Source organism: Delftia sp. DLF01, assembly GCF_014852125.1.
In the GTDB taxonomy this organism is placed as follows: Bacteria; Pseudomonadota; Gammaproteobacteria; order Burkholderiales; family Burkholderiaceae_C; genus Comamonas; species Comamonas acidovorans.
Genome location: NZ_JACVAZ010000003.1, coordinates 848,265 through 1,070,265, shown reverse-complemented (window position 1 = coordinate 1,070,265; position 222,001 = coordinate 848,265). Strand labels below are relative to the sequence as shown.

At 67.0% G+C, this 222,001-nt stretch carries 209 protein-coding genes and 8 tRNA genes (2 of these 217 only partly in view); 122 read left to right on the top strand and 95 right to left on the bottom strand.

Annotation, left to right across the window (positions count from 1 at the left end; genetic code table 11):
- The 3 genes in view from IB269_RS20145 to IB269_RS20135 are tightly spaced (at most 17 nt apart) and all read left to right on the top strand, a layout consistent with a single transcriptional unit that may run on beyond the window.
- Positions 1-58, top strand: partial view of a FecCD family ABC transporter permease gene (locus IB269_RS20145; RefSeq protein WP_043819441.1) — the final stretch only. Its footprint begins 926 nt before the window's first position; 58 of the gene's 984 nt are visible here — the last part of the coding sequence; its start codon lies beyond the left edge, outside the window; its stop codon occupies positions 56-58.
- Positions 55-852, top strand: coding sequence for an ABC transporter ATP-binding protein (locus tag IB269_RS20140; RefSeq protein ID WP_192368095.1), 798 nt, complete (start codon positions 55-57; stop codon positions 850-852). The genes IB269_RS20145 and IB269_RS20140 overlap by 4 nt, the downstream gene beginning before the upstream one ends.
- Before the next feature lie 17 nt (positions 853-869).
- Positions 870-1,679: an aminoglycoside phosphotransferase family protein gene (locus tag IB269_RS20135; RefSeq protein WP_192368094.1), complete on the top strand. Its 810-nt coding sequence runs from the start codon at positions 870-872 to the stop codon at positions 1,677-1,679.
- Here the strand turns inward: IB269_RS20135 and IB269_RS20130 are convergent.
- A complete protein-coding gene (locus IB269_RS20130) occupies positions 1,676-2,554 on the bottom strand; it encodes a MurR/RpiR family transcriptional regulator (RefSeq protein ID WP_180317560.1) in 879 nt (292 codons plus the stop codon). The two genes, IB269_RS20135 and IB269_RS20130, sit on opposite strands and share 4 nt — an antisense overlap.
- Before the next feature lie 160 nt (positions 2,555-2,714).
- Between IB269_RS20130 and IB269_RS20125 the strand changes: the two genes are divergently transcribed.
- From IB269_RS20125 to IB269_RS20080, 10 genes are all read left to right on the top strand, one after another.
- Positions 2,715-4,058, top strand: coding sequence for an aspartate aminotransferase family protein (locus tag IB269_RS20125; RefSeq protein WP_192368093.1), 1,344 nt, complete (start codon positions 2,715-2,717; stop codon positions 4,056-4,058).
- Positions 4,059-4,129: 71 nt separating this feature from the next.
- Positions 4,130-5,047: an amino acid ABC transporter substrate-binding protein gene (locus tag IB269_RS20120; protein WP_192368092.1), complete on the top strand. Its 918-nt coding sequence runs from the start codon at positions 4,130-4,132 to the stop codon at positions 5,045-5,047.
- 17 nt (positions 5,048-5,064) lie between these two features.
- Complete coding sequence (locus IB269_RS20115) at positions 5,065-5,721, top strand: aspartate/glutamate racemase family protein (protein WP_192368091.1); 657 nt, start codon at positions 5,065-5,067, stop codon at positions 5,719-5,721.
- A gap of 63 nt (positions 5,722-5,784) precedes the next feature.
- Positions 5,785-6,354: a cob(I)yrinic acid a,c-diamide adenosyltransferase gene (gene cobO, locus IB269_RS20110; RefSeq protein ID WP_013803210.1), complete on the top strand. Its 570-nt coding sequence runs from the start codon at positions 5,785-5,787 to the stop codon at positions 6,352-6,354.
- Between the two features lie 39 nt (positions 6,355-6,393).
- Positions 6,394-7,101 (top strand): 5,6-dimethylbenzimidazole synthase, encoded by a 708-nt coding sequence (bluB, locus tag IB269_RS20105; RefSeq protein ID WP_192368090.1) that lies wholly within the window; start codon positions 6,394-6,396, stop codon positions 7,099-7,101.
- Entirely contained in the window at positions 7,098-8,192 is a 1,095-nt protein-coding gene (gene cbiB, locus IB269_RS20100) for an adenosylcobinamide-phosphate synthase CbiB (protein WP_192368089.1), read from the top strand. Before bluB ends, cbiB begins: the two co-directional genes overlap by 4 nt.
- On the top strand, positions 8,189-9,232 hold the full coding sequence (locus IB269_RS20095) for an aminotransferase class I/II-fold pyridoxal phosphate-dependent enzyme (protein WP_192368088.1): 1,044 nt from the start codon (positions 8,189-8,191) through the stop codon (positions 9,230-9,232). Before cbiB ends, IB269_RS20095 begins: the two co-directional genes overlap by 4 nt.
- A complete protein-coding gene (locus tag IB269_RS20090; protein WP_192368087.1) occupies positions 9,219-10,724 on the top strand; it encodes a cobyric acid synthase in 1,506 nt (501 codons plus the stop codon). Before IB269_RS20095 ends, IB269_RS20090 begins: the two co-directional genes overlap by 14 nt.
- Before the next feature lie 143 nt (positions 10,725-10,867).
- Positions 10,868-11,299, top strand: a complete 432-nt coding sequence (locus IB269_RS20085; protein WP_192368086.1) for a hypothetical protein — start codon at positions 10,868-10,870, stop codon at positions 11,297-11,299.
- 321 nt (positions 11,300-11,620) lie between these two features.
- Entirely contained in the window at positions 11,621-11,992 is a 372-nt protein-coding gene (locus IB269_RS20080) for an oxidoreductase (protein WP_012204656.1), read from the top strand.
- A gap of 85 nt (positions 11,993-12,077) precedes the next feature.
- Here the strand turns inward: IB269_RS20080 and otnI are convergent, their stop codons facing one another.
- The 7 genes from otnI to IB269_RS20045 form a co-directional block, all read right to left on the bottom strand.
- Positions 12,078-12,875: a 2-oxo-tetronate isomerase gene (gene otnI / locus IB269_RS20075; protein WP_192368085.1), complete on the bottom strand. Its 798-nt coding sequence runs from the start codon at positions 12,873-12,875 to the stop codon at positions 12,078-12,080.
- 35 nt (positions 12,876-12,910) lie between these two features.
- Positions 12,911-14,194, bottom strand: coding sequence for a 3-oxo-tetronate kinase (otnK, locus tag IB269_RS20070; RefSeq protein ID WP_192368084.1), 1,284 nt, complete (start codon positions 14,192-14,194; stop codon positions 12,911-12,913).
- Positions 14,191-15,123: an L-threonate dehydrogenase gene (ltnD, locus tag IB269_RS20065; RefSeq protein WP_192368083.1), complete on the bottom strand. Its 933-nt coding sequence runs from the start codon at positions 15,121-15,123 to the stop codon at positions 14,191-14,193. Before ltnD ends, otnK begins: the two co-directional genes overlap by 4 nt.
- On the bottom strand, positions 15,120-16,100 hold the full coding sequence (denD, locus tag IB269_RS20060) for a D-erythronate dehydrogenase (RefSeq protein WP_192368082.1): 981 nt from the start codon (positions 16,098-16,100) through the stop codon (positions 15,120-15,122). Before denD ends, ltnD begins: the two co-directional genes overlap by 4 nt.
- A gap of 43 nt (positions 16,101-16,143) precedes the next feature.
- Positions 16,144-17,475 (bottom strand): MFS transporter, encoded by a 1,332-nt coding sequence (locus IB269_RS20055; protein WP_192368081.1) that lies wholly within the window; start codon positions 17,473-17,475, stop codon positions 16,144-16,146.
- A 102-nt stretch (positions 17,476-17,577) separates the two neighbouring features.
- Positions 17,578-18,216, bottom strand: coding sequence for an aldolase (locus tag IB269_RS20050; RefSeq protein WP_192368080.1), 639 nt, complete (start codon positions 18,214-18,216; stop codon positions 17,578-17,580).
- 146 nt (positions 18,217-18,362) lie between these two features.
- Positions 18,363-19,130 (bottom strand): FadR/GntR family transcriptional regulator, encoded by a 768-nt coding sequence (locus IB269_RS20045; RefSeq protein WP_013803197.1) that lies wholly within the window; start codon positions 19,128-19,130, stop codon positions 18,363-18,365.
- A gap of 119 nt (positions 19,131-19,249) precedes the next feature.
- On the opposite strand from IB269_RS20045, the gene cobT reads away from it, so the two are divergent.
- Entirely contained in the window at positions 19,250-20,494 is a 1,245-nt protein-coding gene (cobT, locus tag IB269_RS20040) for a nicotinate-nucleotide--dimethylbenzimidazole phosphoribosyltransferase (RefSeq protein WP_192368079.1), read from the top strand.
- A 17-nt stretch (positions 20,495-20,511) separates the two neighbouring features.
- On the opposite strand, the gene IB269_RS20035 is transcribed toward cobT, so the two are convergent.
- Positions 20,512-21,975, bottom strand: a complete 1,464-nt coding sequence (locus IB269_RS20035; protein WP_192368078.1) for a PLP-dependent aminotransferase family protein — start codon at positions 21,973-21,975, stop codon at positions 20,512-20,514.
- A 105-nt stretch (positions 21,976-22,080) separates the two neighbouring features.
- Here IB269_RS20035 and IB269_RS20030 point away from each other — a divergent pair, with 105 nt between their 5' ends.
- Entirely contained in the window at positions 22,081-22,827 is a 747-nt protein-coding gene (locus IB269_RS20030) for a GNAT family N-acetyltransferase (RefSeq protein ID WP_192368077.1), read from the top strand.
- On the opposite strand, the gene IB269_RS20025 is transcribed toward IB269_RS20030, so the two are convergent.
- Positions 22,803-23,708 (bottom strand): LysR family transcriptional regulator, encoded by a 906-nt coding sequence (locus tag IB269_RS20025; protein ID WP_026062687.1) that lies wholly within the window; start codon positions 23,706-23,708, stop codon positions 22,803-22,805. The two genes, IB269_RS20030 and IB269_RS20025, sit on opposite strands and share 25 nt — an antisense overlap.
- 143 nt (positions 23,709-23,851) lie before the next feature.
- Between IB269_RS20025 and IB269_RS20020 the strand changes: the two genes are divergently transcribed.
- A complete protein-coding gene (locus IB269_RS20020) occupies positions 23,852-24,859 on the top strand; it encodes a tripartite tricarboxylate transporter substrate binding protein (RefSeq protein WP_192368076.1) in 1,008 nt (335 codons plus the stop codon).
- A 9-nt stretch (positions 24,860-24,868) separates the two neighbouring features.
- Here the strand turns inward: IB269_RS20020 and IB269_RS20015 are convergent, their stop codons facing one another.
- Entirely contained in the window at positions 24,869-25,756 is an 888-nt protein-coding gene (locus IB269_RS20015; RefSeq protein ID WP_412523751.1) for a helix-turn-helix transcriptional regulator, read from the bottom strand.
- Between the two features lie 106 nt (positions 25,757-25,862).
- Here IB269_RS20015 and IB269_RS20010 point away from each other — a divergent pair, with 106 nt between their 5' ends.
- Together IB269_RS20010 and IB269_RS20005 are read left to right on the top strand one after the other, a co-directional pair.
- Positions 25,863-26,351 (top strand): DUF3237 domain-containing protein, encoded by a 489-nt coding sequence (locus IB269_RS20010; protein WP_192368075.1) that lies wholly within the window; start codon positions 25,863-25,865, stop codon positions 26,349-26,351.
- A gap of 47 nt (positions 26,352-26,398) precedes the next feature.
- Positions 26,399-27,406 (top strand): Bug family tripartite tricarboxylate transporter substrate binding protein, encoded by a 1,008-nt coding sequence (locus tag IB269_RS20005; protein WP_192368074.1) that lies wholly within the window; start codon positions 26,399-26,401, stop codon positions 27,404-27,406.
- 3 nt (positions 27,407-27,409) lie between these two features.
- On the opposite strand, the gene nth is transcribed toward IB269_RS20005, so the two are convergent.
- Complete coding sequence (nth, locus tag IB269_RS20000; RefSeq protein ID WP_043819386.1) at positions 27,410-28,063, bottom strand: endonuclease III; 654 nt, start codon at positions 28,061-28,063, stop codon at positions 27,410-27,412.
- Positions 28,064-28,295: 232 nt separating this feature from the next.
- On the opposite strand from nth, the gene IB269_RS19995 reads away from it, so the two are divergent.
- Positions 28,296-29,369, top strand: a complete 1,074-nt coding sequence (locus IB269_RS19995; RefSeq protein WP_192368073.1) for a PDDEXK nuclease domain-containing protein — start codon at positions 28,296-28,298, stop codon at positions 29,367-29,369.
- An 83-nt stretch (positions 29,370-29,452) separates the two neighbouring features.
- Here IB269_RS19995 and IB269_RS19990 read toward each other — a convergent pair whose 3' ends face one another.
- Positions 29,453-30,361 carry a LysR family transcriptional regulator gene (locus IB269_RS19990; protein WP_192368072.1) on the bottom strand — a complete coding sequence of 303 codons (909 nt, stop codon included), beginning with the start codon at positions 30,359-30,361 and terminating at the stop codon, positions 29,453-29,455.
- A 115-nt stretch (positions 30,362-30,476) separates the two neighbouring features.
- On the opposite strand from IB269_RS19990, the gene IB269_RS19985 reads away from it, so the two are divergent.
- The 4 genes from IB269_RS19985 to IB269_RS19970 all read left to right on the top strand — a co-directional run bounded on the left by IB269_RS19985 (position 30,477) and on the right by IB269_RS19970 (position 34,598).
- Positions 30,477-31,964 (top strand): amidase, encoded by a 1,488-nt coding sequence (locus IB269_RS19985; RefSeq protein WP_192368071.1) that lies wholly within the window; start codon positions 30,477-30,479, stop codon positions 31,962-31,964.
- A 59-nt stretch (positions 31,965-32,023) separates the two neighbouring features.
- A complete protein-coding gene (locus IB269_RS19980; RefSeq protein WP_065346291.1) occupies positions 32,024-33,010 on the top strand; it encodes a Bug family tripartite tricarboxylate transporter substrate binding protein in 987 nt (328 codons plus the stop codon).
- Between the two features lie 137 nt (positions 33,011-33,147).
- Complete coding sequence (locus IB269_RS19975) at positions 33,148-34,344, top strand: PLP-dependent aminotransferase family protein (protein ID WP_012204677.1); 1,197 nt, start codon at positions 33,148-33,150, stop codon at positions 34,342-34,344.
- Complete coding sequence (locus IB269_RS19970; protein ID WP_123691880.1) at positions 34,341-34,598, top strand: SlyX family protein; 258 nt, start codon at positions 34,341-34,343, stop codon at positions 34,596-34,598. The genes IB269_RS19975 and IB269_RS19970 overlap by 4 nt, the downstream gene beginning before the upstream one ends.
- 55 nt (positions 34,599-34,653) lie before the next feature.
- On the opposite strand, the gene IB269_RS19965 is transcribed toward IB269_RS19970, so the two are convergent.
- From IB269_RS19965 to IB269_RS19955, 3 genes are all read right to left on the bottom strand, one after another.
- Entirely contained in the window at positions 34,654-34,788 is a 135-nt protein-coding gene (locus IB269_RS19965; RefSeq protein ID WP_012204679.1) for a DUF3149 domain-containing protein, read from the bottom strand.
- A 208-nt stretch (positions 34,789-34,996) separates the two neighbouring features.
- Positions 34,997-36,424 carry a M20 family metallopeptidase gene (locus tag IB269_RS19960; protein WP_192368070.1) on the bottom strand — a complete coding sequence of 476 codons (1,428 nt, stop codon included), beginning with the start codon at positions 36,422-36,424 and terminating at the stop codon, positions 34,997-34,999.
- Positions 36,421-37,449, bottom strand: coding sequence for a tripartite tricarboxylate transporter substrate binding protein BugE (locus tag IB269_RS19955; RefSeq protein WP_192368069.1), 1,029 nt, complete (start codon positions 37,447-37,449; stop codon positions 36,421-36,423). Before IB269_RS19955 ends, IB269_RS19960 begins: the two co-directional genes overlap by 4 nt.
- A gap of 190 nt (positions 37,450-37,639) precedes the next feature.
- Between IB269_RS19955 and IB269_RS19950 the strand changes: the two genes are divergently transcribed.
- Both IB269_RS19950 and IB269_RS19945 read left to right on the top strand, forming a co-directional pair.
- The gene (locus IB269_RS19950) at positions 37,640-38,629 is read left to right on the top strand and encodes a LysR family transcriptional regulator (RefSeq protein WP_192368068.1); all 990 of its coding nucleotides are present in this window, start codon (positions 37,640-37,642) and stop codon (positions 38,627-38,629) included.
- Between the two features lie 115 nt (positions 38,630-38,744).
- Positions 38,745-39,293: a DUF2721 domain-containing protein gene (locus IB269_RS19945; RefSeq protein WP_013803179.1), complete on the top strand. Its 549-nt coding sequence runs from the start codon at positions 38,745-38,747 to the stop codon at positions 39,291-39,293.
- Between the two features lie 52 nt (positions 39,294-39,345).
- On the opposite strand, the gene IB269_RS19940 is transcribed toward IB269_RS19945, so the two are convergent.
- The gene (locus IB269_RS19940) at positions 39,346-40,251 is read right to left on the bottom strand and encodes an HTH-type transcriptional regulator ArgP (RefSeq protein ID WP_012204684.1); all 906 of its coding nucleotides are present in this window, start codon (positions 40,249-40,251) and stop codon (positions 39,346-39,348) included.
- A gap of 70 nt (positions 40,252-40,321) precedes the next feature.
- On the opposite strand from IB269_RS19940, the gene IB269_RS19935 reads away from it, so the two are divergent.
- On the top strand, positions 40,322-40,972 hold the full coding sequence (locus tag IB269_RS19935) for a LysE/ArgO family amino acid transporter (RefSeq protein ID WP_012204685.1): 651 nt from the start codon (positions 40,322-40,324) through the stop codon (positions 40,970-40,972).
- 9 nt (positions 40,973-40,981) lie between these two features.
- Here IB269_RS19935 and IB269_RS19930 read toward each other — a convergent pair whose 3' ends face one another.
- Positions 40,982-41,293, bottom strand: coding sequence for a hypothetical protein (locus tag IB269_RS19930; RefSeq protein WP_192368067.1), 312 nt, complete (start codon positions 41,291-41,293; stop codon positions 40,982-40,984).
- A 30-nt stretch (positions 41,294-41,323) separates the two neighbouring features.
- The gene (locus IB269_RS19925; protein WP_180317537.1) at positions 41,324-41,821 is read right to left on the bottom strand and encodes an Lrp/AsnC family transcriptional regulator; all 498 of its coding nucleotides are present in this window, start codon (positions 41,819-41,821) and stop codon (positions 41,324-41,326) included.
- A gap of 109 nt (positions 41,822-41,930) precedes the next feature.
- Between IB269_RS19925 and IB269_RS19920 the strand changes: the two genes are divergently transcribed.
- Positions 41,931-42,833 (top strand): EamA family transporter, encoded by a 903-nt coding sequence (locus IB269_RS19920; RefSeq protein WP_034391880.1) that lies wholly within the window; start codon positions 41,931-41,933, stop codon positions 42,831-42,833.
- Positions 42,834-42,930: 97 nt separating this feature from the next.
- On the opposite strand, the gene IB269_RS19915 is transcribed toward IB269_RS19920, so the two are convergent.
- Positions 42,931-43,716: a MetQ/NlpA family ABC transporter substrate-binding protein gene (locus tag IB269_RS19915; protein ID WP_034391882.1), complete on the bottom strand. Its 786-nt coding sequence runs from the start codon at positions 43,714-43,716 to the stop codon at positions 42,931-42,933.
- Between the two features lie 196 nt (positions 43,717-43,912).
- On the opposite strand from IB269_RS19915, the gene IB269_RS19910 reads away from it, so the two are divergent.
- On the top strand, positions 43,913-44,131 hold the full coding sequence (locus IB269_RS19910; protein WP_063326593.1) for a DUF3820 family protein: 219 nt from the start codon (positions 43,913-43,915) through the stop codon (positions 44,129-44,131).
- 66 nt (positions 44,132-44,197) lie between these two features.
- Here IB269_RS19910 and IB269_RS19905 read toward each other — a convergent pair whose 3' ends face one another.
- The 4 genes from IB269_RS19905 to mfd form a co-directional block, all read right to left on the bottom strand.
- Positions 44,198-44,761: a hypothetical protein gene (locus IB269_RS19905; protein WP_043819363.1), complete on the bottom strand. Its 564-nt coding sequence runs from the start codon at positions 44,759-44,761 to the stop codon at positions 44,198-44,200.
- 307 nt (positions 44,762-45,068) lie between these two features.
- The gene (gene serB / locus IB269_RS19900) at positions 45,069-45,782 is read right to left on the bottom strand and encodes a phosphoserine phosphatase SerB (protein WP_012204694.1); all 714 of its coding nucleotides are present in this window, start codon (positions 45,780-45,782) and stop codon (positions 45,069-45,071) included.
- Between the two features lie 79 nt (positions 45,783-45,861).
- Positions 45,862-46,527 (bottom strand): hypothetical protein, encoded by a 666-nt coding sequence (locus IB269_RS19895; RefSeq protein WP_192368066.1) that lies wholly within the window; start codon positions 46,525-46,527, stop codon positions 45,862-45,864.
- Positions 46,528-46,544: 17 nt separating this feature from the next.
- Positions 46,545-50,039 (bottom strand): transcription-repair coupling factor, encoded by a 3,495-nt coding sequence (gene mfd / locus IB269_RS19890; RefSeq protein WP_034391890.1) that lies wholly within the window; start codon positions 50,037-50,039, stop codon positions 46,545-46,547.
- Positions 50,040-50,200: 161 nt separating this feature from the next.
- Between mfd and ispD the strand changes: the two genes are divergently transcribed.
- Together ispD and ispF are read left to right on the top strand one after the other, a co-directional pair.
- A complete protein-coding gene (gene ispD / locus IB269_RS19885; RefSeq protein ID WP_013803158.1) occupies positions 50,201-51,031 on the top strand; it encodes a 2-C-methyl-D-erythritol 4-phosphate cytidylyltransferase in 831 nt (276 codons plus the stop codon).
- Positions 51,032-51,047: 16 nt separating this feature from the next.
- Entirely contained in the window at positions 51,048-51,527 is a 480-nt protein-coding gene (gene ispF, locus IB269_RS19880) for a 2-C-methyl-D-erythritol 2,4-cyclodiphosphate synthase (protein ID WP_013803157.1), read from the top strand.
- A 103-nt stretch (positions 51,528-51,630) separates the two neighbouring features.
- On the opposite strand, the gene IB269_RS19875 is transcribed toward ispF, so the two are convergent.
- A complete protein-coding gene (locus IB269_RS19875) occupies positions 51,631-53,133 on the bottom strand; it encodes an ATP-binding protein (protein ID WP_012204699.1) in 1,503 nt (500 codons plus the stop codon).
- 243 nt (positions 53,134-53,376) lie between these two features.
- Positions 53,377-54,114 (bottom strand): two-component system response regulator OmpR, encoded by a 738-nt coding sequence (gene ompR, locus IB269_RS19870; RefSeq protein WP_017404718.1) that lies wholly within the window; start codon positions 54,112-54,114, stop codon positions 53,377-53,379.
- A 305-nt stretch (positions 54,115-54,419) separates the two neighbouring features.
- Between ompR and IB269_RS19865 the strand changes: the two genes are divergently transcribed.
- Entirely contained in the window at positions 54,420-55,166 is a 747-nt protein-coding gene (locus tag IB269_RS19865) for an SIMPL domain-containing protein (RefSeq protein ID WP_192368065.1), read from the top strand.
- Between the two features lie 72 nt (positions 55,167-55,238).
- Here the strand turns inward: IB269_RS19865 and IB269_RS19860 are convergent, their stop codons facing one another.
- Positions 55,239-56,033 carry a 3-hydroxybutyrate dehydrogenase gene (locus IB269_RS19860; protein ID WP_012204702.1) on the bottom strand — a complete coding sequence of 265 codons (795 nt, stop codon included), beginning with the start codon at positions 56,031-56,033 and terminating at the stop codon, positions 55,239-55,241.
- A gap of 69 nt (positions 56,034-56,102) precedes the next feature.
- Between IB269_RS19860 and IB269_RS19855 the strand changes: the two genes are divergently transcribed.
- From IB269_RS19855 to IB269_RS19840, 4 genes are all read left to right on the top strand, one after another.
- Entirely contained in the window at positions 56,103-57,116 is a 1,014-nt protein-coding gene (locus IB269_RS19855; protein ID WP_192368211.1) for an alpha/beta fold hydrolase, read from the top strand.
- Positions 57,113-59,362, top strand: a complete 2,250-nt coding sequence (locus IB269_RS19850) for a RelA/SpoT family protein (protein WP_013803154.1) — start codon at positions 57,113-57,115, stop codon at positions 59,360-59,362. The genes IB269_RS19855 and IB269_RS19850 overlap by 4 nt, the downstream gene beginning before the upstream one ends.
- A 67-nt stretch (positions 59,363-59,429) precedes the next feature.
- A tRNA-Val gene (locus tag IB269_RS19845) sits at positions 59,430-59,506 on the top strand.
- A gap of 130 nt (positions 59,507-59,636) precedes the next feature.
- Positions 59,637-60,050: a DUF1801 domain-containing protein gene (locus IB269_RS19840; RefSeq protein WP_192368064.1), complete on the top strand. Its 414-nt coding sequence runs from the start codon at positions 59,637-59,639 to the stop codon at positions 60,048-60,050.
- A 10-nt stretch (positions 60,051-60,060) separates the two neighbouring features.
- Here the strand turns inward: IB269_RS19840 and speG are convergent, their stop codons facing one another.
- Both speG and IB269_RS19830 read right to left on the bottom strand, forming a co-directional pair.
- Positions 60,061-60,591 (bottom strand): spermidine N1-acetyltransferase, encoded by a 531-nt coding sequence (gene speG / locus IB269_RS19835; protein ID WP_012204707.1) that lies wholly within the window; start codon positions 60,589-60,591, stop codon positions 60,061-60,063.
- Between the two features lie 4 nt (positions 60,592-60,595).
- Positions 60,596-61,276, bottom strand: coding sequence for a TetR/AcrR family transcriptional regulator (locus IB269_RS19830; RefSeq protein ID WP_013803152.1), 681 nt, complete (start codon positions 61,274-61,276; stop codon positions 60,596-60,598).
- 324 nt (positions 61,277-61,600) lie between these two features.
- Between IB269_RS19830 and IB269_RS19825 the strand changes: the two genes are divergently transcribed.
- From IB269_RS19825 to adhP, 9 genes are all read left to right on the top strand, one after another.
- Positions 61,601-62,968: an NAD(P)-dependent oxidoreductase gene (locus IB269_RS19825; RefSeq protein ID WP_192368063.1), complete on the top strand. Its 1,368-nt coding sequence runs from the start codon at positions 61,601-61,603 to the stop codon at positions 62,966-62,968.
- 34 nt (positions 62,969-63,002) lie between these two features.
- Complete coding sequence (preA, locus tag IB269_RS19820; protein WP_192368062.1) at positions 63,003-64,322, top strand: NAD-dependent dihydropyrimidine dehydrogenase subunit PreA; 1,320 nt, start codon at positions 63,003-63,005, stop codon at positions 64,320-64,322.
- A gap of 131 nt (positions 64,323-64,453) precedes the next feature.
- Positions 64,454-65,947 (top strand): NCS1 family nucleobase:cation symporter-1, encoded by a 1,494-nt coding sequence (locus IB269_RS19815; protein WP_013803149.1) that lies wholly within the window; start codon positions 64,454-64,456, stop codon positions 65,945-65,947.
- Between the two features lie 30 nt (positions 65,948-65,977).
- Positions 65,978-67,438, top strand: coding sequence for a dihydropyrimidinase (hydA, locus tag IB269_RS19810; protein WP_013803148.1), 1,461 nt, complete (start codon positions 65,978-65,980; stop codon positions 67,436-67,438).
- Between the two features lie 24 nt (positions 67,439-67,462).
- The gene (locus IB269_RS19805) at positions 67,463-68,728 is read left to right on the top strand and encodes a Zn-dependent hydrolase (RefSeq protein ID WP_012204713.1); all 1,266 of its coding nucleotides are present in this window, start codon (positions 67,463-67,465) and stop codon (positions 68,726-68,728) included.
- A gap of 70 nt (positions 68,729-68,798) precedes the next feature.
- Positions 68,799-68,875: transfer RNA gene (locus IB269_RS19800), tRNA-Val, on the top strand.
- A gap of 214 nt (positions 68,876-69,089) precedes the next feature.
- Positions 69,090-69,629 carry a polyhydroxyalkanoate synthesis repressor PhaR gene (gene phaR, locus IB269_RS19795; RefSeq protein ID WP_043819348.1) on the top strand — a complete coding sequence of 180 codons (540 nt, stop codon included), beginning with the start codon at positions 69,090-69,092 and terminating at the stop codon, positions 69,627-69,629.
- Positions 69,630-69,721: 92 nt separating this feature from the next.
- On the top strand, positions 69,722-71,110 hold the full coding sequence (gene rimO / locus IB269_RS19790; RefSeq protein ID WP_016453016.1) for a 30S ribosomal protein S12 methylthiotransferase RimO: 1,389 nt from the start codon (positions 69,722-69,724) through the stop codon (positions 71,108-71,110).
- Between the two features lie 150 nt (positions 71,111-71,260).
- Complete coding sequence (gene adhP / locus IB269_RS19785) at positions 71,261-72,289, top strand: alcohol dehydrogenase AdhP (RefSeq protein ID WP_012204716.1); 1,029 nt, start codon at positions 71,261-71,263, stop codon at positions 72,287-72,289.
- A 62-nt stretch (positions 72,290-72,351) separates the two neighbouring features.
- On the opposite strand, the gene IB269_RS19780 is transcribed toward adhP, so the two are convergent.
- The 5 genes from IB269_RS19780 to IB269_RS19760 all read right to left on the bottom strand — a co-directional run bounded on the left by IB269_RS19780 (position 72,352) and on the right by IB269_RS19760 (position 77,321).
- Positions 72,352-73,770: an MATE family efflux transporter gene (locus tag IB269_RS19780; RefSeq protein ID WP_192368061.1), complete on the bottom strand. Its 1,419-nt coding sequence runs from the start codon at positions 73,768-73,770 to the stop codon at positions 72,352-72,354.
- 54 nt (positions 73,771-73,824) lie between these two features.
- Positions 73,825-74,427, bottom strand: a complete 603-nt coding sequence (locus IB269_RS19775) for a DUF2239 family protein (protein ID WP_192368210.1) — start codon at positions 74,425-74,427, stop codon at positions 73,825-73,827.
- A 153-nt stretch (positions 74,428-74,580) separates the two neighbouring features.
- Entirely contained in the window at positions 74,581-75,135 is a 555-nt protein-coding gene (efp, locus tag IB269_RS19770; RefSeq protein WP_012204719.1) for an elongation factor P, read from the bottom strand.
- A 162-nt stretch (positions 75,136-75,297) separates the two neighbouring features.
- Positions 75,298-76,431 carry an elongation factor P maturation arginine rhamnosyltransferase EarP gene (earP, locus tag IB269_RS19765; protein ID WP_192368060.1) on the bottom strand — a complete coding sequence of 378 codons (1,134 nt, stop codon included), beginning with the start codon at positions 76,429-76,431 and terminating at the stop codon, positions 75,298-75,300.
- Positions 76,432-76,436: 5 nt separating this feature from the next.
- Positions 76,437-77,321 carry a LysR family transcriptional regulator gene (locus tag IB269_RS19760; protein WP_012204721.1) on the bottom strand — a complete coding sequence of 295 codons (885 nt, stop codon included), beginning with the start codon at positions 77,319-77,321 and terminating at the stop codon, positions 76,437-76,439.
- Positions 77,322-77,489: 168 nt separating this feature from the next.
- On the opposite strand from IB269_RS19760, the gene IB269_RS19755 reads away from it, so the two are divergent.
- The 8 genes from IB269_RS19755 to IB269_RS19720 all read left to right on the top strand — a co-directional run bounded on the left by IB269_RS19755 (position 77,490) and on the right by IB269_RS19720 (position 85,492).
- Positions 77,490-78,707 (top strand): CaiB/BaiF CoA transferase family protein, encoded by a 1,218-nt coding sequence (locus IB269_RS19755; RefSeq protein WP_013803127.1) that lies wholly within the window; start codon positions 77,490-77,492, stop codon positions 78,705-78,707.
- Positions 78,704-79,693: a hydroxymethylglutaryl-CoA lyase gene (locus tag IB269_RS19750; RefSeq protein WP_192368059.1), complete on the top strand. Its 990-nt coding sequence runs from the start codon at positions 78,704-78,706 to the stop codon at positions 79,691-79,693. The genes IB269_RS19755 and IB269_RS19750 overlap by 4 nt, the downstream gene beginning before the upstream one ends.
- A 51-nt stretch (positions 79,694-79,744) precedes the next feature.
- The gene (locus tag IB269_RS19745; RefSeq protein ID WP_034391950.1) at positions 79,745-80,731 is read left to right on the top strand and encodes a Bug family tripartite tricarboxylate transporter substrate binding protein; all 987 of its coding nucleotides are present in this window, start codon (positions 79,745-79,747) and stop codon (positions 80,729-80,731) included.
- 58 nt (positions 80,732-80,789) lie between these two features.
- A complete protein-coding gene (uvrC, locus tag IB269_RS19740) occupies positions 80,790-82,742 on the top strand; it encodes an excinuclease ABC subunit UvrC (protein WP_034391951.1) in 1,953 nt (650 codons plus the stop codon).
- A gap of 77 nt (positions 82,743-82,819) precedes the next feature.
- Positions 82,820-83,389 (top strand): CDP-diacylglycerol--glycerol-3-phosphate 3-phosphatidyltransferase, encoded by a 570-nt coding sequence (gene pgsA / locus IB269_RS19735; protein ID WP_026062576.1) that lies wholly within the window; start codon positions 82,820-82,822, stop codon positions 83,387-83,389.
- Between the two features lie 452 nt (positions 83,390-83,841).
- Positions 83,842-84,114, top strand: coding sequence for an HU family DNA-binding protein (locus IB269_RS19730; protein ID WP_012204727.1), 273 nt, complete (start codon positions 83,842-83,844; stop codon positions 84,112-84,114).
- A gap of 14 nt (positions 84,115-84,128) precedes the next feature.
- A tRNA-Val gene (locus IB269_RS19725) sits at positions 84,129-84,204 on the top strand.
- 169 nt (positions 84,205-84,373) lie between these two features.
- Positions 84,374-85,492, top strand: coding sequence for a site-specific integrase (locus tag IB269_RS19720; protein ID WP_192368058.1), 1,119 nt, complete (start codon positions 84,374-84,376; stop codon positions 85,490-85,492).
- Here IB269_RS19720 and IB269_RS19715 read toward each other — a convergent pair.
- From IB269_RS19715 to IB269_RS19665, 11 genes are all read right to left on the bottom strand, one after another.
- Positions 85,439-85,696: a helix-turn-helix domain-containing protein gene (locus IB269_RS19715; protein ID WP_192368057.1), complete on the bottom strand. Its 258-nt coding sequence runs from the start codon at positions 85,694-85,696 to the stop codon at positions 85,439-85,441. The genes IB269_RS19720 and IB269_RS19715 overlap by 54 nt on opposite strands.
- Before the next feature lie 78 nt (positions 85,697-85,774).
- On the bottom strand, positions 85,775-86,302 hold the full coding sequence (locus tag IB269_RS19710) for a hypothetical protein (protein WP_192368056.1): 528 nt from the start codon (positions 86,300-86,302) through the stop codon (positions 85,775-85,777).
- Positions 86,299-86,595, bottom strand: a complete 297-nt coding sequence (locus IB269_RS19705) for an ogr/Delta-like zinc finger family protein (RefSeq protein WP_192368055.1) — start codon at positions 86,593-86,595, stop codon at positions 86,299-86,301. The genes IB269_RS19710 and IB269_RS19705 overlap by 4 nt, the downstream gene beginning before the upstream one ends.
- The gene (locus IB269_RS19700; RefSeq protein WP_192368054.1) at positions 86,586-86,975 is read right to left on the bottom strand and encodes a hypothetical protein; all 390 of its coding nucleotides are present in this window, start codon (positions 86,973-86,975) and stop codon (positions 86,586-86,588) included. The genes IB269_RS19705 and IB269_RS19700 overlap by 10 nt, the downstream gene beginning before the upstream one ends.
- Positions 86,972-89,476, bottom strand: coding sequence for a ParB/RepB/Spo0J family partition protein (locus IB269_RS19695; RefSeq protein ID WP_192368053.1), 2,505 nt, complete (start codon positions 89,474-89,476; stop codon positions 86,972-86,974). The genes IB269_RS19700 and IB269_RS19695 overlap by 4 nt, the downstream gene beginning before the upstream one ends.
- Positions 89,473-89,802: a hypothetical protein gene (locus IB269_RS19690; protein WP_192368052.1), complete on the bottom strand. Its 330-nt coding sequence runs from the start codon at positions 89,800-89,802 to the stop codon at positions 89,473-89,475. Before IB269_RS19690 ends, IB269_RS19695 begins: the two co-directional genes overlap by 4 nt.
- The gene (locus IB269_RS19685; protein WP_192368051.1) at positions 89,795-90,133 is read right to left on the bottom strand and encodes a hypothetical protein; all 339 of its coding nucleotides are present in this window, start codon (positions 90,131-90,133) and stop codon (positions 89,795-89,797) included. The genes IB269_RS19690 and IB269_RS19685 overlap by 8 nt, the downstream gene beginning before the upstream one ends.
- The gene (locus IB269_RS19680) at positions 90,124-90,297 is read right to left on the bottom strand and encodes a hypothetical protein (protein ID WP_192368050.1); all 174 of its coding nucleotides are present in this window, start codon (positions 90,295-90,297) and stop codon (positions 90,124-90,126) included. Before IB269_RS19680 ends, IB269_RS19685 begins: the two co-directional genes overlap by 10 nt.
- Positions 90,298-90,421: 124 nt before the next feature.
- Positions 90,422-90,733: a hypothetical protein gene (locus IB269_RS19675; protein ID WP_192368049.1), complete on the bottom strand. Its 312-nt coding sequence runs from the start codon at positions 90,731-90,733 to the stop codon at positions 90,422-90,424.
- Entirely contained in the window at positions 90,733-91,029 is a 297-nt protein-coding gene (locus tag IB269_RS19670; RefSeq protein ID WP_192368048.1) for a hypothetical protein, read from the bottom strand. The genes IB269_RS19675 and IB269_RS19670 overlap by 1 nt, the downstream gene beginning before the upstream one ends.
- Positions 91,030-91,153: 124 nt before the next feature.
- A complete protein-coding gene (locus tag IB269_RS19665; RefSeq protein ID WP_225614205.1) occupies positions 91,154-91,843 on the bottom strand; it encodes a LexA family protein in 690 nt (229 codons plus the stop codon).
- Between the two features lie 72 nt (positions 91,844-91,915).
- Here IB269_RS19665 and IB269_RS29325 point away from each other — a divergent pair, with 72 nt between their 5' ends.
- From IB269_RS29325 to IB269_RS19495, 34 genes are all read left to right on the top strand, one after another.
- The gene (locus tag IB269_RS29325) at positions 91,916-92,182 is read left to right on the top strand and encodes a helix-turn-helix domain-containing protein (protein ID WP_074931811.1); all 267 of its coding nucleotides are present in this window, start codon (positions 91,916-91,918) and stop codon (positions 92,180-92,182) included.
- A 198-nt stretch (positions 92,183-92,380) separates the two neighbouring features.
- Entirely contained in the window at positions 92,381-92,905 is a 525-nt protein-coding gene (locus IB269_RS19655) for a hypothetical protein (RefSeq protein ID WP_192368047.1), read from the top strand.
- Entirely contained in the window at positions 92,902-93,192 is a 291-nt protein-coding gene (locus IB269_RS19650) for a LacI family DNA-binding transcriptional regulator (protein WP_074931817.1), read from the top strand. The genes IB269_RS19655 and IB269_RS19650 overlap by 4 nt, the downstream gene beginning before the upstream one ends.
- A gap of 77 nt (positions 93,193-93,269) precedes the next feature.
- Positions 93,270-95,984: a VapE domain-containing protein gene (locus tag IB269_RS19645; protein ID WP_192368046.1), complete on the top strand. Its 2,715-nt coding sequence runs from the start codon at positions 93,270-93,272 to the stop codon at positions 95,982-95,984.
- 224 nt (positions 95,985-96,208) lie between these two features.
- Positions 96,209-96,694: a hypothetical protein gene (locus tag IB269_RS29120; protein ID WP_225614204.1), complete on the top strand. Its 486-nt coding sequence runs from the start codon at positions 96,209-96,211 to the stop codon at positions 96,692-96,694.
- Complete coding sequence (locus IB269_RS19635; protein WP_192368045.1) at positions 96,694-97,128, top strand: hypothetical protein; 435 nt, start codon at positions 96,694-96,696, stop codon at positions 97,126-97,128. The genes IB269_RS29120 and IB269_RS19635 overlap by 1 nt, the downstream gene beginning before the upstream one ends.
- A 493-nt stretch (positions 97,129-97,621) precedes the next feature.
- Positions 97,622-97,840, top strand: a complete 219-nt coding sequence (locus IB269_RS29115; protein ID WP_225614203.1) for an HNH endonuclease — start codon at positions 97,622-97,624, stop codon at positions 97,838-97,840.
- 303 nt (positions 97,841-98,143) lie between these two features.
- The gene (locus IB269_RS19625) at positions 98,144-98,632 is read left to right on the top strand and encodes a hypothetical protein (protein ID WP_061289175.1); all 489 of its coding nucleotides are present in this window, start codon (positions 98,144-98,146) and stop codon (positions 98,630-98,632) included.
- Positions 98,633-98,658: 26 nt separating this feature from the next.
- Positions 98,659-100,353 carry a terminase large subunit gene (locus IB269_RS19620; RefSeq protein WP_318652173.1) on the top strand — a complete coding sequence of 565 codons (1,695 nt, stop codon included), beginning with the start codon at positions 98,659-98,661 and terminating at the stop codon, positions 100,351-100,353.
- Positions 100,350-101,651 (top strand): phage portal protein, encoded by a 1,302-nt coding sequence (locus tag IB269_RS19615; RefSeq protein WP_192368043.1) that lies wholly within the window; start codon positions 100,350-100,352, stop codon positions 101,649-101,651. Before IB269_RS19620 ends, IB269_RS19615 begins: the two co-directional genes overlap by 4 nt.
- Before the next feature lie 3 nt (positions 101,652-101,654).
- A complete protein-coding gene (locus tag IB269_RS19610; protein ID WP_192368042.1) occupies positions 101,655-102,527 on the top strand; it encodes a head maturation protease, ClpP-related in 873 nt (290 codons plus the stop codon).
- 55 nt (positions 102,528-102,582) lie between these two features.
- Positions 102,583-103,809, top strand: coding sequence for a phage major capsid protein (locus tag IB269_RS19605; RefSeq protein ID WP_192368041.1), 1,227 nt, complete (start codon positions 102,583-102,585; stop codon positions 103,807-103,809).
- A gap of 58 nt (positions 103,810-103,867) precedes the next feature.
- Entirely contained in the window at positions 103,868-104,146 is a 279-nt protein-coding gene (locus IB269_RS19600; RefSeq protein WP_192368040.1) for a hypothetical protein, read from the top strand.
- A gap of 128 nt (positions 104,147-104,274) precedes the next feature.
- The gene (locus IB269_RS19595; RefSeq protein WP_225614202.1) at positions 104,275-104,616 is read left to right on the top strand and encodes a hypothetical protein; all 342 of its coding nucleotides are present in this window, start codon (positions 104,275-104,277) and stop codon (positions 104,614-104,616) included.
- Positions 104,613-105,092: a head-tail connector protein gene (locus tag IB269_RS19590; protein ID WP_061289192.1), complete on the top strand. Its 480-nt coding sequence runs from the start codon at positions 104,613-104,615 to the stop codon at positions 105,090-105,092. Before IB269_RS19595 ends, IB269_RS19590 begins: the two co-directional genes overlap by 4 nt.
- A 2-nt stretch (positions 105,093-105,094) precedes the next feature.
- On the top strand, positions 105,095-105,436 hold the full coding sequence (locus IB269_RS19585; RefSeq protein WP_192368038.1) for a phage head closure protein: 342 nt from the start codon (positions 105,095-105,097) through the stop codon (positions 105,434-105,436).
- Complete coding sequence (locus IB269_RS19580) at positions 105,429-105,986, top strand: HK97-gp10 family putative phage morphogenesis protein (protein ID WP_225614201.1); 558 nt, start codon at positions 105,429-105,431, stop codon at positions 105,984-105,986. Before IB269_RS19585 ends, IB269_RS19580 begins: the two co-directional genes overlap by 8 nt.
- Entirely contained in the window at positions 105,970-106,329 is a 360-nt protein-coding gene (locus IB269_RS19575; RefSeq protein ID WP_061289198.1) for a DUF3168 domain-containing protein, read from the top strand. The genes IB269_RS19580 and IB269_RS19575 overlap by 17 nt, the downstream gene beginning before the upstream one ends.
- Positions 106,330-106,392: 63 nt before the next feature.
- Positions 106,393-107,052: a phage tail protein gene (locus IB269_RS19570; protein ID WP_061289201.1), complete on the top strand. Its 660-nt coding sequence runs from the start codon at positions 106,393-106,395 to the stop codon at positions 107,050-107,052.
- Positions 107,053-107,056: 4 nt separating this feature from the next.
- Positions 107,057-107,371 carry a phage tail assembly chaperone gene (locus IB269_RS19565; protein ID WP_192368037.1) on the top strand — a complete coding sequence of 105 codons (315 nt, stop codon included), beginning with the start codon at positions 107,057-107,059 and terminating at the stop codon, positions 107,369-107,371.
- A gap of 65 nt (positions 107,372-107,436) precedes the next feature.
- On the top strand, positions 107,437-107,685 hold the full coding sequence (locus IB269_RS19560; protein WP_192368036.1) for a DUF1799 domain-containing protein: 249 nt from the start codon (positions 107,437-107,439) through the stop codon (positions 107,683-107,685).
- A 41-nt stretch (positions 107,686-107,726) separates the two neighbouring features.
- A complete protein-coding gene (locus IB269_RS19555; RefSeq protein WP_192368035.1) occupies positions 107,727-108,098 on the top strand; it encodes a zinc-ribbon domain-containing protein in 372 nt (123 codons plus the stop codon).
- Between the two features lie 96 nt (positions 108,099-108,194).
- A complete protein-coding gene (locus IB269_RS19550; protein WP_192368034.1) occupies positions 108,195-111,062 on the top strand; it encodes a phage tail tape measure protein in 2,868 nt (955 codons plus the stop codon).
- Complete coding sequence (locus tag IB269_RS19545; protein WP_192368033.1) at positions 111,059-111,652, top strand: DUF2460 domain-containing protein; 594 nt, start codon at positions 111,059-111,061, stop codon at positions 111,650-111,652. Before IB269_RS19550 ends, IB269_RS19545 begins: the two co-directional genes overlap by 4 nt.
- A complete protein-coding gene (locus tag IB269_RS19540) occupies positions 111,649-112,578 on the top strand; it encodes a DUF2163 domain-containing protein (protein WP_192368032.1) in 930 nt (309 codons plus the stop codon). Before IB269_RS19545 ends, IB269_RS19540 begins: the two co-directional genes overlap by 4 nt.
- Positions 112,575-112,985 carry a C40 family peptidase gene (locus tag IB269_RS19535; protein ID WP_192368031.1) on the top strand — a complete coding sequence of 137 codons (411 nt, stop codon included), beginning with the start codon at positions 112,575-112,577 and terminating at the stop codon, positions 112,983-112,985. Before IB269_RS19540 ends, IB269_RS19535 begins: the two co-directional genes overlap by 4 nt.
- Entirely contained in the window at positions 112,985-117,082 is a 4,098-nt protein-coding gene (locus IB269_RS19530) for a phage tail protein (protein WP_225614200.1), read from the top strand. The genes IB269_RS19535 and IB269_RS19530 overlap by 1 nt, the downstream gene beginning before the upstream one ends.
- On the top strand, positions 117,079-117,780 hold the full coding sequence (locus IB269_RS19525) for a DUF2793 domain-containing protein (protein WP_192368030.1): 702 nt from the start codon (positions 117,079-117,081) through the stop codon (positions 117,778-117,780). The genes IB269_RS19530 and IB269_RS19525 overlap by 4 nt, the downstream gene beginning before the upstream one ends.
- Entirely contained in the window at positions 117,777-118,463 is a 687-nt protein-coding gene (locus tag IB269_RS19520) for a LamG-like jellyroll fold domain-containing protein (RefSeq protein WP_192368029.1), read from the top strand. The genes IB269_RS19525 and IB269_RS19520 overlap by 4 nt, the downstream gene beginning before the upstream one ends.
- A 64-nt stretch (positions 118,464-118,527) precedes the next feature.
- Positions 118,528-118,920 (top strand): hypothetical protein, encoded by a 393-nt coding sequence (locus IB269_RS19515; protein WP_180317500.1) that lies wholly within the window; start codon positions 118,528-118,530, stop codon positions 118,918-118,920.
- Position 118,921: 1 nt separating this feature from the next.
- On the top strand, positions 118,922-119,203 hold the full coding sequence (locus tag IB269_RS19510) for a hypothetical protein (protein WP_192368028.1): 282 nt from the start codon (positions 118,922-118,924) through the stop codon (positions 119,201-119,203).
- A gap of 2 nt (positions 119,204-119,205) precedes the next feature.
- A complete protein-coding gene (locus tag IB269_RS19505) occupies positions 119,206-119,661 on the top strand; it encodes a D-Ala-D-Ala carboxypeptidase family metallohydrolase (protein ID WP_192368027.1) in 456 nt (151 codons plus the stop codon).
- Positions 119,662-120,198, top strand: coding sequence for a DUF2514 family protein (locus tag IB269_RS19500; protein WP_192368026.1), 537 nt, complete (start codon positions 119,662-119,664; stop codon positions 120,196-120,198). It begins immediately after the preceding gene.
- A 251-nt stretch (positions 120,199-120,449) separates the two neighbouring features.
- Positions 120,450-121,355, top strand: a complete 906-nt coding sequence (locus tag IB269_RS19495; protein WP_192368025.1) for a hypothetical protein — start codon at positions 120,450-120,452, stop codon at positions 121,353-121,355.
- A gap of 402 nt (positions 121,356-121,757) precedes the next feature.
- On the opposite strand, the gene IB269_RS19490 is transcribed toward IB269_RS19495, so the two are convergent.
- Both IB269_RS19490 and IB269_RS19485 read right to left on the bottom strand, forming a co-directional pair.
- Positions 121,758-123,044, bottom strand: coding sequence for a Y-family DNA polymerase (locus IB269_RS19490; protein ID WP_192368024.1), 1,287 nt, complete (start codon positions 123,042-123,044; stop codon positions 121,758-121,760).
- Between the two features lie 9 nt (positions 123,045-123,053).
- A complete protein-coding gene (locus IB269_RS19485; protein ID WP_126312333.1) occupies positions 123,054-123,497 on the bottom strand; it encodes a LexA family protein in 444 nt (147 codons plus the stop codon).
- A 310-nt stretch (positions 123,498-123,807) separates the two neighbouring features.
- On the opposite strand from IB269_RS19485, the gene IB269_RS19480 reads away from it, so the two are divergent.
- The 9 genes from IB269_RS19480 (at position 123,808) to IB269_RS19440 (ending at position 134,101) form a co-directional block, all read left to right on the top strand.
- Positions 123,808-125,703, top strand: a complete 1,896-nt coding sequence (locus tag IB269_RS19480; RefSeq protein WP_013803122.1) for a SurA N-terminal domain-containing protein — start codon at positions 123,808-123,810, stop codon at positions 125,701-125,703.
- Between the two features lie 74 nt (positions 125,704-125,777).
- Positions 125,778-125,853 (top strand) — tRNA-His (locus IB269_RS19475).
- Between the two features lie 257 nt (positions 125,854-126,110).
- Positions 126,111-126,186 (top strand) — tRNA-His (locus IB269_RS19470).
- 425 nt (positions 126,187-126,611) lie between these two features.
- Complete coding sequence (locus IB269_RS19465) at positions 126,612-127,124, top strand: GspH/FimT family pseudopilin (protein WP_065346276.1); 513 nt, start codon at positions 126,612-126,614, stop codon at positions 127,122-127,124.
- A 23-nt stretch (positions 127,125-127,147) separates the two neighbouring features.
- Positions 127,148-127,669 (top strand): type IV pilus modification protein PilV, encoded by a 522-nt coding sequence (gene pilV / locus IB269_RS19460; RefSeq protein WP_225614199.1) that lies wholly within the window; start codon positions 127,148-127,150, stop codon positions 127,667-127,669.
- Positions 127,632-128,492, top strand: coding sequence for a prepilin-type N-terminal cleavage/methylation domain-containing protein (locus IB269_RS19455; protein WP_225614198.1), 861 nt, complete (start codon positions 127,632-127,634; stop codon positions 128,490-128,492). Before pilV ends, IB269_RS19455 begins: the two co-directional genes overlap by 38 nt.
- Entirely contained in the window at positions 128,489-129,082 is a 594-nt protein-coding gene (locus IB269_RS19450; RefSeq protein ID WP_192368022.1) for a PilX N-terminal domain-containing pilus assembly protein, read from the top strand. Before IB269_RS19455 ends, IB269_RS19450 begins: the two co-directional genes overlap by 4 nt.
- A gap of 19 nt (positions 129,083-129,101) precedes the next feature.
- On the top strand, positions 129,102-133,607 hold the full coding sequence (locus IB269_RS19445; RefSeq protein ID WP_192368021.1) for a pilus assembly protein: 4,506 nt from the start codon (positions 129,102-129,104) through the stop codon (positions 133,605-133,607).
- Between the two features lie 80 nt (positions 133,608-133,687).
- Positions 133,688-134,101, top strand: coding sequence for a type IV pilin protein (locus tag IB269_RS19440; protein WP_185070527.1), 414 nt, complete (start codon positions 133,688-133,690; stop codon positions 134,099-134,101).
- Positions 134,102-134,121: 20 nt separating this feature from the next.
- On the opposite strand, the gene IB269_RS19435 is transcribed toward IB269_RS19440, so the two are convergent.
- The 3 genes from IB269_RS19435 to ycaC form a co-directional block, all read right to left on the bottom strand.
- Positions 134,122-134,460, bottom strand: coding sequence for a hypothetical protein (locus tag IB269_RS19435; protein WP_052195740.1), 339 nt, complete (start codon positions 134,458-134,460; stop codon positions 134,122-134,124).
- Positions 134,461-134,883: 423 nt separating this feature from the next.
- Positions 134,884-135,573: a hydrolase gene (locus IB269_RS19430; RefSeq protein WP_141833730.1), complete on the bottom strand. Its 690-nt coding sequence runs from the start codon at positions 135,571-135,573 to the stop codon at positions 134,884-134,886.
- 10 nt (positions 135,574-135,583) lie between these two features.
- Positions 135,584-136,210 carry an isochorismate family cysteine hydrolase YcaC gene (gene ycaC, locus IB269_RS19425; RefSeq protein WP_192368020.1) on the bottom strand — a complete coding sequence of 209 codons (627 nt, stop codon included), beginning with the start codon at positions 136,208-136,210 and terminating at the stop codon, positions 135,584-135,586.
- A 132-nt stretch (positions 136,211-136,342) separates the two neighbouring features.
- Between ycaC and IB269_RS19420 the strand changes: the two genes are divergently transcribed.
- Positions 136,343-137,245, top strand: a complete 903-nt coding sequence (locus tag IB269_RS19420) for a LysR family transcriptional regulator (RefSeq protein WP_012204737.1) — start codon at positions 136,343-136,345, stop codon at positions 137,243-137,245.
- Between the two features lie 428 nt (positions 137,246-137,673).
- Here the strand turns inward: IB269_RS19420 and IB269_RS19415 are convergent.
- The 4 genes from IB269_RS19415 to IB269_RS19400 all read right to left on the bottom strand — a co-directional run bounded on the left by IB269_RS19415 (position 137,674) and on the right by IB269_RS19400 (position 141,633).
- Positions 137,674-137,750 (bottom strand) — tRNA-Arg (locus tag IB269_RS19415).
- Between the two features lie 85 nt (positions 137,751-137,835).
- Positions 137,836-139,593, bottom strand: a complete 1,758-nt coding sequence (locus tag IB269_RS19410; RefSeq protein ID WP_013803103.1) for a M14 family metallocarboxypeptidase — start codon at positions 139,591-139,593, stop codon at positions 137,836-137,838.
- Positions 139,590-139,739: a hypothetical protein gene (locus IB269_RS19405; protein ID WP_156517002.1), complete on the bottom strand. Its 150-nt coding sequence runs from the start codon at positions 139,737-139,739 to the stop codon at positions 139,590-139,592. Before IB269_RS19405 ends, IB269_RS19410 begins: the two co-directional genes overlap by 4 nt.
- Positions 139,740-139,833: 94 nt before the next feature.
- Positions 139,834-141,633 (bottom strand): DEAD/DEAH box helicase, encoded by a 1,800-nt coding sequence (locus IB269_RS19400; RefSeq protein WP_063326567.1) that lies wholly within the window; start codon positions 141,631-141,633, stop codon positions 139,834-139,836.
- A 267-nt stretch (positions 141,634-141,900) separates the two neighbouring features.
- Here IB269_RS19400 and ettA point away from each other — a divergent pair, with 267 nt between their 5' ends.
- The 3 genes from ettA (at position 141,901) to IB269_RS19385 (ending at position 147,566) form a co-directional block, all read left to right on the top strand.
- Positions 141,901-143,562, top strand: a complete 1,662-nt coding sequence (ettA, locus tag IB269_RS19395; protein ID WP_013803101.1) for an energy-dependent translational throttle protein EttA — start codon at positions 141,901-141,903, stop codon at positions 143,560-143,562.
- Positions 143,563-143,622: 60 nt separating this feature from the next.
- Positions 143,623-146,253 (top strand): DUF1631 family protein, encoded by a 2,631-nt coding sequence (locus IB269_RS19390; protein WP_192368019.1) that lies wholly within the window; start codon positions 143,623-143,625, stop codon positions 146,251-146,253.
- A gap of 167 nt (positions 146,254-146,420) precedes the next feature.
- Complete coding sequence (locus IB269_RS19385) at positions 146,421-147,566, top strand: FAD-dependent monooxygenase (RefSeq protein ID WP_192368018.1); 1,146 nt, start codon at positions 146,421-146,423, stop codon at positions 147,564-147,566.
- Positions 147,567-147,572: 6 nt separating this feature from the next.
- Here IB269_RS19385 and IB269_RS19380 read toward each other — a convergent pair whose 3' ends face one another.
- From IB269_RS19380 to IB269_RS19335, 10 genes are all read right to left on the bottom strand, one after another.
- The gene (locus IB269_RS19380) at positions 147,573-148,583 is read right to left on the bottom strand and encodes a P1 family peptidase (RefSeq protein WP_192368017.1); all 1,011 of its coding nucleotides are present in this window, start codon (positions 148,581-148,583) and stop codon (positions 147,573-147,575) included.
- 66 nt (positions 148,584-148,649) lie between these two features.
- Complete coding sequence (locus tag IB269_RS19375) at positions 148,650-149,051, bottom strand: copper-binding protein (protein ID WP_192368016.1); 402 nt, start codon at positions 149,049-149,051, stop codon at positions 148,650-148,652.
- A 15-nt stretch (positions 149,052-149,066) separates the two neighbouring features.
- Positions 149,067-149,597 (bottom strand): DUF411 domain-containing protein, encoded by a 531-nt coding sequence (locus IB269_RS19370; RefSeq protein WP_043824841.1) that lies wholly within the window; start codon positions 149,595-149,597, stop codon positions 149,067-149,069.
- A 36-nt stretch (positions 149,598-149,633) separates the two neighbouring features.
- Positions 149,634-150,125, bottom strand: a complete 492-nt coding sequence (locus IB269_RS19365; RefSeq protein ID WP_071957098.1) for a plastocyanin/azurin family copper-binding protein — start codon at positions 150,123-150,125, stop codon at positions 149,634-149,636.
- 20 nt (positions 150,126-150,145) lie between these two features.
- Entirely contained in the window at positions 150,146-151,528 is a 1,383-nt protein-coding gene (locus IB269_RS19360) for a multicopper oxidase family protein (protein WP_088165228.1), read from the bottom strand.
- Between the two features lies 1 nt (position 151,529).
- On the bottom strand, positions 151,530-152,978 hold the full coding sequence (locus tag IB269_RS19355) for a TolC family protein (RefSeq protein WP_192368015.1): 1,449 nt from the start codon (positions 152,976-152,978) through the stop codon (positions 151,530-151,532).
- On the bottom strand, positions 152,975-153,334 hold the full coding sequence (locus IB269_RS19350; protein ID WP_192368014.1) for a hypothetical protein: 360 nt from the start codon (positions 153,332-153,334) through the stop codon (positions 152,975-152,977). Before IB269_RS19350 ends, IB269_RS19355 begins: the two co-directional genes overlap by 4 nt.
- Before the next feature lie 121 nt (positions 153,335-153,455).
- Positions 153,456-153,959 (bottom strand): hypothetical protein, encoded by a 504-nt coding sequence (locus IB269_RS19345; protein WP_192368013.1) that lies wholly within the window; start codon positions 153,957-153,959, stop codon positions 153,456-153,458.
- A 36-nt stretch (positions 153,960-153,995) separates the two neighbouring features.
- Complete coding sequence (locus tag IB269_RS19340; RefSeq protein WP_192368012.1) at positions 153,996-154,382, bottom strand: DUF3703 domain-containing protein; 387 nt, start codon at positions 154,380-154,382, stop codon at positions 153,996-153,998.
- A complete protein-coding gene (locus IB269_RS19335; RefSeq protein ID WP_192368011.1) occupies positions 154,379-156,595 on the bottom strand; it encodes a heavy metal translocating P-type ATPase in 2,217 nt (738 codons plus the stop codon). The genes IB269_RS19340 and IB269_RS19335 overlap by 4 nt, the downstream gene beginning before the upstream one ends.
- Positions 156,596-156,634: 39 nt before the next feature.
- Between IB269_RS19335 and IB269_RS19330 the strand changes: the two genes are divergently transcribed.
- The 4 genes from IB269_RS19330 (at position 156,635) to IB269_RS19315 (ending at position 159,746) form a co-directional block, all read left to right on the top strand.
- Complete coding sequence (locus tag IB269_RS19330; protein WP_096915881.1) at positions 156,635-157,099, top strand: Cd(II)/Pb(II)-responsive transcriptional regulator; 465 nt, start codon at positions 156,635-156,637, stop codon at positions 157,097-157,099.
- 72 nt (positions 157,100-157,171) lie between these two features.
- Positions 157,172-157,975 carry an MlaE family ABC transporter permease gene (locus IB269_RS19325; protein ID WP_012204765.1) on the top strand — a complete coding sequence of 268 codons (804 nt, stop codon included), beginning with the start codon at positions 157,172-157,174 and terminating at the stop codon, positions 157,973-157,975.
- 65 nt (positions 157,976-158,040) lie between these two features.
- The gene (locus IB269_RS19320) at positions 158,041-159,033 is read left to right on the top strand and encodes an MlaD family protein (RefSeq protein ID WP_013803088.1); all 993 of its coding nucleotides are present in this window, start codon (positions 158,041-158,043) and stop codon (positions 159,031-159,033) included.
- Entirely contained in the window at positions 159,030-159,746 is a 717-nt protein-coding gene (locus IB269_RS19315) for a hypothetical protein (protein ID WP_192368010.1), read from the top strand. Before IB269_RS19320 ends, IB269_RS19315 begins: the two co-directional genes overlap by 4 nt.
- A 59-nt stretch (positions 159,747-159,805) precedes the next feature.
- On the opposite strand, the gene IB269_RS19310 is transcribed toward IB269_RS19315, so the two are convergent.
- Positions 159,806-159,970 (bottom strand): hypothetical protein, encoded by a 165-nt coding sequence (locus tag IB269_RS19310; RefSeq protein WP_013803086.1) that lies wholly within the window; start codon positions 159,968-159,970, stop codon positions 159,806-159,808.
- Positions 159,971-160,205: 235 nt separating this feature from the next.
- A complete protein-coding gene (locus tag IB269_RS19305; protein WP_013803085.1) occupies positions 160,206-161,234 on the bottom strand; it encodes a porin in 1,029 nt (342 codons plus the stop codon).
- Positions 161,235-161,763: 529 nt separating this feature from the next.
- Here IB269_RS19305 and IB269_RS19300 point away from each other — a divergent pair.
- On the top strand, positions 161,764-162,402 hold the full coding sequence (locus tag IB269_RS19300) for a LuxR C-terminal-related transcriptional regulator (protein WP_043824855.1): 639 nt from the start codon (positions 161,764-161,766) through the stop codon (positions 162,400-162,402).
- Positions 162,403-162,426: 24 nt separating this feature from the next.
- Here the strand turns inward: IB269_RS19300 and IB269_RS19295 are convergent, their stop codons facing one another.
- Complete coding sequence (locus IB269_RS19295; RefSeq protein ID WP_063326557.1) at positions 162,427-165,078, bottom strand: PAS-domain containing protein; 2,652 nt, start codon at positions 165,076-165,078, stop codon at positions 162,427-162,429.
- A gap of 213 nt (positions 165,079-165,291) precedes the next feature.
- Between IB269_RS19295 and IB269_RS19290 the strand changes: the two genes are divergently transcribed.
- Positions 165,292-166,620 carry a dicarboxylate/amino acid:cation symporter gene (locus IB269_RS19290; RefSeq protein WP_012204771.1) on the top strand — a complete coding sequence of 443 codons (1,329 nt, stop codon included), beginning with the start codon at positions 165,292-165,294 and terminating at the stop codon, positions 166,618-166,620.
- A gap of 88 nt (positions 166,621-166,708) precedes the next feature.
- On the opposite strand, the gene IB269_RS19285 is transcribed toward IB269_RS19290, so the two are convergent.
- The 7 genes from IB269_RS19285 to IB269_RS19255 are packed head-to-tail and all read right to left on the bottom strand — an operon-like array spanning position 166,709 to position 174,325.
- Positions 166,709-167,881, bottom strand: a complete 1,173-nt coding sequence (locus tag IB269_RS19285; protein WP_192368009.1) for a Gfo/Idh/MocA family protein — start codon at positions 167,879-167,881, stop codon at positions 166,709-166,711.
- A gap of 11 nt (positions 167,882-167,892) precedes the next feature.
- Positions 167,893-168,906, bottom strand: a complete 1,014-nt coding sequence (locus tag IB269_RS19280; RefSeq protein WP_192368008.1) for a Gfo/Idh/MocA family protein — start codon at positions 168,904-168,906, stop codon at positions 167,893-167,895.
- Positions 168,907-168,921: 15 nt separating this feature from the next.
- Positions 168,922-169,743: a TIM barrel protein gene (locus tag IB269_RS19275; protein WP_192368007.1), complete on the bottom strand. Its 822-nt coding sequence runs from the start codon at positions 169,741-169,743 to the stop codon at positions 168,922-168,924.
- 9 nt (positions 169,744-169,752) lie between these two features.
- Positions 169,753-170,676 carry a sugar phosphate isomerase/epimerase family protein gene (locus IB269_RS19270; RefSeq protein ID WP_192368006.1) on the bottom strand — a complete coding sequence of 308 codons (924 nt, stop codon included), beginning with the start codon at positions 170,674-170,676 and terminating at the stop codon, positions 169,753-169,755.
- A gap of 24 nt (positions 170,677-170,700) precedes the next feature.
- Complete coding sequence (locus IB269_RS19265) at positions 170,701-171,750, bottom strand: ABC transporter permease (protein WP_097202768.1); 1,050 nt, start codon at positions 171,748-171,750, stop codon at positions 170,701-170,703.
- Between the two features lie 28 nt (positions 171,751-171,778).
- The gene (locus IB269_RS19260) at positions 171,779-173,344 is read right to left on the bottom strand and encodes a sugar ABC transporter ATP-binding protein (protein WP_192368005.1); all 1,566 of its coding nucleotides are present in this window, start codon (positions 173,342-173,344) and stop codon (positions 171,779-171,781) included.
- A gap of 3 nt (positions 173,345-173,347) precedes the next feature.
- On the bottom strand, positions 173,348-174,325 hold the full coding sequence (locus IB269_RS19255) for a sugar ABC transporter substrate-binding protein (RefSeq protein WP_192368004.1): 978 nt from the start codon (positions 174,323-174,325) through the stop codon (positions 173,348-173,350).
- A gap of 266 nt (positions 174,326-174,591) precedes the next feature.
- Between IB269_RS19255 and iolD the strand changes: the two genes are divergently transcribed.
- From iolD to IB269_RS19235, 4 genes are all read left to right on the top strand, one after another.
- Positions 174,592-176,475, top strand: coding sequence for a 3D-(3,5/4)-trihydroxycyclohexane-1,2-dione acylhydrolase (decyclizing) (gene iolD / locus IB269_RS19250; protein WP_192368203.1), 1,884 nt, complete (start codon positions 174,592-174,594; stop codon positions 176,473-176,475).
- Between the two features lie 73 nt (positions 176,476-176,548).
- Entirely contained in the window at positions 176,549-177,475 is a 927-nt protein-coding gene (iolE, locus tag IB269_RS19245) for a myo-inosose-2 dehydratase (protein WP_192368003.1), read from the top strand.
- 44 nt (positions 177,476-177,519) lie between these two features.
- Entirely contained in the window at positions 177,520-178,617 is a 1,098-nt protein-coding gene (locus tag IB269_RS19240) for a porin (RefSeq protein WP_192368002.1), read from the top strand.
- Between the two features lie 136 nt (positions 178,618-178,753).
- A complete protein-coding gene (locus IB269_RS19235; protein ID WP_097202764.1) occupies positions 178,754-179,728 on the top strand; it encodes a DUF4434 domain-containing protein in 975 nt (324 codons plus the stop codon).
- A 17-nt stretch (positions 179,729-179,745) separates the two neighbouring features.
- Here the strand turns inward: IB269_RS19235 and IB269_RS19230 are convergent, their stop codons facing one another.
- The 12 genes from IB269_RS19230 to IB269_RS19175 form a co-directional block, all read right to left on the bottom strand.
- Complete coding sequence (locus IB269_RS19230; RefSeq protein WP_013803080.1) at positions 179,746-180,891, bottom strand: acyl-CoA dehydrogenase family protein; 1,146 nt, start codon at positions 180,889-180,891, stop codon at positions 179,746-179,748.
- Between the two features lie 26 nt (positions 180,892-180,917).
- The gene (locus tag IB269_RS19225; protein ID WP_063326553.1) at positions 180,918-181,619 is read right to left on the bottom strand and encodes an alginate O-acetyltransferase AlgF; all 702 of its coding nucleotides are present in this window, start codon (positions 181,617-181,619) and stop codon (positions 180,918-180,920) included.
- Positions 181,616-183,100 (bottom strand): AMP-binding protein, encoded by a 1,485-nt coding sequence (locus tag IB269_RS19220; RefSeq protein ID WP_012204785.1) that lies wholly within the window; start codon positions 183,098-183,100, stop codon positions 181,616-181,618. The genes IB269_RS19225 and IB269_RS19220 overlap by 4 nt, the downstream gene beginning before the upstream one ends.
- Positions 183,101-183,157: 57 nt before the next feature.
- Complete coding sequence (locus IB269_RS19215; RefSeq protein WP_012204786.1) at positions 183,158-183,397, bottom strand: acyl carrier protein; 240 nt, start codon at positions 183,395-183,397, stop codon at positions 183,158-183,160.
- A 21-nt stretch (positions 183,398-183,418) separates the two neighbouring features.
- Entirely contained in the window at positions 183,419-184,999 is a 1,581-nt protein-coding gene (locus IB269_RS19210; protein ID WP_063326551.1) for an MBOAT family O-acyltransferase, read from the bottom strand.
- 13 nt (positions 185,000-185,012) lie between these two features.
- On the bottom strand, positions 185,013-186,146 hold the full coding sequence (locus tag IB269_RS19205; protein ID WP_192368001.1) for an alginate O-acetyltransferase AlgX-related protein: 1,134 nt from the start codon (positions 186,144-186,146) through the stop codon (positions 185,013-185,015).
- Positions 186,147-186,150: 4 nt separating this feature from the next.
- On the bottom strand, positions 186,151-187,191 hold the full coding sequence (locus IB269_RS19200) for an alginate O-acetyltransferase AlgX-related protein (protein ID WP_099752989.1): 1,041 nt from the start codon (positions 187,189-187,191) through the stop codon (positions 186,151-186,153).
- Between the two features lie 54 nt (positions 187,192-187,245).
- A complete protein-coding gene (locus tag IB269_RS19195) occupies positions 187,246-190,113 on the bottom strand; it encodes an NfrA family protein (protein ID WP_192368000.1) in 2,868 nt (955 codons plus the stop codon).
- Positions 190,110-191,831, bottom strand: coding sequence for a glycosyl transferase family protein (locus tag IB269_RS19190; RefSeq protein WP_012204791.1), 1,722 nt, complete (start codon positions 191,829-191,831; stop codon positions 190,110-190,112). The genes IB269_RS19195 and IB269_RS19190 overlap by 4 nt, the downstream gene beginning before the upstream one ends.
- 42 nt (positions 191,832-191,873) lie before the next feature.
- On the bottom strand, positions 191,874-194,099 hold the full coding sequence (locus IB269_RS19185) for a hypothetical protein (RefSeq protein WP_192367999.1): 2,226 nt from the start codon (positions 194,097-194,099) through the stop codon (positions 191,874-191,876).
- 79 nt (positions 194,100-194,178) lie between these two features.
- Positions 194,179-195,381 (bottom strand): non-hydrolyzing UDP-N-acetylglucosamine 2-epimerase, encoded by a 1,203-nt coding sequence (gene wecB, locus IB269_RS19180; RefSeq protein ID WP_099752978.1) that lies wholly within the window; start codon positions 195,379-195,381, stop codon positions 194,179-194,181.
- A 621-nt stretch (positions 195,382-196,002) separates the two neighbouring features.
- Positions 196,003-196,092 (bottom strand) — tRNA-Ser (locus tag IB269_RS19175).
- A 684-nt stretch (positions 196,093-196,776) separates the two neighbouring features.
- On the opposite strand from IB269_RS19175, the gene IB269_RS19170 reads away from it, so the two are divergent.
- The 3 genes from IB269_RS19170 (at position 196,777) to IB269_RS19160 (ending at position 200,794) form a co-directional block, all read left to right on the top strand.
- Entirely contained in the window at positions 196,777-197,757 is a 981-nt protein-coding gene (locus IB269_RS19170) for a hypothetical protein (protein WP_225614195.1), read from the top strand.
- 45 nt (positions 197,758-197,802) lie between these two features.
- Positions 197,803-198,903 carry a peptidoglycan-binding protein gene (locus tag IB269_RS19165; protein ID WP_034392104.1) on the top strand — a complete coding sequence of 367 codons (1,101 nt, stop codon included), beginning with the start codon at positions 197,803-197,805 and terminating at the stop codon, positions 198,901-198,903.
- Between the two features lie 64 nt (positions 198,904-198,967).
- The gene (locus IB269_RS19160) at positions 198,968-200,794 is read left to right on the top strand and encodes a tetratricopeptide repeat protein (protein ID WP_192367998.1); all 1,827 of its coding nucleotides are present in this window, start codon (positions 198,968-198,970) and stop codon (positions 200,792-200,794) included.
- Positions 200,795-200,817: 23 nt separating this feature from the next.
- On the opposite strand, the gene IB269_RS19155 is transcribed toward IB269_RS19160, so the two are convergent.
- Positions 200,818-202,035 (bottom strand): MFS transporter, encoded by a 1,218-nt coding sequence (locus IB269_RS19155; RefSeq protein WP_192367997.1) that lies wholly within the window; start codon positions 202,033-202,035, stop codon positions 200,818-200,820.
- 106 nt (positions 202,036-202,141) lie between these two features.
- On the opposite strand from IB269_RS19155, the gene IB269_RS19150 reads away from it, so the two are divergent.
- The 4 genes from IB269_RS19150 to IB269_RS19135 all read left to right on the top strand — a co-directional run bounded on the left by IB269_RS19150 (position 202,142) and on the right by IB269_RS19135 (position 207,297).
- Complete coding sequence (locus IB269_RS19150) at positions 202,142-203,098, top strand: LysR family transcriptional regulator (RefSeq protein WP_192367996.1); 957 nt, start codon at positions 202,142-202,144, stop codon at positions 203,096-203,098.
- 120 nt (positions 203,099-203,218) lie between these two features.
- A complete protein-coding gene (locus tag IB269_RS19145; protein WP_192367995.1) occupies positions 203,219-203,767 on the top strand; it encodes an RNA polymerase sigma factor in 549 nt (182 codons plus the stop codon).
- On the top strand, positions 203,757-204,716 hold the full coding sequence (locus IB269_RS19140; RefSeq protein ID WP_192367994.1) for a FecR family protein: 960 nt from the start codon (positions 203,757-203,759) through the stop codon (positions 204,714-204,716). Before IB269_RS19145 ends, IB269_RS19140 begins: the two co-directional genes overlap by 11 nt.
- A gap of 202 nt (positions 204,717-204,918) precedes the next feature.
- The gene (locus IB269_RS19135) at positions 204,919-207,297 is read left to right on the top strand and encodes a TonB-dependent siderophore receptor (RefSeq protein WP_192367993.1); all 2,379 of its coding nucleotides are present in this window, start codon (positions 204,919-204,921) and stop codon (positions 207,295-207,297) included.
- Between the two features lie 78 nt (positions 207,298-207,375).
- Here IB269_RS19135 and IB269_RS19130 read toward each other — a convergent pair whose 3' ends face one another.
- On the bottom strand, positions 207,376-207,639 hold the full coding sequence (locus tag IB269_RS19130; protein ID WP_013803063.1) for a hypothetical protein: 264 nt from the start codon (positions 207,637-207,639) through the stop codon (positions 207,376-207,378).
- 207 nt (positions 207,640-207,846) lie between these two features.
- Here IB269_RS19130 and IB269_RS19125 point away from each other — a divergent pair, with 207 nt between their 5' ends.
- Together IB269_RS19125 and IB269_RS19120 are read left to right on the top strand one after the other, a co-directional pair.
- Complete coding sequence (locus tag IB269_RS19125) at positions 207,847-208,140, top strand: DUF2789 domain-containing protein (protein ID WP_012204803.1); 294 nt, start codon at positions 207,847-207,849, stop codon at positions 208,138-208,140.
- Positions 208,141-208,226: 86 nt separating this feature from the next.
- On the top strand, positions 208,227-210,182 hold the full coding sequence (locus IB269_RS19120) for a PAS domain-containing sensor histidine kinase (protein WP_192367992.1): 1,956 nt from the start codon (positions 208,227-208,229) through the stop codon (positions 210,180-210,182).
- A 45-nt stretch (positions 210,183-210,227) separates the two neighbouring features.
- Here the strand turns inward: IB269_RS19120 and IB269_RS19115 are convergent, their stop codons facing one another.
- The 3 genes from IB269_RS19115 to IB269_RS19110 form a co-directional block, all read right to left on the bottom strand.
- Entirely contained in the window at positions 210,228-210,425 is a 198-nt protein-coding gene (locus tag IB269_RS19115) for a hypothetical protein (RefSeq protein WP_043781540.1), read from the bottom strand.
- 183 nt (positions 210,426-210,608) lie between these two features.
- The gene (locus IB269_RS29195) at positions 210,609-210,731 is read right to left on the bottom strand and encodes a hypothetical protein (RefSeq protein WP_013803059.1); all 123 of its coding nucleotides are present in this window, start codon (positions 210,729-210,731) and stop codon (positions 210,609-210,611) included.
- A 108-nt stretch (positions 210,732-210,839) separates the two neighbouring features.
- Positions 210,840-212,789 (bottom strand): sigma-54-dependent Fis family transcriptional regulator, encoded by a 1,950-nt coding sequence (locus tag IB269_RS19110; RefSeq protein WP_192367991.1) that lies wholly within the window; start codon positions 212,787-212,789, stop codon positions 210,840-210,842.
- A gap of 320 nt (positions 212,790-213,109) precedes the next feature.
- Between IB269_RS19110 and IB269_RS19105 the strand changes: the two genes are divergently transcribed.
- Positions 213,110-214,912, top strand: coding sequence for an NAD(P)/FAD-dependent oxidoreductase (locus tag IB269_RS19105; protein WP_192367990.1), 1,803 nt, complete (start codon positions 213,110-213,112; stop codon positions 214,910-214,912).
- 69 nt (positions 214,913-214,981) lie between these two features.
- Entirely contained in the window at positions 214,982-216,049 is a 1,068-nt protein-coding gene (locus tag IB269_RS19100; RefSeq protein WP_013803056.1) for a 2,3-butanediol dehydrogenase, read from the top strand.
- Positions 216,050-216,176: 127 nt separating this feature from the next.
- Here the strand turns inward: IB269_RS19100 and IB269_RS19095 are convergent.
- Both IB269_RS19095 and IB269_RS19090 read right to left on the bottom strand, forming a co-directional pair.
- Positions 216,177-216,266: transfer RNA gene (locus IB269_RS19095), tRNA-Ser, on the bottom strand.
- A gap of 13 nt (positions 216,267-216,279) precedes the next feature.
- The gene (locus IB269_RS19090) at positions 216,280-217,248 is read right to left on the bottom strand and encodes a LysR substrate-binding domain-containing protein (protein WP_192367989.1); all 969 of its coding nucleotides are present in this window, start codon (positions 217,246-217,248) and stop codon (positions 216,280-216,282) included.
- A 197-nt stretch (positions 217,249-217,445) separates the two neighbouring features.
- On the opposite strand from IB269_RS19090, the gene IB269_RS19085 reads away from it, so the two are divergent.
- Entirely contained in the window at positions 217,446-217,850 is a 405-nt protein-coding gene (locus IB269_RS19085; protein WP_012204809.1) for a tautomerase family protein, read from the top strand.
- A 45-nt stretch (positions 217,851-217,895) separates the two neighbouring features.
- Here the strand turns inward: IB269_RS19085 and IB269_RS19080 are convergent, their stop codons facing one another.
- Positions 217,896-218,813 (bottom strand): SPFH domain-containing protein, encoded by a 918-nt coding sequence (locus tag IB269_RS19080; RefSeq protein WP_012204810.1) that lies wholly within the window; start codon positions 218,811-218,813, stop codon positions 217,896-217,898.
- Positions 218,814-218,913: 100 nt separating this feature from the next.
- A complete protein-coding gene (locus IB269_RS19075) occupies positions 218,914-219,339 on the bottom strand; it encodes an NfeD family protein (RefSeq protein ID WP_012204811.1) in 426 nt (141 codons plus the stop codon).
- 149 nt (positions 219,340-219,488) lie between these two features.
- On the opposite strand from IB269_RS19075, the gene IB269_RS19070 reads away from it, so the two are divergent.
- Positions 219,489-222,001 carry the 5' portion of an arginine/lysine/ornithine decarboxylase gene (locus IB269_RS19070; RefSeq protein WP_192367988.1) on the top strand. 100 nt of this gene lie beyond the right edge of the window, so only the first 2,513 of its 2,613 coding nucleotides appear in the window; it begins with the start codon at positions 219,489-219,491; its stop codon lies beyond the right edge, outside the window.

Genomic DNA, 222,001 nt, shown 5'->3' with positions numbered 1-222,001 from the left:
CTACCTGCTGTGGCTCATGCACCGCCGCCACGCCCTGCGCGGCGGGGAGGGCGCATGACGGCCCCCGCCCTGCAAGCGCGCGCCCTGAAGGTTCGCCTGGGCGATCGACAGGTCCTCAGCGGCCTGAGCCTGGCCCTGCCCGCCGGCCGCTGGACCGCCATCGTCGGCCCCAATGGCGCCGGGAAATCCACGCTGCTGCGCGCCCTGGCGGGCATGGAGTCCGGCGCTGGTGTGCAAGGCGAGGTGGAGCTCCTGGGCCGCCCGCTGCGGCAATGGAGTGCGCGCGAACGGGCCTGCTCGCTCGCCTGGCTGGGCCAGAACCAGCCCGTGGCCGGCGACATGCGGGTCCATGACGTGGTCATGCTGGGCCGCCTGCCGCACCAGGGCTGGCTGGCTGCGCCCAGCCAGGCAGACCATGCCGCCGTGGAGCAGGCCCTGCGCCAGACCCAGGGCTGGGACTGGCGCACGCGCAGCGTGGGCAGTCTCTCTGGCGGCGAGCGCCAGCGCGTGCTGCTGGCGCGCGCCCTGGCCGTGCAAGCCCGCGTGCTGCTGATGGACGAACCCCTGGCCAACCTCGACCCGCCACACCAGGCCGATTGGCTCGAATGCGTGCAGGCCCTGGTCGCCCAGGGCTGCACCGTGGTCAGCGTGCTGCATGAGATATCGATGGCCTTGCAGGCCCAGGACCTGGTCATTCTCGACAAGGGGCAGGTGATGCATCAGGGCGCCTGCGCCGACGCGGCCACGCATGCGGCGCTGGAGGCCGTGTTCGAGCACCGGCTGCGCATCCGCGCCATCGACGGGCAGTGGCTGGCCCTGCCACGGCTGCGGGGGCAAGCTGCGGCTCCCTGATCGCCTGTTAGAAAAAAATGTCTCTCCATGCGCCGTATCTGAGCCGCTGGGCTCTGACCATCGATGGCCAGCCCCTGTCCACGCCGCGCGGTGTGTTGCTGCCCGTGCGCCAGGGCGGCACGCCCGCCATGCTCAAGATTGCGCTGGCGCCCGAAGAGGTGGCCGGCGCCCGCCTGATGGCCTGGTGGAATGGCGACGGCGCCGCGCCTGTGCTGGCCCAGGAAGGGCCGGCCCTGCTGATGCTGCGCGCCACAGGCCACGATTCGCTGGTGGACATGGCCCGTGGCGCGCGCGATGAGGAGGCCACGCGCATCCTGTGCACGGCCGCCGCGCGCCTGCACTTGCACCAGCACCTGCCGAGCGCCCGGCCCTTGCCGTCTTTGGTGCCGCTGACGCAATGGTTCCAGGCCCTGCTGGTGAAGACCGATGAACCAGCCAGCCTGCTCGGCCTGTGCGCCACCACGGCGCGCGAGCTGCTGGCCGTACCGCGCGACGTGACCGTGCTGCATGGTGACCTTCACCACGGCAATGTGCTGGACTTCGGCCCCCTGGGCTGGCTGGCCATCGACCCCAAGGGCCTGCATGGCGAGCGCGGCTTCGACTACGCCAACATCCTGAGCAATCCCGACCGCGCCAGCGCACTGGCGCCGGGGCGCTTTGCGCGCCGCATGGCCACCATTGCCGAAGTCTCGGGCATGGAGCAAAGGCGCCTGCTGCAATGGGTGCTGGCCTGGTCGGGGCTGTCTGCCGTCTGGAGCATGGAAGACGGTGACGATCCTGGCGCTGCGATGGCTGTGGCGCAAATGGCGGCTTCGGCCCTGGGCTAGTCGCGAACGGCTTTCCTCGACCGAGGTGCCTCCAGATACGCGCCGCTGGCAAACAATTGCTCCTCGGCCTGGTCGATGCGCTGCACCACGCCCTTGCCGGCGCGGCTGGCCAGCAGTTCCACCAGGGCCTCGGACAGCGCCACGGCCGAGGTGATGGAGGGGAAGAACGACGGGCTGTGCAGCGAAAACAGCAGCGTGGCGTCGGCCAGCAGCGCCAGGGGCGAGGCGGGGCTGTCGGTCAGTGCCACGATGCGGCAGCCCGCGTCCCTGGCGGCCTGGGCCACGGCCAGCGCCTCGCGCGAGTAGGGCGCAAAGGCGACTACCAGCAATGCGTCGCCGCGCTCCATGGCGCGGCACTGCATCTCCAGCGTGCCGCCCTGGCCGTCCAGCAGGTGCACGCTGGCGCGCAGCAGCCGGTACACATAGACGAAGGAAAAGGCCACGGGGTAGCTGGCGCGAAAGCCCGCCACATGCACGCTGCGGGCCTTTTCCAGCAGTGCGCAGGCCTGCTGCAGCGCATCGCCCAGGCGCCGCTCGGTGGCCTCCAGATTGCGGCGGTGCACCTCGAAGGTCTCACCCACCAGGTCATGGTCGCCAGCGCGGCCCACCAGGGCCTTGGCGCGCTGGCCGTAGGCCTCGTCGCTGCCCAGTCCCATGTCCTGCGCGAAGGCCTGCTTGAGCTGCGGCCAGCCGTCAAAACCCAGCCACTGCGCAAACCGCACCAGCGTGGCGGGCGGGCTGCCGGCGCGCGTGCCCACGCTGCGCATGGAGGCCGTGACCACATCGTTGGGATGCTCCAGCACGAAGCGGGCCACCTGTTGCAGGGCCGGGCTCAGCTCGGCAAATCGCTGGCGGATGTCGTCTTGAACGGACATGGGTTTTCAGGAGAAAGGAGGGGAAAAGGGCGGTGTTGGCTGCGCCGACTGTAGCCCAGGCGCGGGCCGGCTTGGAACGGCTGTGGTTGAAATCTCTGTTGACGGAACAAATGTTCCGTCAAATAATGCGATGAAACATTTGTTCCTTGAAAGAACTGCCATGAGCCATGTGTTCCATCGTCACCTGCACCACACGCCCCCCGTCGCCGTCGCCGCCAGCGGCCTGGAAATCCGCGACGCGCAGGGGCGCAGCTATATCGATGCCTCGGGCGGTGCGGCCGTGTCCTCGCTGGGCCACGGTCATCCCGACGTGATCGCCGCCATGCATGACCAGATCGACCGGCTGGCCTATGCCCACACCAGCTTCTTCACCACTGCGGTGGCCGAGGAACTGGGGCAGGAACTGGTGCGCGGCGCGCCCGAAGGTACCAGCCACGCCTACCTGGTCAGCGGCGGCTCCGAGGCCGTGGAGGCCGCGCTCAAGATGGCGCGCCAGTACTTCGTGGAGATCGGCCAGCCCGAGCGCACGCACTTCATCGCGCGCCGCCAGAGCTACCACGGCAACACGCTGGGTGCGCTGGCCGTGGGCGGCAATGCCTGGCGGCGCGCGCCGTTCGCGCCCATCCTGGTGCCGGCCACCCATGTCTCGCCCTGCAATGCCTACCGCGACCAGCGCGACGATGAAACCCCAGAGCAATACGGCCAGCGCCTGGCCGACGAGCTGGATGCGGCCATCGGCGTCCACGGCCCGCGCAGCGTGATCGCTTTCGTGGCCGAGACCGTGGGCGGCGCCACGGCTGGCGTGCTCACGCCCGTGCCCGGCTACTTCAAGGCCGTGCGCGAGGTGTGCGACCGCCACGGCGTGCTGCTCATCCTGGACGAGGTCATGTGCGGCATGGGCCGCACGGGCACCCTGCATGCCTGCGAGCAGGAAGGCGTGGTGCCCGACCTGATCACCGTGGCCAAGGGCCTGGGCGGTGGCTACCAGCCCGTGGGAGCGGTGCTGGCGCAGTGGCGCATCGTGGATACCATGTCGCGCGGCAGCGGCTTCTTCCAGCACGGCCATACCTACCTGGGCCACCCGGTGGCCTGCGCGGCGGCGCTGGCCGTGCAGCGCGTGATACGGCGCGACGGCCTGCTGGACAAGGTGCGTACCGATGGCGAAGCCTTCGGGCAGATGCTGGTGCAGGCCCTGGGCAGCCACCGCCGCGCGGGCGAGCACGTTGGCGACATTCGCGGGCGCGGCTTCTTCTGGGGCGTGGAGCTGGTGGCCGACCGCGCCAGCAAGGCGCCCTTCGATGCGGGCCTGAAGCTCAACGCCCGCATCAAGACCGAAGCCATGCAGCGCGGACTGCTGTGCTACCCCGGCGGCGGCACGGCCGATGGCCGTGCGGGCGACCACGTGCTGCTGGCGCCGCCCTTCATCGCCACGCGGGAACAGCTGCAGACCATCGCCACGCGCCTGGCCGAGTCCATCGAGGCCGCACTCACCCAGGTTCTCTGATCCGTTCCTGCGCTCGCGCGCACTTCCTCGCTTTCCCACGCTTTCCCCAACCCCGCCACAGGAGTGTCCCCATGACCCCATCCCGCCCGACCCTGAAGCGCACGGCCCTGGCCGTGACCAGCGCCCTGATCGCCGCGCTGCTGCCGCTGGCTGCCAGCCATGCCCAGAACAGCGGCACGCTCGCCAAGATCCAGCAGGCCGGGGCCATCACGCTGGGCTACCGCGAGTCCTCGTTCGGCTTTTCCTATCTGGATGGCGATCTCAAGCCCGTGGGCTACAGCATGGACATCTGCCGGCGCATCGTGGACGAGGTCAAGGCCCAGCTCAAGCTGCCCGCACTGCAGGTGCGCTATCAGGCCGTGACCTCGGCCAACCGCATCCCGCTGGTGGCCAACGGCACGGTGGACCTGGAGTGCGGCTCCACCACCAACCTGGTGGAGCGGCAAAAGCAGGTGGCCTTCTCGCCGGATATCTTCCGCTACAACGTGCGCATGCTGGTGCGCGCGGACTCGGGGCTGCGCTCCGTCGCCGACCTGCAGGGCAAGACCGTGGCGACGACGGCGGGCACCACGTCCTTTCGCCTGTTGCGCGAGGCGGACCGGGGCCGCAACCTCGACATCACCAACCTTTCGGGCAAGGACCATTCGGACTCCTTCATGCTGGTGGAGAGCGGCCGTGCCCAGGCCTTCGTGCTGGATGACATCCTGCTCGCCGGCCAGATCGCCAATGCCAAGAACCCGCAGGACTACCTGATCACCGGCGAAAGCCTGCGCACCGAGAACCAGGCGCTGATGCTGCGCAAGGACGATGCCGGCTTCAAGGCCATCGTGGACCGCGTGGTGACGGGCATGATGCAGTCCGGCGAGATGGAAAAGCTCTACAACCGCTGGTTCATGTCGCCCATCCCGCCCAGGAACATCAACATCAACTACCCGCTCAACGCCGAGACGCGCGAGGCCTTCGCCCATCCCTCGTCCAAGGGCATCTGAACTTATTGCACGCATCCATGACCCGCATCGCCCTCATCCACGCCCTCAGCCACTCCGTCGCTCCCATCAACGAAGCCTTTGCGCGCGACTGGCCCGAGGCGGTTCGCATGAACCTGCTGGACGACAGCCTCTCGGCCGACCTGGCGCGCAACGGGCGCGGGCTGGACGCCGCCATGCACGAGCGCTTCCAGCGCCTGGCGCAGTACGCCGTGGACACGGGCGCGCAGGGGATCTTGTTCACCTGCTCGGCCTTTGGCCCCTGCATTGAGGCCGTGGCCGCGCGCCACGCGCCGCTGCCCGTGCTCAAGCCCAACGAGGCCATGATCGAGGAGGCCGTGCAGGGCCAGCGGGGTGCCTTGGGTTTGATCTCCAGCTTCGCGCCCACGCTGCAGTCCATGCCGCCGGAGTTTCCTGCTGGCATCGAACTCGTGCCCGCCCTGGCCGATGGCGCCATGGACGCGCTCAACCGGGGCGACACCGCCACGCATGACCGCCTGGTGGTCGAGCAGGCCAGGGCCCTGGCCGCGCGCGGCTGCACGCGCATTGCGCTGGCCCAGTTCAGCATGGCGCGTGCCCGCGCCGCCTGCGAGGCCGCCACGGGCCTGCCCGTGCTCACCACGGTGGACAGCGCCGTGCGTGCCCTGCAGCGCCGGCTGGGCGTCCGCCTCGGTTAAAGTGGCGCTCCGCTGCGGCGCATGCCCGCCGCAGCGCGTGCAACTTTTGAGGATGACAGACCCATGCAGATCGAACAGGCCCCGACGGAAAAGCCCTATGAAAAGCCCGAAGGCGAACGCCGTGGCCTGGTGCTGGTGAACACCGGCGACGGCAAGGGCAAGAGCACGGCGGCCTTCGGCCTGGCCCTGCGCGCGCATGGCCGGGGCAAGTCCGTCAAGATCTTCCAGTTCATGAAGGTGCCCACGGCGCGGTTTGGCGAGCACCGCATGTTCGAGCAGCTGGGCATGCCCATCGAGGGACTGGGCGACGGCTTCAGCTGGAAGAGCCAGGACCATGAGCGGTCGGCCCAGATCGCGCGCGAGGGCTGGGAGCGTGCGCGCACCGCCATCCTCTCGGGTGATCACTTCCTGGTCGTGCTCGACGAAATCACCTATCCGCTGATCTATGGCTGGCTGCCGCTGGAGCCTGTGCTGCAGGCCCTGGCCGACCGCCCGCGCCATGTGCACGTCATGCTCACGGGCCGCCGCTGCCCCGAGGAAATCATTGCCGTGGCTGATACCGTCACGCGCATGGAACTGGTCAAGCACGCCTTCCAGGCCGGCATTCCCGCCCAGCGTGGTATTGAGGACTGATGCCGCCCGCAGGCCCGGCCTGCGGCGGACAATGGCGGCATGAGCAGCGAAACGCAATCCCGGGCGCCAGAGACCATTCCCGCCCAACCCTTTGCCGAGGCCGAGCGGGCAGCCGTCTACCGCGCCATCCATGAGCGGCGCGACATGCGCCACTTCTGCGGCGGCGAAGTCGCGCCCGAGGTGCTGCTGCGCCTGCTGCGCGCCGCCCACCATGCGCCCAGCGTCGGCTTCATGCAGCCCTGGCGCTTCATCCGCGTGCGTGATGCGCAATTGCGCCAGGAGATCCATGCCGTGATCGAGCAGGAACGCCTGCAGACCGCGCGTGCGCTGGGCGAGCGCGAGGAAGACTTCATGCAGCTCAAGGTCCAGGGCGTGCTGGATGCGGCCGAGGTTCTGGTCGTGGCCATGCCGCCAGGGCGCGAGGCCCATGTCTTCGGCCGGCGCACCCTGCCCGAGATGGACGTGGCCTCGGCCGCCTGTGCCATCCAGAACCTGTGGCTGGCCGCGCGTGCCGAGGGGCTGGGGCTGGGCTGGGTCTCGCTGTTCGATCCCGAGGTGCTGGCCGCGCTGCTGCAAATGCCCGTGGGCAGCCGGCCGCTGGCCGTGCTGTGCCTGGGCCCCGTGTCGGCCTACTATGCCGAGCCCATGCTGCAGCAGCAAAAGTGGGCCAGCCGCGCACCGCTGCAGGACATGCTCTACGACGACTTCTGGGGCCAGCGCGCCGCCGCCCCACAACCGCAGGCATGAGCGACAGCCCTTCCTGGCAACTGCTGGGCGCCGCGCTCAGCCCGCTGTGGTGGTGCTGGCAGGCGCTGTCGCAGCCGCAGGCCCAGGCCCAAGCCGAACCCTGGGCGCGCCACGCGCTGGCCGCCGCGCTGGCTGTTCCCGTGGCCCTGCTGATCGACCGGCTCTGGGGCGAGCCGCCCGTGTGGATGCACCCCGTGGTCGCCATGGGCCGGCTGCTGGCTGCGGTTGGGGGAAGAATTGCCCCCCGCGAAGAACATGTGCGCGACTGGCCACGCTTTGCGCTGGGCGCCGTCGCCTGGTGCCTGCTGGCGCTGCTGTTCTTCGCCATCTACGCGTTCATCCAGTGGCTGCTGCCGCCCATGCCCTGGTGGCTGGGCGCCCTGGTGCTGGGCGTGCTGCTCAAGCCGCTTTTGTCCTGGCGCATGCTGCGCGACGAGGTGCTGGCCGTGGAAGCCGCGCTGCAGCAATCCCTGCCCGCAGGCCGCGAGCGCCTGACCTGGCTGGTCAGCCGGGACACGGCGCAGCTGGACGCAGGCCAGGTGCGCGAAAGCGCCATCGAAACCCTGGCCGAGAACCTCAGCGACTCGGTGCTGGCGCCGCTGTTCTGGTTTGCCGTGGCCGGCCTGCCGGGCGCGGCCCTCTACCGCTTTGCCAATACGGCCGATGCCATGTGGGGCTACCCGGGCTGGCGCGGGCAGGGCGATGAGCGGCGCCACTGGCAATGGGCCGGCAAATGGACGGCGCGTGCCGATGACCTGCTCAACTGGATACCGGCGCGCCTGACCGCCTTGCTGCTGGCCTTGTCCGGCCTGGCCGCTGGCCGGCGGCCGGGCTGGGGTGCGCTGCGCCAGGACGCGCGCATCACCCCGTCGCCCAACGGCGGCTGGCCCATGGGCGCCATGGCAAGGCTGCTGGGCGTGCGCCTGGGCAAGCCCGGCGTCTATGTGCTCAACCCCGCAGGCCGCGTGCCGCAGGCGGTCGAGCTGCAGCAGGCCGTGGCGCATGCGGGCCGCGTGGTCGCCATGCTGGTGGCTGCAGCGCTGGCCGCCGCCCTGGTCCTTGGATGGGCGATGGCAGGAAAGACACCATGAAACCGATCCCAGTCACCCACGGTGGCACGGATGCGCTGGGCGTGCCCGCGCACGATTTCTCCACCAACCGCAATGCCTTCGGACCCTGTCCGCAGGCGCTGGACATGCTGGCCCAGGCCCACGCGGCCCAGTACCCGGACCCGCACTACACGGCGCTGCGCGCACGGCTGGCGGATTTTCATTGTGTGCCGGCCGAGCGCATTGTCATTGCGGCCAGTGCCAGCGACTTCATCCACCGCATCACCATGCATGCAGCGCGCGAGGGCGCGGCCGTCGCCAGCCTGCCGGCCCACCATTACGGCGACTACGCCCACGCGGCGCAGGTGTGGCGCCTGCACCAGGCCGCGCGCGACGGCATCACCGAGGCCGGCCCCGGCCTGCACTGGGCCTGCGCGCCATCGAGCCCGCTGGGCCAGCCCGAGGATGTCTGGCCCCTGTGGAGCGAGCCCGCACCGCCCGGCACCTGGCGCGTGATCGACTGCGCCTATGCGCCCCTCAGACTGGAGCCGGGCATGGAACCCGCCGTGCCCTCCCAGGTGCGCGATGCCTGGCAGATGTGGACTCCCAACAAGGCCCTTGGCATGACCGGCGTGCGCGCGGCCTACGCCATTGCGCCCGAAGCCGTGCCGCACGACGAGATTGATGCCTTGCGTGCCCTGTCACCATCCTGGCCCGTGGGCGCCCATGGCGAGGCCATGCTCACGGCCTGGACCGCACCGGCCACCCGGCAATGGCTGGCGCAAAGCCTGCAACGGCTGCGCGATTGGAAGGCACAGCAGCTCGATCTGGTGCAGCGCCTGGGCTGGCAGGTACTGCCCGGCTCGCAGGCCAATTACTTTGTGGCGCGCTGGCCGCAAGCCCAGCAGGGCGACGCCATGCAGGCGCGTCTGGCCCAACTGCGCGCGCAGGGCATCAAGCTGCGCGACTGCGACAGCTTCGGCCTGCCCGGCTGCGTGCGCATGGGCGTGCTGGCGCCCGCATCCCAGAACGCCTTGCTGGCTGCCTGGCAGCCAATGGAGAAACACCATGCAATCGAATGAACCCGCTGCCGTGAATCTGCCCCTGCCCACGCCCGGCCAGCGCCCCGCGCTGTGCGTAATGGTGCTGGGCACCAGCAGCGGTGCCGGCAAGAGCTGGGTGGCCACCGCGCTGTGCGCCTGGTACCGCGCCCAGGGCTACAAGGTGGCGCCCTTCAAGGCGCAGAACATGAGCAACAACGCGCGGGTGGTTTCCGCGCCGGGTGGTGCCTGGGGCGAGATCGGCACGGCACAGTACCTGCAGGCCCTGGCCGCAGGCTGCGCGCCCGATGTGCGCATGAACCCGCTGCTGCTCAAGCCCGAGGCCGACATGCGCAGCCAGGTCGTGCTGCTGGGCCGGGTCAGCGAGGAACTCTCGGCCTTGCCCTGGCGCGGCCGCAGCGCCCGCGTCTGGCCTCAGATCGCCGAGGCGCTGGACAGCCTGCGTGCCGACAACGATGTGATCGTCATCGAAGGCGCCGGCTCTCCGGCCGAGATCAACCTGCATGCCAGCGACGTCGTCAACATGCGCGTGGCGCGCCACTGCGGCGCGCATTGCCTGCTGGTGTCCGACATAGACCGGGGCGGCGCCTTCGCCCACCTCTACGGCACCTGGGCCCTGCTGCCGCCGGAAGAACAGGCGCTGATCCGCGGCTTCGTGCTCAACAAGTTCCGGGGCGACGCCAGCCTGCTGGCGCCCGCCCCGCAGATGCTGCAGGAGCGCACCGGCGTGCCCACCGTGGCCACCATCCCCATGCAGTTCCAGCATGGCCTGCCGGAGGAGGATGGCGTCTTTGACGACCGTGGCTCTGGAGGTGGGGCGGGGCGCGCCGTGCACACCACCATCGCCATCGTCGCCTACCCGCGCATCAGCAACCTCGACGAATTCCAGCCCCTGCTGCAGGTGCCGGGCCTGCGCGTGGCCTGGGCGCGCACGCCGGCCCAGCTGGCAGGCGCCGACTGGATCATCCTGCCGGGCTCCAAGGCCACGGCTGCCGATCTGGCCTGGATGCGGACCCAGGGCCTAGATGCCGCCGTTGCTGCACACGCTGCGGCAGGCCGGCAGGTTCTGGGCATCTGCGGCGGCCTGCAGATGCTGGGCGAGGCGCTGATCGACCTGCATGGCGTGGACGGCAACGCAGCCGGCCTGGGCCTTCTGCCGCTGACGACCTTGTTCGCGCCCGACAAGACCGTGCTGCCCGCCAGCGTGCAACTGCCCCCGCTGCCGGGTGCGCTGGCGCCGTTGTCTGGCGTGCAGGCACAGGTCTATGAAATCCACCACGGCCAGACCAGCGTGCGCCCCGACATGGTGGCCGCTGGCAGTGCCGTGGCCGAGCCCGTGCCCGGCCTGCTGTGGCACAGCCCCGATGGCCGCATCGCGGGCTGCTACTGGCACGGCCTGTTCGAGAACGCCGAGGTGCTGCGCGCCCTGTGGGGCGCCGAGGTGCCCACGCTGGACAGCGTCTTCGCACGCATGGCCGAAGGCGTGCAGCGCTGGTTTGCGCACCAGGCTTGACCCATGTCAGGGGCCGCTTGCAGGGGGCACGGCAAGCTGTAGGCCATGGCCTGCATGCGCAGCCGTGCTGTACCGATAAATGGGGAGCTGGAAAACACGCATGCTTGGGCCTTGACTTTTTTCACGAGGAATGGAGTGAAGCTATGAAAAACCCATGGATTCGTCCCCTGCAGCTGTGTATTGGCGCCGCCGTGCTTGGCATGGCCGGACTGGCCACTGCCCAGCCCGCACCTGGCCCCGATGGCATGCCGCCCCCGCCGCCCGCTGCGGAAAAGGCCAAGCAACACCACCACCATAAGAAGCACGCCGAGCCCAAGGGGCCCGCCAAGCGCGGCTATGACCGCCGCGACCCGGCACAGCACGAGGCTGCAGCCGTCCAGGAGCAATCGCGCCGAGGCGGCGTCCAGTCGGGCGACCACTTCCAGCGCAATGCCGTGGCCCGCTGCGATGTCTTCAAGAACGAAGGCGACCGCCGCTCCTGCGTGGAGCGCGTCAAGGACGGCCAGGTCAGCGGCTCCGTCGAAGGCGGCGGCGTGCTGCGCGAGTACACGGAGCAGGTTCCTGTAAGGCAATAACAGCGCTGGCTGTTGTTCACCTGAGAAAACCCGCCGGGCCACGAAGCCGGCGGGTTTTTTTGTGGGCGAATGCAGGCGGCACCGGCAGCTGCATTCAGGCCAGAAGCACCACGTTCAGGCCATGCACTCTCTGGAATGCAGGCTCCCGCGTCAGCAGCCTGTGGTGTGGTCCCTGCTGAGACCTGGCCCGCCACCACGCCCCTGTCCGCCGGATTTGATCTGGGTCATACAAACCCATTCCACCTGTCCCGGACCGGCGCGCACCGGCAAGGCATTTCTATGATGGCGCCGTACTTCCCATATGGAAAAAGGATTCATCCCATGCAAGCCTTTCGGATCGTGGTCATTGGTGCGGGGCAGACCGGCACTCCCTTGCTGCAGCAATTGCTGGACGCGCCCTTCGTGCAGTTGCTTGGGGTGGCCGACCTGGATTTGAACCAGCCCGGCATCGCACTGGCACGCGCGCGCGGCGTGCCGGTCACCACACGGTTCATGGAACTGGTGGACGCGGCGGTGGACATCATCATCGACGTGACCGGCTCCCTGCAGGTGCGCGAATCGCTGCGCAGCAAGATGGTGGAGACCGGCAACACGCACACGCTGATCATGCATGAGGCGATTGCGCTGCTGATGATGTCGCTGTCGGCCGGCCGGCTGGTGGTCGGCAAGCACAGCGATCTGGAGTACTCCTGAACGCAGGCGGCGGATACGCAGGACAGCTATCCGCCCCATCCTCCTGTGCCTGGCGGATGACGGGCTGCCGCAGCAGACGCTACAGCTACAGCCACTCCTTCATCCACCCCAGCCCCTCGCTGGTAGCGTGCGCCGCCGCGCCGCGCGCGGGGCGGTATTCGCAGCCTATCCAGCCGTCGTAGCCCAGCTGGTCCAGCAGGCGGAACAGGTAGGGGTAGTTGACCTCGCCGACGTCGGGTTCGTGGCGTTCGGGCACGCCTGCGATCTGCATATGCCCCACGCGGCCCGTGGGCAGGTACTGGCGGATCTTCATGGCGAGGTCGCCTTCGACGATCTGGCAGTGGTAGAGGTCCATCTGGACCTGGACGTTCGGCTCTGCGATGTCGGCCAGCAGCGCATGGGCCTGGTCCTGGCGGCTCAGGAAGAAGCCGGGCATGTCCCGGCCGTTGATGGGCTCCAGCAGGATGGCGATGCCGTGGGGCGCGGCCAGCCGTGCGGCATGGCGCACGTTGGCGATGTAGGTGGCGCGCAGGGCATCGTCGCTGGCGCCTGCGGGCTTGAGCCCGGCCATGACGTGGATGCGCGGGCAGCCCAGGGCCTGGGCGTAGGCCACGGCGCTTTCCATTCCCTGGGCAAATTCCGCCTCGCGCCCAGGGATGCAGGCCAGGCCGCGCTCGCCCGCGCTCCAGTCGCCGGGCGGGGCGTTGAACAGCACCTGCTGCAGGCCGTGGTCCTGCAGGCGCCGGGCCAGTTGCTCGGGGGCGAAGTCGTAGGGGAACAGGTATTCGACGGCCTGGAAGCCGTCGCGCGCGGCGGCCTCGAAGCGGTCAAGAAAGTCCAGGTCGTTGTAGAGCATGGACAGGTTGGCGGCGAAACGGGGCATGAAGGCTTTCCTGAAAACGGAGGCTGAGTGTGGCATCAGGCGCTTGCCAGCGCGCCGAAGGCCTTGGTGAAGAAGTCCGTGGTGCCGAAGTTGCCGGACTTGAGCGTGAGGTGCAGGCCCTGCGGCGCCAGGGGCGAGGCGGCATGGCACCAGGGCACGCCAGGGTCGATCTGCGGCCCTATGCGCATCTGCTCGATGCCCAGCGCCTGCACGCAGGCGCCCGAGGTTTCTCCGCCGGCCACGACGAGTTGGCGCACGCCCATCTCGACCAGCCCCCGGGCGATGGCGGCGATGGTCTGTTCGACCAGTGCGCCGGCCTGCTCCGCGCCCAGGCGGCCCTGCACGGCCTTGACGGCCGAGGATTCGGCCGTGGAGTAGATCAGCACCGGGCCGCTGGCGATGTGCTGGCGGGCCCAGGCCAGGGCCTTGCCGGCGTCGTCCTCGCCGGCGGCGATGCGCAGGGGCTCCAGCGCCAGGGCAGGGCGCCCCGAGGCGATGAAGTGCGCCACCTGTGCATTGGTGGCCACCGAGCAACTGCCCGAGACGACCGCCTGCAGGCCGGTGGCGGTTGGCAGAGCAGCGGCCTGGGCCGTGGGCTGGATGCCGAAGTTCGCGGGCAGGCCGATGGCCACGCCCGAGCCCGCCGTGACAAGCGGCATGCCGGCCAGGGCCGGGCCCAGGCGCAGCAGGTCGTCGTTGGAGACGGCATCGACCACGGCCATGCCCACGCCCTCGGCCTGGAGTGCGGCGATGCGCGCGCGGATGGCGGCCTCGCCCTGCGCGACGGCCACATGGTCGATCAGGCCGACCTTGCGCCGTGTCTGCGCCTGCAGCACGCGCACCAGGTTGGCATCGGTCATGGGGGTGAGCGGGTGGTTGCGCATGCCGCTGTCGCTGAGCAGCACATCGCCCACGAACAGGTGGCCCTTGAAGACGGTGCGCTGGTTGTCGGGGAAGGCCGGCGTGGCGATGGTGAAGCCAGAGCCCAGAGCGTCCATCAGCGCATCGGTCACGGGGCCGATGTTGCCCTGCGGCGTGCTGTCGAAGGTGGAGCAGTACTTGAAGTAGATCTGCGGCGCGCGGCCATTGGCGCCCTGGGCCTGCAGCCATTCGAGGGCCTGCAGCGATTGCGCAATGGCATCGGCCGGCGCGATGGTGCGCGACTTGAGCGCGACCACGACGGCGTCCACGCCCTCGTCCACCGGGCCGGCAGGCACGCCAATGCTTTGCACCACGCGCATGCCTGCGCGCACCAGGTTGTTCGCCAGGTCGGTGGCGCCCGTGAAGTCGTCGGCTATGCAGCCCAGAAGAAGGGTCATGGGGATTCCGATGGAGCCTGGGGCAGGGTGATGCCCGGAAAGATCTTGATGACGGCGCTGTCGTCCTCGCGGCCATGGCCGGCGGTGGATGCCTGCATGAACATCTGGTGGGCCGTGGAGGCCAGGGGCAGCGGGAATTTGCTGTGGCGCGCGGTGTCCAGCACCAGGCCCAGGTCCTTGACGAAGATGTCCACGGCCGACAGCGGGGTGTAGTCGCCGGCCAGCACGTGGGCCATGCGGTTCTCGAACATCCAGCTGTTGCCGGCGCTGTGGGTGATGACCTCGTAGAGCGCGGCGGCATCGACGCCTTCGCGCAGGCCTAGCGCCATGGCCTCGGCCGCTGCGGCAATGTGCACGCCGGCCAGCAGCTGGTTGATGATCTTGACCTTGCTGCCCGCGCCCGCGCTGTGGCCCAGGCGGTAGACCTTGGCGGCCATGGCGTCGAGCACGCCTTCGCAGGCGGCATAGGCCTCGGGGCGGCCTGCCGTCATCATGGTCATCTGGCCCGACGCAGCCTTGGCCGCGCCGCCGGAGATGGGCGCGTCGATGTAATGCACGCCCTGCGCCTGCAGCCTGGCCTCCAGCGCCACGGACCAGTTGGGGTCCACGGTGGAGCACATGACGAAGACGGAGCCGGGCTGCAGCGCAGGGGCGATGCCGCCTTCGCCGAACAGCACGGCCTCGGTCTGCTGGGCGTTGACGACCACGCTGACGATGATGCGGCAAGCGGCGGCCATGTCGGCCAGCGTGGCGCAGGCCGTGCCACCTTCGGCGGCGAAGGCGGCTGCGGCCTCGGGGCGGATGTCGTGGACGTGAACGTGGTGGCCGGCGCGGCGCAGGCTTTGCGCCATGCCGGCGCCCATGGCGCCCAGGCCGATCACGCCGACGCAGCGTGCTGCGGGCTGTGGTGTGGAGGTGTCGTTGCTCATGGCTTGGCCGGTGTCAGGTCATCGGCGATGTAGGCGCGCACGATGGCCGCAAAGTCCTCGTCGCCGCGCAGGCCCAGCTGGTCGGCGCGCGCGGTATCCCAGCGGCCGGGCCAGCTGCCGACGATGCGCTCGACCTTGTCGTCGGGCTGCCAGCTCACGCGGTTGGCCACTTCGTCGCCAGCCACTTCGCGCAGCGCGCGCACCATGTCGCCCGCGCTGACGGACACGCCGGGCAGGTTGATGGGGCGGCGGTCGGCGACGGCGCTGGCATCGAGTTCGCAGCCTGCGACCAGGGCCTCGACGGCGCGGCGCGGGGACAGCAGCCACAGGCGCGTGGTGGCACCCACGGGGCAGTTGGCTGCCTCGCCGTTGAGGGGCTCGCGGATGATGCCGCTGGCAAACGACGAGGCGGCCGCATTGGGCCGGCCCGGGCGCACGCTGATCGTGGGCAGGCGCAGCACGCGGCCGTCGACAAAGCCGCGCCGCGTGTAGTCGGCCAGCAGCAGCTCGGCAATGGCTTTTTGCGTGCCGTAGGAGGACTGCGGGTTCAGGGCCGTGCCGTCCAGCACGGTGTCGGGCAGGTCGCCCCCGTAGACGGCCACCGAGCTGGTGAAGACCACGCGCGGCATGTGGCCCAAGGCGCGGCAGGTCTCCAGCAGGGCGCGCGAGGCATCGAGGTTGATGCGCATGCCCAGGTCGAAGTCGGCCTCGGCCTGGCCGCTGACCACGGCGGCCAGATGGAAGATCACGGCCGTGTCCTGGTCTATGGCGCCGCGCAGCACCTGCGGGTCGGCAATGTCGCCCACCAGGGAGCGCACGCGCGTGTCGTCAATGGCGTGGGTGGCCACCACGTCGAGCAGGTCGATCTGGTGGATGGGCCAGCGGGTGCCGGCCAGCGTCAGCTCGCCCTGTTCGAGCAGCTTGCGGGCCAGGCGCTGGCCCAGGAATCCGGCGCCGCCGGTGATCAGTACTTTCATGTGTCTTGGGGCTTGGAGCTTGAAGGATGGGAAGAAGGGCCGGTCAGCGGTTGACCATCTTTGCGGGGGTGAGCCAGACCGCGATGGCGCCCACCACGAGCACTCCCGCCAGCACGAACATGCCGGCCTGCGTGGACTGGGTCAGGTCCTTGAGGTAGCCGATCATGTAAGGGCTGGCGAAGCCCGCGAGGTTGCCGACCGAGTTGACGATGGCAATGCCCGCCGCCGCCGCCGTGCCCGACAGAAATGCCGTGGGCAGCGACCAGAACAGCGGCGCGCAGGTCAGCACGCCGGCTGCGGCCAGCGACAGGAAGATCAGGGAAAGAACGGTGTTGTCGGCGAAGAAGGCCGTCATCGCAAAACCCACGGCGCCCATCAGCGCGGGCACGATCAGGTGCCAGCGGCGCTCGCGGCGCTTGTCGGCGCTGTGGCCCATGAGGTTCATGACGACGATGGCGCACAGGAAGGGAATGGCACTGAGCAGGCCGATGTTCAGCGCGCCCGTGACGCCCGTGGACTTGATCAGCGTGGGCATCCAGAAGGTCAGGCCGTACTGGCCGGCGACGAAGGCGAAGTAGATCAGGCACATCCTCCAGACGCGGCGGTCGGCGAAAACGGCCTTGAGCGAATGCTTCTGGGCGCCTGAGTGCTGCTGGTCCAGCTCGATCTCGCGCGCCAGCAGCTGCTTTTCGGAGGCCGTCAGCCACTTGGCGCTGGAGATGCCGTTGTCCAGATAGAAGATGGTCACCACGCCGATCACCAGGGCGGGAATCGCCTCGATCAGGAACATCCACTGCCAGCCGTGCAGGCCATGGTCGCCGTGGAAGGCCTGCATGATCCAGCCCGACAGCGGGTTGCCGAAGATGCCGGCGACGGGAATGGCCGACATGAACAGCGCCACGATCTTGGCGCGCCGGTGGGCCGGATACCAGTAGGTCAGGTACAGGATCACGCCGGGGTAGAAGCCCGCCTCGGCCAGGCCCAGCAGAAAGCGCAGGATGTAGAAGCCCGTGGGCGTTTCCACATACATGAACATGGCCGACAGAATGCCCCAGGTGATCATGATGCGGGCGATCCAGACGCGCGCGCCCAGGCGGTGCATGAGCAGGTTGCTGGGCACCTCGAAGAGGAAGTAGCCGATGAAGAACACGCCTGCGCCCAGGCCGAACACGGTCTCGCTGAAGCCCAGATCCTGGGACATCTGCAGCTTGGCAAAGCCCACGTTCACGCGGTCGAGGTAGGCGATCACATAGCACAGCATCAGGAACGGCACGAGGCGCCAGAACACCTTGGCGTAGGCGCGCGCCGTCTCCGGAGAGTCGGCCTGGGCAGGGTGGGCCCCGGCCTGGCCGGATGCGATATCCGTTGTCGTCATTTCAAGTCTCCCTTGGGTTCGCCGCTTGATGCGCCGCCTGGCGGCTGCGCGGCTGTGGATGGGCTGGGTGGTGGAATGCGGCCGTGGGCGCCGCGGTGTAAATCAGTAGCGCGCCCCGAAGGTGGTGCGCAGCTCGTCGATGGCGGCCGCGTCCAGGGGCTGCGGCCGGGGATGGGTCATGAGCCAGAGCCTTGCGGTTTCCTCCAGCTCTTCCAGCACATGGCTGGCCTGCTCCACCGAGCGTTCCCAGACCACGGGGCCCAGGCGCTCGAACAAGGCGCCGCGCACCTGGCCGGCCAGCGCGGCCACCTCGGCGGCGGCCTGCGGATCGCCGGGCCGGCGGTAGCGGATCAGCGGGATGCGGCCCACCTTCATGACCTGGTAGGGGGTGATGGGCGGCAGCACCTCGTCCTCGCGCCAGACGCCGGACAGCGTCAGCGCCACCAGATGCGTGGAATGCGTGTGGATGACGGCACGCGCCTCGCCGTCATTGGCGTAGATGCCTCGATGCAGGACCAGGGTCTTGGAGGGCTTGGCGCCGCTGACCCACTGCCCGCTGGCATCGACCTTGGACAGCTCGGCCGGGTCGAGCCTGCCCAGGCAGGCGTCGGTGGGGGTGATCAGCCAGCCGTCATGCAGGCGCGCGCTGATGTTGCCGGCCGCGCCGACGGTGTAGCCGCGCTGGAAGAGGCTGGCGCCGGTGGCGCAGATCTGCTCGCGGATGCGGGATTCGTCGCTCATGGGTGAACGCCCAGGCAAAGGCCAGGTGTGCCGACTGCAAAAAGAGGTGTGACTGATATTGTCATCAGGTCATCATACAAATTTTGCGCAAAAATCCAAACAAGGTGAAAACCCTTGGCCATGCGCCAAGGGGTGGTTTCGGAGGTTCAGGGCTTGGCGGCCAGGATGTCGCGGGCCAGGCGTTCGCCGTCCTGCTCCCAGAAGCTGGCGTCGGCGCGGTGGATGCGGTCTATGGCATTGCCCATGTGCGTGGCGGCGGCCTTGCGCGCGGCCTTGGGGTCGCCGGCCTCGATGGCCAGCACGATGCTGTGGTGCTCGCGTTCCACGGCCTTGCCGAAGTCCTCGCGCCGCGCCTCGTTGGCGCGCGTGATGCGCATGGCACCGCGCAGGAACTGCGACAGGTAGTCCAGCGTGCTGATCAGGAACGGGTTGCCCGAAGCCTGGGCAATGGCGCGGTGAAACGCCATGTCCTCCTCCACGCCATCACGGCCCAGCCGCACGGCCTCGGCCAGGGCGCTCTCCGCATCGTGGATGCGCTGCATGTCTTCTTCGCTGCGCCGGCGCGCCGCGAGTTCGGCCACCTCGGCTTCCAGCGCGCGGCGCACCTCGGTGATCTGGATCAGCGCATTCCTGCCAGCCGCCGGCAGGCCTTCGAAGTCCAGTGGCTCTATGCCTGCCGCTTTCACGAACACGCCGCTGCCCTGGCGCGATTCCACCAGGTTGCGCGACTTGAGCTGGGACACGGCCTCGCGCACCACGGTGCGGCTGACCTCGAGCTGCTGCACGAGCTCGGCCTCGGTCGGCAGCTTCTGCCCCGGCTGCAGATTGCCGGCGCGGATGCGCGCCTCCAGCTGCCGGGCAACCTGGTCCGCAAGCTTGAGACCGGGCTGGATGGCCGAGAAGGAAACCGTCATGGAGGGGGTGGGGGGCTGGGGAGACACGTGTGGCAGCGATTGTCTCAGAACGGTGCGGCCTGTACGGCCTGCTGCGGCAATCGACGCCCAGACCGTCCATGGCGGCAGGAAAGAGACCGATGGTTCTGCCGGAGTTGCGCGGCGCGCCATACTTGCGCCTTTGCAATCCGCCCGCCACGCCCGCCCCGGGCCAAGGCCGCTTCGCCATGTCAACGCCCACCCCGCATTCCGCTGCACCCACAGAACACTCGCACGATGGCGCCATTGCCACCACTACCGCTATAGCCGCTATTCCCGCCATCGCCTCGCTGGCCGATGCCGCCTTCACCCAGCGCGTGCAGCACGCCATAGACCACAAGACCAAGCCGCTGGGCGCACTGGGGCGGCTGGAGCAGCTTGCGCTGCGCATTGCCTGCATCCTGGGTCAGGACAGGCCGGTGCTGCAGCAGCCGCAGATGCTGGTGTTTGCGGCCGACCATGGGCTGGCTGCGCGCGGCGTGTCGGCCTATCCGGTGGATGTGACCTGGCAGATGGTCGAGAACTTCATGGCCGGCGGCGCCGCCGTCAGCGTGCTGGCGCGCCAGCATGGGCTGGCGCTGAACGTGGTGGACTGCGGCGTGGCACGCGACTTTCCCGCGCGCGAGCAGGACCCCGACGACAAGCTTCCCCAGCCCGGCCAGCCGCGCCTGTGGCGCCGCAAGCTGGGCTACGGCACGCGCGACTGCAGCCAGGGCCCGGCCATGACAGCCACCGAATGCGCCATGGCCCTGCGCAACGGCGCGGCCCTGGTGCGCCAGTTGCCGGGCAATGCGCTGCTGCTGGGCGAGATGGGCATTGGCAATACCTCCAGCGCATCCTTGCTGCTGGCGCGGCTGTGCGGCGAACCGCTGGCCGAGGTCACGGGTGCGGGCACCGGCCTGGATGCGGCCGGGCTCGCCCGCAAGATCGGGGTGCTGCAGGAGGTGCTGCAGCTGCACGCCCAGGCCACCGAACCGCTGGACGCGCTGGCGGCCATGGGCGGCTTCGAGGTTGCCACCATGGTGGGCGCCGTGCTGCAGGCCGCTGCCGAGCGGCGCGTCATCGTGGTCGATGGCTTCATCACCACGGCCGCCGTGCTGGTGGCCAGCCGCCTGCAGCCGGCCGTGCTGGAGCGCTGCGTTTTCTCGCACCGCTCGGGCGAGCCCGGCCATGTGCGCATGCTGGCCCACCTGGGTGCCGAGCCGCTGCTGGACTGGCAACTGCGCCTGGGCGAAGGCTCGGGCGCGGCCCTGGCCTGGCCGCTGCTGGTGTCGGCCTGCGCCATGCTGGGCGAGATGGCCAGCTTTGCGCAGGCAGGGGTGAGCACACGCTCGCAAGAGGCATAGCCGCCTGCGCCGGGCCGCTATTCCCGCGCCGTGGCCGCCGCCAGCTGGCTCAGCCGCCTGACCAGCGCGCCGAAGCGCGCGGCATCGGTGTTGCCATAGCCGATCACCAGGCCGTTGTCCTGGGGCAGCGGTGCCAGGGCGAAGGACGAGAGGGCGCCCGGGTTCATGCCGGCGCGCCGCGCCTGCTCCACGATGGCACGGTCGGACAGGTCCGGCGGCAGCCACACCGTCAGGTGCAGGCCGCCGTGGCCGCCCAGCACCTCATGCTCCACGCCCAGTTGCGTGGCCAGCGCTTCGCGCAGGGCCGCCTGACGCTCGCGGTACAGGCGCCGCATGCGGCCCAGGTGGCGCGAGAACTGGCCGCTTTCCATGAAGTCCGCCATGGCCAGCTGCTCCAGGCGGTGGCCGCCGCGCAGCATCTCCTGCACGGCGGATGCCGCGCTGGTGGCCAGGGCCTGCGGCAGCACCACAAAGCCCAGGCGCAGTGCCGGGAACATGGTCTTGCTGAAGGTGCCCACATAGAGCACGGGCGCATCCGGCACCTGGCCTTGCATGGCTGCGATGGGCGTGCCCTGGTGGCGGAATTCGCTGTCGTAGTCGTCCTCGATGATCCAGGCCCCCGCGCGGCGCGCGCGCTCCAGCAGGTCCAGCCGGCGCGCCACCGACAGCACGGCGCCCGTGGGATATTGGTGCGACGGCGTGATCTGGATCAGCCGTGGAGGATGGCTGTCCCACAGGCCGGGCGCGATGGCTGCGCCATCCGCATCCACGCGCAGTGTGCTGACGCACAGGTCTCCCCCCGCAAAGGCCGACTTGGCGCCCCGGTAGCCGGGCTCCTCCAGCCAGGCATGGTCGCCCGGGTTGGTGAGCAGTTGCACGCACAGGTCCAGCGCACCCTGGGCGCCTTCGGTGACGATGATGCGCGAGGCATCGCAGCGCACGCCGCGCGAGATGCGCAGGTGCTGCGCAATGGCCTGGCGCAGTGCAGGCTCGCCCGCAGGGTCGCCATAGTCCAGCGTGGCGCTGGCGGGAAGGCGCAATGCGCGGTCCTGCGAACGGCGCCAGGCGGGCAGGGGGAATCTGTCCAGCGCGGGCGTGCCCGGCGTCAGGGGCAGGCTGCGGTCGATGGCATGGCGCGTGGGCGCGATGCGGTCCAGGCGCCGGGCCGTGCGGGGTGCGCAGGGGGGCGCGGCGGCCGCCTCGGCGGCTGCCGTGGAATGGGTGGATACAGCCGCCACGCGCGTGCCCTGCCGGTCGGCGACCACATAGCCTTCGGCCGCCAGTTGCTCGTAGGCGATGAGCACGGTGTTGCGCGAGACTCCCAGATCCTCCGACAGCGCGCGCGAGGCCGGCAGGCGGTCGCCGGCCGGCAGGCGGCCCGCCAGGATGGCCTGCTTCAGGCGCTGGATCAGTTGGCGCTGGCGGGGAGCCGCTCCAGGGCCGGATTGCAAGGGACTGGTCAGCAGGTCGGAGGCGTGCATGCAGTGGGTGGCGTGGCACCATGAAATAAGGGGGATATGGCGCTTTCAATGATGCCACGCCAGCGCTATCGTGGCCCTGCCAAATGACCTGACCAGGAATCTCCCATGCCCCCCGCACTCAACGCCCACTCCCAACCCGTAGGCCACGACCTTCCCGGATGGACCGCGCGCCAGCGCCCGCCGCGCACGCCCATGCAAGGCCGCTACTGCCGGCTGGAGCCGCTGTCCGCCGCGCGCCATGCAGCCGATCTGTTCGATGCCTTCAGCCAGGCGCCGGACGCCAGCGACTGGACATACATGTCGGTAGGCCCCTTCGCGGATGCCCAGGCCTATCTGCGCTTTGCCGAGGCCGCCCAGGCCGGCGATGACCCGCTGCACCACGCCGTCATCGACCTGGCCACGGGCCGTGCCATCGGCTCGCTGGCGCTGATGCGCGTGGACACGGCCAGCGGCGTGATGGAAGTGGGCTTTGTCTGCTACTCGCGCCAGCTCAAGCGCACGCGTGCGGCCACCGAGGCGCAGTTCCTGCTGATGCAGCGCGCCTTCGACGAGCTGGGCTACCGCCGCTACGAGTGGAAGTGCGACAGCCTGAATGCGCCGTCGCGTGCCGCAGCGGCGCGCCTGGGCTTCCAGTTCGAGGGGGTGTTCCGCCAGGCCGTGGTCTACAAGGGCCGCAGCCGCGACACGGCCTGGTTCTCCATCATCGACAGCGAATGGCCGGCGCTGCGCGCGGCCTACCAGCGCTGGCTGGAGCCGGGCAACTTCGATGCAGGCGGCGGACAGGTTCTTTCGCTATCCAGCCTGATGGAGCAGGGTGCGTCGCAGGCTCAGGAGACGGCAGGCGCGGCGTAGTAGGCCTGCAGCACCTCGATCAGGGCCTGCGCATGGCGCGGCAGCCGGCCCTGGTCGCGCACGAGGATGCGGCGCTCGCGCACGCTCCAGGCGTCGGTCAGGTCGATGAGTGCCAGCCCCATGCTTTCGCGGTTGCGCCGCGCGGCGCTCTCGGGAACGATGCCTATGCCCACGCCGGCGCCGATCATGCGGCACATGGCGTCGAAGCTGGACAGCTGTATGCGCAGCTTCATGGGCTTGCCCAGGCGCTCGGTCACACCTGCCAGAAATGTCTGCAGCGTGCTGCCCTGCTGCATGCCGATGGCGTCCTCGTCCAGCGTCTCGGCAAACGCAATGCGCTTGCGCCGCGCAAAGCGGTGGCCGCGCGGCGTGGCCAGCACCAGCCGGTCGGTGCTGAAGTGGATGGTCTGCAGGCCCAGCGTATCCACCTGGCCGGCCACGATGCCCAGATCGGCCCGGCCGTCCAGCACGCCGCGCGCGATCTCGGCGTTGGGCCGCTCCTGCAGGTCCACATTCACGCGCGGGTGGTCGGCAAGAAAGGCGGGCAGGATCTCGGGCAGAAAGTCGGTCACGGCCGTGGTGTTGGCAAACACCCGCACATGGCCGCGCAGGCCGGCGCCGTACTCCTGCAGGTCGTGGCGCAACTGCTCGGACTGCAGCAGCATGCCGCGCGCGTGGTGCAGGAAGGCTTCGCCGGCCGGCGTGGGCCGCACGCCGCGCGCCTCCCGGTACAGCAGGGGCATGCCCGCCTGCTCCTCCAGCGCCTTGATGCGCAGGCTGGCTGCGGCCAGGGACAGGTGCTGCCTTTGCGAGGCGCGCGTGAGGCTGCCCAGTTCGGCGGCATGCACGAACAGGCGCAGGTCCGTCAGGTCGAAATGCATGAGGGGCATGAAAGGCGAAGAGGGCATGGGCGGGGTCAAGGCTTTGTCAATTCCGAAGGCCGGGTCAGGAAATGCGCGATTGTGCGCTGGCCCGGCACGGGCAACCATGCGGGCTTGCGACAAGAACAAATGGAGACATGACCATGCCGGATTCTTCCTTTCCCCTGCCGTCGAGCCTTTTGCGCCGCCGAAGCCTGCTGGCCGCCGCACTCGCCTTGCCCCTGCTGGGCCATGCCCAGGCCTGGCCCGCGCGGCCCATCGTGATGGTCGTCCCGCAGGCGCCGGGCGGCACCAACGACATCGTGGGCCGGCTGGTGAGCCAGAAGCTGGCCGAGGTGCTGGGCGCCAGCGTGGTGGTCGAGAACCGGCCCGGCGCGGGCGGCAACATCGGCACCCAGGCCGTGGCCAAGGCGCCGCGCGACGGCCATACGCTGCTGATGACCATCAGCAGCAGCCAGGCCATCAACCCCGCGCTGTACCGCAAGCCGGGCTTCGATCCGGTGAAGGACTTCCGGCCCATCGGCCTGATCGGCTCCGTGCCCAATGTGCTGCTGGCCCACCCCGGCTTTGCGGCCAAATCCGTGCCCGAGCTGATCGCCATGGCCCGGGGCCGGCCCGACGAGTTCCGCTATGCCTCGGCCGGCAACGGCACGCTCAACCATCTGCTGGGCGAGATGCTCAACAGCATGGCGGGCATCCAGCTGCAGCATGTGCCCTACAAGGGCGTGGCGCCCGCGCTCAACGATGTGCTGGGCGGGCAGGTGCCGCTGCTGTTCGGCAGCCTGCCATCGACCCTGCCCCATATCCAGGCCGGCCGGCTGCGTGCGCTGGCCGTGAGCGGCGCGACGCGATCGCCGCTGCTGCCCGATGTGCCCACCATTGGCGAGACCGTGCCCGGCTACAACGGCACGCTGTGGGTGGGTCTTTTTGCGCCTGAAGGCGTGCCCGCGCCGGTGCTGGCGCAGTTGCAGGACGGCATGGCCCGCGCGCTGGCGGCCAGTGATCTGCGCACCCGGCTGGAAGCCTCGGGCGTGGAGCTGGCCGGGCCGGCGGACAGGCCCGTGCCGCCCGCCCAGATGGCGGCCCTGCTGCGCGAGGACATCGCCAAGTGGGCGCGCATCGTCAAGGCGTCCGGCGCATCGCTGGATTGACGCAAGGCCTTAGCCCTGCGGCTCCATGGCCAGCGCGAACAGCTCGCTGCGAAAGTGGATGCCCAGCCGCGCAAAGGCGCGGTTGCGGTAGGTCTTGACGGTGGGCAGGCTCAGGCACAGGTCGCAGGCAATGCCCTCATGCGTCATGCCCTGCAGCAGCCGGGCGCAGACATCGAGTTCGCGCGGCGTCAGGTCGGGCTGTGCCTGCAGCAGGCGCATGCGCAGGGCCGGCAGTGTCTGCCGCTGCCGGGGCTGGCTGGGTGGGGTGGCCGGGGCCGAGGCCAAGGCCGTTACCACGGCGGGCTGCGCCTGCGTCAGCGCGATGTGCTTGTGCGCCAGGGCCAGCAGCACGGGCGCCATTCTCCCGAAGCGGTCGATCTGCGCATCGCCCAGTGCCCTCTGGTGCTGGTGGCGGTAGAAGTTGACGGCAAACACACCGCCGTCGTCCTGGTGCTCGACGATGGACACGCGCTCGGCCATGCCGTGCGCGTCGTAGACCAGGGCGCGGTGCTCGCCTTCCACCTCCTGGGCCGTGATGTGGCACAGCGCCGTGCTGCGTGCCGGGCTGGTGTCGCCGTGGTTCCAGGTGCTGTCGCGCAGATAAGGACCCGAGAGATAGGCCCACCAGCAGTCGCGCGTGGTGTCCCGCGCCTCGCTGCTGGCCGACAGGAACAGCTGCGGCCGGCTGCGCGGGCCCGTGCGATAGACCGACCAGGAGGCGGCGGGCAGCAGCGGGTTCATGGCCTCCAGCACCTGCCGGGCGAAGCCGGGCTCGCCCAGGCTGGCGACCATGTGGCCGATGGCTTGGCTGGGCGCGTGGCCGGACGCATGGCCGGACGCATGGGCGCCCAGGGCGCTGGCGTCAGGGGTGTCGGAGGGGGCGGTCCAGTGTCTCAAGGGATGGCAGGGGCGGGCAGGGCGTTGTCATCTTCCGGGATGACGGCCGGCCCGGGCAATGGTGCTTATGCTAGGTCCCGATTCCATTCACCGGAGCCCCAGAACCATGCCAGATGACGTGCCGCAGCTTGCGGCCTTGCCCGATCCGCGCTTTCGCTTCTTCGCCGACCTGAGCGTGCAGGTGGGCCCGCCGCAGGAGGTCGGTGCCACGGCGCACGGCGGGCGCCGACTGATCCCCATCCTGGGCGGCACGGCCCGGGGCGACGGCTGGAGCGCGCGCGTGCTGCCCGGAGGCGCGGACTTCCAGCGCATCGTGCACGCCGGGCTGGCCGAGCTCGATGCGCGCTATGTGCTGGAGACCGATGCCGGCGACCTGATCTATGTCTGCAACCAGGCGCTGCGCAGCGGCGACCCGGCGCTCATGGCAAAGCTGGCGCGCGGCGAGCCCGTGGACCCCGCGCACATCTATTTCCGCTGCGCGCCCCGCATGGAGACGGCCAGCCGTGCGCTGGCCTGGATCAACGAGCGCCTGTTCTTCGGCACCGGCGCGCGCCATCCCGACCGCGTGCAGATGCGCTTTCACGAACTGCTCTGAGCCGCGCCTTTCCCCTCTCGATACCCACAATGCAGGAGACAAGACACATGAAAAACCAGGCATCGAAGTCGCGCCGCACCGCCGTGGCCTCCACTCTTGCCGCCGTGCTGGCCACCGGGCTGGCGCCCTGGACCGCGGTCGGCGCCCAGCCGGCCTTTCCGAGCAAGCCCGTGCGCCTGCTCGTCGGCTTTCCTGCGGGAACGGGGCCGGACATCGTGGCGCGCCTGCTCGCGCAGAAACTCTCCGAGCAATGGGGCAACCTGGGCGTGGTCGTGGACAACAAGCCGGGCGCTGGCGGTCTCATCGCCGCCAGCGAGGCGGCACGGGCCGTGCCTGACGGCTACACGCTGATGCTGGGCGAGACCGGCCAGCTCAGCATTGCGCCCAACACCTACCAGCGCCTGCCCTACGACCCGCAAAAGGACTTTGTGCCCGTCAGCCAGGTCGTCACCTCCGACTTCGTGCTGCTGGTCAATCCGCAGAAAGTGCCGGCCCGCAATGTGCCCGATTTCGTGGCCTGGGCGCGCCAGCGCAAGGAGCTGTTCATCGCCACCTTCGGTGCCGGCACGCCCGGCCACTTCGGCGCCTTCATGTTCGGCAATGCCGTGCAGCTCAAGCCCGAGCCCGTGCACTACAAGAACACCAACGATGCCCTGGGCGGCCTGTTCAGCGGCGACGTGCAGGCCGTCTTCGCCACGGCGGCCCTGGCCGCGCCCCAGGTCAAGGCCGGCAAGCTCACGGCCCTGGGCAGCACGGGCGCCACGCGCACCCAGTCCATGCCCGAGCTGCCCACCATCCGGGAGCAGGGCTATCCGTCGCTGGAGTTCAATTCCTGGTTCGGCGTGGTCGCGCCCGCCAAGACACCGCCCGAGATCGTGGCCAGGCTGCAGGCCGACATCGTGCGCGCCCTGCAGCAGCCCGACAGCCGCAGCCGGCTGGAGGAGGCGGGTTTCCGCGTGACGGGCACCACGGGCGACGAGCTCGCCCGCATCATGCGCGCCGACACGGTCACCTGGGGCAAGGCCGTGGCGGCCACGGGGTTCAAGGCCGATTGAGGCTCAGCGCTTGCCCGCAGCCGGGGCAGGGGTCTTGGGCGAGTAGTCGCAGTACGGTGCCACCACGCATTCCCAGCAGCGTGGCTTGCGGGCCTGGCAGACGTAGCGGCCCAGCAGGATGAGCCAGTGGTGCGAGTCCACGGCATAGGCCGGGGGCACGCGCTTCATCAACTGCATCTCCACGGCCAGCGGCGTCTTGCCCGGCGCCAGGCCCGTGCGGTTGCCCACGCGGAAGATGTGCGTGTCCACGGCCATGGTGGGCTCGCCAAAGGCCACGTTGAGCACCACGTTGGCGGTCTTGCGTCCCACGCCGGGCAGGGCTTCCAGTTCCTCGCGCGTGCGCGGCACCTGGCCGCCGTGGCGCTCGACCAGGATCTGGCAGGTCTGCATCAGGTGTTTGGCCTTGCTGCGGTACAGGCCGATGGTCTTGATGTACCCCTCCAGCCCTTCAAGTCCCAGGTCCAGGATGGCCTGGGGCGTATTGGCCACGGGAAACAGCTTGCGCGTGGCCTTGTTCACGCCCACGTCCGTGGCCTGGGCCGAGAGCAGCACGGCAGACAGCAGCTCGAAGACGTTGGTGTATTCCAGCTCGGTCTGGGGCGAGGGATTGGCGGCCTTGAGCGTGGCGAAGAAGGGTTCGATGCTGGTGGTTTTCATTGTGGGGGGCGCGTATCCATCGATGTGGCGTGCATTGTCATGCAAGCGCGGGTATTTGAAAGTGCGTAACAGGCTCTAGGAATGTTCTGATTTTTCATGTCTGCCAGGGTCAGATCGTCTGGTTATGCAGATGCGGCGTTGACTGGCCAAGGCCGCATCGCAATAGTCGGCCGGATCGATTCCGCCGACACCAGACATCCAGACATCACGCCACCAGGAGGGGGGCGACCACATGGCCACTCGCAAGATATCCGTTTCTCCCGCGCTCGCATCGTCACAGGCCCTGCTGGGCAATGTACGGGACCTGATCGAGGCCGCGCGGCTTCGCGTGGCAGCCAACGTCAACAGTGAACTCACCCTGCTGTACTGGCACATCGGCCAGCACATCCATGGCCATGAATCCGAGGTGCGGCAGGCAGGCTGCAGCGATGAGGTCCTGCCGGTGCTGGCCGGGCATCTGGTCCAGGACTATGGCAGCAGCTTCTCGGAGAAGAACCTGTGGCGCATGACGCAGTTCTCCACCGCGTTTCCCGACCAGCCCCTGGTCATCTCGCCGACCCGGAAATTGAGCTGGGCGCATTTCATCGTGCTGATTGCGATCAAGGACCCGGTGCAGCGCGAGTACTACGCCAGCATGGCGAGCCTTGAGCGCTGGAGCGCACGCACGCTGCGCAGCCGCATCGACTCCCAGCTCTATGAACGCCTGGCGCTGCCCTGCGATGCCGAGGCGCTGATCGCGCAGGAGCCGGTCACGCCGCGCAGCACCGAGCGCATGTCGCCGGCGCTGTTCATGCGCGATCCCTACATCTTCGACTTTCTGGGGCTGCACGATGCCTGGCAGGAGGGCGACCTGCAGGCCGCCATCATCCGCGAGATGGAGGCCTTCCTGCTGCGGTCGGGCACGGGCTTCACCCTGGTGGCGCGGCAAATGCACATGCATGTGGATGAGCAGGACTTCCACCTCGATCTGCTGTTCTACAACCGCAAGCTGCGGCGGCTGGTGGCGGTGGAGCTGAAGGTGGGCGAATTCACGGCCGAGGACAAGGAGCAGATGGAGCAATACCTGCGCTGGCTGGACCGGCATGAGCATGAGCAGGGCGAGAACACGCCGATGGGCATGGTGCTGTGCACGGGCAACAGCTCCGAGCAGATCGAGCTGCTGGAGCTGGGACTGCGCGGCGTGCAGATGGCCGAGTACCTGCCCGGCCTGCCTGAGCGCCAGACGCTGGCACAGCGGCTGCGGCAGGCCACACGCCGGGCGCAGTGGCATTGGGCGCAGCGCCAGCTGGAAGGCGGGCAGGCCTGAGCGCCTGCCGCTGCGCTTGAGACCCGTTCCCCTTCTTCTTCTTCTTCTTCTTCTTCTTCCTTCGTTCCCCTCTCCTCTTCCTCCTACCCAGGCGGCAGCAGTTCCCGCAGGTGCTCCACAAAGGCCCGCACGCCCTTGGACAGGGTGCGTCCGGACAGCGTCTGCAGCTCGATGGCGCGCGCATTCATGCCGCGCTCGCGGATGGGCGCCGCATGCAGCTCGCCTCGGCGCACGCGCTCGCGCATGGTGACCTCACCGCCCAGCGACAGGCCGCCGCCGTGCAGCACGAAGTGCACCAGGGTCTCGAACTGGCCGCTGACCAGGGCGGGCTCGAACACCAGGCGGCGGTGGCTGCAGGCGATGTCGAACAGCTGGCGCGCGGTGTTGGCGTCCTCGGGCAGGGCAATCGCATGGGGATGCATCTGGGCCAGGGTGATGCTGGCATGCCGGGCCAGCGCATGGTCGGGCCGCATGATGGCGACCACGGGCGAGACCTGGCGGTGCCAGACCTCGATGTCACGTGCCGCCGCGCGGCTGTAGGTCAGGCCCACATCGGCCTCGCCGCCCAGCACGGCCTGGGTCACGGCGGCAGGGGCTTCCACGCGCAGGTGGAACTGCATGCCCGGGTACTGCTCGCGGAAAAGCGCTATGGCGCGTGGCAGGAATTCGATGGCAAAGCCGCCCGAGCTGCACACGCGCACCACGCCCCGGCGCAGGCCCTGCAGGGCCTCGATGTCGGAGACCACACGGTCGGCCTCCAGCGCACCGCGGCGTGCGTGGGCGGCCAGCAGCTCGCCTGCCGGGCTGGGCGCCATGCCGCGCGGGCGGCGCTCGAACAGCGGCACGCCCAGCATCTCTTCCAGTCCGGCGACCTGGCGGCTCACGGCCGAGGGCGAGACATTGAGCCGCGTGGCGGCTTCGCTGACCGAGCCGCTGCGCACCACTTCGAGAAAGTAGCGCAGGGCCGTGTCCTGTAGGCGGTTGGAAAGCATGATGGCCTGCTCATGGTTTGCGAAAAACGCAACGATAAGCCAAGAAAAAGGCGATTGTCGAAATAGTTTCGCCTGCTTATGCTGACTTCGTTCTGTCACAAAAACGAGGAAATCCATGGAGCCAAACGCAAGCATCGCAAAGCAGCAGCCGGAACTGGCCACCGGGGGTGGCAGCGTCGTGGAGATGTCGGCCGTCGCGCTGTCAAAGGCCATCCAGGGCCGCGATCTGTCCTGCGTGGAGGTGCTGGATGCCTATTGCGCGCAGATCGACCGGCTCAACCCCGTGGTCAACGCGCTGGTGTCTCCGCTGGACCGCGACTGGCTGCGCGGCCGCTCCCGCGAGCTGGACACGCTGCTGGCGCGCGGCCAGAGCCTGGGGCCGCTGCACGGCTTTCCCCAGGCACCCAAGGACATCATGCCGGCGGCCGGCATGGTGACGACCAAGGGATCGCCCATCTTCGCGGGCCAAGTCTCGCAGACCGATTGCGTGGTGTTCGAGCGCATGCGCGCAGGCGGTGCGCTGTTTGTGGCGCGCAGCAATTCGCCCGAGTTCGGCCTGGGCGGCCATACCTACAACCCGGTCTACGGGACCACGCGCAATGCCTTCGATCCTTCGCGCTCCGCTGGCGGCAGCAGCGGCGGGGCCGGCGTTGCCGTGGCGCTGCGCATGCTGCCCGTGGCCGATGGCTCGGACATGATGGGCTCGCTGCGCACGCCGGCCGCCTTCAACCATGTCTACGGACTGCGCACCTCGGTGGGCTGCGTGCCGCATGGCCCTTCGGAAGAGGTGTTCTTCCAGCAGTTCAGCGTGGCCGGCCCCATGGCGCGGGACATTCCCGACCTGGCCCTGCTGCTGTCCGTGCAGGCAGGCTTTGATGCACGCCTGCCGCTGACGCGCCGCAGCGAGCCGCCCAAGGACTGGACCGCCCACCTGGCGCGCGACTGCAAGGGCCTGCGCATCGGCTGGCTGGGGGACCTGGGCGGGCACCTGCCCACCGAGCCCGGCCTGCTGGAGACCTGCCGCGCGGCGCTGCGGCATTTCAAGACCATCGGCTGCACGGTGGAAGAGGCCGTGCCGGCCTTCGACTTCGAACGCCTGTGGCGCGCCTGGATCGACCTGCGCAGCTTCAGCGTGGCCGGTGCCAACGCCGCCCTGTACCGCGACCCGGCCACGCATGCCCTGCTCAAGCCCGAGGCCCTCTGGGAAATCGAGCGCGGCCTGGCGCTGCCGGCCATCGCGGTCTATGACGCGGCGCGTGTGCGCTCGGCCTGGTACGAAACCCTGCGCCGCCTGTTCGACAGCTACGACTTTCTGGTGCTGCCCTCCGCCCAGGTCTTCCCGTTCGATGCGGCGCTGGACTGGCCGCATGACGTGGGCGGCCGCGAGATGGACACCTACCACCGCTGGATGCAGACCGTGGTGCCCGCCACCATGGCCGGCTTGCCGGCCCTGGCCGCGCCCGCAGGCTTCGGGCCGCAGGGGCTGCCAGCCGGGCTGCAGATCATCGGCCCGGCGCAGGCCGATCTGGCCGTGCTGCAGATCGGCCATGCGTATGACCAGGCCGGCGGCTTCTCGCGCGTGCGCAGCCCGCTGCTCGACTGAAACCGCCGCATCGATTTTTCCCAGGTTCCCGTTCCCTCGTCCCCCAGGAGATCCGCGCCATGGCCTTGTCCCGTTCCCGTTTTCTGTCGTGTCTGATGGCCGGTGCCACGGCACTTGCGCTGCCCGCAGCCAAAGCCCAGCCCCAGTCCTACCCGGATCGCCCGATCAAGCTGGTCGTGCCGTTTGCGCCGGGCGGCGCCACCGACATCCTGGGCCGGCTGCTGGCCACCTCGCTGGGTGAACGGCTGGGCCAGCCCGTGGTCGTGGAAAACCGTCCCGGTGCAGGCACGGTGGTGGCGGGCGCGCTGGTGGCCAAGGCGCCGCCCGACGGCTACACGCTGCTGCTGGGCGCCAGCACCACGCTGACGCTCAACCCCGCCATCCGCAACCCGCTGCCCTATGACCCGCTGCGCAGCTTCACGCCGCTGGGGCTGGTGGCCGACATGGGCCTGGTGCTGGTGGCCCATAACGAAACGCCTGCACGCACGCTGCCCGAACTCGTGGCCCTGGCCAAGGCCGACCCCGACAAGCTGTCCTACGGCTCCTTCGGCACGGGGTCCTCGGTGCACTTTGGCGGCGAAATGCTCAAGACCGCCACGGGCATGCGCATGGTGCATGTGCCCTTCAATGGCAGCTCGCCCAGCCTCACCGCGCTGATGGGCGGCCAGGTGCAGGTGGCCGTGGACACGGTGGTGGCCACCACGCCGCTGATCAAGGCCGGCAAGATCCGTCCCATCGCAGCGCTGGGCCCGCAGCGCCTGGCCCTGCTGCCCCAGGTGCCCACCGTGGCCGAAAGCGGCTACCCGGGCTTTGCCATGGACACCTGGTTTGCCTTCCTCGCCCCGGCCGGCCTGCCCGCACCCATCCAGAAGAAGCTGGAAAAGGCGCTGGCCGACGCCATGGCCGAGCCGGCCATGAAGAAGAAGCTGGTGGACATCGGCCTGTCGCCCGCATGGGGTCCGGCCAGCGCGCTGCAGGAGCGCATAGAGCGCGAACTGCCGCAAATGCGCGCCGTGGCCGCCAGAGCCGACATCAAGGTGGATTGAACGCAGCTGCCTTCCGGGAGAGAGGGGGAAGGCGCGAATCGACTCAGGGGGCTTCTAATCGTGCAGGAAAGCTGCGGCAGGATTGGCGACAATGCAGGCTTCGCCTTTTCATTGCACCGACAAAGAGACTCCTGCCCATGCAATTCGCCGACCGTCTGAACAACGTAGAAACCTCCGCCATCCGCGAGCTGTTCAAGCTGCTGGGCAAGCCCGGCATCATCAGCTTTGCGGGTGGTTTCCCGGACAGCGCCATGTTCGACGTGGCCGGCATCAGCGCCGCCTCCCAGGCTGCGCTGCAGCAGGAGCCGGGCGCCGCGCTGCAGTACGGTGCGACCGAGGGCTACCAGCCGCTGCGCGAGCAGATCGCCGCCTTCATGGCCGCCAAGGGCGTGCGCGAGCTGGCCCCCGAGCAACTGGTGGTGACCACGGGCAGCCAGCAGGCGCTGGACCTGCTGGGCAAGACCATGATCAACCCCGGCGACAAGGTCATCGTCGAAGGCCCGACCTTCCTGGCCACCATCCAGTGCTTCCGCCTGTATGGCGCCGAAGTCATCAGCGCGCCGATCGACGCCGAAGGCGCCCAGGTCGATGCGCTGGAGCAACTCATTGCCGAGCACCGCCCCAAGCTGGTCTACCTGATCCCCACCTTCGGCAACCCCAGCGGCGCCATGCTGAGCCTGGAGCGCCGCAAGAAGGTGCTGGAGCTGGCCGTCAAGTACCAGACCCTGGTGGTGGAGGACGATCCCTACGGCGACCTGTATTTTGGCGAAGCGCCTCCGCCCAGCCTGCTGGCGCTGTCCAGCCAGGTGCCCGGCAGCCGCGACTGGCTGGCGCACTGCGGCTCGCTGAGCAAGGTGCTCAGCCCCGGCCTGCGCATTGGCTGGCTGGTGGCCCCGGCCGAGCTGCTGGGCCGCGCCGTGATGTGCAAGCAGTTCAGCGATGCCCACACCAGCACCTTTGCCCAGGCCACGGCCGCGCAGTACCTGAAGTCCGGCGCCATGCCCGCCACGCTGGCCCATGTGCGCGAGGTCTACGCGCGCCGCGCCAAGGCCATGGGCGATGCGCTGCGCGAGCACCTCGGCGATGCCGTGGAATTCCTGCAGCCCCAGGGCGGCCTGTTCCTGTGGGTGCGCCTGACCGGCAAGGGCGGCGCGCTGGCCGATGCCGGTGAGCTGGCCAAGCGGGCCATTGCCCAGGGCGTGGCCTTTGTGCCGGGTGCGCCGTTCTTTGCGCAAAACCCCGATGCCACCAGCTTCCGCCTCTCGTTCGCCACGGCTGACGAGGACAAGATCCGCGAAGGCATCGCCCGCCTGGCCCAGGCGCTCAAGGCATGAGCGTGGCTGACGACGCAGAACACGGCGGCGGGCACGCAGACGCCGATGCCCTGCAGGCGCGCGTGATGGAGCTGGAGATCAAGGCCAGCTACACCGATGACCTGCTGGAGCAGTTGAACCTGACCATCTACCGCCAGCAGCAGCAGATCGACCGGCTGCTTGACGAGCTGCGCGACCTGCGCCGCCGGGTGCCCGAAGGCGGACCCGCCGGCGGCGCGACCAATCTGCGCGACGAACTGCCCCCGCACTATTGAGTGCGCAGGGCTGCTGCGTGCGAATGCCCAGGCCAGCCCCTGCCTGGGCATTTCTTCATTCAAGCGGCTTGTTGGCCACGTGCTTCATCTTGCCCAGGAACAGGCGCAGGAAAAAGCCCGCCATGATCAGCATGAAGACGATGGCGCCCAGGCTCATCAGGCCGTAGTCGGTGGAAAAAAGATCAATCATCAGCTTCACAAGTCCTCCTGTGGTTTGTTGGTATCGGTGGGGTCCCGATCCAACTATCGCCGTGGCCTGGCGCGGAGGGCTTGTGATGGGTCAACGCGGCGGCGGGGTGGGTTTGCGGCAGCGCAAAGGGGCAAGCCCCTGCAAGCCCGGGCAAGCCCGGGAACTGGGCATGGGGTAGGAGTCGATCATCCAGGGCGAGCCAAGCCCATCACCCCCGCATGAACGGCAAGGGCACCTCCGCAGGAATCGGGCACGCATAGGGTCGGCCGCCGCGGCGCTCAAGCAGCTCCGCCTTGGCCTGGGCAATGCGTTCGGGCTGCTCCAGCAAGGCGATGGCCGTGGCCGCCAGCACCTGGGCGGCGCGCACCATGCCGGCGTGGGCCAGGCCGGACTGGCCTTGCGAGACCATCTGCCAGGAATGCAGCGGCGTGCCGAAGGCGTAGCAGGCCACCCAGGCCTGGACGGTGGGCGTGATCCAGCTCACATCGGCCACATCGGTGGAGCCGAACAGGGTGTCTTCCGCGGCAGGATCGTAGGGCGCCAGGCCTTCGAACACGGCCGGCACCTTGCCGCGCAGCACGCTGGCCAGCGGGCGGCTGACCTGGTCCACGTCGTTGCTGTCCAGCGTGGCCTGGAAGTCTCCGGCCAGGCGATGCAGGCCGGGGTCCACGTGCAGCGGGCCCAGGGCCTGCATCTGCGCATACATCACCTGGTTCAGCGTGCGGTTCTGCAGCAGGTTGGAGCAGGCCTTGTCAAAGACGATCTCCAGCCGGCAATCCGTCATCAGCGCGGCGCCGCGTGCCACGTTCTGCACGCGCTCGTACAGCGCTGCTGCCTCGTGGTTGCGCGCGGCCCGCACCAGGTACAGCACCTCGGCGCGCGCCTGGACCACGTTGGGCGACAGGCCGCCCGAGTCGGTGATGGCGTAGTGCACCCGCGCATCGGTGGGCATGTGCTCGCGCAGGTAGTTCACGCCCACGTTCATCAGCTCCACGGCGTCGAGCGCGCTGCGGCCCAGGTGCGGGGAATGCGCGGCATGCGAGGCCTTGCCGTGGAAGATGAATTTCGCCTGGATGTTGGCCAGCGTGCTCTGGCTGAACACGCCGGTGAAGCTGGCCGGGTGCCAGGTCAGCGCCGCGTCCACATCGTCGAAGACCCCGGCGCGCGCCATGAAGGTCTTGCCCGATCCGCCTTCTTCGGCCGGGCAGCCGTAGTAGCGCACGCGTGCCTTGGCGCCGCTGCGGCGCAGGTGCTCCTGCAGCGCAACGGCCGCGAAATGCGCCGAGGTGCCCAGCAGATGGTGGCCGCAGCCGTGGCCCGCCAGGCCCGGGCTGTCGGTGGAAGGCGTGCAGACCAGGGCGCCGCTTTGCTGGTTCAGGCCCGACAGCGCGTCGTACTCTCCCAGGAAGGCCAGCACCGGGCCCTCGTCGCCCCATTCGGCCAGGAAGGCCGTGGGAATGCCGGCCACGCTGCGCGTGATGCGAAACCCGGCCTGCTCCAGCGCATCGATGTGCAGCCGGGCAGAAGCGGTTTCGGCATAGCGCAGCTCGGCCAGGGACCAGATGCTGTCGGCCAGGGCCGCCATGCGCGGGGACTGCTGCTGGAAGAAGTCCTGGAGGTGCTCGACTGCGCTCATTCCGGCTTCACCCCTGCCTTGTCCAGCAGCGCCTTGTTGCGCTGCAGTTCGCTGGCGATCTGGGCCGGGAAGCGGCTCTGGTCCATCTCGGTGACCGAGGCGCCCAGCAGCTTCAGGTGCTTTTGCACCTCGGGCAGGCGCACGGCCTTCACCGACGCATCCTGCAACTGCCGGACGATGGCCGGTGGCGTGCCGGCCGGCACGACCAGCCCGAACCAACTGATGCCCAGTTCGTTGAGCTGCGCGTAGCCCAGCTCCTTGAAGGTGGGCACATCGGGCAGGTCGGGCGAGCGGCTGTCGCCCGACAGCGCCACGGGGATGAGCTTGCCGCCCTTGATCTGGGGCATGGCCGAAGGCAACTGGTCGGTCATCACCTGCACCATGCCGGCCAGGGCGTCGTTGAGCGCCGGCCCGTTGCCGCGGTAGGGCACGATCTGCACCTGGGTCTTCATGGTCTCGTTGAAGGACGCCACCATCAGATGGCCCAGCGTGCCCAGGCCCGGCACGCCCGCGCTGTAGGCGCCGGGCTGGGCGCGCAGCTTGGCCAGAAAGCCCGGGAAATCCTTGACGCCCATCTTGGGATGGACCATGTAGACCGACGGCATGGTCACCAGATTGGCCACGGGCAAAAGCCTGCCTTCCAGCTTGGCGGCGCGCGTGTACAGCGAGGGATTGATGGTGGCCGTGCTCACCGTGGCCATGCCGATGGTGTAGCCGTCAGGCGCGGCCTGGGCAATGCTTTCGGTGCCGATCAGGCCGCCAGCGCCGGCCTTGTTGTCCACCACCACGGGCTGGCCCAGCGTGCTGCGCAGGCCCTCTGCGATCACGCGCGCAACGATGTCGGTGGAGCCGCCTGCCGCAAACGGCACGATGAGCTTGACCGGCTTGTTCGGATAGGCGTCGGCCGCATGGGCCGTGGAGGCCGTGTGGGCCAGGGTGAGGCCGCACAACACGGCGGCTAGACCGGACGTGCCCAGCGAGAGCAGGGTGCTCCGCGGCAGCTGAAAGAGGGGTTTGGCTTGCATGGCATGGGTTCCATCAACGGTGGAGGAGCCGCAGGCCTGGGCCGCGCCGGCTCCCGATGCAGGCGACTATAGAAATCCTGCCGCCCGCGTGGGCCACGGTATTTGTGCCAAGCTATAAGCCGTTCCGATAGCTTGCCCTGCGCCGCCTGTGGCGCGCCGGGGCCTGCCTGGGGAAAACACTGAGACTCCCATGAGCAATGAATTCGATGACCGCGACGGCCTGGACGATGCGGCCACGCCCCAGGGGCGGCTGCTGTATTCGCGACTGACCAAGCATGTGCGCCTGCGCCAGCTGCAGCTGCTGGTGGCGCTGCAGCAATGCGGCTCGGTGGTGCAGGCCGCCGCCACGCTGCACATGAGCCAGTCGGCCGCCACCCAGGCGCTGGCCGAGATGGAGCGCGTGCTGGACATCCGCCTTTTCGAGCGCCATGCGCGGGGCATACGCCCCACGCTGGCCGGCCAGACCCTGGTGGACACGGTGCGCGGCGTGCTGGCCGCGCTGGAGGAGGTGGCGGAATCGCTGGCTGCAATTCGCCGGGGCGCGGCGGCCGCGCTGCGCCTGGGTGCCATTCCGGCGGCAGCCCTGGCCATTCTTTCGCCCCTGCTGGCGCGTTTTTATGCCGAGCACCCCGAGGTGCATGTCGATGTGCACGAAGACGCCAGCACCCGGCTGCTTTCCCAGCTGCTGGGCGGCGGGCTGGACGCGGTGTTCTGCCGCGAGCCGGCGCTGCTGCCCGGCCCCTTCGCCTTCGAGCCGCTGCTGGCCGACACGGCCGTGGTGGTGGCCGCACGCTCGCATGCACTGGCCGGGCGCCGCGACGTGCCGCTGCAGGCCTTGACCGGCGCGCGCTGGGTGCTGCCCACGGCCAACATCGCCGTGCGCGGGATTTTCGAGGCCGAGGTGCTCCAGGCGTTGCCCGATGCGCCCTGGTTTCCCGTCTCCACCGTTTCCCTGCCGATACTGGAGGGCCTGTTGAGCCAGCCCGGCGCCGTGGCCCTGGTGCCGCTGAGCATTGCGCCGGGCCTGCAGACCCATGCGCGCGTGTGCCGGCTCGATGTGCGGCTGACGGGCAGGTTGGCGCCGCTGGGCGTGGTCTGCCGGCGCGACCAGGCGCCTGCCCTGCTGACCGAGATGCTGTCGCTGTGCCGGCAGATGCTGCCAGCGCCACCGGCCCGCTGAATGCCAAAAGCTGGCGACATGGCTTCTTGCCGGCCCCGCTTGCGGCCACAATACTGTCCGCGCGAAAACACGGCAGCATGGCCGCACCAGACAACGAAAGCACGCAGAGGACCGCATGATCAATTGGTCGCTAGACGCCGATACCGTCACCCACAGCATCCAGCTGGCGCTGGCGCCGGTGTTCTTCCTGACGGCCGTGGCCGGCATGATCGGCGCCGTGGCCGGGCGGCTGGCCCGCATCATCGACCGCGCGCGCAAGCTGGAAGAACTGCTGCGCAACCCGCAGGAAGAGGACTTCATCGCGCGCAGCCTCACGGAACTGCACTTTCTGCGCAAGCGCGGCCGGCTGGCCAATGTCTGCATAGGGCTGCTGACCGTCTGCGGCTTTTGCATCGGCCTGACCATTGCCCTGCTGTTCCTGGGCGAGGCCTACGGCATCAACGGCCATGGCTATGCGGTGCTGGGCTTTCTGTTCGGCGTGCTGATGTTTCTCTCGGCCCTGGCCTGCTTTCTCTGGGAAACCATCATGGCCACCAGCCTGCTGGACTTCCACACCCTGACCCGCGTGCGTGCGGCCGTGCGCACCATACAGCGGCCGGAACGCAACGACCAGGCCCAGGCTGAGCCGTCCACCCCGGCAGACGACACCGGCCGCCAGCCCTGAGCCGGGCGCGGACGGCGCCGCCGTCGCTGTCGCCATCGTCGCCGTCGCCCATTCACTCCATCGGGTCCAGGCAGGCCGCCGCGGCCTGGATCACGCAGTCGGTCAGCCGCTGCAGGCTGGCCTGCGCATTGCGCGCATGGGCCCAGTACATGGGAATGTCCAGGTCGTTGCCGGGCAGCAGCTCCACCAGGCTGCCTTCGGCCAGTTGCGCGCCGATCATCAGCGGCGGGTGCATGCCCCAGCCCATGCCCAGCTCGCAGGCCCGCGTATAGCCCTGGTTGGAGGGAAGAAAGTGGCGCGGCGTGTTGCGCCGCCCCTCTGCGCCCAGGCGTTGCAGCCATTGGTCCTGCAGGCTGTCCTTGCGGCCGTAGCTCATCATGGGCGTGCGCGCCATGGCCTCGGGCGTGATGCCGTCCTTCAGGTAGCGGCGAATGAAGTCGGGGCTGGCGGCCGCCACGTAGCGCATGCGGCCCAGTGGCCAGGTATTGCAGCCGGGAATGGCCGATGAAGTGGCCGTGACGGCGGCCAGCACCTCGCCCTCGCGGATGCGCTTGGCCGTGTGGTCCTGGTCGTCGATGCTGATGTCCAGCAGCTCGTTGCCGTCGCGCGTGAAGGCGGACATGGCATCCATGAACCAGGTGGACAGCGAGTCGGCATTGACGGCCAGCTTGAGCGTGGGCAGGGCGGTCTGGCCCTCGGGGACCAGTTCCGGGTTCTTGCGGCGCAGATCGTTTTCGAGCAGGGCCACCTGCTCCAGGTGCAGGCACAGCCTGCGGCCCGCATCGGTGCCCGAGCAGGGCTGGCCGCGCAGTACCAGCACCTGGCCCACACGCTCCTCCAGCAGCTTGATGCGCTGGGAAACGGCCGAGGGCGTGACATGCAGCTTGCGTGCCGCGCGCTCGAAGCTGCCTTCGCGCACCACGGCCGCCAGGGCTTCGAGTCCGGCGTAGTCGAGCATTTAGATATTCTTCATTTGGTTGAGTAAATGTAATTTTACTTAACCATTTGCCGGCCAGACAATCCCGGCCATGTGGACTGCAAATGTTTCTTCTTCCTGGCTGGCGGGCTTCACGGTCTGCCTGTCTCTCATCGTCTCCATCGGCGCCCAGAACCTCTATGTGCTGCGCCAGGCCGTTCAAGGCCAGCATGTGCGCGCGTGCGTGGCCTGGTGCGTGGTGAGCGACGTGGTGCTCATCGGCCTGGGCGTGGCGGGCATGGCCCGGCTGCTGGGCGACAACCCCGACCTGGCCCGCTACCTGACGCTGGGCGGCGCCCTGTTCCTGCTGGCCTATGGGCTGATCGCGCTGTGGCGCATGGCCATGGCGCCCGATGCGCAACTGGCGGCATCGGGCGGGCAACTGGCCCCGCGTGGCCTGCTGGGCGTGGTCTCCACGCTGGCCGTGATCACCCTGTTCAACCCCCATGTCTATCTGGACACGGTGCTGCTCATGGGCTCCATCGGCGCGCGCCAGGAAGGCGTGCTCAAGTGGGTCTATGTGGTGGGCGCAGCATCGGCCAGCCTGTCGTGGTTCGTGGCGCTGGCCTTTGCGGGCCGCCGCATGAAGCGCCTGTTCGAGAAGCCGCAGGCCTGGCGCGTTCTCGATGGCCTCACGGGCGTGATGATGCTGGCGCTGGCCTGGTGGGTGGCTGGCAGCGCGTTGGCACCGGCAGTTGGCTGACGGCGCAGATCAGTCTGCGGCCGGGGCTTGCTCGCCGGGCGCCCAGGTGCCCACGGCCTCGATGAGGTTCCAGCTGTTGCATTCGATGCAGTAGTGGCCCGTGGCGCCGGTCTTCTGGCTGGTCGCCTCGATGACGACCTTGTGGCCATGGCGCTGGGCCTCGGACAAGGGCTGGATCTTGTCGTAGTTGTATTGCTCGGCCAGGTCGCCCCGGAAGGAAATGGTGATGCGCTCGCGCTTGGAATAGTAGTCACGCTCGTACTTGTCGAGGGTGCGTGTGGCGACGAGGCGGGCCATGCTGTCCGGTGAAGGTGCGCTCAAAGCAGTCTCCTGGTGTATGTCTAGGTTGTGTCAACTTGTTTCATTGTCGGGCTTGTGTTCTGCCATCGGCAACTGCAGCCCGGTCTTGATGCGTTCCAGAGCGATCGAGGTGGTGTAGCGCCGGATGTTGTCGTCTCCGGAGAACAGCCGCGCCGCCAGCGCCTGGTACTCCTGCATATCGGCAGCCGTGACGATCAATGAATAGTCGGCTTCCCCGGTCACGTAGTAACACTGCTGCACGGCGGGCTCGCGCGCCACGCGCGCGCGAAAGGCCAGGGACAGGTCCGGGCGCTCGTTGGCCAGCTGCACGTTGATGAGCACGGTGAGCGGGCGCCCCGTGCGCACGGGATCGACCACGGCCACGTTGGCCGTGATCACGCCCAGCTCCTGCAGGCGCCGTATGCGCCGCTGCACGGCCGGTGCCGAAAGGTGGACCCGCTCGGCAATGAGGCGCTGCGGCGTGAGGTTGTCGCGCTGGAGCACGTCGAGGATGGCGCGGTCAAAAGTATCGAGTGCGATGGCGGGCATGGGGGGAGGGGCGGAAAACGGGGGCGAGGCGGTTGGAAAGAGCGAATATTGCGCGAAGAGGCCCCAAAACGAGCCTTTTGCATCGCTGGCCTGCAATATCGTACGGGCCATGACAACAAACACCACATGGAACCGCGCCTGGCCCCTGCTGGCCGTGCTGGGCTCGGTCACGGCACTGGGCGTGGGCACTTCTCTTGCCAAGCAGCTTTTTCCGGTGCTGGGCGCCCAGGGCACTTCGGCATTGCGCGTGGGCTTTGCCGCGCTGATCCTGGTGGCCATCTGGCGGCCCTGGCGCTGGACGCTGGCCCGCCCCCAGGCCTGGGCGCTGCTGCGTTTCGGCGTGGCGCTGGGCGCCATGAACCTGCTGTTCTACATGGCGCTGCGCACCATTCCCTTTGGCCTGGCCGTGGCCATCGAATTCTCCGGTCCGCTGGCCGTGGCCATCTACCACTCGCGCCGGCCGGTGGACTTTGTCTGGCTGGCGCTGGCCGTGGCGGGGCTGGCCCTGATTTTGCCGATAGGGGGCGCCGGCGCGGGCGGATTGGTGCTGGAGCCCGTGGGCATTGCCTGCGCCGTGGGCGCTGCCATCTGCTGGGCGCTGTACATCCTGCTGGGGCAGCGCCTGGGCAGCATTCCCAGCGGCCAGGCCGTGTCGCTGGGCCTGGTGTTCGCCGCCATGGTGGTGGTGCCCTTCGGTGTGGCCGAGGCGGGGGCCAAGCTGCTGCAGCCGTCCATCCTGGCCTTCGGCCTGGTGGTGGCGGCCATCTCCAGCGCCTTGCCGTATACGCTGGAGATGATGGCCCTGCGCCGCCTGCCACCGGCCACCTTCGGCATCGCCCTGGCCACGGAGCCTGCGATTGCCGCCCTCATGGGCATGCTGCTGCTGCATGAGCACCTGGTGGGGACCCAGTGGCTGGCCATCGCCTGCATCATGGGCGCGGCCATGGGCAGCGCCATCACGCGGCCCGCTGCGGCGGCCAAGGCGCCGGCCGAGGTGACGCCTGCAGGTTGAGTGGCGATACCAGGGAAGGGGAATGAAAAAAGCGCTGCCGAGGCAGCGCTTTTTTTGCGGGGACAGGATGCAGCCGAGCGGCTGCATTCCCTGCGCCTCAGAACGCAGGAACGACAGCGCCCTTGTACTTCTCGAGGATGAACTTCTTCACGTCGGGCGTGTGCAGCGCGTTCATCAGCTTGGCGATGTTGGGATCGTTGGCACGGTCCTGGCGCGAGACCACGATGTTGGTGTAGGGCGAATCGGAGCCTTCGATGAACAGCGCATCCTTGGTGGGATTGAGCTTGGCCTCGATGGCGTAGTTGGTGTTGATCAGGGCCAGGTCCACGTCAGCCAGCGCGCGTGGCAGCAGCGGGGCTTCGAGTTCCTTGAACTTGAGCTTCTTGGGGTTCTTGGCCACGTCCAGCGGCGTGGGGGTCAGGCTCTTGGGGTCCTTGAGCTCGATCAGGCCCTGCTTGGCCAGCAGGATCAGGGCGCGGCCGCCGTTGGAGGGGTCGTTCGGGATGGCGATGGTGGCGCCGTCCTTCAGATCCTTCACGTTCTTGATCTTCTGCGAGTAACCGCCGAAGGGCTCCACGTGGACCTTGCCATTGGGCACGGCCACCAGCGAGGTCTTGCGGTCCTTGTTGTAGCTGTCCAGGTAGGGCTGGTGCTGGAAGAAGTTCACGTCCAGCTGCTTGTCCTCGACGGCCGCATTGGGCTGCACGTAGTCGCTGAATTCCTTGATCTGCAGGTCGATGCCCTGGGCCTTGAGGGCCGGCTTCACATGGTTGAGGATTTCTGCATGGGGCACGGCGGTGGCGCCGACCTTGAGCACGTCGGCGGCCTGGGCCGTCAGGGCCAGCGTGGCAATCGCGATTGCGGAGAGGGCTTTCTTCAACATGACCGGAGGACTTTCTTCAACGGGTTGCAAAAACGCCGCAGGCCCGGTGGAGTGGTTCTGTATCGGGCGGTACGGCAGGCAGACGCATAGTCTAGTGCGGCGCCAGCGGCCGCAATGAACAATTTTGCTATTTGGTTATAAGGCTGTGGCTTTTTATGCGGATTCTTGCGATGCCGCAGCGCGTACCATCGCCGCCATGGACTCCGAAATGCTGCAAAAGCTGGTGCAGGTGCACATGCCCTATGGCAAGTACAAGGGCCGGCTGATCGCCGACCTGCCCGGCAACTATCTGAACTGGTTCGCACGTGAAGGCTTCCCCAAGGGAGAGCTGGGCCAGTTGCTGGCGCTGATGCAGGAGCTGGACCACAACGGCCTGTCGCACCTGCTGCAGCCGCTGCGCGCCGGGCCGCGCTGAAGCGGCCGCCCTATAAAGCAAAAGGCCGCGACGGGCGCGGCCTTTTCGGGGAAAAACGCAGGCGGCTTACTTGGCGGCGGCGCGGGCGGCTTCTGCCTTGGCCTTGGCTTCGTCGGCCTTGCGCTGCAGCTCGGCTGCCTCGGTTTCAGCGGCCTTGGCCTTGGCTTCGGCTTCCTTGGCGGCTGCATCCTTTTCAGGGGTCATGGCGCCGGCCAGCGCATTGCCGGCCATGGAGCCGGCCACGGCGCCCACGGCAGCGGCGCCCAGCGTGCCCATCATGCCGGAGCCGCGTGCTGCGGGAGCGGCAGCCGCGCCAGGTGCAGCAGCAGCGGGGGCTGCCCCGGCCGCAGGTGCAGCAGCGGGGGCTGCCCCAGCGGTCGGGGCTGCAGGTGCGGCCGGTGCGGCGGGGGTGGACGGAGTCGCCGCCTTGCTGGCGGTGGGCGCCGCAGGCGCTGCGGGCTGAGCGGGGGCCTTGCCGATCGACGCCGGGCGCACGGACTTGCCGCCGCTGCCCATGCGCTTGGCCTGGGCCAGCGTGGGCACGGTCAGCGATGCAATGGCCAGGGCGATCACGGAGGCAGTGGCGCGGAACGAAGTCTTCACGGAGTTTTTTCCAATCATGGTGGTCATGTACACGGTCGGCGCAGGCGGGCCCGCGCCGGTCGGCGCGCCACAGGCCGCCCGTATGCGGGCAGGCCTGCGGCCTTGTGTGTCGCATGGGGATGGGGGAGGAGATTCCAAGCACCGGCGCGCGGATGCGCCGGCGTGCAGCCTGCTGTTGTAGGTGGGCCACCCGGCGCTGGGGCGGTGGCCTATGGGGCTGCGTGAAGCATTGTAGAAAAGACTGGGGCTTGCCGGAAAAGCAAGCCCACAGAACATTCTCAGCTATTGATTGCGGAGCGGCGCAGCGGCCTGCGCGCGCCGCTGCCACCCGTTTTCAGCGCAGGACTTCCAGCAGGCGGTCCAGGCCGCCTTCGGTGATGGAGACCTTGGCTTCGTTGCGCACGCGCGGCTTGGCGTGGTAGGCCACGGACAGGCCTGCGACCTGCATCATAGGAATATCGTTGCTGCCGTCGCCCACGGCGATGCACTGGTCGGGGCGAATGCCCAGCAGCGAGGCGACTTCCAGCAGGGTGCGGCGCTTTTCGGCGCCGTCGCAGATGTCGCCCCAGGGCTGCTCGATCAGGCCGCCGGTCAGCGCGCCGTCACGCATCTCCAGCACGTTGGCACGCACGAAGTCGATGCCCAGCATGCCGCGCACATGTTCGGCAAAGTAGGTGAAGCCGCCCGAGACCAGCAGCACCTTCAGGCCCGCAGCCTGGGCTGCGCGCACCAGGGTTTCGGCGCCCGGGGAGAGCTTCAGGCGCTCGGCCAGCACGCGGGCCATGTCGGCCTCGGTCACGCCGACGAGCTTGCCCACGCGCTGGCGCAGGCTGTCCTTGAAGTCGGTGATCTCGCCGCGCATGGTGGCTTCGGTGATGGCCGAGACCTCGGCCTTCTTGCCGGTGGCGTCGGCGATCTCGTCGATGCACTCGATGGTGATCAGCGTCGAGTCCATGTCGAACGCGATGAGCTTGTAGTCGGCCAGCTTCAGCGGAGGCTGGATGCCGCGGATCAGCAGTCCGGGCGCGAATTCGGTGACATCGGTCATGGGTGGGGCAGCAAAAAGGGGACGGGCCGCCGGGCTGGCGGGAAACAGGCGCAAATCATATCCAGTGGCGGGCCTGCCGTCAGGCTGCGGGCGGCTGGCGCAGGTAGATGGCGTCCGACCAGGTGGCCAGCCATTGGGGGCGAAACACCACGAAGATGGCGGTGACCATGCCGGTGACCACGGCATCGCCCCAGGCCATGAGCCAGCGCGCGATGCGCGACAGATCCTCGTTGACGCCGGGCAAAGCGTGGCCCGCCGCCTGGGCCAGCAGCGCGGCGACGAAGACGCACAGCACCGTGCCTGCAAAGCCGCGCGCGAGGATGTAGACAAAGATCTGGTGCGGCAGCCAGCGCCGCAGCGCCGCGCCCCAGAGCATGGCCAGCGTGGCGGGCACGATGCCCTGCCAGACCGAGATGCCCAGCGCATCGCCCCAGCCCAGGGCCGGCGACAGCAGGGCGGCCAGCCCGCCCACGATGAGCAGCAGCGGCACGGACAGCGGCCAGCCCAGCATGAGCACCACCAGCGGCGCCGATGACCACTGCAATTGCAGCGGCATGCGGTGCAGCGTGGGCAGGGCCCAGATCCAGGGCAGCAGCACGAGCACGCCCAGCAGCGGGGTGACCAGGGGCGAGGCCATGCGGTCCTGCGGGCCGCCCGGGCCTGGGCGGCCGGCCAGCATGCGCCAGGGGCGCAGCCACAGCGCGGTGGCCAGGGCCAGCAGGGCGATGCTCGCTTCGAGGAACATGGCTGGAACGACGCGTTCTATGCGGGCTGGGCCGCCTTCGCCTCCACCAGCGGCTGGCCCAGGCTGCGCAGCACGTCGCGCACCATCTGGGCACGGTCCTTGGGGTTGTCCAGGGCACGCTCGATGCGCAGCTTCTCGTTGCCGGCCAGCTTGATGTGCTTGTTCTTCTGGATGAGGTGGATGATGGCCATCGGGTCCACGGGCGGCTGGGGCTTGAAGGTGATGTTGATCACGCCGGGCGCCGCATCCACCTTGACCACGCCGTAGGGCTGGGACAGCACGCGCAGGCGGTGCACGTCGATCAGCGTCTGCGCCTGGGGCGGCAGCTTGCCGAAGCGGTCCACGATTTCTTCGAGCAGGGTGTCGATCTGGTCGCTGGTGCGTGCCGTGGCCAGTTTCTTGTAGAAGGACAGGCGCAAATGCACGTCGCCGCAGTAGTCGTTGGGCAGCAGGGCCGGCGCGTGCAGGTTGATGTCGGTGGAGGCCGACAGCGGGCTGAGCAGATCGGGCTCCTTGCCGGCCTTGAGGCTGCGCACGGCCTCGGACAGCATCTCGTTGTAGAGCTGGAAGCCCACCTCCATCATGTTGCCGCTCTGGTTCTCGCCCAGCACCTCGCCGGCGCCGCGGATCTCCAGGTCGTGCATGGCCAGGTAGAAGCCCGAGCCCAGTTCCTCCATCTGCTGGATGGCCTCCAGCCGCTGCTGCGCCTGCTTGGTCAGGCTGTCCAGGTCGGGCACCATCAGGTAGGCATAGGCCTGGTGGTGGCTGCGGCCCACGCGGCCGCGCAGCTGGTGCAGCTGGGCCAGGCCGAACTTGTCGGCGCGGCTGATGAGGATGGTGTTGGAGCTGGGCACGTCGATGCCGGTCTCGATGATGGTCGAGCACAGCAATATGTTGTAGCGCTGGGCCACGAAGTCGCGCATCACGCGTTCGAGCTCGCGCTCGGGCATCTGGCCGTGGGCCACGGCAATGCGTGCCTCGGGCAGGATTTCCTCGAGCTTTTGCTTGCGGTTCTCGATGGTCTCGACCTCGTTGTGCAGGAAGTAGCACTGGCCGCCGCGCTTGAGCTCGCGCAGCACGGCCTCGCGGATCACGCCCGTGCCCTCGTTGCGCACAAAGGTCTTGATGGCCAGGCGCCGCTGGGGCGCGGTGGCGATGACGGACAGGTCGCGCAGGCCTTCCAGCGCCATGCCCATGGTGCGCGGGATGGGCGTGGCTGTCAGCGTGAGCACGTCCACCTCGGCGCGCATGGCCTTCATGGCTTCCTTGTGGCGCACGCCGAAGCGGTGCTCCTCATCGATGATCAGCAGGCCCAGGTTCTTGAACTGCGTGGACTCCGACAGCAGCTTGTGCGTGCCCACGACGATGTCCACCGAGCCGTCGGCAATGCCCTTGACGGCCGCCGTGATCTCCTTGCCCGAGCGAAAGCGCGAGACTTCGGCCACCTTGATCGGCCACTTGGAGAAGCGGTCCACCAGGGTCTGGTAATGCTGCTCGGCCAGCAGCGTGGTGGGCGCGAGAAAGGCCACCTGCTTGCCGCCCGTGATGGCCACGAAGGCCGCGCGCAGGGCCACCTCGGTCTTGCCGAAGCCCACGTCGCCGCAGACCAGGCGGTCCATGGGCTGGGGGCTGATCATGTCCTGGATCACGGCGTGGATGGCGGCGCGCTGGTCCGCCGTTTCCTCGAAGCCGAAGTCGTTGGCGAACTGCTCGTAGTCCTGGGGCGAGTAGCGGAAGGCATGGCCCTGGCGTGCGGCGCGGCGTGCGTAGATGTTCAGCAGCTCAGCTGCCGAGTCGCGCACCTGCTCGGCCGCCTTGCGCTTGGCCTTTTCCCACTGCGTGCCGCCGAGCTTGTGCAGCGGCGCGTCCTCGGGCGAGACGCCCGTGTAGCGGCTGATCAGCTGCAACTGGCTGACAGGCACGTAGAGCACGGCGTTGCCCGCGTACTCCAGGTGAAGGAACTCCTGCACGGCCGGCGTGCCGTCAGGGTTCTTCTGGCCCATGTCCATGTTGACCAGGCCCTGGTAGCGGCCGATGCCATGGTCCGAATGCACCACGGGGTCGCCCACCTTGAGTTCGGACAGGTCCTTGATCAGCGCCTCCACATCGCTGACCTGCTCCTGGCGGCGGCGCCTGCGGCCCGTGGGGCTGGTGGCGAACAGCTCCGTCTCGGTGACGAAGTCCAGGCCTTCCTCCACCCAGGCAAAGCCGTTCATCAGCCCGGCCGTGGCAATGCCCACCTTCTCGCCCGCATCGCCCTGGAACTCGGCCAGCGAGTCGAAGACCGGCGGGTTCACGCCCGAGGCGCGGAAGAAGTCCAGCAGGCTTTCGCGCCGGCCATCGGACTCGGCCAGCAGCAGGATGCGGTGGGCGCTGCTGGCAATGTGCCTTTGCAGGCGCGCCAGCGGGTCTTCCGCGCCGCGCACCACGGACAGGTCCTCCAGCTTCTGGAAGATGGCGCTGTCTGCCACGTCCTCGGTGCCTGGGCGCAGCGCGAGCTGGGCGTGCTCCTTGGCGCGCGTGTAGAACTGGTCGGCGGACAGGAACAGCACCTCGGGCGGGAGGGCCGGGCGCTCGGGGTCGCCCTGCACCAGGCGGAAGCGCTCCTTGGTGTCCTGCCAAAAGCGCTGGAAGGCCGGCTCCAGGTCGCCATGCATCACCACGGTGGCATCGGCGCCCAGGTAGTCGAACACGGTGGCCGTTTCGTCGAAGAACAGCGGCAGGTAGTACTCGATGCCGGCCGTGGCAATGCCTTGGCCCATGTCCTTGTAGATGCGGCTGCGCGTGGGATCGCCCTCCAGCAGCTCGCGCCAGCGCTGGCGGAACTTGGCGCGCGCGTCCTCGTCCATGGGGAACTCGCGGCCGGGCAGCAGGCGCACCTCGGGCACGGGGTAGAGGCTGCGCTGGGTGTCGGGGTCGAAGGTGCGGATGGAGTCGATCTCGTCGTCGAACAGATCCACGCGGTAGGGCTGCAGCGAGCCCATGGGAAACAGGTCGATCAGGCCGCCGCGCACCGCGTACTCGCCGTGGCTGACCACCTGGGAGACATGCTGGTAGCCGGCCAGCGTCAGCTGGGCCTTGAGTTTGGCCTCGTCCAGCTTCTGGCCGCTCTTGAACTCGAAGGTGTAGCCGGCCAGGAAGGAGGGCGGCGCCAGCCGGTACAGCGCCGTGGTGGCGGGCACCAGCACCACGTCGGCGCCATGCTCCTTGTCGCGCTGGTTGATGCGCCACAGCGTGGCCAGGCGCTCGCTGATCAGGTCCTGGTGGGGAGAGAAGCTGTCGTAGGGCAGGGTCTCCCAGTCGGGGAACAGCGCGCAGCGCAGGCCCGGGGCGAAGAAGGCCATCTCGTCGATCAGCCGCTGGGCATCCGAGGCGTCGGCCGTGACGATGGCCGTCACCCGGCCTGCAGCCTTCTCGCGCTCGCCCAGGCGGGCCAGCAGCAGGGCGTCGGCGCTGCCCACAGGGCGGGGCAGGGTGAAGCGTTTTCCGGGAGTGAGCTTGGGCAGTTCCATGGTGCTTGGACGTGGGCGCCGCAGCGCCTGGGCGAAGTAACGACAAAACCCCTCGGCACGCGCAGAGGGGTATCGAACCATTTTAGCCAGCACGCATGGCGGCCATGCAGGCATGCCCGCATGTCCATGGTGGCGCATGGCCGTCACTACAATGCGCCACCATGACAGATCTGCTTGCGGCGGCTGCGCCCGCATCCCTGGAGCCGGCCCGCCTGTGGGCCTTGATCCCCTGTGCGGGCACGGGCTCGCGCGCCATCGCGCCCGATGCGCCTGCGCCTGAACTGCCCAAGCAATACCACCTGGTGGCCGGTGCGCCCATGGTGGCGCACACGCTGGCCGCCTTTGCGGGCGCAGCGCGCGTGCACCATACCCTGGTGGTGATCGCGCCTGGCGATGATTTCTGGCGCCAGGGCCTGCCGGGCCCGTCGCCCACGCGCTACTCCACGGCGGCCTGCGGCGGCGCCACGCGGGCCGAATCCGTGACCAACGGCCTGAAGGAGCTGCTGGCGCGCGGAGCGAGTGCGCACGACTGGGTGCTGGTGCACGACGCCGCGCGCTGCCTGGTGACGCCCGAACTGATCGATGCCCTGATCGACGCCTGCGAGCACGATGCCGTGGGCGGCCTGCTGGCGCACAAGCTGCCCGACACGCTCAAGACGGCCGTGACCGGGCCTGGGGGCGTGCGCGTGGCGGGCACGGTGGACCGCAGCGACAAATGGCTGGCGCAGACGCCGCAGATGTTTCGCATCGCGCCGCTGCTCGACGCCCTGGAGCACGCGGGATCGGCCGTGACCGACGAGGCCAGCGCCATGGAGGCCGTGGGCCAGCGCCCGCGCCTGGTGCCCGGCGGCGCGCAGAACTTCAAGGTCACCTATCCCGACGACTTTGCGCTGGCTGCCGCCGTGCTGTCGCAGCGCGCGCATGGCGCGACGCTGGAACGCTACCGGGGCAAGCGCGACCAGCCGCAGGCGTCGGGCAATCCGTTTTTCTGAACCTGGAATGTTTCACATGAATTTTCGTATTGGCGAGGGCTGGGACGTGCATGCCCTGGTGCCCGGGCGCAAGCTGATCCTGGGCGGCATCGAGGTGCCGCATGAGCTGGGGCTGCTGGGCCACTCCGATGCCGACGTGCTGCTGCACGCCATCACCGACGCGCTGCTGGGCGGCGCGGCGCTGGGCGACATCGGTCGGCATTTCCCCGACACCGACCCCGAATTCCGCGGCGCCGATTCGCTGGTGCTGCTGGTGGAGGCGGCGCGCCGCGTGCGCGCCACGGGCCTGGAGATTGGCAACATCGACAGCACCATCATTGCCCAGGCCCCCAAGCTGGCGCCGCACATTCCTGCCATGCGCGAGCGCATCGCCACGGCGCTGGGCCTGGCGCTGGACCAGGTCAACGTCAAGGCCAAGACGGCCGAGAAGCTCGGGCCCGTGGGCCAGCAGCAGGCCATGGAGGCGCGCGCCGCCGCCTTGCTGTTCCGCGCCTGACCAGCGGGGTGCCGTCCCCATGGCAAAAGGCCCCGGCGATCGGTCAATGATCGCCGGGGCCTTTGTGTCTGCCGAACGTATCTGACGAACGCGCGCTGCGGGCTCAGTCCTCTCCGTCCAGGGCTCCGTCCTGCGCACGCGGGGGCAGCTGGCGCTTGATCTGCGGGCGCTGCAGACGCTGCTCGGGCTCGGCACCCTTGGCCACGCCCGAGGCACGCTGCAACTGCACATGGGCAACCAGCCCGCCCGTGGAGGAGTTGGACAGCGCAAACACGCCGCCCATGCGCTGCACCGTCTTGTCCACGATGGACAGGCCCAGGCCCGCGCCCGCTGCGGCCGTTCGCGCGGAGTCGCCACGGAAGAAGGGCTGGGTCAGGCTGGCCAGCTGCTCGGGCGGCACGCCACGGCCATGGTCGCGGATGCGAATCACGACCCAGCTTTCGCGCTCCGATGCCGTCACGTCCACATGCGTGGTTTCGGTCTCGGGCGTCTTGCCGTAGCGGCGTGCGTTCTCGAACAGGTTGGAGATCACGCGCGCCAGTTCCACCTCGTCGGCCAGTACATAGACGCCTTCGGGCACGGCCATGCTGATCTGCAGCTCGCGGTGGTCCTGCACCGCATAGACGCAGGAAGAGACCACGGCATGCAGGTTGACCGGGTTGAGGGTCACATGGTCGGGGCGGGCGTAGTCCAGGAATTTGTCGATGGTGGCGTCAAGCTGCACGATGTCGGCCACCATGTGCTCGCGCGCCACGTCGTCCACCACGCTCATCTCGGTCTCCAGCCGCAGGCGGGCGAGCGGTGTGCGCAGGTCGTGGGAGATGCCAGCCAGCATCACGGCACGGTCCTGCTCCAGCTGGGCCAGTTTCTGCGCCATGCGGTTGAAGCCGATGTTGACCTCGCGGATCTCGCTGGTGACGGCTTCCTCATCGAGCTGGCTGGCGTCGAAGTCGCCATCTCGCACGCGGTTGGCCGCATAGCTCAACTGCTTGAGCGGCCGGTTGATCAGGCGCGCGATGGCTGCCGCCCCCGCCAGGGACAGCAGGCCGGCCGTGATCAGCCAGATCAGCCAGGTGCGCCCGCTGGCCGGCGTGAAGCGCGAGCGGTCCATCAGCAGCCATGTACGGTCGCCATTAATGGTGAAGCCCACCCACAGCCCCGGTTCGCCATTGACGCTACGCGCCACGATGGTGCCGTAGCCCAGGCGGCGCGTGAGCTCCTCGGTCAGGCGCTTGCCCAGCGTGCTCTGGTCCAGCAGCTCGAAGCTGTCACCAGGCTCGCGCGGCAGAATGCGCACGCCTTCCTGGTCGGCCATGGTCTTGATCAGAGAGACGCGGTTGATGGCATCCGAATGCACCAGGGCCGCGCGGCTGAGGTTGACCAGCGAGGCGATCTGCTGGGCGGTGTGCAGCGTGCGCGGCTCGAACTCGAAGGCGCGCAGCGTCTGCAGCCACGCCAGGATGCTGCCCACCAGCAGCAGGGCCAGCAGGCAGAAGGTGCGCCAGAAAAGATTGAGTCCCAGCGGAGAGCGCGCAGTCATGCGCCGCTCGTAGTCGAGCGGCGCAGGGCTGGTGGCGTCGTGGGGCGGGACGGTGAAGGAACTCATGGAATGCGGTTCGTCATTCTAGGGGCCGGCTGCGAGATTACGCCTGTGCCGGCCAGCCTGCGTTACCGGTTGTCTCGGTCGACAGGGTGAGGTTTTGGCGCTGCGCATTGTCAACGGCACATAAAATGTTACGGCCCCAACCCAGGGACGCCGAGCAAGAGCCGCCTCGCGGCGAGGGCGTCGTCCCCCTCCCGCGGAGCGAGAGAGGGGGAAGGCGCGCAGCGCCTCAGGGGGTGATGCATTTCAGTTCGCGCCATCGGGTACGAACACGTAGCCCACACCCCAGACCGTCTGGATATAGCGCGGTGCGGCAGCATCTTCCTCGATCAGCTTGCGCAGGCGCGAGACCTGCACGTCCAGGCTGCGGTCGAAGGGCTCGAACTCGCGGCCGCGCGCCAGCAGGGCCAGCTTCTCGCGCGACAGCGGCTGGCGCGGGTGGCGCACCAGGGCCTTGAGCATGGCGAATTCGCCCGTGGTCAGCGGCAGTTCCTCGCCGTTCTTTTGCAGCACGCGCGTGCCCAGGTCGAAGGTGAAGGGGCCGAAGCTCACCACCTCGTTGTCGCCGGAGGGCGCGCCCGGCGCTTCCTGCGGCGGGCGGCGGCGCAGCACGGCGTGGATGCGGGCCAGCAGTTCGCGCGGGTTGAAGGGCTTGCCCAGGTAGTCGTCGGCGCCCACTTCCAGGCCCACGATGCGGTCCACATCCTCGCCCTTGGCGGTCAGCATGATGATGGGCGTGCGGTCATTGGCCGAGCGCAGGCGGCGGCAGATGGACAGGCCATCCTCGCCGGGCATCATCAGGTCAAGCACGATCAGGTCCACTGTTTCGCGCAGCAGGATGCGGTTCAGCGCCTTGCCATCTTCGGCAATCATGATCTCGAAGCCTTCCTGCGTCAGGTAGCGGCGCAGCAGGTCGCGGATGCGCGCATCGTCATCCACCACCAGGATCTTGTCGGTGCGGTTGGTCGTAGTGGCCATGTTCATCCTCGGTCGGTCATTTGTAACAGCCGCCATTGTTACCAGCTTGCGCTGAAAAGTCTGGTCAAAACCCCGAACTTTTGCCGTGTGTTACAGATGTTGCTTTTAAATTTAGAACGGAAAATGTGTCTTTAGAATATTTAACTATGGGTTCGCCGCGTTGATGCATTTATCGTTGCAATAATGTTGTGAATGACGGGGCGAATAGGCCTGAACGGCTCCACACCTGTCACCATCTGGCGGCATGCCGTAGCGAAAGGGCGGCATGCAGTTGTATCCCTGAACTACCTTTCATTTCAAAGGGTGAACGCATGAGCAAGCTTTCCAAACAGCTGTCCCGCCCCTGGGTCAAGTCCGTGGTCGCGGCCACTGCGCTGGCCTGTGCCAGCGGTGCCTGGGCGCAGAACGCCGCCTCGGCGCAGGCACAGCCGGCCAATGTGGTGCAGTTGTCTGCAGAAGGCTCGGTGGATGTGGTGCAGGACCTGCTGACCGCCACCTTGTCGGCCACGCGCGAAGGGCGCGATGCGGCCACGGTCCAGTCCCAGCTGCAGAAAGTGGTCGAGGCCGCCATGGCAGTGACCAAGCGCAGCGCCCAGTCGGGCCAGATGGATGTGAGCACCGGCAGCTTCGGCATCTATCCGCGCTATGGCAAGGACAACAAGGTGGAAGGCTGGCAGGGCCGCGCCGAGATTCTTCTGCAGGGCCGCGACTTCGCGCGCATCACGCAGACGGCGGCCCAGGTGCAGGACATGACGCTGTCGCAAGTGGGCTTCGGCCTGTCGCGCGAGGCACGTGAAAAGGTCGAGGGCGAGGCCCAGGCCAAGGCCATCGAACAGTTCAAGCAGCGTGCCACCACGCTGTCCAAGAGCTTCGGCTTTGCCAACTACAGCCTGCGCGAGGTCAACGTGAGCAGCAGCGATACCTCGGTGCCCATGCCGCGTCCGCGCATGATGGCCATGTCCGCCAAGGCCGCCGGCGCGGAAATGGATGCCGTGTCCGTGGAAGCGGGCAAGGCGCAGGTGATGGTCCAGGTGTCGGGCTCGGTGCAGATGTACTGACCGGGTGACCCATCCATGAAAAAAGGAGCGCCGTGGCGCTCCTTTTTTGGCAGTGGTCCTGTCTGGCCGCGATTACTGCGCAGCCCAGCCGCCATCCATGTTCCAGGCCACGCCGCGCACGTTGGCTGCGGCGGGCGAGCAGAAGAACACGGCCAGCTCGCCAAGCTCCTCGGGCGTGGTGAACTGCATCGAGGGTTCCTTTTCGCCCAGCAGCAGCTTCTTGGCTTCTTCATTGCTGATGCCGTGCTGCTCGGCCTTGGCGTCCACCTGCTTTTGCACCAGCGGCGTCAGCACCCAGCCGGGGCAGATGGCGTTGCAGGTGATGCCGGAGGTGGCGTTCTCCAGGGCCGTGACCTTGGTCAGCCCGACAATGCCGTGCTTGGCCGCCACATAGGCGGACTTCTGCGCCGAGCCCACGAGGCCGTGCACCGAAGCCACGTTGATGATGCGGCCCCAGCCCTTGCCGCCATCGGCCGCCTGCATCATGGGCAGGACCAGGCGCGAGGTGTGGAAGGCGCTGGACAGGTTGATGGCGATGATGGAATCCCAGCGCTCGGGCGGGAAGTCCTCCACGCGTGCCACGTGCTGGATGCCGGCATTGTTCACGAGGATGTCGATCTGGCCGAAGTTGCGCACGCTGTACTGGACCATGTCCTCGATGTCTGCCACGCGGCTCATGTCGGCACCGTGGTAGGCGACCTGGGCGCCGGCGGCCTGGCCTGCGGCCAGCACTTCGGCACGGGGGCCGTCCACATCGCCGAAACCATTGAGCACGATATTGGCGCCCTGGCGGGCCAGCGCCTTCGCGATCCCGAGGCCGATTCCGCTGGTCGAACCGGTCACGAGGGCGGTCTTGCCTTTCAACATAGAGAGTCTCCGAATGAATGTACGATGCAACACAGCCATTATCGGCGCCGGCTCCGCGAATGCGTTTCCATGAATCATCCTACGCTGAACTACGTATCCTGCCCGGCAGTTGCCGGGCGTGCCTCACCCTGGAGCCGTACTGCCAGCCCGGCTGCTCAAGAGAATGCGTCGCACCGCATGGCCTATTGGGAATGGAATCGCACCGGCGATCCGAACCATCCCCATGTCGTGGTCTGCGTGCACGGCCTGTCGCGCCAGGGGCGTGACTTCGACGTGCTGGCCGAGCGGCTCAGCGAACGCGCCCGCGTGATCTGCCCCGACGTGGTCGGGCGTGGCGAAAGCGACTGGCTGCAGGATCCGGCCGCCTACCAGGTGCCTCTTTACGCAGCCGACATGCTGGCCTTGCTGGCCCAGGTGCATGCGCAGGCGCCTGTCGAACAATTGGATTGGGTGGGCACCAGCATGGGCGGGCTGATCGGCATGGCGCTTGCAGGCCAGCCGGGGCTGCCGCTGCCGCTGCCGGCGCCCATCCGCAGGCTGGTGCTCAACGATGTGGGGCCTGTCATCGAGTGGTCTGCCCTGGAGCGCATAGGTCAGTATCTGGGCAAGGGCCTGCATTTTGAAAATCTTGAACAGGCAGCCCATGCGCTGCTCTTGATTTCCGAAGGCTTCGGCCCACATAGCGAAGGGCAATGGTTGCGATTGACGCGACCTATGATGCGGCCGGCCGCCGATGGCGGCCTTGTCTTGCACTATGACCCTCAGATTGCAGTGTCTCTGCAGCAGATGACGCGCGAGATGGCCCAGGCCGGCGAAGCGCTGCTGTGGCAGCTGTATGACCAGATCAAGGCACGCGTCTTGCTAGTTCGTGGTGCGCAGTCCGATCTGCTGACTGCGGCCACGGCGCAGGCCATGGCGCAGCGCGGCCCGAAGGCGCATTGCGTGGAATTTGAAGGGGTGGGGCATGCGCCCACCTTCGTCGCAGCAGGGCAGGTGGCCTTGCTGTGCCGGTTCTTATGGGGAGAAGAGCGCTTGCCAAGCACCATGAATCTTGCCGAGCAGGCCAGGGAGAGTGACGAATGAAGACCGCCAGCAGCGAGGCCGCCGTGCAGGCGCCTTCGCCCGCCGCAGCCGCGCCGGGCCAGGTGCCGGCGGTTCTGCCGCACCTGATCACGGCCACGTCGCAGACCCTGCCCGAACAGGTCAATGCGCTGGCCCGCGCGCGCAGCTTTGCCGAGCCGCTGATCGCCACCGAGACCATGGAGTCCGGCGAGAACACGATGGCCCATGCCGATGCGGTGGCAGCCATCCTCAAGACCATCGGTGGCTCCGAAACGATGCAGGCGGCGATTTATCTGGTGCATGCCAGCGTGCACCTGAATCGTCCGCAGGAAGTGATCGCCAAGGCTTTTGGCGAGAATTTCGCCACCCTGGCCGTGGAAACCAACAAGCTCATGCGCGTGCAGCAGCAGGCGCGCGGCGCCGAGCTGGGCGGCCAGTATCTGGACGATGAGGCCACGCAGACCGAGAACGTGCGCAAGATGCTGCTGGGCTTCTCGCGCGATCTGCGTGTCGTGCTGCTGCGGCTGGCCTCGCGCCTGCAGACGCTGCGCTACTACGCGGCCAGCAAGCGCCCGGTCTCTCCCGGTATTGCGCGCGAGGCGCTGACGGTGTTCGCGCCGCTGGCCAACCGGCTGGGCATCTGGCAGATCAAGTGGGAACTGGAAGATCTGTCCCTGCGCTTCCTGGAGCCCGAGACCTACCGTGAAGTGGCCCGCCTGCTCGATGAAAAGCGCGTGGAGCGCGAGGCCTACATGGAGCAGATGCGGGCGCGGCTGGAGGCCGATCTGCGTGCGCACAGCATCAGCGCCACGGTGCAGGGCCGGCCCAAGCACATCTACAGCATCGTCAAGAAGATGCGCGGCAAGTCGCTGAACTTCGACCAGGTCTTCGACATCCGCGCCATGCGTGTCGTCGTGCCCACGATCAAGGACTGCTACGCCACCCTGTCCTGGGTGCATGAGCAGTTCACGCCCATCGAGGCGGAGTTCGACGACTACATCGCCAAGCCCAAGCCCAACGGCTACCAGTCGCTGCACACCGTAGTGCGCGACGAGACGGGCCGTGCCATCGAGATCCAGATCCGCACCCAGGCCATGCACGACCATGCCGAGCACGGCGTGGCCGCCCACTGGGCCTACAAGGAGGCGGGCACCAAGGGATACGCGGGCGTCACTGCCAGCAGCGAGTACGACGCCAAGATCGCCGTGCTGCGCCAGCTGCTGGCCTGGGGCAGCGACCTGGCGGGCGCGCACCATCGCGGCCTGTTCGAGGACCGCATCTACGTGCTCACGCCCGACGCGGCCGTCATCGAGCTGCCGCAGGGTGCAACGCCGGTGGACTTTGCCTACTCGGTGCACACGAGCCTGGGTCACCGCTGCCGTGGCGCGCGCGTGGACGGCGCCATGGTGCCCCTGAACACGCCGCTGCAAAACGGCCAGACCGTGGAAATCACCACAGTCAAGGAAGGCCGCCCCTCGCGCGACTGGCTCAATGCCGACCTGGGCTATCTGACCAGCAACCGTGCCAAGGCCAAGGTGCGCGCCTGGTTCAATGCCCAGGCCACGCACGAGACCGTCGCGCGCGGCCGGGAGGCCGTCGAAAAGCTGCTGCAGCGCGAGGGCAAGACCGCCGTCAAGCTGGAGGAGCTGGCGGTGCAGCTGGGCTTCAAGTCGGCAGATGCGCTGTTCGAGGTCGTCGGCAAGGACGAGTACTCGCTGCGCAACATCGAGACCGTGCTGCGGCCCGCCGAGGTGGAGGAAGAACCCGAGGAATTCACCCTCGTGCGCAAGGCGCGCGGCACGGACTCGCCCAAGGGCGGCGTGCTGGTCGTTGGCGTTGACTCGCTGATGACCCAGCTGGCCAAGTGCTGCAAGCCTGCGCCGCCGGACGACATCCGGGGCTTCGTCACGCGCGGCAAGGGCGTGAGCGTGCACCGCTCCGACTGCTCCAACTTCCGCGAGATGGCGGCGCGCAATTCCGAGCGCGTGATCGACGTGGCCTGGGGCCAGCCCAAGGCGGCCACCGTGGCCTCGGCCGTCTACCCGGTCGATGTGTCCGTGGAGGCAGCCGACCGGCAGGGCCTGCTGCGCGATATCTCGGAAGTCTTTGCGCGCGAAAAGACCAATGTCATTGGCGTGCAGACCCAGTCCGTCAAGGGAACGGCCTGGATGACCTTCACCGTGGAGGTGGCCGATTCGGGCCGCCTGAGCAAGGTGCTGGGCATCGTGGCCGCCGTGGCGGGCGTGCGTTCGGCGCGGCGGCGTTGATCATGTTCAGGCATTTTTGCCTGGAGGCTGAAAAAGCCGTGCTAGAATCGCTTTCTCGAACAAACACAGGCGCGTAGCTCAGCTGGTTAGAGCACCACCTTGACATGGTGGGGGTCGTTGGTTCGAGTCCAATCGCGCCTACCAATTTTCCATTGCCAGATGGAATGCAAAAAGCCTTCTGATCACTCAGAAGGCTTTTTTGTTTGTGCGTTCTCCCTGTGGTCTTGCCTTGGCCTGTCTTGTGATCGAACATGCATCACTTTGGGAGACATGGATGATCAAGACAGTTTCGCCCGAGGCGGCCGCGTCGGCCAGCGCATTGATCAACCAGCGCATTGCCGAGCTGGGCGACTGGCGCGGCGAGGTGCTGGCGCATGTGCGCCGGCTCTTCGTGCAAGCGCTTCCGGACGCGGTGGAAGAGTGGAAATGGTCGGTGCCGGTCTGGTCGTGCAGCGGCATTCTGTGCACGGGCGAGGCCTACCAATCGGCCGTGAAGCTCACCTTTCCCAAAGGCGCATCGCTGGCCGACCCGCAGCACCTGTTCAACGCCAGCCTTGAAGGCAAGGTGCGCCGTGCCATCGATATCCGCGAGGGCGAGGAGATCAATGCGCAAGCGTTCAAGGACTTGGTGCGCGAGGCAGCCGCCCTCAACGAGACGGCAGCCAGGAAGAGGTCGCCGAAAGGATGAAGGTCCGCGCTCAGGTGCCGATGCCGGCCTGTGCCTGCAGGTAATCGTTTTGCAGCAGGTACATGCGGATGGCGTTGCGGTACTGGCCGTTGGCGAAGAACTCGTCGATCAGCACGCCTTCCTGCACGAAGCCTATGCGCGCGTAGATGTGGATGGCCTTCTCGTTTTCCTGGTCCACATGGAGAAAGATCTTGTGCAGGTTGAGCGTCTTGAAGCCATAGTCCAGCGCCAGCCGCGTTGCCTGGGCTGCGATGCCCTGGCCTTGCTGCTCGGGGGCGATGATGATCTGGAACTCGGCGCGCCGATGGATCAGGTCGATCTCCACCAGCTCGACGAGACCGGCGCGATCGCCCTGGTGCTCGACGATGAAGCGGCGCTCGGTCTGGTCGTGCACGTGGGCGTCGTAGAGCGCGGAAAGCTCGTCGAAGGTCTCGTAAGGCTCCTCGAACCAGTAGCGCATGATGGCGGCGTTGTTGTTGAGCAGATGCACGGAGCGCAGATCTTCGCGCTCCAGGGGTCTCAGGCGGATGCTGTGATTCATGCGCTCATTGTGCGAGAGCCGCGGTATCCGGCTGCAGGCCACGGATTACCAGCCGGTAGATCAGGTCGGCCGCCGTGTCGTAGTCGTCGGCGGTCAGTTCCGGCCGGCCCAGCAGCAGCGCGAACTGGGCCTGCTGGTCGGCATAGGCCTGGGTCACGGACCAGAGGATGAACATCAGGTGGGTGAAATCCACGCGGGCAATCTTGCCCTGCGCCACCCAGCGCTCGAAGGCCTGCACGTCTGCCGCCAGCGCCGGGCCCACCTGACTCGCTATGGCCTGTCCGAAGCGGGGCGCGCCGGCCATCACCTCGCGCGTGAAGACACGGGAGCCATGGGGCCGTTCGCGCGAGGACTGCAGCTTGGCCCGGATGTAGATGCGCAGGGCCTCCGCAGGGTCGTCGCCCCGCAGCAGGTCGGACATGCCGGCCAGCCACTGCGTCAGCACGTCGCCCAGCACGCGCAGGTACAGCTCCTCCTTGCTGGCGAAGTAGTACAGCAGGTTGTGGCGGCTCAGGCCGGCGTCGTGCGCGATCAGTTCCAGCGATGCGCCTTCGAAGCCGTATTGCGCAAAGTGCAGTTCGGCCGTCTGCAGGATGTTCAGTTCCTTGCGCAGGCGTGCAGCCGTGGGTTTGCGCGTGGCCGATCGCGCCAGGGAAGGGGGCGCATTGTCAGAAAGGGTTGCCATTGCGCAGATGGTAAGTCGGGATAAGTGGCGCCATTTTGGTGCGATTGTCTGGCATCTTTCTTGCTGACGACTTTCTGGGTGATTTTACTGATTGGTAAATTTTTTCACCCGCGTAAATTCCGTTCCACCCCCAGTGCGCCCGACAAGAGGCGTCACTCACACATGCGAGGACCACGATGAAACCTCCGAAGACTGTGTTGTTGGATCCGGGGCCGTTCAGGAGTCCTTCCTGCGGCCCGCCTTGCGTTGTCCGAGATGGCCTGGCGTGCACCTGCATGCCGCGGCCCCTTTCACGCCCTCAATCCTGACTCTGGAGGATGCACCATGGATAGCTCCGCGCAACGCGCCTGCGGCATTGCCGCCGGCCGACTGAACCTGGCCGATTACGCGGCCAATTTCTCCGACGCCCATCCCGCGCTGAACCGCGCCCAGGCCTTGATCGAGGCCGAGCGCTGCTACTACTGCTATGACGCGCCGTGCACCACGGCCTGCCCCACCAGCATCGATGTGCCAGCCTTCATTGCCCGCATCGCCCAGGACAACGTCCGTGGCGCGGCGCGCGAGATCCTGACGGCCAACCCGCTGGGCGGCATGTGCTCCCGCGTCTGTCCCACGGAGCAGCTGTGCGAGCAGGCCTGCGTGCGCAACACCCAGGAAGACAAGCCGGTCGAAATTGGTGCGTTGCAACGCTATGCGACCGATGCCTTCATGGCCTCCGATGGTGCACCGCTGTTCCAGCGTGCCGCCGCCACGGGCCGCAAGGTGGCCGTGGTCGGAGCTGGCCCTGCCGGCCTGACCTGCGCCCATCAGCTGGCGCTGCAGGGCCACGAGGTGGTGCTGTTCGACGCCCGGCCCAAGCTGGGCGGGCTCAATGAATACGGCCTGGCCAGCTACAAGACTCCCGATGATTTTGCGCAAAAGGAGATCGACTGGCTGCTGTCCGTGGGCGGTATCACGCCGCGCAACAACCAGCGGCTGGGGCGAGATTTCACGCTGGATTCGCTGCTGGCGGCGCATGACGCCGTATTTCTCGGCCTGGGCCTGGCGGGCGTCAATGCGCTGGGCGCGGCCGAGCCGCAAGCCGAGGGCTTGTGCAATGCGGTGGACTTCATTGCCGACATCCGCCAGGCGGCCGACAAATCCACGGTGCCGGTGGGCCGGCGCGTGGTGGTGATCGGCGGTGGCATGACGGCGGTGGATGCATCCGTGCAGGCCCGGCTGCTGGGCGCCGACGAGGTCACCATGTTCTACCGCCGGGGCAAGGATGCGCTGTCCGCCTCCTGGGTGGAGCAGGAATGGGCGCAGACCCATGGCGTCAACCTGCGGCTGTGGGCTGCGCCCCAGGAGATCCTGGTGCAGGACGGCAAGGTCTGCGGCGTGCGCATGGCCTGCACCCGCATGGAGGGCGACAGGCTGCAGGTGACGCAGGAGGTGTTCGACGTGCCGGCCGACATGGTGCTCAAGGCCATTGGCCAGACCTATGTCGCCACGCCGGCGGGCGCGGCCATTGCCTTGCGTGACGGCCGCATCGACACCGACGACGAAGGCCGCACGAGCGTGCCGCGCGTGTGGGCCGGCGGCGACTGCCGCGCCGGTGGCCAGGACCTGACCGTGCAGGCGGTGGAGCACGGCAAGGTCGCCGCGCGAGCCATGCACCAGGCGCTGACCAGCGCCGTGGCGGCCGGGGTTTGAGCGGCTGTGCCCGCGCTTTTCAAGGAGCATCGACATGGCAGACATCAGCAGCCGCTTTCTGGGCATTTCCAGCCCCAATCCGTTCTGGCTGGCCTCGGCACCGCCCACGGACAAGGAGATCAACGTCACCCGCGCATTCGAGGCCGGCTGGGGCGGCGTGGTGTGGAAGACGCTGGGCGAGGACCCGCATGTGGTCAACGTGAACGGGCCGCGCTACTCCACCCTCATGGCGCAGGACCGGCGCGTGATGGGCCTGAACAACATCGAGCTGATCACCGACCGGCCGCTGCGCACCAACCTGGAGGAGATGACCCGCGTGAAAAAGGCCTGGCCTGACCGCGCGCTGATCGCCTCGCTGATGGTGCCCTGCGTGGAGGAAAGCTGGAAGCGCATCCTGCCCATGGTGGAGGGCACCGGCGCCGACGGGCTGGAGCTGAACTTCGGCTGCCCGCACGGCATGAGCGAGCGCGGCATGGGCGCGGCCGTGGGCCAGGTGCCCGAGTACATCCAGATGGTCACGCAGTGGTGCAAGCAGTACAGCCGGCTGCCCGTGATCGTGAAGCTCACGCCCAACATCACCGACGTGCGCTTTCCGGCGCGGGCGGCCAAGGCCGGCGGCGCGGATGCGGTGTCCCTGATCAACACCATCAACTCGCTGATGGGCGTGAACCTGGACACCCTGGTCATGCACCCCAGCACCGACGGCCAGGGCTCGCACGGCGGCTACTGCGGCCCGGCCGTGAAGCCCATCGCCCAGAACATGGTGGCCGAGATCGCGCGCGACCCGCAGACGGCGGGCCTGCCCATCTCGGGGATCGGGGGCATCACCACCTGGAAGGACGCGGCCGAATACATTGCGCTGGGATGCGGCAATGTCCAGGTGTGCACGGCGGCCATGGTCTACGGCTTTCGCATCGTGCAGGACATGTGCGACGGGCTGTCCAACTACATGGACGCGCACGGCTTTGCGCGCATCGAGGACTTCCAGGGCCGGGCCGTGCCCACGGTCAGGGACTGGAAGGACCTCAACCTCAACCACATCGACAAGGCCGTCATCAACCAGGACAGCTGCATCCAGTGCGGGCGCTGCCATGTGGCCTGCGAGGACACCTCCCACCAGGCCATCACCTTCAGCAAGGAGGGCGGTGTGCGCCGGTTCGAGGTGGATGACACCGAATGCGTGGGCTGCAACCTGTGCGTGTCCATCTGCCCCGTGCCCGAGTGCATCACCATGCGCAGCCTGCAGCCGGGCGAGGTGGACCCCCGCACCGGCCAGACGGTCACCGGGGAGTATGCGAACTGGACCACGCATCCGAACAACCCCATGCGCCAGGCCGTGACGGCGCAGGGCTAGAGGGGCATTGCGGCAGGTCGGCGCACGGCCCGGATCCGGGCCGACCTGGCACGAAATGCGCTTGATGGAAAAGGTCAGACCCTGGATCAGCAATGGATTGGTGATTTCTCTTTTCGAGAAGGAGCTTCGCAATGTCGCATGCCCCGCATTCCGGTGAGTCCACAGGCAGCCTGTGGAACCACGACCTCGCACCCACGCTGCCTAGCCAGCGCACCTGGACCTGGTACCACTTCGCCGCCCTGTGGATAGGCATGGTGATGTGCATCCCGGCATACACCTTGGCCGCCAGCATGATCACGAACGGAATGTCGTGGTCGCAGGCGGTGATGACGGTGTTCCTTGGCAATCTCATCGTGCTGATTCCCATGCTGCTCATCGGCCATGCCGGGGCCAGGTACGGCATTCCCTTTGCCGTGCTGGCCCGTGCCTCGTTCGGCACCCATGGCGCCAAGCTGCCGGCCTTGCTGCGGGCCCTGGTGGCCTGTGGCTGGTACGGCATCCAGACCTGGTTCGGCGGCATGATGATCTACACCCTGCTGGGCGTGCTGCTGGGCCATCCGCTGGAAGGCGAGAAGATCGCGGGCCTGGGCATCAATGTGGGGCAGCTGGTGTGCTTTCTGGTGTTCTGGGCGATCCAGTTCTACTTCGTGGTGCATGGCATAGAGTCCATCCGCAAGCTGGAGACCTGGACTGCGCCGCTCAAGATCCTGATCTGCTTCGTGCTGCTGGGCTGGGTCTACCAGAAGGCCGGCGGCTTCGGCCCCATCATGGAGCAGCCTTCGCAGTACGCGCCGGGCGGCCCCAAGGCGGGCCAGTTCATGTCGGTGTTCTGGCCGTCGCTGACGGCCATGGTGGGCTTCTGGGCCACGCTGGCCTTGAACATTCCGGACTTCACGCGCTTTGCCAAGTCGCAGAAGGATCAGGTCGTGGGCCAGGCCATCGGCCTGCCGGTGCCCATGGGGCTGCTGGCCATGCTGGCGGTGGTGGTGACATCGGGCACCGTGGTGATCTACGGCAAGGCCCTGTGGGACCCCGTCGATGTCGCCAGCCGCATGACGGGCGCGGCCGTTCTGATCGCGCTGATCGTGCTGCTGATCGACACCGTGAGCGTGAACCTGGCGGCCAACCTGGTCGGGCCGGCCTATGACTTCTCCGCCCTGGCGCCCAAGAAGATCAGCTACCGCGTGGGTGGCTACATGACGGTGGCCATTGCCATCGTGATGATGCCCTGGAAGATTCTGGAATCGACCGAGGGCTACATCTTCACCTGGCTGATCGGCTACTCGGCCCTGCTGGGGCCGATCGCGGGCATTCTGATGGTGGACTACTTCCTGGTGCGCAAAAAGCAGCTGGTGGTGGAAGACCTGTACAGGGAAGAGGGCGTCTACCGCTACTCCAACGGCTGGAACTGGGTGGCCGTGGCGGCCTTCGCCCTGGGCGTGGCGCCCAACCTGCCCGGCTTCCTGCACGCGGCGTTCCCCGCTGCATTCCCGAACGTGGGTGATTTCTTCAAGCATGCCTATGACTACGCATGGTTCATCGGCCTGTTCATTGCCGGCGTGGTCTACCGCATCGGCATGGCAGGCCAGGTGACCAAGGGCGCACCCGCGCTGAGCAAGGCATAGGCCGGACCAACCAACAGGAGGCATGACGCTATGGGTCAATCACAGGGTTCGGTATGGGTGCGTGGCGGCACGGTGGTGAATGCAGACCGGCAGGAGAAGGCCGATGTGCTGTGTGTGGATGGGGCGATTGCGGCCGTGGGGCCGGATGTGGCGGCCCTGGTGCCGGCCGGGGCGCAGGTGATCGATGCCTCGGGGCAGTTCGTCATGCCCGGCGGCATCGATCCGCACACCCACATGCAGCTGCCCTTCATGGGCACGGTCACGGCCGATGACTTCTACACCGGCACGGCGGCGGCGCTGGCCGGTGGCACCACCAGCATCATCGATTTCGTCATTCCCGATCCGCAGGAGCCGCTGCTGGACGCCTACCGCAAATGGCGTGGCTGGGCCGAGAAGGCTGCGGCCGACTACTCCTTCCACGTGGCCGTCACCTGGTGGAGCGACAGCGTCCATGCCGATATGGGCACGCTGGTGCGCGAGGAGGGCATCAACAGCTTCAAGCACTTCATGGCCTACAAGAATGCCATCATGTGCGACGACGAAACCCTGGTGAACAGCTTCAAGCGCGCGCTGGAGCTGGGCGCCATGCCCACGGTGCATGCCGAAAACGGCGAGCTGGTCTACCTGCTGCAGCAGGAAGTGGCCAAGATGGGCATCACCGGGCCCGAGGGCCATCCGCTGGCCCGTCCGCCCATGGTGGAGGCCGAGGCGGCCAACCGCGCCATCGCCATCGCCGGCGTGCTGGGCGTGCCCATCTACGTGGTGCACGTCAGCTGCACCGAGGCGGCGCAGGCCATTGCCGCTGCCCGAGCGCGCGGCCAGCGTGTGTATGGCGAGGTGCTGGCCGGCCATCTGGTGATCGACGAAAGCGTGTACCGCGACCCCGACTTCGCCAAGGCCGCCGCCCACGTGATGAGCCCGCCCTTCCGCGCCAAGGGCCACCAGGAGGCCTTGTGGCAGGGCCTGCAGTCGGGCCAGCTGCACACCACGGCCACCGACCATTGCACCTTCTGCGCCGCGCAGAAAGCCATGGGCCGGGACAACTTCGCCAAGATCCCCAACGGCACCGGCGGCGTGGAAGAGCGCCTGGCCGTGATCTGGGATGCGGGCGTGAACACCGGCCGGCTGACGCCCAGCGAATTCGTGGCCATCACCTCGGCCAACACTGCCCGGCTGTTCAACATCTATCCGCGCAAGGGCCTGGTCGGCGTGGGGGCCGATGCCGATCTGGTCGTCTGGGACCCTGCCGCCACCCACACCCTGTCAGTCAAGACCCAGCATTCCAAGGGCGACTACAACATCTTCGAGGGGCGCACTGTGCAGGGCATGCCCAGCCACACCATCAGCCAGGGCGTGGTGGCCTATGCGCAGGGCGATCTGCGCGCCGAGATGGGCAAGGGGCGCTATATCAAGCGCCCGGCCTTCGGCCCCAACTTCGACGCGGTGCAGCGCCGCGCCGCCACGCTGCAGCCCACGGCCGTGGCGCGCTGAAGCCCGCATGACAAGGAGACCGCAATGGATACAGATACCCAAGTGAAGCAGGACATCGCGCAGCTGCGCGTCAACGGAAGCCGGCTGTGGGATTCACTCATGGAGCTGGCGCAGATCGGCGCCACGCCCAAGGGCGGCGTCTGCCGCCTGACGCTGACCGACCTGGACCGCCAGGGCCGTGATCTGGTGACCCGCTGGGCGCGCGAGGCGGGCATGACGGTGACCATCGACAAGATCGGCAACGGCTTCATGCGCCGGCCCGGGCGCGACAACAGCCTGCCGCCCATCATGACGGGCAGCCACATCGACACCCAGCCCACGGGCGGCAAGTTCGACGGCAACTACGGCGTGCTGGCGGGGCTGGAGGTGGTGCGCACGCTCAACGACCACGGCATCGAGACCGAAGCGCCCATCGAGGTGGCCTTCTGGACGAACGAGGAAGGCTCGCGCTTCGTGCCGGTGATGATGGGCTCGGGCGTGTTCGCCAAGGCCTTCACGCTGGAGCATGCCTATGCAGCCACCGACTCCGAAGGCAAGACCGTCAAGGGCGAGCTCGAGCGCATCGGCTATGTGGGCAGCCAGGAGCCGGGCGACCACCCGATCGGCGCCTACTTCGAGTCCCACATCGAGCAGGGCCCGGTGCTGGAGGACAACGCCAGGACCATTGGCGTGGTCACCGGCGTGCTGGGCATCCGCTGGTACGACTGCGTGGTCACGGGCATGGAGGCCCATGCCGGCCCCACGCCCATGGCCCTGCGCAAGGATGCGCTGCAGGCCGCCGCGCAGCTCATGCAGGAAGTGGTGGCCTGCGCCCACCGCCATCCGCCGCACGGGCGCGGCACCGTGGGCATGGTGCAGGTCCATCCCAACAGCCGCAACGTGATCCCGGGGCAGGTCAAATTCAGCATCGACCTGCGCAACGCCACCGATGCCGACTGCGAAGCCATGGACGCCGACATCCGCGCCGTGGCCGACCGCATCAGCCGGGAAACGGGTCTGCCCATAGCGATCAACCTGGTGTCCAGCTACCCCGCCCAACCCTTCCATGCCGACTGCGTGGATGCGGTGGCGCGCGCCGCCAAGGCCCTGGGCTACTCGCACATGCCCGTCGTCTCGGGCGCCGGGCATGATGCGGTCTACATGGCGCGGCTGGCACCGGCCGGCATGGTGTTCATCCCCTGCAAGGACGGCATCAGCCACAACGAGATCGAGGACGCCACGCCCGCGGACATCACCGCAGGCTGCAATGTGCTGATGCACGCCATGCTGGAACGCGCCAGGGTGCTGTGATCGGAAAAACTGCGCAACTTGCCCGGAAGCCCTGTTTTGCACTGCTATACTTGCGGCTTCAACAAACGACAGGCGCGTAGCTCAGCTGGTTAGAGCACCACCTTGACATGGTGGGGGTCGTTGGTTCGAGTCCAATCGCGCCTACCAAACAAAGCAGTCTCACCAGGGGCTGCAGAAAATCCCGCTTCAAGCGGGATTTTTTTTTGCCCGGACGGCGGCAAGGCAGCCATTCGCTCTGTCGCATGCGTTGATCACCATCAGGGTTACTGCTGCGCCAGGTGCTGTGTGCGCTGCCTAGAATCTGTTGCAGTGCAATAGATCAATTGCCCGTACAAGCACGTACAAGAGGAGAAGCATTGCAATGCAAGAGACGACAACAGCCGCCGCCCCCAGCGCCCAGCGCGTGATCAAGAAATACCCCAACCGCCGTCTCTACGACACCAACACGTCCTCCTACATCACGCTGACGGAAGTCAAGCAGCTGGTGATGAGCAACGAGCCCGTGGTGGTCAAGGACGCCAAGAGCGGCGAAGACCTCACGCGCAGCATCCTGCTGCAGATCATTCTGGAAGAAGAGGCCGGCGGCGCGCCCATGTTCTCCGAGACCGTGCTGGCCAACATCATCCGTTTCTACGGCCATGCCATGCAGGGCTACATGGGCTCCTACCTGGAAAAGAACGTGCAGATGTTCACCGACTTCCAGAACAAGCTGGCCGAGCAGGCCCAGGGCACCTCGCCCGAGGCCTGGAGCCAGTTCATGCGCATGCAGCCGCCCGCCATGCAGAACATGATGAGCAGCTACATGGAGCAGTCGCAGAACATGTTCACCCAGATGCAGGACCAGATGCAAAAGCAGACCGAGCAGATGCTGGGTGCGCTCGGGATCAAGCGCAATAGCTGAGCTTGCAGGGATAAGTTCAGGGGCGGTTTACCAAGTTCTCGCAGAACTGGGACAATATCGCCCCTATGACCCCCACGAGCGACGCAACAACCATGACAACCCCTGCCGGCGCGGCCGCTCCGCGCGTGGGCTTCGTGTCTCTTGGGTGCCCCAAGGCACTCACGGACTCCGAACTCATCCTTACCCAGCTCAGCGCCGAGGGTTACCAGACCTCCAAGACCTTCGAGGGCGCTGATCTGGTGATCGTCAACACCTGCGGTTTCATCGATGACGCCGTGCGCGAGAGCCTGGACACCATTGGCGAGGCGCTGGCCGAGAACGGCAAGGTCATCGTCACGGGCTGCCTGGGTGCCAAGGCGGGCAAGGATGGCGGCAACCTGATCCAGGAAGTGCACCCCAGCGTGCTGGCCGTGACCGGGCCGCACGCCACGCAGGAGGTGATGAACGCCGTCCACACCCATCTGCCCAAGCCGCACGATCCCTTCATCGACCTGGTGCCGGGCGCCTTTGGCGAGGCGGGCATCAAGCTCACGCCCAGGCACTACGCCTACCTGAAGATCTCCGAGGGCTGCAACCACCGCTGCACCTTCTGCATCATCCCTTCCATGCGCGGCGACCTGGTCTCGCGTCCCGTGGGCGATGTGCTCAAGGAGGCGCGTGCGCTGTTCGAGGGTGGCGTCAAGGAACTGCTGGTGATCAGCCAGGACACCTCGGCCTATGGCGTGGATGTGAAGTACCGCACGGGCTTCTGGGACGGAAAACCGGTCAAGACGCGCATGCTCGAACTGGTGCAGACGCTGGCCGAGATCGCCGAGCCCTATGGCGCCTGGGTGCGCCTGCACTATGTCTACCCGTACCCCAGCGTGGACGAGATCATTCCGTTCATGGCCACGGGCCGCGTGCTGCCCTATCTGGACGTGCCTTTCCAGCACAGCCATCCCGATGTCTTGAAGCGCATGAAGCGCCCCGCCAACGGCGAGAGGAACCTGGAGCGCCTGCAGCGCTGGCGCGAGATCTGCCCGGACCTGGTGATCCGCTCCACCTTCATCGCGGGATTCCCCGGCGAGACCGAGCAGGAGTTCGAGCACCTGCTGCAGTTCCTGCGCGAGGCGCAGATAGACCGCGCGGGCTGCTTTGCCTACAGCCCGGTCGAAGGCGCTGCCGCCAACGAGATTCCCGGCATGCTGCCCCTGGAGGTGCGTGAGGAGCGCCGCGCGCGCTTCATGGCCGTGGCCGAAGAGGTTTCCACTGCGCGCCTGCAAAAGCGCGTGGGCCAGACCATGCAGGTGCTGGTGGACAAGTCCGTGGGCCTGGGCAAGAAGGGTGGCGTGGGCCGCAGCTATGCCGATGCCCCCGAGATCGACGGCCTGGTGCACCTGCTGCCGCCCGAGAAGGCCAGCAAGACCTACAAGGTGGGCGACTTCGTGAAGGCGCGCATCGTGGGCACGCAGGGCCACGACCTGGTGGGCCAGCCTGTGTAAGGCCTGCATTCGCATCCCTGAAAAGCGGGCAAGGTTTTCCTTGCCCGTTTTTTTTGTCCTTGATGGTCCAAGGCCTGATTTTGATCAAGGCGTTCAGGTCGCTTCGCTGAAATGCTGTACCTACTTTGACGCAAAGAAAGGATGGCGCGAATGAACAGGACCATGAAGGCCGCCGTGGTGCGGGAGTTTGGCAAGCCGCTCACCATCGAGGAAGTCCCGGTGCCCAGGCCCGATCCCGGCCATGTGCTGGTGAAGATCGAGGCCTGCGGCGTCTGCCATACCGACCTGCACGCAGCGCAGGGCGACTGGCCCGTCAAGCCCAATCCGCCTTTCATCCCCGGCCACGAAGGCGTGGGCTATGTGGCCGCCGTGGGCGCGGGCGTCACCCATGTGAAGGAGGGCGACCGCGTCGGCATTCCCTGGCTGTACACGGCCTGCGGCCATTGCGAGCATTGCCTGGGCGGCTGGGAGACGCTGTGCGAGCAGCAAAAGAACACCGGCTACTCCGTCAACGGCGGCTTTGCGCAGTACGCGCTGGCCGATGCCAATTTCGTGGGCCTGCTGCCCGGCAGCGTGGACCTGATCGAGATCGCACCCGTGCTGTGCGCGGGCGTCACCGTCTACAAGGGCCTGAAGGTCACGGACACCAAGCCCGGCAACTGGGTGGTGATCTCGGGCATCGGCGGCCTGGGCCACATGGCCGTGCAGTACGCCAAGGCCATGGGCCTGAACGTGGCGGCGGTGGACGTGGATGACGACAAGCTGGCGCTGGCCAGGCGCCTGGGCGCACAGGTCACGGTCAACGCCATGACCACGGACCCTGCGGCCTACCTGAAAAAGGAGATTGGCGGCGCACACGGCGCCCTGGTGACGGCGGTATCGCCCAAGGCCTTCGAGCAGGCGCTGGGCATGGTGCGGCGCGGCGGCACGGTGTCGCTCAACGGCCTGCCGCCCGGCAGCTTTCCGCTGCCCATCTTCAACATGGTGCTCAGCGGCGTGACGGTGCGCGGCTCCATCGTGGGCACGCGGCTGGACCTGCAGGAGTCTCTGGACTTCGCGGCCATGGGCAAGGTCAAGGCCACCGTGTCCACCGACCGGCTGGAGAACATCAACGACATCTTTGCGCGCATGCATGAAGGCAAGATCGAAGGGCGCGTGGTGCTGGACCTGAACGCCTGACGCCTTGCCCACCCCAAAAAAACAGGCTTCCCTCGGGAAGCCTGTTTTGCATGGCGCACGCCTTACACCATGCGGCGGATGGGGCGCTTCTTCCAGACCAGCTTGTAGTAGGCGGTCTGAAGGCACAGCGTCAGGGTGTAGGACAGCGGAAGCGCCATCCAGATCCCCATCAGCCCGAAGCTGCGGCTCAGCCACCAGGCCATGGGCAGCTCCAGCACGGCGAGCACCGTGATGGTGATGGCCGTGGGAATGATCACATCGCCGCTGGCGCGCATGATGGACGACAGGGCGATGAAGCAGCCCAGCAGCAGGCCGCTCCACAGCACGATGTACAGTAGCTCGATGGCCAGCACCAGCACCTGCTCGTCGGTGATGAACATGCCCAGCAGCGGCCGTGCGAACAGGCTGCCGATCAGGGCCAGTGCGGCGCCCAATGCCAGGTTCATGCGAATGGCTGTGGCCGTGATGGCTCCCAGGCGCTCGCTGCGTCCCGCGCCGATGGCCTGGGCTCCGAGGATGGAGGCCGTGATGGCCACCGAGATCACGGGAAACTGCGCAAACGAGTTGATCTGGTTGACCGCGCCATAGGCGGCCGTGGCGCTGGAGCCGAAGCCGTTGACCAGCGACACGACGACCAGCCCGGCCATGGACGAGGCAATCATCTGCACGCCCGTGGGAATGCCCACGCGCAGGATGCTCTTGAGCAGGGTCCGGTCGATGCGCATGGCCTTCCACAGCGCGGCATTGGGCGCCAGCGGGCTGCCGATGCGGCGCAGCCGCCAGCCCAGCCAGGCCAGCGCCAGGGTGAAGCCCAGGATCATGGACACGCCCGCGCTGGCCACGCCCAGGCGCGGCAGACCGGCCCAGCCCGCGATCAGTGCCGGGGTGCAGGCCAGGCCCGTGCCCGTGGAGATCAGCAGGGCCAGCATGGGCGAGACCGTGTCGCCCACGCCGCGCAGCAGCGAGGTGGCCAGCAGGAACACGAACAGCCCCGGCATGCCCAGCAGCACGATGCGCGAGTACAGCGTGGCCTGCTCCATGATGTCGGGCGGCGTGCCCAGCAATCGCATCAGCGGCTCGGTGAACAGCCCGCCGAACAGGGCCACGATGGCGCCGAACAGCAGCCCTATGCACATGGCCGTGCCCGCAATCGCGCGCAGCTTGTCATGCATGCGCGCGCCGTAGGCCTGGCCGATCAGCACCGAGGAGCCCGCGCCCAGGCCGATCACGAAGGCGATGAAGAGGAACATCACCGGAAAGAAGGCTGCGACGGCGGCCAGCGCCTGCACGCCCAGCATCTGGCCAATGAAGACGCTGTTGATGGTGCCCGACAGCGATTGCAGGATGTTGGCCAGCACCATGGGGCCCAGGAACACCAGAAAGGTGCGCCACAACGGCTGGCTGCCGGCAATGGGCGGCCCGCCGTGGCTGGATGCGGCAGGCGCGGCGGCCTGGGGCAGGGGTTCGGTTGGTTTCGTCATGTTGTGTCTGGTAATGCGACGAGAAAAGCAGTGAGGTCGGGCCGGGTCAGGTCTTCAGTCCTGGGCTGGCGCCGCAGGTGAGTCCGCCCACACGGGGCCGCCCAGTTGCTGCAGGTAGCTTCGCACATCCTCGGGCCAGGTGGCGGTGTGCTGTGCAAAGGCTTCGGCCTGGCGTGCAAACAGGGCGCGGCTGGCGTCCTCGAAATGGGGCAGGTCGCCCGCCATCTCGCTCATGAAGCGGTAGACGGCTTCGGTGGCGGCGCGCACGGCATCCTGTACGGCGTGCTTGCCGCGCGCCTCGTCCACCAGCCTGCGCAGTGCGCCGGAGGCGCCGCCGGGCTGGCGGTTGAGCCATTCCCAGTGCCGTGGCAGCAAGGTGACTTCGCGTGCCACCACGCCCAGTTTGGGGCGGCCCACGCTGCGCGGGGCGGCGGCTTGACCGGGTGCGGGCGATGCGGCCAGTTCGCTGCGCCAGTCCAGGTCCAGCCGCATGCCGCTGTGGTCGTCGAAAACCCACAACGGCGGTGCCGATCCACTGCCCTGCGCCTGTTGTTCATGGCTTTGCAGGAACTGCAGGACGGCAGGCCTGTCCCCCTGGAGCAGACGGCCATGGCCCTGGAAGATGGTGTAGCTGGGTGCGGGCTCGGCGCCCGCCATGCAAGAGTCGGTAGTCATGCGGCAGATATTAGCCGGGTAAAATTCGCAAGTCAATTAAATCCGGGTAAATATCTGCGTGGATACCGCGCGCCCAAAGAAAAAGCCCCTGGCAGAGACTGCCAGGGGCTTCGCAGAGGGAACTGCAAGCGTTGTTTAGACGCGCTTGCGGTATTCGCCCGTGCGGGTGTCGATTTCGATCTTGTCGCCCTGGCTCACGAACAGGGGCACGGGCACTTCGAAGCCGGTGGCAATCTTGGCAGGCTTGAGCACCTTGCCCGATGTGTCGCCCTTGACGGCGGGTTCGGTCCAGGTGATTTCGCGTTCCACGGAAGTGGGCAGCTCGCAGGAGATGGCCTTGCCGTCGTAGAACACGACTTCGGCTTCCATGCCGTCTTCCAGGTAGTTGATGGCGTCACCCATGTTGGTGGCTTCCACTTCGTACTGGTTGAAGTCGGCATCCATCCACACGTACATCGGATCGGCGAAGTAGGAGTAGGTGCACTCCTTCTTGTCCAGGATCACGTTGTCGATCTTGTCGTCGGCCTTGAAGACGACTTCGGTGCCCATGTTGCCCAGCAGGGACTTGAGCTTCATGCGGACGGTGGCGGCGCCGCGGCCACCGCGAGCGTATTCGGTCTTCAGGACGATCATCGGGTCCTTGCCGTGCATGATCACGTTGCCGGCGCGGATTTCTTGAGCGATTTTCATAGCTTGCTTGGCTGAGGTTGAGCCGCTCAACAGGGCAGGCAAGCGAAGTCGCTGGGACGGTGCGCCTGCCGCAGTTCCGCGGCGGGTGCAACCCTGGTTGGTCGATGGCGGCCGGCTGGCGGTCGCCCGCAGCGGCGCCTCCAGGGAGGCAAAACGTGCATTCTAGCTTTTTTCGGTCACGAAAGCTTGTAGCTGCTCAATCAATGGGGTCTGTTGCAGCAGCCGCAGGCGCGCCGCCTGCACGCATTCCTGCCATTGCTGCAGCAGCGCGGGCGTGATCTCGGGCAGGGTGCTTGCCGGTGCCATGCCGTTCCAGGCATGGTGGAAGGCGCGCAGGCTGGCTGGTGCCTGCAGCCAGTCAAGAAAGGCGTCGAGCTTGTCGTGATGGGCGTCGTCGTGCTGGGGATAGATGTGCCAGACCAGCGGCTGGCCCGCCCACAGCGCACGTACCAGCGAATCCTCGCCACGCACCAGGTTCAGGTCGCAGGCCCAGAGCATTTCGTCGAACTGAGGTTGGGGGCAGGGCTGCAGCGCATGCCGGGTCACCGCGCCTTGCTCCGGGGCGGGCACGCTGGCCATGGCCTGTTGCACGGCGGCGGCTGCGCGCCCCGGGGTAACCAGCAAATGCGTGGCCTGCGGCGCAGGGGGCGCTGCATGCAGTTGGGCCAGCCATTGAGGCAGGGCAGGGGGCTCGTAGCAGAACAGCGAGATGGCGCAATCGCCGGTGCCTATGCCGTGGCGTGTGCGCCAGGCCTGCCGGCCCTCGGAAGCAAAAGCTGCCTGGCGCGCGGCCAGGTCCGGCTCGCGCAGCAGGCCGCCCGTGGCGGCCGTGAAGCCCGGGTAGAAGAACCAGCGCGTCAACCCCGCCGCCGGCCCCGACATCAGCGGCGAGGGCAGGCGGTGGCAGCGCTCCACATAGTCCTCTGCCGACAGGTATTCGAGGTTGATCCACAGCGGTGCCCGGCGCGCGATGGCCGCCAGGAAGGGCGGCGGGATCTCGCAGCCAAAAGCCTCGATGACCACATCGCCCACGGCCTGCGGGATGTCCTGTGCCTGCGTGGGCCAGCCGTGCACGCTGAGCCCGGCCGGGTGCGGCCGGGGAGCCATCCAGGCCAGGGCGCTGGCGTCGTCCATCCACAGCCGCACGCGCTGGCCGCGTGAGGCCAGGTCGGCCGCCGCGCGCCAGCACACGCCGATGTCGCCAAAGTTGTCTATGACCTGGCAGAAGATGTCCCAGGTCCGTGCAACGGCCTGCTCTGGCAGAGGGGCCGGGGGGATGGGTTTGAAGGCAAGCATGGGGATCAGGGTTCGCACAGGTGTTCGACCAGCAACTGCGCCACGGGCGGCAGTGCCTCTTGCGAGCGCACGCACAGCATCAGCTGGCGCTCGGCCCAGGGCTCGTCCAGCGCAATGCAGCGCAGCGGCAGGGCGCCCAGGTACAGGCGTGCGCTGCCTTCGGGCAGGATGCCGACGCCCAGGCCCGAGGCCACCATCAGGCACAGCGCGTCATAGCCCGTCACCTTCATGCGCAGCCGGGGCTGCAGGCCCAGGTCGGCCGCGGCGCGCGTGATCTGGTGGTTGAGCGCGCTGCCCGCGTGCATGCCCACCAGGTCATGGTCCAGCACCTGGGCCAGCCGCAGCGAGCGCCGCCGTACCAGCGCATGGCCCTGGGGCACGATGACGATGAGGCGATCGCGCCGGTACGGGCGCAGGCGAATCTTCTCTCCATAGCTGCCCTGGTTGAGGATGCCGATGTCGGCCTCGTTGTCGGCCACGGCGCGCGCGATGTCGCTGCTCACCCGCTCCTGCAGGCGCACGTCCACATGCGGATGCTGGTCCAGGAAACGCTGCAGCTGGGACGGTAGGAACTGGGTGATGGCCGAGATGTTGGCCATCACGCGAACATGGCCGCGCAGGCCGCTGCCGTACTCGCGCATCTGCTCGCCGATGCCGTCCAGGTCGTTGAGCACGCCGCGCGCCATGTTCAGCAGTGCATAGGCGGCGGCCGTGGGCACGCTGCCGCGGTTGCTGCGGGTGAACAGCTCCACCTGCAGCTGGCTTTCCAGCTCGGCCAGCCGCCGGCTGGCGGCCGAGGGGGCGATGTGTTCGCGTGCGGCGGCGCGGGCGATGGCGCTTTCCTCCATCACGGCCACGAACAGGCGCAGCGAAATCGGGTCGAGTTTCATGGGGTGGCGATTATCTCCCGGCCCCGCCCGGCTGGGTTCTGCCATGCCGGTTTGCGATGGCAGCGTCGCGCTTGAGCGTTTTGCAGCGCGCGCGGACGGCGGCAAGATCGGCGCCGCGGCAATGCCATCGGAGGCTGGCCGCAGGAGACAAAGAGGAAGCGCTAACCCATGACACAACAGACAAGGCAGGCACCCACACCCGGCGCGCTCAATGGCGTGCGCGTGGTCGAGATGGGGCAATTGATCGCAGGACCGTTCTGCGGCAAGACGCTGGGCGAGTTCGGCGCCGACGTGGTCAAGATAGAGGCGCCGGGCGCGGGCGATCCGCTGCGCAACTGGCGCCTGATCAAGAACGGCACCTCGGTCTGGTGGCAGGTGCAGTCGCGCAACAAGCGTTCGGTGGCGCTGGACCTGCGCCAGCAGGAGGGCCAGGACATCGCGCGGCGCCTGATCGCCGAGGCCGATGTGCTGGTCGAGAACTTCCGCCCCGGCACGCTGGAAGGCTGGGGCATGTCGCCCGAAGAGCTCCATGCGCTCAATCCCGGCCTGGTCATCCTGCGCATCTCGGGCTACGGCCAGACCGGCCCCTACCGCGACCTGCCGGGCTTTGGCGTGATCGGCGAAGCCATGGGCGGCCTGCGCCACCTGACGGCCGAGCCCGGCCGCGTGCCGGTGCGCGTGGGCGTCTCGATTGGCGACACGCTGGCCGCGCTGCATGGCGTGATCGGCGTGATGATGGCCCTGTACCACCGCAAGGTGAACGGCGGTGCCGGCCAGGTCATCGACGTGGCCCTGCACGAGGCCGTGTTCAACGTCATGGAAAGCCTGCTGCCCGAATACAGCGCCTTTGGTGCCGTGCGCGAGGCGGCGGGCAGCGCGCTGCCGGGCATTGCGCCGTCCAATGCCTATCCCTGCCAGGACGGCTGGGTGCTGGTGGCCGGCAATGGCGACTCCATCTTCAAGCGCCTGATGGCCACCATCGGCCGCCAGGACCTGGCCGACGACCCGCAGCTGGCCGACAACGCGGGCCGCGTGGCGCGCATCGCCGAGATCGACGCCGTCATCGGCGGCTGGACGCGCTCGCAGAGCGTGCAGGCCGTGATGGACCAGCTGGCCGCCGCGCGCGTGCCGGCCGGCAAGGTCTACACGGCCAAGGACATTGCCGAGGACCCGCACTACCGCGCCCGCGACATGATCCTCAGCCAGCACACGCGCGACGGAGACGACATCGAGGTGCCGGGCATCGTCCCCAAGCTCTCGCTCACGCCCGGCACGGTGCGCAGCAGTGCGCCCCATGTGGGCGATGACACCGATGCCGTGCTGGCCGAGGCCGGCCTCACGGCCCAACAGATTGCGCTGCTGCGCAGCAAGGGAGTGATCCAATGAATGCCGTCCACCCCACGGATGTCTGGCAGGGCGCGGGCCGCCGCGTCTTCTTCAACGAGGTCGGCACGCGCGACGGGCTGCAGATGGAGCAGGCCTTTGTCCCCACCGAGGACAAGATCGCCCTGGTCAATGCGCTGTCGCAGGCCGGCCTGTCCAAGATCGAGGTCACGGCCTTTGTCTCGCCCACGGCCATTCCCGCGCTGCGCGATGGCGAAATCGTGATGCGTGAGATAGAGCGCCGCCCCGGCACGGTCTACACGGCCCTGGTGCCCAATGCCCGCGGCGCCGAGCGCGCCATCGAGGCGCGCACGGACGAGCTCAACCTGGTCATGTCGGTCAGCGAAACCCACAACCTGTGCAACCTGCGCATGCAGCGCAGCCAGTCGTTCGCGGCGCTGGCCCAGGTCGTGGCCACGGCGCAGCAGGCGGGCGTACCGGTCAACGTCTCGCTGTCGTGCTGCTTTGGCTGCCCCATGGAGGGCGAGGTGCCGCAGCAGGAAGTCTTCGAGTGGGTGCAGCGCTTTGCCGACCTGGGCGTGCAGGGCATCACGCTGTGCGACACCACGGGCATGGCCTTCCCGACCCAGGTGCGTGCCATGGTGGCTGCCTTCCGGCAGCGCTGGCCGCAGCTGGGACTGACCCTGCACTTCCACAACACACGCGGCATGGCCCTGGGCAATGTGCTGGCCTCCATCGAGGCGGGCGGCGACCGCTTCGACGCCTCCATTGGCGGCCTGGGCGGCTGCCCCTACGCGCCCGGCGCATCGGGCAATGCCTGCACCGAGGACATCGTTCACGCGCTTCAGCTCATGGGCTACGACACCGGCGTGGACCTGGCGCAGATCGTCGCGGCCGCGCGCAGCCTGCCCGCGCTGATCGGCCATGACACGGCCAGCCAGATCGCCAAGGCCGGCGCGCGGCTGGACCTGCACCAGCCACCAGCCGACTTTGCAGCCATCCGCGAACGGGCTCTGGCCAAGGGCTGAGGCCGGCGCGCATTCTCATTCACAAGAACCGAGCAAACCAAGGAGACAAAGATGAAGAAGATTCAACGCAGACAGATCGCAGCCGTGGCCATGGCCATCGCAGGACTGGGCCTGGGCGGCACAGCCGCGCTGGCCCAGGGAGGCTACCCCGCCAAGACCATCACCATGATCGTGCCGGCCGCAGCCGGCGGCACCACCGACCTGGCGGCGCGCATGGCGGCCCAGGCGCTGGCGCCCGTCATCGGCCAGTCGGTGGTGGTGGACAACAAGGGCGGCGGCAACGGCTCCATCGCAGCCAGCCTGGTCAAGCGTGCCGAGGCCGATGGCTACACCCTGCTCATGCAGTACTCGGGCTACCACGTCATCTCGCCCCACCTGACCAAGGCCCGCATCTGGGAGCAGGGCGATTTCCAGCCCGTGGCCAATGTGCTGTCGGCGCCGCAGATCATCGTGGTGCGCTCCGAGCTGCCCGTGAAGACGCTGGCCGAACTCGTGGCCTATGCCAAGGCCAACCCCGGCAAGCTGAACTACGCCTCGTCGGGCAATGGCTCGCTGCAGCACGTGACGGGCGCCATGCTGGAGCAGCAGGCCGGCATCAAGATGGTCCACGTCCCCTACAAGGGCACCGGCCCCGCGCTGCAGGACCTGCTGGGCGGCCAGGTGGACCTGACCTTCGGCACGGCGCCGCCCTTCATGCCCCATGTGCAAAGCGGCAAGCTGCGCGTGCTGGCCGTCACCGGCACCCAGCGCCTGCCCAGCCTGCCTGACGCGCCCACCACGGCCGAGGCCGGCTATGCGGGCGTCAACGCCACCTCCTGGTTTGCCGTGTTCGCGCCCGCCGCCACGCCCAAGCCCGTGATCGACAAACTCACGGCCGACCTCAAGAAGGTGGTGGAGAACCCGGCCTTCAAGCAAAAGGCACAGGAGCAGGGCGCCACGGCGGACTACATGAACCCGCAGCAGCTGGGCGCCATGGTCAAGACCGAGTGGTCCAACTGGGCCCAGGTGGTCAAGTCCTCGAAGATCGAGGCCGAGTAAGAGCCCGAGGGCCCGCAGGCCCGCTGCGGCGGGCCCGGGCAGCGGCCACAATAGGCGCATGTCCGAACCCCATTCCGATGAACTGCTGGCCCAGGTGGCAGCGCTGCCGGGTCTGCCCGGCGTCTACCGCTATTTCGACGCGGCAGGCGGCCTGCTGTACGTGGGCAAGGCCATCAACCTCAAGCGCCGCGTCTCCAGCTACTTCACCAAGAACCATGGCGGCACGCGCATAGGCCACATGGTGGGCAAGATCGCCCGCATGGAGACCACGGTGGTGCGCTCCGAGGCCGAGGCCCTGCTGCTCGAAAACAACCTCATCAAGACGCAGCACCCCAAGTACAACATCCTGTTCCGGGACGACAAGAGCTATCCCTACCTGAAGATCACCGGCGTGGCCGCGCGCGACGGCCAGGCTGGCGAGCCTGCCCACCAGCGCTTCGCGCGCATGGCCTACTACCGTGGCGCCGTGGACAAGCGCCACCGCTACTTCGGTCCCTATCCCAACGCCTGGGCTGTCAAGGAAAGCATCCAGTTGCTGCAGAAGGTCTTCCGGCTGCGCACCTGCGAGGACACGGTCTTTGCCAACCGCTCGCGCCCCTGCCTGCTCTACCAGATCAAGCGCTGCAGCGGCCCTTGCGTGGACCTGATCTCGCCCGAAGCCTATGCGCTGGACGTGCGCAATGCCGAGGCCATGCTGCGCGGCGAAACCCAGGAACTGCTGCGCCAGCTGGAGGCCCGCATGATGGAGCACGCCGGGCGCATGGAGTACGAGCAGGCCGCCGAGGTACGCAACCAGATGACGGCGCTGTCGCGCGTGCTGCACCAGCAGGTCATAGAAACCGCCGACGACCGCGACGTGGACATCCTCGCCGTGAAGGTGCAGGGCGGCCGCGCCTGCGTGAACCTGGCCATGGTGCGCGGCGGCCGCCACCTGGGCGACCGGCCGTACTTTCCCGCCAACCTGGGCGATGCCGCCTCGGTCTACGCCGGCGAGGAAGAGGCCAATCTTGCCGAATCCGCGCGCCCGGTTGAGGACATCGTGCTGGAGGCCTTCATCGCCCAGCACTACACCGGCGTGGCCGTGCCGCCTGTGCTCATCGTCAGCCATCCGGTGGACAAGAAACTGCTGGCGCTGCTGAGCGAGCAAGGCGGCGTGCGCATTACCGCCGTGCAGCAGCCGCGCGAGCAGCGTCGCATCTGGCTGGAGATGGCGCAAAAGAACGCCGACATCCAGATGGCCCGCCTGCTGGCCGAAGAAGGCTCGCAGCAGGCGCGCACGCGCGCGCTGGTCGAGGCGCTGGACCTGGCCTGCGAGAACCTGGACGAGCTCACCATCGAATGCTTCGACATCTCGCACACGGCGGGCGAGGCCACGCAGGCCTCCTGCGTGGTCTTTCATCACCACAAGATGCAAAGCAGCGAATACCGGCGTTTCAACATCGAAGGCATCACGGGCGGCGACGACTATGCCGCCATGCGCCAGGTGCTGACGCGCCGCTACAGCCGCGTGGCCGAGGCGCAAAGAGAGGCGGGCGGTGCCGAGCTCACGGGCAAGCAGCCGCAACTGCCGGACCTGGTGCTGGTCGACGGCGGCAAGGGCCAGGTCAGCATGGCGCGCGAAGTCTTCGAGCAGCTGGGCCTCGATGTCTCGCGCATCGTGGGCGTGGAAAAGGGCGAGGGGCGCAAGGTCGGCCTGGAAGAGCTGGTCTTTGCCGACGGGCGCGAGAAGATCTACCTGGGCTACGACTCGGCCGCGCTGATGCTGGTGGCCCAGATCCGCGACGAGGCCCACCGCTTCGCCATCACCGGCATGCGCGCGGCGCGTGCCAAGGTGCGGGTGGGCGGCGGCAAGCTCGAGGAGATTCCGGGCGTCGGCCCCAAGAAGCGCGCGCGCCTGCTGCAGCGCTTCGGCGGCGTGCGCGGTGTGTCCGAAGCCACCGTCGAGGACCTGTGCAGCGTGGACGGCATCTCGGCCGCGCTGGCTGAAGATATCTACCGTGCATTGCATTGAAATGACCGTCCCGCAGGCTGCACCGCGGGCCTTGAAACAGAACCTCAAACACCAAGGTACGTGACACAATGGCGGCCATGTTTCTCACAATCCCCACCTTGATGACCTGTACGCGGATCGTCGCGATTCCGCTGATCGTCGGGGTGTTCTACGCGCCGTTCGATGTGGCGACCCGCAACCTGGTCGCCACGGTCATGTTCATCGTCTTCGCGGCCACCGACTGGCTCGACGGCTACCTGGCGCGCAAGCTCAACCAGACATCGGCCTTCGGCGCCTTCCTCGACCCGGTGGCCGACAAGTTCCTGGTCTGCGCGTCGCTGCTGGTGCTGGTGCACCTGCAGCGCACCGATGTGTTCGTGGCCCTGATCATCATCGGCCGCGAGATCGCCATCTCGGCCCTGCGCGAGTGGATGGCGCACCTGGGCGCGGGCAAGAGCGTGGCCGTCCACATGCTGGGCAAGCTCAAGACCACGGCGCAGATGGTGGCCATCCCCTTCCTGCTGTACGACGGCCGCGTGTTCGGCATGATCGACACCGGCGTCTGGGGCCAGGTGCTGATCTGGGTGGCGGCGGTGCTCACCGTCTGGTCGATGGTGTACTACCTGCAAAAAGCCCTGCCCGAGATCCGCGCGCGGGTCACGCACTGAGGGCCTTTCCGGCCGTTCCCGGGATCCTGCGCCAGACACGTCAAACTGTCTGGCGTTGCTATTTTTTTGGAAGCATTTGAATCAGGCAGGGCAGCCGCTGCGGCGTCGTGGATGCGAAGCGGTGAGGCGCATTGCAGCACTGGCAAGGCCTGCAGCGGACAAGTCCATTGTCAACCCTTGTCAATTCGTGAAGCCGCTAGCCTGCGCCGGGCGCAAAAAACCGGCCGCAAAGCCAAAGCTGGCGCCAAAACCGCATAGAATCGTCCCCTGTCGCTGCGATGCGCAGCGTGCATTGACACCTGGAAGGTCGATGGCTTTAATTCACCGATGTCTGCCCCGAGGCAGGCATCGAACGGCAAGCCAGATTCCGTATCCGTCGCGCCGGGTTTCTGGCCGAGCCAAGTTGGTGGCCGCAGAGACATCCCATTCACTTATTTCTCCAGAGGCATCTTGTGAATAAAACCGAACTGATTGAGCACATCGCTAACAACGCCGACATCTCCAAGGCTGCGGCTGCTCGTGCACTGGATTCCACGATTGAGGCTGTGAAGAAAACCCTCAAAAAGGGTGGTACAGTGTCGCTCGTTGGTTTTGGCACATTCGCCGTTGGTAAGCGCGCTGCTCGTACGGGCCGCAACCCCCGCACCGGCGAAACCATCAAGATCAAGGCCGCCAAGGTTCCAAAGTTCCGTCCGGGCAAGGCATTGAAAGATGCCCTGAACTGACACCAGTCAAGGTGGGGTGCTTAGCTCAGTTGGTAGAGCGGCGCCCTTACAAGGCGTAGGTCGGCGGTTCGACCCCGTCAGCACCCACCACCGAAAACTGAATGAAATCAAGGCCCTAGAGACATCTAGGGCCTTTTTCTTTGCCCGTTTTACCCGCCAGAATGGTAGCCAAAGGGAGCGTCTACCAGCCGAGAATAGTTGTCTACCATCCTGCCTGGGCGTAGACTCGCGCCCCATTTGCAGCACATCGGAGGCCGGCTTGGCAGGCAAGAAACAGTTCCCAAATGGCACCTGGCAGTACACGTTCAAGCGCCGGGGCGTGCTGGACAAACCGCTCTACCTGACCTTTGCAACCGAGGCAGAGGGCGATGAATATGCAGCCAGGCTGGATGCGTTGCTGTCACGCGGCATCGTGCCCGCCGAGCACCAGAAGGCTGAGGTTGTGCTGACGATCAAGGAGCTGGTGCGCGAGTACGAGCGTGATGCGCACCCGTCGCCGAAGGATCGAAGTGCCCTCGGCACCATTCTCGAAAGCCGTGGCCACTACCCGCTGAGCGAGATCAATTCGGCCTGGGTGGACGGGTGGATCTCCGAGATGAAGCGAGTGGAGAACCTTGCGCCGGCAACCATCCGCGCGAAGGTGGGCGCGCTGGCCAGATGCACAGACTGGGGGATGCGAAAGGGGCTGCTGTCCCTGCCTGACCACCCATTGCGCACCTTGCCCGACGGGTATGCACAGTACACGAAGACCGACGCCGCCCTGGCTGAAGGTGGTGCGCGCACAGATGTTGAGCGCGACAGGCGCTTGGAGCGCGGGGAATATGAGGCCGTGCTGGCCGTGATCGATGGGGGAGTGCTGGCGCGCAAGCAACGGCCGCTGAAGCTGGAGCATCAGGCGGCGCTGGGATGCCTATTTGTCCTGGCCGTGGAGACGGCCATGCGGATGCGCGAGATGTACACGCTGACGCTCGTGCAGGTGGACCTGCCGCGGCGAACGGTGTTTTTGGACAAGACCAAGAACGGTGACAAACGGCAGGTGCCGCTGTCCACGGTGGCAGTTGGAGTGCTGGAGAGCTACCTGCAGGGCCTGGATCTGCCCAGTCCGCAGTCGTTGATTTTCCCGTGGTGGTCGAAGCGCGATGAAGACCTGCATGCCACCACTGATTACCTGTCGAACCTGTATGCCGGGATCATGGAGCAGGCCGGCGCCAAGGGCCTGCGATTTCATGATCTGCGTCACGAAGCGACCAGCCGCCTGTTTGAGCGGACCACGCTGAGCGAGACGCAGATCATGAAGATCACAGGCCACAAGACGCAGCGCATGCTAATGCGCTACGCGAACCTGCGGGGCACGGACCTTGCCAACGCTCTTTGGTGAGCGCTTGCGCACAAGGCGTTCGGCTGTCTGCTGGAGAATGGCTTTCTCGGCGTAGCGCACCACGTCACGGCGCATGAGGACATAGGCGCGGCCGATTTTGCCCGCTGGAATTTCGCCATCTCGCACCAGGTCCTCGGCGGTCTTGACGTGGATTTTGAGGATTTCCGCTGCTTCCCGGATGTTGAGCGTTTCTGTGTTGGTCATTGTTTTTTTCCTTTTATGCGGCGGCTACCTGGTCGCGTTCCAGCGCGGCCGGCGCGAATTGCAGGATGGGGGCAGTGCTCATGCATGCACCTTTGTCTTTCTGTAGCGGTATGGCCTGGCATTGCCCAGGTCGGTGTCGGCCGCGATCACTTCGCGGCCACTGCTTTGTGCGCGTGCGATGACCTTGCGTTTGATCTCGTCCAGCTCGGCCGATGTCAGCTGCTGCAGCTGGTAGATGTGCAGGTCGATGGAGACGGATAGAGCGTCCAACTCGTGGAAGTGGACGGCGCTTGGGCGCCAGGTGCCGGCGCTGATGCTCCGTGCGAAATAGGCTTCGCATGCCACCCGGGCCGAGTCGATGTGCTCAGCCAGGCCTCGCACGATTCCGCCGCGCTCAATCTCCTGGGAGATCAGCAGGGTGGTGTGCAAGACCGTGGCCTGCAGCTCGGTGGCTGTGCCAGCACGGATCTGGGCGAAGCACGCGCGCACAGGGTCAATGATCGAAGCGACCTCGGCGGCCGTCAGGTGCGTCCCATGCCGGTTGATGACCTGCAGCGGGTTGCCCTTGGCCCAGCGGCTGCGGAAGGGTTTGCGACGGCTGCTCATGATAGGTCTGCTCCAAAGACTGGATGCATGCCCGTGCGATGCGGCGCGCTTGGCATCTCGGCCAGCTGCGTTTGCAGCAGTTGGCGCTTGATGTGCGTGCTCATGGGCAGGATCACCTTGGGGTCAGGGATCGCGCTCGGGCTGATCGTGCGGTTGATTTCCGTGACGGCCGAGAACACATGGCCGCAGTCGGTATTGCGGCATTGGAAGATGGTTTCGCGGCTGGTCCTGGTCAGCTGCTGGCTGGTGCGGGTGTATGCAAACTCGTTGCAGTGGGGGCACATCATGCGCATGGCTGGCTCCCCTTGGCTGCTGCCAGGGCCTGCATGATCTCGCACGTCACAGCGTTGATCAGCTCCGGCCCCGTAACGAGCATGGCCTCAGGCCAGTCAGTCGGGCTGTCTCTGTCCGGCAGTTCGGCCACGCGCTGGCATACGTCCTCGGCAATGGCCTTGGCGTCCAGGGCCGGAGCTGCAGGCGCTTCCAGGGCGGGCGAGGCGTTGAGAGCGCGGCCGGCTGCTTCGTGCGCAATGTTCAGCTTGGCGAGGTTCACCTCTTTGCCCCAGGCGTTCTTGATGGGGTTGCTGCAGCACTGCACAAACAGGTCTTCGTGAGCCGCCTCATAGAGGCGCAGGGCGGCGACTGCTGGGTGGGTTGAATTTTGGGTGCTCATGCCAGGCTCTCCAATTCCTTGGTCTCAAAAATCGCGGTCTTGGCCACAGAGCCAGGCTTGCCCGCAAACTCCACTTTCCAGCCCTCGGCCGTCAGCGCGGCAACGGCTCCCTCTTGCCAGCGATGTGCGCTATCGGGGTTGAGCACACGCACGCGCTTGCCCACGATGGGGTCCGCTGTGTAGGGCTCTAGCTCCTCGGCCTCGAAGCCTGCGCGCTGGCCTACACCACGGCCAAACTCCACGATCAGCGACAAATGGCCGGGCCGCACCACGCCCACGCGGCCGCACTCTTTGAGGGGCCTCCCCGTCGTGCCTTTGAGGCCGTCTTTGACGCGCACCAGGTCGCCGGCCGCGAACGTGGGCGCCTGGCTGGTGGCTACTTGATCTGCTGCCCAGGTGCCGGCGTGCGCACTGTCCTGGCCATCGTTAGCGGGGGCAGTCTGCGCGGGCGCAGACTGCTGCACGTCAGGGGTCACGGCCTGGTCAACTTCGGCGGCTGCGGAGGAGGGCGGCAGGCCCTGCGCAGCGTCAGCTGCGACTGGGCCTGCATCGTCGCCCTGTGCGGCTGCAGCCGCACCTTGAATGGGTGCCTGCGCGTCAGCGACAGGCGCCCCCTCGTCGCTTTGCGCGGCTGCGGCCGCGCCTGATTCTTGGTCTTGTAGCGCGGCCGCGATGGCGGCCGAGGCTTCGGCGGCAGTCGTCTTCGGCTCGGCGCTCGCACGCGCAGCGGGGGATTTTTTGGCTTTGCCCTTCGCGCGACTCTCGCCAGCGCGCGCAGCGGGATCAAGGGGTAGATCCGCCTTCGGGGCAGCAGATACAGAGGCCTTTGCGGCTGCTCTTGCCTCGGCCTGAGCTGCGGCGGCGCGCTGATTGGCCTTTGTCTTGGCCTTGACGGCTGCGATGTCTATGCTCCAGTACGCCGCAACAAGGTGCAGGCCTTTGTTTGCGTCGGCGTCGTCCTTGAGCCAGTGGCGGTATTCCACGTCGCCGTACATCACCAGCAACTGCAGTAGGTCGCCGGGCGCATCGTTGTCGGCGATGTGTTGCAACAGGCCCTCTACGGGCGCGACCTTGCCCAGGTCCAGCAGCTTGCACAGCTTCTTGGCGCGGTCCTGGCTGTAGCTTCGCGCGATGTTGCGGGCGCAGTAGCGCAGCAATTCATCGGACACAGGAGCGCCGCCAAGTTCGGAGAGCGCCTTCCAAGTCTCTTCGAGCACGTCCCAGCGCCATTGGGTTTCATAGTCGCTTTTGCGCTTCTGATCGGCGGCATGCTTGGCCTGCTGCTGCTCGCGTTGGGTTTCCTGCTGGATCTTCTCGGCAGCTTCTTCCTGCTGCGCATCCTTGAGAAGTAGTTGTGCTTGGTCAGCTGTGATGACCGCGATCAGTTCCCCATTTTTGTGGGGGTTGGCGATCAGGGTGGGCAGGATGCCATGGCTTTCCATGGCCTTGCCGATCAGCTTGCGCAGGGGCTTGTCGGTGGGGCTGTCGCGCTTGTCATCGAGGCGCAGATAGCCGGCCACTTCGCCGGAATAGGCGCTTGGCATCAGGGTCTTGGCTTCGCGGCCTTCGATGATGTGTTGGCCGCGCTCTACAGCTGTGCGTTTGATGGAGATGGCGTGGGCCTCTTCCTTTTCGCGGTAGCACTTGGGGTCGGTGCATACGTCTGCACTGACATCATTGAAGAGGTCGGGATTGGCGCCGGTGCGTTTTGGGCAGGCCTTGCAGCTTCCTGCGGCCGGTAGCAGGGCCTCGTCCGTCATCTTGAACGGGGCACTGTGCAGATTGAGCATGTAGTTCTGCTGGACATGCTCGGCGCAGGAGCGATAGCTGGGAGTGTCGCCCCTGTAGTTGGTCTCCGTGCAGTAGCCCAGTGCCTTGAGCTGCAGCCCTTCGTCGGGGATGCGAGCGATCAACTGCGCCTTGCTGAAATCGATCTTGCCCTGGCGCAGCGCATCGCGGCCTTCCTCGCACAGGTCGAGCACCTTCATCACGTTGAACACATAGGTCCGGCTCTTTCCCACGTCTTCTGCGATCTTTTCGGCGGTTGTCTCTCCCAGGTCCAGCAGCTCGCGGTAGCCCTCGGCCTCCTCCAGCTTCGTGATGTCGGCCCGCTGCAGGTTCTCGATCACGGCCGCGCGCAGTGCGTCGGCGTCGGACATCGGGCGAATCATCGCGGGGATCTCTCCCAGGCCTGCCAACTGGCTGGCGCGCCACCGGCGCTCGCCCGCGACCAGCTCATACTGCGCGCGCTCGCGCTTTTCGGCCTTGGCCCACGCCTGCTCATCAGCAATGCGCGCTTCGGGCAGCGGGCGCAGCAGGATGGGCTGATGCACGCCCGTGGCTTTGATACTGTCCGCCAGTTCCTGCAGCTTTGCCTGGTCGAAGTGCTTTCGCGGGTTGCGCAGGCTGCGTGCAATGCTCTGCAGGGGCACATGCAGCATCAGGGCGCCCGCGCCAGGTGTGGGCAGGGCGGCTGTCGGGTTGTCGTTCGCGGTGGTCATGCTGCAAGGCCCTCCTGCTGTCCCTTGATGCCGAAGGCGCGGCGTGCCGCGTTGCGCACCTCGGCGCTCACGCTGTGAGCGAAGCCCTCGGGGTTGAACAGTTCGCGCACCAGGTCAACGCACGCAGTTGTGTCGGGATCGACCTTGGCGGTGTCGAAGAGCACGCGGCGGCAAGACGGTTGCTTGGCGCCCTGCTGGACCAGTTCCAGCGCTGCAGCCTCCTGGGGAGCCAGGGGCGCGCCCGGGCGGGGCGCCTGCAGGTTGGTTTCGATCTGGACTTCGCCAGGGCCGATGAGGGAAACAGCGATCACGATGGGATTAGCCATGAGCGGCCTCCAGTAGTTGCAGTTGAGATTGATCGGGGGCGGGTTCGCGCAGCTGCTGGATGGCCTGGCAGTGGCCGAGCGTTGTGCGGATCTGATGGATGGGCGCAGTGACGGACACGCGCATGCCGCGCTTGAGCGTCTTTGCGTATTGCTGGGCTTGGGGCCGCAGGTTGGGCGGGTAGACAAGCTCGGCTTTGACGGGCAGTTGGCCAGGACCGTCGCTGTCAAAGATGGCGACGAGCACGGGCATGGGGGTGCTGTCCGGGCCTTGCGGCAGCGTGCGCACCTCGACGTCTTGCACCAGGGTGCCGGTGATCTGGATCAGAGCCATGGCGTGCCCCCGAAGTGGATGGCGGCTGCAATGGCGGGTGGTGCGACGATGCACAGCACTGCAACCAGTGCGAGCACGACGACTACAGCCCAGCGGCTGGCTGCACGGCGCATGGCACGGCGTGGGCGGTGCGGGCCGTCCATCTGGATGGGAGGGCGGCTCATCGTGCGGCCCTCGCGCTGATGGGGTGGCTGTGGCCGAAGAGGGCCATTGCGCGGGCGATGGCATCAGCGGCGCCGGTGGCGCGGATGGTGTGGCGCGTTCGGCCGCATGTGACGGTGTAGAGGGTCAGCATGCTGGCCCCTTGGGTATAGCGCGAAGCTCAATCACCTGCGCTGCGTCAATCGCGGCGGGCTGTCCGAAAAACAGCAGCGCGCCGCGCGCAGTGGCGTCTTTGAGTGCTTCAGTCCCCTTTTTCCTCAGTTCGTACGCGCCGGACCAAAGGGCCTCTACTTCGTCTTCGGGGGCGTCTTTGATGCAGCGGTCATGCACCAGCTTCAGGGTCGCGGCCTCGGCAAGGCAACGGTTTGCGATGAGCAGGTACATCGCCGCGTACGGCGTGTGCAGCGAGTGCTTGGCTTGTGTGACGGCTGCCGACATCACAGGCCTCCCGCATCGGCATCGGTCAGCACGACGCCGGCCAGGCCGGGGATGGACATCAGCACGTCGATGACGTGGCTGTCCGGGGGTGGGATGTCGAGGGCGATGTATGCCTCGCCGGCTGCGTGCAGGATGCCTTGCTGCACCCGTGCAGTCGCGGCATCGCACATTGCGGCGAGTCGATAGGGCCAGAGCAGGCGCTCAAGCTGCTGGATTTGCCGCTGCAGCGGCGTCGTGTCTACGGCGAGAGTGAGGGTGCAGACGTGTGCACTGTCTGCTGTACTGCTGCATTGCATGCCGGGCCTCCTGTTTGACGGAGGGCGCGCGGCTTTGCAGGCCGGTGCGCCCGCCTGAGCGGGGGGCTCAGGCAGGCGAATTACAAATCAATTTGTTGCCTGTGTCAACAAGGCAATTTGTAGATCAGGGGAGCTTCCCGAACGACGCATCTACAACAATGCCGCCGAAGGTGTCGCCCGGACGCATCTCTATGTACTTGTGCGGCCAGTCTGGATTTAGGGCCTCAAGGTAGGGCTTCCCATCAACCAGGGTGTACCGCTTGAAGGTCGCCTCGTTGTCTGCATCGCGGCGGGCGATCACGAATTGCCCAGGTGTTGGGTCTTTGTCGGGGTTGACGAAAAGAAGCATTCCCTCAGGAAACGAGTAGCGCCCCTGGGGATTTGTCATGGACTCGCCGCGCACCCGCAAAACGTACCCTCGTGGCCCGAGGTTATGTGGACTCATGTACCACTGCTCTGCCTGGTAGGGGGTGAAGGCCTCGCAGTTGCCGTTCCAGACCCCGGCTTGCACCCAGGTGATCAGGGGGTAAAGGATGCCGCGATTGACGTCTGGGCCCGGCTCAACGTTTGAATGCGTTTGCTGGTCCGTAGGTTCTCCCAGGCCTGTTGCCAGCCACACCGCATTCACTCCAAGCGCCTCGGCAATCTTCACCAAGTGCTTGCTGCCGGTGGCGTTGTTGCGTGGGTCGAGCAAGTACTGCACCGCCTGCGGCTTGATGCCCACGGCCCTTGCAAGCTCGCTTTGGCTAGGCATTTTGGCGATCTCCATTGCAAGGCGTATTCGTTCGGCAAGTTGTGGGTGAGTCAGCGACATGGCTTGATGCTACAAATTTCTTTGTTTTGTTGGTTGCAAAATTCTTTGTAGTAAGATACAAAGCAGCTTGTTATGACCCAACAAACTGCTTTGAATCCACACGATGCTCTGCTCTCTGCCATCAAGAAGGCGGGCGGCCAAGCCGCGCTCGCTCGATTGATTGGAAAGAAGCAGGGGCATGTGTCTTATTGGCTGGACTCTGGCAACGGCGTCCCCGCTGAGTACTGCCCCCTCATCGAGGAGAGCACAGGTGTCCTGTGTGAGCAGTTGAGGCCGCGGGTGCGCTGGGATGTCCTGCTTCGCCGTGGTGCTCATGCGGTGGGAGATACCAGTGCATAGCTTTTCTTCCCCCTCCAGCAACCCGGCAACGTCGCCCGGGATTTGTCTCCTCCCCCGATTGGGTGCTGCACGCGCGGGCAGGTGCATGCGGCTTGCGTTGCTTCCTGGAGTGGGTCTTTCTTTTCGTCATGCCCGCAGTGTCTTCGGCACGTTGCGCGGGCGCCATCCTGAAATTTCCACGATTCAAGGGGACCGGCAATGACCCGCCGCTATTCCGCTGCCGACTGGCGCGACATCCTCTACAACACGATCCGCCGTGCCAGTGGTGGCGTGACGGCAGCGGCCACTTTCCTGACGGACCGCCGCGAAAAGTCCATTCACCCTGAGGATCTGCGGCGCCGCCTGCGGGGTGCTGATGGCGAGTCGCTGAGCACAGAGATGCTTGAGCTGCTGTCGGAGTGGCTGGTCGATCAGCACGACCCTGATGCCCTTCGCTGGCTGCAGGCATTCAATGGCCGCTTCGGGATGGCGGCTGCTCACCTTCCCCCGCCGCCCGATGGTGGCTGGCCCTGCGAGGCCGCTGCGATCCGCGAAAAGCTCCTGCAGATCACCGCGCAAAACGGAACGCTCGCCACCATCGGCATGAATGCCACTGCAGACGGCCTGATCGATGGCCGCGAGTGCGATGAGCTGGAGGCGCAATGCATGCAGGCCATCGAGCTGCTGTGGCGCCTGCGCCGCAACGCCCGGCGCGCTGCTGGTCGCTCGGAGGACTTCACATGAGGCCGGCGGGCGAGATCAGCAAGGCATTGCTGCAGGCCGTAGAGCGGCTGTGGACCCCGGGCAGGGGGCCGACCATGCGCGAGATCGCCGAGGCGGCGGGCGTGGGTGTTGCAGCCGCCAGCCGAACTATCAAGGACATGCGCCGGTATCACCGGCTTGCCATCTGTGGTGAGCGCACCGTGCCGGGCCGCAATCGGCCCGCAGCCGAGTACGCGCTGCCGCACCAGGTCCACGCCGCCAACGAATCGAATTTCGGCCTCACGCAGGCCCTGCAGCTCTGGGGATAGTCAATGATGTTTGTGCACGTCGCTGGTGTTAGGGACGCCGGCGTGTCTGGTCCGCTTGCGGGCGCGTGGGGTGCTGCATGACCCAGCACCGGGAACCACTGCCCCCCATCAATTTCGAGGCGCTGGCCGAGGCGCTTCTGCAGAATGCTCACAATCTGGTGCCGCGCTGGCTGCCCGGCGGGACTGTGCTCGGCCATGAGTACAAGTGCGCGGACCTGAGCGGAGGCCGGGGCGACAGCTGCAGCGTCAATCTCATCACAGGGCAATGGGCGGACTTCGCCGCATCGGATGAGCAGGGCCGAGACCTCATCAGCCTCTACGCGGCAATTCACGACCTGAGCAACGCAAAGGCCGCGGTGCAGGTGGCGCGTGAGGAGCGGCTTGAGAGTGTCGCGGGGTTGGTCAAGACGGCTGCAGGGGCTCCGGTTGTGGCGGCGGCGAATCCACGGCCGCAGCCAGCGCCCAAGCCTCAAAAAGAGCGGGAAGGTTGGAGCACCCTGGTGCCAGTTCCTGACTATGCGCCGGCGGCAACTTTCCAGCACTACGAGCGCAAGCCCGAGTCGTTGGTGCATGTGGCCGAGTATCGCGTGGGCGATGAGCACCACGGCTATGTCGTACGCTTTCTGACTAGCAGCGGAGGCAAGGACACGCTACCGCTCACATTCTGCAAGTCCGCCCGCGATGGAGCAGGGCAATGGAAATGGAAGCAGTGGGACGAACCGCGCCCGTTGTATCTGCCTGGTTGGACGCTGCCTGGTGGCCGTACGGTTGTGCTTGTGGAAGGCGAGGTGAAAGCCGAAGTGCTGCAGCAACTGCTGGACCGGGTGGCGCCGGGTGTCTATTGCGTTGCCAGCTGGCCGGGTGGATGCAAGGTCTGGCAGAAGGCCCTGTGGGTCTGGCTTGCCGGGTGCACGGTGCTGCTGTGGCCGGACTGCGATGCGCAGCGTGAGCGGTTGACGCGGGCCGAGCAGGAGAGCGTCAAGGGTGACGACGCTGCAAAGGAGGCGCTGCAGGCCCGCAAGCCTCTGCTCCCGGAAGACAAGCAGCCGGGCATGAAAGCCATGCTGGGCATCGGCCAGGTTCTTCGAGATGAACACGCGTGCACGGTGCAACTGCTTCCTATCCCCAAGCCGGGCGAGAAGGTGAGCGGCTGGGACTGCAAGGATGCGATTGTCGAGGACGGATGGACGGCAGATGACGTGCTTGCGTTCTTTGGCCGCGCGCAGCCTTTGCCCGCCTTGGCGGCTCAGGCGGATGACGCTCCTGCAGGGGCTGCAGCTGGCGACGACCAGCCGCCCAAACCCCTTGTCCCCGTTGGCACGGGCGGCGGTGGGGTGATGCCGCCACTGGACCCGCCAATGGCCGACGACGAGCCCGGCGACCAGGGTTGGCTTTGGCCGTTCTACGACAAGAAAAAGCGGCGCTGGGATCTGCGCCGCAGCCTGGTGGTGGCCGCCCTGCAGAACGACGCGAAGCTGCAGGGATGCGTTGCCTACAACGAGATGACCAAGGGCACTCAGGTGCGCAAGGCCTGGCCCTGGGCTCATGCCCAAGCGGGCGAACTGGAGGCCGACAGCACCCTGCTGCTCGGCTTGTATCTCAACGATGTTTACAAGGTGGGTGACGTGTCAACGCAGAACATCAAAGACGGCATTGCGACGGTGGCCTATACCGAGCGTTTCCATCCCGTGCGGGAGTGGCTGCAGGAGCAGGAGTGGGACCAGGAGCCGCGCCTGGACAAGTGGCTGATCCATGTGTTGGGTGAGTCCCCGGAAACTCTGTCTCCGTCGATGGCTGAATACCTCAAGCTGGTGGGCCGCTACTGGGTGTTGGGGATGATCTGGCGGGTGATGCAGCCCGGCTGCAAGTTCGACTATTGCCCGGTGCTGGAAGGCAAGGGCGGATTGCGCAAGTCCACCATGGTCGAGGTGCTGGCCGTGCGCCCGGAGTGGTACAGCGATACAAAGTTCGACCTGAGCCGAGGCAAGGATGCCTATGAGCAGGTGCGCGGCAAATGGGTGTACGAGCTGGGCGAGCTGTCGAGCTTTTCCAAGGCGGATGTCAACGACATCAAGGCCTTTATCTCGTCCAAAACCGATAACTACCGTGTGGCCTACGGGGAGCAGGCGCAGGCTTTCCCCCGGCAGTGCGTGCTGGTGGGCTCGACCAATGACAAGAAGTACCTGCGCGACCGCACGGGCAATCGTCGTTTCTGGCCCGTCCCCGTGCGTCACGTCATCAAGACGGAGTGGCTTGAGCGCATGCGGGGCCAGCTGATGGCAGAGGCATATGCGCTGTATCAGCAGGGCGGAATCGTCTACACGCCCTCTGAGGACGAGGAAAAGCGCCTGTTCGTCCCCATGCAGGAAAGCCGCCTGCAGGAGTCGGCGGTGGATGGCGAGCTGTTCAAGCTGCTGACACGGGAAGCCGGCATGAATGCCCAGTTTATCAACGCCCATGCAGAGCGTGTGCCCATCAACGCATTGATCAAGGCTCTTGGCGTGGACATCGGCAAGGCCACGCCGGCGCTCAAGGGCCAGGTTGAGGCCTGGCTTGAGAGCAACGGGTGGGAGTTCAAGGGCAGGCAGCGTGTCAATGGAGCGCTGGAGTCGGGCGTGTACTTCCGCCCTGCTGTCTGGCCGCCCGAGCTGGAGGCGGTGGCCGAGGACTGGACCAGGCAAGACGATGCCAGGCCGGAGCCAGAGGGGCCGCGTCCCGGCGATCTGCCGCCCCTGCCCAATGGGTTGGGCGATCAGCCAACCGCATGGCCTGGTGACGATGAGCCCTTCTGATTTCGTTCGCAACAACACGGCAGCGCCTGAAACGCGCTGCACTGCCTGCATGGCTGGAGGCGTGATTCGCGTCCATGCAGTGGCCAGGGCGACAGTGCGCCCGGCCTGCGGTGCAGTGGCGGGGATGGCCTGCCATGCCCCCATGAGCTGATCTGTTCAGTTGTTCAGGGTGTTCAGGCTTTCGCCTGGGTCCATACAGCAATAGCAAACCTTGATTTCAAGGGTTGAAGCCGCTGCATTGCCTGGTCATTGACCGTTCACCCCAAGGCCCGGATGTGCGTAGGTGGGCGCACCTGGGCGCTGACGCGCATGTGCGCAAGTCCACTCGCAATCCCTCTATCTATTTGACTGAACAGGGTGAACAAATGAACAAGACGGGTGGGGCCGCAGCAAATGGGAGCGGTCAGACTGAATGGACGGAGCAGGAGAAGGCCTTGATTGCAGCGGGGCAGCAGCGCATCAAGTCCTCAATGCCCGAGGTCTACAAGACGATCCAGCGCCATGCAGAGAAAGACGCTCGGGTGTGGCGACTGGTGCGGATGGGGTTGGCTGGCCGGCCTGGCTGCTTTTGGGCGACAGAGGCGGGGCAGGTGGCAGGGACGCCCTTCACCAAGCTGAGCCGCATGGTCGAGGTCTCGCGCCTCATCTCGCGGATGGGCTGTGCACACGTCTGCATCATCGCTGGCCATGGTGATCTGGGGGCGAATTGATGGCACGCATCGAGCACATCAAGCGCAAGCTGGACAACTGGGCGCTGTGGAAGTCCCGGCTCAACAGCAGTGGCCTGGGTTTCCATTCGGTCAACGTGCTGGCAGTCGATGTCTGGGGCCGTAACAGCTATGGAGGTTGCCAGATCCCGCATATCGACCAGGAGGCCGAGGAGGTAGACAAGGCGGTGCAGGAGATGGAGCAGGAGAGGCGCCATCTTTATGCAACGGTCCATGCCTACTACCTGCGGGACCTGGGTGTGTCGATGATCGCCCGTACCATGGGCAAGGGGCCGAGCACCATCCATGCCCATCTCAACCAGGCGGACCAGTACATTGACCACTGGCTGCAGGAGCAGCAACGCATCAGGGAAGAGCGCGAGGCGCTGGCCCGTGGCCGTGAGTACATGCGACGCGCGGGGAGTTTTCCACCATAGAGAGTTGGGCTACATTTGCGGCAAGCTAGTGCTCAGTGCCCCTAACCGCTGATCACTTGCCAGCCCCGCCCGGTGCAGACCCGGCGGGGCTTTTCTTTGGGCTCCATCGGGCAGCAATCCCCGGTGTCCCATGACTCGCTGAGGTACGAGTGATAAAGACAAACCGGCGCCACGGAGGTGGAGCGCAACGCCGGGCCTTCCCATTACCGCGATGCCAAGAGTGCTAGGGGCCGCGTGTCTGGGTAAACGACACGGCGCGCGATCTTGGGAATCGTGCGCGCGAACCTCGACGGCTGACCCATCAGCGCCGGACCCGTAACCGGCACATTCTGGAAGAACCATGCCATCTGCTGCTCCGCGTCCCTGTACGCATCCGGGATGTGGCGCACTGGTGCATGACGGCTCTGGCCGCTGTGCCAAGCACCCAAAGAAAGCGTGGGTGCGCAACAGACCGGCACCCATCAAGCGCCTTGCTGGCCGAGCCTTGCAGCGCATGCGCGAAGAGCGCAAGCGCGAGGCGCCGCTGTGTGTGGAGTGCGCTAAGGCCGGCATCGTGCGGCTGTGGGACAAGCTGGACCACATCGTGCCTCTTGAAGAGGGCGGGACCAACGACCCGAGCAACCTGCAGGGCTTGTGCGATGAGCACCACGATGCCAAGACGGAACTTGAGCGGCGGCGCGGCCTGCATCGGGCTGCGTATCGCGGACGTTGATGGGCCGGCGGGCCGAGGTTGCCCGCCGGCCGGGACGCACCAGCGGCAAAGGCCCTCACAGCCCGCAGGACGCACGCAGCCCGCTCGCACTAGTCCGGGCATGGGTGTGCGGGAGATCGCCCCATGGCGCCCCTGCCAGGGCCATCGCCGCCCCATCGGCGGGGGTGCCCGACCCCTGCCATCGACCGGACCCAGGGGGGAGGGGGGGTCAAAAGTCGGGGCCCTCGGCCCTGGAAACCGACCGCTCCACTGGACTTTCTTGGGGAGCGGTAACTACCCCCTGGGGGTTTAACTAGGAGTGTCATGACCAAGAAAGCTGATGAGTTCGCGGTCCAGTTGCCGGCCGTGGGCGCTGGATACGTGGCGAGTCAGCCGGGAGCAATCGAATCTCCGGCTGCGCCCGAGATGCTGCGGCTGGGCGAGGAGGAGCAAAAGCTCTACGAGTACATCTGCGACTCGCTGCGCCGCGCCGGGGTCGAGCACCTGACCGCCGGCATTCCGATTGCGGTGATCGTGCGCACCTTCGCCGACTGGCTCAAGGCCGTGGCGCTGTGCGATGAGAAGGGCCGGACCCAGACATCCAAAACGGGATGGGTGACGGAAATGCCTTGGGCCAAGGATGAGGCCCGCTTGAAAATGGAGCTGGGCCAGTGGCTACCCAAAGCATGCTTGACCATACCGTCACTGGCCCGGGTGCGGAAAGACGCGGGGCCGCAGGGGCAGCAGGACGACCTGTTCGCCGCCCTCGCAAGCCACGCTACCAGCTTACCCGGCGGCAGTGCGACGCACTGATCCCCGAGCAGCTGCAGCAATGGGATGTGGACTACGGTTTGCCCGTGCTGCGCAATGAGGTGGTCACCGGCAAATATGTCTACCTGGCCGTGCTGCGGCACTACCGCGATCTGAAGGAGGCCGGTGCCCGAGGCCTGGTGTTCCAGCCGGATCACGCCTGGCACATCATCCACTTCATCGAGCGGTTCTTTGTCCATATCAAGGGGCCGCTGACGGGTAAGCCTATCCTGCTGGACCCCTGGCAGAAGTTCTGGACGGCCGTGCTCTACGGCTGGCGCCACGCCGCCACAGGGCTGCGCAGGTTCACGCGCTCCTATGAGGAGGTGGCGCGCAAGAATGGCAAAAGCACCTGGAAGGGGCCGCAGGGCGCGTACCTGTTTTCGATGGCGGGGCAGGGTGGCGCCGAGGTCTACGCAGTGGCCACCACGCGGGCGCAGGCCATGACGGTGTTCAAGCCGGCGTTCGACAACATCAAGCGATGGTGCCGCCGCTCGGAGCGCACCCGGCGCAGCTTTCGTATCTACGAGGGCGCCAATCAGGAAAAGGTCCAGTTCGGCGACAGCAACGTTTTCCAGCCGCTGCCGGCCAATGCCGAGCACCTGGATGGCCTGAACCCCTCGGCCATCATGTACGACGAGCTGCATGCGGCCAGCAACCGCGATGTGTGGGACGTGATGGAGTCGGCCCTGGGCGCGCGTGAAGATCCATTGCTGTCGGCCATCACAACGGCGGGCTTCATCCTCAATGGCATCTGCGTGGAGATACGCAGCTACCTGGTCAGCATCCTTGAGGGGCGCCGCCAGGACGATGCGTTCTTCGGCTACATCTACACGCTGGACGTGGGGGATGACTACTACGACGAGCGGAATTGGCCCAAGGCAAACCCCGGGCTGGGCCGCAGCAAGATGTGGGACTACATGCGCACCCAGGCGCGCAAGGCCAAGGCCCTGCCGGGTGCGCGGGCCAACTTCCTGACCAAGGACCTCAACATCTGGTGCAACGACGCCGAAGGGTGGTTCGATATCCAGGTCTGGGACAGGTGCGGCAAGCCCTTCCTGCCGGCCATGCTCAAGGGGCGCCGCTGCTATGGCGGACTGGACTTGGCCAGCGTGCGGGACCTTACCGCCTTCGTGCTGGTGTTCCCGCCACTGGAGGGCGAAACCACGGTCCACGTCCTGGCGTGGCACTGGGTGCCCGAATCCAAGCTGCTCGAAGAGGCCGAAGACGAGGCCTCCTATCGCCAATGGGTGGAGGAGGGGTGGCTTATCGCCACGCCTGGCAACGTCACCGACTACAGCGCGGTGCGACAGGTCATCGTCCAGGCGGGCAAGGACTTCGACATCGTTGAGCTGGGCTTTGACGACTGGAATGCCCAGCACCTGGTCAACGAGCTGATGGCCGAAGGCCTGCCCATGGTCAACATCCCGCAGAACACCGGCGGCATGGGGCCTGGCAGCAAGGAACTGGAAAAGCTGGTGTACGGCGGCATGCTGGCCCATGGCGGCAACCCCGTGCTGCGCTACTGCGCGGGCAATGTGTCGCTGCTGTTCGACAGCAATGGCAACTACCGGCCGAACAAAAAGACCAGCAAGGAAAACGGACGCATAGACGGCATCGTGGCCACGGTGATGGCCCTGGGCCGCTACGCCAGGCCCGATGAAACGGGTGATGAGGACGGCTTCTTCGCCAGTCCCGCAACAGCAGGAACTACGAGCAGATGAAACCAACCCTCTACCACCGCATGCGCGGCAGGTTGCGCGCCGCCGTGCATGGGCTGCGAGGCCAGTCCGCCAGCATCAGCGACCCCATTGGCTCGGCCGCCGTTTTCGGCGTGGACCTGGCCTCCGGGGTCTCAGTCAACCAGCGCAGCATGCTGCAGCTGTCGGCGGCCTGGGCTTGTGTGCGGCTCATCTCCTCCACCATCGCCACGCTGCCGCTGAGCATCTACGCGAAGGACGGCGCCGGCAAGCGGGTGGCGCCGGAGCATGGCCTGCACAGCATCCTGCACGATGTGCCCAACCCCGATGCCACAGCAACCATGTTCTGGCAGGCGATGGTCTCGGCCATGCTCACCCAAGGCTGCGGGCGGGCAGAAAGGCTGATGCTCGGCGAGCGCCTGGTGGGCCTGGAATTCCTGGTCCCTGGGCGCCTGACGGTGGGACGCAAGCAGGGCTCCATCGTGCTGGACTGGCGCTACCTGGACTTCAACGGCAAGCAGCGCATCATCCCTGCGTCCCGGGTCTGGACTGTCCCCGGGTTCACGCTTGACGGCCGCAACGGCGTCAGCGTCATCGAGTACGGCGCCAAGGTTTTCGGGCAGGCCCAGGCGGCGGACCAGGCAGCAGGGCGGGCGTTTCGCAACGGCGCGCTGCAGAACCTGTTCTACAAGGTGGCCAAGTTCCTGCAGCCGGAGCAGCGTGCCGAATTCCGGAAGAACGTCGTCGGCCTCATCGAGAACGGCGAGGCACCGCTGCTGGAGGGCGGGATCGAGGTCGAAGCCATCAACATCAGCCCCAAGGATGTGCAGCTGCTCGAATCCCGGGCGTGGAGCGTTGAAGAGATCTGCCGATGGTTCGGCGTGCCGCCCTGGATGGTGGGCCATGCATCGCAGGGCGCCACCAAATGGGGCTCTGGCATGGAGCAGGAGTTGATTGGGTTCCTGACGTTCTGCCTGGGTCCGATCATCAAGTCCATCGAGCAGGCCATTACCAAGGATCTGCTCACCCCTGGCGACCGACTGCGCTACTACGCCAAGTACGCGGTGGAGGGCCTGCTGCGCACCGACAGCGCGGCGCGGGCGGCGTTCTACGGCGTCATGGTGGACAAGGGCATCCTGACCCGCGACGAGGTGCGCGAGCTGGAGGACCGGCCGCCCATGGGCGGCAATGCTGCGGTGCTCACCGTGCAATCGGCCATGACCACGCTGGACTCCCTGGGCCAGCTCGACAACAACCAGCAGGCCCGGGCAGCGCTCAGGTCGCTGCTGGGCTTCGACACCGACGAGCCACAGAAAGGCTGAACCATGAGCATCAGAGAACTACCGGGCGCCCCGGCCGGCCGCCCGAGCGCAAGCGTGCGCAGCGAAATACTGCCGCGCGCCCTGGACCGCTGGAACCGCGAGGTGCGTTCCGCCCTTACCGAGGACCAGGAGGACCGCAGCATCAGCGTCTATGACGTGATCGGCTACGACTACTGGAGCGGCGAGGGCGTCACCGCCAAGCGCGTTGCCGGCGCCCTGCGCAGCCTGGGTGCAGGCCCTGTCACCGTCAACATCAACAGCCCCGGCGGCGACATGTTCGAGGGCCTGGCCATCTACAACCTGCTGCGCGAGCACAAGGGTGAAGTCACGGTCAAGGTTGTTGGCCTGGCCGCCTCGGCGGCCTCCATCATCGCCATGGCCGGAGACACCGTCCAGATCGCCCGTGCGGCGTTTTTCATGGTGCACAACGGATGGGTCATCGCAGCAGGCAACCGCAACGACTTCCGCGAAATCGCCGACTGGCTGGAGCCCTTCGACGCTGCCATGGCAGACATCTACGTGGCGCGCTCCGGCATGGCCGACAAAGAAGCGCGCCGGCTCATGGATGCCGAATCCTGGATCGGTGGCTCCGACGCCATAGAGCGCGGCCTGGCCGACGAGCTGCTGCCCTCTGACCAGGTCGGCAAGGGCGAGGCCAAGGCCAGCGCAGCGGCGGTGCGGCGCATCGAGGCCGCACTGCGCACCTCGGGCATGCCCAAGTCAGAGGCCGTGCGCCTCATCAGCGAGTTCAAGGCCAGCCTGGGCGACCCGGGCGGGCGCGATGCGGGCGACCCCATCGACCTTGAGCGGTCCACAGCAACCGGAGCGGCATCGTCGCTTTCCGGCTCGCTGAGCGCGTTGCTTGCCCGGGCATAGCGCGCCACATCCACCCATCCATCCATCCATCCAAATTTTTGACAGGGGAAATCTCATGCCCAGCAATATCGAAGCCGAATACAAGCAGGTCCAGGCCGACCTCAAGGACGTGGGCGACAAGCTCAAGGCCTATGCCGAGACGGCGCAAAAGGAAATCAAGGCCAATGCCCAGATGAGCCAGGAAACCAAGGCCAGCGTGGACAAGCTGCTGGTCGATCAGGGTGAACTGCGCGCCAACCTCAAGGCGGCCGAGCAGATCCTGGCCAAGCTGCAACACGGCGGGGGCAGCGACGGCACCCCGCAGTCCATCGGTGCGCGGGTGGTGGCTGCAGAGGCCATCAAGAACTTCGACGTCAGCAACCCTGCCAGCGTGACCGTGAAGGTAGGCTCCGTTAAGGCTGCTGTTACCAGCGGCGACGGCTCGGCGGGATCGCTCATCCAGCCTCAGCGCGTGCCTGGCCTCATCGTGCCGCCCCAGCAGCGCCTTTTCGTGAGCGATCTGCTCAACTGGGGGCCGACCACCGGCAACGCCGTGGAATTCGTGCGCGAAACCGGCTTCACGAACAACGCTGCCCCGGTGGCGGAAAACCCGTCCAACCCCAAGCCCGAATCGGACATCACCTTCGAGCTGGACAGTGAGAAAGTGGCGACCATTGCCCACTTCATCCGCGCATCCAAGCAGGTGCTGAGCGATGTGCCCATGCTGCAGTCGTACATCGACGGCCGCCTGCTGTACGGCCTGGATGTCAAGCTGGAGCTGCAGTTGCTCAAGGGCTCCGGCGTGGGCCTGAACATGCACGGCATCATTCCGCAGGCAGCGGCCTACGCCAATCCTGGCGTCACTGTCCAGAATGAGACCGCCATCGACCGCCTGCGCATCGCGCTGCTGCAGGCCGAGCTGGCCGAGTACACGGCAGACGGCATCGTGCTCAACCCCATCGACTGGACAGAGATCGAGCTGACCAAGACCGCCGACAACGCCTACCTGTTTGCCACGCCGCGCGGCCTGGCCGTGCCGGGACTGTGGGGCCGTCCCGTGGTCTCCACGCCGGCGCAGGACGCGAACAACTTCCTTGTCGGCGCGTTCAGCCTGGGCGCGCAGGCCTGGGACCGCGAAAGCGCAGTTGTGACCGTCAGCACCCAGGACCGTGACAACTTCGTGAAGAACATGGTCACGATCCTGGCCGAGCTGCGTGCCGCGCTGACGGTCTACCGGCCCGAAGCCTTCGTGAATGGCAACTTCACGGGCGTCAACCCTGCACCCGTGCCGGCCAGCTCCTGATCCACCTGGCTGCCGTGCACACGTCTGCACGGTGGCCCTTTTTTTTGGATGTAGCACCATGAGCACTATCGAAGTCATCGCGCTGAGCGGTTTCGACCACGACGGCCGCCGCCGCTGTGGAGACACCTTCCGCGTCAGCCAGGTGCAGGCCCTGGCCTTGAAAAAATCAGGCCTGGTCCGGCTGTCCACGGACCCGGCGCCTGCCAACCCTGGCACGCCGGGCCCTACACCGGCCGCTGGCAGCAAGCCGTCTGCATCGCCAGCGGCCCAAGCCTCACCCAAGCAGACTGCGAAGCCGCGCGCCGCTGGCGCGAAGACGGGCAAGGCCGAGGAATAGGCCGAGCTGTCTTCGTCACCAACACCACCTTCCGCCGATGCCCCTGGGCCGACGTCATCTACGGACTCGACCTCGCCTGGTGGCGCGAGCACCTGACCGAGGTGCGCGCCCAGTGCGCAGGCCTGCTGGTGTCACCCCAGCCCAAACTGCAGCCCCTGGGTATCCGCTGCGAGCGTGCGTGGCTCGGTGGTGAGCGCACCAACAGCGGTGCCGCGCTGATCGCGCAGGCTGCCTGGTGGGGTGTGCGGCACGTCACCCTGCTTGGCTACGACCTGCAGCGGCTCGACGGTCGCGCGCACTGGCATGCGGACCATCCTGCAGGCCTGGGCAACGCCGATGGCATTGCGCATTGGCCCGCACAGTTCCGCGCTGTCTTGCCCAGGCTGGCGGGCATGCACATCGTCAACGCCACGCGCTCCACGGCGCTGGACCTTTTCCCCTTGGCAACCCTGGAGGATGCACTCTCATGAGCCTCATCTCGCTCGATGAGGGCCGCGCGCACCTGCGCGTAGAGCCCGACTATCCGGCCGAGCAGATACAGCCCTACCTGGATGGTGCGGACGCTGCCGCGCAGCGGTTCCTGAACCGCAATGTGTACCCGGACCAGGCCTCCCTTGATGCGGCCCGGGCCGGTGTCCCTGCTGCGCTGGCGGCCGCCCTCGCTGCGCGGGAGCAGGCGCAAGAAGCTGCAGGGCAGATCGCGGACCCTGCGACAGCGCGGCTGCTTTCTTGTGCTGCTGACGACGCCTATGCCGACGCGCTGGAGTCTGCCCAGCATGTCCTGCGCGGAATGGTGCTCACCGCGAATATTCGCGTGGCCCTGCTGCTGCTGCTGGGTCATCTGAGCGAGAACCGCGAGACGGTGGCGCGCGGCGCCACGGTCACGGACCTGCCCGTGGGCGCAGAGCATTTCCTGCTGCCCGACCGTGTGGGCTGGGGGGGCTAGAGATGGGTGCAGGAGCATACAAGCGCCGGTTTCTCATCCAGCAGCGCGCGCCAGGCGTCGATGGCGATGGGCAGCCCCTGGACGACTGGCAGGATGTCATCAAGGTCTGGGGAAACATCCTCGCGCCCTCCGGCCTGGGCCAGATCGCGGGCGAGTTCGTTGCGGCGGCTCAGGAAGTCAGCCGGGTGCAGTACAGCATCCGCACGCCGTACCGGCCAGGCCTGACCGCCGGCATGCGTGCGGTGGGCGCCGGCGTGGTCTACGAGATCCGCCAGGTTGTTCACGACGAGGCGCGGCGCGAGCACACTGACCTGGTGGTGGCCACGGGGGCCAACAATGGCTAACGGCCGCAACCTCGTCACTGCGCGCGACCGCGCCCGGGCTGCCAAGGGCGCGGGCATGGCCACGGACATGTCCGAAGTCTTCGCCAACCTGGACAAACTGGGCGAGGCCGCGCGCGTCAGCCTGGCGCGCTCCATGGCGGTGGCAGGTGGCAAGGTCATCCGCGACGAGGCCAAGCAGCGCGTACCGCTGCGCACCGATGTGCTGTACGGCGCCATCTACCTGGCCTACAAGACCAAGTCCCAGGGCACCAACCAGGCGCGCTATTCGGTCACTTGGAACGGGCGCAAGGCGCCGCATGGCCACCTGGTGGAATTTGGGTACATGCAGATCTACAAGGTTCGCGTGGACAGCTTGGGCAGGTTCTGGACCGATAAAACCCAGCGCCTGCCAGTGCCCAAATACATCCCCGGTCAATCGTTCCTGCGCTCGGCCTACGAGGCCACTACCGCCAGCGCGCAGGCGGCCATGATGCGCCGAGGGCGTGAGCGCTGGCAGGAGCTGATCAGCGAGATCGCTGGAGTAGGAGGACCGAATGGCAACGCTCAATGAGCGCATCGTGCAACTGCTGGGGCCACTGGTGGGCGGGCGGATCTATCCTGACCTTGCGCCCGACCATGCGGGCAAGCCCTACATCACCTACGAGCAGACGGGCGGCCGCGCCAGGCAGTACCTGGAAAAGCGGCTGCCGGACCACCGGCATGCGCGCATACAGATCAACGTCTGGGACGACCGGCGCACGCAGGCCACGGCCATTGCCCTGCAGGTCGAAAAGGTGCTGATCGAAAGTGAGCTTGTCTCGGAAGCGCTGGGGGCGTTCTCCAGCGTCTACGACCAGGCCACCAAGCTGCGGGGAACGCGGCAGGATTTTTACTTCTGGCATCGGGACACCTGATGCCGCCCCTTGTGCAACCGGCCGCCTTCAGGCGGTTTTTTTTCGTCTGAAAGGAACTCTCCCATGTCTTCCATGTTTCCCAACGGCACCATCTTTTCGGTGTCCACTGGTTTCGAGACCGCCGTGGCGGTATCGGGGATCTCCAACGCCATGCCGGCAGTTGCAACCCTGGCCAGCGGCACCGTGGCGGCTGGGGCCATCGCGCTGATCAACAGCAACTGGGCCGGCATCGATGGCCGCGTGGCCCGTGCGTCCGGCTCCACGGCTGGAGAGGTCACGCTCGACGGCATCGACACCACGGACGATGACATCTACACCCCGGGCACTGGCGCCGGCGCAGGTTCTCTGCTGGCCGTGGATACCTGGGTGCAGCTGTCCCAGGTCACCAGCTCGGCCAAGTCGGGTGGAGAGCAGCAGTTCTACAACTGGCAGTACCTGGAAGACCGCACCAGGACGCAGAAGCAGCGCCCAACGTTCAAGAACGCCAAGGTGCTCACGCTGACGCTGGACTACGACCCGGCCAAGGCGTGGTACACGGCTCTTGAAAAGTTGGATGAGAAGGCCGAACTGATCGTCTTGCGCGCAGCCCTCCCCAACGGGGCGAGCATCTACTACCCGGTCTATCCGTCCTTCGACGCAGACCCCTCGCTCACCATGAACGAGAACATGCAGAACACTGCCACGTTCTCCATGGCTGGCAAGTTCACCCGCTACGAGGCTTGATCTCATGGCGGTATTCACCACTATCCCCGAAGCCACCTTCCTGGGAAGCATCACCATCGTCTGCAAGGGGCGTGAGCAGAAGTTGGAAGGCACGATGGTGCACATGTCCCACGACGAGTACAAGGCACTCTTTGCAGGTCTTGCGGACGGGAGCATCAAGTCCGCTGCGGCCGTGCTCCAGATCTTCAAGGAATGGAACGCGGACAGGCCGCTCACCCTGGAGGGCGTGAGCGCGATCATGCAGGACATGCCGGGCATCGACTGGGCCATTGTCACGGGCTACGGCGAGGCGCTGACGGCGACACGCAAGGGAAACTGATAGCGGCCACGCGGGCGCTGTACTACAAGCCCCCCTCGGCTGCTGAGCTTGCCGAGTTCGGGCTGATGGTCAGCGACCAGCTGAAGCCGCCACCCGTCTACCCCTTGCCGGAGAATGCTCTGGCCCTGAACCTATACCGGCGCTTCAGCAGCCAGTGGCGCGTGGGCGCCTCTGGCGCTGTCGGGCTGGATATGAATGTCTTCCTGCACGAACTGGACCGTCTTCGCGTGTCTGAGGAGGCATATGACTATGCACTGTGGGCCCTGGGCGTGATCGAGGATGAGGCTTTGAAGATCTCTGCCGAGGCCGGGTGAATGGGTCAGTTACCATGCCCGCTTTCATCATGGAGGGGCGTATGGCACTGATCGCATGCGAGGAATGCGGCAAGATGGTGAGCGATAAGGCGGCGGCCTGTCCGCAGTGCGGTGCACCCATAGCGGGTGCACCGTCCTCCGCCCCAGTAGCTCCGCCTTCAGAGCAAAAAGGCAGCATCTGGAAATGGATCATTGGCCTCCCGGTGGGCCTGTTCGTGATTTTGTTTCTCGTTGGCTCCTGCATAGGCAATACACCAGAAGGCAAGGAAAAGCGCCGTCAGCGAGACGTGATTGAGCTGTGCCGCAAAGAGCAGGCGCGGCAGTCTCTGGAGCCTGACGCCGCACGATTGGCTGCAAGTACCTGCGAGCAACTGGAACGCGATTTCCGCGCTCGATTCGGTAGCAGCCCATGACGCACTGATTGCATAACCCCAGCGCAAGATCGCTGGCGACCATTCACAAGCCCCGTGGCAGCAGCTGCGGGGCTTTTCTTTTTTCTGGGGTGTCTCATGGCAGCGGAAACCATTGGAACTGCGCGGGTTGACATCGTGGTCAACACCGATGACATGCAGACCGGCATTGAGGCCGCCAAACGGCAGATGCGAGGGTTCGAGGGCGCATCTGAAGCGGTCAAGCAGGAGCTGGGCCGCATGACCGACGCGCAGCGGCGTGCCGCCGAGCAGATGCTGCGCCAGGTCAACACCCTGCAGCTGGGCAAAGAGGGGATGACCGCATTCCGCATCGAGACGCGCACGACGGGTGAGGTGCAAAAGTACCTGCGCGAGCAGCTGGCGGCCACCAGTGCCGCCGCGCAGGCGAACGGCAACCAGTTTGCCATGTCGCAAAAGCAGATCAATGCCGCCATGCGCGGCGTGCCTGCGCAGATCACGGACATCGTGGTCAGCCTTCAGGGTGGGCAGGCTCCCCTCACTGTGCTGCTCCAGCAGGGTGGGCAACTGCGCGACATGTTCGGCAGCATCGGGGGCGCGGCTAAAGCGCTGGGCTCCACCATCCTGAGTCTGGTCAACCCTTTTACGTTGACAGCTGCGGCAGCTGCGGCGCTCATCTACCTCTACAACAAGGGCACTGCCGAGCTGGATGCCTATCGCTCGGCCATCGTGACGACAGGCAGCGCCATGGGTGTGACAGCTGGCCAGCTGCAGGTGATGGCGCAGCACATCGATGCATCCGTGGGCACGCAGATGCAGGCCGCAGAGGCCCTGACTGCCCTGGTCTCGCAGAACGCCACCTACGGCGACATGCTGGAGAAAAACGCCCAGGCCGCAGTGCGCTTCAGCCGCGTCACTGGCGAGTCTGTGGACAAGATCGCCAAGTCCTTTGCGGACTTGAAGAAAGATCCTCTGGATGCCTCCATCAAGCTCAATGAGCAGATGAATTTCCTGACCGACGCGACCTACAAGCAGATCAAGGCGCTGATGGAGCAGGGCCGAACCGTCGAGGCGGCGCGTGTGGCTCAGAACCAGTTCGCCGACTCGCTGAACGACCAGGCGGGAAAAATGGAGGCGAATCTGGGCACCATCGAGCGCGCGTGGCGCGGGGTCAAGGGTGCGATAGGCGAAGCGGTGGATGCTCTCCTCAATGTGGGGCGCAAGCAGGAAGGCCTGGCACTGGTCGCAAAGCAGGCCCAGACCGTGGCAAGCCTGGAGGCTCTGCAGGCGACGGGTGGGCGTGCGTACCAGACGGACCGGTTTGCCGCCCAGCTGGCGGCGGCCAAGGCAACCTTGACCACACTGCAGGAGCAGGCCAAGGTCGAGGCAGATGCCTCGGCTGCCACGGCCCGGGACGCAGAGCGCCGCAAGGCCTTGATTGCCTGGGATAAAGAGGGTGTCAAGTACCTCTCTGATGAAGAGAAATTGCGCAGAGAGATCCTGCGCCTGCGCAATGAGGGAGCGGCCGCCGGCGTCGAGCAGAAGGACATCGATGCCCGTATCAAGCATGCTCAGGAGGAGTACGCGAAAAAGCAGCGCGGCGCAGTGGCTGCGGCAAACCGCATCTCCAAGGCCGACCTCTCTGCAGACATCACCGACATCCAGATCCGCTATCGCCAGCTGACCACCGCCCAGGGCAACGCCGAACGCATGCTCGATGCGCAGCGCGCCGCCGGCCTGGTCAGCGAGCGGGACTACTACGCCCAAAAGCGCCAGTTCCTGGAGGACAACGCCGCGCTGCAGATCCGTGAGCTGGAGGAAGAAAATCAGCGCTACGCCAAGCAGTCGGCCACCGGTGCGGACAAGATCAACAACGACAAGAAGATCGCCCAGAACGTGGGGAAGATTGCCGAAATCCGGGCCAAGGCTGCCACGGACGTGGCCATCTCCACCCTGCAGGAGGAGGCGGCTAATCGCCAGCTGGAGGCCTCGTACAAGGCGCTTACGCAGTCCATGGAGGACTACCTGCAAAGCAGCCGGGACCGCTATCAGCGCGAGCTGGACGGCATGGGCCTAGGCAACCAATGGCGCGACCGCAACACGGCACAAAACCAGATCAATGACCGCTACCAGGGCCAGCGCAACGACCTGCGCAACAACCGCGAGCTGCTGGAGATGGCGGGCAAATGGAATGCGGAGCTGGAACAGCAATATGCGCGCCGCCTGCAGATCATCAATGACGCCAACCAGAAAGCGCTTGAGCTGGATGCCGACTTCTGGCGCCGCCGGCGTGAGCAGCAGTCGGATTGGTTCGTCGGCGCGAACGAGGCCATCGCCAACTATCTGGATGAGGTGGGCAACGTCGCCAAGCGCACCGAGGGCATCGTGGGGAATGCGCTGTCGGGGTTCACCTCGGCGGCCACTGATGCGCTCTATGCAGGCAATCTGGACTCGTTCGAATCGCTGGGCGAAACCATCGCAAAGCAGATCACGGCCGGGATCATTTCGCAGCAGATCAGCGCGCCGCTGGCCCAGTGGCTCAACGGCCAGTTGGGCGAATCAACCTCGTGGTTGTCCCAGATATTCGGCTCGCTCATGGGGGGCAAAGGCGGCGGTGGAGGCGGGGGCGGAATCGGCAGCCTTTTCAGCTTCCTGTTCAACGCAAAGGGCGGCGTCTACGACAGCCCCAGCCTGAGCCGCTACAGCAACCAGGTGCACAGCTCGCCCAAGCTCTTCGCGTTCGCCAAGGGCGCGGGCGTGTTCGGCGAGGCGGGACCTGAAGCCATCATGCCGTTGACCCGCAACTCTGCCGGTGTGCTCGGCGTGCGTGCCGTCAGCGAGCCCGGTGCTGTTGCGGGCGGCGGCCGTGGCGGGGATCGCATCTACAACATCAATGTGCCCGTGGAGGGCCGCGTGGACCGGCGCACCCGCAGCCAGATCGCTGGCGAGGTGGCGCTGCAGATGCGCAGTGCAGAGAGGATGCGATGAGCTTTATCGATGCGCGGATCAATGACAAGGTGGACATCGGCTTTGTCGGCGGCCCGGCCTGGCAAACGCTTGTGGTGCCGCTGGCCAGCGGCCGCAATCGCCGGCGGCAGGAATGGGCCATGCCGCACCACAAGTACACCGTGGACTACACCACGCTGGACCCGACGGTGCAGAACGACATCCTTGCCGCCTTCCTGGCGTGCCATGGGCAGATGCACACGTTTGCACTCAAGGACTGGAACGACTACCGGGCGCGGGGCCAGGTCATCGGCCAGGGCGACGGGGCGGCAACGCCCATGCAACTGGTCAAGGTCTATGCGTTCGGGCCCGCCCGCTACGTGCGGACCATCACGCTGCCCGTGGAGCGCACCGTACGCGTGTTCCAGGGGGGCGCTCAGGTGCCCTGCACCGTGGACAGGCTCACCGGCCTGGTCACGCCGCAAGCCCCCTGGCTGGCCGGCCAGGACATCACGGCGGATTTTGATTTCAACGTCCGTGTGCGGTTCTCGTCGGACTTCTTTGGCTTCACCCGCGACTCGCATGTATCAGCCCACACCACGGTGGAGCTGGTGGAGGAATTTGGAACATGAGGACCATCCCAATCGCCCTGCAGCAGCACCTGGATAGGGACACCACCACGGTGTGTCTGCTGGTGCGCATTGAGCCCGTGGCGCCCGGTTACGCCCCTGTGGGCGTGACCACGCTGGACCGCGATGTGTCGTTCGATTCCGGCAGCGGCGCGCTGCTGTACCGGGCGGCCGTAGGTGTTGACTCCAGCGCGCGCGTGAGCAGCTCGGATATGGCCGTAGACAACGCAGAGGGCACGAGCCTTGTGCCTGAGTTCGACGTGCCTGTGTCGGAGCGCGACCTGATCGCAGGCGCCTACGACTATGCCCGCTGGGCGAGCTACCTGGTCAACTTCGAGGGCACCACGCAGTTTGTCGAGCTTGCGCGCGGCGAGCTGGGCCAGGTGCGCGTGCTGCAGGGCATGTCGTTCACCTTCGAGATGTTGGGCCTCACGAAAAGGCTCAAGCAGACCATCGTGGAGAAGGACTCCCTGCGCTGCCGCGCGATCTTCGGCAGCCAGCCTGTGGGCACTCCTGGCGCGGAAGTTACCCAGCGGTTCCCTTGCGGCTTCCCAGTTGGGCCTCTATGGCAAAACGGCAGCGTGGTATCCGTCGGCGAAGAAAACACAGTGGTGTTCGAGACGGACTCTGGCGCCGCTGATGGTTTCTTCAAGCCTGGTGTGTTGCAGTGGCTCACCGGGCCGAACGCCGGCCGCACCTATGACATCGAGGAGTTCGCTTCAGGAGAAGCGACCCTGACTTTCCCCTCGATGTTCCCAATCTCCGAGGATGAAACCTACCGCATCAGGCCAGACTGCACGAAGTGGAAAGATGGCCCGAACGGGTGCAAGCACTGGTGGGGTCCGCAGTGGGTGCTGCACTACCGTGGCGAGCCGTACATCCCGGTGGGCGACACCGGCCAGGTCAACGCACCAGGGGCCAGCATATGAGCGCGCTCGTGGACTCTGCACGCAAGTACCTAGGCGTGCCATTCCGCCATCGCGGGCGCAGCGCCAGTGGCCTGGATTGCGCAGGCCTTGGCTGGATCGCATACCGCGACCTCGGCATTGAGCTGCCCGACGTGCGGGCCTATGGCCGCGAGCCCTTTAAAAACGGCTTGATGGAAGGCCTGCGCGCGGCCCTGGGCGATCCCGTTGATGACGGACCGCTGCCTGGCGATGTCGTCGTCATGCGCTTTGACAAAGACCCGCACCATGTTGCCCTGATTGCCAGGGCGCCATATGCGGACCAATTAACGATGATCCACGCTGACAGCATGCACGGCTGTGTCGTAGAACACAGGCTGAGCGACGACTGGCGGGCGCGGATCGTAGCCGTATATCGGAGGCCTGTGTAATGGCACGTCTTGCATTGGCCGTTGGCGGCGCTGTTGCTGGATTTATTGTTGGCGGTCCTGCCGGCGCGCAGGTGGGCTGGATGGCTGGCAGCGTTGTCGGGCAACTCATCCCACAGACAACTCGCGGACCGAGCATCGAGGAGGCTGGCACCCAAACAACCGCTGAGGGTGCTCCGCGCGCCATCGTGTACGGCACGGCGATGGTCTCGGGCAACGTCATCGACGCCGGCCGCACGCGCAAGATCACGAGCAAGGAGCGCCAGGGAAAGGGCGGCGCATCTGTCGAGACTGAAGCCCTACTGCGCACCTACGCGATTCGGATCTGCGAAGGCCCCATCGCTGGCGTGCTCGTCGCAAAGAAGGATGGAAAGATCGTCTACGACGTGCGCCCAGGTGCAGACTTCGAGGCTGATAGCTCCAAATTTCTGGCCGGCTGCCGCATCTATCTGGGCGACGAGGAGCAAATGCCTGATCCGGACCTGGAGGCTATCAGGGGTGTTGGCGAGGTGCCGGCGCATCGTGGCAGCGCGTACATCGTGTTCGTGGATGACGATGTGACCGACCGGCGCGGCTCCGTCCCTCAGTATGAGTTCGTGGTGGCGCGCAAAGTGTCTCAAACCGGTGGCGGCCTGGTGGCAGGTCCTGAGCTGGCGTCGCCCACCACATGGATTGACGTGGATGCCGACGGCCTGCCATATGCAATCACCGGCCGGGAGCAGCTGATACCTGGCCTGGACGAGGTGCGAGTGGGCGGGGCGCTCACGATCACGAAATGGGAGAAGGATTTCAGCGACCCAACGGAATTCAGCTGGGTCAATGCTGGAGACTCAGCGGGATCTGACCGGCTTTGGGTGATGGCGGCCAGAGACAACGGAATTGCCGTCTCATACGACGGCAATAACGGACTCCTCAAACTCATCAACAATGGAGGAGTATTGGGCTACGTCGCGCCAGACGCCTCCGCGCCGCCGCCGTGGTACTTCAACGAGCCTGGCTACTCATCCCCAGACCGTCGCGGCGCCATGGTCTGGATGACGGACTCAGCCTGGTACATCGGGATTCGGCAGACATCGGTGGCCCGCTGGAATCGGGTCTGCAAATTTGGCTATGAGCCCAGCACTGAGGAGGCCCGGAGCCTGCCATCGGCAACGATCTTTGACGTCAATGCCGATCCTGAAGCAGACGAAGACTTCGCCCTCCACCTCAGCCGCCAGGGCAAGCTGCGCATCCTGAACCGCGCCCCATCCCTGCGCCGCTACTCGCAAAACTTGGTGTGGGAGGCCGATGAAGTCGTGCCTGTCGAAGTTGCTGGCATCGCTGCGCTGGCATTCGGGGCTGATGATGAGCGTGACTTGCTGCTGGTGCTCACGGCCGCCAGTGCAACTGCATCCCTGCTCAGGATGTTCCGGCTGTCTTCCGGCGAGCTGCTGGCGACGCATGAGGTTGCGGGCGCGCCAACGGCATTCAGCCGCATCGTTTTTTCCTCGACAGACGCATACATCCAGTACGGGCTGAGCCTCTATCGACTTGGGCTGGGGTCGAGCCAGGGAGAGCCTGAGCTGCTGTCCGAGATCGTGGCCGACATCCACGCGCGCTGCGGTATCCCGGCCGCCGACTATGACGTGACGGAGTTGACCGACAGCGTGGATGGGTTGGTGCTGGCCAGCGCGGGCTACTCTGGCGCTGAGGCCATTGGCACCCTGCGCGTGCCGTACTTTTTCGACCTGGCGGAATGGGGAGGCAAGATGCGCTACATCAAGCGCGGCAAGCCTTCTGTGGCCACCATCGTGCTGGATGACCTGGTGGAGGAGCCAGACGAAAGCGAGCGGCAGGCCCAGATCGAGTACCCGCGCAAGATGCACCTGACGTACCAGTCGGCGGCCGTCAACTACGAGACGGCCCAGGCGACGAGCGACAGCTCTTCGCCAGACGTGCGCGTTACGGGTGAATCTGCGCTGCAGGTGCCAGTCGTGCTGACGCCTGAGCGTGCGGCTGAGATAGCGGCGATCCTGCACAAGGTCAGCCGGACGGAGGCGGATGGAGAGGTCAAGTTCTCGTTGCCAGACAGCTGGCTGCGTCTCGTGCCTTCGGACTGCGTTGCGCTGAACCTGCGCGGCACATCGCGCCGGCTGCGGATCGACGGCATCGAGATGGCGGGCGGCATCATGCAGATCACCACCCATGTGGATCGGCAAAGCGCATATGCATCGACAACGGGGTATGTGCCGCTGCCCACGCCAACGCCCCCGGCGTCCGGTGTTGTGGGAGACAGCGTGCTTGCGGTGCTCGACGTGCCCACACTGCGAGACGATGACGATGCGCTCTACTACTACGCTGCCGCCACGGGCGAGCGCGATGCATGGCGCGGTGCGCAGCTGCAGCGCAGCCTGGACGGAGGGGCATCGTATGTTGATGCGCTGGGCCTGGACTTTGCGGCGACCATCGGCCGCCTCGCATCGGCCGTGCCTGCTGCGTCACCTTGGTACACCGACCGCACCAATGTCATCGAGGTGGACCTGATCCGCCCTGGGGACAGCCTGGACAGCGTGACCGATGCGCAGTTTTTGCAGCGTGCTGGCGCCATCGCCTTGCAGCTGCCGGATGGATCGTGGGAGGTTGCGCAGTACCGGGATGCCGTGCACGTCAGCGGCGCGCGCTGGCAGCTGTCAACGCTGCACCGTGGCCAGCTCAACACGCCTGCAGCCGAGCATGCGGCCGGCGCGCTGCTGGTGTTGCTGGATGACGTGAGCCGCGTTACTGCGCAGTCCGCGTGGCTGCAGCGCGTGCTCACCCATCGTGCTCCGAGCTTTGGGGGCGCCGTTGAGAGCGCTGTCCCCCAGATGATGACCTACGCTGGCCGCGCGCAACGGGAGTGGCCTGTGGCGTCGTTGCGCCTGGTCGCCAGTGGCGGCCCCGTGGGCGGCAGCATCGTCGCTAGCTGGGCGCCTCGGCACCGTCTCGGCACCGATGTTTCGCCCGTGGCCAGCCAGTACTTCAGAGGCTTCAGGGTCTACGTCACGGACGCCTCAGGGCAGAGCACGACGCAGGACCTGACGGCCCAGAGCGTGACGCTGCAGCTCGGCGCCATGACCTGGCCGATTCGTGTTCATGTGGCCGCAGTCAATGCGATCACGGGCGCGGGGCCGTGGGTATGGCGTAGCACAGATGGCACTGCAGGCGAGGGCGACGGGCCGCCAGGCGACGATGGCAGCGGAGAGCCGCCCGTGGGCGACGGCACATGGCAGCGCGGGCTGACGATGATCGGCTCAGCTGCTGCGGGCGCGCGCGGGCAGATCATCGGTGGAGATGTGTACGCAGCCCAGAACTCCGGTGCGAGCTGGCAGATCTGGCGCCTGCGTGCAGACACGCTGGAGGTGATCCGAGGCGCATATGCCGGCCCATTTCTGTTCAGCCTCATCAACGATGGAGCGGCGCTGTATGCGGGAAGTTCTGGGTATGTCCGCAAGTTTGGGCTCGACCTGGATCTGCTGGCCACCGTGCAAGTCGGCGGGACGGGGGATGCGCAGAGCCTGGCATTGTGCGGCGGCGTGCTGTGGGTCGCGTGCCCGTACACGCCGGAGGTGGTCATGCTGGACCCCGGAACGCTGGCCTCGGCCGGCACCGGGCCGGCGCTGCGCATCAACACGCTGACCACGGATGGCGCGTATCTCTACGGCGCGAGCCGCGGCGACAACTGCATCTACAAGCTCGACGGCACAACCGGCGCGCTTGTGAACACATTCCCGACTGCCGATTTCCCGGCCGATGTGCTTGTGCACGCGGGCAAGCTGTGGGTCACAAGCCTACAGCCTGCGCCGCGCCTGCTGCGTTACGACGCGGGCACGGGCGCGCAGGAGGCATTCGAGCGGGGCCTGACAAACACCCCCGGCTCCCTGGGTGTCGCTGGGGATGTGCTGGGCGTGGGAGGCCGCAACAGCTTTGCCATCGACACCACCACGGGCCAGCTGCTCGGCAGCTTCTCGATACCGGACGACAGTCCCTCACAGGTCGCGCCGCCCATGGCGTCGATCATCAGCCCCACGCGCTTCATCGCTGGCGCGTGGAATTGGACCGCTTACTACGACTTGCAGCCATGAGTACACCCATCCTGCCTTTTGATGTCTGGCCGCCTGGCTCCAACCAGGCCAGCATCCCAGCCAACGACAACGCGCTGCGTTCCGAGATCCTCGCGGGCCGCGTCATAAGCAAGACCACGACTGCGCAGCCTTCTGGAGCGGAGGGGGCGATCTACATCATCCCGGCCGGAGCCACGGGGGCGATGTGGGCCACCTTCACCGCTGGCGATCTTGCCCTGTTTCGTGGGGGCACCTGGTACGCGTTCGCGCCCGTGACGGGCCTTGTCGTCCACATGCTCGGCAGTCTGCAGCAGTGGACCGGCTCGGCCTGGGAAGAGATGGCCGGCGGCGGTGGTAGTGCGCTGCAGAGCATCTGTGTTGCAGCCAGCGACGAGACCGCCGCGCTGACCGTGGGTGCTGGGAAAGTGACGTTCCGCATGCCCTACGCATTCACGCTTTCCGGCGTGCGCGCATCGCTGACAACGGCCCAGGCTAGCGGCTCGTTGTTCACCGTGGATATCAACGAGTCAGGGGCGTCGATCCTCTCGACAAAGCTGACCATCGACAACACCGAAAAGACCAGCACCACCGCCGCCGCGCCCCCGGTCATCAGCGACATCAACCTCGCAGACGATGCCGAGATCACCATCGACATCGACCAGGTGGGAGATGGTAGCGCGAAGGGTCTGAAGGTCTACTTGATCGGAGAGCCGGCATGAAGCGTCATCGCCAACGTGGGTTTCTCCTCAACCCCTACCGTTTCGGCGGCGGGGGCGGCGGTACGGACCCGCTGTATCCGTATGTCGCGCTGCATGTCGTCGGCAACGGCGTGAGCATCAGCGACGTGTCGCAAAACGGCATTGCTCTTGATGTGGGGGCTGGCGTTGGGCAGTCCAGCGCTGATCTTCCTGGGGGCATGGTTTTCAACGGCGCGGCCGACTCTCGCATCAAGACTCCAGCTTCCAGCCTGCTATCGCTCGGGTCTGGGGATTTTTGCATTGATGGTTTTCTGCGCACGACTGTTACCGGGTCGCACCAGACGATCCTCGATACACGCGGCAGCAGTGTGCAGGGTGTGGGGCTCTATGCCGGCGAGACGGGGAAATTTCTGTACACCAATAACTCGATCTCGCTCATCGACAGCAGTGTCAATTTCCCGCTGACCGCATTTCATTGGGCGGTTGAGCGTGTGAGTGGAGTCGTGACGGTCTATCTCAACGGCGTGGCCCGCGGCTCTGCTACAGATTCGCGAACGCTCGGGGTATCTCCCGAATATGTGATCGGCCAAAACTACATCGGCAGTCAGCCGCTGACCGGCACGGCGTCCGACATTCGCGTGACGCTGGTGGCGCGGTTCATGGGTAACTTCACCCCGCCAACGCCGCCGCTTCCGACATCTTGATTGCGGCTCAAGCTGCAACACATCAACCCGCTACGGCGGGTTTTTTCATGCCCGAAAGGATCTGATGCCCGAACCCACAACCACTGCAGCCGGGCTCGCTACCGTCGCCGGCGCCGCAGTCTCGACGTCTGCACTCACGGCATTCGGCGTCCCGCTGGGTCTGCACGTCGACCTGCTGCTGGCCGGCTTCTTCGGCGCCCTGGTGAGCATCATCTTGCTCAACACCGTGCCGGGCACTGCCGACACCTGGCGCGAGCTGCTGCGCACTTCCGTGCGGCGCCTGGCCGTGGCCTGGGCCTCCTCGATCACTGCCGGCTATCTCACGCCGCTGGCACTGCTCATCGCCAACGTGCCGGCATCGCTGATGCTGTCAATGGCGTTCCTGGTCGGTGCCGGCGCGCAGCGCGTGCTGCTCGCTCTCATGCGCAAGTATTGGCCGCAGGCCGGGGAGAGCTGATATGCGAGTTCTCGGCTTTTTTGCTCTCTGGATCTTCGGCCTGGTGGTCCTCGCCGAAGCGCTCAACAAGCTGGAGCGCACGCGGCCATGCCTGCCAGGCCTCACGCGCAATCAGCGGCTGCTCGCTTGGCTCAAGGCCTTGGCCTGGTGCCTGCTGGCGGCCGCCGGCGCCGGCGCGCTTGTCGCGCCCATCTTCGACTTCCCAGCACCCACGGCGCGTGAACTGTGCATGTTCGCGGGCTTTGTCGTGCTCATTGTTCGTACCCGATTCAAAGAGGGATAGACATGCAATTGACCCCCCATTTCACGCTGGCAGAAATGACTGCCAGCAGCACGGCCCAGCGCCAGGGCCTGGACAACACGCCAACGCCCGAAGCCCTGCAGCGCCTGGCGCTCACGGCCGCGATGCTGGAGCGCGTGCGCGCGCACCTGGGCGTGCCCATCGTCGTCACCAGCGGCTACCGCTCGCGCGCTGTCAATGCCGCCGTGGGCGGCGTCACCAGTAGCGACCACGCCATCGGCGCGGCCGCCGATATCGTGGCGCCACAGTTCGGCATGCCCTACGCCGTGGCCAAGGCCCTTGCCCCCCACGTCAACGCGCTGGGCATCGGTCAAATCATCTATGAGAGCGTGGGCGGCAAGCACTGGGTGCACCTGTCCACACGCACGCCGGAAAAACCCGTTAATCGGGTGATCACTGTCAGCGGAAAAAGCACGCTGGTGGGCGTCCAGGAGGTGTAGATGCTGGCCCTCCTCAAATCCCGCGCCTGGCAGTTCCTGGCCCTGGTGCTGGCCGTGCTGCTGCTGTGGCAGAGCCTGGCCCGCCAGGTGGACCGCGTGGCTGCATTCAGCGCCCGTGCTGACTTGGCCATGGAGCGCGCGGCCGCAGCTGCAGCGGCCGCCGAAACATCCGAGCGATATCGAAAACTGGAAGGCACCTACCGTGAAAACCTCGACACCATCGCCCGCGAATCTGGCCAGGCACAAGCCCGCGCTGCTGCTGACGCTGACGCTGCCCGCGTTGCTGCTGGCCGGCTGCGCGGCGACCTCGCCGACTACATCACAGCCCACCGTGCGGCCGCCCAGGCTCGCGCCGCTGCCGGACAGTGCGCGCCAGACGCCGGCGCCCTCGATCTGCTCGCCGAGCTGCAGCGCCGCGCTGACGAGCGAGCGGGAGAGCTGGCGCGCATTGCTGACGATGCCCGTGGACGGGGCAGCGCCTGCGAACGCTCCTACGACTCTGCAAGCCTATTGATGCGCGGCACTCAGGATCGGTAGCGGATTGATGGGGTTGTGCTGAGATCTGCCATCTAGCATCATGTGTCAAACCACAATAAAGGCATCACATGGCGCCCTCTATCCTTCCGTGGATTTTCGGCAAGTGCAGTTTAGACTGTGGCTTTTGTTCTATTGAGGCGGAACAAATTTCTTTATAAATTTGGATGCCAGTTTTTTGTGGGACATATGTCGATGCTGTGAGAGTGCAATGCTTGCTAATTAGATATTTCTTCAATGAAATTTGAAAAACTATGGTATCCAGTCATCAATTTAGATTGATTAAATTCTTTTCATCGGGTCGTAAGATTGTGGAGATAGATGAGGGAGAGTTTAATAATATTAAGCAGGCAAGAGAAGTTATGTCTGCAGCGCTCTCGCTTGAAGAAGTTTACGATTATTTTGTTTCAAATCTTAGGGATTTTGAGAAGGAGTTGTTGATTATTTCTGTTGATGACATGCTATTGTGCGATTTTTCGCACAACAATTTTTATACAATTAGTGCAGCTATAGGTAGAAGATTGGCTAATTTGCTATCCAGTGCTCGCTCCTATTTTGATCAAGCTCCTAGTTTATTTGCGGATTGTGCCTCTAAAGATGACTCTATGGAGTTGGCTAAGCGCTTTGTGAGTGCGGAGTATGATGCGAAAGCTGAATATCGTGTTATGGAGGCGCTTAGAAATCACGTGCAGCATAAAGACGTGGGTGTGCTATCACATACCATTGGTGGCTGCCGTGAGCCAGTTGATGGGCATAAAGTTTTTAGCGTAGCCCCTAGCTTAACAGGTAGACGCTTACTTGAGAATAAAAAAACCAAGGCATCAGTTCGCCCTGATATAAAAGAAAAAATGGATTTAAGATTGTTGGTTCGGACTTATGCAGAATCCATTTCTAAGATTCATGGCCAGCTCAGGTTGGAATCTAAGGAAAGTGTGGAACGTGCGCGGAAATTTGTTGATGAATGCTTTGCTAAGAATGAGTCTGGCGCAGACCATGGTAGTCTAGATAATCTGTGTGTTGAGAAGCTGATTTCAAATAAGGTTTGTGAAAGGTTTTACGTTGTTACCGCATGGGATGATACGCGCCAGTGGCTTATTAGTCGTAACCCAGTGCTTGGAGACTATTCAAAGCACTATGTGACTGGAAAAATTGGCGCCTAATTCTGTATTTTTGAATTTTTTACTTTGCGATTGACGTTTGTTAAGTCTTAAAATGGCGTAAGTTTCTGCGTTTTTGCAGCGTTGCTTTTAGTGCAGAACTGTTCTTCTAGACATTTCTTGGTTGCGGCGTAATGGCGCATGCTATGAGGGGGATGAGCTTTATTGTTATCCATTAAAATGGCGCCAGTGATCGCTCGACGGACACAGGGCCAAGACCGCAGTAAATGCGGTCCCCGTCAAGATCCGTGACAACAAACCAGCCTGGTTGTACCTCATCAATTGAGTAGTGCTCCGGATGGCCTGGCAGGATCTGGACCTCTGGGGTGCCAAACCATCTGGGCATCGTGAGCAGAGTGGGGTAAAGCTCAACATCAAGAGGCATTTTCATAAGGTCTCCTGGGGTTACGTCCGCGCAATTGGGATATCGCGCAGCTCTGTCGTGTAGCGCGGGGTTCGGCGGTCCTGGCGCATGCCCCAGCCGGACTCCTGCTGTGCGCTGGCCATGCCTACAGTGCCCCTGCCATATCGCGCATTGAGTTGGTCCATGGCTTCCATGAGTGGGCTGTGGTCGCGTGCGAAGTCAGTGGGCACATCGAGCAATGAGGCTTGCTGCAATGCCACGGTGGAGAGATCCAGAAGCATCACGCCGGCCTTTGAAAGCTGATAGCCAGGCTCGTAGATCTTGGTGATTCCGTGCGCAGCAGCCCGCACAAGCAAAGCTGTGTCGCTGCTGGGCTGCTGGAGCTGGACCGTGGTGCTGCGGGCAAAACGTGGGCCATCCCGGAATGGGCTCGTGTGCGCGAACACATGCACGGCGCCGGCCCTGTGGTCTTGTGCGCGCAGCTTTTCTGCCGCGCGCTGGGCAAAGGCGGAGACAGCCTCAACCAGCGGCGCCAGGTCGCTGACCGGGCGGCCAAAAGAACGCGTGCAGGCAATCTGCTGCTTTGGTGGTGGCTCATTCTCCAGCCCCAGGCAAGGCATGCCCTGCAGCTCGCGCGCTGTGCGCTCCAGCACCACACCAAAGTGGGCGCGCAGCAGCGGCTGTGGGGCGCGGGCAAGGTCCCAAGCCGTGAAGATTTTGTGATCCAGCAGGCGCATCTTGATTCGGCGCCCCACGCCCCAGACGTCGCCCACGGGCACGCTTTCCAGCAGCGACTGCAGCTGTGCTGGCGAAAGCTCGGTGAGGTTGCATACCTGAGCCAGTGAGGCAGGGTAGCTGCCGGGCTTGCGCTCCGCGTCTTTGGCCACATGATTGGCGACCTTGGCCAAGGTCTTTGTGGGGCCGATGCCGATGCACGTGGGGATGCCGACGCCGCGCAAGATGCGGTCACGGATTGCCCAGGATCTGCGCGTCACGTCGTGCACGCCAGCCAGGCCAATGAAACATTCATCGATGCTATAGATCTCTTGCTCTGGGCCGAGGCCGGCCGCGAGAGACATCATGCGGTCGCTCATGTCGCCGTACAGCACGAAATTTGCGGACAGGGCAACAAGGCCCTGATGAATGCGATGCTTGATCTGAAAGAAGGGCTCACCCATCTTGATGCCGAGGGCCTTTGCTTCCTCGGAGCGGGCAATAGCGCAGCCATCGTTGTTGCTCAGGACGATTACAGGCAGGCCCTTCAGCGCTGGGCGGAAAACGCGCTCGCAGCTCACGTAAAAATTGTTGCCGTCCAGCAGCGCGAACATGACCTGATCTCACAATGTGCGGAACGACTTGACGGCACACGTCACCACGCCCCAGATCTCCAGCTGTTGGCCTTCTTTTGCCCGGATGTCGGGATACGTGGGGTTCTCGGGACGCAGCATCACCTGGTCGAACCTGGACCACAGCCGCTTGCAGGTGAAATCTCCATCGACCTCGGCAACCACAATGTCGCCGTGCTGCGGCCGCAGGTACTTGTCAACCACCAACAAATCTCCGTCAAAGATTCCCGCGCCCGTCATTGAGTCGCCGCGCACTCGCAGGAGAAATGTGCACTGGGGGTGCTTGACCATGATCTTGGCCAAGTCGATGCGGGCACAGCTAAAGTCTTCTGCCGGGCTTGGAAAGCCAGCGCGTACCGGGCTGTCAGGGGCCGGCAGTGGCATCGAAGGCATCGTGGCTGCGACGGGGCTGGTGGGGGTGATGAGGTGGGGCATGGCCGAATTCCTTGTGCTGTATAAATATACAGTAATCGGAGATTCCCTCAAGTCAGCGCGTTCCCGCGCTGTGGCGTATATGACCCGGCGAAGCGAGAGGCTGATGCGCGGAAGAAAGTAGAATGTTTCGCTTCGACTCCTTAAAGCTGGTGGGACGAAGTTGGTAGACGCTGTAAGCTATTGATTTGTAACGGTGGAATTTTCCCTTACAAGGCGTAGGTCGGCGGTTCGACCCCGTCAGCACCCACCAAGAACAAAAGGCGAACGAAAGTTCGCCTTTTCTATTTCTGCCATTGAAAGACGACAGACCATGTTCGAATCCATCCGCAAGCATTCCAAGTTCGTGATGATCTTGTTGTTCTTGCTGATCATTCCCTCGTTCATCTTCGTGGGTGTGAACCAGAACTACTTCACAGAGTCCAGCGTCATCGTCGCACGTGTCGATGGTCATGAGATCAAGCAGGCCGACTGGGAGAACGCGCACCGCATGGAGAGTGATCGCCTGCGCGCCGAGAACCCCAACATCGACCCCAAGCTGCTGGACTCGCCGCAGGCGCGCTACGCCACGCTGGAGAAGATGGTGCGTGACCAGGTGCTGGCCGCTGCCGTGCAGAAGATGCACCTGGCAGCGTCCGATGCGCAACTGGTGCGCACGCTGCAGGAGATCCCCGCGATTGCCGCGCTCAAGAAGCCTGACGGCTCGATGGATGCCGAGGCCTATCGCGCCCTGGTCGGATCGCAGGGCCTGACGCCCGAAGGCTTCGAGGCCAACCTGCGCCGCGAACTGTCCATGAACCAGGTGATGGGTGGCGTGACGGGTACGGCCTTTGCGACCGACACCCAGGTCAAGCAGGCCATCGATGCGCTGTACCAGCGCCGCGAAGTGCAGGTGGCCCGCTTTGAAGCCAGCGCCTACGCCAGCAAGGTCCAGCCCACCGAGGCAGACCTCAAGGCCTACTACGATGCCCACACCAGCCAGTTCCAGCAATCGGAGCAGGCCAAGGTGGAATACCTGCTGCTGGACGTTCCCAGCATCGAGGCCGGCATCACGCTGAGCGAAGACGATGTGCGCTCCTACTACAACCAGAACGCCGAGCGCCTGGCCGGCCCCGAAGAGCGCCGTGCCAGCCACATCCTGATCAATGCAAGCAAGGATGCGCCTGCTGCCGAGCAGGAAAAAGCCAAGGCCAAGGCCGAGGAACTGCTGGCCGAGCTGCGCAAGGACCCCAAGCGCTTCGCCGAACTGGCCAAGGCCAATTCGCAGGACGGTGGCTCCGCTGCATCGGGTGGCGATCTGGGCTACTTCGGCCGTGGCGCCATGGTCAAGCCCTTCGAGGACGCAGCCTTCGGCATGAAGGTGGGCGACATCAGCGACGTGGTGCACAGCGACTTCGGCTACCACATCATCTCGCTGGTGGACATCAAGAAGCCCAAGGCTCCGAGCTTCGAGCAGATGCGTCCCAAGCTGGAAGCCGAACTCAAGCAGCAGCAGGCCCAGCGCAAGTTCGCCGAACTGGCGGAAGGCTTCTCCAACGCGGTCTACGAGCAGTCGGACAGCCTGCAGCCCGTGGCAGAAAAGTTCAAGCTCACCGTGCAAAAGGCAGACCATGTGACGCGCCAGCCCGGCCCCAACGTCAAGGGTCCCCTGGCCAATCCCCGTTTCCTGGAGGCGCTGTTCTCCAGCGACTCGCTGAACAACAAGCGCAACACCGATGCGGTGGAGCTGGGTTCCAGCCAACTGGTGGCCGGCCGCGTGGTGGAGTACACGCCTGCCCGTACGCTGCCCATGGCCGAGGTGGGCGACAAGCTGCGCACCCTGTACGTGGCGCAAAAGTCCGCCGAACTGGCCAAGGCCGATGGCGAGGCCAAGCTCGCCGCATGGAAGGCCAAGCCTGATGCGGCGCAACTGCCTGCCGCCAAGGTGATCAGCCGTGACCAGCCCGAAGGCCTGTCGCGCGAAGTGGTGGATGCCGCCCTGCGCGCACCGACCGCTCAGCTGCCTGCCTGGACGGGTGTCGACATGGGTGCCCAAGGCTATGCCGTGGTCAAGATCAACCGCATCGTCGAGCGCCCGGCCGATGATGCACAGGCTGCTGCCGCGCAGAAGCAGGACTTCCTGCGAAGCTCTGCGGTCGCAGAAGCTATGGCATACTACGAGCTTCTCAAGAAACAGCTCAAGGTGCAGATCAAGGTCCCGCGCCCCTGATGAGAGAAATTTCTAGCAAAACAGAAATTTCAAAAATCAAGCAGTTTTTTGGAATAGAATAGCGTTCTTCTACGGTGGCTGTAGCTCAGTTGGTAGAGTCCAGGATTGTGATTCCTGTTGTCGTGGGTTCGAGCCCCATCAGCCACCCCAAATAGAAAAATCCCCAGAGCAGAAATGCTCTGGGGATTTTTGCTTTGGGCGGCAGGGGGGACTGGTTGTCCCCGGAAGCATCCAGATGCGCCTGGCAAGGTTCCTGCCGGCTGCGGCTGCATGGAGGATGGTTGCATCCTGCCCGTTGCCCGCGTCCCCCAATGCGCCTTTGTTCCGGCTGCTCCCGATGCGTCACGCAACGCCTGTTCCAAAGCATTTGCCTGCTGGTTTTTGGCATATAATCGAATGCTTCAACGGTGGCTGTAGCTCAGTTGGTAGAGTCCAGGATTGTGATTCCTGTTGTCGTGGGTTCGAGCCCCATCAGCCACCCCAAACAAGAAAATCCCCAGTGCAGAAATGCGCTGGGGATTTTTGCTTTGGGCGGAAACTTTTTCTTCCTCGGGCTGGAAGCGGGCGGGATATTCGCATGGCCAAATCGCGCTGAGGCTGGATTGCGGCCGCTCATGCTGCCGTGGATTTTCAGGCGCTTGATGCGAGGCCTGCCTGCGTGACTTCGCGATCTGCCGTACCGCCACCGTGGCCATGCCCGTTGCGCGGGCCGTTCCGCCGAGCTTGCTGGATGGGGTGTTGCGCTCTGCGCAGGTTTTTATAAGACAAGTCCTATATTTGTCCCATGACCTGTGTCAATAGGTGTTTTGCATTGCTATTGAATTACGATTGCAAACATCAATCAAGAGCAATGGCGCAGGGCTTGCAGGCCTGTCGCATGGTCCCCCGCCAACGAGAAGCACGCTTGCATGAAAAATCCCGGTTACACGCGCAACGGCTGTCCAGGCGGCAGGTGGCAACGGCCCCGTGGCTTCACCCTCATCGAGATGATGGTTGTGGTGGCGCTGGTCGCGATTCTGGCCGCTCTGGCCGCTCCTTCCTTCATCGTCCAAATAGCCAACCAGCGCGTCAGCTCGGCTGCGCTTGAGTTGCAGTCGTTGCTGCAGCTGGCTCGCTCCGAAGCGGTCTACAAACGAGTGGAAAGCAGCTTCGTGGGCGCGGGGCAGACATGGTCCGCCAAGTCGGGAGGGCAACTGGTGCGCGAGGCCCGGGTGCCTGATGCCGTGACCGTGTCGCCCTCCGGTGATTCTTCCCAGGGCGTCCTGTTCGAAACCACGGGGACCGCCAGGCAGTTCTCCGGCGCCAGCACGCTGTACACGCTGACCGTCACGGCTCGCCATGCCACGCGCATGCACTGCCTGAGAGTGACTCGCGCCGGGCTTGTGCGCCAGCAGCGGCTGCCTGCCGGCGGCAGTTGCTGATGCGCGTGCAACGGGTCTGCAACATGTCCATTCCTTTTTCTTCTCGCAGGCAACGCGGCGCAGGCCTTATCGAGGTACTCGTCGCCGTGCTGCTGGTGGCCGTGGGGCTGCTGGGCGCCGTGCGCATCCATGTGCGTGCCATTGAATACACCGTGGATACCGAGCGGCGCCAGATGGCATCCATGCTGGCTTCCGAACTGCTGGAGACCCTGCGGGGGGATACGGCCACGGTCCTGGACGCGAAGGGTGCGCCCGTGGAGGAACTGGCCGGCTATCAGAAGCTGCAGGGGGCCGCGATGCCCGCGGCCCCTGCGGCCTGCCAGCCTTTGCCGCAGCCGCGGGAGCAGCGCCTGGCCTGCTGGGGCGACCGGGCCCGCAAGCTGGTGCCCGATCTCACCGCGGACCGCATCGACAGCTCCTTCGCCGTGAGCGCCGATGCCGATGGCCTGGTGTCCGTGACGGTGGCCTGGCCGGTCAAGAAAGGCCAATGTCTGGATGGAAGCGACAATGAATTTTGCACATTCACGCTGCGGTCGCGGCTTTGAGCGCGGGCCGGGCGCATGGGCGTGCCGCATGCGCGTGCCGTCCCAGGCGGGCCTGTCCCTGGTGGAGATTCTGGTGGCGCTGGCCATCGGCCTGTTCCTCGTGCTGATTGCCACCACCATCTACATGCAGGGGCTGTCGAGCTTCGGTTTTCGCGTGGGGCAGAGCGAGAACCTTGGCAACAGCCGGCTGGCACTGGCCGTGCTGGACTCCGAGTTTTCCAAGGCAGGCTACAGGAGAGATCCTTCGCAGGCGATGTTCGACGCATTTCCTGCCGATTCCTCGCCCCATCCCAACGGCTGCCAGTTCGCCCAGGGACAGGCGCTCTACGCGGCTGACGCGCAGAGCATCTGCCTTCGCTTCCAGCCCCGGGACGCGGCGGAAACCGATTGTGCGGGCACGCCCGCGAACCTGGGAGCCGCCGGCCCCTATGACGCTCCGGCGCCGGCGACCGGCATGTTCGCGGAGAAATACACCGTTGAAAGTGGTGTGCTGGTCTGCCGGGCTGCGCAGGAGGTTGTGCCGCTTGCCGATGGCGTGCGGGCGGTGCATTTCGAGTTCGGCATCGATCGGCAGACAGCGCCCGGCGCGATACGTCGGGTCGATGCCTTCGCGGCCACGTTGCCCGGGCAGCAGGAAGCCATCCGTTCCCTGCGCCTTGCCCTCTTGCTGGAAAGCTCCGGCAAGGTGACGCAGGGCATGGCCTCCACCGTCTGCGAGCGTTGGGCGCAACTGGGCGGCGCCGCGGCCCGATGCGATGCGAATGCCGGCGCCCTGCTGCGACTGGCCACCGGCACACTCACCCTGAGGAATCTGATGCCATGACCGCGCTGATCGGAGCCCGGAGCCGCCGCTGCATGTCCTGTGTCCTGCGCGAGCGCGAGCGCGGCAATGCCTTGCTGGTGTCCATGATCATGCTGCTGCTGGTGTTGTTGCTGGCGGTGGTCGGCATGCGCGTGGCCACGCTGGAGGCGCGCATCGCCGCCAACATGGTGGATAGCCAGCGGCTGTATGAAACCGCGGATGGCACGCTGCGAGAAGGCGAGCGCAAGCTGCTGGAGCATGCCGTCGCGCTCAAGTCTTGCAAAGGCGCCGGCACTCCGGTGGCCGAGGGCAGCGGCATTCCCTGCTCGGTGTCCGACGTGCGTACGGACTCCATCGGGCTCGGCACGGATTTTCGGACGACCAAGGCCAAGGCGGCCGGGTTTCAGAAGCCCGATGGGTACTGGTATCCCCGATACATCACGACCGCCTGTCCCAAGTCGGGTAGTGCGACGTCCGCGCTGGATGCACCCGCCACCGGCTGCACGGACTTCTATGAGGTCAATGCCCAGGCCACGGAAAAGTCGCAGGCCCAGGCCTGCGGAGCGGATGCGCTGTGCCTGCGGTCCAGCGTCAACATGTTCATAAAGTAAGCAGGGGGAGGGAGCTTCAATGGCTCGCATTGCAAGTTGGAAAACCAGGCATGGCCCGAGGGCGCGCCAGGGCCGGGCACGCGCGTGGCCGGCCCTGGCGCTGTGGACGTGCGCACTGGCACTGGCCAGTACGCCGACGCATGCCCAGGGGCGCGCGGACACCGTGCTGTCCCAGATGCCGCTGTTCGTGAACCAGGCGTTGGCGCCCTTGAACATGCTGGTGATGGGGCGTGACCACAAGCTGTACTACGAGGCCTACAACGATGCCTCCGACCTCAACGGCGACGGTGTGATCGATGTCGGGTACAAGCCGGACCAGATCGACTACTACGGCTACTTCAACAACAACGTCTGCTACAGCTATTCCAAGGGTGTTTTCGTGCCCTCGCAGGCAGCGACCGGAAGCAACAGGAAAAAGTGCTCGAACAACTGGAGTGGCGACTTCCTGAACTATCTGGGCACATCGCGCATGGACGCCATACGCCGCGTGCTCTATGGCGGCATGCGTGCGGAGGACACGGCTTCGCGCACCGTTTTGCAGACCGCCTACATTCCCAGGGATGCGCACAGCTGGGGAAAGGCCTATGACCCTGCGCGGGATCTCGGGGTCTACAGCATTTCGGACTATGCGCCGCTGCGCCCGCCGGCGGCCGGCACGCGCCATCTGTTTGCCGTCACCACGCTGGGGGAGGCCGCTGGCGTCATCACCCAGTTGCGCGTGCTCAATGACTCCTCGTTCCAGATCTGGGATTGGGTGTCCCAGGAGGGCTTTGCAGGGCAGAGCAACTGTGCAGGCGGCAATTCGTGCGCGCGAGGCACCAGCAGGATCACCGACTACAACCTGCTTGTGGAGGCCTGCTCCAGCAGCAATGTCCAGTTGCTCGAGGCCAGCTGCAAGGCCTATCCCAACGGCGGCAAGACCATCTACAAGCCCACGGGGCTGCTGCACGACTTCGGAGAGAACGGGAAGATGTACTTCGGCCTGCTCACAGGCTCGTACGAGAAAAACATCGCCGGCGGCGTGCTGCGCCGCAATATCAGCAATTTTGCAGAGGAAGTCGACCCTCAGACGGGCCAGTTCAGGACGGGTGTCAATGGCGTGGTCGCCAACATAGACCGCCAGCGCCTGATCGGCTACACCGGCGGCAAATACGTGGAATGCGGCTGGATCACGTCCGGCCCCATCAGTTCGCTGGACAAGCCTTCGAAGTGCGCCATGTGGGGCAATCCCATCAGCGAAATGATGTTCGAGACCATGCGCTATTTCGGCGGCGCGTCCCAGGCCCTCGGCATCTATGACTACGCCGGCGGCTCCTCCAAGGACGCGTCCCTGGGCCTGTCCAAGCCCGCCTGGGAAACGCCCTACAGGGCCAAGGCCGAAGGCGGGGGCGGCTACCAGTACTGCTCCCGTCCCGTCATGACGGTGCTCAGCGACATCAATCCCTCCTACGACGGCAAGCTGCCCGGCAGCCGCTACGCGAGCGTCGGCGCCAGCGCCCTCAATGGCTTCAATGTCTCTGACGAGGTGGCGGCCATCGGCTCCGCCGAGCGCATAGACGGGAAGAACTTCTTCATCGGCCAGTCAACGTCGGCCAATGCCGACCAGGCTCCTTCGGTCAAGACCATTGCAGACCTGTCCTGGGCGCGCGGCCTGTCTCCCGAGGAGCCCAGCAAGGAAGGCACCTACTATGCCGCCGGTGTGGCCCGTTTCGGCGCCAGGAATGCCATCTTCGGCAACAGCCAGGGCAAGAATGCGTTGAGGACCTACTCCGTGGCCATTGCGTCACCGCTGCCGGAAATACGCTTTCCGATCGGCGGCAAACGCTTTGTGACCATTGCTCCGTTTGCCAAGACCGTCTCCGGCAGTGCCGGCGGCAGCACCGTGAACAATGCGGTCTTCACGCCGACCAACCAGATCGTCGACTACTACGTGGTCAACATTGCCAACACGGGCAAGGCGGACATCGATGCCTCGGTCAATGGCGGGCGGCCCTATGCGGAGTTCCGCATCAACTACGAGGACGTGGAGCAGGGCGCCGACCATGACATGGACGCCATCGCGCGCTACACGATCGCGCTGCAGGCCGATGGCAAGGTGAAGATCGACATGGTGTCCGAATACGCCGCTGGCGGCCTGGGACAGCACATGGGCTATGTGATCTCGGGCACCACCAAGGACGGCATGTACCTGGAGGTGCGTGACAAGGACACGGCCTCGGCCTACTACGCCTACAACACGCCACCCAATCGCGATCCGGGCTACTGCCGGGGCAGCATCTCGGCCCAGCAGCGCACGGAATGCACGAACCTGGGACTCACGGCCACCCGCAGCTTCACTCCCGGCAATGCGACCGACGCGGGCAGCTTCCTGAAGGGACCGCTGTGGTATGCCGCCAAGTACGGTGTGCCGGACCGCGACCCCTCCAAGATCACGGGAGATCCGGACAACTATTTTCTGGTGACCAATGCCGGCACGCTCAAGGACCAATTGACCAAGGCGTTCAACGACATCCTGCAGAGCATCAGTTCCGTGACGGCGGTCAGCGTGGACATGCCCACTGCGACACTGGGCGAAGGCGCCGACCTGTACCGGACCACGTTCGAGGTCCAGTACTGGAGCGGCGACGTCATCCGCGAGAAGCTCACCACCAGCGACAGAACGCTGGTCTGGAGCGCGGCGGAACTCCTGTCGGAGCGGTCCGCCGATGACCGCAAGATCTACTATCCCAGCAGGACCGGCAGTGCCGTGTCGCTGAGCCCTTTCACGTACTCCAGTCTCAGCGGGCAGCGCTCCGATGCGTCCTGGCTGGCCGTGCTCAACACGGACCCGGCCACGAACTCCGCCGATGGCCAGGCAAAAAAGCGCATCGAGTTCCTGCGCGGCGAGGTGCGCGATGACTTGCGCGTGCGCAAGCCCCTGGACAGCGGAAAGCCCAATGTGCTGGGCGATATCGTCAATTCCTCGCTGGTGCGGGTCAAGGGCGGCCTGTACCGCGCCTCCGCTGCGGACAAGCTGGAGGGCAGCACCACCTATGCCGCCTTTGCCGCGAAACAGGCTGCCAAGGAGATGCTGTATGTGGGCGCCAACGACGGCATGCTTCACGCCTTCGATGCGGCATCGGGCAAGGAGGAGTTCGCCTTCATTCCATCGGGCGTGAAGGATTCGCTCAATGTCCTGGCGTCCCGGTATGGCGCGGGCGGCGCTCCGCACCGCTATTTCGTGGACGGGACGCCCGTGGTCTCGGATGTCTACTTCGGCAACGCCTGGCACAGGGTGCTGGTCGGCAGCCTGGGCGCGGGCGGGCGGCAGGTCTTCGCGCTGGACGTCACGGACCCCACCTCCCCCCGGTTGCTGTGGGAGTTCGGGGTTGAACAGGACGAACGCATGGGCTACTCGATGCCCGCGCCTGTCGTTGCGCGGCTCAACGACGCCGGCCGGTCCAAGGGCAGGTGGGTGGTGTTCCTGTCCAATGGCTACCAGGCGTCGAACAGCGCCTCCGGCGAGTCCAGCCTGTTTGTGCTGGATGTCTCCAGTGGCGAGGTCATCCGGCGCTTTGATTTTGCGGCAGGCATGACGGCCGCAGAGCTGAACGCGCTGCCTGCGCCGAAGAATGGCCTGTCGCGTGCCGCCGTGGTGGACAACAACGGCGATGGCAAGGTGGACCTGGCCTATGCCGGTGATCTTGCGGGCAATGTATGGCGCGTGGACCTGGCCAGTGGTACCAGCGGCTCATGGAATGCGCAGTTGTTCTTTGTGGCACGCGAGTCCGAACGCAGCGGCGGCAAGCGGCTGTCCATCACCACCGCACCCTACGTGGTGCGGCACTCCAGCGGCAAGGGCGATGTGGTGGCTTTCGGTACGGGCCGCTTCATGACGGATGACGACAAGCTGGACATGCGCCGGCAATCGGTGTTCGGCGTCTGGGATCGCTACGGCACACCCGCCACGACTGCGCCGCAGCCGCTGCCTACCGCCGGCAAGGGACGCGGGGATCTGCAGGCCCAGCAGTTCACCCAGGTGAGCGGCTTTCCGGGCAAGTTCGCCCTGTCGGCCAACCCGGTCACCTGGTACAAGGACGCCACCAGCACCGCCGACTCCAATGTGCACAGCTGGGGCTGGTACGTCGATCTGCCGCGCGATGGAGAAAGACTGGTCTACGACATGAGCCTGTACGGGCGGGGTCTGGTGTTCACCTCCATCCGGCCACCGCTGGGCGACCCCTGCTCCGCGGGTCTGGCCAGCACGATCTACGCCATCGATCCCGACACCGGGGGCAAGACCGACTATGTCGCCTTCGATGTGAACGGCGACGGCATCTTCAACGCCTCCGACAACCTGGCAGGCCAGCAGGTCAACGGCCGCGAGGTGGGGCCGGGCAAGCCCACCATCAGCGGCGCGAAGATCTTCGACTCCAGCGGAAAGCAAAGCGGGGCGGGAGACCCAGTCAAGACCGGGGGCGACGATATCAACAGCGGAGTGGACCGGGGGCGACAGAGCTGGCGCCGCCAGCCAGCGAACCCGTGACCGCTATGCCATCCACTACACACAGGGGCCTGCCGGCCCCGGCCGTCTGGCTGGCCCTGCGGGCCCCCAAGGAGAAATGCGTGCGCAGCAAGCTACATGGATTCACGCTGATCGAGCTGATGATCACGGTGGCGGTGGTCGCCATTCTTTCGGCGATCGCCTACCCCTCCTACCAGGAATACGTGCTGCGATCGCGGCGCGTGGAGGCGCAAAGCCTGCTGGGCGAGGCCGCCGCCCGGCAGGAGCGCTGGCGGGCGCAGAACGGCGGCTACACAAGCTCCGTCGCCAACCTCAGGCTGCCCTGGGGGGACAAGTCCGAGAACGGCCACTACACCCTGACGATGGCCACGGCCGCCAATGACGGCGGCTACACGCTCAAGGCCACGCGCACCGGCCGCCAGGCATCGGACAGGCGCTGCGGCGACTACACCCTGAACGCCCTGGGCGTGAAGGGCATCTCGCCCTTGGGAACGGTGGGAGACTGCTGGCGCTGAGCGCCACCGGGGCCGGGGTCTCAGTCCTGCGCCTCATCCACAAATTCCACCATGGCCGCCGACACCTCGAACTGCTGCTGCACAAAGCCCAGCATGCGGTAGTAGGTGCTGTCGGTTCGGCCGTAGGCAAGCGCCCCCAGCCGGATGGCGGCCGCCGCCATGTTCCAGTGTTGGGCGAAGGCCTCGCGCTCCATGGGCCCCGCTGCGCGCAGGCGCCTGATGTGTTCCAGCGCCAGTTCCACGGCCAGCTCCACATCGGCATCGGTGCCGTCGTCGTCGTAGTTGGCGTTGTCGTGTTCGCCTGCCACGCGCACCAGGAATTCCAGGGATCGCTGCATGAAGGCCAGCGCGGTCCGCATGGTGCAGTGAGTCCTGCGATGCCTGCGGCAAGCCTTGGCTTTTCCCGCTTGGCGAGTGGTGAGGGAAGGGGGTGGACGGGAAGCGGGTGAAGATGCGGTCATCGCTTGGCTCCTACTGGATTCAAGGAAGCCACCCGCACCGCTTCGACACGAGACGGGTGGACGGGATGTTCGAAGCACGTCAGTAGCCGTGCGGGCGTCCTCACGGAGAGCCCCATCCCGCCCAAAACCGTTGGAAGGGGCGTGCACAGGCACGTCCGCCTCAGGAATTCGGGCATGACAGAACCCCGCTTGACGTTGGGGGTCGCAAACGCTACTGGTAAGGTGCTTCGACACACCGGGCCTTTCGGCTTGGCGACAAGTGTAATGACTTCTGCCCCTGACCTGGGCAAGCGGCCTCGTACCCGTGCCGTGTTACCGCAGTCAGGTGCGTTGCGAATCCAGCTGCTCACCGTTCCTGGCCACTTCCTGCGCCTTGGAGTAGCTTTCGATCAGCAATTGGTACGGCGGAAAGATGGCGCTGTAGGCCTGCGCCCACTGCAACGCGTCCTCACGGTTCCAGGTCTTTTGCACCTCCGAGCACACCGCCGCCGTGTCCATCGGCACGACACCAGCCTGCACGATGCGCGCCAGCGTGATCTCCTGCGCCATTTTCGAGTAGGTCCCCGAGGCGTCGATCACCGCGAAGACCTGGTAGCCCTCGTGCACTGCGGCGATGCTGGGGAAGGCCATGCAAACGCTGGTGATCGTCCCCGCGATGATGAGCTGCCTGCGCCCAGTGGCCTTGACGGCAGCGACGAACTCCGGGTTGTCCCAGGCGTTGATCTCGCCCTTTCGCGCAACGTACCGGGCATGCGGGGCGTACTGGTGGATCTCGGGGATCAAGGGGCCGTTCGGACCCTGCGGCACCGATGCGGTGGTGATGACCGGGATCTTCGCCAGTGTCGCTACCTTGGCGAGTGTGGTGGCATTGGCACGCACCTCGGTGAAGGGCATGTCCTTGATGGTCTGGAACAGGCCGCTTTGATGGTCGATCAGCAGCATTGCCACATTGTCGGGATCGATGACCGGGCGGGCGCCGTTGAAGTTGGCGATGGTTTGGGGTGTGCTCACAGTCTTCTCCTCAATTGCCCTGGGTGAGCATGGTGTGGCTCGTGATCAGGTTGCGGTAGTCGGGGATGTGGTTGGAAAACAGAGTGCCCAGCCCCTGCACGTCGTTGCGCCAGTCGCGGTGCAGTTCGCAGGCAGCGCCGAACCAGCTCATCAGTTGCACGCCGGCCTGCGACATGCGATTCCACGCCGCATCGCGTGTGATGGGGTTGAAGGTGCCGGAGGCGTCAGTGATCACGAAGACGTCGAAGCCTTCCTCGATGGCCGACAGTGCGGGAAAGGCCACGCACACCTCGGTCACCACGCCGGCGATGATCAGTTGCTTCTTGCCCGTGGCCTTCACGGCCTTGACGAAGTCCTCGTTATCCCAGGCGTTGATGTTGCCGGGCCGGGCGATGTAGGGCGCCTGGGGAAACTGGCTCTTGAGCTCCGGCACCAGCGGTCCGTTGGGACCGTTCTCGAAGCTGGTCGTCAGGATGGTGGGCAGCTTGAGATAGCTGGCGATGTCGGCCAGCGCCAGCACGTTGTTCTTGAACTTGTCCGGGTCGATGTCGCGTACAAGGGATAGCAGGCCGGTCTGGTGGTCTACCAGCAGCACGGCGGCGTTGTCCTTGTCCAGGCGGACGTAGGGCTTGGTCATGGTGAATCTCCTTGGGTCGCCCAGACAAAGGTCTTGGCTGACGGATAGAGAATAGGATTTGAACGATGAACGCGATAGTCGTTAATATTTGCCATCAGAGTCCTATCTGAGGAACGATGAAGGCGGTGTGCAATGAAAGACCTGAACGACCTCTACTACTACGTGCAGGTGGTGGACCACGGCGGCTTTGCGCCCGCGGGCCGCGCGCTGGGGATGCCCAAATCCAAGCTGAGCCGGCGCATCGCGCAGCTTGAGGAGCGTCTCGGCACGCGCCTGATCCAGCGCTCCACGCGGCGATTTGCCGTCACCGAGACCGGCCAGACCTACTACGGCCACTGCAAGGCGATGCTGGTGGAGGCCGACGCCGCCGACGAGGCCATCGCGCTGACCCACGCCGAGCCGCGCGGCATCGTGCGCATGACCTGCCCGGTGGCGCTGCTCGATGCGCGCATCGCCGACATGCTGGCGGCCTTCATGGCCGCGTATCCGCGCGTGGAGATCCACCTCGAGGAAACCAACCGCCGCGTGGACGTGGTGGGCGAAGGAATCGACGTTGCCATCCGCGTGCGCCCGCCGCCGCTGGAAGACAGCGACCTGGTGATGCGCATGCTCGCCGAGCGCGGGCAATGCCTGGTGGCCTGCCCGCGGCTGTTGACAGGCGGCATCCCCCAGGTGCCCGCCGACCTGGCAGGCCTGCCGAGCATGGACCTGGGCCTGCCGCAGCACGAGCATGTGTGGCACCTGATCGGCCCGGACGGCACGCAGGCGGCCATCCGCCACCGGCCGCGCCTGGTCACGCGCGGCATGCTGGCGCTGCGCGCGGCGGCCTTGGCGGGGGTGGGCGTGGTGCAACTGCCCTCGATGATGGTGCGCGAGCAGATCGCGCGCGGTGAACTGGTCCACGTCATCCCGGGCTGGGCGCCACGGCGCGAGATCATCCATGCGGTGTTCGCCTCACGGCGCGGGCTGCTGCCGGCCGTGCGGGCGCTGCTGGATTTCCTGGCAGAGCGGTTTGAGGCGCTGGACGAAGACTGAGCTGCCGGGAAGCCGACTGGCTACCACCCGGAGCTCCATCTTCATCGCTGACAGATGAACGATCCGGCCGGGTACCTTGATGCCTTCCTCCTCCGGAAGCTGCTTTTCCAGAGCGACCAGATTTTCAATCAATCGGGACCGTGCGATCACGCGGCCGTCGTGTTACATGTGCGCCGAGCGGACGCCAGGAGACAGCTCTTGTGCGACATCGATCCTGCCCGTAGAGCACGGCAATGTCCCGGTGCTTGCCGTTAGTCAGGCACGTAGTCAGGCACGTCGAACCCACTCCGGATGGCATCACGTCACGCGTGTATGGCGCCACCGGGGCGCCGTTGGACGACATCGAAAGCTGGATGTACCTGAAGCCCGAGACCAGTACGGGCCCTTGGACTTCTTTGGACGTATTGGGATTTCTTGGGATGCCAGGATGGCCTGCCCGGAGGGACTCGAACCCCCGACCTATTGCTTAGAAGGCAATTGCTCTATCCGGTTGAGCTACGGGCAGGTATGGCCGCTGACGGGCCAGCGCGGATCATACCCGCAATGGGCGGGCGCTCAGGGCTTGGCGGCGTGCCCTGGCGCCCTTGCCGTCATTCGGCGTCGTCTTCTTCCTCGAAAACCACCGAAGGAGGCGCCATCACGCGCGCCATGTCGGTCATCGTGGGTACCAGGCCGCGTGCAAGGTAGCTGTAGGGCGTGTCGGGCTCCAGCGCCGCAGCGGCAAGATTGGCCATGGGCTGGTTCATCGTCAGGTAGTAGCTGCCCACTGGCGCTTCGACGGCGCCGCGCGTGAGCGCATAGGCGCCACTGGCGGGCGTGGCCGAGCGGGCTTCGTTGTACGAGTCGGCCAGCAGCTGGCCGGGCTCGGCCACCTTGAGCACCTGCAGGCCCAACAGGCGCAGCCTGTCCACGGCGGGCTGGGCGCTGGCGGACAGCCAGTAGCCGCAGGAGCGCGGGCGCGACAGCGTGGTGCGCGGCTGCAGTGAAGCGTTCCAGTCCACGCGCACCTGCTGGTCGGCGCCCGTGTCGGGCTGGATCATGGTGAGGGTGCGCTGCTCGGGCGTCTGCTCGGCCAGTACGGCCAGTTGCTGGTGGCAGGCAAGGGAGGCGGTCTCGCGGGCCACGAAGGCCTGCACCTGGGTGAGGTCCTTGGCGCGCTCGGCACTGGAATGCAGCATGCGTGTGGACGCGGTGACCAGGGTGTGCACGCGCCGCTGGATGTGGGCGCGGCCCAGGTCCGAGCCGCGGCTGCTGACCAGGTAGCCCACCGAGTTCTTGAGCCCGCTGACGTTGCGCAGCGAATCGGGCGCGAGGCTGCCCATGGAGATGGACTTGTCCTGCAGATCCTGGCTGGTGGTGTAGTACCAGTCGCTGCTCAGCCCGGCCTGCGACAGCGCGGTGCGCAGCGGCGCCGTGTACCACTCGCGCGCAGCCTTGGTCACGAATTCATTCTGGTTGGCCGTGGCCGAGTACTGCAGCAGGGCGTCGTAGCGCTGTATGGCCTGGTACTTCTGCAGGAAGATGCTGGCGGCGGGGAACTCCTGCAGGTCCACCACGGCGACGGGGCGGTAGTCGCGTGCCAGGGTGGCCAGGGCCTTGGCCTCGGGCGTGTTCAGGAGCAGGTGGTCATGGGCGATGTCGGTGCCATCGGCTGCGTTGCGCGTGCCGGCTTCCACGGCGTCGGGGTTGGCGCGCGGCACGAGGATCACGTTGATCTGCTGCAGCAGCGGCTCCAGCAGGCCGCCGGGAGCGAGCTCGCGGGCGATGATGAGCAAGGCCTCCGTACCCGCAGGTTCGTCGCCGTGCTGGCCGGCCACGAGCATGACCGTGGGGCGGCGGCTGTCATAGAGCGCCGACGGCTGAATGCCGGGTGCGCGCGTGGCCACCAGGGCCTGGATGGGGCTGCCGCGCTGCGAGCTGCCGGGCTGCACGATACCCAGGCGCGTGTCGCGGCCCAGGGATTTGCTGGCCTGGCTGTTCAGCCAGGAAGACAGTTCGCTGGCCGTGGTGAACTGGTTGCGCTGCGGCGCCAGGCCCGGTGTGTCGTAGCGGGTGGCTGGATCGGGAAAGCGCGCAGCCACGGCCGCGTTGTAGGGCAGGGGGACCAGGTTGTTGGCCGGCGCGATGGGCTGCGTGGTCGCCTGGGGCACCACCGGGGTGGCCGGGGCCGGCCGGGTGGGGGCGGGCGCCTGGGGCTTGGAGGTGGTGGGCCATGGCGGCAGCGGGGTGCTGGCGCAGGCGGAAAGCAGGGCTGCGCACGCCAGGGCCGACCACCGCAACCTGTCCTGTGGCAGCTCCGAATCGGGGCGCTGGCTGGAGGGGGTGGCGTGTGGGGTCTGCAGTGTCATGGCGTGGCCTTGAGGAACCAGTCGGGGGAGTCTTTGAAATCCGGGAAAAGGGCGCGGCCTTCAATCGCCGCAGGCCGCAATGCTATCGGGATGATAGCCATGCAGGCTTGCGGCGCGCTGTCGGCTGAATGCGCAATCTGCGCCATGTGAAAAGGGCTGCAGCCCCGGAGAGATGCAGCCCATTTTTGCTGGCGGATTCCTCGGCTTGCCGCAGGGCATGCCAAGGAGCCGTGGTGCAGGTCAGCGACCGTAGCCGCCGCGCGAGGGGCCGCCACGGCCACCGCCGCCGAAGCCGCCACCACCGCCGCCGCCACCATTGCCGCCGCGGTTGAAGCCGCCACGGCGGCCGCGTTCGGCCATGGTGTCCACGCTGGTGCGCATCGGATCGGGCTGGCCGCCACCTGCGCTGCCACGGGGGCCGCTGCTGCGTGCATGGCCCAGCTGCGTGCCCAGGTGGGCATCAGCGCGCGGGGGTTGGTCATCGAAGCGACGGACACCGCCGCCGCCTTCGCCGTCAGGGCGCGGGCCGCGCCTGGGGGCGTTCTGGGGGGCTGCCTTGGGACGGTGGGCGGCGCCGGAGCCATTGCCCGGACCATCGAAGCGATCGCGGCGCGGCTTGTTGTTGGCGCTTGCACCGGCGTGGTTGCGGCCACGGCCCTGGCCGCCGGCGTTGCCTTCGGAGCGGCCTTCGTCCGAGCCGGCCTTGGGAGCCTGGCCACGGCCACCTGCGCGGCCGCCACGGTCGGGCTGGGTGGCCTTGGTGGTGCGGATGCGGTCCATCATTTCCTGGCGCGCAGCCTTGGCGGCGGCCTGCATGACGTCACGGCTGGGCGGCTTGCCTGCACCGCCCCAGATGGTCTGGCGGCCCATGGCGATGGGTTCGGCCACTTCGTCCTCTTCGGGGCCGAAGCCTTCGAGCACCTGCACAGGGATTTCCTGCTTGGTGAAGCGCTCGATGTCCATCATGAAGCCTTCTTCGTCCATGCAGACCAGGCTGACGGCGTGGCCTTCGCGACCGGCACGGCCCGTGCGGCCGATGCGGTGCACGTAGTCCTCGGACACGTTGGGGATCTCGTAGTTCACGACGTGCGGCAGCTCGTCGATATCGATGCCGCGTGCAGCGATGTCGGTGGCGACCAGGGCGCGCAGCTCGCCGGTCTTGAAGCCGGCCAGGGCCTGGGTGCGGGCGCTCTGGCTCTTGTTGCCGTGCAGCGCCATGGCGCTGATGTTGTTCTTGGTCAGGAATTCGGCAACGTTGTTGGCGCCGAACTTGGTGCGCGTGAACACCAGAACCTGGCTCCAGTTGTTCTCGTTGATGATGTGCAGCAGCACCTGCTTTTTCTTGCCGCGGCCCACGGGGTGGATCACCTGGGTGATGCGCTGCACGGTGGTGTTGCTGGGCGTGACCTGGATGGACTGCGGGTTGCGCAGCAGGCCGTTGGCCAGGTCGCGGATCTCGTCGCTGAAGGTGGCCGAGAACAGCAGGCTTTGCTTGTCCTTGGGCACCAGGGCCAGCACCTTCTTGACGTCATGGATGAAGCCCATGTCCAGCATGCGGTCGGCCTCGTCGAGCACCAGGACTTCGACGGTGGACAGGTCCATGAAGCCTTGTTGCTGCAGATCCAGCAGGCGGCCCGGCGTGGCGACCAGGATGTCCACGCCCTTCTTGATGCGGTCGATCTGGGGCTTCATGCCCACGCCGCCGAAGATGACGGTGGAGTTGATGTCCAGGTACTTGGCGTAGCTGCGCACCGATTCCTCGACCTGTGCGGCGAGTTCACGCGTGGGCGTCAGCACCAGGGCGCGGATGCCCTTGCCGCCGAACTTGTTGCGCGGCACCTGGCCTTGCGAGAGGCGGTGCAGCATGGGCAGGGTGAAGGCAGCGGTCTTGCCGGTGCCGGTCTGGGCACCTGCCAGCAGGTCGTGGCCGGCGAGCACCGCAGGGATGGCCTGTGCCTGGATGGGAGTCGGGTTCTCGTAACCCTCCTCAAGCACGGCCTTCAGAATGGCGGGAGCCAGATTCAGTTCTTCAAATGTCATGTGATCAAAGATGCGCCCGTCCGGGGCGCTGGGTATCTGCCTGTCGAGGCAACCAGGGCGGTTGCCGGACCAGTCGTAGGCGGATGTAGTTCAATGTCGGGAGCCTGGAAAACAGCGTCCATCGTCCCCAGCTGGAATGCTGATGTCACGGGCAACTGGAACCCGTGACGCAGGGTATTGTCGCATGCGCGGATAATCACGGCTGGCGTGCAACCGATTTGTTGCCCGGTTTTTGCAGAAATCAACGATTCAAGTACTCGGACCAGAATGGCTCAATACGTTTTCTCGATGAACCACCTCACCAAGACCGTGCCGCCCAAGCGGCAGATCTTGAAGGACATCTCTCTCAGCTTTTTCCCGGGCGCCAAGATCGGCGTGCTGGGTCTGAACGGCTCGGGCAAGTCCTCGCTGCTCAAGATCATGGCTGGGGTGGACAAGGAATTCGAAGGCGAGGCGCTGCCCATGCAGGGCCTGTCCATCGGCTACCTGCCGCAGGAGCCGCAGCTCAATGCGGAGCACACCGTGCGCCAGGCCGTGGAAGAGGCCATGGCCGAAGTCAACGCGGCCCGTTCGCGCCTTGATGAAATCTACGCCGCCTATGCCGAGCCCGATGCCGACTTCGACGCGCTGGCCGCCGAGCAAGGCGAGCTCGAAGCCAAGATCGCCGCTGCCGGCACCGACTCCGAGCACCAGCTGGAGATCGCTGCCGACGCCCTGCGCCTGCCGGCCTGGGATGCCGTGATCGGCAAGCTGTCCGGTGGCGAAAAGCGCCGCGTGGCCCTGTGCAAGCTGCTGCTGTCCAAGCCCGACATGCTGCTGCTTGACGAACCCACCAACCACTTGGACGCCGAGTCCGTGGAATGGCTGGAGCAATTCCTGCACCGCTTCACCGGCACCGTGGTGGCCATCACCCACGATCGCTACTTCCTGGACAACGCTGCCGAGTGGATTCTGGAACTGGACCGTGGCCACGGCATTCCCTACAAGGGCAACTATTCCGAATGGCTGTTCCAGAAGCAAAGCCGCCTGGAGTCCGAGCAAAAGGGCGAGGAAGCCCGCGCCAAGGCCCTGAAGAAGGAACTGGAGTGGGTTCGCCAGAACGCCAAGGGCCGCCAGACCAAGTCGAAGGCCCGTATCGCGCGCTTCGAGGAACTGAGCGATTTCGAATACCAAAAGCGCAACGAAACCCAGGAAATCTTCATTCCTGTGGCCGAGCGCCTGGGCACCCAGGTCATCGAGTTCAACAACGTCACCAAGAGCTTTGGCGACCGCGTGCTCATCGACAACCTGACCATGAACATCCCCGCTGGCGCCATCGTCGGCATCATCGGCCCCAACGGTGCCGGCAAGTCCACGCTGTTCAAGCTGATCGCGGGGCGCGAGCAGGCCGACTCCGGCGAAGTCATCGTGGGCCAGACGGTCAAGATGGCCTATGTGGAGCAGACGCGTGACGCGCTGGCCAACGACAAGACGGTGTGGGAAGACATCTCGGGCGGGCTGGACATCATCAACGTCGGCAAGTTCCAGATGGCGTCGCGCGCCTACGCAGGCCGCTTCAACTTCAACGGCCAGGACCAGCAAAAGAAGGTGGGCAACCTCTCCGGCGGCGAGCGCGGCCGCCTTCACCTGGCCAAGACGCTGATCCAGGGCGGCAACGTGCTGCTGCTGGACGAGCCCTCCAACGACCTGGACGTGGAAACCCTGCGCGCGCTGGAAGATGCGCTGCTGGAGTACGCGGGCACGGTGCTGGTGATCTCCCACGATCGCTGGTTCCTCGACCGTATCGCCACGCACATCCTGGCCGCCGAAGGCGATTCGCAATGGGTGTACTTCGACGGCAACTACCAGGAGTACGAAGCCGACAAGAAGAAGCGCCTGGGCGAAGAGGGCGCCAAGCCCAAGCGCATGCGCTACAAGGCACTGAAGTAAGCATCAAAGGCAAGCCTCAAAGCGCCTCCGGCACGGGCTGGAGCCTGTATTCTTCGGGCCATGAATCCTCCACCCGTTTCTGTTGCCGCGTTGCAAGCCTGCCTGGTGCAGGCCGTGCGTGGCTCGGAGGCGCTGATCCTGCGGCTGCTGCAGCGCACGGCGCATGCCATGGAGCAGGCCGACCAGCCGGGCTCCGGCCTGCCGCGCCGCGCTGAAATCCCCGAGGCGCTGGAGCTGCTGGCCCGCCACCGGGCGCCCATGCTCAAGGGCTATGGGCGGGCGCTGCTGGAATGCTTTGGTCAATCCGGCGGCGCTGCGGCCTGGCCCCCTGTTCCTGGCATGCCCGGTGCGTGCGGTATGCCCGGCACCACCGATTTCGCCTCCCTCTCCCTCCTGGACGATTCCGTGCTGCAGTCCCAGCTGGCCCACCAGCGTCTGCTGCAGCACGTGGCGCCGCAGGTGGAGATCGCGCTGGCCGAGCTCGATGCCCTGGTCAGCGCCGTCCAGGGCCTGGACCGTGTCCAGCCCGAACGCAATCCGCTGCGGCCCCACAGCTATGTGCAGGCGCTGCAGCGCGTGATCGACGACACCGGGGTGGACCCCGGCTCCGCCGCCTGCTGGCTGGGCTTCATGCGCGAGCACCTGGGTGCGCTGCTGGTGTCCGAATACGGCCATATCGCCCAATCCCTGCGTGACAAGGGGGTGCAGCCTGCGGCCTATGGCCTGGCGCCGGTACAGGCCCCTTCGCCCGAGGCGGGACGCCGCCATTCCGACCTGCCGGGGCAAAGCCGCTGGCGGGCACCTTCCCACTATGGCGATGCCGTGGCCCAGAGCCGCGCCTATGGCTCCTTTGGCCAGCAGGCCCAGGAAGATGAGCTGACGCGGCGCCTGGTGGCGGCCCTGCTGTCCGATCCACGCTGGATGGATTCGCACCGCGAGGCGCCCGCTGCGGCGCCTTCTTCCATGTTGGCGCTGGCCCACACATCCGCCTATTCCGTGCCCGGGCAGTTTGCGCCGGCCATGGACGGCGCAAGCCGCCTGCAGACCACCGCCTGGCAGGGCAGCGAGACGGCACCCACCGTGCTGGCGGCGCTGCCCGAAGGCTGGACTTCGCTGAGCTGCATGGCGCTGGAGTCCGTGCAGCACCACTCGGCCCAGCTGGAGCAACTGATGCAGGCGCTGCAGCCGCCCGAGCAGCAGGAGCCCGCACCCGGCGTGCGTGCCGACGACGGCGCCGCGCTGCACACCCTGCAGCGCATGATGCGTTTCATGGCGGCCGACACGCGCCTGCTGCCTTCCGTGCAGCGCACCGTGGGCCGTCTGGAGCCGCTGCTGCAGCAGCTGGTGGTCCAGGACGCGCGATTTTTTGAAGACCGCAGCCACCCCGCGCGCCAACTGCTGGATGAGCTGACGGCACGCAGCCTGTGGTTCGACAGTGAATCCGCGCCGGGCTACGGACAATTCCTGCAGGTGGCCGATTCCGCCGCCATGCGGCTGGCGGCCCTGCAGCGTGCCGATGCGTCGGCCTTTGCCACGGTTCTGCAGCAACTGCGCGACGGTTGGGGCGGCAGCGGCATGCAGCCCGTGGGCCCTGGCGAAGTGCCGGAAGGCGGCACGGTGACCGGGCCTGTCTCGGCTGCGCTCAGGCATGTGGAAAGGCGGGGCGTGGACCCGCGCTGGCCCGAAACCGCCATGCCCAGGGCCGAGCAGATTGCAGCCGCCATCCGGCGCCTGCCCAGCGCCCAGGGCGTGCCCGATGACATTCTGGAATTCGCAACGGGACCCTGGGCCGAAGTGATCGCCAGCGTTCAGGAACCCGTGGACGGCAGCGAGGCCCGGGATCCCGGCGGCTATCTGGCCCTGGTGCCCAGCCTGCTGTGGAGCGTGTCGGCACATGCGGGCCGTGATACCGACCGCCTGGTGGCGCTGGCACCCCGGCTGCAGGCCCGGCTGCGCGCCGGCCTGCGCAGCGTAGGGCGTACGGAAGAGGAAATCCAGGCCTTTGCCGCGCGCCTGGCCGGCCTGCACCAGGATGCGCTGGATGCTGGTGTGGTCCGCCAGCCCATAGAGAGCGTGGACATTTATCTGGACTCCGTACCGCCGACCATCTACGGGTCGGACTCGGTGCTGGCGTCCCTGTCTTCCTCCAATGGTGCGGCAACGCTTGGCCAGACAACGCCAGGCTCCCTGGCGGGCCGTCTGCCGCAGTCGTTGTTTGGCGTGGCGGCCTCCCTGCCGGTGCCGCTCGATGTGCGGCAGCCGATGGGGGACGATATCGGCGCGCTGACCGAGCAGGATCTGGAACTGCCCGAGGCGCTGCAGGATGAGCTGCCGGCCACCCCGGCCACCCCGGCTGCACAAGAGCCGCAGGCCTTTGCGGGGCTTACGGGGCTTGCTGGGCTTGCCGCGCAGGCTGCGTTGGCCGGTGGCGAAGCCGCCCCGATGCCTGCCGAGCCCGCGCTGCCCCTGGAGCCACCGCCGCCGGTGGTTCCCGTGGTGTCCGAAGACTGGGCGCTGGGCACCTGGGTGGAACTGTCCAACGCCCGGCAGTGCATCCGCACCCAGCTGACCTGGGTCAGCCCGCAGCAGACGCTGTTCCTGTTCACGGCCACCGATGGCAGCACCCAGTCCATGACGCGCCGCATGCGCGACAAGCTGTTGGCGCAAGGGCAGCTGCGGCGCGTGGACTGAGGCGCCTGCCGCACATGCGCCGGCGCCGATGGGGACGAATCGTGCCCAATTCGGGCCTTGCGGAGGTTGAGGCCTGAGGCCTGTCAAAAAGACAATGTCCTGCATCGGTGCGCTCCGGATCAGGGGGCGCATCACCGAATAGACCCCACCAGCAGGAGGCAGGAACCATGGCGCGTTTGAGGATAGGCATCGTCGGAGCAGGCATTGGCGGACTGGCGGCAGCCAATGCGCTGCACCAGGCAGGGCATGAAGTATTGGTGTTCGAGCAAAGCCGGCAGTTTCTGCGCGTGGGCGCGGACATCAACCTCACGCCCAATGCCGTGCGCGCCCTCGATGGCCTGGGCGCCGACATTGCCGCCGCCGTGCGCGCCAGCGCCGCACGGCCCACGCACCGCATCAGCCGCAACTGGGACACGGGCGAGGAAACCTCGCGCCTGACCATGGGTGACGAGGCCGAGCGCAAGTACGGCGCCCCGCAGTTGACCATCCACCGCGCCGATCTGCTGGCCGCGCTGGCCGATGCCTTTCCGCTGGACCAGGTGCAGTTGGGCAAGCGTGCCAGCCAGATCACGCAGACGGGGCAAGGCGTGGACATCGCCTTCACCGATGGCAGCGAAGTGGCCGGGTTGGACGCACTCATTGGCGCGGACGGCATCCACTCCGTGGTGCGCGCGGCCCTGTTCGGTGCCGAGAGCCCGCGCTTCACGGGTGTGGTGGCCTTCCGCGCGGTGGTGCCCACCGAGCGCGTGCGCCATGTGCCCGACATCCAGGCCTTCACCAAATGGTGGGGCGCCACGCCGCAAAGCCAGATCGTGACCTTTCCGCTGAACCAGGGGCGCGACACCTTCATCTTCGCCACCACGGCCCAGGATTCCTGGCACGAGGAATCGTGGACCACGCCCGGCAGCGTCGAGGAGTTGCGCGGCTTCTACGCCGATTTCCATCCCGATGCCCGGGCGCTGCTCGACGCCTGCGATGGCGTGCTAAAGACCGCGCTGTACGAGCGCGATCCCCTGCCGGCCTGGTCGCAGGACCGCATCACGCTGCTGGGCGATGCCTGCCACCCGATGATGCCCTTCATGGCCCAGGGCGCAGGCATGGCCATCGAAGACGCCGTGGTGCTGGCCCGCAACCTGGATGCCGCACCGGGTCCGCAGCAGGTGCCCGAGGTCCTGGCGCGCTACCAGGCCATGCGCATGCAGCGCACCAGCGAGATCCAGATCGGCTCGCGCGGCAACAACTGGCTGCGCGCCGGTGGCAATGCCGATGGCGTCTACGGCTACGACGCCTGGGTGGTAGCGTTGCAGGCCTGAGCCCGGTCAGGGCCGGCAGGCGGCCAGTTCCCTGGCGCAGGGCAGCTCCAGCCCTTCGGCCGTGGTCAGCGACTGCGCGGCCAGCACGGCGCGCGCCGTGGCCAGGGCCACGGCCTCGGCGGCCATGGCGGACAGGGTCAGCATGCCCAGCGAGTGCTCGGCCAGGCCCGTGCCCAGGGCGAACAATGTGTCGCCATCGCTCATGGTGTGCACGGGGCGTATGGCGCGTGCCAGGCCGTCATGGGATACCACGGCCAGGCGCTGGGCCTGGACCTTGGTGATGCGTGCATCGGTGGCAATCACGCCGATGGTGGTGTTGGTGCCTGCCAGCAGCGGCCGGGGCTCTTCGCCGCGCAGCAGGGCACGGCAGGTGTCGTGCAGCTGGCGGCCATCGGGGCTGCGCGCGCCGGCCAGCAGGGCGCCGCTGTGGGGGTCGACCACATCGCCCACGGCATTGCAGGCGATCAGCGCGCCCACGGTGACGCCGCGCACGGTCAGCGAGGCCGTGCCGATGCCGCCCTTCATGGCGCGATCCATGCCGAAGACCTTGCCCACGCAGGCGCCCATGCCGGCGCCCACATTGCCCTCGGCAGGCCGCGCGGCGCTGGCGGCCTGGCAGGCCGCATGGCCGGCATCGGCACCCGGGCGGATGCGGCTGTCGCCCACCGCCAGGTCGAACAGCACGGCGGCCGGCACGATGGGCACGCGGCCCACGCCCACATCCAGCCCTATGCCCTGCTCATCGAGCCAGCGCATGGCGCCGCTGGCCGCGTCCAGCCCCCATGCGCTGCCGCCCGAGAGCATGACGGCATGCACCTGCTGCACCAGGTTGGAGGGGTGCAGCAGGTCGGTCTCGCGCGTGCCGGGGGCGGCGCCACGCACATCGCAGCCCCCCACGGCACCGCCGCGCGCCAGCACGACGGTGCAGCCCGTGGGGCGGCGGGCATCGGTGTGGTGGCCTACCTCGATGCCCTGTACGCGGGTGATGGAGCCGGGGTCTGAGTCGGTGCTTGGCATGCGCTGCTCTGCTCGGTGATGGACAGGCCTTCACCTTAGCCGAAACGGCAGCCCTGCACCCGCTCTTCAGCGCAGCACTTCCAGCTGCGTGACCACGAAGGCGCCCTGGTCCTGCTCGGCGCGAAAGCGCACCTTGTCGCCGGCCTTGAGGGCGGGCTCGGGTGCAGCCACGCGCAGCTGGAAGACCATGGTCATGGGCGGCATGCCCAGGTTCTTGAGTTCGCCGTGGCGCAGCGTGACCTTGCTGGTGCGAGCATCCCAGCGCGTGACCTCGCCTTCGCTGAGGTCCTGGCTGGCGGCGGCAGGTGCGGTTTCGGCAGATTGCGCGCCATGCGCCGCATGGTCGTGGGCCGTGGCCTGGGCACCGGCCCAGGCCGGGATCAGCGCGGCGGCAAGGGCCAGGCGCACGGCAAGGGCGGTACTGGACGTACGGGACGTACGGGAAAAAAGGAGGGCTGTTTTGTGCATGGTGTGCTCCGGGGTTCAGCGGTAGCTGGTGAAGGTGCGGGTGGAAACGTCGCTGTTCATGAGGTTCTTGGTGATCAGCAGCACCTCGTAGGGGTCCTTGCGGCCGCCGTACTCGGGGCCGTCCATGCCGGGGCTGCCCACGGGCATGCCGGGCACGGCAATGCCCAGCGCCTTGGGCTTTTGCTTGAGCAGCTTGTGCACGTCGGCCGCAGGCACATGGCCTTCGAGCGCATAGCCTTCGACCAGGGCCGTGTGGCAGGAGCCCAGGCGCGCCGGAATGCCCAGCCTGGCGCGCACGGCGCTGTTGCCGGTGTCGTGCACGGTGACGGCAAAGCCGTTTTGCTCCATGTGCACCACCCAGTCCTGGCAGCAGCCGCAGTTGGGGTCCTTCCAGACCTCGACGGGGATGCGGGTGCTGGGTGCTTCTTTGGGCACCGTGGGTGCAGCCGCCCACAGCGAAGGGGCGGCGAATGCCGTGCAGGCCAGGGCCATGCGGCGCAGCGCACTGCGGCGCGGGTGGGCGGATGCCATGCGTTCATGTTTCATGAGGTGCTCCTGAAAGGGGGGGAAGAAGGGGCGCGCTCATTGCGTCACCGTGATGGTTCCGCGCATGCCGGCCTGGTAGTGGCCGGGGATGAGGCAGGCAAAGTCGAAGCTGCCTTCGCGGTTGAAATTCCAGACCAGGTCGCCGGATTTGCCGGGCGAGACATGGGCCATGTAGGGCTCGCCGTGCTCCATGGTGGGGAACTTGAGCATCATCTGCGCGTGCTCGTCCAGCGAGGCCGGCGTGCCCAGCACGATCTCGTGCATGACCTGGCCCTTGTTGGCCACGCGCAGGCGCACCGTCTCGCCGCGCTTGACGCTGATGCGCTCTGGCGTGAAGCGCATGTTGTCGCTCATGTCCAGGGTGATGGTGCGCCGGGCGGCCGAGGCATCGCCGGCAATGCCCCAGGGCTTTTGCTCCTTGACCGCGGCGGCCTTGGGAGCCTCATCGTGGGCTTCGCTGCCATGGGCGAAGACGGCAGCGGGGCCGGCGAGCAGTGCGGTGGCGAGGAGGAGGGCAAAGGTGTTCATGAGGTGCTCCTTGGATGGCATCAGTGGTGCTCATGGCCCGCACCGGGCTTGCGCACGCTGGGTGCGCCGGGGGACTGGCCGGGCGTGGTCTGGCGCGGTGCGGAGGCCTCGGCCGCCGGCCCCTTCCATTCATAGGCCACGCTGCCCTTGGGGTGGGTGAACCAGCCCGGGTCACCGTAGTCGTTGGCGCCCAGCTGCTCGCGCACCTTGAGGGTGGTGAACATGCCGCCCATCTCGATGGGGCCGAAGGGGCCCGTGCCGGTCATCATCGGGAAGGTGTTGTCGGGCAGGGGCATTTCCATGGAGGCCATGTCGCCCATGCCGCGCTCGCCCATGACCATGTAGTCGGGCACGATCTTCTGGATCTTGCCGACCAGGCCCCGGTGGTCCACGCCGATCATGGTCGGCGTGTCATGACCCATGGCGCCCATGGTGTGGTGGCTCTTGTGGCAGTGCAGGGCCCAGTCGCCCAGCTCGTCGGCGATGAACTCCACCTGGCGCATCTGGCCCACGGCCACGTCGGTGGTCACCTCGGGCCAGCGCGCGGACCGGGGCACGGGGCCGCCGTCGGTGCCCGTGACCTCGAATTCGTGGCCGTGCAGGTGGATGGGGTGGTTGGTCATGGTCAGGTTGCCCACGCGCAGGCGCACGCGGTCGCCGCGCCTGGCGACGACGGGGCTGATGGCGGGGAACACCCGGCTGTTGAAGGTCCAGATGTTGAAGTCCGTCATCTCGGCCACGCGCGGCGTCATGGAGCCGGGCTCCACGTCGTAGGCCGACAGCAGGAAGGCGTAGTCGCGCTGGACCTCGGCGATCTGCGGGTGGGCCGCCTTCGGATGCGTTATCCACAGCCCCATCATGCCCATGGCCATCTGCACCATCTCGTCGGCATGCGGGTGGTACATGAAGGTGCCGGGACGGCGCGCCGTGAACTCGTAGACGAAGGTCTTGCCGGGCGGGATGTGCGGCTGGGTCACGCCGCCCACGCCGTCCATGCCGTTGGGCAGGCGCTGGCCGTGCCAGTGCACAGTGGTGTGCTCGGGCAGGCGGTTGGTCACGAAGATGCGCACCTTGTCGCCTTCCACGACCTCGATGGTGGGGCCGGGGCTCTGGCCGTTGTAGCCCCACATGTTGACGAAGAAGCCCGGAGCCACCTCGCGCACCACGGGCTCGGCCACCAGGTGGAATTCCTTGACGCCTGCGTTCATGCGCCAGGGCGTGGTCCAGCCGTTGAGCGTGACCACGGGGCGGTAGGGGCGGCCGTTGGGCGGTGCCAGCGGGGCGGCGGTTTCGGCCGAGGACTGGGTCGCTGCCTCGGGCAGGGCGGCCAGGGCCACGCGGCTGACGGCGGCGCTGGAGACGGCGGCCACGGCCGCGCCGGTGAAGAAGTTGCGGCGGTTCATGTCAGTGGCTCGCTGTGTTCGTGGGAGTGGGTGCGGCGGCGCTGGATGCGGCCTCGACCGTGCCTGGCGAGGTTCCGGCCAGAGCCAGCTGCAGGTCGGTGTCGGCCAGCCAGAAGTCGCGCTGGGCGTCGGTGGCGGTGGCCACGGCCTGGGCGCTGTTGCGGGCCTCGGCCAGCAACTCCCAGACGCTGACGAACATGCCGTTGTAGCGGAGCATGGTTTCGTCCTGGATGAAGCGGCGCAGCGGCAGCACCTCGGCCTGCTGCTGGTGGGCCAGGTCCCAGGCCGTGCGGTAGCGCATCCAGCTGCTGCGCGCCTCGGCCCGCGCCTGGATGGCGCCTTGCTGCAACTGGGCCGCGCTGCGCTGGACCTCGGCACGTGCGCGGCCGCTGGCAGCGCCACCCCAGTCGAACAGCGGCAGGGGCAGGTCGATCTCCCAGCCGCGTGTCACATCGCTGTGGCCGGTGGCCCGGTCCGTGGCGGTGTTGCGGTTGTAGCCCAGGCCGACGTCGCCGAACATTGCGCCCAGGCGTGCCCAGCCACGGCGCTCGGTCAACTGGTCCAGGTCGCGGCGCAGGGCGCGCAGGTCCAGGCGCTCGCGCAGCGCGGTGGCTTCGGCATCGTCCCCGGAGCGCAACTGCGTGGCGGCCTGCGGGATGGCGGGCAGCTGGTCGGGCAGCTTGAAATCGATGCGCCGTCCCCACAGGCCCATCAGACGGGCCAGTTGCTCATGCTCTGCCGTGGCGGCCAGGCGCGCACGCGCCAGCTGGGCTGCGGTGTCCTGTTGGATGCTGAGCTCGCGTGCCTGCTGCAGCCGGCTGAAGTTGCCCACGCGGGCCATGCGGCGCGCCAGCTCGGCACCGGCCTCGGCCGCCTCGTGCATGCGCTCGCTGGACGCCAGCTGCTGGCGTGCGGCCACGGCGCGCAGCCAGGCGCGGCGCGTGTCGGCGGCCAGCCGCAGCACATCCTGCGCGGCGGTCAGGGTGGCCTGTTCCATCTGCATGCCCTGCCAGCGGCTGCGCCAGGGCAGGGTGATCAGGCTGACCAGGCCAAAGCTCAGCTGGCGTTCGATCTCGCGCTCGTCGCTGTTGACCATGCGGCCCAGGGCCAGCGTGGGGTTGGGCAGGGTCAGGGCCTGAACGCGTTCGGCATCCTGCACGCCCAGTTGCGCCAGGCGCGCTTGCAGGCCGGGGTTGTTGAGCAGTGCGATGCGCACGGACTGGTCCATGTCCAGCGGCTGGCGCAGCCACTCGTCGATGCGCTGCTGCGCCGTGTCGCGGGCCTGCAGATCGGTTGGTGGCAGCTGGGCGCCGTCCGGCAGGCGGCTGGCGGTATGGGATTGGACAGCGCCGCGCAGGCCGTCGGGCGAGATGCTGGCGCAGCCGGCGAGGACCAGCACGGCAGCCATGGCGCCGACCAGCCGGGTGGGGGCGAAGAGGGTGCGCTTCATGGCCGGCCTCCGTGCTGCATGTGAGAGCCGTGCGGGGACGGCGCAGGCGTGGATCGGCCGCCCTGGGCGGCTTCCCAGCGCAGGATGTCCATATGGCCGTTGGGAAACTCGGCCACGGCCGCATTGGCCTGGCGCCAGTCGGTCAGCTCGGTTTCCACGGCGCCACTGGCCGGCAGCGCGGCATGGCGCAGCGGCAGGCTGGCCGCAGCCGGATCGATGGCGCCTGTCAGGCCTGCGGAGGAAGAGGCCGGGGGGTGGCTGCCGTCATGGGCTTGGGCCCAGGCAGCGGGGCTGGATGCGGCAAGGGCCACCAACCCGAATTGGATAAGGGGGACGAGAAAATGCGCTCGGCGCATGGTGTTCTCCTGAATGCGAAACGGACAACGCATCCGCGGCCAGACGCCCCGCCATGCCCGCAAGCGGGCTGCCCATGGAGGGGCGGCAGGGATGGCGCGGACGCACTTCGGGCGTCAGGCTTCAGGAAATGGGTGGCTTGATGGCCTGCAGCTTGGCCGCGCTGGCAAAGCGCGCGCTGCCTTGGGGGCGCAGTGCGGCGGACGGCGCTGCGCCGTCCGAACCGATCTGGCAAGGAGTGAAAAGGGCCGAATGGCAGATGCCGCACAGGGTGCAGCTGGGCCCATGTTCATGTTCGCCGCAGCTGCCGCCCGCAAGGCCACCGGCCTGGGGAGCGCAGCCTGTACTGTGCTCGGCGTGTGATGCGTGATCTGGGTCGTGATCTGCGACGTGCGCCGCATGATGCTGCTCAGGGCTGTCCGGCGATTGCGTGATTTCCAGCGCGACTTCCCGCGCGATTTCGGGCGCGTGGTGGTGGAGTGCCGACGCCGGAGCCAACGCTGGCGCAGATGCCGCAGCCGGCGCCAGGGCCGACATGACCGGCGCAGCCCCCATGGCCATGGCGTCGCCCAGCAGGCCACGAAGGACCAGCAGCAAGACCAGGACAATGGACAGGGGGCGGCGCATAGGTTTGGATGATACCGGACGGCGGCGCGAAGTTCCTCAGGCGCGTGGGCTTTGCCGGGGCGGGCGGCGCGTGGCGCGCAGGGCCTCGGCGATCAGGGCCGATACGGCGGGCGGCATGTCCATGGGCAGGGTGGCCGGCACCGTGGCGCGGCCTGTGTTGCCGCGCGGCAGCCTGTCCAGCAGGTGGCCTGCAGGCACCAGGGCCAGGCGCAGCAACTGGCCTGCCACCTCCCCGCCATCGCGCAGCTGCAGCGCATGGCGCAGCATCCAGCAGTGGGATCGCCAGTGCAGGCCCAGCAGCTGCTGGCCCAGCACATGGCTGGCCTCCAGCAGCAGCCAGCGCTGTGCGGGCGCCTGGTCCTGGCTTGAACGGAAGCTGTGCAGCAGGTGGGTGAAGGCGGCGCGGAGCTGGGCGTCGGTCATGCCGCCTCCCTGTCGCTGCCCCAGCGGCGCAGCCGCAGGCCGTTGCCGACCACCAGCAGGCTCACGCCCATGTCCGCCAGCACGGCCAGCCACATGCTGGCGTTGCCGGCCAGGGCCAGTGCGAAGAACACCAGCTTGACGCCCAACGACAGGGCGATGTTCTGCCAGAGCACGGCGTGGGCGCTGCGTGACAGCTCCACCACTTCGGGCAGGCGGCGCAGGTCGTCGTTCATCAGCACCACGTCGGCGGTTTCCATGGCCATGCCCGTGCTGTGCATGCCGCCCATGGCAAAGCCGATATCGGCCTGGGCCAGCGCCGGTGCGTCGTTGATGCCGTCGCCCGTCATGGCGGTGGGGCCGCGGGTGCGCTGCAGCTCGGCCAGGGCGTCGAGCTTGTCCTGGGGCAACAGGCCGCCGCGCGCATCCTGGATGCCGGCTTCGGCAGCGATGGAGCGCACGGTGGCCGTGTTGTCGCCGCTGAGCACCACGGGCTGTACGCCCAGGGCCTGCAGGCGTGCCACGGCCTCGCGGGCCTGGGGCCGCAGCGGGTCGGCCACGGCGAACAGGGCCCGCACGCCGCTGCTGTCGGCCAGCAGGGTCACGGTGCGGCCCTGGGCTTCGTGCATGGCCAGGCCGGCGCGCAGCGCGGCGCTGTCCCAGCCTTGCTCCTGCACCCAGCGCAGGTTGGCCAGGGTCCAGGGCTGGCCGTCGATCTCGGCCTGCACGCCACGGCCGGGCAGGGCCAGCAGCTTGCTGACCGAGGCCCGTGCGGCATCGGCGGCCACGGCGGCATCGGCCTGGAGGCCGGAAGCAATGGCGCGCGAGACCGGGTGGTCCGAGCGACCGGCCAGGGCCAGGGCATATGCGGCGGGCTGGCTGGAGTCCTGGGCCGCGTCTTCTTCGCTCCAGGATTTCCATTCGACCAGCTTCGGGCTACCCGTGGTCAGCGTGCCGGTCTTGTCCAGGGCAATGGCGCGCAGCTTGCGGGCCGATTCCAGCGCCTGGCCGCCCTTGATCAGCAGGCCGCGGCGTGCAGCCGCCGTGAGCGCGCTGACCACGGTGACGGGGGTGGACAGCACGAGGGCGCAGGGGCAGGAGATCACCAGCAGGGCCAGCGCCTGGTAGGCCGCGTCATGCCAGCTCCAGTCCATGACCAGCGGTGCCAGCACCGCCAGCGCAATGGCCAGCACCAGCACGATGGGCGTGTAGACGGCGGCAAAGCGATCGACGAAGCGCTGGGTGGGCGCCTTGGAGGCCTGGGCCTGCTCCACGGCATGGACGATGCGCGCAATCAGGCTGTCATTGGCCGCCGAGGTGACGCGCATCTGCAGCTCGCCATCCTGGTTGATGCTGCCGGCGTAGAGCTCGTCGCCCGGGGCCTTGTCGGCCAGGGCACTTTCTCCGGTGATGGGCGCCTGGTTGACCGAGCTTTGGCCTCGCAGGACCACGCCGTCCAGGGGCACGCGCGCGCCAGGGGCCACGCGCACGGTGGCGTCCAGCGCCACGTCGGCGGCGGCCACGCGCTGCACGCTGCCGTCGGGCTGGAGCACGTCGGCCGTCTCGGGCGCCATCTGCAGCAGGCTGCGGATGGCATTGCGCGCGCGGTCCATGGCCTGGTCCTCGATGCGCTCGGCCGCGGCGTACAGGGCCATGACCATGGCGGCCTCGGGCCACTGGCCGATGGCGAAGGCACCCGTGACGGCAATGGCCATCAGCGCATGGATGCCCAGCTTCAGGCGCAGCACGTCGCGGATGCCGGCCTTGTAGACGCCCAGGCCCGACAGGGCAATGGCCAGCACGGCCACGGCCATGCCGCCGTATTGCAGGGCCGGCACGCCGCCCTGGGAGCCGCTGACCCAGTGGGCGGCTTCGGCCAGCACGGCTGCAATCAGCGCGGCCGTGATGCGCGGCCAGCCGGGCAGCACGCTGTGGTCGTGGCCAGCATGGGGATCGCTCTCGTCGTGACCGTGGTCATGGTCGTGGTCGTGGTCATGGGCGTGATCGTGATCGTGATCGTGGCCATGGCCCTCGCCATGCGCATGCGAGTGGCCTTGCGCCTTCTTGCGGGCCGGCGTGGGCTGGGTGATGGTGAAGGGCGCGCAGCAATCGGTGCCGCAGGCGGAAGACGGCGAAGTCGAGGCGGGCTTGGAAAGGGCTGGGGAGGCTTTCAGGGCCTCGTTGCCCTGAGGGCTTGGCAGGCGATTGGAGTTCATGCGAGCATTGGAAACGGTGAAGTCACTTCAAGGTCAAGCATGTCACAGCACGAATCTGCGCGCTGGCGCATCGGCGAGGCGGCCAAGCGTTCCGGCGTGGCCGCCGCCAACATCCGCTACTACGAGAAGGAAAGGCTGCTCAGTGCAGGCGCGCGCGAGGACAACCAGTACCGGCTGTACAGCGACAGCGATGTGCACCGGCTGCGCTTCATCCGCCTGTGCCGCGCCATGGACATGTCGCTGGACGAGGTCCGCACCCTGCTGGCGCTGGACGGCGCCAGCAAGGCCGACTGCGTGGCCGCCAACGAAACCCTGGACGCCCACCTGGGCCATGTGCGCGAGCGCCTGGCCGAGCTGCGCGCGCTGGAGCATGAGCTGATGCAGCTGCGCAGCCAGTGCGACGGGTCGGACAGCTACTGCCATCTGATCGAGGCCCTGCACGCCCAGGCCGACGAACCGCTGGCACCCGCCCTGGGCAGCTCCGGCGCCAAGCGCCATGTGTAGCGCCGTCTGCAGCTGCCTGTCTTGCGTCGGCGTCCGACGGACCGTCCCGGTACGGGTCGCTATCATCGTCCGATGAGCCTCAGCCACGCAGCCCTGTCCCTTCCCGACCGCATCTGGGCGGCGCTGCGCGACCATGCGCTGGCCTGGTGGCGCAGCGTCTACCTGGGCGCTGTGCTGCTGGTGCTGGCCATGTCCCCCTCCAGCTACCGGCGCGGTGCACGGCGTGCCATGGCGCACCAGATCTATGTGCAGACCGGCCCCATCCTGCTGGGATTCACGGCGCTGGCGGCGCTGTTGTGCGCGGTGATCACGCGCATCGTCATCGTCACGGCGCTGAGTTATGGGCTGTCGCGCTATGCGCTGGAGATGGTGGTGCGTGTGCTGGTGATCGAGCTGATCCCGCTGACGGCCGCGCTGTTCGTGGCCATGCGCTGCACCATTCCCAATGGCACGCTGATTGCGCAACTGCGCGCGCGGGGCCAGCTCCAGGCCTGGCAGGAGCGCGGCTCCGACCCGCTGCGCATGGCCCTGGTGCCGCGCGCCGCCGGTGGCGTGTTTGCCTCGGTCACGCTGGCCGTGCTCAGCTGCGTGGTGGCCCTGGTTACCGTCTACCTGAGCGTCTATGGCTTCACGCTGGCGGGACTGCCCGGCTACACGCGCATCTTCGGCCAGATCTTCACGCCGGCCGTGACCCTGGTCTTCGTGCTCAAGACCTGGTTCTTCAGCCTCACCGTGGCCATCATGCCCATGGCTTCGGGCCTGTATGCGCCGCTGCGGCGCCACCGGCTGGGCGGCGCGGCGCTGGGCGGCTTTGCGCGCATGTTTGCCGTGCTGCTGGTGATCGAGGTGATCTCGCTCATGGGCAACTACTACTGAGCACGCCCGCTGAACTCCACGAACCCCACATGCACGGCAAGGCCCGTGCCAGAACAAGGAATGCCATGACCGATACGCGGCGCACGCCGCCAGACCCCTGGGACGGCGAGGAAATCGAGGCCCTCAAGCCCGTGGCGCACCTGCGCGCCAAGGCGGCGGGCCTGCTGCTGTTCACGCTGGTGCTGATTCTTGGATCGGCCCTGTACCTGCTGTACTCGCGCGGCGTGTTCGACGCCACGCAGCGCCTGGTGCTCACGGCCGACGACTCCGAGGGCGTGAGCGTGGGCATGGACATGACCTTCTCGGGCTTTCCGATCGGGCGCGTGCGCCGCATCGAGCTGGCCGAGGACGGCAATGTGCGCATCCTCATCGACGTGCCGCGAAAGGACGCGCACTGGCTGCGCGAGTCCAGCGTCTTCACCCTGGTCAAGGGGCTGGTGGGCGGCACCACCATCAAGGCCTACAGCGGCATCCTCAGCGATCCGCCGCTGCCCGACGAGGCCGTGCGCCCCGTGCTGCGCGGCGATGCCACGGCCGAGCTGCCGCAGATCATGTCCACGGCCAAGGAAGTGCTGGGCAACATCGCCCAGCTCACCGCGCCGGACTCGGCCCTGGGCGGGTCGCTGACCGAACTGCGCGGCCTGGCCGGCCGGGCCCAGGGGCCGGGCGGCGTGCTGGGCGTGGTCATGGGCAGCGAGCAGGAGGCGCGCAAGGTGACGGCCCTGCTGGACCGTGCCAATGCCACGCTGGCCCGCATGGAGCGCATGGTGGCGCGGGCCGACAGCCAGGTGTTCGACGCCGGTGGCGTCATGCCCGAGGTGCGTTCCACCGTGGTGCAGCTCAACGGCCTGCTGGCCGACACGCGCCGCACGCTGGGCAAGGTGGACGCCGTGCTGGCCGAGGCCCAGGCCGTGGGCTCCAATGCGCGCGAGGCCACGGCCGACCTGGGTGCCCTGCGCGCCGAGGTCGAGGGCAACCTGCGCCGCCTGGAAGGCGTGCTGGCCGACCTGCAGCGCAAGTGGCCGTTTGCCCATCAACCGGAGTTGAAGCTGCCATGAGCCCTGCCGCAACCCTCCTGGCGCGCCATGCCGTCGCCGGCGCCGTGCTGACCCTGGTGCTGGCCGGCTGCAGCAGCCGCCCGCCCGCGCCGGACTGGGCGCTGAATGCCGAATCTGCGTCCCAGCGCGCATCCACCGCCTACCTGGAAGGCCGCCAGCGCGTGCAGGCCATGGAATGGGACAAGGCCCGCGCCGAGGTGGCCGCCACGGGCCGCACCGACCTGGCCGCGCGTCTGGAGCTGATGCGCTGCGCGGCCCAGGTGGCCAGTCTGGAATGGGATGACTGCCCCGGCTACCAGGCGCTGGCGCTTGACGCTGCGCCGGCCGAGGCCGCCTATGCGCGCTATCTGCAAGGCAGGCCCCGGCCCGAAGACATTGCGCTATTGCCAGAATTACAGCGCCCCGTGGCACAGGCGCTGCTGGGCGGGTCTGCGTCGGCGCTGGCCGCCGTGCGCGCCATCAAGGAGCCGCTGCCGCAGCTGGTGGCGGCGGGCGCGGCCCTGCGATCGGGGGCGGCAGAGCCGGGCTTGTTGATGCTGGGCGCCGACACGGCCTCGGCCCAGGGCTGGCGCCGTGCGGTGATGGCCTGGCTGCTGCTGCAGGCCAGGGCCCATGATCAGGCGGGCGAGGTGGACAAGGCCCAGGCCGTCAGGCGCAGGCTGTCGCTGCTGGAGAAGACGGCCAGCGGTGGGGGCACATCGGCCGGCAAATGAAAACAGCGCCAGTCCGAAAGGGATGGCGCTGGGCAGGCATTTGCAGGCGTTTGCGGGGCTTACATCGACGACAGCAGGGCGCCCGGGTCTTTTTGCAGCAAGGTGTCTGCGGCCGGGGCGGCGCTGTCCAGCCAGAAGGTGGCAACGCTGGCGGCTACGGCAAGCACGACCGTGGCGGTGAAGGCGATGAAGGGATGACGTCCGAAGGGGCTGGGTCTGCGCATGGTGGACCTCCTGTCTGGCAGCGCAGGCAGAGCATTGGGCTGGGCCTGGACTCCATTGCACACCGGATTGCGCAGCGCGGCTGTCGGACAATCGCTTTCTCTCTTGACGTTTGTAAAAAACTGCTGAGAGAAAATTTCTATCGACTTTCAAGAGGCCGAAAAAAAAGCGAGGCAGAGCCTCGCTGAAAGTTCGGGACGTAAGTCCCTGGCCCGTGCTGGCAGGCCAGGCGTCGCCTTAGAAACGGTGGCGGATACCCGCGATCAGGCTGGTGCCCGACTTCAGGTCCGTGATGCGGTCGTGCATCAGCACGGTGTACACATCGGTGCGCTTGGACAGGTAGTGGTCGTAGCCCAGGCTGGCCGTGGTGCGCGTGGAGTCCACGGCGCCGATCTCGGCCTTGGTGCGCGCCAGGGCTGCCTTGATGGTGCCGGCGCTGGTCACGGGCACGTCCAGGCCCAGCGAGTAGGTGCTGTTCTTGCGGTCCAGATCCTTGACCTTGGCCTGGCCGTAGGTTGCGTACAGCTTGGCCACTTCGAAGTTGTAGGTGCCGCCCAGCATCCAGTCGGTCTTGGTGGGCATCACGGCCAGGCTCACGGGGTTGCTGATCTGGGCGCGCTCGTAGAAGGCCACCAGGCTCAGGGGGCCGCCGAAGTACATGGCGTTCACGCCGATGTTCTTCTTGCCGGAATCGCCGCCCTTTTCACCGAACTGGTAGTGGACGTTAGCCTGCAGGCCGCCGAACTTGGGCGTGGTGTAGACGACCTGGTTGCTCCAGCCGGTGTCGGACGGCGTGGTCAGGTTGGCCGAGCCCCAGGCTGTCGTGCCCACGTTAGCGTGCAGCACCAGCGGGGAGATGGTGAAGGAGTCGCCGAAGGGGTTGGTCAGGATGGTGGGCAGGAAGTTGGGCGCCATGCCGCGGCCCAGGCGCACCGTGCCGAAGCCGCCGGACAGGCCGACGTTGGCATCGCGCGAGAAGTACGGGTCACCATCGAAACGGCCGGGGCTGCCAGTGTCCACACGCATGAAGGCCGTCAGCTGGAAATCGACCTTCAGGCCGCCGCCCAGGTCTTCCTGGCCCTTCATGCCCCACCAGGAGGTGGTCATGCCGCCCGAACCCACGACACCCTTGCCGCTGGCGTCGCCAGCCATGCGCATGGAGCCGGCATAGGCGTCCACCAGGCCAGTCAGCTGGACCGAGCTTTGGGCGTGTGCAGCGCCGGCGCAGGCCAGTGCAGCGGCCAGTGCGATGAAGGAACGTTTCATGTTGAGGAGTCTTTCATTGTTGGAGAGTGGAAACGGGTGGCCAGTGCTGTGACCGGGGCAGACGATGAACCAATCGCCCGGGCTGGGCTACGTGGCAAACCTGGGACAGTGGCGTTTTCGCATCAGGGGCGGGCTGGCGTCGGCACGTCTTTGCGGCCTGCGTGCAAGGCGGTCTTGACTGGCTAAGCCGCGTATTACAACGCATCCCAGCCATTGCACCGGCCATAAAGTGGTGTCTTTGACACAGTTATGACGAAACTTAATTTGTGTTTTGCACTCTCGCGGCTTGAACACTGCCGTGCACTGGGATGGGGCCGGGGCACCAGGCCTGTGCAGCAGGTCCTTGCAAGAGGGCTCAAAGGTCAATTCAGGGCTCCTTGTTCGTCGGTTGGGCGGTGGATCTGTGCCTGTTGCCAGGCCTTTGGCTGCAACTGATTGCAAACAGCGTGCCAGCTTGCAACCCGGCCATGGGCCAGGCATGGGCCCCATGAGCCGGGCATGTGCTTCCAGACGTGTCAGACTCGCGCCCATGCCCGAATCCACCCTGCTCGTTGCCGATGACCACCCGCTGTTCCGCGCCGCGGTGATCCATGTGCTGCGCGAGGCCCTGCCGCAGTTCGCCGTGCTGGAAGCCGCAAGCGCCGCCACGCTGGGCGCGGCGCTGCAGCAGCACCCCGAGATCGAGCTGGTGCTGCTGGACCTGGCCATGCCGGGGGCGCGTGGTTTCTCGGCGCTGCTGCATGTGCGCGGCGAGTACCCCGATGTTCCGGTGGTGGTGATTTCGTCCAACGACCATCCGCGCGTGATCCGCCGTGCGCAGCAGTTCGGTGCCGCGGGCTTCATTCCGAAATCGGCGCCGGCCGAGGCCATAGGCACGGCCCTGCAGGAAGTGCTGGACGGCGGCAGCTGGTTCCCGCCCATGGCCGCCGAGCGCTCCGAGGCCGACGCCGCGCTGGCCGCGCGGCTGGCCCAGCTCACGCCCCAGCAGTTCCGCGTGCTGCTGTGCCTGGCCGACGGCCTGCTCAACAAACAGATCGCCCACGAGCTGGGGCTGGCCGAGAACACCGTCAAGGTGCATGTGACGGCCATTCTCAAGAAGCTGGAGTGCTACAGCCGCACGCAGGCGGCCGTGCTGGTCAAGAGCCTGGAGAACGACGGCACGGTCTGAACGCCATGCCCTGCCGTGCCACGTCTATCGGTGGCGCAGCAGCATCTGGCTCATGAGCGCGCGCAGCGCGGGCGGGCGCACGGGCTTGGCCAGAAAGCCCCAGCCGCGCTCGGCCGCCTGGCGACGCACCATGCCGTCGCGTTCGGCCGTGACCAGGATCACGGGCGGCGACTGGCCCCAGCGCTGGCACAGCTGCGCGTAGACATCGGGGCCGTGCAACTGGCCCAGGCGCACATCGAGCAGCACCAGCTGCGGCGCTTCGCCGGGCGCGGCCAGCGCCAGCGCCTCGGCCGGGCCGCCGGCCAGCGGCACGTTGCAGCCCCAGCGCTGCAGCAGGGCGCGCATGGCGGTGCAGGACTGGGCATCGTCTTCCACGTACCAGGCGCTCATGCCCTGCAGCGGTGCGTCCTGGCCTGCCTCGCCGCAATGCGTGGCCGCGGCGATCTGCGGCACGGCTGCGGGATCGCCCAGCGGCACGCAGACCCAGAACACGCTGCCCCGGCCCAGGTGCGAGCGCAGGCCGATCTCGTGGCCCAGCAGGCGGCCCAGGCGCTCGACGATGGCCAGGCCCAGCCCGGCGCCACGGTCGTCGCCATGGCCTTCGTCCAGGCGGCGGAATTCCTCGAAGATCTCGTGCTGCAGGCTCTCGGGAATGCCCGGGCCCTGGTCGTGCACCTCGATGCGCAATTGCTGGCCCTGGCGCCGGCAGCCGATGACGATGCGGCCCTGGCGCGTGTAGCGTATGGCGTTGGACAGGAAGTTCTGCAGGATGCGGCGCAGCAGCGCCTCGTCGCTGCGCACCACGCAGCGCGTGTCCACCGCGCTCAGGCGCAGGCCCCGGCTTTCGGCCAGGATGCCGAAGTTGTGGCGCATGACCTGCAGCAGCGGCCCCAGCGCGAAGTCGCGCACGCGCACCTCCAGCTGGCCCGATTCCATGCGCGAGATGTCCAGCAGGCTGCCCAGGATGGCGTCCTGCGCGGCCAGGGCGCCGTCGATGCTGTCGGCCACATGGCGGCCCGCGTCGTCATGCAGATGGCTGCGCAGCAGGGAGCTGAACATGCGCGCGGCGTTCAGCGGCTGCAGCAGGTCGTGCACGGCGGCGGCCACGAAGCGTGTCTTGTAGCGGTTGGCCTGCTCGGCCTCGCGCTTGGCTTCGGCCAGGTCGCGCGTGCGCTCGGCAATGCGCTGCTCCAGCGCATCGGCCAGCGAGCGAAGCTCGCGCGCGGCGTTCTTGTAGCTGGTGATGTCGGCGTAGCTGGTGACGAAGCCGCCATCGGGCAGCGGGTTGCCGCGGATCTCCAGCACCGTGCCGTCGTCCTTGGTGCTTTCACGCAGGTGCGGGCTGCCGCTGCGCAGATGCTGCAGCCGCCGGTGGATGGCCTCTTCGATGGGGCCGGGCCCCAGCAGGCCGCGCCGGGCGTTGTAGCGGAACAGGTTCTCGATGGGCTGGCCCGTGCGCAGCAGTTCGGAGGGAAACCGGAACAGCTCCACGTAGCGCGAGTTCCAGGCCACCAGGTTGAGGTCTGCATCGATCACCACCACGCCCTGGGGCAGGTGCTCCAGGCTGCGGCTCAGGCCCGTGTCGGCCTGGCGCGCGGCCTGGACGATGCCGTCCTGGGCCGTGCGCAGCTCCTGGGCATGCTGGCGCAGCACGGTCTCCAGCTCCAGGCGGCTGCGCAGGCGCAGCGCGGCCAGCCGCCTGCGCTGGCGCACGAACAGCACCAGCAGGCCCAGGGCCAGCCAGCCGCCCGCAGCGGCCGCCGCCGCCCAGCGGCTGGCCACGGTGCTGGCCTGCGTGTCATGCAGCAGGTGCAACTGCCAGTCGCTGCCGGGCAGGGGCAGGGTCTGCCACAGCGTGGTGCCGGGCAGGGCGGGCTCCTGCATCTGCACCAGGCGGCTGCCTTGCTCCAGGCCCTGGCGCACGCGGTAGCGCATGGGGTGCAGTTCCTGGTCGATGTACTGGCGCGTGGCGGCCAGGTCCGCCTCGTCGGCGGGGCTCAGGGGTGACAGCAGGCGGTAGCGCCAGTCGGGCTGGCTGGCCAGGAAGACCACGCCGTGCTCGTCCGAGGCCATGACCACGTCGGGCGTCTGCAGCCATTCGCGCTCCAGCTCCAGCAGCGCGATCTTGATCACCACCAGGCCCGCGACGGCGTTCTGCTCGTCCAGGATGGCCTGCGACAGGAAGTAGCCCGGCAGGCCCGTGGTCAGGCCGATGCCGTAGAAGCGCCCGCTGCCGCGCGACAGCGCCTGCTGCACATAGGGCCTGAAGCTGTAGTCCACGCCCACGTTGCTGCGCGTCTCGCGCCAGTTGCTGGCAGCCAGGGCCGTGCCGTGGCGGTCGATCAGGGTCAGCGTGGACGACTGGCTGGCGCCGTTGGCCTGCTCCAGCTTGCGGTTCAGGGCATCAACCTCGGCGGCGGACAGCGGGTGGGTGAGGGCGGCGCGCAGCTGCGCGTCCAGCGCCAGCACCTCGGGCAGGGTGCGGTAGCGGTCTATGCGCTGGCCCAGGGCCTGGGCGTAGAGGCTGAGCTGGCGCTGCACGCTTTCGGCCTCGCCGCGCAGGGCGCGGTGGTAGACCAGCTCACCGGCCAGCAGCATGCAGGCGAGCATGCCGCCGAACAGCAGCAGCAGGGTCCAGAAGGAACGGCGTGAAGGGCGTCGAACGGGTTGGGGCATGGTGGTGTGGACCCGATTGGGCGCCAGCTTGGTGCCTTCCAGGGGCGGGAAGGGGTTGGGGATTACCCTGATTCTGCGTGCATTCTCCCTGGGAGAGCACCTGCGCCTAATACCAATAGGTTATCGGCGCCGGAGCACGCCAGCGGTACAACCTGGACCTCGCCGCACCTTGGTGGTGCGTCCACCCCCACACAGTCCCGCCGGAGCCGCACCATGCATGCCGTCCCCACCCACGCCGCCAGCCCCGAGCGGCTGCCTTTCTACCGCCAGCTGTATTTCCAGGTGGTGGTCGCCATCGTGGCAGGCGTGCTGCTCGGCCACTTCGAGCCCCAGTACGCCGAGCAGTTCAAGCCGCTGGGCGATGCCTTCATCAAGCTGGTGAAGATGATCATCGCGCCGGTGATCTTCCTGACCATCGTCACCGGCATTGCGGGCATGACGCACCTGCGCACCGTCGGCCGCGTGTTCCTCAAGGCCATGGCCTACTTCCTGTTCTTCTCCACGCTGGCCCTGGTGGTCGGCATGGTGGTGGCGCACGTGGTGCAGCCGGGCGCGGGCATGAACATCAACCCGGCCGACCTGGACCAGGCCGCCGTCAAGGGCTATGTGGCCAAGTCGCACGAGCTGACGCTCACCGGCTTTGCCATGGACATCATCCCCAAGACGCTGGTCAGCCCCTTCGTGGGCGACAACATCCTGCAGGTGCTGTTCGTGGCCGTGCTGTTCGGCATCTCGCTGGCCATGGTCGGTGATGCGGGCAAGCCCGTGCTCAACTTCCTGGAGGCGCTGACGGCCCCCGTGTTCAAGCTGGTCGGCATCCTGATGAAGGCTGCGCCGCTGGGAGCCTTCGGCGCCATCGCCTTCACCATCGGCAAGTTCGGCCTGGGTTCGCTGGTGAACCTGGCCTGGCTGGTGGGCTCGTTCTACATCACCTCGCTGCTCTTCGTGGTGGTGGTGCTGGGTTTCGTGGCGCGGCTGTGCGGCTTCTCGGTGCTCAAGCTGGCGCGCTACCTGAAGGCGGAACTGCTGCTGGTGCTGGGCACCTCGTCCTCGGAATCGGCCCTGCCTTCGCTGATGCAGAAGATGGAGCGCGCCGGCTGCGGCAAGTCCGTCGTGGGCCTGGTCGTGCCCACGGGCTACTCCTTCAACCTGGACGGCACCAACATCTACATGACGCTGGCCGCACTGTTCATCGCCCAGGCCACCAACACCCACCTCACCCTGGGCCATGAGATCGCGCTGCTGCTGGTGGCCATGCTCAGCTCCAAGGGCGCTGCCGGCGTGACCGGCGCAGGCTTCATCACCCTGGCCGCCACGCTGGCCGTGGTGCCCGAAGTGCCCGTGGCCGGCATGGCCCTGATCCTGGGCGTGGACCGCTTCATGAGCGAGTGCCGCTCGCTGACCAACTTCATGGGCAACGCCGTGGCCACCGTGGTGGTCTCGCGCTGGGAAAACGAGCTGGACTACAGCAAGCTCAATGCCGCCCTGGATGGAGAGCCTGTGCAGGCCCTGCCTGCCGAGGCCGCAGCCGTCAAGGCCTGAGTCCGCAGGCCCCGGGCACCAAACCCTCTCCTGCTCGATGCGGCGGCCTTGGCCGCCGCATTCGCTTGCGATGCGCCCCGCATCGCTCTCAGCGATAGTCGATCCACACCCCGCCTGCGTCGGCCGAACGCACGCAGTTCTCCACCCAGCGCACTCCCTCGACGCCCGCCTGGATGTCCGGATAGCGGATCTTGCCCAGGGCCAGGCTGTCGCCCCGGTCCGTGGCATGCATGGCCAGGGCGAAGCGGCGGTAGAGGTTGGCCCAGGCCTCGAACAGGCCCTCGGCATGGCCGGCGCCGATGCGGTCTTCCTGCCGTGCAGCGGGATGCAGGTAGTCCATGCCGCGATCGAGCACCTGGGCCGGCCGGCCCTGGATTTCGTGGCGCAGCTGGTTGGGATGCTCGTCCCACCATTCCAGGCTGGCCTTCGAGCCGATGACACGCAGCCTTTGCCCATGCATGGAGCCGCTGTTGACTGCGCAGGCCCACAGATAGCCCATGGCGCCGCCCCGGTACTGCATGAGGGCGAGTGCGTTGTCCTCCAGCGGGGCGCGGCTGCCGATGAAGCTCTGCCGCGAGCACATCAGCCGCTCTATCTCCAGCCCGGGCAGCACCAGCTGCGAGAGGTACAGCGGATGCGTGCCGAGGTCGCCCAGCACATAGCTGGGGCCGGCATGGGCCGGGTCCATGCGCCAGCGCGCGGCCGGGCTGGAGGCTTCCACCGCCTCGCTGTGAAAGCCGTGCGAGAACTGCATCTGCACGATGCGGATCTCGCCCAGCTCGCCCTGCGCGACCATCTCGCGCGCCTGCTCCATGAGCTGGTGGCCCGCGTAGCCGTAGGCCACGCCCACGATCCGCCTGCTGGCACGCGACAGCTCCAGCAGCTGCAGAGCTTCGGCCGTGGTGAAGCACAGCGGCTTTTCGCAGACCACGTGCAGCCCCGCCAGCAGCGCGGCCCTGCAGATCTCGAAATGGGTGTTGTTGGGCGTGGCGATGGACACGGCGCGGATGCCGTCCGGGCGGCGCGCCTCGGCCTCGAACATGGCGCGGTAGTCGGCATAGCAGCGCTGCGCATCCAGGCCCAGCCGCTCGCCGAACTGCCGGCCGCGCACCGGGTCGATGTCGAAGGCACCGGCCACCAGCTGCAAGCCGTGGTCGCGCTGCGCCGCCGATCGGTGCACCGGGCCGATCTGGCTGTCCTGTCCCCCGCCGACCATGGCCCAGGCAATCGGGTGGCCGGGCATGGGTGTTGCGTCGATCATGGTGTTCACCTTCAGCTTTGGTAGAACGCGGGCCGGGGCGCCGCCGCCATGCGCTCTACGGCGCCGGAGGACTGGGCCAGCACGCAGGCATCGGCGGCCACGGCGGCGGCATGGCCGTCCCAGGCCGAGGGACCCGTCAGCCGCTGGCCGCGCACGCCGTCGATGAAGGCCTGCAGCTCCACGTCATAGGCGGCCATGAAGCGCTGCTTCCAGTCGGTGAGTATGGGTATGGAGTACATGGCCGCGCTTTTCAGGGGGACGGCTGCGGGGTCGGGCAGGCGCGCAATGCCTGTCTCGCCCACCACTTCGCACTGGATGTCGTAGCCATAGCGGCAGTTGACGAACACCTCCACATCGATGCGGATGCCGCCCACGGTCTCCAGCAGAACGATCTGCGGGTCGGCCAGATGGGGCAGGGCGTGGCGCGTTCTCTTCGGGTACACCACCTGGGCACTGGCGTATTCGTCGTCCAGCAGCCAGCGCAGCACATCAAGCTCATGGATCAGCGTATCGGTGATGGCCATGCCGGTGGTGTAGCCGTCGGCCACGCAGGGATTGCGGTGCGCGCAGTGCACCATCAGCGGCGCACCGATCTGGCCGCTGGCGATGACCTGCCGCAATGCCCGGTAGCCTGCGTCGTAGGGGCGCATGAAGCCGACCTGCACCAGCCGCTGCCCATGGGCCATCTCCGCCTGCACGATGCGCAGGCAGCCGGCAGCGGTGACCGCCAGCGGCTTTTCGCAGAACACCGGCTTGCCCTGGGCGATGGCCGCCAGCACCAGCTCCTCGTGCGTGGGTCCCCAGGACGTGACCAGTACCGCCTGCACCTGCGGCGCGGCAATCAGCGCCGGGCCGCTGTCAAAGGCCTCGATGTCCGGGCCGTGCCGGGCCATCACCTCACGCACCTGCTGCGCATCGATGTCCGTCACCGCCACTACCCGGGCGCCCGACAGCGTCTGGCACATCCTGCGGATATGGTCCTGGCCTATGGCCCCGCAGCCAATCACTCCGATCTGCAATGTCATGTCGTCCTCTCCTCGTCAAAGCAATGAATGGCGGATGAAGTCCATGCTTTGCCGCAGCAAAGCCTCGCTGTCGGCCGCTTGCGTGATCCCTTCCGCGAACGGCTCGAACGAGACCGGGGCGCCGCAGCCGCGATCGAGCAGGGCGCGCAACTGGGCGATGTTGCCCAGGCGGTCACCTTCGCCGACCAGCACGCGATGGCCGTCGCGCATCTGGCCGCTCTCCAGCTGGCGGTCCTCGACGCCCGAGACATGCACCAGCCCGGTCTGTTCGGGAAAGAACAGGTCTTCGCCCGCCAGGTGGTGGTGGAAGCTGTCGTGCACCAGCTTGAAATGGCGCTCGCCCGCGGCCTCATGGATGGCGGCCACCGCATCGGACTTGCGGCGCAGTGCGCACTCGGCAAAGCCCAGGGGCTCGACCAGGCCCTGGATGCCGTGGCCGTCGAGGATGGGGCGCAACTGCCGCAGCGCCTGCACCAGGTCGCGCCGCCGTTCGCCGGGCGTGCGCGCATCGGCCCGGTCGTTCAACGGACACATGACCAGGGCCTGCGCGCCGCAGTCACGCGCATACGCAGCCAGTTCGCGCGCCTTGCGTTCGATGCCTGCGTCGAAAACGTCGAAGGGATACAGCGCGTTGATTGACAGGATGGTGATGCCCGCCTGCTGCGCTGCAGCCCGGATCGCGGCGGGCGCCGTGCCGTCGCGCATCTCGGCGTGGGGCAGATCGTTGCGGATCTCGATGGCCGACACGCCCAGGCGCCGGCACATGCCCAGGTAGTCGGCAAACGGCATGCGAGAGGCGCTGATGCGGTTGATGGCGAAGTGGATGGGCTGGTGCATGGCAAGAGCTCAGGCTGAAAGGGGCAGGGCGGCGGGGGAGAAATGCCTGTTCAGGTAGCGCTGTATCTCCCGGCGCATGAAGCGGCTGGATTCGGCGGCCCGCTCCTCCCAGGCGAACACGCAGGACGACAGCACGCCGTCGAAGCCGGCTGCGCCCAGCGTGCCGAAGAACAGGTCCCAGTCGATCTCGCCCTGGCCCATGTCCAGGTGCTGGTGCACGCGGATGTGGTGCGAGCCCGGCGGGTTGACGATGTAGCGCAACTGGCTGCTCTTGCGGTGGTCGAAGGTATCGGCCACGCGCACATGGGCCAGCAGCGGTGCCGCCTCGCGCAGCATGGCGGCCATGTCGTCGCCGTAGTGGAAGGTGTGCGGGGCGATATAGGACAGCCGCAGCGCCTTCGAGCCCATGTTCCTCACGATGTCCATGGCCGGCTGCAGCTGCTCTATCCAGTCCTCCGGATGCGGCTCCACGGACAGCGTGATGCCTTCGCGCTCCAGGATGGGCAGCAGCTCGTCCATGGAGCGGAACCAGGCGGCCTCGCACATCTCTTTCGGATTCGCGCCGGCAGGACCGTTCACCGAGCGCTCGGGCGATGCGCCTCGGCCGAACTCGGACACCATCAGCGCGCAGTCCATCTCCACGGCGACTTCGATGGCCTTTCTCCAGCAGCGCATGGCCCATTGCCGTTCGTCCTCGAACGGGCTGGCCCAGCGGTACATGGGCTGCAGCGATGCCAGCGCCACGCCGCTGGCGCGCATCGCCTGGCGGAATGCGGCCATGCGCTCCTTGGTGGCGCGCGGCATCACCCACCAGTCCAGGAAGTCGCTGCGCGGCGACAGTTCGATCTGGTCATAGCCCAGCTCGGCCACGGCGTGCGGCAGGCGGTCCAGGCACTCGTGCCGGATCATGTAGGGATCGAGGGCGATTTTCATGATGCCTCCCTGCAGGGCGCGCCGTCAGCGCCGCGCCTTCTTGTTGCGGTACTGGTCTGCGACCACGGCCGCGACGATGATGGCGCCCTTGACCATCTCCTGGTAGTAGGCGTCGATGCGGATGAAGGTGAAGCCCGAGGTCATGACGCCCAGGATCAGCACGCCGATCACCGTGCCGGTGATGCGGCCCACGCCGCCCGCCAGCGAGGTGCCGCCGATCACGACGGCGGCGATCGCATCGAGCTCGTACATGACGCCCATGCCGGACTGGCCGGAGATTGCCCGCGCCGCCGTCACCGTGCCGGCGATGCCGCTGAGCACGCCGGCAATCATGTAGACCCAGACCAGATGCCGGCGCACGTTGATGCCCGAGACCACGGCAGCCTGGCGGTTGGCGCCGATGGCGTAGGTGAACTTGCCAAAGCGCGTATGGCGCAGCACGGTGTGGAAGACGGCGGCAAGCACCAGGAAGATGAGCACCGGATGGGCGCCGGAGCCCAGCGCCGCGAACTCGTCCGTCAGCATGGAGACGGGCGTGCCGTTGGTGAACCACTTGGCGAAGCCGCGTGCCGCGACCATGGTGCCCAGCGTGGCGATGAAGGGCGGGATGCCGGTGAAGGCGATCAGCGAGCCATTGATCAGCCCGACCATCAGGCCCACGCACATGCCGGCCAGCACGGGCCAGACCACGGGCAGATCGGTGAGTTGGGGGAACACCGCGCGCGGAAAGTCCGATACCTGCGCCAGGCTGGCCGACACCACGGCGGCGGCGGCCACCACGGAGCCGGAGGACAGGTCGATGCCGCTGGTGATGATGACCAGGTTGACGCCCACGGCGATGATGCCGACCACCGCCATCTGCAGCACGATGATCTGCAGCCGCTCGGCGTTGAGCAGAAAGCTCTGGCCCACGGTGAGCCAGCCTGCCGCCTCGAAGAACAGGGCGATGCCCAGCAGCACGAGGAAGATGCTGAGCTCCGGCGGCCACCGGGCGCGCTGCTTTCGGGCGGGCCGGGCCTGCGCTTGGGTTTGCGTTTGCGTTTGGGCTTGCGAAACCGTCTGGGAATTGCTCATCTTGCGTGTCTCCGTTGCGTATCGGGGCTCAGCGGGAGGCCAGTTCCATGATCCGCACCTGGTCGGCGTCCCTGCGCTCGACGATGCCGGTCATGCGCCCCTCGTGCATGACCAGGATGCGGTCGCTCATGCCCAGCACCTCGGGCATTTCCGAGGAGACCATCAGCACGGCAGTTCCCTGGGCCGCGAGCGCGCCCACGAGGCGATGGATCTCGGCCTTGGCGCCCACGTCGATGCCGCGCGTCGGCTCGTCCAGGATGAGGATGCGCGGGCGCGTCAGCAGCCAGCGGCCGATCAGCACCTTTTGCTGGTTGCCGCCCGACAGGTTGCGGATGTCCTCGTGCAGCCCGGGGGACCGGACCTGCAGCGTGCGGGCCATGTCCTCGCATTCGCGCGCCACGGCGGCATGCGCGACCAGACCCCAGCGCACATGGCGCTCGTGCAGCAGCGCCACCTCCATGTTGGCCAGCAGGTCCAGGCCCATGAAGCAGCCCGTGTCCTTGCGGTCCTCGGTGAGAAAGGCCATGCCCAGCCGCATGGCCTGGGCAGGCGAGGTGATGCGCACCGGCTCGCCGCCGATGCGGATCTCGCCGCAGGTGGCGGGCACGACGCCGAACAGCGCCTCGGCAAGATTGGAGCGCCCGGAGCCCACCAGGCCGGCCACGCCCAGGATCTCCCCGGCGCGCAGCTCGAAGCGCAGGCCATGGAACACGCCCTCGACGCCCAGCCCGTCCACCGAGAGCACCACATCGCCCAGGGCCACGTCCTGCTTGGGGAACATCTGGGTGATCTCGCGCCCGACCATCATGCGGATGATGTCGTCGCGCGTGACATCGGCCGATGCATGCGTGCCTATGTACCTGCCGTCGCGGAACACCGAGAACTCGTCGGAGATCTCGAACAGCTCGTTCATCTTGTGCGTGATGTAGACGATGCCTTTGCCCTGGCCGCGCAGGTGGCCGATGATGCGAAACAGATGCTCCACCTCCCGGTCGGTGAGCGCGGAGGTGGGCTCGTCCATGATCAGCACCTCGGAGTCGAAGGACACGGCCTTGGCGATCTCCACCATCTGGCGGCTTGCCACGCTCAGCGTGCGCACCTCGGAGTCGGGGTCCATGTCGATGGCCAGCCGCTCGAACAGGGCATGGGTGCGCTGGCGCAGCTGGCGGTGGTCGATCAGGCCCAAGCGGTTGACGGGCTCGCGGCCTATCCAGATGTTCTCGGCCACCGTCATGCTGGGCATGAGGTTCAGCTCCTGGTGGATCATGGCGATGCCTTGCCTGAGCGCATCCAGCGGGCTGCGCAGCGTGACGGGCAGGCCCCTGAGGCGGATCTCGCCGGTGTCGGGCGCGTGCACGCCGGCAATGATCTTCATCAGGGTGGATTTGCCGGCGCCGTTCTCGCCCATCAGCGCATGCACGCTGCCGCTGCGCAGGCGCAGCTGCACATCGGCCAGCGCCACGACGCCCGGAAACGACTTGCCCACCCCACGCACCTCCAGCAGGTCGCTGCAGGCATGGGGCGCGTGTTGCGCGCGCGGTGCGGCTGGCGCGGGTGGGCCGCGGTCCGGCCCGTGCACAGGGGATGCGGACATGGCTCAGGGCCTGGCGTACTGGCCCATGTTCTCGGGCGTCACCAGCTCGAAGGGCACGTTCACGAAGCGCTCCACGGGCTGTTTGCCGGCCAGGCGTAGGGCGGCATCGACCGCCTTGGCGCCCTGTCCGGCCAGGTTCTGGAAGACGGAGACCTTGAGGTCGCCGTTCTTCATGGACGAAAGCCCGTCGGGCGTGGCGTCTATGCCGGCCACGATGGTGTTGGGCCTCCACTTGCGGGCCGCCTTCAGCGCGTTGATGGCGCCAATCGCCATCTCGTCGTTGTTGGCGAGGATGGCGTCGAACTTCATGCCCGAGCTCAGCCAGTTCATGGTGATGTCCTGGCCCTGCGTGCGGCTCCACTTGCCCTCGCGCTTGTCGAGGATCTTCATGTCCGCGCATTCGGGCGTGGCCGCCACTTCCTCGATGTCGCGGGTGCGGGTGCGCGCCGATTCGTTGGAGAGCTCCCCCATCAGCACCAGGATGTTGCCGCGGCCCTCCAGCAGCTTGCAGACCTGGCGGGCCTGCAGCGTGCCCGAGAGTTTTTCGTCGGAGGCCACCACGGCGGTGCCTGCGGGCAGCTTGTCGAAATCGACGGGCTGGCGGTTCACGTAGACCAGCGCAATCCCGGCGTCGCTCACCATGCGGGTGATTCTGGGCGTGGCGTCGGTGTCCACCGGGTTGACGATGATGGCGTCGGCCCGCTGGGCAATCATGTTCTGGATCTGGCTCAGCTGCTTGCCCACATCGTTGCTGGCGTCCTCGATCTGCAGCTCGGCCCCATGTTTTTTGGCCGCGTCCACGATGCCGTTGCGCAGGATGGTCAGGCCGGTGTCGTCGAAGAGCGCCATCGCCACGCCGATCCTGAGGGGCTGCGCGTGGGCTTGCGCCTGTGTCTGCTTCTGCGTCTGAGCCTGGGAATGCACGGGCAGTGCTGCCAGAAAGGCGGCGGCAATGGCCGCCAGCAGGTGGTTTTTCCTCATCCCTCGTCTCCTTGTCCTTGAGCGGCAGCGGGGCGCGTTCACATCCCGCCTTGACTCGCCAAACACCGGATTGCCCCGGACCCTGAGGAGAAATGTAGTTCTGTCCCTCTAATTTTTGGAAATTAATTTCTAAGTGAATACACCTAAGGAAAAAAATTTCTAATAGTTTTAATCTTTTTCCATGTTCTGGACGCTGGCCAAGCACTGCCTGCGGACAGCCTCTGAGCAATGGCCATGGAAAGGCAAGACAAGAGATGACAGGCACCGTGACCGGCACCGTGAGATTGACCGTCAGCCAGGCGCTGGTCCGCTACCTGGCCGCCCTGCAGGCCGAGGTCATGCAGCCCGATGGCGGCACGGCCGTCCAGCCCTATTGCGCAGGGGTGTTCGCCATCTTCGGACATGGCAACGTGGCCGGGCTGGGCGAGGCCCTGCATGCCGAACGGCAGCGGCTGCCCACGCTGCGCGCACACAGCGAGCAGGGCATGGCCCATGCGGCCGTGGCCTTTGCCAAGGCGCACTTTCGCCAGCGCATGATGGCCGTGACATCGAGCATCGGGCCCGGCGCCACCAACCTGGTGACCCCGGCTGCGCTGGCGCATGTGGCGCGGCTGCCGCTGTTGCTGCTGCCCGGGGACATCTTTGCCTCGCGCCTGCCCGATCCCGTTCTGCAGCAGGTGGAGAGCTTCGAGCAGGGCGATCTGAGCGCCAATGACTGTTTGCGCCCGGTCACGCGCTACTTCGACCGCATCATGCAGCCCGAGCAATTGCTGCTGGCCTTGCCGCGTGCCATCCAGGTCATGACCGACCCGGCCCAGTGCGGCCCCGTCTGCCTTGCGCTGCCGCAGGATGTGCAGACCCAGGCCTTCGACTGGCCCATGGATTTCTTCCACCCGCCGCTGATCCGCCTGCGCCGCCAGCCGGCCGACGCTGCCGGGCTGGCGGAGGCCGTGGCCTTGCTGGCCTCCGCCAAAAGGCCGCTGATCGTGGCGGGCGGCGGCGTGCTGTACAGCCATGCCTGGGAGGCCTTGCGCGTTTTTGCCGAAACGCATGGCGTGCCGGTGGCCGAGTCGCAGGCCGGCAAGGGCAGCCTGGCCTGGGACCACCCGCTCAACCTGGGCGCCATGGGCGTCACGGGCTCGCCCGCCGCCAACCACGCGGCCCGGCAATGCGATGTGCTGCTGGTCGTCGGCACGCGGCAGCAGGATTTCACCAGCGGCTCGCATGCGTTGTACGGCCATGCCAGGGTGCTGGCCCTGAACGTGCAGCCCCTGGATGCCGCCAGGAAACGCGGCCAGCCGCTGGTGGCCGATGCGCGTGTCGGCCTGGCCCAGCTTGGCGCGGGATTGGCCGGCTGGCGCGCCGATCCGCAGTGGACGGCCGACAGCCGCGCCCGGGCCGCAGCCTGGGCAGAGCGTGTGGCGGCGCTGACTTTGCACGTGCCCAAGGGCGAGCTGCCCTATGACGCCGAGGTGATAGGCGCCGTGCGCGAATCGGCCGCCGACGCCGGGCTGGACAGCGCCTGCAGCGACATCGTGGTCTGTGCGGCCGGCACGCTGCCGGCCGAGCTGCACAAGCTGTGGCGCAGCGGCCTGCCGGGCAATTACCACGTGGACTATGCGTATTCCTGCATGGGCTACGAGATAGCGGGCGGCCTGGGCGTGAAGCTGGCGCGGCCCGAGCGCGAGGTCATCGTGCTCGTTGGCGATGGCTCCTACATGATGCTCAACGCCGAGCTGGCCACCTCGGTCCTGCTGGGCCGCAAGATCATCGTCGTGGTGCTGGACAACCGTGGCTACGGCTGCATAGAGCGGCTGCAGATCCGCTGCGGCGGCGCCAGCTTCAACAACATGCTCGACGACTGCGTGCCCGAGGGCGGCGAGCGCTCGTCCATCGATTTCGCCCGCCACGCCGCCGCCATGGGGGCCGAGGCCGTCCACGTGGGCGGTGTGCAGGAACTGCGCCGCGAAATGCTGCGTGCGCGGGCGTCCCGCCGCAGCCAGGTGCTGGTGATAGACACCACCCACCACCGCACCACGGCCGATGGCGGCGCCTGGTGGGATGTCGCCGTGCCCGAAGTCTCGGCCCGGCCCGAGGTTCAGGGCGCGCGGCGCGAGTACCTGCACCACAAGGCAGGCCAGCGGCGCTGATGCCGCGCCACCGTCGACCCGTCCGACTTCTGCCCATCTGCCCATCTGCCCATCTGCACCAAGGAGGACTCGCATGACCTGGAAGGTACGCATCGGTATCAATCCCCTGTCCTGGATGAACGACGACCTGCCATCGCTGGGTGGCGATACGCCGCTGGACACGGCACTGAAGGAGGGCGCCGAGATCGGCTACGCGGGCTTCGAGCTGGGCAACAAGTTTCCGAAAACCGGCCCCGCGCTCAAGGCCAGGCTTGACGCGTACGGGCTGGCCTGCGTCTCCGGCTGGTACTCGGGCTTTCTGGCGCAGGCCGATGCGGGCAGCGATGCACAGGCGATTGCCGCCGAGGCCGAGCGCTGCAAGCCCCACATGGAAAGGCTGCGCCACAACGGCGTCGACGTGGTGGTCTATGGCGAATGCGCGGGCACGGTCCAGGGGCAGATCGGCACGCCTGTGTCCCGGCGCCCGCGCTTTGCCGACGATGCGGCCTGGCAGCGCTATGCGTGGCGGCTGGATGCCTTTGGCGCGCACCTGCTGGAGTGTTACGGCATCCGGCTGGCCTATCACCACCACATGGGCGCCCATGTGGAATCTCCGCAGGATGTGGACCGCCTGATGGCGCTGACCGATCCGCGCAAGGTCTTCCTGCTGTTCGATACCGGCCATGCCTACTACGGCGGGGCGGCCGATCCGGCGGCGCTGCTGAAAAAACATGTGGCGCGCGTGGCGCATGTGCATTGCAAGGATGTGCGTCCCCAGGTGATTGCCCAGGCACGCCAGGGCGACTGGAGCTTTCTGCAGGGCGTGGTCAACGGCATCTTCACGGTGCCGGGCGACGGCGCGCTCGACTTCGAGGCGGTGCTGCGCACGCTCAGGGATGCCGGCTACCAGGGCTGGCTTGTGGTCGAGGCCGAGCAGGACCCCGCCATCGCGCCCGGCTACGCATACGCGAAAAAGGGCTACGAGACGCTGCGCGCGCTCGTGGACCGGCTGGGCGCCTGAGGCCATCCGACATCGACGCATGAAAACCAAGGGAGGACACCGTCATGACATCTGCAATCCACCACGCCCTGCAGGGCCCTGCGGCCCGGGCCACCGTGCCTTGCCTGTGCGCTGCGGCGCTGGCCGGCGCAGCCAGTCTGGCCACGGCGCAAGGCAGCGTCACGCTGTACGGGCGCATCGTCAGCGGTGTCGACTACATGAACCGCATTGCCGAGGGGCCGGGCCGGTCTTCCGATCAACTCCGGCACGCCGGGCAATGGGGCGCAACCTGGTGGGGGCTGCGCGGGGCCGAGGACCTGGGTGGCGGCCTGAGCGCTGTCTTCCATCTCGAAAGCCAGTTCTCCGCCGACGACGGCACGGTGGGCGACAGCTTCTTCAGCCGCTATGCGGTGGTCGGCCTGCGCAGCCAAACGTACGGCACGCTGCTGCTGGGCCGGGCCATGGGCATTCCGGATGGCGAGGTCTGGGCGCTGGACCCCATGGGCTTGCAGGCCATGGGCGCGGGCACGCTGCAGGGCAACCGGACCTGGGGGGCGCGCCCCAATGCCATCAGCTACCAGTCGCCGGCCTGGAGCGGGCTCTCGTTTCGCACCCAGCTGGGGCTGAACGGAGAGGCGGGCCGTTCCCGGGCCGGGCGCCAGGTCGCCGCCAGCGTGGGCTATGAGCAGGGGCCGCTGGTGCTCAAGGCCTTCTACGAGGAAATCCGTGACGGCAACGGCGCGTTCGCCTCGCTCTACACGGCATCGCGCCTGTATACGGTGGGCGCAACCTACCGCGTGGGCGGCCTGAAGCTGTTCACGGGCTACAGCCAGATCCGGTCAGGTGCGCTGACGGTGGCCGACGCCGACAACCCGGCAGGCGCCCGCAGGCAGCAGACCTACTGGATGGGCGCCAACTACCAGGCCACGCCGGCCCTGGTGCTGGTGGGCGGCGCCTACCGCGCCAACCGCAGTGGCGGCGGCGCCAGCCTGGTGAGCCTGGGGGCCAACTACCATCTTTCCCGGCGCACCATGCTGTATGGCACGGTGGGCGCCGTCTCCAACGGCGGCGGAGCCTCGTTCTCGGTGGAGGCCAACAGCGGCAAGCCGGTGCCTGGTTCGGGCCAGCAGGGCGTCTACACGGGCATCGTGCACTCGTTCTGAAGCCGCCTTCGCCGCGCATCAACCCTCGGCCCGGCCGGGTCAAGTCCGGGTGGGCCGGCTCTTGCGGGGCGGCTGCCGCGCCGCTTGGCTGTATTCTTGGTGCTTCGCTTCACGCAGCCTTGCGGCCGTTCCCACCATGCATTTGTCCAGACGCGAATTCCTCGGCGCCGGCGCGGCCGCCGCCTGTGCCTCGCTGGTCGGTTGCGCGGCCTCGGCGCCCGTGTCGGGCAGCTTTCTGCAGCCGTGGCGCAGCCATCTGGAGATGCCGCGCGACCAATGGCGCCAGCGCCTGGCCGCCACCCAGGCGCTGGGCTGCCGGGAGCTGTTCGTGCAATGGAGCGGCCTGCTGGGCGATTCCGAGGCGGACAGCTGGATGCTGGCCGACGCGCAGATCGCCGACCTGCTGGACATCTGCACCGAACTGGGCATGGGCGTGCACCTGGGCCTGCCCTATGACGAGCGCTGGTGGAAGCAGATCAGCCTTTCCAACGCCGCAGGCCCCGCGCCCTATCTGGCGCATATTGCCGAGCAGGGCGCCAGCCACATGTACGCCAGCACCTGGCCGCGCCATGCGGCGTTTCGCGGCTGGTACATCCCCTACGAGCTGGAGCAATACCACTGGGCCGCGCCCGAGCGCATCGAGCTGCTGTTGAGCGCACTGCAGCCACTGGCGCAGGCGGCAGCGGCCACGTCCGGCCAGGTGCCCGGCATCTCCACCTATTTCAGCCAGCTGCAGACGCTGGGCAGCCTGCCCACGCTGTGGAGCATCCTGCTGGACCGCGTGTCCCTGCGCCCCATGGTGCAGGACGGCGTGGGCGTGGCGGGACTGCGCAACTACGAGGCGCTGGCACCGCTGCAGCAGATGCTGCTGGAGCGCAGGGCGCCGTTCGATCTCATCGTGGAACTGTTCGAGCAACTGCCGCCCACGCGGCCCGATGGCTCGGACTTCCAGGCGCGCACGGCCAGTTTCGAGCGCGTGCGCCGCCAGTGGGACGTGGCCCGCGACTACGGCGCCCAGCGCGTCGTCGCCTTCGCCATCGACCCCTGGGTGCTGAACGACACGCCAGAGGCCCGGCAACTGCTGCGCGAGTGGAAGGCCGCCGCCCGCTGAGCGCGGTGGCTGCCGGGTCAGAAGCGCTTGCCGATGATCTCTCTGAGGATTTCGCTGCTTCCGCCGAAGATGCGCAGCGCCCGTGCATCGGCCCAGGCGCGGCCAATGCCGTATTCGGCCATGTAGCCGTAGCCGCCGTGCAGTTGCAGCAGCTCGTCCAGCACCTGGCCCTGCAGCTCGGTGGCGTTGAGCTTGGCCATGGCGGCGGTGACGGAGTCCAGTGAGCCTTCCATGTGCTGGGCCAGGCAGTCGTCCAGGAAGACGCGCAGCATGGTGGTCTTGGCCAGCGCGTCGGCGAACTTGAAGCGGGTGTTCTGGTAGTCGAGCACGCGGCGCCCGAAGACCTTGCGGTTGCGCACGAACTCGGCGGCCTCGTCCAGCATGCCTTCGGTGGAGGCTGCCGCACGCAGCGCGATCGCCAGCCGCTCCTGCGCCAGCTCCTGCGTCACATGCTCGAAGGCGGCGTTTTCGCGGCCCAGCAGGTGGTCGGCCGGCAGGTGCAGTTCGTCGAAGAACAGCTCGCAGGTGTCCTGGCTGTGCTGGCCTATCTTGCGCAGCGCCGGTCCCTTGCCCAGGCCCTTCATGCCTTCTTCCACCACGAACAGCGACAGGCCGCGCGCGCCCAGGTCGGGCTCGGTGCTGGCCAGTACCACCATCAGGCCGGCGTTGACGCCGTTGGTGATGAAGGTTTTCTGGCCGTTGAGCACGTAGCCGCCGCCCTCACTCTCGCTCTTGCGGCGGGCGCGCGTGCGCACGGCCTTGAGGTCGCTGCCCGCGCCGGGCTCGGTCAGGGCGATGGCACCGATCAGCTCGCCCGTGGCCATGCGCGGCAGCCAGCGGTCCTTCTGCACCTGCGTGCCGAAGTTCCAGAGATAGGGGGCCACCATGTCGGAATGGATGGAAAAGCCGATGCCCAGGCAGTTGGCGCGCGCCAGCGCCTCGATGACCACGGCCGCGTGGCCGAAGTCGCCGCCCTGGCCGTAGGGCGGGGGCAGGTCGCAGTTGAGCAGGCCGCTGTCGCCCGCCTTGCGCCACAGGGCGCGCGGCGTGATGCCCTCGGCCTCCCAGTCATTGATGTGGGGCAGGATCTCGGTGGCCACGAATCGGTCCACCTGTTCCTTGAACAGCAGGTGGTCTTCACGCAATACGGAGCGGGTGCGCATGTCTGTGTCGGTCTCCTTGGGCTGGGTCAGGGACGATAGGTGTCGGTGGCGCTGGCCTGGCCGCGCAGCACGGGTGCGGCGGCCGTACCCGTCATGAACAGGCTGTAGTGGTCGCCCGGCTGCAGCTGGGGCAGCGCCAGCGGCGCGCTGGCCGCAGTGGCGCAGGTGGCGGCGAGCTGGGCACTGACCGGGTTGATGGAGCGGCTGGCCGACCTGGCGGGCGCCACGCCCGTGAACAGCGGCGTGCCCGTCCCGGCGATCTTGAGCCCGCCTTCGGTGCAATCGTCGATCAGGTTGTAGAAGCGCAGCTCGGCCTTGAGCGCGTCCTGGCTTCCGCCGGAGTCGTCGATGGACGTGAAGCGCGCGGCCGCGTTCTTGCCCTGGCGCTGCGGCACCAGGGTGGTGAAGCTGCCCGGCGCCACCTTCATGCTGCCGGCGCTTTTGCCGTCCAGCTGAATGGCGAAGGGCGTGTCGCCCTTGACGATGGCGTAGCTGCTGGCCGGCTTGCTGCCGGACAGCGTCTGCTCGGGGCCGTCGCCGATCTTCACGCGCAGGCTGCCCGCGTCGGGGTGGACCACGCGCACGAAGGACGAGCCTGCGGGCGGGCGCGCCGCATAGAGCTGGGCCAGCGTGCCTTCGGCATGCGCGGCGGGCAGGCAGGAGAGCCCGGCCAGGCCGGCCAGGGCGAGCGCGACGGTACGCATCACGGGGGAAAAAGCGGAGGTCATGCCTGCGGGTCCTTGGTTTCCTTGGCGGGGCGCATGCGTGCATCAAGGTACATGCGCTCCAGTTGCTTGCGGTCGGCCTTGTCAGTCTGCGTCAGCGGGAAGCCGTGGCAGGCCAGCAGTTCCGACGGAATCATGTAGGGCGGCACGCGCTGGGCCAGCAGTTCGCGCCATCCGGCCAGGTCTTCGGGCAGGGGCTGCATGCCGGGCGGGCCGCTGCGGTCCAGGTCCACGAAGCCGATCATGCGCACGATGAAGCCATCGGGTCGCTTGAGTGCCACCGCCGCGCCTGCGCGCACGCCGGGCAGGGTGGCCAGCACGGCATCGACCTCGGCCAGCTCGATGCGGTAGCCGTGCATCTTGATCTGGTCGTCGCGCCGGCCGTGGAAGGTGACCAGGCCCTCGCCGTCGATCTCGCCCAGGTCGCCCGTGCGGTAGCCGCGCTTGCCGTTGCGCATGAACATGCGTGTGGCGTGCAGGTCGGGGCGGTTCAGGTAGCCGCGCATCACGTGGTCGCCGGCCACGCAGATCTCGCCTTCGTCCAGGAACACATCGGCATAGGGCTTGGCCCGGCCAATGGGAAAGGGCAGCGGCGCGCGCTGGCGCAGCGCGGGGTCGATCTCCACCCAGGTGGTGGAGCAGGTGGCCTCGGTGGGGCCGTAGGAGTTGATGATGCGCGCCTGGGGAAAGCGGCTCCACAGCGCCTCGGCCACGGTGGGCGTGAGCGATTCGGCGCCGAAGACGAAGACGCGCAGGTCGGGCAGGTGCTGCTGGTCGAAGTCGGCATCCAGCAGCTGCTGGCGCACGAAGGAGGGCGTGGACGCCCAGACATTCACATGGGTGCCCGCCAGGTAGGCGGCAAAGGCCTGGCGGTCGGCAATGGTCTCGCGCGCGCACAGCACGCAGGCGCCGCCCGTGACCAGGGCGCCCATCCAGTTGAACAGCGAAAAGTCGAAGCTGAACAGCATCTGGTCCATGAAGACCGGCGCCTCGCCCAGGGCCAGGCAGTCGCGTATCCAGCCGGCGAACAGGCCCAGGCTCTCGCGCCCGATCTGCACGCCCTTGGGATCGCCCGTGCTGCCCGAGGTGAACATGATGTAGGCCAGCGATTTTTCCTGCAGCGGCTGCGCGGCGATGCCGGTGTCCAGGAAGCTGCGGGCCTGCGCGTCGTAGTGCAGGCCGGCCTGCACCAGCGTGGCGATGCGCGCCATGCGCTCGGGCGGGTTGATCACGTCCACCGGCACGAAGGGCACGCCCAGGCGCAGGCAGCCGAGGATGGCCACGAGGAACGCGGTCTCCTTGTGCCCCGTGATCAGCAGCGGCTCGTCGCGCCGCGCGCCGCGCGCCAGCGCCTGCTGCTCCCATTGCGCCACGGCCTGGGCCAGTTGCTGCCAGTCCAGCGTGCCGGCGGCATCGATCACGGCGGGCCGCGCGGTGTCGGCGCCGGGCTCGGTGAAGTCGAAGCGGTCAAAACTGAATCGCATGCGGGCTCCTTGTTGCGCAGGGACAAAGGGACAGGGCGGCGGCGTGCAGGCGCTGCATCAGGCCTTGCGCTGCTCGGCCACGTACTGCGCCAGCGTGTGCACGGATTCCAGGTGCAGGTCGATCTCCGATGGCGGTATCTTGACGCCGAATTCCTTTTCGATGGCCAGTGCCACGTCCACGGCGGACAGCGAGTCCACCAGGCCCGATTCGAGCAGCAGCGTATCGGGCTCGACCGAGGTCAGGATGATGGCGCCGATGATCTGGGCAATCTTGGTTTCGATGTCATTCAGGGACATGGTTTCTCTCCAACAGGTGTTTCAGAACTGGAAATACAGGAAGCGGGTTTCCTTGTGCAGGTTGACCAGGCACAGGAAGAGCAGGACCAGGGTCACGGCCGTCCAGCCTGCGCTGGGGCGCCAGCGCATCCAGGCGCGGGGCGCTTCCTGCACCTTGAACATGGCGGGCGAGAAGCGGCCCAGGATCTGGTGGGCATTGGGCGTGAACCAGGCAATGGCCAGCAGCAGCAGGACCAGGGCCAGCTGCATGTGGTGGCCTATGGCCAGGCGGATGGCATCGCCCAGTGCCAGGCCCTGGACGTGCGACAGCGACTCCAGCGCCTCCACGCCGCGCAGGCCGGCCATGCCCTTGAGCAGCAGCATGGCGTCGCCCACGCCATGGGCGCGGAAGAAGGTCTGGGCGATGAGCACGGCGATGAAGGTGATGACAACGCACAGCGCCTGCACGCCCCGGCCCGACTTGCGTGCGGCGGCCGGCTTGCGGCTGACCACGAAGATGCGCCAGGCATGGTTGACCGACAGGTAGAAGGCATGCAGCAGGCCGAAGATCACGTACTGCAGGCCGGCGCCGTGCCAGATGCCCGCCAGCCCCATGGTGAACAGCGTGGGCACGACGATGGTGGCCGCAAAGCCGCCGGGCGTGCGCGCGGCGCTGGAGCCCACGGACAGGCCGCGCTTTTCGCGTGCGCGCGAGATGGCCATGGCCACGGGGTAGTACAGGTAGGCCGTGAGGTAGCGCGTCAGCGTCATGTGCCAGCGTGCCCAGAAGTCGATGATGCTGCCGGCCTTGTAGGGCGAGTTGAAGTTCAGCGGGAAACGGATGCCGAACATGCGCGCCAGGCCCAGCGCCATGTCCGAATAGCCCGAGAAGTCGAAGTACAGCTGCAGCGCGTAGCTGAGGCTGGCGCCCCAGGCGGCCCAGAACTGCAGGTCCCCGGGCGCGGCGAATCCCGCGTCTGCATAGGGCGCGATCTCGTCGGCCAGCAGCACCTTCTTGGCCAGGCCGATCACGAACAGCGTGCCGCCGATGGACAGGTTGTCCGCGCGGAACCGGTAGTTATCCGGCTGCGCGAACTGCGGCATCATTTCCTTGTGGTGCAGGATAGGCCCCGCGATCAGGTGCGGGAAGAAGGTCACGAACAGCACGTAGCTGAGCAGGCTGCGTTCCTTGACGATGCCCGAGCGGCAGTCCAGCAGGTAGCCGATCTGGGTGAAGGTGAAGAACGAGATGCCCAGGGGCAGGATCAGCTCGTGCATGCCGCCCTGCGTCAGCCCCCATTCGCCCAGGAAGTTGAACAGGGTGGCGAAGTACTTGTAGTGGAACAGCGCCGCCAGGTCGGCGCCCACGCCCAGGGCGGTGACCAGCCCCTGCAGCCGCGCGCGGCCCGCAAAGCGCAGGATCAGCAGGCTCACCACGTAGTTGAAGGCGATGGACAGCGCCAGCAGGGCGACGAACTGCGGGTTCCACCAGCCGTAGAAGACAAAGGACGTCAGGCACAGCCAGAACGCGGCCAGCCGCAGGCTGATGGCCCCGGCCAGGTAGTGGCCCGCCAGCGCGATGGGCAGGAACAGCAGCAGGAAAAGATAGGAATTGAACAGCATGTAGCGGGCGGGGTCACGCAGGCGGGGAGGCGGCGTCCATCTCCTTGAGCGCCGCTTTTTCATCGTCCGTCAGGGGCAGGGACAAGGTGTTTTCCGAGAACTCCCAGATCACCAGCCGCAGGCTGGCCGGCCAGGAGGCGCGGCGCTTGAGCGCGGCCACCATGGCGCCGCTGAACTGGCCGCCGTCCATGCTGAGGTTCCAGACTTCCTGGCCCAGCGCGCGGCCGAGCTGCGGCGCGAAATTGCTGCGCAGCCCGTTGGAGCTGCCGGCCAGCAGCACCTGCACGGGCGGCGTCTCGTCCAGCAGGCCGCCGCCGCGCACGGGGACAATGGTCTGCGGGCGCACCTGGTCGCGCCGTGGGCGCCAGCCGGCCGGGGCATCGGCCAGGCCGGCCAGGGCCAGCAGGTCGCCGGGCAGCGGCTGCAGCGGCCCGGGCGCGGATTCCTCGAAGGCCTGGGCGCCGCGCTGCCCGCCCAGCAGCGGCAGCGCGGCCTGGGCCACGGCCAGGGCGGCGGCGCGTGCGCCCTCGGCATTCATGTGCACGTCGGTGCGAAAGAAAACGGGTTGCGCCTGCTCCTGTGTCTGCAGGGCAGGGCGCAGATCGGCAAAGGCAATGCCGTCGGCCTGCAGGCGCTGCTGCCACAGGTCCAGGCGCTGGAGCATCACGGGCGCCACGGGCAGGCCGCACAGATGGGCGGACTCGATGCGCGACTTGTCGGGCACGGCCACCACCAGGGTGGCAATGCCTTTGTCCTGCAACTGCCGGGTCCAGTGGCGCAGCAGGCGCTGGCGCGCCTCGAAGGGCGCGGCGCCCGTGCCGGGCTGGGGCCGCAGGCCGTCGCGGTAGAACATCCATTGCGGGCAGCCCAGTGCCACCTGCGCTCCCGTGTCGCCCAGCAGGCGGTAGCGCAGCGCGGCCTGGCCGGTTTCCAGCGAGGACTGCGCAGGCAGGCGCAGGCCCTTGTTCAGCGCCGCGCCCGCGCGGCCATCCAGCCAGGCGGCCAGTTGCAGCTCGCCGGCCTTCGGTCCCCCGCTGGCCAGCGTCCAGCCGCCCCAGGCCAGGCCCGACAGCAGCAGGGCGCCCCAGATCCAGGCGTTGCGCCGGTGTCCTTTGTCGGTTTGCAGTTCTTGCGCGGTGGGGTCCACGGTGTCAGCCCTTGAGCGCGGCCCGCAGCCGCTCCAGCCAGGTGGCGTTGGGCATGAGCGAGGCGTTGTCCCACTGGCCGGCCGCGTTGGGGCCGTAGCTGTAGGTGGGCTCGAACATCTGCCACACCAGCACCTGGGGCTTGTGGGACTTGAAGGCCGGCGACTCCAGGTACTCCAGCAGCATGGTCCACTGGCCCACGTTGCCGGGCTTCCAGTTCAGCGAGACCGGGCGGTCCAGCAGGTTGGAGAGCTTTTGCGGAAAGCCGAAGTAGGGCTGGACCATGCTGTGGCCGGTGACATGGACGGGGGCGGGCTCATCGTCGAGCAGGCCCTTGGCCGGAGCCTGGCGGCGCACGGTATAGACCTCGCGGCCGATCTGCTTGCGCTCCTCGGCGGTCAGAAACAGCTCGGCCAGGTCGCCATAGCGGCGCTCGGTGACGGTGTCGCCCAGGGCCAGGCCGCTGCCGGCGCTGCCGGCCAGCTGGGGCACCTCGCCCTGGACCATGCGGGCGGTGGCCTCGGCCGTGGCGTCGGCTGCCGCCTGGGTCCAGTGCTGGTCGGTGCGGTAGAACACGTCCTTGCCGCTGTCGCGCACGGTGCGCAGCACGGCCTCGTCGTCAAAGCTGGGAATGCCGGCTGCCTGCAGCGCCTGCAGCACCTGCTTGTAGCGGCCCTGGACATCGGCGCTCATGGCCTTGCCGTCGGGCATCTTGTCGGCATAGAAGCGCACCTTGTCGGGCAGCAGCAGCACCTGCAGCTTCACGCCACGCGCGGCCAGCAGGTTGCGCGCCTCGGTGATCAGCCGGGTGGATTCGGTGATGCCGGCGCGGTCCACCTGGGTCAGGCTGCCCCAGCCCGGAAACAGCCAGCCGTCCTTGCCCCTGAGAACGATGGAGGAGCTGTCCTGTGCCTGGGCCTGTGCCGTACCCTGCGCTGCCAGCGCGCCCAGCACCAGTGCGCAGCTGGCCAGCCCGCGTGCGGCGCGTGCCATGCCCGAGCGCAGTCCGTGCAGGGCGGGGCGGGGTGCTTGCTTGGTCGAATCCATGGGAGCTTTCTCCTTTTCTCTTGTCTGTGGGGTGGTGGCGGCGGGGCAGGGCTTTCAATAGGACAGCGTCAGCGTCATGAACAGGCCCTTGGCGCGGTCGGCCTGGCCGCCACCGATGTTGAAGCGGTACTGCATGGACCAGTCCAGATAGGACTGGGCCGTGCTGTAGTGGCTTTCGCGGAACCATTGGCGCAGGCTGACGCCCACGCCGGCGCTGGCGGACCAGCTGCTGCCATTGCCTTGCAGTGCCAGCGTCTGCCCCTGCTGGGCGGCCAACTGGGCTGCGGTGGGCGTGGCGCCCGGGGCGGCCTGCAGGGAGCGCACCTCGACGCGGTTTCTCTGCTTGATCCAATCGGCCGCGACCACGCCGAACGGGAAGATCACCAGCCCCTGGTTGATGCCGTCGGCACGGAAGCTGCGCCCGATGCGGGCCTCGGTGGAGAAGAACCATTGCTCGCGCTTGTAGCGGCCCGAGCCGTCGCCCACCAGGGCACCATTGGTCTGGTCGGTCAGCGTGAAGCGCGAGGCCATGCTCTGGTTGGCATAGCCGGCCTGGCTGTAGCCTTCCATGGTGAACCAGCTGGAGCGGTCCGTGCGCCGGCCCGTGCCCTCGTAGAAGCCGTGGGTGACATAGGCCAGCCAGCCGCCCTGACCCGCGCCCGCGCTGTACTTGGCCGATATCGGGTTGCCCAGCGCCGGGCCCGTGGGGTTGAGGGGGTCGCGTCCGCTCATCAGGCAGCGCAGCTGGGGCGATTCAGGCGTGATGAAGCCCGAGCGCGTGGCGGAGCCGATGTTGAACTGGCGCTCTATGCCGAAGGTCAGCGCGTACTTGGTGGACGGCGTGAAGCGCATGCCCAGCGAGCCCGTGGTGGTGGGCAGGCCAGAGATGCCGCGGTTGTCGCCCGCCTGCACATTGATGGGCAGGCCCGTGCAGGGGTCGATGGCGCTTTGGCCCAGCGTGGTGCCGCCGCCGTCATGCAAGGTGCTGCCCAGCCGCCCATAGACATCGAAGATGCGGGTGGACGAGTTCAGGAAGTTGGACGGGCGCCAGTAGGCCTCGGCCGTGCCGAAGACCGCATCGCCCGCCTGGGTGAGGATGCCGTCCGAGAACGCACGCCCCGCAGGCCGCGCACCCCGGTAGCCCATGGAGACGATGGCGCCCCATTCGCGTGCGTAGCCGGAGACAGCGCTGCGTGCGTTTTCGCGCTGGCCGGGCGTGAGCTTGGCGGTGCCGGCGTCGTCCAGGTCGATGGCTTCCTTGAAGGTGCGCACGGCGCCCCGGTTGTCGCCGGTGCCGGCCAGCGCATAGCCTTCGTCCAGCATGGCGCCCGCTGGCGCCTCGCCCGTGGCGCGCGCCGCGCGAAAGTCCTGCAGCGCCTTGGCCGGCTCTTCCTGGCGCGAGTACAGATAGCCGCGCTGCATCAGCAGCTGGGGGTCGTTGGGGGTGAGGGACAGGGACTTGTCCAGCCGCAGCAGGGCCTGGCCCTGCTGGTCGCGGTCGCCTGCGGCCAGCGTGGTGGTCAGCAGCTTTTGCAGCTGCGGGTTGTCGGGGTCCTGCTCCACGGCCGTGCGCGCATGGTCGATGGCGGCCTTGTAGTCCTGGCGCGCGTAGGCCGCATAGGCCTGGGCGCTGGGGCCGCCCGTGCCCTGGTCATCGGAAGGCTGCAGCTCGCAGACCGTGCCATAGGGCGTGTCGCGGCAGTCCTGCAGGGGCGGCGGATAGTCGGCCATGGCCAGGGTCTGCGAGGCGCCGCGCGTATCGGCCACCATGGGCGTGTCGCGGCCTGGGCGCAGGTCATCGGCTTGCTTGAGGCGGCGGGCCACGGATTCATCCTGTGCCGGCATGGTCGCCAGCAGCGCGCGGGCGCGTGCCGCGTCGCCAGCGGCCAGGGCCGCGTCGGCCGCGATCAGGCGCAGGTTGGCGGACTGCTTTTCGTCCAGCCAGTCCTGCTTGAGCACGGCGTCGAAGTCCTCGTTGGCCTGTGCGGTCTTGCCCTGGCGCTGGCGGATGTAGCCGCGCATGCCCAGCGCCGCTGTGTCTTCGTTGTCCTGCGCCAGCGCCTCGTCTGCGGCTTTTTCCGCATCGGGCAACTGCTCGGCCAGCAGCAGCGAGGTGATCAGCAGCAGGCGGTGCGATGCCGTTCCCGGCGCCAGCGCCACGGCCTCGCGCGCAAAGGGCACGGCCTGCGCCGGGTTGTTGGCGATCAGCGCCTGGTAGGCCTTTTGCGCCGGCAGCACGGCCTGGCTGCGGCGCAGGGTCTGGCGCTTGGCCACCAGGTCGCTTTTGTTGGGTGGGTCCAGGGCCAGTGCGGCATCTGCGGCCTCGATGGCGGCGCCCAGCTGCTCCTGCGCCTCCAGCGCGCCTATCCACAGCAGCGCCCACTGGCCCTGGCTGGGGTCCAGGCGAAAGGCCTGCTCGGCCCTGCGCGCGCTGTCCGCGTAGTTTTTGGCGTTGTAGTCGGTGTAGGCCTGCGTGGCGATGGGAAAGGCCTTGTTGTAGGCCTCGGAAGCCGTGGCCCCTGCAGGCCCGCCCGCCGCCCCGCCTGCCGCTGCGGCCCGCACATTGGTTTCGGCCTGCTGCAGCGTGGCCTCGTCCAGCCCGGCGGCGCGGGCCGAGGCAATGGCCTTGAGCGCTTCCTCGTTCTTGCCCTGCTTTTGCAGCGAGTAGATCAGCAGCATGCGCAGGCGCAGCAGGTCGGGGCGCAGCTGTACGGCCGATGCGGCGGCGGTCGCGGCCCGTGCAAAGCGGCCGGCCTGGTAGTGGGCATAGGCCTGGTTGGCCAGTTGCCACGCGCGGCCCCTGAGCGGCGCCTCCGCCTTGACGGCCGCCACGGCCTGCGGCCAGGCCGGCGGCGTGTTCCAGCCGGCGCCCAGCAGCGCGGCCAGCGTGAGAGGGCGAACGAGGGGAGCGAGATGCTTCATATGCCGGCCCTTGGGGTGCTTGGAATGCCTTGTGCGGGAATGTCGGGATGCACCGTGGGGTCGGTGGGCTCCCCCTGCTGGAAGCTGATGGCCTCGCGCAGCGTGGCCTCGTCGAGCCAGCCCTGCTCCATGAGGATGGCGCCCAGCGGACGGCGTTCGCGCTGCTGTATCTCCAGCGCGGTGGCCAGCCGGGTTTCGTCGATGGCCTGCCATGACAGCAGCAGCTCGCCCAGGCGCTGGCGCTGGTGGCTCAACTGGTCGGTGGACGGGAAGTCGTGCATGGTCTTGTCCCAGGCCAGGCGCTTGCCCGTGACCAGGTGGACGATGAACAGCTTCCAGGCGCGCGCCGCTGCCATGGCATTGATGAAGTTGCCGATCACCATGCGCGGAATGGACAGCATGGCGTGCTCCCAGCCGTACAGGCGCGAGACGAACCATGCGCGCTGCACCACGCGCAGCAGCAGGGCGATGACGTTGACGCTCATCAGCGTCACCAGCCAGCCGTTGGGAGCGAACAGGGACGGGTAGTACACCGTCCACCAGCCCATGTGATCGGCCAGCAGGAAGAGCAGGAAGTTCAGCAGCAGCAGATAGGCCAGGATGGCCACGAAGGAGGTCACCAGCCCCTTGCGGTCACGGAACAGCAGGTACTTGGTGGACAGCGGCCCGGCCCAGCCGACCTGGCTCCAGCCCTGCAGGCCGATGCCCAGTGTCCAGCGCGCCTTTTGCCGGTAGGCGGTCTTGAAGGTGTTGGGAAAGAACTCGCGGATGCCCAGCGGCATGGTCAGCGTGGACACCTTTTCCTTGCCCAGGCCGAACAGCGGCTTGCGCCGTATCACGTAGTCCACGGGGAACTTGCCGAAGATCTGCTTCATGCCCCGGCGTGCCAGCCGCGCGCCGATGTCGTAGTCCTCGGTCAGCGTGTCGGTGTTGAAGGGCTGGTTGTGGGTCTCGGCCGCCAGTTCCTCCATCGCCTTGCGCGAAAAGCAGGTGCCCACGCCGGCCGAGGGCACCATGTGCGACATGCTCTCGCGCACCACCAGGTCCTTGGTGTGCCATTCGGCGAATTCGTCCATGTAGGTGCCGGCCACCAGCTCGTACCACTCGCGCTCCAGCGAGGTCACGGGCAGCTGGATGAAGTCCATGCGCGGCAGCAGGTAGTTGTAGTACTTGAGCTCCAGCGGGTGCAGCACGTCCTCGCTGTCGTGCAGGATCACGCCGGCAAAGGGCTCTGGCTGCAGCGTGTTCTGCTGGAAGATGGCCTGCACGATCCAGTTGAGGCAGTCGGCCTTGCAGGTGGGGCCGTCATGGGGCACCTCCACGCGGACCAGCTGGCGGTAGCGCCGGCGCATGCGCTCGACCTCGTTCTTGGTGCGCTCGTCGTTGCGGTAGGTGCCCACGAAGATCATGTAGTTCTTGTAGTCCAGCGTGCCCACCATGCTCTCGAGCATGGGCGCGATCACGTCGTACTCCAGCCAGGCCGGCACCATGATGGCCAGCGGCTTTTCCTCGACCTCCTGCAACTGCTGTGCCTTGAGCGGCTGGTAGCGGCGCTTGACGGTCAGCGCGCGCCAGGCCTCGCGCACCCAGTACCAGGCGTCGATGAACAGGTCGTCGATGCTGGACAGCAGGATGACGACGGCCACCACGGCGCTGACGATCTCCAGCGCGTGGTAGTAGTCGGCCACCAGGTAGGGCCAGTAGAGGGAAGAGATCATGGCGATCGCCTCATGCCGTCGTCATCGTTGCCCGGGCCGGGCTCAGTGCTTGGACTGCTTGCTGCGCGCCACCGCCCAGGCCAGCACCACCAGCAGCAGCACCACGAACAGCGCGATGGCGATGCCCGGCACGCTCCAGGAAAGGAAGTTGCGCCATTCGTGGAAGGCGCCTTCGCGCGGACCCGACGGAATGCCGGTTTCGGGATTGCTGCTGTCCACCCAGGCCAGCGGGCCGTCGCCACCGATCACGGCGATGTTGCCGCGATTGAGCAGGAAGGGCTCGCCCAGGCCGCCCGTCCACTCGCCGATGGCATGCCACAGCACGCCCTGCTGGCCGCCTGCCGTGACCACTTCGGCCGAGGACAGTTGCTTGAGTCCCTTGATGTCCAGCCAGTCCGCCGACTTGCCGCGGATGCGCAGCTGCTGCCGGTCCGTCACCGTCACCAGGGGCTTGGCGCCGTCCACCGGCACTTCCATGGCGACAAAGGGCATGGAGGGCTTGGCCGTTGCATCGGCCTGGGCCACGACCAGCTCGGCCTGCGAAGCCGACAGGCCGCTGGCGGCCGCCAGGTTGGCCATGCGCTCCAGCGCGGCCGGCGCCGCCGACAGATAGCTGGCGGGCACCAGGAACTGCGACTTGGCGCCCAGCAGCGGCAGCAGGCCGATGAAGCTGCCGTTGGCCTCGGCCTTGCCGGGCGTCACGTAGCTGATGGCCGGCAGCACGCTGGCGGGGTAGGGCTGGGGAATCTCGTTGCAGTCGGCCGAGTAGGGCTGGCGCTGCACGGAAACCCGCAAGGTGTTGTTGATGCCCAGCGCATAGCCGGGCACACGGGCGCGCAGGCGTTCGGGCTGGCCGTTGGCCTCCAGCTGGCGGGCCGACAGCAGCATGCCGTTCCAGAACAGCGTGGCCACGGGACGCGTGGCCGAGGCGCCGGGGGCGGCGGCCACGTACAGCGTGATCTCGCCCGGCATCTGGCCCTGCGAGGCCACGGCGCTCAGCGGGAAGTTCATCGTCCAGTCGCCGCGCGACAGCACGTCGAAGCTGTCGGGACTGCCGCCCAGGCTGGACAGGCGTATGCCCTTGGCCTCGTCCCATTGCGGGGGCTGGGCCGCGGCCACGGTCACGTTGTCGCTGACCAGCAGGCGCTGCAGGGCGGCCTCCTGCAGGCCGGCCACGCGCGCACCCGCGTCGGCGGCCACGGCCAGCACCATCTGGCGGCCCATGGGCAGGGCGCGCAACTGCTGCGAGGCCAGCGCCTCGTTGGCCAGCGGCGCGCGCCGGGCGCGCCATTGCTGCAGGGCCTGGCCCGCATCGGGGTCGGCCGCCAGCTGGGCCTGCAGGGCCGCGAAGGCGGCGGTCAGGCGCTGCTGCAGTGCCTTGTCGGCCACCACGATGTCTCCGCTGACCTGGGCGGCCCCCAGCATGAGCAGCGCGCCCAGTTCGGCGTCACTGGCCAGCTTGTGCTGGGGCTCGGCGCCGCGCAGTGCGGCAAAGGCGGGCACGCCGGCCAGGGCGGCGGGAACCTCCAGGCCGCGCAGGTCCAGCGTCTCCCCCACGGCGGGCAATGCGTTCACCGTCATGCGCCTGTTGTTGCGCTGCAGGCTGGCGCCAATGCGCCAGGCACTGTCGAACGAGGCCTGCTCCAGCTGCCTGCCCGCCACCAGCACGGTGGTGCGCACGGGCAGGGTGTTCCAGACATCTTCGATGCTGCGCACATCGCGCGGGTCCACGCGGTAGCTCAGCCGTGTCTGCGGCGAGATGGTCAGGGAGTTGGCCAGGGAATGGTTGTCATCGCATCGCACCTGGCCGTTGCGGCTGCGCCAGTTCACGCCCAGCCGCACGAAATCGCTGGCGCGGGCCTGCTGGGCGACGGGCAGCGTGCGCTGCAGCGTGCCGTCACCGTCGGGCACGGTCTGCGACACGGCGGGCGTGCCGTTGAGCGAGATCACCACGGTCGAGACACCGGGCTCGCCCTTGAGGTAGCGGCTGTCGAAGGCAATGCTGGCGTCGCCCAGCGGCAGGCCGCGCGGCACGGGCAGGTAGAAGTCCTGGGTGGCCGTGCCGGCCAGCACCACGGGATCGACGATGCCCAGGTCCTTGAGCGTGACGCTGCGCTGCAGCCCGTCGCTGGCGCCCAGCTGGCGTATGGCGTCACCCAGCGCCGAGGCCGAGGCCGTCTGCGCGAACAGGGCGCCCAGGCCCAGCAGCGAACCCAGCGCCCAGCGGGCCCCGGTGCGGGAAAGCGATTGGCGGATGGTCGGTTGCATGGGGGCCTCTTTTCTCACTTCGGTGCTCGATTCGTAATGCGCTTCGTGGACGTGGTGCGCGGTGTGGTGCGTGCGTGGTTCAGGCTGGCGCCATGCCCTTGGTCACGGCGGCCGCGATGCCCGGGACGGCCGCGGCGCCTGTGTGTCCGGCGGCAAACTCGTCGAAGGGCTGTCCCAGCAGGGCACGCACGATGCGCTGCGAGGCCTGGCCATCGCCATAGGGATTGATGCGGCGCGCAAACGAGGCGTGGTGCCCCTCGTCGGCCAGCAGCCGGTTGACCTCGGCCACGATGCGCGCGCGCTGCGTGCCCACCAGCAGCACGGTGCCGGCCGATACGGCCTCGGGCCGCTCGGTCACATCGCGCATCACCAGCACGGGCTTGCCCAGGTAGGGCGCCTCTTCCTGCACGCCGCCGGAGTCGGTCAGGATGATGTGGGCGCGCTGCATGAACCAGACGAAGTCCACATAGTCCAGCGGATCGATGAGGCGGATGTTGTCCATGCCGCCCAGCGTGCGCATGACCACTTCGCGCACGGCGGGGTTGAAGTGCACGGGGTAGACGATGAGCAGGTCCGGATGGCGTTGCGCCAGCTCGGCCAGCGCAGCGCAGATGTTCTGGAAGCCTTCGCCGAAATTCTCGCGCCGGTGTCCCGTGACCAGCAGCAGCGGGCGCTGCGCATCCACCCAGGGATGGCGCTGGGCAATGGCACAGGCCAGCTCGGGCTGGGCATCGAGCCGGTCGCACAGCGTGGCCAGCGCATCGATGACGGTGTTGCCCGTCACGGCGATGCGGCCCTGCAGGTTCTCGCCCAGCAGGTTGGCGCGCGACGTGGGCGTGGGCGCAAACATCCACTGGCTGACCACATCGACCACGCGGCGGTTCATCTCTTCGGGAAAGGGCTGGGCCAGATCGCCGGTGCGCAGGCCGGCTTCCACGTGGCCTACCGGAATGCGGCGGTGAAACGCTGCCAGCGCGCAGGCGGTGGCCGTGCTGGTGTCGCCGTGCACCAGCACGTAGTCGGGCTTTTCCTGCTCCAGCACGCCATCGGCACCTGCCACCACGCGGGAGAACAGGCCGTTGAGCGTCTGGTTGGGTTGCATGACGGCGAGATCGTGCTGCGCCTGCAGGCCGAACAGATCCATCACCTGGTCCAGCATCTGCCGGTGCTGGCCGGTGACGCACACCACGCTCTCGATGCCCCGCGTCTGCGACAGGGCCGTGACCAGTGGCGCCATCTTGATGGCCTCGGGACGGGTCCCGAAAAACGAAAGAATCTTCATGCCAACCCCTTTTGCGTTTTCCTGTGCTCTTCGCTTGTGCGTTCTTGTGCTGCGCTGTACCCGGCAGGGGCAGGACCCGTCTCAGCCCGAAGACGGGCCGGGCGGGCCGCAAAGCGGTGTGGAATATACGGCGGGTTTTTGGAATTTTCGATCGATTGCTCCGATTCGATTGAAAACTATCGTCAATTGAGAGAAATTGACGGAAGTTAAGAGGACTTGAGGGAGCTTGATGACCTTGCTTTCCATTGGGGAACCTCCGTCGAATCTCAAGCGCCGCAAGCCATGCGCGCCATGGGGCTGGATGCACGTTCGCGCCAGGGGTGCTGTTGCACAAAGCTGCGCGCCTGGGGGCTTTGTTGCAGCTAGTACATCACCGAAACAAGGATGTGCTTGTCAGACGCTTGCCTATTGCTGCCAGCTGCTGCCTATTGCAAGCCCTGGGGCGCGTCTGCGCAAGGCTTGGAGGGGGTGTCCGTGCTGTCGCTTTCCCTGATGTGCGGCCGGTGCGTGGGGCCGAGGCAGGGGCGGGCGCGGCGGGCGCAAACCTGGGCATGAACCTTGCCACAGGCCGGCCCGGAAACGAAAACGGGCCCCGTGTAGGGGCCCGTTTTGCTGGGTGTATGGCGGAGAGGGCGGGATTCGAACCCGCGGTGGGGATTAGCCCACACACGCTTTCCAGGCGTGCGACTTAAACCGCTCATCCACCTCTCCGAAGCCAGCGATTGTAGCAGTGATTTCGGGCGGTCACGGTAAGAAGCTGGAACCGGCAGCGATGCGGGTGTGCCCCGGTGCACCTTGCAGGTACAACCGGCAAGGCCGCCCCGGTCGTTCAGCCGCAAGCCATTTGGGATGGTGAATGGTTGCAGTATCGTGAAATCGGGCGAACTTGTGATGCGGGTCCATCAAGGAAATCCTCGGTGCGCACTATTTGCAGTGGGCAACCCATGGCGTATCCGCATTGATTCAGGTTTTCCTCAGCCCTTGCATTCGATGGAGGCAGATGTCGGGAGCTGTCATGTATACAAGAAGGTATTTTATTTGCTTTGTGAAATTGGGGTGAATTTCATGTAAGTCATTGATGTTGTTGATTTTTGTGCAAATGAAATTTATCTGGTTTGAAAGATTCCAGAATGCATCCTGGATGAATTGCAAATGTTGAATGCAATTCTCAAGCGCCGGATGCATTTTGCAACAGACGCCGCATGCCAGCTTGTAGACAATGCCTGCGGCGCCGGGCCTTGAAAGCCTGTTTCACGCCCATTGCGGCAGATTCCTCCTGTATTGCGGCGTATCGACAGCCCAGGCCAATCATAGAAACCCGCTATCACCATGGCTCACCATTCAATGCGCTCCGATTTTTACTGTGGCGGGGCGCTGCCATGGCGGGCACTGGCCTTGAGCCTTGCGGCGGTGCTGGGTGCCGGGGCGGCGTTCGCTGCCGGGACGCAGCGGCAGGTGCTGGAAAGCCTGCCGTCCGGCACGGCCCAGGGAGCGCCAGCCTATGAGTTGTCGCTGCCTGCCTGCACGGCGGCGCCTTGTCCCTTTGAGCTGAGGCTGGTGCGTGCAGGTGTGCAGCAGGGCCAGCCAGCGGCGCTGTCCTGGCCTGCGTCCAGGGGGCCGGCGCAATTGGCGCAGCCTGATCCGCTGTACGGCGTGGGTGATCCGCTGTCTGCGGCAGCAGGGCTCCAGCACCTTGAGCGCGTGTGGACGACTGGAGAGGAAGAAGACACCGTCACCGCTGCCGTGCGCAGCTTGCGCCTGCCCGGCGTGCAGGGCGGCTCGCGTGCGCTGCTGGTCACGCAGATGGGGGGCTTTGAGCATCCCAAGCGCCGCCATGCGCTGTATGTCGCCACCGCCCAGGGCCCGCACCTGGCCTGGCAGTACGACGAGCCCCAGGGCAACTACCAAAGCTGGGTGCTGGCACCCACGGGCCGGATTCCGGTGCTGCTGGTGCGCTATGCATCACCGCAGGACGATGCGCCCGACCAGATCGAGACCCGCAGCCTGCGCTGGAACAAGGGCCGGCAGGCGTTTGCCGAGCAGGCCTCGGCACCACCGGCCGCCGTGCAGGCCGTGGTGGCGGCGCGCTATGACAGCGTGGCGGCAGCGCGTGCCGCACGCGCGCAGCAGGCCGAATGCCTGGGCGCCTATTCCGTCGTGCGCACACGCCCCGCAGGCGCCGCACCCCATCACGCCCTGGTGCAGGTGGCGGCGGACATGGCGCAGGCGCATGCCGAATCGCTGCGGCTGCGTGCCTGTTCGGCCAGCCTGCAGCCGCGCACCGTGCCATTGGTGCACCTGCTGCCGGATGCCGGCCTGAAGCCCGGCAACAAACCCGACCGCAAAACCGACCGCAAACCCGAGCCCGCCCGCTGAGCCGTTGCTGCGGGCCATATCGACAACCACAACGAGGGGAGAAGCATGCCTGACATCAAGGACAGCGTAGGCGAGGGCGGCAGCAACCAGGTGCATGACGTGGCCCTGCTGCAGGCCATGCTGCGCGTGGTCAAGGACGCCAAGAACGCGCCGTATCTGGGCGTGGACTACGACGGCAGCTACGGCGCGCAGACGCGCGCCGCGCTGGAGCGTTTCCAGAACGACCACAAGCTGGCCGCCGCCAAGGCTGCGCCGGGCCAGCCGCAGGCCGGGGGTGCCAAGGAGGCGCTGGGCCTGGCGGCAGCCGGAGGGGCCACGGTGGCCAAGCTCAGCGGCATGCTGCCGGCCTCGCACCAGGGCATGCGCGCCGCGCAGAACTCCAAAACGGTGTACCTGGAGGCCAAGGCCCAGGACGTGGCCACCAGCAAGGCCGCCATTGCCAACGATGCGGAGTACGAGCCCACCTTCCGCGCCAAGCTGGCCAGCCTGGTGCAGCAGATGTATGACACGCACAAGATCGCGCTGTGGATCACGCCCACGGGGCGCCGGCGCACCTTTGCCCAGCAGGCCGCCGAGACCCAGACCAAGGCCGGCCCGGGCGAGAGCAACCACAACTTCGGCCGCGCGGCCGACATCGGCTTCAAGCGCTTCCAGTGGGTCAAGGGCGACGGCAGCATCGTCACCGACGCCGACTGGCTCAACCAGCTGGAAGCCGTCAAGTCCGCCGATGCATCGCGCTGGTGGAATGAGCGCGACAGCCTGGCGGCCAAGCAGGGCCTGCTGCCGCTGAAGTTCGAGCGCGTTCACCTGCAGGCATTCGCCCAGCAGGGGGTGAGCAACCAGCGCTCGCTGGCCAAACTGCTCAACGCCGTGTCGCAGAACAACATGGGCTGGAAATCCGCCTACCAGGCCGACCTGCAGTCCCAGGGCAAGCATTGGGTGAACGTGGGGTCCGCCAAGTCCATCTGGGCCGGAACAGCCTCCGTGACCAAGGCCGATCTTGCCAAGGCCCGCACGGCGGCCACCGGCAAGCAGGTCAAGGAAGCGCAGATCACCCAGAACGAGGTGGACGCCATGCGCCGCATGCTCAAGGCCGATTTCGAGCAGGCCGACCTGAACTGGTCCAAGTGGGCGCCCGTGCCCTGAGCCTGGCCGGACGCCTGCCGTGCAGGCAGGCGTCACTCCCATCGCATCTTCCGGAGAGAGCATCTTGAGAATCGACCCTTCGACGGGCGAGGTCGCCCTGCGCGCGCCACTGTCCCTTTCGCTGCCCCTGCCTGTGTCCCTGTCCGCGTCGCTTTCAGCGGCCCTTCCCGCAATGGACGCTGACGCAGCGCCGGGCGGGCCGCCTGCCATCCGTGCCCCGCAGGACGTTCTTTCGGGCGTGCGCGTTGCCTCGCAGCTGCTGCAGGACTTTCGCCCCATCACCGAAAGCATCGAGTGGGAACTGGGCCACCTGCACTGGGCGCAGGCCGGCCTGCTGACCTTTGCCGAGAACGAAGTGCCCTACGTGGTCAACAACAGCGGCCGCCTCTCGGAAGATGCGGCGGCCCTGCTGTTCCACCACTGCGCGGACACCGCGCCGCAAGGCGCCATTGCCGTGCTGGAATTGGGCGCCGGCTGCGGCCTGTTTGCGCGCATGTTCCTGCAGGCCTTCCGGCACCTGTGCCAGCAGGAAGGGCGTGATTTCGACCAGCGGCTGGTCTACTACGTCACCGATGGCTCTCCCCGCACGGTCGCGCAATGGCAGGAGCGCGCGCTGTTTGCCGAGTTCGGCGGCCAGGTCGTGGCCGGCTGCTGCGACGCCATGCGGCCCGAGGCCGTGCAGCTGCCGGACGGCAGCACGGTGCCCCTGCCGCCGCTGCATGCCGTGTTCTGCAACTACGTGCTGGACGTGCTGCCTGCCACCGTCGTGCGGCGGCAGGGCGATGGGCCGGTGCAGGAATTGCGCATACGCACCCGCCTCACCGATGACGCCCAGCTCGTGCGCCAGTACACCGCGCTGTCTCCGGGCGAGATCCGTGCGTTGGTGGACCATGCGGACGCGGCCCAGCGTGCGCGCCTGCTGCCCCTGGTGGGCCTGTTCGAGCAGGAGGTGGGCTTCTTCGACTGCGGCCAGGCAGCGCTGTCGCCCTGGGTGGATGCCGCCTTGTCCGTCAGCGAGGCGGCACCGCGCCTGCTGGTCAACCACGGCGCCTTTGGCGCGCTGCAGACGCTGCAGCAGCGGCTGGCGCCCAAGGGCCTGGTGCTCATCAACGACTACGGCGCCTGCACGCCCGAGGCGGCGGCCCAGGCGGGCGCCTCCCAGCGCTTTGGCCGCACCAGCGCCATCGGCCTGAACTTTCCGCTGCTGGCGCAATTGTTCGGGCGCGAGGGCTGGCAGGTGCTGGCGCCTTCGGGCGATGCGCAAAGGGCCATCCATGCGCGGCTGCTGATCGGCGAGGGATGCGAGCGCACGGCGGCAGCCTTTCTCAACCGCTTCAGCGCCGACGCGCAGCAGTTCTTCGAGGCCCCGGCCCATGAGGCCCGCACGCACCTGGAGTCGGGCCGCCAGGACGCCGCCCTGGAAAGCTACCGCCAGGCCATCACCCGCAGCCCGCGCGACTGGCGGCTGCTGGGCGAGGTGGCCGAATTCGTGGGCCTGCAGCTGCGGGACTTTGCCGCCGGCATCGAGCTGGCGCGCAGCGCGCTGGACCTCAATCCCTGGCTCAGTACCTGGCTGTGGAATGTGCTGGGCGACTGCCTGTTCTGCCAGGAGCAGTTCGCGGCCGCGCATGACGCCTACCTGCAGGCCGAAGGCATAGACCCGCGCGATGCGCGCACCCAGCTCAACCTGGCCTACACCTGGCAACAGCGCGGCGACCCGGCGCGCGCGCTGGCCTGCATCGCCCAGGGCCTGGCGGGGGATGCGCATGGCGTGCACACGCAGCGCCTGATGGAAAAGCAGCAGCAGATCCTGGCGCAGATCGCTGCCCTGCGCGCCTCGGAGCAGCAGCGGCTGGCCCAGCGCGCGGCACGGCTGCAAGGCGGGGCATAAGCCTGCCGGCAGCCCGCGGAAGTTCAGCGGTTGCGGCCCGCCAGCCGCACGGCCAATGCCGCCGCCGATGCCGCGCAGGCCAGGGCCACCACGCCGCTCCAGCCCCACTGCGCCAGGGCCAGTGCGCCCAGCGCCGAGCCCGAGGCCATGCCGATGAACACGCCCGTGAACAGCAGCGCATTGAGCCGGCTGCGTGCAGCGGGGTCCAGGCCATACACCAGGGTCTGGTGCGCCACCAGCGTCGCCTGGATGCCGAAGTCGAAACCGATGGCGCTGGCCACCAGCAGCGGCAGCTGTGCGCCGGCTGGCAGCCAGGGCGACAGTGCCAGCACGGCAAACGACGCCAGGGCCAGGCCCGCACCCAGGCAGGTCACGCGCTGCGGGCCGCTGCGGTCGGCCAGCCGGCCTGCCAGCGGCGCGGCCAGCGCACCGGCGGCGCCCGCCAGGCCCAGGGCGCCGGCTGCGGCGCTGCCCATGTGGAACTGCTGGTGCAGCATGACGGCCAGCGTGGACCAGAAGGCACTGAAGGCCACCGACAGCAGGCCCTGGGCCAGGGCCGCACGGCGCAGCGCGGGCTGGCCGCGCCACAGCTGCACCATGGAGCCCAGCAGCGCGCCATAGCCCAGTTGCGTGGTGGGCCTGAAACTGGGCAGCCCGCGCCACAGGGCCACCCCCAGCAGTGCCATGGCAGCGGCGGCCATCAGGTAGACGCTGCGCCAGCCGCCATGCTCGGCCAGCAGCCCGCTGACCACGCGCGACAGCAAAATGCCCAGCAGCAGCCCCGTCATCACCGTGCCCACCACCTTGCCACGCTGTTGCTCGGGCGCCAGCGTGGCGGCGGCCGGCACCACATCCTGCGCCAGGGTGGCAGCCAGGCCCACGGCCAGGCTGGCGGCCAGCAGCGGCGCCAGGCCCGGGGCCAGGCCGCTGGCCAGCAGGGCCAGCATCAGCGCGGCGGTCTTGGCCAGGATGATGCGCCGGCGGTCCATGCGGTCGCCCAGCGGGGCCAGCAGCAAAATGCCCAGCGCATAGCCCAGCTGGGTCAGCGTGGGCACAAAGCCCACGGCGCGCTCGCCCGCGCCCAGGTCGGGGCCGAGCACGCCCAGCATGGGCTGGCTGTAGTAGAGCGAGGCCACGCCCACGCCCGCCGTGGTCGCCATCAGCAGCACCAGCGACCGGGGCACGCCGGACGCCTTTTCGCTGGTGGCCGCCTGGTTATGCGTAGATTGAATGCAAGACATGTTGATCCGCCTATACGGCGTGTTTGAGAAACGATGGTCGTAGTGTGGTGCGATGCAGCAACCCACGGTAGTGGCTGCATCCGCAGAATCGATATACGCTTGGCGTATGACCATCGACGACCTCTCCCTGCCTTCGGGCGCAGACCGCATCGAACTGCTGCAGACCTTTGTGCGCATCGTCGAAAGCGGCAGCCTCTCGGCCGCCGCGCAGCAGATGTCCACCACCCAGCCCACGGTCAGTCGGCGCCTGCAGACGCTGGAGCGCGCGCTGGGCCTGCGCCTGCTGCGGCGCTCCACCCACGCCATGGCGCTGACCGACGACGGAGAGCGCTGCCTGGCCCATGCGCGCGAACTGCTCGATACATGGCGGGCGCTGGAGTCCGACCTGCGCGGCGCCCAGGACACGCCGCGCGGCCTGCTGCGCGTGGTAGCTCCCCACGCCTTTGGCCAGGACCAGCTCATGGCGCCGCTGCTGCAGTTCCTGGGCCGCCATCCGGCCGTCAAGGTCGAGTGGCTGCTGCATGACCGCCAGCCGGACTTCATTGCCGAGGGCATCGACTGCGCCGTGCAGGTGGGCGCCGTGGTCGATCCATCGGTGGTCGCGCTGCGCGTGGCCGAGGTGCCGCGCATTGCCGTGGCCGCGCCTGCCTTGCTGGGGCAGGGCAGCGTGCCCCAGCACCCGCGCGAGCTGCAGGGGCTGCCCTGGATTGCGCTGCGCACCTTCTACCAGCGCGAGCTGGAACTGCACCGCGTGGGCGATGAGCGGGTGTGCAAATCCTGGCGCCTGCAGTTCGAGCCCCGGCTCAGCACCGACAGCCTTTATGCGCTGCGCAACGCCGCCCTGGGTGGGCTGGGCGCGGCCCTGGCCTCGGCCTGGATCGTGCGCGACGATCTGGAGGCGGGCCGCCTGGTGCACCTGGCCCCGGACTGGCAGGCCGTGCCGCTGCCCGTGCACCTGGTGTATCCGCCGGCGCGCCACCAGCCGGCGCGCCTGCGCGCCTTCATCGCGGCCATGCGGGAGGTCATGCCGGGACTCACCGGAATGCGCGCGCCGCTGCCCTGAGCCCTTCGCCCGCCGCTGTTGCGGCGGCGCGTCACCGCCCGGTTTGCCAACGGTAAGCATGGCAACTGCATAGGATAATAAGAATCATTTGCGATCTTCTTCGCGATTGGCTTTTCCTCCATGCCGTCCCCCTCCACGCTACAATCGCCCGCCGAGCCCCTGCTGGCCCAGCTGGTGCAGCACTATGACGAACTGGTCGGTTTCCTGCGCCACCGCTTCGGCGATGAATGCCAGCCCCGCGAAATCGTCAACGAGCTGTGCCTGCGGTTGATGGAGCGGCCCGTTCCCCAGGGCATTGCCAACCCGCTGGCCTTTCTGCGGCATCTGGCGCGTGACCTGGCCATAGACCGCCACCGGGCCCAGGCGCGCCGGCCCGAAACGCCCTTCGATGGCGCCGAGCTGGAAGAGCGCCTTGCCCCCGCCGCAGCCATGCCGCTGTCCCCGCCCGAGCTGGCCGTGGCCGCCGCCCAGCGCCAGCGCGCGCTGCTGGTGGCGATAGAGCAGCTGCCCCAGGCCAGCCGCGAGGCCTTCATCCTCACCAAGCTCTACGGCATGCCGCAGGAAGAGGCCGCACAGCGCATGGGCATCTCGCGCGGCATGGTGGCCCGCCATCTGGCGCGTGCGCTGCGCGATGTGCAGCCCGTGCTCACGGCCGACCATGCCGCCTGAGATCACGCGCAGCACAGGCGGCACGCGCAGCGCGCGCCAGGGTGCTTCTGCGCAGTCTTCGGGGCGCAGCGCCCATCTGCCCGTCGATGACGCCCTGGCCCCCTTTGCCGACATGCTGCGCCGGCACCTGCCCACGCCCGAGGAAATCGAGCAGGCCGCCGCCCAGCGCCAGAAGCTGCGCCAGCGCAGGGCGCTGCGCGCAGGCACGGCTGCGGCCCTGGCGGCGCTGGCGCTGCTGCTCTGGGCCGACCCCGCGCTGCAGCGCCAGACCCTGGCGACCGCCGTGGGCCAGCGCCAGAGCTGGCAACTGGCCGATGGCAGCGAGGTGCGGCTGAACACCGGCTCGCGCGTGCAAGTGGCGCAGCACCTGCGCTCGCGCCGCCTGGTGCTGGACCAGGGGGAGGCGTCCTTCGAGGTATCCCATGCCTTCTGGCACGGCTGGGTGCCCTGGCTGCAGCGGCCCTTCACCGTGCAGGCCGGGGGCGTGGTGGTGCAGGACATCGGCACCGTGTTCGGCGTGCACCGCCATGAGGATGGTGCCGACATCACCGTGCTGCAGGGCAGGGTGCGCGTGCATTCCATGGACGGTGGCGGCGCACCCGTGGAGCTGTCCACCGGCCAGCACCTGCGCACGCGCGCCGGCCGGCCGCTGCCGCAGCTCGTGCCACCGGAGGCGGGCGACGGCGCCGCTGCCCTGGCCGCCCTGGCCTGGCGGGAGGGCCGCCTGGTGCTGGACGGCACGCCGCTGTCCGATGCCGTGGCGCAGATGCAGCGCTACCGCAGCGCACCCATCGTGCTGGCCGACCGGCATGCGGCGCAGCTGCGCATCTCGGGGCAGTTCGACCTGGACCGCATCGACCAGCTGCTGGACCTGCTGCCCCGCCTTGCCCCCGTGCAGGTGCGGCATGAGGACGACGGCCGCGTGCTGATCTCCACGCGTCACAGGTAGGCGCAGGTAGGCCGCCCGGCAGTTGTCCCTGCAGCCGCTGGCCTGATCCAGAAATTTTCCGTGGCCATGTGTACAAACCTGCGCGCTGCAGCGGCTTACAGGCAGACCGGCATCGCGCCCGGGCCCGATCAGGCCCTGGAGGGGCCTGCCGCCACCGCCGTACCCCGTATTCCGTATCCAACGCCTCAGGAGAGATGTCGCCATGAACCCTTCCCCTACCGTCACCGGCCTGCCGCGCCTTCGCATCGCGGCCCTGGCGGCCGCACTGTGCATTGCCGGCCTGGCCCATGCCCAGCCCCTGGCCGTGGACCTGCCTGCCCAGCCGCTGGCCCAGTCGCTGAACGCGCTGGCGCGCCAAAGCGGCGCCCAGATCATCTTCCTCACCGATGTGGCCCAGGGCCTGCAGGCGCCCGCGCTGCGCGGCACGCTGGAAGTGCGCGAGGCCCTGCAGCGCCTGCTGGCCGGCAGCGGCCTGCAGGTGCGTGCGCAGGATGAGCGCACCTTCACCGTGGAGCGCAGCGGCGGCCCGGCTGCCAGCTCCGGCGCGGCAGGCGCCGTCATGGCAGAAGTGCGCGTGCTGGCCTCGCGCGCGGAGGACACGGCCTACTACGCCCCCTCGGCCGCCAGCGGCACCAAGACCGAGGCGCCGCTGCGCGACGTGCCCCAGACCATCAATGTGATCCCCCAGCAGGTCATGCGCGACCAGGCCGCCACCTCGCTGCAGGACACGCTGCGCAACGTGGCCGGCATCGGCCTGTCGCACGGCGACGGCCAGCGCGACCAGGTCAGCATCCGCGGCTTCACCAGCATTGGCGACCAGTTCGTGGATGGATTCCGCGACGATGCGCTGTATTTCCGCGACCTCTCCAACATCGAGCGCGTGGAAGTCGTCAAGGGCCCGGCCGCCGTGCTCTATGGCCGGGGGTCCTCGGGCGGCCTGGTCAACCGCGTGACCAAGAAGCCGGGCGTCAATGTCTCCGACGTGGCCGTCAGCATTGGAAGCTGGGCCGACAAGCGTGCCGAGTTCGATGTGGGCCGAGCGCCCGAAGGCAGCGACTGGTCCTGGCGCGTCACCGGCGCCGCCGAAGACGCCAACAGCTACCGCAGCCAGCAGTTCCTCAAGCGCGAGACCATCGCCCCATCCGTCATGTGGAAGCCGGACGGCAACACCTCGCTGACGCTGCAGGCCGAGCTGCTGCGCGACAAGCGCGTCACCGACTTCGGCATTCCCGCCTATCGCGGCCGCCCCGTGGATGTGGCGCCCGGCACCTACTACGGCTCGGCCAATGCGCGCGATGCGGACACCTCCGAATCCACCGTGGGCTCCTTCACCGCCACCTTCAACCACCGCTTCTCGGACACGCTGCGCGTGCGCAACGCGCTGCGCTACTACCACTACGAGCTGGACCGCCAGAACACCTTGCCGGCCGGCACCACCAACGAGGCGGCCGGCACCGTGGCACTGACCCGCTCGGGCGTGGACCGCAACGAGCACGGCATCTTCAACCAGACCGAGCTGATCCAGAATTTCAGCACCGGCAGCGTGCAGCATGAAGTGCTCTACGGCCTGGAGCTGGGCCAGCAGAACAAGGATGCGCTGTCCTACAGCGGCGGCACCCTGGCCAACGTGAACCTCTGGAACCCCGTGCTGCCCGTGGCCCCGCTCAACGGCGGCGGCACCCTGAGCGGCAGCACGCTCAACCGCTACCTCACGCGGGCCCTGTACCTGCAGGACCAGGTCACGCTGTCGCCGCAGTGGAAGCTGCTGGTGGGCCTGCGTTATGACCGCTTCGGCCAGGAAACCGACAACCGCCTGGCCGGCCAGAGCGACTTCAGCCGCACGGACTCCACCTGGAGCCCGCGCGCCGGCCTGGTGTGGCAGCCCGATGCCGTGCAGTCCTATTACCTGTCGGTCAGCCGCTCCTACCAGCCTTCGGCCGAGATGTTTGCGCTGTCGGCCACCAATGCCGCCATCAAGCCGGAAAGCACCACCAACTATGAAGTGGGCGGCAAATGGGACCTGATGGACGGCAAGGCCATGGCGACGGCATCGCTGTTCCAACTGGAACGCACCGACATCAAGACCACCAACCCGGCCCAGCCCACCCAGCTGATTCCCATCGGCACGCAGCGCACGCGCGGCCTGGAGCTGTCACTGTCCGGCGAACTGCGCCCCGGCACCCAGGCCACCTTCAGCTACGCCTACCTGGATGCCGTGGTCACCGAATCCACCACCGTGGACGCCGGCCAGCCCGTGCAGGGCAAGCGCGCCACCATCACGCCGAGGAACTCCCTGTCTGTCTGGCTCACCCAGCGCCTGGGCGATGCCTGGACCGTGGGCGGCGGCCTCAACTACGTGGGCGACCGCTTTGCCAACCCCGGCAACACCGTCACGCTACCCGCCTACACGGTGGTGGATGCCATGGCCCAGTACCGCATCGGCCGTGCCACCACGGTGCAGCTGAACCTGCGCAACCTGTTCGATCGCCGCTACATCGTCTCGGCCCACGGCACCAGCCCCAACCTGAACCTGCCGGGTGCGCCGCGCAATGTGATGGTGACGCTGCGGCACAGCTTCTGAGGCCGCGCCGGCAGCGCCGGCCTCTGCAAAAGACAAAGGCCCACGCAAGTGGGCCTTTGTCCATTTGGGCCGTGCCGTTTACTCGGTCGCCTTCTTCAGCGAGTCCTTGGCGTTGTCTGCCGACTGCTTGGAGCGCTTCTTGTGGTAGTCCGACTTGACGTTGTTCACGGCCTTGCCGACCGGGCCGCTGTCCTTGGCCTTGGCGTCGGCCTGCTTTTCCTTCACCTTGTGGTCTGCGGCGTCGGCGGCCTCGGAGGCGGCCTTGCCCACCTGGGCGTGGGCGGGCGACAGGCCTGCGGCGAAGGCTAGGGAAATGGCGGTGGCAAGCAGCAGTTTTTTCATGGAATAGGTGTCCTGTGATGAAGTGGCTGCATGGTGCGCCAGTGCGCTGGTGCCGCCTTGTAGGAGCAGGGCTGTGCTGTGCGCGGGCACTGCGGCCCAAGCGCAGAAGGGCTTCCGACGGTAGCTTGCTTCGGTGTCCGACATGGGGCAGCCGGCCGAGCTTCTAGCCTTGGACCAACCCCCGCCAACACCCAAGAAGGACACACCATGATCACAGCCGAACCCACCATGACCAACCTCTTCGATCAGCTGGGACTGGATTCCAGCCCGGAGGGCATCCGTCAGTTCATTCTTTCGCACCGCCTGGAGAAAAACACGCTGCTGGTGGACGCGCCGTTCTGGACCGACGCGCAACGCGCCCTGTTCTCGCAGCAGTGGCATGCCGATGCGACCTGGGCGCTGGTGGTGGACCAGCTCAGCGAGGCCTTGCATTCCGAACCCGACCTGGACGCCGTGCCTGCCCCGGCGGCTTCCGAGCACGAGCAGGAAGCGCGTCCCTGATCCTGTGATGCAACCGCTTGCGATGAATCCGTGCTGCTTACAATTTTCGCGGCGCATTCAACCCATTTGCCTACGGAGTCGCTCACATGCTGACCTCGAATGGTCTGGCGTCGGCCTCTCCAGGCTCCGACGCTCTCTTGCCCCTTGACCCGGGCCACGCCGTTCTGGATGCGTTTCCCGACGCCGTCTTTGTCGTTGGGCTCGACGGCCGCCTGGCCCACTGCAACCGCCAAGCCCGCAGCCTGCTGGACCACTCCGGAGATGCGCTGGAGGGCAGCGTTTTCGAAGAGCGTTTCGTCGCCCAGGCTGCGCGTTCAGGCTGGGCAAGCCGCCAATGGGAGCCTCCTGCCCAGGCCGCACAGCCCCGGCAGGCCAGCTGCTGGCCGCTGCTGACCTGTTCAGGGCGCGAGCGGCCGGTGGCTTCGAGCACATCGCGCATACGGCTGCCGGACGGCAGCCCGGCGTTGCTGCTGTGCGTGCGCGAGGCCGATGCGCACCCGCCTGCAGCGCCGCCGTCCGCGCCGCCGGCCGCGCCCCCGCCCCTGTCCAGCCCGCTTTCCAGCGCCGAGCGCAGCTTTGCCTTGCTGGTGCAAAGCGTGACCGACTATGCGATCTACATGCTCGACCCCGAAGGCCGCATCGTGAGCTGGAACCTGGGCGCCAAACGCATCAAGGGCTATGAGGAGGAGGAGGTCCTCAACACCCATTTCTCGCGCTTTTACACGCCCGAAGACCAGCAGGCCGGGCTGCCGCAGGCGGGGCTGCGCACGGCGGTCAGCACGGGCCGCATGGAGGCCGAAGGCCTGCGCGTGCGCAAGGATGGCTCGCGCTTTTGGGCCTCGGTGGTCATCGATGCCATCTACGATGACGGCCGGCTGATCGGCTTTGCCAAGGTCACCCGCGATGTGACCGAGCGCAAGGCCGCCGAATCCCAGCTGCGCCAGGCCTTGAAGATGGAGGCCATCGGCCGCTTCACGGGCGGCGTGGCCCATGACTTCAACAACCTGCTGATGGCCGTGCTCAGCAGCCTGGAGCTGCTGCGCAAGCGCATGCCGCCCGACGAGCGGCTGCGCGCGCTGGTGGAGACCGCCACGCGCGGCGCCCAGCGTGGCGCCTCGCTGACCCAGCGCATGATGGCCTTTGCGCGGCAGCAGGAACTGAAGACGGAGGCCGTGGACGTGGCGGTGCTGCTGTCGGGCCTGCAAGGCCTGCTGCAGCAGGCGGCCGGCCCGCATATCTTTCTCAAGATGGCCCTGGCCGCCAACCTGCCGCGCATCCTCACCGACCCCAGCCAGTTCGAGAGCAGCATGCTCAACCTCGTTGCCAACTCGCGCGACGCCATGCCGGGCGGCGGCGTCATCAAGATCGCGGCGGCCGTGGAAACGATGCTGCCGCGCCAGCTTGCAGGCCTTGCCGCAGGCTCGTATGTCTGCGTCCGCGTGGAGGATACGGGCGAGGGCATGGACGAGCAGACGCTGTCCCGCGTGGTCGAGCCCTTCTTCACCACCAAGGGCGTGGGCAAGGGCACCGGCCTGGGCCTGGCCATGGTGGACGGGCTGGTGGCCCAATCCGGCGGCAAGCTCGTGCTGCACAGCACACCGGGCAACGGCACGACGGTGGAGATGTGGATGCCCATCTCCAAGGACGAGAGCACGGCCTGCCACCTGGGCACCCAGCGCACGCAGGACGTGGGACCCATGGACGTGCTGCTGGTGGACGACGACCCGCTGGTGCTGGCCAACGCCTCGGCCCTGCTGGAGGACCTGGGCCACCGTGTCACGGCCCTCGGCGCCGGGCAGGAGGCCATCGACCTGCTGGCGCGCCAGGCACGCTTTGACGTGGTCATCTCCGACTACGCCATGCCCGGCATGAACGGCGTCGAGCTGGCCGAACACATTGCGCAGCGGTATCCAGGCTTGAATTTCATCCTGGCCAGCGGCTTTGCAGACATACCGGCGCTGCCGCCTGGAATGACGCGGCTGGCCAAGCCGTATTCGCAGGAGGATCTGAGCCAGTTGCTGCATCAGTTGGTGAGGGCGTGAGCACCCATGGAAATGGCCTGCGAAGCGTTTTCGCAAGCCATCACATCAAGATGGCAGGGTGGAAACAATGGCGCGATTGGCCTGCAGGTGGGCTTCAATCGACGCCAATTGCGCGTCGTAATCACTGATGACCTGCTGCGCGGAGGTACTCCGCGGCATCCTTGTTTTTAGAAAAACAAGAACGGGTATGACGATCAAGGAAAGCATCCACGCCAACGTGAGCGCAGTGTTGAGGGCAGTCATCTTGATCTGGTTTTCTCGGGCAATCCAAAGCCAAAGCTGCCCATACATGCCAAGTCACCCGGCCGTATTCATTGCATGGCCCATGGGCAGCGAGCCGGGCAGCGTAGCGCTGAATGCGGCGGGTTTGACCAGGCTGCATGCGCAGCCGGACCTGCTCCAGTTGTTGCAGCCGTGGGGGAGGGCTCAGACACCTGCCTTCTCGAACAGCCGGCGCAATACCTGCATGGGCAGGAACCTGACCTTTCGCCGTTTCAGTTCCCGCCGGAACAGGCGCTCACGTTCAATGAAGTTGATCTTGGGTTTCATCTTTTTTTGGGGCTGCAATGGACGAAACGCGCCAATCTACTGGTGAACGCCGCAGCTCCTGTAACACCGTGTCAGCGATGCTTCGGGATTGCCGGTTGCCGCTCGGCCCTATGGCCCGCGCCATTGGGCATGCCGCACGCCAAGCTGCAGCTGCTGGATGCGGCGGTGGATGGTGGAGCGGCTGACGCCGAGCTGGCGCGCCGCCTCTGAGACGTTGCCCTGGCATTGGGCAAGCAGTTGCTCCAGCGCCTGTGCGGCGGGCTCGCTGGTGTTGCTGGCCAGGGCGGCGGTGCAGGGCGGGGTGCCGTGCAGTGCGTCGGGCAGGTGGTCGGGCTCGATGGTGCCGTCGCCATCGTTCCCGCACAGGGCTGCGGCGTAGCGCAGCGCGTTGTGCAGTTCGCGCAGGTTGCCGGGCCAGGCGTGCGCGGCCAGCAGCGCGCGGGCCGCGTCGCCCAGGTGCAGATGGCTGCCCAGCGTGGCCAGCATCTGGTCGGCAATGGCCTGCAGGTCGCTGCGCTGGCGCAGGGCGGGCAGTTGCAGCTCGGCGGCATTGAGGCGGTAAAGCAGGTCTTCGCGGAAGCTGCCGCGCCGCACCAGTTCGGCCAGCGGGCGGTGCGAGGCCGAGATGACGCGAACGGACACGGCCCGTGGCGCGCGGGCGCCCAGCGGGGTGATTTCGGATTCGGACAGGACACGCAGCAGCTTGGCTTGCAGGGCCAGTGGCATATCGCCGATCTCGTCGAGGAACAGCGTGCCTTCATGCGCCGCGGCGATCAGGCCCTCGCGGCCCTTGCTGGCGCCGCCGGTCCAGGTGCCGGGCAGGTAGCCGAACAGCTCGCTTTCCAGCAGTGCCTCTGGAATGGCCGCGCAGTTGATGGCGACGAAGGCGCCGCTGCGGCCGCTGCTGGCATGCAGCGCGCGGGCCAGGTATTCCTTGCCTGCGCCGGTCTCCCCCTGCACCAGGATGGGCAGCGTTTGCGGCGCGAGCCGTGCGGCCTTGCGCAGCAGCGTCTGCAGCTTGGCATCGCCCGTGTCCAGCGCCTGCAGCGCTGCCGGCAGCGGGGGCTGCGCCGGCATGGCCTGCGCGCGCAGGCGGCGTGTCGGGCGCTGCGGCTCCATGGCATGGGCGAAGAGGATGCTGCCGTCGCGGGCGCGGATGATGCGCTCCTGCGCCGGGCGATGGCGGCGCAGCTCGGGCAGGTGGCGCAGGTCCACGTCGAAGAAGCGCTCCAGCGGCTGGCCGATGAGCTTGTGGCGCTGGCGCCAGTCCAGCTGCGCGGCGGCCACCAGCAGGCGGGCGCCCGCGTGGGTCATGGCACGGATGCGGCCCCGTGCGTCCACGCTGATGGAGGCGTCGGGATCGACGTCGAGGAAATCGGGCGACTGCGCCAGGCGCACCACCCAGTCCTGGCCGGACTGCGCCATCAGGTTGGCCTGCTCCACGCGCCGCGCGGCGGCCACGACGAGGTTCAGCGCCAGGTTCTGGCTGGCCCGCTCGGCAGGCGAGCGCAGCAGCGACAGGTCCAGCACCGCAGCGAGTTCGCCGTGCATGTCGTAGATGGGCGCGGCCGTGCAGGACAGGCCGGTGTGGGTGAAGTCGAAATGGTCGCTCTGGTGCACGGTCAGCGCCTCGCCCGTTTCCAGGCATGCGCCCACGGCCGAGGTGCCCGAGTGGTCCTCGCGCCACTGCGCGCCCAGGTACAGGCCTGCGCGGCGCAGGTCGCCAGCGTCGGCCTCGTGCCCGAGGAAGTCCACGGCCACGCCGTGCCGGTCCGCCAACAGCAGCACGTAGTCCAGGCCCTTGAGCTGCTGGTACAGCCGCTCCAGCGCATGGCGGGCGATGTGGATCAGCGGCTCGGACTCCTCGCGGTGCGCGCGCAGCTGGCCGTCGGTCACGATGTGGGCTTCGCTGGTATGCGCCGGGTCAAGCCGGTGGGAGTCGATGCAGCGGCGCCAGCTGCGCAGCACGGCGCGGTCGCGCTCTTGGCCGCGGTTGGAGTAGCCGAGGCCGAAGGCTTCGATTTCCTGGATGTGCGAGGCGTAGGACTGCAGGGGCATGGCGTGGAGTCGATGCGGGCTTTGAACGTGCCGCAGACGATTCTGTGCCCTGCACGGTGCAGCGCCAATCAAGACTTACCCACTGCCCCTGCTGCGCTGCAGCACGCCTGGTGCGACAGGTGTCGCAGGGCTGCCCCACCTGTCGCGGGTGGCAACGCCGGGCAGCGGGTTGCAAGGCCCAGGGTTTGTACCGGAGGCGTGCAGGCAACCCCTTGATTTGCCTGGCGCATCCTGCCGCCGGGCCTGTCTGGCATGGTGATTGCGTAAGAGCGCCTGCCCGAAGAAAAACCAGCGGGCATGACCGCATCAAGGAGACAACCATGACCGATACGACGCCCAATGCCCGCGCCAAGGCGCTGCTAGACCAACTCAACCATGCCCTGGGGGACCGCGACTTCGCGGCCGCCAGCCGCCTGTTCGCCGATGAATGCTATTGGCGCGACCTGGTGCTGCTGACCTGGAACATCAAGACCATGGAAGGGCGCAGCCAGATCGCCGACATGCTGGCTGCGCAGCTCGACGCCGCGGCGCCCGTTCGCTTTTCGCTGGACGAGCGTGAGACGGTGGAGGAGGCCGATGGCGTGGTGTCCGCCTGGATCGTGATCGACACGCGCCATGCGCGCGGCGGCGGCCATGTCCGTATCAGGGACGGGCGCATCTGGACGCTGCTGACGGCCGCCCAGGAGCTCAAGGGCCATGAGGAACCCATGGGCACGCGCCGCCCGATGGGGGCCGAGCACGGCATCCGGCGTGGCCGCCAGACCTGGCTGGAGCGCCGCCAGCAGGAGGCCCAGGAGCTGGGCCGCAACAAGCAGCCTTTCGTGCTCGTCATCGGCGGCGGCCAGGGCGGAATTGCGCTGGGCGCGCGGTTGCGCCAGCTGGGGGTATCGCACATCGTCATCGACCGCCAGGCGCGCCCCGGCGACCAGTGGCGTAACCGCTATAAATCGCTGTGCCTGCACGACCCGGTCTGGTACGACCACCTGCCGTACATGCCGTTCCCGGACAACTGGCCCGTGTTCGCGCCCAAGGACAAGATCGGCGACTGGCTGGAGATGTACACCAAGGTGATGGAGGTCAACTACTGGCCCTCCACCGATTGCCTGAACGCCCGCTTCGATGAGGACAGGCAGGAATGGGAAGTGACCGTGGAGCGCAACGGCGAGACGCAGGTGCTGCGCCCCAGGCATGTGGTGTTCGCCACCGGCATGTCGGGCAAGGCGAATGTGCCCAAGATCAAGGGCCAGGACGTCTTCAAGGGCGAGCAGCAGCACTCGTCCCAGCACCATGGACCGGACGCCTATGCGGGCAAGAAGGTGGTGGTGATCGGCGCCAACAATTCAGCGCATGACATCTGCGCGGCCCTGTGGGAGCACGGCGCCGATGTGACCATGGTGCAGCGCTCGTCCACGCACATCGTGCGCTCCGATTCGCTGATGGACATCGGCCTGGGCGACCTGTATTCGGAGCGCGCCGTGGCCAGCGGCGTGACGACCAGGAAGGCGGACCTGATCTTCGCCTCGCTGCCCTACCGCATCATGGCCGACTTCCAGGTGCCGGTGTACGACCGCATCCGCGAGCGCGACGCGGACTTCTACCGCCAGCTGGAGGCGACCGGCTTCATGCTGGACTTCGGTGATGACGACTCCGGCCTTTTCATGAAGTACCTGCGCCGCGCCTCGGGCTACTACATCGACGTGGGGGCCTGCGATCTGGTGATCGACGGCAGCATCAAGCTGCAGGCGGGCAAACAGATCAGCCACCTGTCGGAAAACGCGGTGGTGCTGGCCGATGGCACCGAGCTGCCGGCGGACCTGGTGGTCTACGCGACCGGCTATGGCTCCATGAACGGCTGGGTGGCCGACCTGATCAGCCAGGAGGTGGCAGACAAGGTGGGCAAGGTCTGGGGCCTGGGCTCGGACACCACCAAGGACCCGGGACCGTGGGAGGGCGAGCAGCGCAACATGTGGAAGCCCACGCAGCAAGAGGCGCTGTGGTTCCACGGCGGTAACCTGCACCAGTCGCGCCACTATTCGCTGTACCTGGCGCTGCAGCTCAAGGCGCGGCAGGAAGGCCTGCCAGTGCGTGTCTATGACCTGCAGCAAGTTCATCACCTGCGGTAAGGCCGAATAATCGCCATGGGGCGGCTGTGCCGCCCGCCAACCCAGCCTTGCAAAACAGAAAGTTCAATCATGAAAGCAGCACGTTTCTACGACCGGGGCGACATCCGCATCGAAGACATCCCCGAACCCGTGGTGGAGCCCGGCACCGTGGGCATCGAGGTGGCCTGGTGCGGCATCTGCGGCACGGATTTGCATGAGTTCATGGAAGGGCCGATCTTCATTCCGCCCTGCGGCCATCCGCACCCCATCTCGGGCGAGTCCGCACCCATCACCATGGGGCACGAGTTCTCCGGCGTGGTGTACGCCGTGGGCGCGGGCGTCGACGATATCAAGGTCGGTCAGCACGTCGTGGTGGAGCCCTACATCGTGGCCGACGACGTGCCCACGGGGCCGGGCGACCACTACCACCTGTCCAAGGACATGAATTTCATCGGCCTGGGCGGGCGCGGCGGCGGGCTGTCCGAGCGGATTGCGGTCAAGCGCCGCTGGGTGCACCCGATCTCCAATGCCATTCCACTGGACCAGGCCGCGCTGATCGAGCCGCTGTCCGTGGGCCACCATGCCTACACCCGCAGCGGAGCGAAGGCGGGTGATGTGGCGCTGGTCGGCGGCGCAGGCCCCATCGGCCTGCTGCTGTCCGCCATCCTGAAGGCCAAGGGCCTGACGGTGGTCATCACCGAACTGAGCGCCAAGCGCAAGCAGAAGGCGCGTGAATCGGGCGTGGCCGATCACATCCTCGACCCCTCCGAAGTGGATGTGGTGGCCGAGGTGATGAAGCTCACCGGCGGCAAGGGCGTGGATGTGTCGTTCGAATGCTCCAGCGTGAACAAGGTGCTGGACACGCTGGTGGCCGTGACGAAGGCCACGGGCGTGGTGGTGATCGTGTCCATCTGGAGCCATCCGGCCACCATCAACGTGCACAGCGTGGTCATGAAGGAGCTGGACGTGCGCGGCACCATTGCCTACTGCAACGACCACCAGGAAACTATCAAGCTGGTCGAGGAGGGCAAGATCAACCTCGAGCCCTTCATCACCCAGCGCATCCAGCTCGATGATCTGGTGGCGCAGGGCTTTGACACGCTGATTCACAACAACGAATCGGCGGTGAAGATCATCGTGCAGCCACGGCTCAGGTAGCCCGGGCGGCAGGCCTGAATCGAACCCGCTGCGATCAGGAGCGGGTTCGCCCGATTCCTGTCGTGCGGTCACACGCTGCACAAAGAAAAAAGCCCTTGATTGAATCAATCAAGGGCTTAGATCATTTTGGCGGAGAGGGCGGGATTCGAACCCGCGGTGGGGATTAGCCCACACACGCTTTCCAGGCGTGCGACTTAAACCGCTCATCCACCTCTCCGAAGACCGCGATTCTAGCATCGATTTTTGGGGGCGGCGGCGAAGTTGCCTGCCTGCGTGATCGGCATGCCTTGGACGGCTGGCACTTGCGGCATGGCCCGCACCTGCGCCTGCAGCCACTTGCACAGGGTGTCGAGCCGGGCAGGCGCGGCGGTGCTGCGGCGAAGTGCCAGGTAGCGGTAGCCGGAGGCCGTGAAGCCGAAGGGTGCCAGCAGGCGGCCGGCCTGCACGTCGTCCATCACCAGGTGCCAGGGAGCAACGGCTGCACCCAGGCCGCGCAGCGCCGCTTCCAGCGTGAAGTAGTAGTGCTCGTAGACGGGGCCGGCCGCTGCGGGCTCGGCCATGCCCATGGAGTCGGCCCACAGGTCCCAGGCGTTGCGCCGGCCGCGCGTGTGCAGCAAGGGGAGGCTGGCCAGGTCCTGGGGCCGCGCGACAGGCCCGGCCATTGCGGGGGACATCACGGGGCCCAGGTACTCGTCGAAAAGCGGCACGGCCAACTCATCGTCTGCAATGGCCTGGCCGCTGCTGTCGCGGTCGGTGGGGATGGCCGTGATGAGCAGGTCGCAGCCTTCGCGTGCAGCGTCGGTGCCGGTGTCCGTGGTGCGCAGGCGCACCTCGATGCCGGGGTGGTGCGCGTGGAAGTCGAACAGCCGGGGGATCAGCCATTTGACGGTGAAGGTGCTGAAGCAGGCCACGTCCAGCGGGCCTTCGTGGGCGTCGCCCAGGCTGCGCACCGCCTCATGGATCTGCTCGAAGGCCTGGGTGAGCGCGGGCTGCAGGGTGCGCGCCGCTGCGGTGAGCGTGGGGCGGGCCTTGGTGCCCGCGAACAGCGCCAGGCCCAGGTGCTGCTCCAGCTGCCGTACCTGGCGGCTGACGGCGCCGGGCGAGACGCACAGCTCGTCTGCCGCCGCCGTCATGCGGCCCAGGCGTGCGGCAGCTTCAAAGGCGCGCAGGGCGGCCAGCGGGGGCAGGCGGCGGGTCATGGGTGGGGTCATGAGTCGGGTCACGAGTCGGGTCACGGGCGGGTGGAGGCTATGTGAGTTCCAGGTACATAGAACCGGCCAAATCATCGCTTTTCAGGCAATGGGCCGGTGGATAGATTTGCCGCTTCGGCCGGCAATTCCTGCATGGATTCTGGCCGGACTCTCCCTCTCCATTCGATCCCAAAGCACATAGCACCATGCCCTTCGTCCACACCTATCTGCCCCAGTCCACCTCCACTTCCCAGCGCGATGCCGTCGTGCAGGGCATCCACCAGGCGCTGGTGCAAGGCATTGGCATGCCCGAGGACGAGCTGTTCAACATGGTGCACCCGTACGCTCCCGGGCAGTTCGCGTTCAGCCGCAGTTTCAACGGGGTGGCGCGTTCGGATGCGGTGGTGGTGGTCGAGATCACCATGCGGCGCGGACGCAGCGATGCGATGAAGAAGGCCTTGTATGCGGCCATTGCGCGCAACCTGCACGAGGGGGCCGGGGTTGCGCCGGCCGATGTGTTCATCTTCATGCATGAGAACGACTACTCGGACTGGTCCGTGGGCCATGGGCGCTTCGCCATGGCACTGGTGCAGCAGACCGGCGCGCAATGAAGAACGGGCCGCGATGGCCCGTTCTCCGTGGGGTTCCGGCGGATCTCAGCTGGTGCGCTGCCCGGTCTGGATCATCTTCATGGCCGAGGTGATCAGGCTCGATACCTCGGTCATGTTGCTGGGAACGATCAAGGTGGTGGTGGCGTCCGATGCCACCTGGCTGTAGGCCTCGACGGCCTTTTCGGCCACCTTGAGCTGCACGGCCTGTTCGCCGCCGGGCTGGCGGATGGCGTTGGCCACGCGTTCGATGGCCTGGGCGGTGGCGTCGGCCACGGCCTTGATGGATTCGGCCTCGCCCTGGGCCTTGTTGATGACGGCCTGCTTCTCGCCTTCGGAGCGTGCGATGAAGGCTTCGCGCTCGCCGGTGGCGATGTTGATCTGTTCCTGGCGGCGGCCTTCGGAGGCGGCGATCAGGGCGCGCTTTTCGCGCTCGGCCGTGATCTGGGCCTGCATGGAGCGCAGGATTTCGGCCGGCGGCGTCAGGTCCTTGATTTCATAGCGCAGCACCTTCACGCCCCAGTTGAGCGCGGCCTCGTCGATGGCGGAGACCACCTGGGCATTGATCATGTCGCGCTCCTCGAAGGTCTTGTCCAGCTCGAGCTTGCCGATCACGCTGCGCAGCGAGGTCTGGGCCAGCTGGGTGACGGCCATGATGTAGTTGGACGAGCCGTAGCTGGCGCGCATGGGGTCGGTGACCTGGAAGTAGAGGATGCCGTCCACCTGCAGCTGGGTGTTGTCGCGCGTGATGCAGACCTGGCTGGGCACATCCAGCGGGATTTCCTTGAGGCTGTGCTTGTAGGCCACGCGGTCCACGAAGGGCACGAGGAAGTTCAGGCCCGGCGTGAGCGTGCCCGCGTACTTGCCAAGGCGTTCCTTGACCCAGGCGTGCTGCTGGGGCACGACCTTGACGGATCGTGCGATGAAGATGGCCGCGATGACGGCGATGACGATGGCGATTTCCATGGTGTCTCCAAGCCCGGAGGGCATTCAGTGAAACAAGAGGGTGAGGCGAAGGGGCGCGAGGACTGCATCCCCAGGTGTGCGCAAGAGGCGAAGCGGTGGCTCAGAGCTTGTCCACGAGCAGCCGGTTGCCGACGACCTCGGCCACGCGGTGCATGCCGGCCGAGGGCAGGTTGCCCGGGCGGCCGATCACGGTCCATTGGGCGCCACGGTAGCGGACCTGGGCCGTGCCGTCGGAATTCCATTGCTCGACCATGACGGACTCGCCTATGTCGAGGTTGACATCGCGGTTGCTCGATGCCGGCTGGCGGCTGGGCTGGCGGCGGCGCACCAGATAGCAGGCCAGCACGAAGGCGCTGCCCAGCGCGGCGGCGATGATGATCTGTGCAATGGGCGCCAGGCCCGCATGCGCGCACAGCGCGCCGACGATGGCGCCCAGCGCCAGCATCAGCAGATAGAAGCTGCCGGTCAGCAGCTCGGCGATGACCAAGGCGCCGGCGACTAGCCACCAGATGGTGGAATATTCCATGCGTGAGACTCCCTTTGTGACAGTTGCTTGTGTTTAGTGCAGCACATTCTGGGTGAAAATCCGCACGCTTCAAAGGCGCAATAAGGATATTCCTTACACTTCGCGCCTGTTTCGTTTTTTGGCCCGCTCAGGTTACGGAGGCTGCCCCCATGAAGTTTCGCTTTCCCATCGTCATCATCGACGAGGACTACCGCTCCGAGAACACCTCGGGCCTGGGCATCCGCGCCCTGGCCCAGGCCATCGAGGAAGAAGGTTTCGAGGTGCTGGGCGTGACCAGCTACGGCGACCTGTCGCAATTCGCGCAGCAGCAAAGCCGGGCCAGTGCCTTCATTCTGTCCATCGATGACGAGGAGTTCTCGCTGGGCGATGGCGGAACCGATCCCGTGATCCACAGCCTGCGCAGCTTCATCGGCGAAGTGCGCCGCAAGAACGCCGATGTGCCGATCTACATCTACGGCGAGACCAAGACCAGCCGCCACCTGCCCAACGACATCCTGCGCGAGCTGCACGGCTTCATCCACATGTTCGAGGACACGCCGGAGTTCGTGGCCAAGCACATCATCCGCGAAGCCAAGAGCTACCTGGAAGGCGTGCAGCCGCCGTTCTTCAAGGCGCTGCTGGACTATGCGGAAGACGGCTCCTACAGCTGGCACTGCCCCGGACACTCGGGCGGCGTGGCCTTCCTGAAAAGCCCCGTGGGCCAGATGTACCACCAGTTCTACGGCGAGAACATGCTGCGCGCCGACGTGTGCAACGCGGTGGAGGAGCTGGGCCAGCTGCTGGACCACAACGGCGCCATCGGCGAGAGCGAGCGCAATGCCGCCCGCATCTTCAATGCCGACCATTGCTACTTCGTGACCAACGGCACGTCCACGTCGAACAAGATCGTGTGGCACCACGCCGTGGCGCCCGGCGACGTGGTGGTGGTGGACCGCAACTGCCACAAGTCCATCCTGCACTCCATCATCATGACGGGTGCGATTCCGGTGTTCCTCAAGCCCACGCGCAACCACTTCGGCATCATCGGCCCGATCCCGCAAAGCGAGTTCTCGGTGGAGTCCATCCAGGCCAAGATCGCGGCCAATCCGCTGCTCAAGGGCGTGGATGCCAAGACGGTCAAGCCGCGCGTGCTGACCCTGACGCAGTCCACCTACGACGGCGTGCTCTACAACACCGAGACCATCAAGAGCATGCTGGACGGCTATGTGGCCAACCTGCACTTCGATGAGGCCTGGTTGCCGCACGCGGCCTTCCACCCGTTCTATGGCAGCTACCACGCCATGGGCAAGAAGCGCGCGCGCCCCAAGCACTCGGTGGTGTATGCCACGCAGTCCATCCACAAGCTGCTGGCCGGCATCAGCCAGGCCTCGCATGTGCTGGTGCAGGACAGCCAGACCGAAAAGCTGGACCACCACCTGTTCAACGAGGCGTACCTGATGCACACCTCGACCAGCCCGCAGTACAGCATCATCGCCAGCTGCGACGTGGCCGCCGCGATGATGGAGCCGCCCGGCGGCACGGCCCTGGTGGAGGAGTCCATTCTGGAGGCGCTGGACTTCCGCCGCGCCATGCGCAAAGTGGAGGACGAGTTCGGCGACGACGACTGGTGGTTCGAGGTCTGGGGCCCCGAGAAGCTGGCCGATGAAGGCGTGGGCTCGGCCCAGGACTGGATCATCCGCGGCCATGACGCGGCGCCCAAGCGCTCCAAGGCCAAGAACGGCAAGGAGTTCGACAACTGGCACGGCTTCGGCGAGCTGGCCGACGGCTTCAACATGCTGGACCCGATCAAGTCCACCATCGTGACGCCGGGCCTGGACCTGGACGGCGATTTCTCGGACACGGGCATCCCCGCCTCCATCGTGACCAAGTACCTGGCCGAGCACGGCGTGGTGGTAGAGAAGACGGGCCTGTACTCGTTCTTCATCATGTTCACCATCGGCATCACCAAGGGCCGCTGGAACACCATGCTGACGGCGCTGCAGCAGTTCAAGGACGACTACGACCGCAACCAGCCGCTGGCGCGCATCCTGCCCGAGTTCTGCCAGCAGCACCGCCGCTACGAGCGCATGGGCCTGCGCGACCTGTGCCAGCACGTGCACCAGCTGTACGCCAAGTACGACATCGCCCGCCTGACGACCGAGATGTACCTGTCGGACCTGCAGCCCGCCATGAAGCCCACCGATGCCTACGCCCACATCGCGCAGCGCAAGACCGAGCGCGTGGAGATCGACCACCTGGAAGGCCGCATCACCGTGGGCCTGGTCACGCCGTACCCGCCCGGCATTCCGCTGCTGATTCCCGGCGAAGTGTTCAACCGCAAGATCGTGGACTACTTGCTGTTTGCGCGCGAGTTCGCCAAGGAGTGCCCGGGCTTCGAGACCGACATCCACGGCCTGGTGGAACTGCAAAGCGAAGATGGCGAAGTGCGCTACTACGCCGACTGCGTGGCCGGGACCGCGCCGGCCCGCAAGACGCCGGCAGGTGGCAAGCCTGCTGCGAAAAAGGCCGTGAAGACTGCAGCCAAGCCTGCGGCCAAGGCAGCCGCCAAGGCAGTTGCCAAGGCAGCCGCAAAATCGGCAGCCAAGCCGGCCGCCAAGGTTGCCAAGGCCGCCGCGGTCACCGGGGTCAAGGCGCCTGCCAAGCGCCCCGCAGCGCGCAAGGC

What these genes read in the sequence shown, in the direction of transcription:
- IB269_RS20045 (WP_013803197.1), bottom strand. Translation starts at nt 19,130, where the DNA reads ATGACGGTTTCCTTCTCGGCCATCCAGCCCGGTCTCAAGCTTGCGGAC.
- IB269_RS19565 (WP_192368037.1), top strand. Translation starts at nt 107,057, where the DNA reads ATGGCGGTATTCACCACTATCCCCGAAGCCACCTTCCTGGGAAGCATC.
- IB269_RS19805 (WP_012204713.1), top strand. Translation starts at nt 67,463, where the DNA reads ATGGATACAGATACCCAAGTGAAGCAGGACATCGCGCAGCTGCGCGTC.
- IB269_RS19570 (WP_061289201.1), top strand. Translation starts at nt 106,393, where the DNA reads ATGTCTTCCATGTTTCCCAACGGCACCATCTTTTCGGTGTCCACTGGT.
- ispF (WP_013803157.1), top strand. Translation starts at nt 51,048, where the DNA reads ATGAATTTTCGTATTGGCGAGGGCTGGGACGTGCATGCCCTGGTGCCC.
- IB269_RS19145 (WP_192367995.1), top strand. Translation starts at nt 203,219, where the DNA reads ATGCCGTCCCCCTCCACGCTACAATCGCCCGCCGAGCCCCTGCTGGCC.
- IB269_RS20080 (WP_012204656.1), top strand. Translation starts at nt 11,621, where the DNA reads ATGCAAGCCTTTCGGATCGTGGTCATTGGTGCGGGGCAGACCGGCACT.
- IB269_RS19815 (WP_013803149.1), top strand. Translation starts at nt 64,454, where the DNA reads ATGTCGCATGCCCCGCATTCCGGTGAGTCCACAGGCAGCCTGTGGAAC.
- IB269_RS19135 (WP_192367993.1), top strand. Translation starts at nt 204,919, where the DNA reads ATGAACCCTTCCCCTACCGTCACCGGCCTGCCGCGCCTTCGCATCGCG.
- IB269_RS19510 (WP_192368028.1), top strand. Translation starts at nt 118,922, where the DNA reads ATGCGAGTTCTCGGCTTTTTTGCTCTCTGGATCTTCGGCCTGGTGGTC.
- IB269_RS19645 (WP_192368046.1), top strand. Translation starts at nt 93,270, where the DNA reads ATGACCCAGCACCGGGAACCACTGCCCCCCATCAATTTCGAGGCGCTG.
- IB269_RS19405 (WP_156517002.1), bottom strand. Translation starts at nt 139,739, where the DNA reads ATGGCGCAGATTGCGCATTCAGCCGACAGCGCGCCGCAAGCCTGCATG.
- IB269_RS19995 (WP_192368073.1), top strand. Translation starts at nt 28,296, where the DNA reads ATGGCCACTCGCAAGATATCCGTTTCTCCCGCGCTCGCATCGTCACAG.
- IB269_RS19515 (WP_180317500.1), top strand. Translation starts at nt 118,528, where the DNA reads ATGCCCGAACCCACAACCACTGCAGCCGGGCTCGCTACCGTCGCCGGC.
- IB269_RS19230 (WP_013803080.1), bottom strand. Translation starts at nt 180,891, where the DNA reads ATGCGCACCCGCTCCGTATTGCGTGAAGACCACCTGCTGTTCAAGGAA.
- IB269_RS19115 (WP_043781540.1), bottom strand. Translation starts at nt 210,425, where the DNA reads ATGACTGCCCTCAACACTGCGCTCACGTTGGCGTGGATGCTTTCCTTG.
- IB269_RS19480 (WP_013803122.1), top strand. Translation starts at nt 123,808, where the DNA reads ATGTTCGAATCCATCCGCAAGCATTCCAAGTTCGTGATGATCTTGTTG.
- IB269_RS29325 (WP_074931811.1), top strand. Translation starts at nt 91,916, where the DNA reads ATGACCCAACAAACTGCTTTGAATCCACACGATGCTCTGCTCTCTGCC.
- rimO (WP_016453016.1), top strand. Translation starts at nt 69,722, where the DNA reads ATGACAACCCCTGCCGGCGCGGCCGCTCCGCGCGTGGGCTTCGTGTCT.
- IB269_RS19715 (WP_192368057.1), bottom strand. Translation starts at nt 85,696, where the DNA reads ATGACCAACACAGAAACGCTCAACATCCGGGAAGCAGCGGAAATCCTC.
- IB269_RS19165 (WP_034392104.1), top strand. Translation starts at nt 197,803, where the DNA reads ATGCCTGACATCAAGGACAGCGTAGGCGAGGGCGGCAGCAACCAGGTG.
- efp (WP_012204719.1), bottom strand. Translation starts at nt 75,135, where the DNA reads ATGAAAATCGCTCAAGAAATCCGCGCCGGCAACGTGATCATGCACGGC.
- IB269_RS19780 (WP_192368061.1), bottom strand. Translation starts at nt 73,770, where the DNA reads ATGACGAAACCAACCGAACCCCTGCCCCAGGCCGCCGCGCCTGCCGCA.
- IB269_RS19700 (WP_192368054.1), bottom strand. Translation starts at nt 86,975, where the DNA reads ATGAGCACCCAAAATTCAACCCACCCAGCAGTCGCCGCCCTGCGCCTC.
- IB269_RS19485 (WP_126312333.1), bottom strand. Translation starts at nt 123,497, where the DNA reads ATGCCCCACCTCATCACCCCCACCAGCCCCGTCGCAGCCACGATGCCT.
- iolE (WP_192368003.1), top strand. Translation starts at nt 176,549, where the DNA reads ATGACCTGGAAGGTACGCATCGGTATCAATCCCCTGTCCTGGATGAAC.
- IB269_RS20055 (WP_192368081.1), bottom strand. Translation starts at nt 17,475, where the DNA reads ATGACGACAACGGATATCGCATCCGGCCAGGCCGGGGCCCACCCTGCC.
- IB269_RS19445 (WP_192368021.1), top strand. Translation starts at nt 129,102, where the DNA reads ATGGCTCGCATTGCAAGTTGGAAAACCAGGCATGGCCCGAGGGCGCGC.
- IB269_RS19505 (WP_192368027.1), top strand. Translation starts at nt 119,206, where the DNA reads ATGCAATTGACCCCCCATTTCACGCTGGCAGAAATGACTGCCAGCAGC.
- IB269_RS19370 (WP_043824841.1), bottom strand. Translation starts at nt 149,597, where the DNA reads ATGAAACATGAACGCATGGCATCCGCCCACCCGCGCCGCAGTGCGCTG.
- IB269_RS19960 (WP_192368070.1), bottom strand. Translation starts at nt 36,424, where the DNA reads ATGAGCGCAGTCGAGCACCTCCAGGACTTCTTCCAGCAGCAGTCCCCG.
- earP (WP_192368060.1), bottom strand. Translation starts at nt 76,431, where the DNA reads ATGCTTGCCTTCAAACCCATCCCCCCGGCCCCTCTGCCAGAGCAGGCC.
- mfd (WP_034391890.1), bottom strand. Translation starts at nt 50,039, where the DNA reads ATGGAACTGCCCAAGCTCACTCCCGGAAAACGCTTCACCCTGCCCCGC.
- IB269_RS20115 (WP_192368091.1), top strand. Translation starts at nt 5,065, where the DNA reads ATGACCCGCATCGCCCTCATCCACGCCCTCAGCCACTCCGTCGCTCCC.
- serB (WP_012204694.1), bottom strand. Translation starts at nt 45,782, where the DNA reads ATGACCGATGTCACCGAATTCGCGCCCGGACTGCTGATCCGCGGCATC.
- IB269_RS19695 (WP_192368053.1), bottom strand. Translation starts at nt 89,476, where the DNA reads ATGACCACCGCGAACGACAACCCGACAGCCGCCCTGCCCACACCTGGC.
- IB269_RS19295 (WP_063326557.1), bottom strand. Translation starts at nt 165,078, where the DNA reads ATGCCCCAACCCGTTCGACGCCCTTCACGCCGTTCCTTCTGGACCCTG.
- IB269_RS20030 (WP_192368077.1), top strand. Translation starts at nt 22,081, where the DNA reads ATGCCCCCCGCACTCAACGCCCACTCCCAACCCGTAGGCCACGACCTT.
- preA (WP_192368062.1), top strand. Translation starts at nt 63,003, where the DNA reads ATGGCAGACATCAGCAGCCGCTTTCTGGGCATTTCCAGCCCCAATCCG.
- IB269_RS19895 (WP_192368066.1), bottom strand. Translation starts at nt 46,527, where the DNA reads ATGTTCCTCGAAGCGAGCATCGCCCTGCTGGCCCTGGCCACCGCGCTG.
- IB269_RS19520 (WP_192368029.1), top strand. Translation starts at nt 117,777, where the DNA reads ATGAAGCGTCATCGCCAACGTGGGTTTCTCCTCAACCCCTACCGTTTC.
- IB269_RS19545 (WP_192368033.1), top strand. Translation starts at nt 111,059, where the DNA reads ATGAGCTTTATCGATGCGCGGATCAATGACAAGGTGGACATCGGCTTT.
- IB269_RS19185 (WP_192367999.1), bottom strand. Translation starts at nt 194,099, where the DNA reads ATGCAACCGACCATCCGCCAATCGCTTTCCCGCACCGGGGCCCGCTGG.
- IB269_RS20035 (WP_192368078.1), bottom strand. Translation starts at nt 21,975, where the DNA reads ATGCACGCCTCCGACCTGCTGACCAGTCCCTTGCAATCCGGCCCTGGA.
- IB269_RS19760 (WP_012204721.1), bottom strand. Translation starts at nt 77,321, where the DNA reads ATGAAACTCGACCCGATTTCGCTGCGCCTGTTCGTGGCCGTGATGGAG.
- IB269_RS19650 (WP_074931817.1), top strand. Translation starts at nt 92,902, where the DNA reads ATGAGGCCGGCGGGCGAGATCAGCAAGGCATTGCTGCAGGCCGTAGAG.
- IB269_RS19150 (WP_192367996.1), top strand. Translation starts at nt 202,142, where the DNA reads ATGACCATCGACGACCTCTCCCTGCCTTCGGGCGCAGACCGCATCGAA.
- pilV (WP_225614199.1), top strand. Translation starts at nt 127,148, where the DNA reads ATGTCCATTCCTTTTTCTTCTCGCAGGCAACGCGGCGCAGGCCTTATC.
- adhP (WP_012204716.1), top strand. Translation starts at nt 71,261, where the DNA reads ATGAACAGGACCATGAAGGCCGCCGTGGTGCGGGAGTTTGGCAAGCCG.
- IB269_RS19075 (WP_012204811.1), bottom strand. Translation starts at nt 219,339, where the DNA reads ATGGAATATTCCACCATCTGGTGGCTAGTCGCCGGCGCCTTGGTCATC.
- IB269_RS19320 (WP_013803088.1), top strand. Translation starts at nt 158,041, where the DNA reads ATGACCGATACGCGGCGCACGCCGCCAGACCCCTGGGACGGCGAGGAA.
- IB269_RS19950 (WP_192368068.1), top strand. Translation starts at nt 37,640, where the DNA reads ATGAGCAATGAATTCGATGACCGCGACGGCCTGGACGATGCGGCCACG.
- IB269_RS19350 (WP_192368014.1), bottom strand. Translation starts at nt 153,334, where the DNA reads ATGCGCCGAGCGCATTTTCTCGTCCCCCTTATCCAATTCGGGTTGGTG.
- IB269_RS19280 (WP_192368008.1), bottom strand. Translation starts at nt 168,906, where the DNA reads ATGACATTGCAGATCGGAGTGATTGGCTGCGGGGCCATAGGCCAGGAC.
- IB269_RS19840 (WP_192368064.1), top strand. Translation starts at nt 59,637, where the DNA reads ATGATCAAGACAGTTTCGCCCGAGGCGGCCGCGTCGGCCAGCGCATTG.
- IB269_RS20090 (WP_192368087.1), top strand. Translation starts at nt 9,219, where the DNA reads ATGCAATCGAATGAACCCGCTGCCGTGAATCTGCCCCTGCCCACGCCC.
- IB269_RS19610 (WP_192368042.1), top strand. Translation starts at nt 101,655, where the DNA reads ATGAGCATCAGAGAACTACCGGGCGCCCCGGCCGGCCGCCCGAGCGCA.
- IB269_RS20095 (WP_192368088.1), top strand. Translation starts at nt 8,189, where the DNA reads ATGAAACCGATCCCAGTCACCCACGGTGGCACGGATGCGCTGGGCGTG.
- IB269_RS20120 (WP_192368092.1), top strand. Translation starts at nt 4,130, where the DNA reads ATGACCCCATCCCGCCCGACCCTGAAGCGCACGGCCCTGGCCGTGACC.
- cobO (WP_013803210.1), top strand. Translation starts at nt 5,785, where the DNA reads ATGCAGATCGAACAGGCCCCGACGGAAAAGCCCTATGAAAAGCCCGAA.
- IB269_RS19270 (WP_192368006.1), bottom strand. Translation starts at nt 170,676, where the DNA reads ATGAAAATCGCCCTCGATCCCTACATGATCCGGCACGAGTGCCTGGAC.
- IB269_RS19865 (WP_192368065.1), top strand. Translation starts at nt 54,420, where the DNA reads ATGAGCAAGCTTTCCAAACAGCTGTCCCGCCCCTGGGTCAAGTCCGTG.
- ispD (WP_013803158.1), top strand. Translation starts at nt 50,201, where the DNA reads ATGACAGATCTGCTTGCGGCGGCTGCGCCCGCATCCCTGGAGCCGGCC.
- IB269_RS19420 (WP_012204737.1), top strand. Translation starts at nt 136,343, where the DNA reads ATGAAAGACCTGAACGACCTCTACTACTACGTGCAGGTGGTGGACCAC.
- IB269_RS19665 (WP_225614205.1), bottom strand. Translation starts at nt 91,843, where the DNA reads ATGTCGCTGACTCACCCACAACTTGCCGAACGAATACGCCTTGCAATG.
- IB269_RS19825 (WP_192368063.1), top strand. Translation starts at nt 61,601, where the DNA reads ATGGATAGCTCCGCGCAACGCGCCTGCGGCATTGCCGCCGGCCGACTG.
- phaR (WP_043819348.1), top strand. Translation starts at nt 69,090, where the DNA reads ATGCAAGAGACGACAACAGCCGCCGCCCCCAGCGCCCAGCGCGTGATC.
- IB269_RS19875 (WP_012204699.1), bottom strand. Translation starts at nt 53,133, where the DNA reads ATGAGTTCCTTCACCGTCCCGCCCCACGACGCCACCAGCCCTGCGCCG.
- IB269_RS19210 (WP_063326551.1), bottom strand. Translation starts at nt 184,999, where the DNA reads ATGCTGTTCAATTCCTATCTTTTCCTGCTGCTGTTCCTGCCCATCGCG.
- IB269_RS19380 (WP_192368017.1), bottom strand. Translation starts at nt 148,583, where the DNA reads ATGCCAAGCACCGACTCAGACCCCGGCTCCATCACCCGCGTACAGGGC.
- otnK (WP_192368084.1), bottom strand. Translation starts at nt 14,194, where the DNA reads ATGACCCTTCTTCTGGGCTGCATAGCCGACGACTTCACGGGCGCCACC.
- IB269_RS19970 (WP_123691880.1), top strand. Translation starts at nt 34,341, where the DNA reads ATGAGCGTGGCTGACGACGCAGAACACGGCGGCGGGCACGCAGACGCC.
- IB269_RS19625 (WP_061289175.1), top strand. Translation starts at nt 98,144, where the DNA reads ATGACCAAGAAAGCTGATGAGTTCGCGGTCCAGTTGCCGGCCGTGGGC.
- otnI (WP_192368085.1), bottom strand. Translation starts at nt 12,875, where the DNA reads ATGCCCCGTTTCGCCGCCAACCTGTCCATGCTCTACAACGACCTGGAC.
- IB269_RS20025 (WP_026062687.1), bottom strand. Translation starts at nt 23,708, where the DNA reads ATGCATTTCGACCTGACGGACCTGCGCCTGTTCGTGCATGCCGCCGAA.
- IB269_RS19965 (WP_012204679.1), bottom strand. Translation starts at nt 34,788, where the DNA reads ATGATTGATCTTTTTTCCACCGACTACGGCCTGATGAGCCTGGGCGCC.
- IB269_RS19915 (WP_034391882.1), bottom strand. Translation starts at nt 43,716, where the DNA reads ATGTTGAAGAAAGCCCTCTCCGCAATCGCGATTGCCACGCTGGCCCTG.
- IB269_RS19985 (WP_192368071.1), top strand. Translation starts at nt 30,477, where the DNA reads ATGGAGCCAAACGCAAGCATCGCAAAGCAGCAGCCGGAACTGGCCACC.
- IB269_RS19525 (WP_192368030.1), top strand. Translation starts at nt 117,079, where the DNA reads ATGAGTACACCCATCCTGCCTTTTGATGTCTGGCCGCCTGGCTCCAAC.
- IB269_RS19550 (WP_192368034.1), top strand. Translation starts at nt 108,195, where the DNA reads ATGGCAGCGGAAACCATTGGAACTGCGCGGGTTGACATCGTGGTCAAC.
- IB269_RS19500 (WP_192368026.1), top strand. Translation starts at nt 119,662, where the DNA reads ATGCTGGCCCTCCTCAAATCCCGCGCCTGGCAGTTCCTGGCCCTGGTG.
- IB269_RS19385 (WP_192368018.1), top strand. Translation starts at nt 146,421, where the DNA reads ATGGCGCGTTTGAGGATAGGCATCGTCGGAGCAGGCATTGGCGGACTG.
- IB269_RS20020 (WP_192368076.1), top strand. Translation starts at nt 23,852, where the DNA reads ATGCCGGATTCTTCCTTTCCCCTGCCGTCGAGCCTTTTGCGCCGCCGA.
- IB269_RS19110 (WP_192367991.1), bottom strand. Translation starts at nt 212,789, where the DNA reads ATGCCCCTGCAGTCCTACGCCTCGCACATCCAGGAAATCGAAGCCTTC.
- IB269_RS19340 (WP_192368012.1), bottom strand. Translation starts at nt 154,382, where the DNA reads ATGACCGACGCCCAGCTCCGCGCCGCCTTCACCCACCTGCTGCACAGC.
- nth (WP_043819386.1), bottom strand. Translation starts at nt 28,063, where the DNA reads ATGAAAACCACCAGCATCGAACCCTTCTTCGCCACGCTCAAGGCCGCC.
- IB269_RS19945 (WP_013803179.1), top strand. Translation starts at nt 38,745, where the DNA reads ATGATCAATTGGTCGCTAGACGCCGATACCGTCACCCACAGCATCCAG.
- IB269_RS19265 (WP_097202768.1), bottom strand. Translation starts at nt 171,750, where the DNA reads ATGAGCAATTCCCAGACGGTTTCGCAAGCCCAAACGCAAACGCAAACC.
- IB269_RS20085 (WP_192368086.1), top strand. Translation starts at nt 10,868, where the DNA reads ATGAAAAACCCATGGATTCGTCCCCTGCAGCTGTGTATTGGCGCCGCC.
- IB269_RS20050 (WP_192368080.1), bottom strand. Translation starts at nt 18,216, where the DNA reads ATGAGCGACGAATCCCGCATCCGCGAGCAGATCTGCGCCACCGGCGCC.
- IB269_RS20140 (WP_192368095.1), top strand. Translation starts at nt 55, where the DNA reads ATGACGGCCCCCGCCCTGCAAGCGCGCGCCCTGAAGGTTCGCCTGGGC.
- IB269_RS29115 (WP_225614203.1), top strand. Translation starts at nt 97,622, where the DNA reads ATGCGCGAAGAGCGCAAGCGCGAGGCGCCGCTGTGTGTGGAGTGCGCT.
- IB269_RS19560 (WP_192368036.1), top strand. Translation starts at nt 107,437, where the DNA reads ATGGTCAGCGACCAGCTGAAGCCGCCACCCGTCTACCCCTTGCCGGAG.
- IB269_RS20135 (WP_192368094.1), top strand. Translation starts at nt 870, where the DNA reads ATGTCTCTCCATGCGCCGTATCTGAGCCGCTGGGCTCTGACCATCGAT.
- IB269_RS19190 (WP_012204791.1), bottom strand. Translation starts at nt 191,831, where the DNA reads ATGATCTCTTCCCTCTACTGGCCCTACCTGGTGGCCGACTACTACCAC.
- IB269_RS19455 (WP_225614198.1), top strand. Translation starts at nt 127,632, where the DNA reads ATGAATTTTGCACATTCACGCTGCGGTCGCGGCTTTGAGCGCGGGCCG.
- cobT (WP_192368079.1), top strand. Translation starts at nt 19,250, where the DNA reads ATGGTTCTGCCGGAGTTGCGCGGCGCGCCATACTTGCGCCTTTGCAAT.
- ycaC (WP_192368020.1), bottom strand. Translation starts at nt 136,210, where the DNA reads ATGACCAAGCCCTACGTCCGCCTGGACAAGGACAACGCCGCCGTGCTG.
- IB269_RS19670 (WP_192368048.1), bottom strand. Translation starts at nt 91,029, where the DNA reads ATGCAATGCAGCAGTACAGCAGACAGTGCACACGTCTGCACCCTCACT.
- IB269_RS19935 (WP_012204685.1), top strand. Translation starts at nt 40,322, where the DNA reads ATGTGGACTGCAAATGTTTCTTCTTCCTGGCTGGCGGGCTTCACGGTC.
- IB269_RS19575 (WP_061289198.1), top strand. Translation starts at nt 105,970, where the DNA reads ATGGCAACGCTCAATGAGCGCATCGTGCAACTGCTGGGGCCACTGGTG.
- IB269_RS19100 (WP_013803056.1), top strand. Translation starts at nt 214,982, where the DNA reads ATGAAAGCAGCACGTTTCTACGACCGGGGCGACATCCGCATCGAAGAC.
- hydA (WP_013803148.1), top strand. Translation starts at nt 65,978, where the DNA reads ATGGGTCAATCACAGGGTTCGGTATGGGTGCGTGGCGGCACGGTGGTG.
- IB269_RS19710 (WP_192368056.1), bottom strand. Translation starts at nt 86,302, where the DNA reads ATGAGCAGCCGTCGCAAACCCTTCCGCAGCCGCTGGGCCAAGGGCAAC.
- IB269_RS19925 (WP_180317537.1), bottom strand. Translation starts at nt 41,821, where the DNA reads ATGCCCGCCATCGCACTCGATACTTTTGACCGCGCCATCCTCGACGTG.
- IB269_RS19910 (WP_063326593.1), top strand. Translation starts at nt 43,913, where the DNA reads ATGGACTCCGAAATGCTGCAAAAGCTGGTGCAGGTGCACATGCCCTAT.
- IB269_RS19940 (WP_012204684.1), bottom strand. Translation starts at nt 40,251, where the DNA reads ATGCTCGACTACGCCGGACTCGAAGCCCTGGCGGCCGTGGTGCGCGAA.
- IB269_RS19325 (WP_012204765.1), top strand. Translation starts at nt 157,172, where the DNA reads ATGAGCCTCAGCCACGCAGCCCTGTCCCTTCCCGACCGCATCTGGGCG.
- IB269_RS19755 (WP_013803127.1), top strand. Translation starts at nt 77,490, where the DNA reads ATGACACAACAGACAAGGCAGGCACCCACACCCGGCGCGCTCAATGGC.
- IB269_RS19285 (WP_192368009.1), bottom strand. Translation starts at nt 167,881, where the DNA reads ATGATCGACGCAACACCCATGCCCGGCCACCCGATTGCCTGGGCCATG.
- IB269_RS19300 (WP_043824855.1), top strand. Translation starts at nt 161,764, where the DNA reads ATGCCCGAATCCACCCTGCTCGTTGCCGATGACCACCCGCTGTTCCGC.
- IB269_RS19130 (WP_013803063.1), bottom strand. Translation starts at nt 207,639, where the DNA reads ATGAAAAAACTGCTGCTTGCCACCGCCATTTCCCTAGCCTTCGCCGCA.
- IB269_RS19200 (WP_099752989.1), bottom strand. Translation starts at nt 187,191, where the DNA reads ATGGATTCGACCAAGCAAGCACCCCGCCCCGCCCTGCACGGACTGCGC.
- IB269_RS19580 (WP_225614201.1), top strand. Translation starts at nt 105,429, where the DNA reads ATGGCTAACGGCCGCAACCTCGTCACTGCGCGCGACCGCGCCCGGGCT.
- IB269_RS19850 (WP_013803154.1), top strand. Translation starts at nt 57,113, where the DNA reads ATGAAGACCGCCAGCAGCGAGGCCGCCGTGCAGGCGCCTTCGCCCGCC.
- IB269_RS19465 (WP_065346276.1), top strand. Translation starts at nt 126,612, where the DNA reads ATGAAAAATCCCGGTTACACGCGCAACGGCTGTCCAGGCGGCAGGTGG.
- IB269_RS19635 (WP_192368045.1), top strand. Translation starts at nt 96,694, where the DNA reads ATGGCACGCATCGAGCACATCAAGCGCAAGCTGGACAACTGGGCGCTG.
- IB269_RS19330 (WP_096915881.1), top strand. Translation starts at nt 156,635, where the DNA reads ATGTCACAGCACGAATCTGCGCGCTGGCGCATCGGCGAGGCGGCCAAG.
- IB269_RS19860 (WP_012204702.1), bottom strand. Translation starts at nt 56,033, where the DNA reads ATGTTGAAAGGCAAGACCGCCCTCGTGACCGGTTCGACCAGCGGAATC.
- IB269_RS19240 (WP_192368002.1), top strand. Translation starts at nt 177,520, where the DNA reads ATGACATCTGCAATCCACCACGCCCTGCAGGGCCCTGCGGCCCGGGCC.
- IB269_RS19390 (WP_192368019.1), top strand. Translation starts at nt 143,623, where the DNA reads ATGAATCCTCCACCCGTTTCTGTTGCCGCGTTGCAAGCCTGCCTGGTG.
- IB269_RS19435 (WP_052195740.1), bottom strand. Translation starts at nt 134,460, where the DNA reads ATGCGGACCGCGCTGGCCTTCATGCAGCGATCCCTGGAATTCCTGGTG.
- IB269_RS19680 (WP_192368050.1), bottom strand. Translation starts at nt 90,297, where the DNA reads ATGAGCCGCCCTCCCATCCAGATGGACGGCCCGCACCGCCCACGCCGT.
- IB269_RS19195 (WP_192368000.1), bottom strand. Translation starts at nt 190,113, where the DNA reads ATGAAGCATCTCGCTCCCCTCGTTCGCCCTCTCACGCTGGCCGCGCTG.
- IB269_RS19495 (WP_192368025.1), top strand. Translation starts at nt 120,450, where the DNA reads ATGGTATCCAGTCATCAATTTAGATTGATTAAATTCTTTTCATCGGGT.
- IB269_RS19980 (WP_065346291.1), top strand. Translation starts at nt 32,024, where the DNA reads ATGGCCTTGTCCCGTTCCCGTTTTCTGTCGTGTCTGATGGCCGGTGCC.
- IB269_RS19955 (WP_192368069.1), bottom strand. Translation starts at nt 37,449, where the DNA reads ATGCAAGCCAAACCCCTCTTTCAGCTGCCGCGGAGCACCCTGCTCTCG.
- IB269_RS19555 (WP_192368035.1), top strand. Translation starts at nt 107,727, where the DNA reads ATGGCACTGATCGCATGCGAGGAATGCGGCAAGATGGTGAGCGATAAG.
- IB269_RS19085 (WP_012204809.1), top strand. Translation starts at nt 217,446, where the DNA reads ATGCCCTTCGTCCACACCTATCTGCCCCAGTCCACCTCCACTTCCCAG.
- IB269_RS20010 (WP_192368075.1), top strand. Translation starts at nt 25,863, where the DNA reads ATGCCAGATGACGTGCCGCAGCTTGCGGCCTTGCCCGATCCGCGCTTT.
- pgsA (WP_026062576.1), top strand. Translation starts at nt 82,820, where the DNA reads ATGTTTCTCACAATCCCCACCTTGATGACCTGTACGCGGATCGTCGCG.
- IB269_RS19155 (WP_192367997.1), bottom strand. Translation starts at nt 202,035, where the DNA reads ATGTCTTGCATTCAATCTACGCATAACCAGGCGGCCACCAGCGAAAAG.
- IB269_RS19220 (WP_012204785.1), bottom strand. Translation starts at nt 183,100, where the DNA reads ATGCGATTCAGTTTTGACCGCTTCGACTTCACCGAGCCCGGCGCCGAC.
- IB269_RS19615 (WP_192368043.1), top strand. Translation starts at nt 100,350, where the DNA reads ATGAAACCAACCCTCTACCACCGCATGCGCGGCAGGTTGCGCGCCGCC.
- IB269_RS19830 (WP_013803152.1), bottom strand. Translation starts at nt 61,276, where the DNA reads ATGGCAACCCTTTCTGACAATGCGCCCCCTTCCCTGGCGCGATCGGCC.
- IB269_RS19775 (WP_192368210.1), bottom strand. Translation starts at nt 74,427, where the DNA reads ATGGCGGGCGCCGAGCCCGCACCCAGCTACACCATCTTCCAGGGCCAT.
- IB269_RS19685 (WP_192368051.1), bottom strand. Translation starts at nt 90,133, where the DNA reads ATGGCTCTGATCCAGATCACCGGCACCCTGGTGCAAGACGTCGAGGTG.
- IB269_RS19375 (WP_192368016.1), bottom strand. Translation starts at nt 149,051, where the DNA reads ATGCACAAAACAGCCCTCCTTTTTTCCCGTACGTCCCGTACGTCCAGT.
- IB269_RS19675 (WP_192368049.1), bottom strand. Translation starts at nt 90,733, where the DNA reads ATGTCGGCAGCCGTCACACAAGCCAAGCACTCGCTGCACACGCCGTAC.
- denD (WP_192368082.1), bottom strand. Translation starts at nt 16,100, where the DNA reads ATGAAAGTACTGATCACCGGCGGCGCCGGATTCCTGGGCCAGCGCCTG.
- IB269_RS19315 (WP_192368010.1), top strand. Translation starts at nt 159,030, where the DNA reads ATGAGCCCTGCCGCAACCCTCCTGGCGCGCCATGCCGTCGCCGGCGCC.
- IB269_RS19400 (WP_063326567.1), bottom strand. Translation starts at nt 141,633, where the DNA reads ATGACATTTGAAGAACTGAATCTGGCTCCCGCCATTCTGAAGGCCGTG.
- IB269_RS19750 (WP_192368059.1), top strand. Translation starts at nt 78,704, where the DNA reads ATGAATGCCGTCCACCCCACGGATGTCTGGCAGGGCGCGGGCCGCCGC.
- IB269_RS19120 (WP_192367992.1), top strand. Translation starts at nt 208,227, where the DNA reads ATGCTGACCTCGAATGGTCTGGCGTCGGCCTCTCCAGGCTCCGACGCT.
- IB269_RS19255 (WP_192368004.1), bottom strand. Translation starts at nt 174,325, where the DNA reads ATGAGGAAAAACCACCTGCTGGCGGCCATTGCCGCCGCCTTTCTGGCA.
- IB269_RS19080 (WP_012204810.1), bottom strand. Translation starts at nt 218,813, where the DNA reads ATGGAAATCGCCATCGTCATCGCCGTCATCGCGGCCATCTTCATCGCA.
- IB269_RS19290 (WP_012204771.1), top strand. Translation starts at nt 165,292, where the DNA reads ATGCATGCCGTCCCCACCCACGCCGCCAGCCCCGAGCGGCTGCCTTTC.
- IB269_RS19215 (WP_012204786.1), bottom strand. Translation starts at nt 183,397, where the DNA reads ATGTCCCTGAATGACATCGAAACCAAGATTGCCCAGATCATCGGCGCC.
- IB269_RS19705 (WP_192368055.1), bottom strand. Translation starts at nt 86,595, where the DNA reads ATGCGCATGATGTGCCCCCACTGCAACGAGTTTGCATACACCCGCACC.
- wecB (WP_099752978.1), bottom strand. Translation starts at nt 195,381, where the DNA reads ATGAAGATTCTTTCGTTTTTCGGGACCCGTCCCGAGGCCATCAAGATG.
- IB269_RS19365 (WP_071957098.1), bottom strand. Translation starts at nt 150,125, where the DNA reads ATGAACACCTTTGCCCTCCTCCTCGCCACCGCACTGCTCGCCGGCCCC.
- uvrC (WP_034391951.1), top strand. Translation starts at nt 80,790, where the DNA reads ATGTCCGAACCCCATTCCGATGAACTGCTGGCCCAGGTGGCAGCGCTG.
- IB269_RS19090 (WP_192367989.1), bottom strand. Translation starts at nt 217,248, where the DNA reads ATGACCCGCCGCCTGCCCCCGCTGGCCGCCCTGCGCGCCTTTGAAGCT.
- IB269_RS19360 (WP_088165228.1), bottom strand. Translation starts at nt 151,528, where the DNA reads ATGAACCGCCGCAACTTCTTCACCGGCGCGGCCGTGGCCGCCGTCTCC.
- bluB (WP_192368090.1), top strand. Translation starts at nt 6,394, where the DNA reads ATGAGCAGCGAAACGCAATCCCGGGCGCCAGAGACCATTCCCGCCCAA.
- ltnD (WP_192368083.1), bottom strand. Translation starts at nt 15,123, where the DNA reads ATGAGCAACGACACCTCCACACCACAGCCCGCAGCACGCTGCGTCGGC.
- IB269_RS19225 (WP_063326553.1), bottom strand. Translation starts at nt 181,619, where the DNA reads ATGACCTCCGCTTTTTCCCCCGTGATGCGTACCGTCGCGCTCGCCCTG.
- IB269_RS20005 (WP_192368074.1), top strand. Translation starts at nt 26,399, where the DNA reads ATGAAAAACCAGGCATCGAAGTCGCGCCGCACCGCCGTGGCCTCCACT.
- IB269_RS19690 (WP_192368052.1), bottom strand. Translation starts at nt 89,802, where the DNA reads ATGGCTAATCCCATCGTGATCGCTGTTTCCCTCATCGGCCCTGGCGAA.
- IB269_RS19585 (WP_192368038.1), top strand. Translation starts at nt 105,095, where the DNA reads ATGGGTGCAGGAGCATACAAGCGCCGGTTTCTCATCCAGCAGCGCGCG.
- IB269_RS19855 (WP_192368211.1), top strand. Translation starts at nt 56,103, where the DNA reads ATGAATCATCCTACGCTGAACTACGTATCCTGCCCGGCAGTTGCCGGG.
- cbiB (WP_192368089.1), top strand. Translation starts at nt 7,098, where the DNA reads ATGAGCGACAGCCCTTCCTGGCAACTGCTGGGCGCCGCGCTCAGCCCG.
- IB269_RS19275 (WP_192368007.1), bottom strand. Translation starts at nt 169,743, where the DNA reads ATGCACCAGCCCATCCACTTCGCCATCAACCGCATCAGCGCCTCTCGC.
- IB269_RS19125 (WP_012204803.1), top strand. Translation starts at nt 207,847, where the DNA reads ATGATCACAGCCGAACCCACCATGACCAACCTCTTCGATCAGCTGGGA.
- IB269_RS19450 (WP_192368022.1), top strand. Translation starts at nt 128,489, where the DNA reads ATGACCGCGCTGATCGGAGCCCGGAGCCGCCGCTGCATGTCCTGTGTC.
- speG (WP_012204707.1), bottom strand. Translation starts at nt 60,591, where the DNA reads ATGAATCACAGCATCCGCCTGAGACCCCTGGAGCGCGAAGATCTGCGC.
- IB269_RS19605 (WP_192368041.1), top strand. Translation starts at nt 102,583, where the DNA reads ATGCCCAGCAATATCGAAGCCGAATACAAGCAGGTCCAGGCCGACCTC.
- IB269_RS19600 (WP_192368040.1), top strand. Translation starts at nt 103,868, where the DNA reads ATGAGCACTATCGAAGTCATCGCGCTGAGCGGTTTCGACCACGACGGC.
- IB269_RS19305 (WP_013803085.1), bottom strand. Translation starts at nt 161,234, where the DNA reads ATGAAACGTTCCTTCATCGCACTGGCCGCTGCACTGGCCTGCGCCGGC.
- IB269_RS19535 (WP_192368031.1), top strand. Translation starts at nt 112,575, where the DNA reads ATGAGCGCGCTCGTGGACTCTGCACGCAAGTACCTAGGCGTGCCATTC.
- IB269_RS19655 (WP_192368047.1), top strand. Translation starts at nt 92,381, where the DNA reads ATGACCCGCCGCTATTCCGCTGCCGACTGGCGCGACATCCTCTACAAC.
- IB269_RS19920 (WP_034391880.1), top strand. Translation starts at nt 41,931, where the DNA reads ATGACAACAAACACCACATGGAACCGCGCCTGGCCCCTGCTGGCCGTG.
- IB269_RS19975 (WP_012204677.1), top strand. Translation starts at nt 33,148, where the DNA reads ATGCAATTCGCCGACCGTCTGAACAACGTAGAAACCTCCGCCATCCGC.
- ettA (WP_013803101.1), top strand. Translation starts at nt 141,901, where the DNA reads ATGGCTCAATACGTTTTCTCGATGAACCACCTCACCAAGACCGTGCCG.
- IB269_RS19990 (WP_192368072.1), bottom strand. Translation starts at nt 30,361, where the DNA reads ATGCTTTCCAACCGCCTACAGGACACGGCCCTGCGCTACTTTCTCGAA.
- IB269_RS19335 (WP_192368011.1), bottom strand. Translation starts at nt 156,595, where the DNA reads ATGAACTCCAATCGCCTGCCAAGCCCTCAGGGCAACGAGGCCCTGAAA.
- IB269_RS19410 (WP_013803103.1), bottom strand. Translation starts at nt 139,593, where the DNA reads ATGACACTGCAGACCCCACACGCCACCCCCTCCAGCCAGCGCCCCGAT.
- IB269_RS19140 (WP_192367994.1), top strand. Translation starts at nt 203,757, where the DNA reads ATGCCGCCTGAGATCACGCGCAGCACAGGCGGCACGCGCAGCGCGCGC.
- IB269_RS20125 (WP_192368093.1), top strand. Translation starts at nt 2,715, where the DNA reads ATGAGCCATGTGTTCCATCGTCACCTGCACCACACGCCCCCCGTCGCC.
- IB269_RS19745 (WP_034391950.1), top strand. Translation starts at nt 79,745, where the DNA reads ATGAAGAAGATTCAACGCAGACAGATCGCAGCCGTGGCCATGGCCATC.
- IB269_RS19235 (WP_097202764.1), top strand. Translation starts at nt 178,754, where the DNA reads ATGCATTTGTCCAGACGCGAATTCCTCGGCGCCGGCGCGGCCGCCGCC.
- IB269_RS19260 (WP_192368005.1), bottom strand. Translation starts at nt 173,344, where the DNA reads ATGTCCGCATCCCCTGTGCACGGGCCGGACCGCGGCCCACCCGCGCCA.
- IB269_RS19490 (WP_192368024.1), bottom strand. Translation starts at nt 123,044, where the DNA reads ATGTTCGCGCTGCTGGACGGCAACAATTTTTACGTGAGCTGCGAGCGC.
- IB269_RS19905 (WP_043819363.1), bottom strand. Translation starts at nt 44,761, where the DNA reads ATGACCACCATGATTGGAAAAAACTCCGTGAAGACTTCGTTCCGCGCC.
- IB269_RS19105 (WP_192367990.1), top strand. Translation starts at nt 213,110, where the DNA reads ATGACCGATACGACGCCCAATGCCCGCGCCAAGGCGCTGCTAGACCAA.
- IB269_RS19530 (WP_225614200.1), top strand. Translation starts at nt 112,985, where the DNA reads ATGGCACGTCTTGCATTGGCCGTTGGCGGCGCTGTTGCTGGATTTATT.
- IB269_RS20130 (WP_180317560.1), bottom strand. Translation starts at nt 2,554, where the DNA reads ATGTCCGTTCAAGACGACATCCGCCAGCGATTTGCCGAGCTGAGCCCG.
- ompR (WP_017404718.1), bottom strand. Translation starts at nt 54,114, where the DNA reads ATGAACATGGCCACTACGACCAACCGCACCGACAAGATCCTGGTGGTG.
- IB269_RS29195 (WP_013803059.1), bottom strand. Translation starts at nt 210,731, where the DNA reads ATGAAACCCAAGATCAACTTCATTGAACGTGAGCGCCTGTTCCGGCGG.
- IB269_RS19355 (WP_192368015.1), bottom strand. Translation starts at nt 152,978, where the DNA reads ATGAAGCGCACCCTCTTCGCCCCCACCCGGCTGGTCGGCGCCATGGCT.
- IB269_RS19345 (WP_192368013.1), bottom strand. Translation starts at nt 153,959, where the DNA reads ATGCGCCGCCCCCTGTCCATTGTCCTGGTCTTGCTGCTGGTCCTTCGT.
- IB269_RS19310 (WP_013803086.1), bottom strand. Translation starts at nt 159,970, where the DNA reads ATGCGCAGACCCAGCCCCTTCGGACGTCATCCCTTCATCGCCTTCACC.
- IB269_RS19540 (WP_192368032.1), top strand. Translation starts at nt 111,649, where the DNA reads ATGAGGACCATCCCAATCGCCCTGCAGCAGCACCTGGATAGGGACACC.
- IB269_RS19590 (WP_061289192.1), top strand. Translation starts at nt 104,613, where the DNA reads ATGAGCCTCATCTCGCTCGATGAGGGCCGCGCGCACCTGCGCGTAGAG.